This window comes from Flexivirga lutea (assembly GCF_054778955.1).
The window spans coordinates 1-228,253 of sequence record NZ_BAAGZB010000002.1 but is presented as its reverse complement, the minus strand read 5'-3'; the positions used below and the strand labels follow the sequence as shown (position 1 = coordinate 228,253).

The window sequence follows — 228,253 nt, the reverse complement described above, 5'->3', positions numbered from 1 at the left end:
CGCGCTCGTCGGGCCTTCCGGCGCCGGCAAGTCGACCCTGCTCAACGTGCTCGCCGGCCTGATGTCACCGAGTGCCGGGCGAGTGCGGCTGGCCGGGCACGAGTTGAGCGCCAAGAACGCCGCCGTCCTCGACCGGGCGCGTGGCAGCGACTTCGCCGTCCTGCTGCAGGACGTGACCCGCAACCTGTTGCCCTATCTGTCCGTCCGGCAGAACGTCGAGCTCGGCTGGCCGAAGTCGGTGCGGGCCGGCATCGACATCGACGGCATCCTGGACATCGTTGACATCGCGCCGGACCTGAGACCTCAACCGGTGCGGGCGATCTCGGGCGCCGCACGCCAGCTGACCGCGATCGCCGCGACGCTCGCGACCAACCCGTCGGTGCTGCTCGCCGACGAACCCACCAGCAGCCTGGCCGGCGCCGAGGTGCGCGCGGTCACCGACGCGATCCTGCGCGCCAACCGTGAACTCGGCACCACGGTCATCGCGGTCACGCACGATCTCGATGTCGCTACCGCGTTGGACGCGCGGATCATCACCATCCGGGACGGGCGGATCCGCATGGACGCGCGGGCCGGCAACACCCTGGTGTCGATCCGGGAGGACGGCAGCCTGCCGCTGCCGGACGACGTCCTCGGGCAGTTCCCGGCCGGCACGCAGGTGACCGTCCGCCCCGGGGAGGACGCCGACACATTCGTCGTACGACGTGCGGGAGGTGACGACCACAGATGATCCATGTGGAGCGGGTGACCGCCGAAACAGCGGACGGGACGGTCATTTTCGACGACCTGGAGCTGCTGGTCGGTGATGGTGAAGTGGTTGTCGTGACCGGGCACGCCGGTAGCGGGAAGTCGGCGTTGGTCGATGTATGCCGCGGCGTCCTGCGGCCGGTGTCCGGAACGGTCGTGGTCGAGCCGGCCGACGGGTGCGCGGTGATCACCCAGGACTACGACCTGTCCGAGTCGCTGACCGTCGTCGAGAACATCGTGCTGCCGCTCATCGCTCGCGGGATGGACCACTCAGCGGCCGCTCAGCGTGCGGCCGAGGCGTTGCAACGCCTCGGGGTCGGGGCGATCGGCGACCACCTGATCGACGAGATCTCCGGCGGCCAGCGTCAACGGGTCGCCGTGGCACGGGCCCTCGCGGATGAGCCGTCGGTCGTCCTGGCCGACGAGCCGACGTCGGCGTTGGACGCCGAGAACCGGGTGCTCGTGCTGGCCGAGCTGCACCGCGTGGCTGCGGCCGGCGCGTCCGTGCTGATCACCACCAACGACACGCAGCTGGCGCAGAGGGGTGACATCGCGTTCGCGCTCGACCCGCACTGACGGTCAGGCGCACACGGGCCGCGGCTCAACGCCGCCCGGCCGGGTCAGAACGCACCGTCGTGGCGGTAGACCGTGAGGGCACGACGGTCCACCCGCAGATCGAGCACATCGGCCTCCTCGCCGAGTTCGCCGTCCCGCGCGATACGCACCGGTCCGCCGCGCACGATCTCGATCTGCAACGACGGTGCATGAATCTCGTGGTAGCGCTTGTGCCGGCCCAACTGCCCGGTGAGCAGGGACACGAGGATGGTGAGGGTCGCTCCCAGACTGGAGGCGTCGAGCATCCGCAGATCGATCAGTCCGTCGTCGAGGCGTTCCCGGAAACTGGGCGCGAAGCCGTGCGGCTCGTATTCGCTGTTGCCGAGGAAGAGCAGGTCGACGCGGACGGTGCGGTCGTCGACGCGCACCGTGATCGGCCGGGAGCGCACCAACGTGCGCAGTCCGGCATACAGTGCCGCCAGCGGTTTGCCGATGCGCTGCTCGTTGCGTTCCCGGATGGCGACGAAATCGGTGTAGACACCGATGCTCGCGGTGTTCAGGAAGAGCCGGTCGTTCAGGTAGGCGAGATCGACCTTCGCCGCGGTGCCGCGCTTGACCGCCGTGATCGCGTCACGCAGCGGGTAGGACCAGGCGTCCTTCGCGAAGTGGTTGAATGTGCCGGCCGGGAAGACGGCCAGCGGGACCTGCTCCTGCCGGGCCGCCTGCGCCGCTGCGCGCACCGTGCCGTCGCCACCGGCGACCCCGAGAACCGCTGCGCGCGCGGCGGATTCGCGCATCACCCGATCGATGTCGCTGTCCTCGGTGAGTTTCACGACCTCGAGATCGGGAAGTTCCTCGCGGACCTTGTCCAGCACGCGCTCACCCTCGCCGCTGTGCGACGCCGGATTGACGACCAGCACGACACCGTCGCCGGTCGGTCGCTCGGTGAGCTGCAGGAGATCGGGGCGTTGTACGGCGGAGGGCGGCTCGGCCGGTGGCACCAGCCGTGCGCCGACCTGCGCGACAGCCGTGCCGAGCAGCCAGCCGGCCGCCACGTCGGACGGGTAGTGCGCACCGGTCGAGATCCGGGAGAGCCCGACCAGGCCGGCCAGTGCTCGCAACGGCAAGGACAGCACCGGCAACTCCAGGCCGACGGCGGTGGCGAACGCGGCCGCGCTCGCGGCGTGCCCACTGGGGAAACTGGCCGAGGACGGCAGCTTGCGCGACAGGCGCACGAGCGGCACCGACGCCAACGACGGACGCGCCCGGCGATTGGTCCGCTTGGCCAGCTGATTCGCGATCAGGCTGGTCGCCGCGATGGAGACGACCCCGCGGACCGCGGCCCGCTTGGCGCGCCGATCACGGCTCAGGCCGAGCGCGCCGGCGACGCCGAGCCACAGCACCGAATGGTCGGCGACGTCGGTGAGCCTCGGCAACGCCTTGTCCAGAGCGGAACTGCGCGTTGCGGCGATGTCCTCGAAGATCGACACGTCGATCTGGTCGATGTCCTGCATGAGGCGCTTGACGCGATCGGACACGAGGCGGACGTGGTGGTTGGCGAGCGGCATGACGCCATACTCCCGCACGGCCGCCGCCATTCGCTGCAGGCGTGGCGCCCGCATCGGCACGGCGGAGGGAGCAAACGGAGGTCATCGCTCGCGTCACGCTCGCCACGGCGGTTCAGTGGCTCTACCGTGAGCCCTGTGACAGCAGGGGAGTTGGTGCACGACCCGACCGGGCGTGTCAACGGCGCGCCGGCGCTGATGCGTGGGCACGCAGCCCTGCGGCTGGCGGGCGCCGCCTTGATCGCGTTCACCGTCGTGGTGCAACTGGTCGAGGCCCTGACTCGCGAGCAGCAGCGCGCGACGGTCGCCAACTTCTTCAGCTACTTCACCATCCAGTCCAACCTCATCGTCGCCGTCGTCCTCGCGGTGGCGGGCGTCATACAGCTGCGGCGGCCGGATCCGAGACGGCCGGAGCCGCGTCGGCTGGACCTGGTGCGTGGGGCGGCGACGGTGTACATCTCGATCACCGGCGTCGTCTATGCGCTGTTGCTCAGCAATATCGACGTCAACACGCCGCTGCCGTGGGCGAACGTGGTGCTGCACTACGTCGTGCCGGTCGCGATGGTCGTCGACTGGCTGCTCGATCTGCCGGAGCGGGTCATCGAGTTCCGGACGGCGGTGGTGTGGTTGGCCTATCCGTTGATCTACCTGGCCTACACGTTGCTGCGTGGTCCGGCGGTCGACTGGTACCCGTATCCGTTCCTGGACCCGGGTCCGCACGGCTACGGCTACGTCGCGGTGATGAGTCTGTGCGTGGCGGTCGCGGCGGCGGCGTTCGTCGCCGTCGTCGCCGGCGCCACCCGGCTGCCGGGCCGGATGATCCGCCCGCGGGGCTGACCCGGGCCCGGCATCCGGTGGGTTACCGCACCCCGCCGGTGCAGGCGTTGAAGACGGAGTTGGACTTCGGGTCGAACTTCCCGTCGATCGGGAACCACCACTCGACCCTGGTGTATGCCGCAGGGCCGTGCTGGGAGCAGTGGCCCAACCGGAACGCCCGGACCGCCGCGGTCGTCGGGCGGCATTCGGCGATGGGGCCGTTCGCCGGCGGCCGGCACGCGGTGGCGGTGCCCTTCGCGACCTTGCCGCCCCACGACGTCCAGTGCACCGTGGTGATGTAGCTGGTCGGATCGCCGCCGAAATCAACGACTTTCGGACGGCTGGCACCGAGTCCGCGGGTGAAGTGATGGGCGGTGCCCAGCACCGGCGGCGACGCGAGATGCGCGATGCCGGTGGCGCTGCGCGTGCTGGCCAGGGCGGAAGGACCCCAGGCGGTGACGGCGCCGGCGATGCAGACGGCGGTGAGGGCGGTTGCGATGGTGTATCCCCGAGTGTTCATGTCGGGAGGACTCCTGGGAAGCGGGCACGGTTGGCCCGGTGAGGTCACGAATCGATTGCGTTCGTGCAGCGGACACGACCTGACCGGAAGCACTCCTAGCGTCGCAGTCCTGCTCGTCAACGCCGAGCAGCACCACGACAGAGGAGACCACGCATGCAGTTGGCAGCCACCCGTATCGTCACCGACGACGTCGACGCACTCGTCGCGTTCTACGAAGAGGTCTCCGGGCTGACGGTCACCCGGCTGCACCCGTTGTTCGCCGAGCTACGCACCGAGACGGGCGTGCTGGCGATCTCCAGCACGCAGACGGTCCCGCTGCTGGGCGACGGTGTGGCCGAAGCCGGCGCCAACCGCACCGTCGTACTGGACTTCCGTGTCGACGACGTCGACGCGACCTACCTGCGACTCCGGTCGTTGCTGGACACCTTCGTCAAGGAGCCGACGGTGATGCCCTGGGGCAACAAGTCGCTGCTCTTCCGCGACCCCGACGGCAACCTGGTCAACTTCTTCACGCCCCAAGTCGTCTGAGTGTGCTCGGAGAGGACGGCTGTGGCACCGGTCCGCGTACGCCGTGTTCGCACCACCGACGTGTGAGGACGCAGCAACAGGGGTAACCCCGTATGACGTCGCAACTGCAACCACAGGGAGGTCCACATGGGACTGTTCGACAAGGCCAAGAACAAGGCCGAGGAAGCAACCGGCAAGGGTAAGGAAGCCGCCGGCGACGCGACCAACGACGACTCCACCAAGATGGAGGGCAAGGTCGATCAGGCCAAGGCGGAGGGCAAGGACAAGCTCGAGGACGTCAAGGACAAGTTCGACAACTGACTCGTCCGACGCACCGCCTGCCGGCGCCTCACTGCGGTGGGGCGCCGGAGGTGTGTCCGGTGCCGGTGGGCCCTGTGGGGCTCGAACCCACAACCTACGGATTAAAAGTCCGCAGCTCTACCAATTGAGCTAAAGGCCCCTGCGTGTGTGCGCGTGCCAGCGTAGTCCGCGGCACAGCCAGCGTCACATCGACCCGAGCCGGTGAGTCGCAGAGGCCGCCCGCGTGCTGTCCGTCGGGTACGCGCCCGGGTGCGGCCTGTCGGTGCGCCGGGGCAGAATCAACGGCATCGGGGATCGGCGCAGCGGGCGCCGATCGGGGTTGCTCACATTCGGGGAATGACGCAATGGCGCCGAACGGCACTGGCACGGTGATCGTGACGTGGCTGCTGGCGGCCGCCGCATTCGTCGGCGTGGTGGTGCTGTGGCCGCGCCTGGCCGCACGGCACTGGCGGGCCTGGGCCGGCCGGGTCGCGCTGCAGGCGACGGCCACCACCTTGGCGCTGGTCGCCGTGGCGGCGACCCTGAACGCCGAGAACGGCTGGTACGCCGACTGGTCCGACCTGCGCAACGACCTGGCCGGCACCGCGTCACCGCACAGCGCGCCCATGACGTATGGCGCCGATCCGGTGCAGCACGCACTGGCGCCCGCGGCGGCCCGGGCCGACCGTGACGCGCGGCACGCCTACCACCGGCACCGGTCCCGCTGGGAGTCGCGACTGCGCCATCGACCTCGCGACCGTGGCCAATACCTGCGGGTGTCCATGCCGGGACCGACCGGCCGGCCCGTCACAGTGGAGGTGTGGCTGCCGGCGGCATACAACGACCCGGCGCAGGCCGGCCGCACCTTCCCGGTGATCGAGGCGTTCCACGGCATACCCGGCACACCCGGCGACTACCGACGGCCGGTGCACATCGGCCGCACCATCAGCCGGCTGGTCGAGGAGCATCAGCTGGCGCCGACGATCGTGGTCGCGGCGCCATACACCCCGCACGGGCTCGACACCGAATGTGTCGACGGCCCCGGCCTGCCGATGCTCAGCTGGCTGACCCGCGACGTCCCGCAGTGGGTGATCCGGCATCTGCGCGCGCGTCCTGACCGCGATTCGTGGGCGACTCTCGGCTTCAGCGCCGGTGGCTACTGCGCGGCGCTGACCGCGATGCGCCGGCCACAACAGTTCGGCGCCACCGTCCTGCTCGGCGGTTACTTCAAACCCGCCTTCGGGCGATGGCAGCCCTTCGGCGACACGACACCGGCCGGCTACGATCTGCTGCGCCTGGAGCGCACCGATCCGCCGCCGATCGCTGCCTGGGTGCAGGTGGCGCTGCAGGACCCGATGTCAGGCCGGGGCAGTGAGCAGTTCGCGACCATGGCACGACCGCCGATGTCCGTCACCGCGGTCGTATGGCGCCGCGTCGGGCACCGGATGAGCGTCTGGATCAGCGCCATGCCCATGGCTTTGGAGTGGCTGGGCCGGACGCGCGCCGGCTTCCGTCCAACGCCCACTGTCGCGCCCTGAGCGGGCCGGGCGGGCCGACGCCGGCGGCCCACCTGGGAGGATGGACGGACCATGAATCTCTACGATCGCCTGCCCGACGCCGACGACCCGGACGAAACCTACGCACGATTCGTGGACTGGGCGGGGGAGCGCGGCCTGTCGCTCTATCCGCACCAGGAGGAGGCGATCATCGAGCTGCTCGGCGGGGCCAACGTCATCCTGGCCACGCCGACCGGCTCCGGGAAGTCGATGGTGGCGACAGCCGCGGAGTTCGCCGCGCTGGCCGGTGACCGGGTCAGCTTCTACACGGCGCCGATCAAGGCGCTGGTGTCGGAGAAGTTCTTCGCGCTGTGCGAGACGTTCGGCGCGGACAACGTCGGCATGCTCACCGGGGACGCCTCGGTCAATGCCGACGCGCCGATCATCTGCTGCACCGCCGAGGTGCTGGCCAACATCGCGCTGCGGGAGGGGCGCACCGCCGACGTCGGCATGGTCATCATGGACGAATTCCACTTCTACTCCGAGCCCGAACGAGGCTGGGCGTGGCAAGTGCCGCTGCTCGAGCTGCCACAGGCCCAGTTCCTCCTGATGTCAGCGACATTGGGCGATGTGACGATCTTCGAGGACGAGCTCACCAAGCGCACCGGACGCCCCACCGCGACCGTCGCCCAGGCGGAGCGACCGGTGCCGCTGGCCTTCAAGTGGGCGATGACGCCGCTGCACGAGACGATCGAGGAACTGCTCTACGCCAAGGAAGCCCCGGCGTATGTCGTGCACTTCACCCAGGCGGCGGCCCTCGAACAGGCCCAGGCGCTGATGAGCATCAACATGCTCAGCAAGGTCGAGAAGGACCGGATCGCCGAGATCATCGCCGGCTTCCGCTTCTCGGCGGGCTTCGGTAAGACGCTGAATCGTCTGGTGCGCCACGGGATCGGTGTGCACCACGCGGGCATGCTGCCCAAATACCGGCGGCTGGTGGAGACTCTCGCGCAGGACGGGCTGCTGAAGATCATCTGCGGCACCGACACGCTCGGGGTCGGCATCAACGTGCCGATCCGCACCGTCATCTTCACCGGGTTGACCAAGTTTGACGGCACCCGGCAACGGCTGCTCAAGGCACGCGAATTCCACCAGATCGCCGGCCGGGCCGGCCGCGCCGGTTTCGACACCAGCGGCACGGTGGTGGTGCAGGCACCGGAACATCAGATCGAGAACGCCCGGGCGATCGCCAAGGCCGGCGACGACCCCAAGAAGCTGCGCAAGGTGCAGCGCAAGAAGCCGCCGGAGGGCTTCGTCAACTACACCGAAGAGACCTTCGACAAGCTGGTCCACGCCGACCCCGAGCCGCTGCAGTCTCGGATGCGCATCACGCATTCGATGCTGCTCAATCTCGTTGCCCGGGAAGGCGATCCGTATGCCGCGGTGCGTGACCTGGTGCGTGACAATCACGAGGATCCGCGGCGGCGCCGGCGGCTGGCCAAGCGGGCGATCACCCTCACCAGGGAGCTGCTGACGGCCGGAGTCATCGAGCGACTGCCGCAGCCGTCGCCGGACGGGCGGGGCGTGCAGCTGGTGACCGACCTGCAGGACGGTTTCGCGCTCAACCAGCCGCTGGCGCCCTTCGCGCTCGCGGCGCTGGACGTCCTGCCCGACGCCGACGACCCGGCCACCGACCAGCTCACCCATGCGCTCGACGTGGTCTCGGTGATCGAGTCGATCCTGGAGGACCCGCGGCCGATCCTGCTCGGCCAGCGGCGCAAGGCCCGCGGCGAGGCGGTCGCGCAGATGAAGGCCGACGGCATCGAGTACGACGAGCGCATGGAGCTGCTGGAGGACGTGACCTGGCCGCAGCCACTCGCCGAGCTGCTGGACGCGGCGTTCGAGACCTATCGGGCCGCTCAACCGTGGGTGGGGGAGCAGGCGTTGTCGCCCAAGTCCGTGGTGCGTGAGATGTACGAGAACGCCTGGAGCTTCGGCGATCTGGTGCGCTACTACGAGATCGCCCGGTCCGAGGGCATCGTGCTGCGCTACCTCACCGACGCCTATCGCACGTTGCGGCAGACAGTGCCCGACAGCGCCAAGACCGACGAGCTGTCCGACCTCATCGAGTGGCTCGGCGAGGTGATCCGGCAGACCGACTCCAGTCTCCTGGACGAGTGGGAGGAGCTGGTCAATCCGGCGCTGCACGAGGAGCGTGCGTCGGCGCTGGTGCACACGCCCCGGTCGATCACCACCGGGAAGGCCTTCGCCATACAGATCCGGCGCGGCATGTTCCACCGTGTCGAGCTGGCGGCCCGCCGGGGGGTCGTCGGGCTCGCCGCACTCGAACGCGCCGTCGCGGCGTCGACCGAGCCCCCGACCGAGATCGTGATGGACGAATCCGCTTGGCACGACGACCTTTCGGCATACTTCGCCGAACACGAGGAGATGCTGACCGACGCCGACGCGCGCGGACCGGCATACCTGCGCATCGAGCGCGGCAAGGACAAGTGGGAAGTGCGACAGGTGATCCACGATCCGGCCGGTGATGGTGACTGGGGCATCGACGCCGAGGTCCCGCTCGCCGCCAGCGACTCCGCCGGCCAGGCCGTCATCGTCGTTTTGGGCCTGAACAGGTTGGACTGAGCCTTCCGGCGTCGTCGCCCGCGTCGTTTACGGTGGACGGTGATGACCGAGAGAACTCTTCATGGCTGACGGGGACGAGCCGCGCAGACCCAGGCGCCCGGCGATGTTCAGTCCCGGCGCGCTGGACGCACAGGGCTCCAGCGGCGTCGATCCCGCGGAGGTCTCCGAGATCGCGCACGAGACCGCCGCGGTGCTGGTCGGCAGGGGACGTGCTGCCGACGACCCGGAGCTGACCGGGCGGCTGGTGCGGCTGGTCGACGAGCTCGGTATGGCGACCGTTGCCGAACTGTGGGCCGGACGCCCGGCGGTCAGCCTGCCGGGTGCGCTGTGGCGGCTCTACGCCATCCACGAGTCGGTGCGTCGCGACTCCGTCGGCGCCGCCGCCGACTACGAACTCGGCCGGCACCGCGCGGACGTGCAGCACGTGATCGCCGGTGCGGCGGAGCCGCCGTCACCGGACGGCCTGCGTGCGCTGGTGGACGCCATACTCACCGGTGTCTTCGACGGCGACCTGGCGGTGGCGCTCGAGCGGGCCGCGGCGTTCTGCCGGATCATCTCGGTCGGGCGGGCCCATCGCGCCGACGAGCACGACGGGTATGACGAACGCTCGGCCAGTGCCGCCACTCGCAGTGCGGCGGCGTTGCTCGACACGGCCAAGGATCTGGAGCGCTGCGCCGCGGCGTGGCGACGCGGTGATCTCGACTGAGGTGGGTGCGCCGGACCGGGAGCGCCTCACGGCGCACGGCCGCTCGTAGCGGCTAATTTTGGGACCCGGGGCTGCCGCGGTCCGGCGCACCATGAAGCCTAACGGCGTCCGGGCCGGACTTGTTCCATGCCCCGCGGGATCACTTCGGCGAAACGGCTCAGCGGTGGTCGGTCGCGCCGAGCATGACCTTGCCCTGGCCGGCACACGCTGCACGGTGCTCGCGGGCCTCCTGGCGGGCCTTGTCCCGCGACCGGCGGGCGCGGCCGGTCCAGTCGCAGCTCGTGCAGTAGCCGAACGCGAAGTTGCCGTCCTCCTTGGTGAGGTCGTCCTCCAGCGGCACCAGCTCGGTCGTGGACTGGTGCCCGTGCGAGTCGCTGACCTGCAGAGTGTTGCCCTTGCGGCCGCGAAAGAGCGGCCGACGGCTCTCCTTGTCCTTCCCCACGGGGTAGATCATGCCGGACCAAGCCGAATCGGGCGAAAGGAGCCCGGTCACCGACCGAGAGGAGCACCGAACGACCGAGGGGAGTACCGATCCAGGTCGGATCCGTACTCCCCTCGGTCAGGGGATACTCCTCTCGGTCAGTGGTGCGCTGGGACCACTCAGCCGAAACGGCCGGAGATGTAGTCCTCGGTGGCCTTCTTGGCCGGGTTGTTGAAGATCTGCTGCGTGTCGTCCATCTCGATCAGGTTGCCCGGCTTGCCGGTGGCCTCGAGATTGAAGAATGCCGTCCGGTCCGACACACGCGCCGCCTGCTGCATGTTGTGCGTGACGATGACGATGGTGAACTGCTCCTTCAACTGCGTCATCAGATCCTCGATGGCCAGCGTGGAGATCGGGTCGAGCGCCGAGCACGGCTCATCCATCAGCAGCACCTGCGGCTCCACCGCGATCGCCCGGGCGATGCACAGCCGCTGCTGCTGACCGCCGGACAACCCGGCCCCGGGCTTGTTCAGCCGGTCCTTGACCTCGTTCCACAGGTTCGCCCCGACCAGCGACTCCTCGACCTTCTGGTCCAGCAGCTTCTTGTTCTTCACCCCGTTGAGCCGCAGGCCGGCGATCACGTTGTCGCGGATCGACATGGTGGGGAAGGGGTTCGGCCGCTGGAAGACCATGCCGACCGTGCGGCGGACCGCGACCGGGTCGACCGAGGCGGCATACAGGTCCTCGTCGTCGAGCATGACCTTGCCCTCGACGCGGCCACCCGGGGTGACCTCGTGCATACGGTTCAGCGTCCGCAAGAAGGTGGACTTCCCGCAGCCGGACGGTCCGATGAAGGCGGTGACCGAGCGTGGTTCGACGGTCATCGTGACGCCTTCGACCGCCTTGAAGTCGCCGTAGTAGACGCTGAGGTCCTTGACGTCGATGCGCTTGCCCATGAAGTGACTTTCCTTGTTCCGGGGGCCGCGGAGCGGCTCAGCCCTTGACCTTGGTGAAGTGGCCGATGACCCGACCGATCACGTTGATGACCAGCACGAGCAGGATCAAGGTGCAGGCGGCACCCCAGACCCGGTCGGCGCTCACCTGGTCGCCGGCCATGTTCGGCAGGTTGGTGTTGATCAGTGTCGGCAGCGCCGCGATGTTGCCGGAGAAGAGGTTCTGGTTCAGGAACTGCGAGTACTGCGCCAGGATCAGCAATGGCGCGGTCTCGCCCGCGACCCGCGCGAAGCCCAGCAGCGAGCCGGTCACGATCCCGGAGAACGACGTCGGCAGCACCACACGCACGATCGTCTTCCACTTCGGCACACCCAGTGCGTATGACGCCTCACGCAGCTCGTTCGGGACCAGCTTGAGCATCTCCTCGGTGGAGCGGCAGACGACCGGCACCATCAGCAGCACCAGCGCCAGCGACGAGCAGAAACCGCCCAGCTGCCACCCGAAGAAGGTCACCCAGATGGCGTAGATGAACAGACCGGCCACGATCGACGGCACGCCCGACAGGATGTCGACCATGAAGCTGATCGTCCGGGCGATCGCGCCCCTGCCGTACTCGACCAGGTAGATCGCGGTCATGACGGCGATCGGTATGGCGATCACCGACGTGCCGAGAGCGATCAGCAGCGTGCCGATGATCGCATGACGTGCGCCGCGGACGTTGTGGTCGAAGCCTGGTGCACCGACGCCCGACTGGTCCTTCTGCCACCACGTGACCTCCAGCATGGTGCTCAGCCCGCGCGACAGCACCGTCCACAGGATCCAGGCCAGCGGGACGAGGGCGACCAGGAACGCAGCCCAGATGACGACCGTGGCGAGGTTGTTCTTGACGGCCCGGAGGCCGGACTTGCTCGGCCCGAGGCCACTGAGCGGCGTCTCGGACCGGGCCATCTCCTTCAGATCCATGCTCATTCGGTGAAGGCCTTCTGACGTTCGATCACGATGCGCGCCAATGCGTTGACCACGAAGGTCAGCACGAACAGCACCAGGCCGGCCGCGACATACGCGCCGGTGCCGATGCCCGGGGTGAACTCCGCGGCACCGCCCGCGATCTTGGAGGCGAAGGTGTCGCCGCCGTTGAAGAGGGACCAGGTCCACTTCGTGCCGTTGGGCAGTGACGACAGGATGTAGAGGACCGCGACCGTCTCCCCGAGCGCCCGGCCGAGCCCCAGCATGGTGGCGCTGATGATGCCGGTCTTGCCGAACGGCAGCACCGCCGTGCGGATCATCTCCCACTTGGTGGCACCCAGCGCCAGCGCGGCTTCACGATGCGCGAGCGGAGCCTGGGCGAACACCTCGCGGGTCAGCGCCGTCACGATCGGCAGGACCATGATGGCCAGCACGATGCCCGCCAGGAAGATCGTCGTACCGCCGCCGATGCCGGGCACTTTGCCGAAGAGCGGGAACCAGCCGAAGGTGTCGGAGATCCAGTTCTGCAGGTGCTCGTACTTCGGGGCCACGATGAAATAGCCCCACAGGCCGTAGACGATGGACGGCACGGCGGCCAGCAGGTCGATGAGCGCCGCAGCGGCCCCGGCCAGCCACCGGGGCGCGTAGTGGGTGAGGAAGAGCGCGATCGCGATCGAGAACGGCACGGCGATGGCCAGCGCCACCACGGACGTGGCCACCGTGGTCCACAGCATCTGCACGATGCCGAACTTCGCCGCCGAGACCTCCCACTGACGGGCGGTGAGGAAGTTGACCTTGTCCTCGCCGATCGCCGGAACCGCCTGGAAGAGCAGGAAGATCGCGACCAGCACCACGATCGCGATGACCAGCACGCCGCTGCCGGTCGCGGCGCCGCCGAAGATGCGATCGCCGCGTCGGCCGGTGCTTGCTCCGTCACCGCGCAGCGGTGGACGCCCGTCGGGGTCGGGCAACTCGTCGGCGAGCGAGGCGCCGGTCGATGCAGTCATGCGGTCTCCGTGAACGTCGCGGCGCGCGGTGCGCCGCGGGGATGATGCGGTATGGCGGGCAGGTCGACGGGCGCCGGCGGGGGCGCCGTTCGCCGACGCCCCCGCAAGCTTGTCACGAGGCTCAGCTGATCGAATTGATCGACTCGACGACCTTGGACCGGATCGGCGTCGGCAGCGGGGCCGCACCGACCCCGGTCAGCTGCTGCTGGAACTCCGGGGAGGCCATGTAGCCCAGGAACGACTTGACGTTCTTGGCGGTGGTCGGGTCGGCGTACTTGGAGCAGACGACCTCATAGGTCACCAGGATGATCGGGTAGGCACCCTGCGCCTTGGTCTTGTAGTCGATCTTCAGCGACAGGTCGTTGCCGGTGCCGACGATCGTGGCCGCTTCGACCGCCTTGCCCGCGGAGTCCGCAGTCAGCGCGACACCGTCCACGGTGGCCATGTCCAGCTTGTTCTGGATGGCGTAACCCCACTCGACATACCCGATGCCGCCGTCGGTGGCCTTCACGGCGCTGGCGACGCCGGCGGTCTTGGCCTTGCCCTGGCCGACCGATCCCTTCCACGACTTGTCGTGCTTGTGCGGCCAGTCCGCCGGGTCGACGGTGTTCAGGTAGTTGGTGAAGTTGTCGGTGGTGCCGGAGGAGTCGGAGCGGAAGAACACCGAGATCTTCGTGGCGGGCAGGGCCGCGCCCTTGTTGGCGGTCTTGATGGCCGGGTCGTTCCAGGTGGTGATCTTGCCGGCGAAGATCTTGGCGATCAGCTGCGGGGTGAGGTTCAGCTTGCCGACACCCTTGAGGTTGTAGGAGACGGCGATCGGGCCGGTCACCATCGGGATGTCCAGCGCAGTGGAGTTGCACGCCTTGGCGGCCTTGGCCGGCTCACCCTTGTCGGGGTTGAGTGCCGAGTCGGAGCCGGCGAAATCGACCTGCTTGGCGATGAACTTGGTGATGCCCGCCCCCGAGCCGGTGCCGTTGTAGGTGATCTTCGCGCCGTTGCACTTGCTCTGGTAGCTCGAAATCGCCTGGGTGATCGCGTTCTGCTGGGCGGTGGATCCTTCCGCGGAGAGGCTGCCGGAGAAGCAGGTGGTGTCGCTGGAGGCGACCGCGGCCGCGCCGCCGCCCGCCGCATTGGCCTGCGGGGAGCTCGAGCTGCTGGAGTCGGAGTTGGAGGCGCTGCCGCAGGCCGTGAGCGCGAGGGCTGCTGCGACTGCGAGGCCGGAAAACTGGCCGATGCGCGTGATCTTCAAGAGAACTGCCTTCCCACAAAGAAACTGATGGATCGGCCACGTCGGCCGGTCAACCGTGACGGTAGGGAAGCCGGGTGACCGGTTACCACCCCGGTGGTGAACGCCGGGTGAACGAGTCACGACGCGTTGATGAGGGTCCGGCGCAGCGCGGGCGAGCAGCAGGTCAGGCGGGCGTATGGCGCTCGACGCTGAGCACCCGGGCGTCGGCCCCGGAGCCGACCAGCTGGCACACCAGCGCCTCGCCCTTGGCCATGCCGTCGTCGGCCGCGACCGCGAGGATCTCGTGCACCTCGCTGTCCGGCGCGGTGGCGTCCCGCAGCCGGCCGAGCACCGTGGGCAGCACCGGCCGGTGCGTGCACAGCGCCGAGGGTTCGGCGCGTTCCAGCAACCGCTCGATGTTGCGGGCGGCCCGGGTCGGGTCCTTGGCGAAGATCTCCTCGGACAATCCGGGTTTGGTGCGCAGCCGGATGCCTGCCGCGGCGGCATACGGCTGGACGGTGGTGAAGCATCGTGCGGAGGGCGAGGTGATCACCCGCTCGATCCCGTATGCCGCCAGCACCGGCACCAGGGATTGGGCCTGTTCGCGGCCGCCGCGGTCCAGCGGCCGCAACGGGTCCTCCCTGTCCCACTGCTTGCGGGCCACGGAGTCGGCGTGCCGGACCACGACCAGCGGCCAGGTCTGTAAGGTGCCGGCACGGTCGGCCTCGACCACGGCCTGCAGCTGCATCGCATCGCGCACGTAGCTGAAGCGGGTCTGGGCCTGTGCCGGCGTCAGCCAGGCGACCTCGTCGATCTCGTTCTCCAGGTCGCCGCTGCCGCTGATCACCTCGGCGGCCCAGTAGCGGATCTCCTTGAGCTTCCCGCGCTGCATCGAGTAGACGGACCGGGGGAGCGGTATGCCGAGCCGCGGTCGAAAGCCGGTCTCCTCCAACACTTCTCGCGCAGCGGCAGCAGCCCAGGTCTCGCCGGGGTCCAGCTTGCCCTTGGCCCAGGACCAGTCGTCGTACTTCGGCCGGTGCACGAGGGCGACCTGCAGTTGGTCGCCGTCGCGGCGCCACAGGACCGCGCCCGCCGCGGGGACGGTGCCGGTTCGCAGCGCGGCGGTGCGCGCCGTCACCGGCGGCGGGCCTTGCGCTTGCGCTTGGCGTAGGTGGCCACCAGGTCGGACTGCAGGTCCCGCAACGGGGTGCCGTCGGGCGCGAGGTTGTGCCGCTCCCAGCGGGCATCCCCGTGCAGGTGCCAGGACGAGGTCTCGTCCGACATCCCCTCGTCGAGCAATGCGGCCAGCGTCGCGATGTGCTTGGGATCGGTGATGCGCACCAGCGCCTCGACCCGGCGATCGAGGTTGCGGTGCATCATGTCGGCGCTGCCGATGTAGACGATGTCCTCCTCCGGCCCGTCGGCCCCTTCGATGACGAAGCGGAACACGCGCGAGTGCTCCAGGAAGCGGCCGAGGATGGAGCGGACGCGGATGTTCTCGGACAGGCCCGGGACACCCGGTCGCAGCGAGCAGATGCCGCGGACCCAGATGTCCACGTCGGCGCCGGCCATCGAGGCGCGGTAGCAGGCATCGATGATCTCCTCGTCGACCAGCGAGTTGACCTTGAGCTGGACCCGCGCGGTCCTGCCCTCGCGGGCGGCGTCGGTGACCCGGTGAATCTTCTCCAGCAACCCGGAGCGCACGGATCGGGGCGCGACGAGCAGTCGCTTGAACTTGCTGCGCGGCGCCATACCCGACAGCTGGTTGAACAGCCGGGAGAGATCCTCGCCCACCTCGCGGTCGCAGGTCAGCAGACCCAGATCTTCATAGAGGCGAGCGGTTTTGGGGTTGTAGTTGCCGGTGCCGACGTGCGCGTAGCGCTTCATCTCACCGTTTTCCTCGCGGACCACCAGGCACAGTTTGGCGTGGGTCTTGAGGCCGACCATGCCGTAGACGACGTGCACCCCGGCGCGCTCGAGCTTGCGCGCCCAGGTGATGTTGTTCTCCTCGTCGAAGCGGGCCTTGATCTCGACCACGGCGAGCACCTGCTTGCCGGACTCGGCGGCGTCGATCAACGAGTCGATGATGGGGGAGTCACCGCTGGTGCGGTAGAGGGTCTGCTTGATCGCCAGCACGTGAGGGTCGTTCGCGGCCTGCTCGATGAACGCCACCACGGACGTGGAGAACGAGTCGTAGGGGTGGTGCAGGAGTATGTCGCCCGCGCGCACCGCCGCCATGACGTCGGACTGGGCGGAGCGTTCGACGGGGGCCAGGTCGGGGTGCGGCTTGGCCAGGAACGGCGGCCAGCGCAACTCCGAACGGTCAAGGTCCGCAATGATGTTCAGCCCGCGCAGGTCGAGCGGCTCGGGCAGCCGGTAGACCTCGTCGTCACGCACGTTCAGCTCACGAACCAGCAGGTCCATGACGTGGTCGTCCATGTCGTCGGCGACCTCGAGCCGCACCGGCGGCCCGAAGCGGCGCCGGGTCAGCTCCTTCTCCAGTGCGGTCAGGAGGTTCTCGGCGTCGTCCTCCTCGACCTCGAGGTCCTCGTTGCGGGTGACCCGGAAGGTGAAGTGCTCGCGGACCTCCATGCCGGGGAAGAGGTATTGCAGGTGTTCGGCCATGACGTCCTCGATCGCCACGAACCGGGCGTCATACAGCTCGTCCTCGTCCTCGGCGGCCGGCAGGGCCATCAGCCGCGGCAGCAACGGCGGCACCTTGACGCGGGCGAAGTGCTCGCGGCCGGTCTTGGGGTTGATGAGCACGACGGCCAGGTTGAGCGACAACCCGGAGATGTAGGGGAATGGGTGGGCCGGGTCGACGGCCAGCGGGGTCAGCACCGGGTAGATGCGGTTGCGGAACAGCTTGTTGAGGTGGGCCCTGTCGTCCTCGGTCCACTCGCCCGGGCGGACGATCCGGATGCCGACGTCGCCCAGTGCGGGGCGGATGTGCTGCTGGAACATCTTGGCGTGCACCTGCATCAGCTCGTGCGCGGCCTTGCTGATCTCGTCGAGCACTTCGCGCGGCTCCAGGCCGGAGGCGGAGCGCACGGCGAGACCGGTGGCGATGCGGCGTTTGAGGCCGGCGACGCGCACCATGAAGAATTCGTCCAGGTTGCTGGCGAAGATCGCCAGGAAGCGGGTGCGTTCCAGCAGCGGCACCAGCGGGTCGGCGGCCAGTTGGAGCACGCGCTCGTTGAACTGCAGCCAGGAGATCTCACGGTCCAGGAAACGATCGGCCGGCAGCTCCTCGTCGACAGTAGCGTCCAGCTCGGGCGCCACCCGGATGAAGCGGCCGTTCTCGCCGCGCGAGCGCTGTGCCGCGCGAGTCTGCAGGCGCACCAACGACGCATCGCTGGCCGTCGTCTGCGTCACCGGGTCCTCTGCTGCGCTGGTCGTCGGCTCCGAATTCATGCGCTTATCTTCCCACGCAACGCAGGTCGAGTGCCGGGGGAGCGCAGCACGCGGGTCGAGTGCCGGGGGAGCGCAGCACGCTGGTCGAGTGCCGCGAGGGACGAGCGGTGTATCGAGACCAAGCCCCGCTGGTCGGGTGCCGGGAAGCACATGCTGGTCGAGTGCCGCGAGGAACGAGCGGTGTATCGAGACCAAGCCCCGCGGCTCAAGCCTCGCGTCAGCGCGTCACGGCATACATGACATCCACGCCGGTCCGCTCGAAGCCCAACCGCATGTATGTCGCCACTGCCGCGGCGTTGTCCCCTTCGACATACAGGTCGATGTGCCGGACGCCGCGATCCTGCAGATGCGCGAGCCCGAGGGCGGTGACGACCCGGCCGAGCCCATGCCCCTGATGCCCGGGATCGACCGCGACGACATACACCTCGCCGTTCTGCGGGGCGTCTGGCTCGATCTTCGTCCAGTGTGAGGCTGCAAGCTCACCGGTCGCGTCGTCGAAGACGAGAATCAGTCCGGCCGGATCCCACCAGGGCTCGGCCATGCGCTCGTCGAGGTCCTGTCGTGTCATGCGGCCCTGCTCGGGGTGGTAATCGAACGCCCGCCGGTTGAGGTCGAGCCACGCCTCCTCGTCACCCGTCCGGAAGGTCCGCGCGGTGAACCCCCTTGGCACGGCGGGTGATTCGATGGATGGTGAGCCATCGGTTGCTCGACCCATCTGCCACAGGTTGCGCACGACCGTCATGCGCGCCGACGCTGCGAGGGCCTGCGCGGCCGGCAGGTCGCCGTGGGCCCAGAAGCGCGCATGTTGACGCTCGGCGAGCACGTCGCGCACGACGCGGCCACCCAGTCCGGCGCGGCGATGGTTCGGATCGACGACCAGCTCCACGGCGCCGTCGTCGGCGACATACGCACCGGCGGTCACGACTCCGTCGGTGCGCACCACGTGCTGCGGCTCCGTATGCCGCAACGCCAGCCGCGTCTGCTCGGAGAAGGGCTCGACCGCGTCGTATGATGTGGCGCGATCCGCGATGGCCAGGAGTTCCGCTGCAGCAGTCACCCCGTTATCGTGCCGCATCGCTCAAGTGCGTCGGTTCGAAGCAGGGCAAACCAGGACGAAGCTGCGTTGGATCACTGCGACCGGAGATAGACAACTGTGTTCGCGGTGCCTTTACCCACTCGCCAACCCGCTTTGCCGAGGGCCTCGGCGATGGGAGTGCCTTTGAGCACGACCGCGCATTGGATCCGGTAGCGCGCGAAGGTGCTTTCGAACCGGCCGCTCAGATCGATGGACCGAGCCGTGTCCAGCAGCGTGGGTGGGAACGGATCCTGACGGCTGTCCACGAACGTCTTGACATCGGGCGTGAACCACTCGACGTCGCCGCCTGTCCCGTAGCTGGTGTAGACGCGCCCGGGGCATCGGGTCAGCTGGGCCATATCGGCAGGGTTCATCGGCTTCCATCCGAGTCGGCTGGCAGGTGCCGCCCAGGCGAGCACGATAAGGGAGGCAGAGGCGACCGTGACGATCGCGAGTGCTGTCCGCGGACGTGCGATGGTGCTGCTGGACCGATGTGTCCCGGCCGCGATCAGTTCGATGAGGGGCGACATCAGCGCCAACTCGACCAGGGCGATGTTGCGGACAGCGTCGAGTGCGAGGGGGAGCAACACGAGAGCCGAGACTGCGGGCACGACCACCGCCCAGGAGTCGAGCCGTCTCCAACGTCGGCACGCCACGACAATCGCGATGGCGACAACTATGAAGAAGCAGATCGAATCAAGCCTGAGCTGGTGGAAGGGCGAGACCCACTCCTGGACCTGATTCCGTTTCGAGCGTGCGTGGGAGTCGATGACATAGGTCCATAGCCCGATCCCCATGGGGTTGATCAGGGTGATCGCGCCCGCGCATGCGGTTGCCGTGATGACCCGCCGGGCCCGTCGCCGGCTCTCCGCAGTACGGATCGCCACCGCGTGGCAGAGGGAGACGAGGCTGGCAGCGACGAGAACGAAACCACCGCTCGCGACGCCGGCGTGCAGGTTCGCCCACAGCAGGAACAACGGGACCAGGAGGGCGTACCGCTCCCGCGCGACGAGCAGGAGCGTGAGCGAAAATAGGAACAGCGAGGTGATCTGCGGCCGCTGCGATGCGTCGCCGACCAGCAGCGGGATCGCGGTCATCACGACGACGAAGCGGCCGTATCCGCGGCGCTCGCTCAATCGCGCCGCGACGAACACTGCGGCCGTGAAGAGGATCGCATCAACGAGTGTCAGCAGCGGCATTCCGCCGGTGGCGTGGACGACGTACGCGAGGACCTCCCACAGCCACTCATGGTTCGGCCAGTACCGCCCCTCAGCCGTGTAGGTGTAATGGTCCTGGAACTGAACGTGGCCGGTGTGCCAGAAGTCGCGTCCTGCCCGCAGGAGCCAGAATGTGTCCTGCTGCGCCGGCGCCAAACAAGCCAAGGCGAAGATCACCAGATAGCCCAGGCGCAGCGCGAAGTCGTCGAATTGCCACGCGCCACGCGCTACTGCGCGACTGCGGCCAGGTCCTGCTCGGCTCGAACGGCGGTGTCGGATGTCTACGTCGCCACCGGCGGCGCGCTGCGTTGCAGGACGATGGACCGCGGGTTCGACCGGTTTCGGGGCGGGCACTGTCACGTGCCCCGCCCGCCTGCGGAGAGCTCCCGCAAGCGACGCGTGCTCCTCCACGGGACGATTCCGAGCGAGTGCCCTTCGACAGGCCGCTGCCCACGGGTCATCAACCTGATCGTCACCCCCAAGGGGATAAGAACCGCCCATTGCGCGGACAGAGCAGACAGTGGCCAGGGAGTAGATCGCAAGAACGACAAGAGTGGACCGAGCCAGACCGTGATGAAGCCAAGAGCCGCTGCCACCCGTACACCGGGGCTTCGCTCGTGCGCGACCGCGGCAGCGATGGCGGGCAACACTATGGTCAGGTCGTACACCATGGCGTGCGGCGCTGCGAGCACGGTGACGCACGCTCCGGTCGACAGCGCGATCCACTGCGTGGGACGGCAACGGATCAGCCACACGGACCAGAGCACGAACAGCAGGATGCCGGCAACCAACCCGACGTCGGCAACGGGCTTGGTGAGCGTGGCTGGGGCGAGCGCCGTGAAGAAGCCCTGCAACGATGCGGACTTGTGCGCCTGGCCGAGCGTGACGTAGTCATCGTAGGTCGGCGAAGTGATCGCATGTATCCACGAGACCCACATGTCAGGGCCGAGGACAGACAAAGACGGCAGCACGAGGCAAACGACCCCGGCGACGATTCCCACGATGACTCGCAGGCCCGCATAAACAAGCGCCAGCACTACCGCCGCCAGCATCAGCTGTGGTTTGGCAATGACGCCGACCGAGAGCACAGCGCCGGCCAGCAACTCGTGGCGTGCATGAAGTAGCCGCACAGCTGACACGCCCGCTAGCAGGACGAGCCAGGAGTCTTGTCCGCTGCCCACGAGTTCGAGCACGGGCTGCGTCGCGACTGCGATGAGCACGACACACCAATACGGTCCCCACCGCTTGTTCCAGTAGGGGCGCAGCAGCACGGCGATGAGGGTCAATCCGACGATGGAGATGGCGGTCCAGAGCAGCGCGGCGATCGGGTAGGAGAGCGCACCGAATGGAGCGAACGCCACGGCAATTGGCGGAGGGGAGACAAACCACGACAGGCTCGTCGCACCGTGTGAGCGCTGCACGACGGACTGCACGACAGGGTCGTAGAGGTCAGCCGTGCGCCCATCGACCACCATGACGCCGGCCGTCCAGCGTGCCCGGAAGTCGGGCAACAAACTACGCGGAGAGGTGACGACCTGGAGTGTCCAGAACAGGACGAACATCACGAGCACGACGCTGGGGTAGACCCGCAGTCTCGCTCGGGTCAGGAGATCGTCCGAACGGCTGATGAATCGAGCGCCCATCCTTCAGATTCCATTACGAGAGAACGTCTGGGCGATGCGGATGATGGCCGGACCCATGATCACAACAAGGAGTGAAGGAAAGATGCAGAACATCAATGGGAACAGGATTTTGACCGTGACCTTCTGAGCCTGGGCTTCGGCTCGCTGCCGGCGGGAGACACGCATGGCCGCTGTCTGCTCACGTAACACCGAGGCGATGGGAATGCCCAGCTGATCGGCCTGTGCGATGGCTGTCACGAAGCTCTTGACTTCCGCTTGGTTGACACGGACACCGAGCGCGCGAAATGCCTCGGCACGCGAGGTGCCGATCTGGATCTCTGCCGTCATTCGAGCCAACTCGCCGGCGATCGGGCCGTTTGCGTTTCGAGCCACTTCCAACAGTGCTGCATCGAAACCTTGTCCGGCTTCCACGCAGATGGTCAGCATGTCGAGCGCTTCGGCGAAGCCGCGCATGATCTTCTCTTGGCGTCGGAGTCCGGTGTTGTACAGCAACAGATCCGGTCCGTAGAAGAAGACGGCGGCCAACGCCACTGCGAGCACCAGCCCACTGAGGCTCAGGCCGTTCCCGAGTAGTAGACCAACCACGCCGCCGACAATGCCGCTGGCGCCTTTGGCGCCCATGACTCTTTCGACGCTCCACGGAGCGGGACGACCCGCGCGATCCAGGCTGCGTTCCAATCGGCTGACGGCCGAGGCGGGGCTGAGGCGCCGGGCAAACACAGAGGTCAGAGTGAAGATGCGGTCAGTGAGACTCGCCGACTGAGGAGAGATCTTCGAGTCGCTTGCCGGTGCGCCGCCGATGAGAGCCAGGGACCGAGCAACGGTCTGCGAGTCGTCGGACGAGCGGGTCACCAGCACCACGCCGATCACGATCGCAATGGCAATGAGTCCTGCGCCGGTGTAAACAGCGGTCATTTCATACCTCGATCTGCACGGTCTTGCGCATCCAGAAGACGCCGATGACCATCAACACGATGGTGCCGGTCAGCATCAACAGCCCGATGGTCGTCGTCCACAGCATCGCGACGTAAGAATTGGCAACCGCCATCATGTAGAAGAAGATCGACACGGGCATCGCGATCAGAATCCAGGCAGAAAGTCGTCCCTCGGCCGACAGCGCCGCCACTTGGCCACGGAGTGACTCTCGCTCGCGCAGTGTGTGAGCGGTCGTATCCAAGGTCTCCGCCAAGTTGCCACCCACCTGCCGTTGGATGCGGATCGCCATGACTGTCATATGGAGGCTCTGCGTGCCCATCCGCACAGCGACTTCGTCCAGCGCCTCGGCGAGGTCGGAGCCGATCCTTACCTGGGCAAGCGCTCTGGAAAGTTCCTTGCTCGCAGGTTCGGCGGCGTCTCGGGCGACAGCATCGAGTGCCTGCGGCAAGCCGAATCCACTGCGCAGACTAGTCGCGGTCAGCGTGAGGAGTTGTGGCAATTGCTTCTCGAAGGCCTTCGTACGCCGAGCCGCCTTGAACCGCAGGAAGCCTATGGGCGCGCCGAATCCGAGCAGACCACCGGCCACCAGACCCACCACGGGGTTGCCCAGCAGCGTCGCCCCGACACCTGCCCCGAGAACAACGGCGACCACCCGCAGCGCGAGCCATTCGCCCACTCGAATCGGCAGGTCAGCACGCTCCAGCAAACGAAGTGTGTCTGCGCTCGAACGCCGTTTGCTCATGATGCGCTCACCGAGTTCGGCGATTCTTTCCCGAAGCGCGGACGGAGTGCGGTCGTGAACAACCCTCTTCTTATGACGCGCCGCATCCACATAAGACTGGATCGTCTCGATACGCCGTTCCCGACGGGTGCGAATGGATGGAGCGATCACCGAGTAGACGAACAGGAATACTGCCAAGGACAGCAGACCGCCGCCGAACCACGGCAACCATGTGCGGCCTTCGGTGGCTGGTGCCATCGACGACTGTGGTGCCTGCTTGGCCGGCGCTGGGCTGACCGACGCCGTGACCGATTTCGCTGGCGCCGCAGAAGCAAAGCTGATCGGATGGGAGATGGTGAACGGCTCACCGGCCGCCTTCCCGGTGATCGTGAGCTGGTGATCGCCGGTAAGAGATGTGGGCGGAACGACCGCGAACTGGGCCTGCGAGTTGAGCGCCTTGGCCGATGCCTGGAATGCCCCGGCGACTCCGGCACCATCGGTCGCGAGGACGTCCGAGCCACCGCCCGAATCCGCGAACTGCGCGAGAGCCTGCTCGGCAACCTTGTCGCGGTTGTTGAAGCGCACGACGTCAACCCGGATACCCCGTGTCTTCAAAGCGGTCGTGTCGGTGGCGAGATCCTTGACCGGTTGTTTGCTCTCGGTGTCGGCCCCGTCGCTCAGCAGCACAATGCTGCGGTCTCCGGTGGTGCCCAGCACCTCGGTCGCCTGCCGCACTGCGGCGTAGAGCGCCGTATTTCCCCCTGCAGTCAGCCCATTGACGGCCTTCTGAACTGCCCCCCGGTTGGTCGTGGGCTTCAGAACGAGTGCTGTGGAGGAAGCGAAGCGCAGCACACCGACCTTCACGTCGGATGGCACGTCCTTGAGGTAGACGGCGGTCGCCTGACGGACCGTCTGCATGCCCTTGTTGCCCATGGAACCGCTCGTGTCGATCACGAGGAGTGCAATGCGCTGCAGGTGACTCGTTCCCTGCACGGTGATGGGCACTGACTTGCCGTCAACAGTGGCAGTCACCGACTGCGGGTCGATCGGCACGACCTGCTTCGCCCGAAAGGTGAGCACGCCTTGGTAGCCGTCGTTCGTAGCTTTCAAGTCCCCGATGGTTACGGCCGGGCTGCTGTCAGCACGCGAGGATGGTGCCCATCCGACGGAAAGGACCGTGACGAGGGCTCCCAAGAACACGGCCCTGCTCATAGCCTTCACAGTGGCACCTGCGTGAACAGCTGGATCGGCACTTCGACGCCGTGGTCGGAGAGTTCTTGGACCAGCTTCGGTCGTATGCCGGTGGGCACGATCTGGCCGCGGAAACGCCCTTGCTCGTCACGGCCGGCGGCGTAGTCGAAGGTGAAGAGATCCTGGAGTGTGATGATCCCCGATTCCATGCCGACAACCTCGGTGATGGCGACGATGCGGCGACTGCCGTCCTTCAATCGGGTCTGTTGCACGATGAGATCAACGGCGCTGGAAACCTGCTCGCGGATTGCACGGACGGGTAGGTCCACGCCCGCCATCAGCACCATGGTTTCCAACCGGGAGAGAGAGTCGCGCGGGCTGTTGGCGTGCACCGTCGTCAAGGATCCGTCGTGACCGGTGTTCATCGCCTGCAGCATGTCGAGGGCCGCACCGTCGCGTACCTCTCCGACGATGATTCGGTCGGGCCGCATGCGCAATGAGTTGCGGACCAGTTCGCGGATGGCGATCTGCCCTCGACCTTCGATGTTGGGCGGCCGGGCTTCCATCCGCAGCACGTGGTCCTGATGGAGCTGCAGCTCGGCGGCATCCTCGATGGTCACGATGCGCTCGTCCTCAGGGACAAATCCGCTGAGCACATTGAGCGTCGTGGTCTTCCCGGAGCCGGTTCCCCCGGAAATCACGATGTTGCGTCGACCCAGCACGCACATGCGCAGGAAGTCCCTGACTGCTTCATTCATGGTGCCGAAGGCGATGAGGTCCTTGTCGGTGAAGGGATCTGCTGCGAATTTACGAATGGTGAGTAGCGAACCGTCCAAGGCAATCGGTGGGACCACTGCGTTGACACGCGAGCCGTCCGGAAGTCGCGCATCGACCATCGGGCTGGACTCGTCGACCCGCCGGCCGACCCGCGAGACGATCTTGTCGATCGTGCGACGCAGATGCGCGTCGTCGGTGAACTGGGCCTCGACGGGGTAAAGCCTGCCGCCGCGCTCCACGAAAATGTCCGACGGGCCGTTCACCATGATCTCGGTGATGTCGGCGTCGCGCAGGTACGGCTCGAGCGGGCCGTGCCCGAGGATGTCGTCGGAGATCTCCTGGGCGATCCGGGTCCGATCGGCATGTGACAACGGGGTCTGCTCGGCGTCGATGACACTTTGGAGCGTCGTCCGGACCTGCACCGCGAGCTCGGCCTCGGGCAGGTTCGGGTCGTACAGCCGCGGTCCGAGGAGTTCCAGGAGTGCCTGATGCACGCGGTCCTTGACAGGAGCGAAGGCGTCGCGGCTACGTCGATGCCGCGCTCCGGGGGCGGGGGGCGGCGCTGGGGTCGAAGGGATACCGTTCTGTGCCTGGCGGGCAAGGTCGATACGAGCTGCGAGATTGGTCATTTCGTCCTCCTCAGCCGATGGACCCGCCGACTCCCGGCGCGAGTCGGCTCCTCACCGAAGTGGGGACGGACTGTGTGGTCCACGAATTCGCGCAACGCCGCGGCGAAGTGATCCTTCGGGTCGTCCACCGCGAGCACGACTCCTCGATTGGACGCAGCCGGCACACTCATGGTGTTGGGCAGACCGACACTGACGGGATAACCGACGGTCGCCTCCACATCCTTCGCCGACAGCCCGACCTTCAGATCCGCACGGTTGAGCACCAGCAAACGGTTCTGCTGGGATGCGCCGAGTGTGTCGAGGGTGTTGATCGCGAGCCGTAGGTTCTTCACCGCCGGAATGTCGAGGGTGGACACCAGCACGAGCAGGTCGCTCAGGTCGAAGGCGCCCAGCACGTGCTCGGGCATCGACGGTGGCATGTCCAGGACCACATAGTCATAACGGGTGCGCGCCAGCCGAATGAGCTCGGTCACCAAGTCGGCCGGGATGCGGTCGGCGTCGGCCGGATCGTGTGGCGCGACAAGCACATCCACATTGGTGGCCTCATGGGTCTCGACGACGGATGCCAGACCCTGCGCGTCCAAGTGACCCGTCATGGGCACGAGATCCATGATCGAGGTTGTCGGCGGCAGTTGCAGGCAGATCCCGACGTCACCGAACATGAGGTCCAAATCGACCAGCAGGACCTTGGCGCCCGTCACCGCAAGGTAAGCCGCCGTGTTGACCGAAAGGGTTGTCTTGCCGACCCCACCCTTGGCGGAGAACACCGTGACGACATGGCCTGCCGTGCCCTGATCACCGACGGCAGCGCCCAGTTGAGCGCTCAGCGATTCACTGCGTCGGACCGCCTCGACCAAAGCCCCCTGATCGTCGGCCTGCACCACGTCACGAACGCCACTGCGCAACGCCTGGGCAAGCACGGCCACCTCGAGCCGGTGCCGAAGCAGCACTACGCCGGCCCCGGGGCTTTCGACCCGTAGTTGCTCGGCCAGTTCATATGCGCTTTCGGCCGGGACCTCTGGTCCGATCACCACCAGGTGGTGACCGTTTGCGGTGATCTCCCGGGGCACGGCTGCCGCGTGTGCGACCACAGTGACGTCGTCGCCGAGCGCCATCGCGTAGGTTTCCAGCGCCCCTCGTGCAGGGTTCCAAAGAACGGTCATTTCGCACCGCCCATCACGGATTTGCCACCGAAGACGTTGCCGTCATCGGCCTCGCCACTCGGACTGACCTTGGTGCCCGAACCGAGCAGGCCGGCGTAGAGGACGTAGTCGTTGGCGGCGTGTACCAGGCGCACCGAGTCGGACGGGTCCACCGCGACAGTGACCAGATAGGAGGCGTCGGTGCTGGCCGTGCTGGCCGTGCTGGTTGTGCCGTTGCTGTCTTTGCCGTCGGCGGATGACTGCTCGGGGCTCGGCTTCTGGAGTGGTTTGCTGCCGAAGGCGATCACTTCGACATCCGCGAGCACGACATGAGTGCCCTTGAAATCAAGTTGATTGAACGCCTTGGCCTGCTCGCTGACACCCAGTTCTTTGAGACCGTGGGTCGCGTAGATTGCGATGTGCGATCCCGGAGTGATGAACTCGCCGACGCGTTGTGGGTCGGTGAGTTGCACCGAGATCGCAACCTTTCCGCTAGGAACACCAATCGCCTTCTGGCTTACCGGGCTGGTGCCGAAACGGGCGCTCATCACGAACTCACCGGGTTGGATGTCGGTGGTCGCGACCAGCGACTGGTTGCTCGCATCGACGGCACTCAGCACGCCAGCCGGCCGGCCGCTCGGCGCCACTTTCGTCATCGTGATCAGGCCTTGACTCTGTGCCTGCTCCAGCGAGGTACCGGCCGGGACGAGCTTCTTGACGACGAAAGCGGTGACCGGATGCTGTGACTCGACAGCCCGAGCGTCCGCGCCATGGACGTAGCTGAAGACGAGCCCGAAGCCGACAACGGCCAAGATGAGCGCGAGGGCGACTGCGGTGATCCTGCGTTTCATGGGTACGCGCTTTCTGTGTCAGCCGGCCGACACGACGACGTGGTTTCCCAAGTCGTTGCCGGAGGGATCGATGGTGGCGTTGGCGACGGGTTGGAGAGAGGTGGTGAACCAGCCCCAGAAGTACGTGGTCGACCCGTTGCACTTGCCGGTGCATACGGAGTTGGGTTCTTTGTAGACCGAGGTGGTCTTGCTGGGGTTTATCGCAGGGATGTTGTCCCAGCCGGCGAGGTAGAACGATGCGATCCCAGCGATGTGGTACTGGCCGTTGGAGCCGGTTCCGGTAAAGTTGTCGAATACCGGGATCGAGACGACCTTGCCGAGGTAGTTCTGCAGGATGTCCGGGCAGCCGTTCTTCGGCACAGAGGCTCCGGTGTCACTGGAGATCCAGCCACCGGACGAAATGGTGACAACACAGTTGGAGCCTGGGGTGAGGAATGCGAAACCACCGTTCGGCAGGCCACCAGTTGAAGAGTCGGAGCATCGGTTGACATCGTCGGCATGCGAGTAGATGCCGATGGCATATGCCTGGACGTTGATCGGCACCGCCGGTGTTGGATTTTTGAGACTTGGTCCCGGGGTATACGGCGGCGCGGGTGCATATTTCGTTCCCGACGCCGTCGCGCGATTCCAGTCGCACATTCCCATGGTGAGGGGGAAGGTCAGTCCCGTGCTGCCCGCCGGGCCCCACGCTGCACGAGAACACGTCACCTGAGTGGATCCGGCGGAACCGCCCAGAAGCTGCCCGAAGTAGAAGGGAAGAATCTTGCTCTCGTTCTTCATCTTGGTCTGAGTGGTGACCTCGACATATGAGACCTTGCTCGACGGGATGCTCAGTGGCCACGGCTGGCAACTGCTCAGCGACTTCGGATCTGCGGTCGACGGGTCGATCGGGCAAGGAAGGAGCGTCGTCGTGGCGGTGTAGGTAGCGCCGCCGATGCAGGTTCGGTTGTCGGCAAGGATGCTCATCGACTGGTCGCTGACGTTGGCGTTCTTGACCGCCAGGTCAGTCAGCGACGAGGTGACCCCACACTGCGAGCCGCTCGCGGATGGCTGCGCGCAGGCGGCAGCAAGGGCGAGCGACGCCGCGTCCGAGCCGTTCTGCAACTGGGCGCGGTTGTAAGTGATGTTGCCGATGTCCACGGTGAGGGCGAGCAGGCCGATGGCGACGAACATCGTCAGGCACGCGGTCAGGACGAGGACCGCGCCGCGCTCGCCATCGGACCGACGACCAGCCAGGAAGAGTCTCAACCGCCGCATTGCATGGTTGCCTTTCCGGTCAGGGTGGGATCCGCAATCGATCCGCCGAAAAGGGCCATGGCCGGCTTGAGCAGGGTCCACTGGAAGGGGACGCTCACCGTCACACTGGCTGTTCCTGTCGTGGCACCGGGCGCGCAGACCTGAGTTGGGCCGACGGTGGCGCTGGAGACTTTGCCCGACAGAGCCGCGGTAGCCCGAGTCGTCGGCGAGTTGCCGTACATCGCGGCACGAGTGCCCTCCCGGGCGGCGTTGGTGAGCATGACTTCGGTGTAGAAGAGCCGGCCGAAGTCGACCATGCCGCCGATCAGGAGCAGCAGGAGCGGCAGCACAATTGCGAACTCGACGATAGAGGCACCGCGTTCGGGATTTCTGGAGCATCTATTCCGGTTCATTGCAGCCTCCCCTCGTACATTGCGCAGCCGAGGATTGCGGTCGAATCAAGATGGGGTGAGTCGGGTGATTCGGCTGTGCTGTTGGAACGACAACCGGGGGCCTGCGGTGATAATTTAGATGGCGCCGGCGAAACGAGTGAAGGCGGCCTCGACGGTGGTGCCAAGTGACTTCACTCCGACAATTGCGATCATTGCAATGAATGCGAGCAGCATTCCGTATTCGACCATGGTGGCGCCCCGTTCGCGGTCATCGCGTCGGGCGATGGTGGAAAGGTATGCCTGAAATCGAATCAGTGGACGGCTCATGTGTCCTCCTTGGAAGTGCGACGATCCGCGGCTCCAGGGCCGAAGCTGGTTTGGCCCTGGAGCCGGCGGGTCAGAAGGTGATGCCGCTGAAGAGGGTGTTGATGTTGGTGCCGAGGATCTTCACACCCACCAGTGCGATGATGGCGATGAAGGCGACCAGCAGGCCGTACTCCACCATGGTGGCGCCGCGGTCCTTCTTGCCCTCGACGGCGGCGAGGAGGCGGGACTGGAGGGTGACGAGTGCTTTGGACATGGGGTATCTCCTTCCGGGTGGGCATTCTTCGATGCCCCCGGGGCATGGGTGATGAAGGAAAGGTGAATCTGAGAGACGAAGAGTCCGCCTGTGACGGGCCCCATTGGGAACTTGATCCGGTCAGGAGTGATGCATGACGACGTGAGCTAGTTGCGTATCCCTGGAACTGAACTGTGATCGGTGGATCAAGTGCTCTGAAGGTAGACCCTCCGGTAAAGGCTCGTCTAGTAGTTCGCAAATTTTTCTTCAAGACTTGGTAAAGAAGCAGAGTGTTGCAAGATGCCCCTGTGGTTCGCTCCGCTATCGACCACCGGGCTTGCGGCCCGTCTCCAGCTCGGCCGGCGCATGTCCTGGTCAGTGGGTCTGCCTGTTCGCCACGTTGCGCGGCCCGCGTCGGACGGCATCATGCGCAAGCATCGTGCGTCGTCATACGACGAGATATGGGCACCGCGCTGTCGAATTGCGTTGCAGCTGGCGGGAACTCAGCGTGCGGTCACCGGCCGAGCGTCACGAGTGAGGGGCATCGACAGCGAATCATGCTGTGCCGCAACGGATTCAGCGGCATGGGACCGCGCCCAGGTCAATCGACCAATGACTCCTCCGGCTGCCGCGCGCCGGAGGATCCGACGAAGCGGTAGCCGACGTTACGGATCGTCCCGATCAGCGACTCGTGCTCGGGGCCGAGCTTCGCGCGCAGCCGCCGCACATGCACGTCGACGGTGCGTGTGCCGCCGAAATAGTCGTAACCCCAGACCTCTTGGAGCAATTGTGCCCGGGTGAACACCCGCCCCGGGTGCGCCGCCAGGTGCTTCAGCAGCTCGAACTCCTTGTAGGTCAGGTCCAGCGCCGCACCGTGGATCTTGGCGGCATACGACTCCTCGTCGATGACCAGCCCGCCGGCCGTGATGCGTGTCGGACCCTCGTCCTCGTCCTCGGTGACCCGGCTGATCGCGAAGCGCAGCCGTGCATCGATCTCCGCGGGCCCCGCGCTGTCCAGCACGACATCGTCGACCTGCCATTCCCCGGTCAAGGCCGCCAGGCCACCCTCGGTGAAGATCGCGATCAGCGGCACAGACAGGCCGCTCGTGCGCAACACCCGGCTCAAGCCACGCGCTCCGGCGAGGTCACGGCGCGCGTCGAGCAGCACGAGATCGCACTCGGGCGGCTCGACCAATGCCTGCGGTTCCGGCGACAGGATGCGCACGCGGTGGCTCAGCAGCCCCAGTGCCGGCAGCACCTCGACACTCGCGCCGGGCGCATCGGTCAGCAGCAACAGGCGGGCCATACCTTGCAAGAATACTGTCCAGCAGGTCGCGGCACCCTGGATCGGGCGCTGCGGTGACCAGCGACACACGTTGATCTGGAGGATCGCATGCATGAAGTGACGGTGCGCTACTGGGCCGCGGCACAAGCGGCCGCGGGCACTCATGAGGAGCGGCTCACCGCCGCGGACCTCGGCGCGTTGCGCAAGGAGGCGCTGCAGGTGCACCCGAAGCTCGCACCGGTGCTGCAGGTCGCGTCGTTCCTCCTGGACGGACGGCGCGTGGACGACGCGGTTGAACTGCCCGCCGGGTCGGTGGTCGAGGTCCTGCCGCCCTTCGCCGGTGGGTGATGGGAGGATGCCGGTCGTGCCGGAAGCCAGCCTGACCGAATCACCCACCTCCCGCCTCGCCACGAGTTCGCTCGCGCTGACGGGCGGTGTGGTGACGGCCGCCCTGGTGATCCTCGGCGCGTATGCCGGCAGCGACGTCTCGGCATACGCCGCACTCGCCGCTGGACTGGCCCTCTCCTGGGGCTGGCCCTTGCTGCTCGGGCTGCCCCGGCCGACGGGCATCAGCCTGGTGCTCGCCGTGGCGAGCGTCGGTATGGCGGGAGTCGTGGTCTTCTCCGGTGAGGAAGACGGGATGCAGGCGCTGTGCGTGGTGCTCGCCGTCGGTCTGGTCCTGGCCTTCCTGCACCAGCTGGTCCGCACCGACGGACGCGCCGAGCTCACCGCCTCGCTCGCAGGGTGCTCCTTCGGCCTGGTGCTGCTCGCCAGCGGCATGTTCGCCGCGGGTGCCGCGTCGTACGATCAGGGCGACGCCGCCGTCGCCGTGGCGCTGTCGGCGTCCGCGCTGGGCCTGCTGGTCGAAGCCGTCGTCCCGGCCAGGCACGCGCTGGAGTGGTCGCTGCCGGCCAGCGTGCTCCTCGGTGTGCTCACCGGTCTGGTCATCAGCCTCGTCGACGGGAATCTGTCGCTGAACGTCCTGTTGCTCACCGGTCTGCTCGCCGGATTCGTCGGTGTCGCGGTGCGACGCGTGTTGCGAGTGCTCGACACGGACGACCCGGCCGGCCGGCTCACCTACGGCATCGCCGCAGTGCTCAGCACCGGTGTGCTCGCGTATGCCGCCCAGTGGCTGATCAACCGGTAGGAGGCCCGAGCCGGCTCAGCGGTGCGAACCCGAGCCGAACGCGGGAAGCGTGGAACCCAGCCAGCTCAGGGCGCGGGGAAGGATCGCCATGTAGACCGCGATGCGGTGTCCGACGTCCTGCTGGGTGAACGCGGTGACCGACAGTGGCGCCCGCGCGGAGCGGACGAACTGCTGGCTCTGCGGTCCCGAGGTCGGGTCGGAGGTGGCGACCTGGATCCACACGTCAGACGCCGGGGGTGTGCGGGCGATCGACCTCTGCAGGTCGTAGCGGGCCGGGGTGTGGCCCGGTGCGAACGGGTGCCAGTTGGTGAACTCCGGGCGGAAGTAGCCGCCCATCACAATGTCTGCGGCATAGCGGTGCGGATGCAGCAGTCCGGTCACGGCTGCGCACCAACCGCCCGCGCTGTATCCCATCGTCGCCCAGGCCTTCGGCGTGGCGCGTACGCGCAGGTGACTGATCGTCCACTGCGGCACGCCCTTCGTCAGCCAGGTCTCCATCGGTATGCCGCCGCCGTCGACGCATTCGGTGTCCAGGCCGTTCGGCGCATAGTCGGGCATCACCACGACGGCCTGTCCCATGTCCCCCTTGCTCATCACCGAGGCCAGCACCTCGTCCAGATGGTCCACCCGGTGCCAGTCGCGCGGCCCGCCCGGTACGCCGTGGAAGGCCTCGATCACCGGGTACGTCCGCTTCGCCTGCCGCGGATCGGTGTATGACGGCGGCAACCAGATCACCACCCGGCCCGCGCGAAACCCCGTGCCCGCAGTGCCGCCGAGACCCGGGACGTGCACGATCACGAACTGGCCCTTCGGTCCCGGGTGCGGCCGCAGGGACAGGCTCGCCTGCGTGGCGTCGCGCAGCGCGGCATACTTCGCGTCGGCCGCCCGGTCCAGATCCTGGCCGGCGCGACCGGAGCCGCTCGCCGCGACCGCGTGCGGAGCCGCGCCGGCATGTGACTGTCGCCCCTGGGCCGGAGAAGCCCCCGACAGCTGACGGAACAGGTCCGGCCAGGTGGTGTAGAAGTCGTACTGACGGTTCAGCATCGCCGCCACGGCCAGCACGCTGGTCAGCACGACGAGCAGCTGGCTCAATGCCCGCACTGCGACACCGCCCGGGCCCGCCGGCTGCGCCAGACGTCGCCACAGCACCACCACCGCGGCGACGACACCGGCGGCCACCGCACACAGCGCCAGGACGACCAGCGCGGACGTGGGTCCCACCGGACCTCAACTCCCGTGTCGGGTGGTCATCCGCGCACGCCCCCGAGCGCCCGGCCGTCGGCCGCTGCCTGCAACGGGCCGGAGCCGTGCGTGGCCAGCTGATCCGCCGGCCCCGGCCGCCCGGTGATGCGGTCGGACAGCCAGCCGAGCGCGCGGGGCAGTTCGCGGTCCCAGGTGCGGAAGTTGTGGCCGCCGCTGGACTCGATCAGCGCGGTGACGTGCATCGGCGGCTTCACCAGATGCAGGAACCGCATCGTGTCCGGGTAGCCGTCGCTGCGCGTCTCGGCCTTGCTGATCGTCACGAACAGCGAGGCCGATGGCGCCGGGCGATGCGCCAGAAGCCACTCCAGGTCGTTGTGGTGCCGGACGGCGAGCGACGTGCCCCACAGGTCGCCGGTGGTGACATCGGAGCGCGCGTAGTAGTAGCCCGACAGCGACACACCGCCGGCGAAGACGTTCGGGTGATGCATCGCCAGCTTGGCGGCGCAGTAGCCGCCGGTGGAGTCACCGACGACACCCCAGTCCGTCGGCAGCACCCGCAGGCCGTGTGCCACTGCGCTGGGCAGTTCGTGGGCGAGGAAGGTCTCGGCCTGCGGGCCACCGGGCACGTCCGTGCACTCGGTGTCCCGCGGCGGGGCCACGGTGGAGGAGAACATCACATAGACCATCGGCTGTGCGCGGTGTGCCCGGACCAGATTCAGCGCCAGGCCGGGGTAGTCCATCCGCGACACCAGGTTCAGCGCCGACCCCGGGTAGCCGGTCATCACCTCGACCGCGGGGAAGCGGCGGTGTGCACCAGCGGCGGTGAAGTACTGCGGCGGAAGGTAGACATAGGCGGGGATGCTCAGGCCGGAGCCGCGGCCGCTGATCGTGACCTGGACGACCTTTCCGCGTGTCGCCCACTGGGATGGAGTCGACCACGTCGTCGGACCGAGGACCTGCATGCTCCCGGTCGCCGGGCCGAGCGGGTGCTGCGCCGAGGTCGTGGCCCGATGGTGCGTGACGCCGCCGGTGGTGGAGACCGGTGCCCCGTAGACCGACATCTTGGGCGGGGGAGCCGACGATCCCAGCAGATCGCCCCAGGACGTGTAGAACTGGCCGTAGTTGTTCGCCACCGCCGCGACCAGCGCGACGGTCGCCAGCTGTCCGCTCAGCAGCAGTCCGAACCGTGCTCCGCCCCGCACGACCGAGGGGCCGCGCACTCGTGACCACAGCAGCACGGTGGCCACCGGGATGCCGACGGCCAGACAGGCCAGGACCACCAACAAGGGTGTGCCGAGAAGCGACACGGCCGCCCCCTTCCGAATATGCCTGCTGGACAAGCTATTTCAAGGATTACCCGGTGCCGCTGAAGCGACGCTGAAGGTTCCTGAGAGTGGTCTCAGCCGACGACAGGCGCCGCGCGCTCGCCGTCAGCGTTCGGTGGCAGGGGCTCGGTCCCGTAAGCCCCGGAAGGACTGGGGGACAGGACCGAGCGGTCTGGAGGTTTGCCGGCCGGTGGGCCGGTGGGGCCGCCGCACCGACGCCAGCCTGGCGGCGACCAACGGCACCAGCAGCATGCCCAGGAAGAGCTGCACCACGGTGTACCGGTACAACTGCGCGGGATTGGCGAGTATGACGGTGAGCTGATTGGCCACGATCGGTGTGGCCGCGAGCAGGATCATCCGCCACTTGTTGCGGAAGGCCGCGATGAGCACCGCCAGATAGGCAAGGTAGGTCCACCCGGCTGCGCGCGCGAACAACACCTGCAGCCAGGGGTTGGTGGCCACCGCGCTGCGGGCGGCGGTGGCGGCGTGATACGCGGTCCAACTGGCAGGAGCGGGCTTGAGTTGCTGGACCAGCGCCTCGGGCAGGTGCTTCTTGTGCGCCATCGCGACGGCCCGGGACTTCCTGGGCAGGACGCTGAACTGCGGCGTCGGATCGACCCGCCACGCCACGGACGCCCGGCACAGGTGGCCCTCGAGGAGGTTGACCGGGTCGTGGGTGAGCAGATGGAACCACAGTGCGGCGAGCTGGTGCCGGTGCGCGTCGGCCGCGGTCATGTTGAAGTGGTGCCGGAACAGCGGATCCGAGTAGAGGCAGTCGTTGCTGGCGGCCCAGTGCGACAACGGCGCCGCCGCCTTCATCGCGGCCAGGCCGGCCGGGGTGAACGCGCCGGGGTCCTTGCTGTAGACGTAGGCGATGTCGCCGTAGAAGACGCCATACGCCTCACCGGAACTGACCGGTCGGATGCCGGCGGCGGGATAGACGACGGCACCGGCGAATTCGAAGATCGCGAGCGCTGCGACCGCAGCGGCCGCGACCTTGAGCCGGTCGCGTGCCAGGAAGATCAGCAGGACGAGGGCGACGATCGCGACCACGATGAAGCCGTTGTTGCGGAACAGCGCGACCGCGGTCAGCTCCGCGGCGAGCGCGGTCGCGGTGCGCCAGGTCAGCGCGCGCTGCTGGGTGCGGCGTCGGGCGATGATCTGCAGCACCGTCGCGGTCAGCAGCAGGTTGGCGGCGGCGAACGGCACGTCCTTCCACAGCATGTCGACGAACGAGCCGAAGGTCGGCACGAGCACGATGAGCAGGGCCGGCAGCGCGGCCCATCGGGCGCGCACTCCCAACCGGTGCACCCGGGTCGTGACGAGGGCGAGCAGTGCGGCATACACCACGGTCTGCACGAGGGTGACGAGCCAGACACTGCCGGTCAGCTGGATCGAGGCGCCGATGATCGCGTCGTAGAGCACGGAGTGGTTGGCGATCCATGGGCCGACGGTGACGTGATGCATGTAGGTGATGGAGTCGGCGCTGACCTGCACCGGGAAGTTGGTCGCCCACCAGCCCAGCAGCACCAGCTGGCCCCACAGGTAGACCACCGCACCCAACCGCCGGGTCGGGCTCCATTGCCGGATGCGCAGCGAATGTGCTTGGGAGAGCGCCGGTTTCACTGGTGCAGGCCTCGCTCCAGGCGATGCTCCACGGTGAGCGCGGTCAGCGCGTCCAGGTCGCGACGTTGCCGCTCGACCTCCAGTCGCAGGATCGCGATCTCCTCGGCGAGGGTGCGCGACTTGTAGGACTGGGTGCTGGCCTCGACGGACAGCTGGACGCAGATCAGCATCATCGCCACGCCGGCCGCGAGGAACAGCAGGTTCGGACCCTGCTGGACGCCGACGATGTCGGCGAACCAGTCCAGGATCGGGGGGAACACCCCGACCAGGAAGGTGACCAGGGCCGCCAGGACCCAGATCAGCGTGTACTTCTCCTTCAGCCAGCCCTGCCGGATCAGGGCGTACATCCCGGCGATCGTCGCCAGGGCGACGACGATGGCGAACGTCTGGAAGATCATGGGTGCTCCTCGGTCACTGGCATCCTCGTGCGGTACTTCAGCTGAGCGGGTATGACGAACGCGGGCATCAGCCGCAGCAACTGCAGCGAGGCCTTGAGGGACGACTGACTGGCCACGCCGCCCTGTCGGGGACGCATCCGGACCGGCACCTGTCGCACGGTCAGGTGCTGACGGGTGGCGATCAGCAGCGCCTCGACGGTGTCGCCCAGATACTCGGCCGGATAGTGAGCTGCGAACAACGCCAACGCCGCCGGGCCGAACGCCCGGAAGCCGGAGGTGGTGTCGGTCAGCGTCGTGCCGGCCCGGTGCGACAGGGACCGCGCCAGCACCCGCATGACGGCGCGACGTGCCGGATCCGCCTCGTAGTCGTCGTCCGCGGCGGCGAATCGTGCACCGATCACCAGATCCGCCGTGGCCAGGGCGGCGAGCAGCTTGCGTGCCTCCCGGGGATCGTGCTGGCCGTCCCCGTCGATCTGCAGCGCAGCGTCGTACCCGTGCCGGACGGCGTAGCGGAAACCCGCCCGCAACGCTCCGCCGACGCCGAGGTTGAACGGCAGGGTGGCGACCTGTACACCGGCCGCCATCGCGACCGGTCGGGTCTCGTCGGCCGATCCGTCGTCGACGACCAGGATGTCGGCGGTGGGCAATGCCTGCACCACTTCGCGCAGCACGGTGCGGATCGTCGCTTCCTCGTTGAAGCAGGGGATGATCACCAGGATCCGCTGGGACGCGTCGAACACCGGGGCGCGCTCCTCACCGGTCACAGCCACGGCAGCACCGCCTTCCCGTACCAGGCCGAGCCGGAGTTGAGCAGCCGCAGTCCGGGGATCGGATCCACGTTGCCTGCGTCGAACCGGGTGGCCAGGTGCCGCAGCACCTGTCGGTCCGTCCGGCGGCGCTGGGTCTGCACGTCACGGTGGCGGCGCCATACCTGACCGGCGTGGCGTAGCAACCAGCCGTAACCGCTGGCCTTCGCCGGCAGCCAGCCCTGCGCGGTGGCCACGGCCAGCATGGCGACCTCCTGGGCGAGCAGGGCCGGCGCGAGGAGCGCCAGGCTGCGACCGCTGTAGGTGGTCAGCACGGTGAGCAGCCGGTTGCGTTCCAGCAAGTAGGTCTTGGTCGGATTGCGGTGGAACTCGTAGTGGTGCAACGCGATCGCGTCCGGCACGTAGACGACCGACCGTCCGCGCTGCCAGCAACGCAGCGAGAGTTCGACGTCCTCGTGGTAGGCGAAGTAGGCCTCGTCGAATCCGCCCAGCTCGTCCCAGAAGTCGTGTCGCACCGCGCAGCAGGCGCCGCTCGCGCTGCTCACCGGACCGGGCGCCGCGTACTCGGCGGCCGGTCGGCCGTGGCCGCCTGCCCATGCCAGCCCCAGATAGTGCACCGGGTTGCCGGCACTGTTCATGACGGCCGGATCGTCGGCCAGCCGCACGCTGGCGGTGGCGATGCCGACGCTGGGGTCCGCCAGCGCCTCGACGAGGCGGCCGAGCGTGTCCGCACCCATGGTGGCGTCGCAGTTGAACAGCACGACCACCTCTGCCCCGGTGCCGGCGGCGCCGAGGTTGCACCCGCCGGCGAAACCGAGGTTGGTCCCCGGCCGCAGCACGGTGACACCCGGCAGTTCGCGCACCCCGTCGAGCTGCGCCGGATCGGCGCCGTTGTCGACGAGGACCACTTCGACGTCGACGCCCCGGGACGCCAATACCGACGAGACGGATTCGTGCAGGAGCGGCTCGTCGCCGTACGCGACCATGACGACGCCGACGGTGATCATGCGCTCACCTCCGAGAGCTGGGCCGCGGCGGCCGCGCCGGTATGACGCACCAGTGCCGCGAGTTGTATGACGAGGGCGACCACCGAACCGGCCAGGTAGGACAGCTCGAGTCGCAGGAACAGGCCGCCGGGAAGCAGCAACACCAGTGCCAGCACCGCCACCGCGGCGGTCCAGCCGAACGCCGACGCCGCCGGTGAGCCGACCGCGATCACCGCGGCCCCGACGACCATGGCGAGGATCGCGGCAGCGGTGCCCGCGGCCATCAGGACCAGGTCGGTGCGGCCCAGCCGGAAGCCGTCGCCGTAGACCAGTCGCACCAACTGCGGGCCGGCGACGGCCATTAGCAGGGTGAAGGCACCCATTGCGACGGTGACGAGTGTCAGCAGGGAGCGCAGCTGCCGGGCCAGGCGTGCGCGGTCGCCGTCGGCGACGGTGTGTGCCAGACCGGGCAGCAGTGCCGCCTGGACCGCCGCGAAGAGGAAGAGCGGCAGCCGGGCGAGCATCAGCCCGCCGAGGTAATGCCCTGCGGCGCCGGAGGACCCGGGCGCGACCTTGACGATCAGCGGCGCGACATTGACCAATACCTGCATCATCAGGCCGCCGAGCACCATCCAGCCGAGGATCCGCAGCTGGGTGGCGAGGGCGGGATCCTCGACGGTCATGGTCGGCGCGACCGGGCGGCGGTGCCCGCCACGCAGGCCGGTGAGAGTGAACAGCACCGAGATCACCAGGGCCGCCGCGAGCCCGAGCGAGAATCCGCCGACGGCGCCGGCCAGCACGGTGGCGGTGAGTCCGGCGGCCACCCGCACCATGCCCTCGATGCCGAGCTGAACGCCATACATGCCGTAACGGTTGTGACCGGCGAACACTCCGCGCATCAGGTATGCCGCCCACATGCCGATCGCGGCGAGCAGCAGCGCCACGAACGTCGCGCCGGATCCGTCGAAGAGCGTGTCGGTGATGGTCGTCCGGAACGCCACGGCGACCGCCAGCAGGACCAGCAGTGCGACCGCCGCCGCTGCCACCAGGGCGCGGACCACGCGGCGCTCCTGGACCGGATCCGCCCGGTGCGCGGCGACCGCGCGGCCGATGGCCTGCTCGAACGGTAGGAACACTCCGGGGCCGCCGGTGTAGACCAGGACCCACAGCGCCGACAGGGCGGCGAAGTCGGCGGGGGACAGCTGCCGTGCACCGAACGCGAGGAAGAGGTAGGAGCTGGCGCCGAACACTGCCAGGCCGAGCCCGACCGGCACGGTGCCGGCCGGCATCAGCAGGAGGCGTTGCTGGAACACCGTGGCGGGAGATGTGTGCGGCATGGCGGCGGTAGCCTCGCACGGCCCACCTGAGAAACGGCTAAGAACGCCAACTGGTCTTCACCGAGCCGGTCGCTTAGCGTGCCCACGTGATGAGCCTGACCGGTGCGACGTTCCAGGCGACGATCGCGATCGCCGTTGTCGTCGCTGTCGTTGCCACGCTGCTGCTGTGGTCCAGGATCCACGGTCCGGGCTGGTCGCGCACACTGCAGCGGCTGGGGATGCTGCTGCTGTGCCAGCTGCTCGCGGTCGGCCTCGCCGGCACCTGGGTCAACAACAGTTTCGGGCTCTATGCCTCCTGGGACGATCTGCTGGGAACGACCCCGCAGGGTCAGCTGGCGATGGTCGGGCCGCCGCCGCAGCGGGCCAGGTTTACCAAGGCGAGCTGGGGCATGGAGAGCGCCTTCTTCCGAGGACCCCACTCCCGGCTCGCCTCGCAGGTCTACGTCTGGCTGCCGCCGCAGTACCGGCAGCCGGCCTATCGGCACACGGCCTTCCCGGTGATCATGCTGTTGCACGGGGTTCCCGGCGAACCGGAGTCGTACATGACGGGCGGCGGGATGCCGGGCCGGGTCGCGTCGGCCATCGCCTCCGGGCGGCTGCACCCGGTGATCCTGGTCGTGCCGAGCGTGGACCCCGGTGGCGTGGACACCGACTGCTCCAACACCCCGCAGTCACGGGTCGCCACCTGGTTGGCGCAGGACGTGCCGACGCTCATCAAGCGTCACTTCCGGGTCGAGACGTCGCCGCGGGCATGGGCACTGGCAGGGTTGTCCACCGGCGGACTGTGCTCGCTCAAACTGCCGATGCAGTATCCGGGCGTCTTCGGGATCGGCGCGGGCATGAGCCCGGACCCCGTGGTCGGCGACCCGTCGGTCCTGAGCGACACCGCGTTGCGGATCGCCAACAGCCCCGTGCATCTCGCCGCCGGGCGGCCCGACGTGCGGCTGTGGGCCGGCACGGGTGCCATGGACCGCAACAGCCTGCCGTCGAACATCAGCAGACTGCGTGCCGCGATCCGGCCGCCGACGACCCTCGCACCGGCGGTGATCATCCCCGGGGGCGGACACAACCCGAACACCTGGGGCCGCCTGGAGCCGCCGATGTTCGACTGGATCAACTCCGTGCAGTTGCCGCCCGCCGTGCTGAAGCACCGGCGCTGACGCCCGCCCGACGATCCGTCAGCGGTGGGCCGGCCGGTCACCCGGCATACCGGGCGAGCAGCACGAATTCGTTGTAGGGGAAGAGCCGCCCGGCCGCTCGTGGCAGCGGGAAGGAGTAGCTGCGCTCCACGTCCAGGCCGAGCCGGTCCGCATGCTCCCGCAGACCCGCGGTGTCCACGAAGCGCACGTGCGTGTCGTCGGTGCGGAAGCCGGCCTCCTGCGGGGTGATGAACAGCACCCGCCCGCCCGGCCGCAGGTAGGGCAGGTATGCGCGCACCAGATCGTCGGCGACGTCGGTCCCCAGGTGCTCGAGCACGTGCGCCAGCAGCAGCGTGTCGTAGCGCCTTCCCACCGCGTCCGGGCAGTGCGCGAACTCCGTGGTGGTGTATGCCGTCAGGCCGCGTCGCCGGGCCGTGTCGACCGACTCGGCGTTGTGGTCGACCCCGACACCGCCGCCCAGATTGACCAGGTTCCGGCCGATACCGCACCCGACGTCGAGCACGTCGCCGAGTTGCAGCCGGCGCAGGTTCCATCGATAGGGACGCTGGACGTCCAGCCACCGCTTCCAGGGCGCCGTCTCGAGCCGGGACAGCCGCTCGGCGTAGGACCGTCCTGCTGTTCGGGAGCCTGTGCCGTCTTCGAGGTGCTGCGCCATGGGAAGCCTCCGGGTGCTGGTGCGCGAGGGCGAACGCGTCGGCCCTCCTGACCGGTGCAGCGTGCCAGCCGCATCCTGGGACGCCGCTGAGAAGGCTCTCAGAGCGGTTCAGTGAGTTCACAGTGCGCGCACGGCACGGTCGGACAGTGCCCGGTCGCTCGACCGGGCGGACGAACGGAGCTGGCGACCATGCATGCGACCTTCCGGCCCCTGCGCACCGCAGGTGTGGCGAGTGCCACGGCGATCCTGGTGGCGGCATTCGTCGCACCGGCCGCGGCCGCACCGCCGACGCCCGGCAATGCGACCCAGTACTCCGCGGGTCCCTGGACGCTCACCGACTGGCATCCGGTGCCCGCCGGCGGGGCGGACCAGGGCGTCGCGACCGTGACCAACCGCGGCCGGAACCACGTGGTCCTGCGCGGCGGCGCGGACGTGTCGGCGCGGCTGCGTGCCGCCGGCTGGTGGCACATCGGCGACCCCGGCAGTGCGCACGGCTATCTGGTGGATGCCTATCAGGCTCGCTCGGCCGCCAACGCCAAGCTGTATGGCGTCACCGCCCCCGACGGGCACCGGACCTGGTGGGTGCACCGGCTCGCCGCGGGGGAGAAGATCAACAACTCGTTCGCCGCGGTCACGCCCTCCGGCCGGTGGTTCGTCTCGGGCGAATGGGGCCGGATGCGAAGGTTGTTGGTCTTCCCGATGCCCGGCGCGAACCGGCTCGCCCGTCGCGGTCACGACCTGCCGTTGGCGGCGACCATCCGGTTGACCCGGCCGGTGCGGGACGTGCAGGGCTGCTCCTTCGCTTCACCGACGCAACTGGTCTGCTCCACCAACGACCCGCACCACGATCTGTTCCGGACACCGCAGCAATTGCTGTCGATTCGGCTCTCCCGCCCGGTATCGGGCCGGACTCAGGTGGGGCGGCCGACCGAACTCGGTCCGGTGCCGCAGCTGACCGGATGCGGGGCGGCCGAGACGGAGGGGATCGACATACACGGCGGGCGTCTGCTGGTGGTCGCACACGAACCGGCCTCCTGCGGGGGCCGGGCAGAGGTGTTCACCTACCGGCTGAAGTCGTCGGTCCGCCAGGTCGTGTCCTCCTGAGGCGTCCGGTCCCGCCGACGGTCGCGGACAAGACGGTCGACCGCATGGCGTCCGGTCCTGCCGCGACCGGTCAGTCGGCGGCGGGCATCGTCACCGTGAACCGGGCACCCGGGTGGTTGTCGCTGACCGTGACCGTGCCGTCGTGCGCGCCGACCGCGTCGTGGACGATGGCCAGGCCGAGACCGGCGCCGCCGGCGTCCCGCGAGCGTGCCTCGTCCAACCGGGTGAAGCGTTCGAAGATCCGGTCCCGGTCCGCCGGCGCGATGCCGGGCCCGTCGTCGGCCACCTCGAGGACGACGGTGCCGGTCCGGGTGGTCAGCGCGACCCGCACCACTGCGGCGGCGTGGCGGGTCGCGTTGTCCAGCAGGTTGCGCACGACACTGGTCAGCGCGGACGGGTCGCCGAGCACTTGACCGGCCGACACCCCGGTGACGTCGACCGACGGGCCGCGGTGCCGGACGGCGCGGGCCTGGTCGAGCACGATGTCGTCCAGGTCCACCACCTGGCGGTGCGGTGCGGGATGCGCATCCAGGCGAGCCAACGCGAGCAGGTCGTCGACCAGCCGGGACAGCCGGTCGATGTCGCCGAGCAGGCCGGGGAGCGCGGCGGCCAGGTCGCCCTGGTGGTCGGCGCTGCGACCGGTCACCTCGAGCTGGGTCCGCAGGGTCGCGATCGGGCTGCGCAGCTCGTGCGCGGCGTCGGCGACGAACCGGTGTTGCTGCGCCGACGCGGTCTCGATGCGGGCCAGCAGTTCGTTGAATGTCGCTGTCAGCCGGGCTAATTCGTCCTCGGCGGCCGGCGGACGCAACCTGCGGCTCAGGTCCGTGCCGGGTATGTCGGCAGCTTGCCGCCGCACGGCGTCGACCGGGCGCAGGGCGCGTCCGACCAGCAGCCACCCGATGAGCGTCAGGATGGCCACCAGGATGGGCAGCCCGACCGCGAGCGCGCTGAGCAGTTCGGTCGTGCTGCTGTCGACCGGTTCGGTCGGCAACGCCGCGTAGACGGTCACCGGGCCGCTGCGGGTGTCGGCGGTGGTGGCCGCGACCCGGTAGTCGGTGCCGGGGTGTCCGGCGGGTTGCTGCGTCCGGACCACCGTGTCGTCGCTGCCGGTCAGGGTGAACATGCGCTTGCGGTAACCCAGGTCGCCGGAGCCGGCCAGCACCCGGCCGTCGGCGGCGACGACCTGCACCGTGGGTGCGCCGTCGTCCGGGTCCGGTAGCCGGCGGGGCAGTTCGCTGTGCGCCGCTTGGTCGGCGATCGTCGACGACTGCTGGGCGATGCTGTTGTCCAGGTTGGCCATCAGGGAGCTGTGCAGGCGCCATACCAGCAGGCCACCGGCAGCGATCATGCCGACCGCGATCACCACGGCGGCGGCTGCCGTCAGCCGGGCGCGCAGCGATCGCCGACCCCACCAGGAGGACGGCGCGTCGGCTGCAGCGACGGGCTCAGCCGCCATCGCTGTGCAGCCGGTAGCCGACGCCGCGGACCGTCTGGATGCTGGCCCGGCCGAACGGCGCGTCGATCTTCTTGCGCAGGTAGCCGATGTAGACCTCGACGATGTTCGGGTCGCCCTCGTAGAACTCGTCCCAGACGTTGGCGAGCATGTCGCTCTTGGAGACGACCTGGTCGTGGCGGCGCAGCAGGAACTCCAGCAGCGCGAACTCGCGAGGTGTCAGCGAGATCTCCTGCTCGCCGCGGGCGCACCGTCGGGTCGCCGGATCCAGCACCAGGTCACCCGCCGACAGGATCACCGGGCGGGCCGGGGCGCCGCGCCGGATGAGCGCGCGCAGGTGCGCCAGCAGCACGACATACGAGAAGGGTTTGGTCAGGTAGTCGTCGGCGCCCAGGTCCAGTGCATCGGCCTCGTCGTACTCGCCGTCCTTGGCGGTCAGCATCAGCACCGGCGTCCACAGTTGTTCGGCGCGCAGCCGCTTCACCACGTCGTAGCCGTTGACCTTGGGCAGCATGATGTCGAGCACGATGACGTCGTACGCCTGCTCGGTCGCCTTCCACAGGCCCTCCGCGCCGTCCGGCGCGGTGTCCACGGTGAAGCCGTCGGCGGTCAGGCCGGCGGCGATCGCCTGCGCCAGTCGGTGTTCGTCCTCGACGATCAGGACTCGCATGCCCCACCGCCTCCCTCTCGTTCGTCCGCTCAGGACACCACACAGTGTGGGCGCGGAGTGCTGAGGTGAGGCTGAGTGTTCCTGAGTCGGCTCTCAGGGAAACTCAGGAACACTCGGGCGCAGGGTCACTCCGGTGCCGTGGCGTCGTCATCCGGCGCGGCAGCGCGGGTCAACTGCGCGGAGGCGTAGGACTGCAGCGGCTGGCCGAGCGCCGCCATGTCGGTCGCCCACATCAGCCCGCCCTGCACGTAGCCGTAGAGCCGGTGCGCCGCGGAGTATTCGCGGGCATCCGGGCTGCGCAGCACGCCGTCGGTGCGGAGTTCGGCCTTGGCGGGTTCGGTGCGTCCGTAGTAGAGCTCGGTGACCCCGGTCGGGTGCGACAGCAGCAACTCCACCTCGGCCTCCGGCAGCGGGCGCCAGAAGCCCAGCTCCGTCTCGAACGGGTCGCCGCGGTTGCCGTCGTCGTCGATCACCCAGCTGCGGGTCTCCCAGCGCAGGAACGGTCGGCCGTCATGGGTGCAGCTGATCTCCTGGGCGAAGTTGACCGTCGGCAAACCGGGGTAGCCGGCGACGCCCGTGCCCTCCCACCGTCCGAGGAGCCAGGCCAGCGGCGCGAGGTCGGGGTGCATGGAGGTGTCGAGTTCGATGGGCACGGCTCGATCGTAGCGACGCGAGCGCGTGCGGAACCGGCAACGGTTGCTGGACGGGCGTGGGGCCGCGGCACCGCGGGGCGGCCGGCACGCGGTCCCGCCACCAAGGTCGCGACGAGCCGCCGCTATCGGATGCTGTTCTTGCCGTAGGTGTAGTCGGCCATCTTGTCGTGGTAGAGCGCCTGCCCCAGCTTCTTCATCTGCGGCATGTTCACCACGTCGATGGAGCCGGCCACCGGATCGTTGGCGAAGCCGGTGAACGGCGCCGTGTAGTAGGTGATGTCGCCCGAGCGCAGGTTGCGCAGGCTGAGCGCGAGACTGCGTATGTCGCCCGCGGACGTGTCGGCGTCGACCTGGGTGTATTTGGTGAGGTCCTTGACAGTGTTGGTCAGCTTCACCGGGTTGAGCAGCGTGCCGGCCGACAGCGTCTTGTGGACGACGGCGCTGATCCAGGCCTGCTGGTCGCGACCGCGGTCGATGTCGCCCTCCTTGAGCTGGTGGCGCTCGCGGACGAAGCCGAGCGCCTGCTCGCCGTTCATCGTGTTGTAGCCCTGGTGGAAGGTGCCGTAACCCGGCTCGTTGAAGGGCTGCGCGACATACACGTTGACGCCACCCAGGTCGTCGGTCAGGTCGGCGAAACCCTTGAAGTCGATGATGGCGTAGCGGTCGATGACCACGCCGCCGAGCAGTTGCGAGATCGTCTGGGCCAGCAGCGCCGGCCCGCCGTAGGCGAAGGCGGCGTTGATCTTGTTCTTGCCGTGTCCCGGGATGGACACGTAGAGGTCACGCGGGAAGTGGATGACCTGCACCGACTTCTCGCCCTTGCTGATGTGCACCAATTGGATGACGTCCGAGCGCGCCCCCGACCGGACGTCCTGCACGCTGCCGGAGCGGGTGTCGCTGCCCAGCAGCAGGATGTTCTGCGAATTGCCCGCGTCCGCAGCGGGTTTCACCGTCGAGCTGGGCAGCGCGGCGCCGTGGGTGATGTTGGAACTGAGCACGTGGTTGAGGTACATCGCGAAACCGACGAACGCCAGCACGATGATCAGGACCATCGACAGCAGGGTGAGCAGGGTGACCTTCAGCCAGCCGGCCTTCTTCTTCGGCCGGCGGCGCCTCGTGCGGGATCCTGCGTAGCCGGCCGCGCCCGTGCCGGCATCGTCACCGCCGTCGGCGGTCGCATCCCCGGGCGCCGTGTCGGTCGTGGTGCCGTTCGTGCTCTCCGGCTCCTCCAGGGACGAACTCTCGTCACGGGCCCCGCCGGGCAGGTCGTCTCGGTGGTCCCCAGTCATGGGGGGAGTCTAAGGTCGCCCCGGCGCGCCACGGCGCCGAAACCCCGCGACGTACCCTGGAACGGTGACGACGGCATCCGTGGAGAGTCCCCTGCTCAGCCGCTCCGGCGCGGTCCCCGCCGACGGTCTCGACGCCGGGGTGGCCGCACATTACGGTGACCCGCTGCGCGAGCAACGTCTGCTCGAGCAGGGGCTGGCCGTGGTCGACCTGTCGCACCGGGGCGTCGTCACGGTCACCGGCCCCGATCGGCTCAGCTGGCTGCACTCGATGACGACGCAGTCGCTGACGGGCCTGGCGCCATACACGTCGGCGGAGTCCCTGGTGCTCAGCCCGCACGGGCACATCGAGCACGACCTGCACATCGTCGACGACGGCGAGACCACCTGGATCACCGTCGAGCCGGGCACCGCGCCGGCCCTGGTGGAGTGGCTCAACTCGATGCGCTTCATGCTGCGGGTCGAGGTCGACGACGTCTCCGACCGGTATGCCGTGCTCGGTGAGCCCATCGGCAACGAGTCGCTGCCGGCCGAACGCGAGGCGCGCGGTGTCATCGCATGGCGCGATCCGTGGCCGGCGATGGGCGCCGACTCGGCGTCATACAGCTCGGCGGACCCGCACCCGGCGGCCGGACGCGCCTGGCGCGAGTTGATCGTGCCGCGCGAACAACTCGTGGAGGAGGTCGGGGACCGGCAGCTGGCCGGCATCTGGGCCGCCGAGGCCGAACGCGTCGCCGCGTGGCGGCCCCGGCTCGGCAAGGAGACCGATCACCGCACTATCGCGCACGAACTCGACTGGTTGCGCACCGCCGTGCACCTGCACAAGGGCTGCTACCGCGGCCAGGAGACGATCGCGCGCGTGCACAACCTCGGCCGGCCGCCGCGCCGCCTGGTGTTCCTGCACCTCGACGGCTCGGGTCACGTGCTGCCCGACGAGGGCGCGGAGCTGGCCAAGCTCCCCGGCGAGCGCGCGGTCGGCCGCATCACCTCGGTCGCCCGGCACGCCGACGACGGCCCGATCGCGCTGGCGGTCGTCAAGCGCAACACCCCCGTCGACATCCAGCTGTATGCCGGTGAGATCGCCGCCGCCCAGACGGAGATCGTGACGCCGTAGCTGGGCCCGTCGATCCGCGAGCGACGAGCGACGAGCGACGTACACAACCGGCAACGGTCGCTGGTTGGGTATGGGAATCGGCGCCGGAGGCGTACACAACCGGCAACGGTCGCTGGTTGGGTATGGGAATCGGCGCCGGAAGCGTGCACAACCGGCAACGGTCGCTGGTTGGGTATGGGAATCGGCGCCGGAAGCGTGCACAACCGGCAACGTTCGCTGGTTCGTCCACCGTGTGACTCGACTCACGCTTGCCCCAGCTTGCAAACCGCTAACTGCAGTTAGCATACTGGACACATGAGTCCGAACCCGGTGAGCGATCTGGGCAGCTACCTCAAGGATCAGCGCCAGCAGGCACAGCTGTCCCTGAGGCAGGTCGCCGACCGCGCCGGCATCTCCAATCCCTACCTGTCGCAGATCGAGCGTGGCCTGAAGCGGCCGAGCGCCGAGATCCTGCAGGCGATCGCGAAGGGTCTGGCCATCTCGGCCGAGCAGCTCTACGTGCACGCCGGCATCCTGGACGCCCTCCCCGAGGGGGACGTCTCGGTCGACACGCGCCAGGTGATCAAGAACGACCCGCGGCTGACCGACAAGCAGCGCAAGGCGCTGATCGACGTCTACGACTCGTATGTCGGCGACTGACGCGGCACCGACACACCGCACTGTCGCGGCCCACAGCAGCCGCGACCACGAATCCCCGAGAGAAAGGCAGCGATGATGCCCAGCAAGAGCACCTTCGAGTCCCCGTTCTACGCCCTCATCGGCGCGGCGGACGCCGCCGTCGAGAACGTCCGCAACTCGTTCGACACCGCGACCGAGGCCGCGCTGTCGCTGCGCGACGAGCTCACCCCGGAGAACGTCCAGGAGCGGATCCGCAACACGATGAACGACGTTCGCGACCAGATCATTGCCTTGCCGTCGCTGGCGACCGAGCGCTACGAGCTCATGGCCGGCACCGTCGAGCGGGCCTACGACGACTTCGCGCAGAGCTACCTCGACTACGCGCAGCGTGGCGCGGAGGTGACCCGCGGCGCCACCGAGCAGGGTCGCGCCGTGGTGGCCTCGGCCCGGGAGACCGCGTCGGAGACCGGCGACGGCGCAGTGGTGCGCGTCCTCGGCGCCCGCAAGGAAGCCGCCAAGGGCGTTGAGCGGCTGGCCGGCCTGGTCGGCCGCAACGCCGGCGCCGTCGAGGCCGAGGCCCAGACCGTCGTGCGCAGCACCGCCGCCAAGCAGGGCGCCACCCAGCGCCCGAGCCGCAGCGCGGTCGCCGGCAAGGCGGGTAGTCGCAAGGCCGCCGCCCGGCCGGCCGCGTCGAAGACTCCGGCGAAGAAGGCCAGTGCCACGAAGACGACCGCCACGAAGGCGACTGCCAAGAAGGCGACTGCCAAGAAGTCGACCGCCAAGAAGTCGACCGCCAAGAAGACCGCTCCGGCCGCGCCGACCCTGCCCGTCGAGGCCAAGGTCGAGGCAAAGGTCGAGGCCACCCGGGACAACAGCCAGGCCTGAGGGAGGCTCGCGTCATCCGGTGACGCCGTCGCCGAAGGACCCCACCGCACCGCGTCGTGCGTGGGGTCCTTCCCGTTCCTCGACCCGCCGGGCGGGCGGTCGTCATACGCCTCTATCGTCGGCGACGTGGCTTCCTCTCTCAGCGCCCTGTCCGGCGCCCCGGTCCTGGCCCACGTCGACCGCGGCGGATTCATCGAGTCGGTGCACCGTGGCGTGGCGGTGATCACCACGCCGGACGGTGGCGTCGATCTGGAGGTCGGCGACGCCTCGGCACCGTGCTTTCCGCGCTCATCCAACAAGCCGATGCAGACCCTGGCGATGGTGCGCAGCGGCCTGCAACTGGACGACCCCCGGCTCGTCGCACTGGCCAGCGCCAGCCACTCCGGCGAGGAGTTCCACCTCGCGGGAGTGCGCACCATCCTGACCGGCGCCGGCCTCGGCGAGACCGATCTGCAGAACACCCCGGACCTGCCCTATGACGAGCAGGCGCGCAACGACTGGTTGCGGGAGGGCCACGGTCCCACCTCGATCACCCAGAACTGCTCGGGCAAGCATGCCGGCATGCTGGCGACCTGCGTCGCGAACGGCTGGGACATCACGACCTACCGCGACCCGCAGCACCCGCTGCAGCAGGCGATGGCCGACACGATCGGCGACCTCGCGCACGAGCAGATCGCAGCGGTCGCGACCGACGGGTGCGGTGCACCGGTGATGGCGATCTCGCTGATCGGGCTGGCGCGCGCGTTCGGCGCGATCGCCGCCGCCCGCCCGGAGACCCACGAGGCGACGGTGCGCGACGCCATCCGCTCGCACCCGGAGTACCTCGGCGGCACCCGCCGCGACGTGACCGCGCTGATCCGGGGGGTCGACGGCCTGATCGCCAAGGACGGCGCCGAGGCGGTGTATGCCGTGGGCCTCTCCGACGGTCGCGGTCTGGCGGTCAAGATCGCCGACGGCGGCCAGCGGGCCAGGCCGGTCGTCATGGCCGAGCTGCTGCGCCGGGCCGGCGTGACCGGTCCGGCGGTCGACCAGCTGGGTACGGCGGAAGTGCTCGGACACGGCGAGCCGGTCGGGGCGATCACTGCCGTCATACCGTGAAGGCACAGGCGCCGGACAGCGGGCGGGTTAGGCTTTCGGCATGGGAAGTCTGATCCACCTGCAGGAGACGGTCGCGCTCGTGCTCGGCGTCGTGCTCTTCGCGATGCAGCTGTTCGCGCTCGTCGACTGCATCCGCCAGCGCGCCGACGCCTTCACCGCCGCCGGCAAGCTGAGCAAGCCCGCCTGGTTGGCGATCACCGCCGTGGCGTGCATGATCGGTTTCCTGTTCATCCTCTCGCCGATCAGCATCTTCGAGATCGCGGCCGTCGTGGCCGCCGGTGTCTATCTGGCCGACGTGCGACCTGCGTTGTTGCAGGTGACCGGTCGTGCCCGCGACAACAACAACGGCCCCTACGGCCGGTGGTGACCGGGCCCCGGCCGTGCTGGAGGAGCAACCGCCGATGGTGACGGCACCGTCACGGGCGCTGGGCAAACTGCGGCCGCAGATCAAGGGCTACGCCTGGGGGTCGCGGACCGTGCTCGCCGAGCTCACCGGCCGGCCCTCGCCCACGGAGCAGCCCGAGGCCGAGCTGTGGATGGGCGCGCACGAGGCCGCCCCGTCCGGCATCGCCGACACCACGCTGGACCGGTTGGTCGCCCGCGACCCGGTCGCCGCTCTGGGTGCCCGCGTCGCGGCCCGCTTCGAGGGCCGTTTCCCGTTCCTGCTCAAGATCCTCGCACCGGAGACGCCGCTGTCCATCCAGGTACACCCGAACGCCGAGCAGGCGCTCGCGGCGGTGGCCGGCACGTATGTCGACCGGTGGCCCAAGCCCGAGGCTCTCGTCGCGGTCACCGACTTCGAGATCTTCGCCGGGCTGCGTTCGTATGACGACATCCGCCGCGTCGTCGGCTCGTTGGACGTGCCCCGGCTGTCCGCCATGTTGGCCGCCGTGGCGAGCGGACCGGAGCCGGTGACCAGCCTGCTGGTCGCCCTGCTGCGGGCACCGGTCGACGAGCAGCGCGCCCTGATCGCCGAGATCGTCGCGGCGTGCGGCAAACGGCTGAGCGGGCCGGACAGCGTGGCGTTCGAGGCGGTGCTGCGGGCCGCCCGGCAGTTCCCCGGGGACGTCGGACCTGCGGTCCTGTTGCTGATGGTGCACCGGGTGCTCCGGCCCGGCGACTACATCTTCGTGCCCGCCGGGGTGCTGCACGCCTACGTGCGCGGCACCTGCGTGGAGCTGCTGGCCAACTCCGACAACATCGTCCGCGCCGGCCTGACCCCCAAACCGGTCAACATCGACGAGTTGCTGCGCATCGTCGACACCGACCGCGAGATGGTGCCCGAGCATCCGACGCCGGGACGGGTCCATTCCTTCCCCGTCGAGGTGCCGCACTTCCAGCTGCACGTGGTCGAGCCGGGGGAGCAAGGCATCCAACTGCCCGGTGCCGACCGACCGCGGATCGCGCTCGCGCTGCACGAGGCGGTCACCATCCGGTGCGGCGATACCACACTGGAACTTGCGGCGGGGGAGTCGTGTTTCGTCGGTGCGTGCGAGAGCGCCGCGACCGTGTCCGGCCGCGGCACGGTCTACCTCGCGACCTCCGGGATGCCCAACTAGTTCGTGGGTCCCCGCTGCGATGCGGGTGCTTGCGCTGCGGCCGGCCGGACCGCGCGCTGCGAACCGTCCGCAGCGGTTTCGCAGAGGACGTGCGCACAGTGATCGGTGTTCCGTTCACACGCCACGTCAGGGAGATGGTCACGATGGTCAACACACGTTCTCGGATGAACCGCACCGCAGCTCTGGTCGGTGTCTCGACCATGGTCGCGGGCGCGGCCTTCACGATGGCGATGCCGGCAGCGCACGCGGCGACTGCGCGCAATGGGGTGTGCGAGTCCGGCGAGTTCTGTCTGTACTACAACTCGAACGAGGCGGGTTCGGTCTCGGACTTCAACACCTCGATCTCGGATTACGGTGCGACGCAGCCGGGTTGTTATGAGTTCAAGGGGAGCGGTGCCGGTCAGGGCCTGTGTGTGAAGAATCAGGCTGCGTCGGTCTGGAATCGCACGGGCAAGACGGTTTACGTCTATTACAACAGCGGGTATGCCGGGTCGAAGCAGTCGTTCGGTGCCGGGGTGAAGGGGAATCTGAACGCCACGTTGAAGAACAACAACGCGGCGCACCACATCGGCGCCTTTTCCGGTGGGGCGGCGCAGAGCCCGGTCAACGACTATCCCTACCGCAACTCGGCTGCGGATGTGGTCGACCGGTGGAACTTCTACACCCGCGAATGCACCTCGTTCGCGGCCTGGCGGCTGCACAACCGCGACGGCATCAACTTCTCCAACTCCTACAAGGGTCAGCACTGGGGCAATGCCGGACACTGGTACACCGCGGCCAAGGCTGCGGGCATCTCGGTGAACCGGACGCCGAAGGTCGGTGCCATCGCGGTGAACACGGTGCACAAGGTCGGCCACGTCGCCTACATCGAGAAGGTCTACTCGGACGGCTCGTTCGACGTCGAGGAATACAACTGGGGCGTCGTCCACGGCTACACCGCCCGGCGGCACATCTCCGGGCTGAACAGCGCCGACGGCGGCTTCCAGTACGCCATCCACTTCTGAGCCGCTGCACCGGACAGGGACGAGAAGCCATGGCAGGCAAACATTTTCACGACCGTCGCAGTCGTATGGCGACAGCGCTGCTCGTCGGCGCGGTCGTCGCAGCAGGATCCGGCGCGCTGTTCGCCGCACCGGCGCACGCGGCGACGGCGCGCAATGGGGTGTGCGAGTCCGGCGAGTTCTGTCTGTACTACAACTCGAACGAGGCGGGTTCGGTCTCGGACTTCAACACCTCGATCTCGGATTACGGTGCGACGCAGCCGGGTTGTTATGAGTTCAAGGGTGCTGGGGCCGGTAAGGGCCTGTGTGTGAAGAATCAGGCTGCGTCGGTGTGGAATCGCACGGGCAAGACGGTTTACGTCTATTACAACAGCGGGTATGCCGGGTCGAAGCAGTCGTTCGGTGCCGGGGTGAAGGGGAATCTGAACGCCACGTTGAAGAACAACAACGCGGCGCACCACATCGGAGCCATCTCCGGCACGGTCAGCGGCGCGACGGTGATCTCCCGCGCCAAGGTCTGGGTCGACGCCGGCGTCCCCTACAGCCAGACGCACTACTACCAGGGTTACCGGGAGGACTGCTCCGGTTACGTGTCCATGGCATGGGGACTGGCCAAGCCGGGCACGACGACTGCGGGAATGCCCAACTACGGCAGGTACATCAGCAAGTCCGCGCTGCGCAAGGGCGACGTGCTGCTGAACTCCACCGCCGGCAGCCAGGGCCACGTGGTGATCTTCGAGAAGTGGGCGAACACCGCGCACACGTCCTACTGGGCCTATGAGGAGAGCGGCAGTCACGGTGCCGTGCATCGGGTGAACCCCTACCCGTACTACGCGGGCTACGGCACGTTCAAACCGTTCCACTACAGCAAGCTGTCCTCCTGAAAAGCGCTGTCGGTCGGCATGATTCAGCTGGAGGACGCCGGACCCGCGACGTCCTCCAGCTGCCGGCCGAACGCCTTGTCGAACTCCTCGCGCGCGGCCAGATCGGCCGACGCGCGGGCGGCGCGTTCCTGCCGTCGCAGTTCCCCGGCGGCGGCGTGCTGGCCCTGCTTGGCCAGCACCACCGACAGGTCGTGCATGGCCGCGGCGACGCTGAGCGGCCGGTCCAGCGCGGTGCACTCCTCGATGCTCTCGCGCAACTCCTGCTCCGCCTCGTCGAGCCGTCCGAGCGCGGCGAGCGCGCGGGCCCGGGTGCGCCGGGCGCGTGCGGCGAGGAAGAGGTCCTGGGAGTCGACAGCGCGGCGCCATACGACGTCCGCCTCGTGCAGGGCGTCCGCGTCGCGACCGAGCTGGTAGCTCATCTCCGAGCGCGCGTCGAGCGCGTAGGACAGCAGATGCTGCTCACCCAGATCCTGCAGCAAGGTGGTCACTTCGGTGAGCAGCACGTTGACCGAGCCCAGGTGGTGCTGGCGCCAGCTGACCCGGGCGAGCTCGATGGTGGCGGTGGCATAAGCGATCCGGTCACCGTCGGTCGCCAGCAGCTCCCGGGCACGCATCAACTCCTGCTCGGCGGCGGCGAGTTCGTCGTAGTCGTTGTGCAGCACGCCGCGCACCGTGCTGGCCCACCCGGCGTAGGTCGGGTCCTCGCCGCCGGCCAGCAGACCCTCGGCGCGGGACAGCGCCGCCTCCACCTCGGGCCGCCGGCCCAGGGACAGCGCCGCCTGGGCGGTGACGATGTCGGCGGCTGCGGCGGCCCGGTTGGCGCCCAGTAGGGTCAACGCCTTGCGCGCACCGCCGGCTGCGGTGAGCGCGGCCCGGGACTCCGAGCGTAGATCCTGCCGATGCCACGCCTCGGCGAGCTGCAGCAAGGCACGGCCGAGCTGCTGGTCGGAGGAGGCGGAGTCCAGGCGCTCGCGGACCGTCGAGGCGATGCCCAGCCAGCTGCCATGGCCGGCGAAGGTGTGTTGCGCGTTGGCGGCGGCGACCAACAGGCGCCAGGACAGCTCCGGCAATGTGCCGGCCACGGCTTCGGCGACGGTCAGCATCGCTCGTCCGTCGGCCCGGAAGAAGGCTCGTGCCTCGGCGACACCGGTGCGCGGCGGGGAGGGGGAGGACCACCGAGGCGGGACGGTGCCCGCCGGCTCGTCCGGCATCGGCGGTGGCGTGGGTACGAAGCGCCGGTGGAAGGCGTCATGGAATCCGGCGGCGCGGCGCAGCAGTTCGCGTCCCAGGTCGGTGAGCGCCACGTGCTGTATGGCCTCGTCGACCGGCCGGGCGGCGCGGGCGAACTGCGCGACCAGACTGTGCAGCCGGTAGGTCGTGGTCTCGTTGTCGCGTTCGACCGGTTCGATCAGGTTGGTCGCCAGCAGCGTCTCGACCAGGTCGTCCCCGGTGTCCTCGTCGTGCAGGATCGTTCCGGGCATCCAGCCGCTGAGGCCGCTGAGCGGCAGATGCGCCAGCAGCGAGATCGCCTGCTGTTCGCCCTCGGTACGACGTTCCCACACCAGCTGGACACTCTTGCGCAGGCCGTCCAGCGCATCCCGGCCACCGGTCGAGCTGGACAGCAGCCGTTGCGCCATCGGCCCGAACTGTCGGTCCGGCCGGTGTGCGAGCCGTCCGGCCACGAGGCGGATGGCCAGCGGCAGCCGGCCGGTGGCGTTGAGCAGCGCGGTCGCCCCGTCGACGTCGGCTGCGACACGGTCGTCGCCGATGAGCGCAGCGAGCAGCACCCGGGCATCGTCGATCTGCAAGGACCGCAACCGGATCGAGGACCAGTCCTCCACCTCGGTGTCGATGCCGCGCGACGTCACGATCGCCATCGACCCCGCGGACACGGGCAGGATCTGCTCGAGTGCGTCGGCGATCCGTGCGGTGACCTCCGGCAGGTTGTCGATCACGATGACGACGCGGCGTTCCTCCAGGATCGACCGGAAGAGGCCGATGCGCGCGGTCACGTCCTCGGGTATGGCGCGGGTCCGGACACCGAGCAGTCGCAGGAAGGAGCCGAGGATGCCCGACACGTCCAGTCCGTCGGTGTTGCCGAGGTCGGCATACAGCGTCCCGTCGGGGAAGCCGTCCTGCACGTTGCGGGCAGCTCGGATGGCCAGCGCGCTCTTACCGACACCGGTCAGCCCGGTGATGGTGACCAGCACGGCCTCCTCGCCGGCGCGTTCGGCGGCGCACCGGATGTGGCGGATCTCCTGGTCCCGGCCGACGAAATGGGACGGGTCCCGGGGCAGCGTGCGTGGCACCGGCAACTGCGCGACGCCCGCGGTGTGCGTGGTCGCGGGTGCGTCGGTCGTGGCCGGTGGTGGCGCTGCTGGTGCGGACGCTGCCTCCCTGCCCGGTCCCGTCCCGACGGCCTGGCGCGGCCGGTCCGGTGGTTCGGTGGCGGACGCTGCTCCGGCCGCCGGGTCGGCGCTGTGGAGCACGTCGTGATGCGCGGTGCGCAGCACTTCGGACGGCGCGACGCCGAGCTCCTGGTCCAGCCGCCGGTAGATGTCCCGGTAGACGCGCAACGCCTCCTCCTGCCGGCCGGTGGCAGCGAGGACGCGCATCAGCTGCGCGGCGAACGTCTCGTGGAACGGCTGATCCTGCACGAGGGCGGTCAACCGCGTTGTCAGGCCACGCAATTCGCCCAGCCGGATGGCGATCTCGTTGCATTCCTCGATGACGGCCAGCCGCTCGCCGATGAGCGTCTCCTGCGCCAGGTGCACCTCGTCGGTGAGCGGTATGTTCTGCAGCGGCGGCCCGGCGAACAGCTCGATCGCCGCGCTGAGGCGGCCCCACCGGTCGGCGTCGTCCGTGCCTCCCGCGATCAGCTCATGCCATGCGGCGCGGTCTGACCGCACGCCGTCCACGAGCCGGTATCCGGTCCTGGTCGTCTCCAGCAGGGCGCGTTCGCGGCCCTTGCGGCGCAGCCCGGACACGAGCGCCTGCACGCGGTTCCGCGCCGATGACGGTGGGTCGTCACCCCAGATCCACGGCACGAGTGAGTCCGCGGCCACCGATCCGCCGTCCGGGCACATGGCGACGCGGGCCAGCAGCGAGCGTTCCAGCTGACTGAGCGGCAGAGGCGCGGAGCCGCACAGGAGTTCGACCTGACCCAGCACGCGAAGGTGGGCGCAGTCCCCTGCAGTACGCATGGCAGTCACGGTAATCCGACGTACCGGGACGGTGTCGGTTCCGCAGGTGCGGATTTGTCATGCTGCGGCTCGGGGAGCGACGGCCGCCCAGGCGACCGTCAGTTCGCCCAGCCGCCAGCGTGCCGGACCGTCCAGCAACGGCCACCCGTCGGCGCGCAACGCGGTTGCGGTTGCGAGGAACCGCTGCCGGGCACCGTATGACGCGTGCGGACCGGCCTTGGCCCAGGCGAGGTCGAGAGCGCGCAGGAAGTCATGGATCGGCTCACCCGGCACGTTGCGGTGGATCAGCGCCTTGGGCAGTCGTTCGGCGACGACGCTCGGGGTCGCCAGGTCGCGCAGGTGCAGGGACAGGCTCAACGACCGTGGACCGCAGCGGTCCAGGGTGACCCAGGTCGTCACGCGTCCGATCTCGTTGCAGGTGCCGTCGATGAGCAGCCCGTGCGGGTGCAGGCGGTCCTGGAGGCGCCGCCACGCCCCCGGGACCTCCCGCTCGTCATACTGACGCAGCACGTTGAACGCCCGGACGACGGTGGCGCTGCCCGCGACCGGGATCTCGAAACCGCCTCGAACGAAAGACAACCCGTCTGCAGTGAACGGAGCGGCGGCCGCGACCCTGGCCGGGTCGATCTCGACACCCACCACTCGTGCGTCGGCACGCAGGTCGCGCACGCGTTGGTGCAGCTCCACCGCGGTGCGCGGATTGGCGCCGTACCCGAGGTCGACCAGCAACGGCGGTTCGGCCGGGCGACGCAGCAGCCGCGACTGGGTGCCGAGCAGCCAGCGGTCACAGCGACGCAGCCGGTTGGGTGCGGTGGTGCCGCGGGTGATGGATCCGACCGGACGTTCCACTCGCACCGCGCAAGGATAGGGGTGCGAGACTGGGCGGGTGACGACAGCTCCCGACCGGCCGTGCCCGGTGCGCCGGGTCGCGATGATCAGCGTGCACACCTCACCCCTGGATCAGCCGGGCACCGGCGATGCCGGCGGCCTCAACGTCTATGTGGTCGAGACCGCAAAACGCTTGGGACGGCTCGGGGTCGAGGTGGAGATCTTCACCCGTCGCACGTCTGCCGCGCTGGCCGAGACCGTGCAGCTGGCGCCCGGGGTGCTGGTGCGGCACATCGACGCCGGACCCTACGAGGGCCTGGCCAAGAACGACCTGCCCGGTCAGCTGTGCGCCTTCGCCGCGGGCGTGATGCGGCACGTCGCGGCCAGTCCGGAGGGGCACTACGACCTGGTGCATTCGCATTACTGGCTCAGCGGGCAGGTGGGCTGGCTGGCTGCCGACCGGTGGGACGTGCCGTTGGTGCACACGATGCACACGATGGCCAGGGTCAAGAACGCGTCGCTGGCGGCCGACGACCGCCCCGAACCCACCGGGCGTGAGATCGGTGAGGAGCAGGTCGTCCGCGTGGCGAGCCTGCTGGTCGCCAACACGCCGCGGGAGGCCCGCGAGCTCGTGGAGCTGTATGACGCGGACCCCGAGCTGGTCGAAGTCGTCTCTCCCGGCGTCGATCTGGACATCTTCACACCGGGGGACACCGCCGCTGCGCGGTCGGCGGTGTGCCTGCCCGAGGACGCCGAGGTGGTGCTCTTCGTCGGCCGGATCCAGCCGCTGAAGGCCCCCGACGTGCTGCTGCGCGCGGTGGCGAAGCTGCTCGAACGTGACCCGGCGCGTCGGGACCGGCTGGTGGTGGCCGTCCTGGGCGGCCCGAGCGGCACCGGGCTGGACAAGCCGCGCGGCCTGCAGCAACTGGCCCGGCAACTGGGCATCGCCGACGTGGTGCAGTTCGTGCCGCCGGTCAGCCGGGCGGACCTGGCGCAGTGGTACCGCGCCGCGGATCTGCTTGCGGTGCCGTCCTATTCGGAGTCGTTCGGTCTCGTGGCCCTGGAAGCGGAGGCGTGCGGCACGCCGGTGCTGGCGGCCGACGTGGGCGGCCTGCCCGACGCGGTCGGTGGTGCCGGACGACTGGTCGACGGGCATGATCCGGACGACTGGGCGACCGCACTCGGTGACCTGTTGGCCGACGAACCGGTCCGCAGGGCGCTGGCCGGCACGGCGGTCGAGCACGCCGCCGCCTTCGGCTGGGACGCCACCAGCGAACGGTTGCTCGAGGTCTACCGCCACGCCTGCCGCTCCGTCGTCGAGGAGCCACCCGATCTGGGCACGCCGAGCTTCGCCGGTGTCCCGTCCGCGCCCATCCCGTGACCGACGCCTGAAAGGCCAGCAGATGACCGACATCCAGCAGACCGTCGAGCACTACCTCACCGAGACCGAGGTCGAGTGGGAGCTCGGCGCCCGTGACGGCGAATTCGTCGTCACTCTGCCGGGGGAACGCAAGCTGAAGACGGTGCTGTCCCTCCTCGTCGGCGAAACCGCCCTGCTCGCAACGGCTTTCGTCATACGACACCCGGACGAGAACCACGCCGACTTCTACCGGTACCTGCTGCGGCGCAACCTGCGCCGACCGGGCATCGCCTACGCGACCGACCAGCACGGTGACGTCTTCGTCGTCTCCCGCACGCCGGTCGCGGCGGTCGACGCGGCATACCTCGACACCCTGTTCGGCATCGTCCTGGAGGCTGCCGACGAGGTCTTCAACGAGTTGCTGGTCATCGGTTTCCGCACGTCGATGCAGAAGGAATGGGACTGGCGCATCAGCCGGGGCGAATCCACCCGCAACCTCGAGGCGTTCCGCCAACTCCTGGACCACGACGCCGACGAGACCGACCGCTCCTAGACTGGCGCGCATGAGCGAGCGCAGCGAGCGACCAGAGAGCACAGGGCATGGCGAGACCCGACGAGGGAGGGGTTCGGCATGACATACACCCTGGTGCTGCTTCGTCACGGCGAGTCCGAGTGGAACGCCAAGAACCTGTTCACCGGCTGGGTCGACGTGCCGCTGAGCGACAAGGGTCGCGCCGAGGCCGTGCACGGGGGGCAGCTCATCGCCGACGGTGGTGTGCTTCCGGACGTCGTGCACACCTCGTTGTTGCGTCGAGCCATCTCGACGGCCGCGCTCGCGCTCGACACCGCCGACCGGCACTGGATCCCGGTGCGCCGCAGCTGGCGGCTCAACGAACGCCACTACGGCGCGCTGCAGGGCAAGGACAAGAAGGCCACACTGGAGCAGTTCGGCGAGGAGCAGTTCATGACCTGGCGCCGCTCGTTCGACGTGCCGCCGCCGCCCATCGAGCAGGGCAGCGAGTTCAGCCAGGCGGGCGACCCGCGGTATGCCGACCTCGGCGACGAACTGCCGGCGACCGAGTGCCTCAAGGACGTCATCGCGCGGTTCCTGCCCTATTGGGAGCAGGCGATCGTCCCGGACCTGCGGGATGGCAGGACGGTGCTCGTCGCCGCGCACGGCAACTCGCTGCGGGCGCTGGTCAAGCACCTCGACGGCATCAGCGACGACGACATCGTGGGCCTGAACATCCCGACCGGTCAGCCGCTGGTCTACCGCCTGGACGAGGACCTGCAGCCGACCGTGCGCGGCGGCGAATACCTCGACCCGGTCGCGGCGAAGGCGGCCGCCGAAGCCGTCGCCAACCAGGGCCGTTGAGCCGTCATTGAATCGTCGGCGGGCGCCTAATCGGCGACCGTTGCCGGTTGTGTACGCAGTCGGGGTCGCGGATGTGCGCCTAATCGGCGACCGTTGCCGGTTGTGTACGCCATCCGGTCGCGGATGTGCGCCTAATCGGCGACCGTTGCCGGTTGTGCACGTGTTCGGGACGTCCCCGTATGACGCCGGCCTCAGCGCTGCAGACCTTCGTCCTGGTTGCCGTAGCGGCCAGTGACGAGGTAGACGATGCGGTCGGCGACGGCGACGGCGTGGTCGCCGAAACGTTCGTAGTAGCGGCTGATCAGGGTGGTGTCGACCGCCGCCTCCGTGCCGTGCTCCCACGTCCGGTCGAGCAACTCACCGAAGATCCTGCGGTGCAGTTCGTCCATCTGGTCGTCGATCGACTCGATCTCGACGGCGCCGTGGACGTCCTTGTTCGCGATGGCCCGGCCGGTGGCGGTGACCAGGCGCTCCGCGACGTCCGCCATCTCGCGCACGGTGCCGTGCAGGCTGTCCGGCACGGCACAGTCGGGGTAGCGGCGGCGGGCCGCCTTGGCCACGTGCCGGGCCAGGTCACCCATCCGTTCGATGTCGCTGGCCATGTGCATCGCGGTCACCACCATGCGCAGGTCGGTGGCGACCGGTTGCTGACGGGCCAGCAGGTCGACCGCTCGATCGTCCACCTCGCGCCGCAGCGCGTCGATGTCGTCGTCGGCGGCGATCACGCTCTCGGCCGTCGGCAGGTCGGTGTCCAGCAGTGCGGTGGTCGCGCGGCGCATCGCCGCACCGACCATCGTGGTCATCTCGACCAGGTCGTCGGACACCTTGTCGAGATCGTCGTGGAATGCGTCGCGCATCGGAACGTGAGTCCTTGTCCGGAGAAGGTGGGGTCGGATCGGTCGGTCCGGACTCTACTGGCGGGCATGTCACGGGGCCCGCTGCTGCCCTCCGGTAGGTCCGTCCACGGTGGACCATCCCAGTCATCGGTGAACACGACGGGACGCCCAGATGAACGCTCGGCGGACAGCCGTCATACAGCGCCGCTGAGGTGAAAAGCGGGTGTCCCAGGTGCGTACATTGGTCGCCGTGATGGTCGCAGTCGTTGCCGCCGTGGTGGCGTTGATCGCCGGTGTCGGCATCGGTGTGCTGCTGCGGGGCCGTGCCCGGCCGGCGCCGGCGGCGGCGCCGATCTCCCCGTTGGCTCCTGCTGCGAGCGACGTCCTGGACGCGCTGCGCTCGGTGGTGGTCGTGCTCGACGCTTCGGACAAGGTCGTGCGGTCCAGCCCGAGTGCCGGGGCGCTGGGCCTGGTGCGCGACACCGAACTCGCCCATGCGCGCCTGCTCGAGCTGGCCCGCGAGGTCCGTCGGGACGGGCAGGTGCGTGAGGTCGAACTCGAGCTGGCCCGCGGCCCGCTGGGCAGCGCCCAGCTCATCCTCGCCGTTCTGGTCGCGCGGCTGCGTGCCCGCCACGTCCTGGTGCTGATCGACGACCGCACGCAGGCCAGGCGGGTTGAGGAGATCCGCCGCGACTTCGTCGTCAACGTCTCCCACGAGCTCAAGACGCCGGTGAGCGGGCTGACGCTGCTGGCGGAGGCGGTGGACGAGGCGCGCGACGACAGCGTGGCGGTGCACCGCTTCGCCGGCCGGATGCAGGTGGAGACCACCCGGCTGGCTCGACTGGTGCAGGAGATCGTCGATCTGTCGCGCCTGCAGGCCGATGACGCGCTGGACGAGCCGGTGCTGGTCGACCTGCGCGACTGCGTGGAGGACGCCGTCGCGCACCTGCAGGTGCTGGCCGACGACAAGAACATCGCCATCGGGACGGCATGGGGCGACCCCGCCGTCCCGGCGCAGGTGTATGGCGACGCCAACCTGCTCACCACCGCGCTGCGCAACCTGGTGGAGAACGCCGTCAACTACTCCGACGGCGGCACCCGGGTCGGGATCACCGTGGAACCCGGCGCCGACTTCGTCACGGTGCTGGTCAAGGACCAGGGTGCCGGCATACCACCCGGCGAGATCGACCGGATCTTCGAGCGGTTCTACCGGGTCGACGCGGCACGATCGCGGCGCACCGGAGGCACCGGCCTGGGGCTGGCGATCGTCAAACACGTGTGCGCCAACCACGGCGGAGATGTCACCGTCTGGTCCGAACCGGGCCAGGGGTCGACCTTCACCGTCCGGCTTCCCGCGGCCCGGCCGGCGCCGCCGCACAGTCCCGCATCACCACCCCGTCATACCCAGCCACAGACGACACGGAAGGTCACCCCATGACGCGCATCCTCGTGGTCGAGGACGAAGTTTCGATCTCCGACCCGCTGACCTACATGCTCGGGAAGGAGGGTTACGAGGTCGCCCTGGCCGAGACCGGTCCGGACGCGCTGCTGGAGTTCGACCGCAGCGGAGCGGATCTGGTGTTGCTGGACCTCATGCTGCCGGGCATGTCGGGCGTCGACGTGTGCCGGGTGCTGCGACAGAAGTCGACGGTCCCGGTCATCATGCTCACGGCCAAGGACAGCGAGGTCGACAAGGTCGTCGGTCTCGAGCTCGGTGCCGACGACTACGTCACCAAGCCGTACTCGGCACGTGAACTGCTGGCGCGGGTCAAGGCGGTCCTGCGAAGGGGCCAGGACGCGGAGGAACTGCTGCCCCCGACGCTCGAGGGCGGACCGGTCCGGATGGACGTCGAACGTCATACCGTGGTGGTGTCGGGTGAGCCGATCTCCTTGCCGCTGAAGGAGTTCGAGCTGCTGGAGCTGTTGCTGCGCAACACCGGACGCGTGCTGACCCGCGCGCAACTGATCGACCGCATCTGGGGCAGTGACTACGTCGGGGACACCAAGACGCTCGACGTGCACATCAAACGGCTGCGCGCCAAGATCGAAGCCGACCCGGGCAATCCGCAGCACATCCAGACCGTCCGCGGCCTGGGCTACAAGTTCGACACGGCCTGAGCATCGGCCGGTCCCGCAGCCGCGAGCTCGACGGACCGGCGCGGCATACGAAACGGCCGCTGGCGGCGACGTGCCGTCAGCGGCCGTCGTATGCCGCGAGGTCGCGCCGCGCTGCGCGACGGATGGAGCCCCGGTCGGGGCCGGTCAGGCCTCCGGCTCCTTGGTCTCGGTGCTCGCCGGGGTCGTGTAGGTGTCGTGCGAGGGCGAGGCGGTGCCGTAGGGGCCCTGGTTGAGCAGCACCGGCACCTCGACCACGGTCGATCCGGTCTTCTGCGTGGTGAAGGTGACCTTCTGCGCCTTGCCCGGCCGGGCGGCGACCGACGGCACGGTGACGGGGGAGACGGTCGCCTTGTCCGCGGCGGTGCGCTTGCCGTCCAGGCGCACGGCGGTCGCTGCGGGGACGGTGATCGACGTGGACGTGTCCCCGGTGGTCACGGTGAGCTTGATCGGCGACTGGGCGTTGTTGACGGCCAGCCCCTGCAGAGCGCCTGGCGCACCCTTGGCCGAGGCAACGATGAGCAGGTTCTGCAACTGCAGCGAACCGATCGTCTGATCCGTGCCGTCCGCGGCCTCGTAGCTCTTGGTGGTCTGGGCCGGCGAGAGGTACATGCAGCCGCTGAGGGCCGTCGCGGTCGCTGCGAGGGCGACCGCGCCGACGGCGGGTCGGGACACCGAGTTCAGGGAGGAAGGCAGTCGTCGCGTCACACGCGGCAGCCTAGCGGTCCGGCGCCGACCTCTTCGACCCGGCAGGACGCTTCGGTGCGGTGCACCATCACATAACGCGCGCGCGGAGCATGCGCCCGACGGCTTGTCAAGGGACTGGTCGGGGGCTGTGGAAGGCCGCTGACCTGCGGAAACGTTTATGTGACGTGCGCAACTCGTGATATTCTGGGATCCGCGAAAGGGGAAAACAACACATGGTTTTCAAGGTCGGCGAGACGGTCGTTTACCCGCATCACGGAGCGGCGCTCATCGAAGAGATCAAAGTCCGCAAGATCAAGGGAGAGGACAAGCAGTACCTCGTTCTCAAGGTCGCTCAGGGCGACCTGAAGATCGAAGTCCCGGCCGAGAACTGCGACCTGGTGGGGGTCCGCGACGTCGTCAGCAAGGAAGGCCTCGACCGCGTGTTCGAGGTGCTGCGCGCCGACCACACCGAGGAGCCGACCAACTGGTCCCGTCGTTACAAGGCCAACCTGGAGAAGCTCGCCTCCGGTGACGTCATCAAGGTGTCCGAGGTCGTGCGCGACCTGTGGCGCCGTGACCAGGACCGCGGCCTTTCCGCAGGTGAGAAGCGCATGCTCGCCAAGGCCCGCCAGATCCTGGTGTCCGAGCTGGCGCTCGCGGAGCACATCAACGAGGACAAGGCCGAGGCCACCCTCGACGAGGTGCTCGCCTCCTGAGTTCCGTCCCATGAGCTCGGTGTCCCCGCGAAGTATCGGAGGAGCGCAGCCGGGGAGAACCTCACGGGGTATCAGCGCCCACGACTCTTCGGTCGTGGGCGTTGTCGTGGTGGCGGCCGGCATGGGTGTCCGCCTGGGGGCCGGTATGCCGAAGGCGCTCGTCCGCGTCGGCGGCCGCACCTTGGTCGAGCACGCCGTGCAGCGCGCCCGCGAGGTCGGTCGCGCACCCATCGTCGTGGTGGCGCCGACCGCCCACCTGGCCGAATTCGCAGCACTCCTGCCGGGGGCGCGCGTCATACCCGGCGGCGCCGAACGCACCGACTCGGTCGCGGCCGGCCTGGCCGCACTGCCTTCCGAGGTCGACATCGTGCTGGTGCACGACGCGGCACGTGCCCTGGCGCCCCCGGCGCTCTTCGCAGCCGTTGCTGCCGCGGTGGCGGCCGGCGCCGACTGCGTGGTCCCGGGCCTCCCGGTGACCGACACGATCAAGCAGGTCGACCAGGACTGTCGGGTGATCGCGACCCCGGATCGCTCGACGCTGCGGGCGGTGCAGACGCCGCAGGGTTTTCGCCGCGCGGCATTGGAAGCGGCCCACGCCCGCGGTGGTGACGCCACCGACGACGCGATGCTGATCGAACGCTGTGGCGGCACGGTCGTGGTGATCGACGGCGATCCGCTGGCGCTGAAGGTCACCCTGCCGCCGGACATCGAGGCCGCCGAACGCCTGCTCGTCGCGTCCGCGGGTCTCGATACGTCCTCCGCTAGCGCTCCGGCCTACTCGACCGGCGTGGATGTCCCGACGCTCATCGTCCTCGGCGGTCTGCCCGGCACCGGTAAGACATCGCTGGCCCGCGCCCTCGCTCGGCGGATCCCGCTGGCCCACCTGCGCGTTGACACGGTGGAGGGCACGCTGGTGCACACCGGTCTCGTCGACCGGGTCACCGGCCCCGAGGGGTATGCCGTCAGCTTCCGGGTCGCCGGCGACCAGCTCGCCGTGGGCCTGTCCGTGGTGGCCGACACCGTCAACCCGCTGCCGGAGACCCGGGACTGGTGGCGCGACGTCGCCGCACAGCACGGCGCTCGCGTCGTCGAGGTGGAGCTGGAATGCTCTGATGCCGCGGTGCACGAGTCACGGGTCAGTGAGCGGGTTTCCGACATACCCGGGCTCACTGTGCCGACCTGGCAGCAGGTGCTCGACCGGGAATATTTGCCATGGTCGCCGGACCTGCGACTCGACAGCGCCACCGCGGGCCCGGACCAACTTGCCGAGATCGTGATCGATTGGATGAGGAGCCACCCATGACCGTGCCGCGCACCGGGATCGGTGTCGACGTACACGCCTACGCGACCGACGACCGGACGCTCTGGCTGGCCGGGCTGGAGTGGCCGGGGGAGCGCGGCGTCGAGGGTCACAGCGACGGCGACGTGGCCGCACACGCGATGTGCGACGCGCTGTTCTCCGCCGCCGGCCTGGGTGACCTGGGCGCCAACTTCGGTGTCGACCGCCCGGACATGACGGGTGCGTCGGGCGCCCGGTTGCTCGGCGAGGCGTGCAAGCTCCTGTCCGACAACGGTTTCGACATCGGCAACGTGGCGGTGCAGGTCATCGCCAACGGTCCGAAGATCGGCAAGCGGCGGGCCGAAGCTCAAGCCGCCCTGTCCGCAGCCATCGGTGGCGCACCGGTGTCGATCGCCGGGACGACGGCCGACGGCCTCGGCCTGACCGGCCGCGGTGAGGGCGTCGCAGCCATCGCGACCGCCCTCGTCATACCGGTGGAGTAGCCGCGGCCCCATCAAGCCGGGCGAGCAGCGCGACGGCATCGTGCGGCGCGTAACCCCTGCCGTCGTTGTCGAAGTAGACGTGCACGTCCTGTCCGGCGGCGGCCCACTCGCGACACCGATCGGCCCACCGTGCCAGCGATTCGGGACCGTAGCCGCTCATGTACAGCTCCGTCTCCCCGTGCAGCCGCACGTATCGGAACGCCGCTGTGTCGCGGTCGATCACCGGCCATGTGCCGGCGCTGTCCGCCAGCACCATCGCGATCCCGTGCCGCGCCAGCAGCGCCGCGGCCTCCGGCTGCAGGAAGCTCTCGTGACGTGGTTCGAGCGCGTGGCGCAGCGGGGCGTATGCCGTGGCCTCGGTCAGGGTCCGTGATCCGGCGATCTTGTCGCCGTGCCGGGCCGCGAGCTGTTCGGCCTCGAGGGTGTCCCGCGGCAGCACCGCGAAGAACCGTTCCAGCAACTCCGCGTCGTACACCTGGCGAGCCGGCAGCTGCCACAGGATCGGCCCGAGCTTCGGCGGCAGGGCCAGCACCCCCGAGGCGAAGAAGTTCGCCAGTGCCGCCTCGACGTCGCGCAGCCTCTTCAGGTGGGTGATGAAGCGTCCGCCCTTGACGGCGAAGAGGAAGCCGTCGGGGGTCTGGTCGCGCCAGGCGACATACGAGGTGGGGCGCTGGAGTGAGTAGAACGAGGCGTTGATCTCCGCCGACGTCAGGTGGCCGGAGAGGTGTTCCAGCTCCCGGCGGTGCACCAGACCCGATGGGTAGAAGTCGCCCCGCCAGTTCCGGTAGGACCAGCCGGACGTCCCGATGTAGAACGCGCTCACCCGCAGACCATGCCCGTGTCCGGGTCGGCGAAAACGTGCGGTGTCCGATGGCGGTCGCCGGGCTCGATAGGCTGACCGTTCGCGACGACGAGAGGAATCCCGGTGAGCGACATACGGATCGACAAGGTGGTCACCTCCGGCACGTTCAGCCTGGACGGCGGCACGTGGGACGTCGACAACAACGTCTGGATCGTCGGCGACGACACCGAGTGCGTGGTCATCGATGCGGCACACGACGCCGAGGCCATCCACGCGGCCGTGGGTGGGCGACGACTCACCCACATCCTGTGCACGCACGGCCACGACGACCACATCGACGCCGTGAGCGACCTGCTGCAGCTCCATGCCACGGCCCGGGTGCTGATCCACGACGCCGACCGGATGCTGTGGGACCGCGAGATCGGCCGGCCCCCGGACGGTCGGTTGACCGAGGGGCAGGTGATCCCGGTCGGCGGTGCACAGCTGGAGGTCCTGCACACCCCGGGGCATTCACCCGGTGCATGCTGTTTCCTCCTGGCGCAGGAGCACGCGCTGTTCAGTGGCGACACGCTCTTCCAAGGCGGTCCCGGAGCGACCGGGCGGTCGTTCAGCGATTTCGGCACCATCATCGACTCGATCCGGGACCGGCTGCTGGTGCTGCCGCCGGAGACGGTCGTACACACCGGCCACGGCGACGACACCTCGATCGGCGCCGAGGCACCGCACCTGCAGGAGTGGATCGACCGCGGCGCGTGAGCCGGCGCCGCGCACGGTGGCCGGAGGCGCCCTCGGCGACCGTTAAACTCGGCGGGTGACTTTGCAGATCTTCGACACCGCCACCGGGACCGAGCGGCCCTTCCAGCCGCTTCGCGAGGGACATGTCGGCATCTACATCTGCGGTCTGACCACCCAAGGTGCTCCGCACATCGGGCACGTGCGCTTCGCGGTCGCCTTCGACATCCTGCGCCGCTGGCTGACGACGGGGCACGGGTATGACGTGACACTCGTGCGCAACGTCACCGACATCGACGACAAGATCCTCGCCAAGTCGGCGGAGGCCGACGTCCCGTGGAACGAGTGGTCGTACGACTTCGAGCGCGCCACCAACGACGCCCTCGACGAGCTCGGCGTGCTGCGGCCCAGCTATGAGCCGCGTGCGACGGGCCACATCACCGACATGGTCGACCTGATCCGCCTGCTGATCGACAAGGGGCACGCCTATCCGGCCGAGGACGGTTCCGGTGACGTCTACTTCGACGTGACGTCGTGGCCGGAGTACGGCAGCCTCACCCGGCAGCGCCTCGACGACATGGAGCCGGCCGCCGACGCGGACCCGCGCGGCAAACGCGACCCTCGCGATTTCGCGCTCTGGAAGGGCACCAAGGCGGGCGAGCCGGCGACGGCCTCGTGGCCTACGCCCTGGGGTGACGGTCGTCCCGGCTGGCACCTGGAGTGCTCCGCGATGGCGCGGCGCTGGCTGGGTGACACCTTCGACATACACGGCGGCGGCATTGACCTGCGCTTCCCGCACCATGAGAACGAACAGGCCCAATCCCGTGGTGCGGGACTGGGTTTCGCCCGCTACTGGATGCACAACGGCTGGGTGACCATCGCCGGCGAGAAGATGAGCAAGTCGCTCGGCAACAGCCTCGCCGTGCTCGAGCTGACCAAGACCGTGCGCCCGCTGGTGCTGCGCTACTACCTCGGTGCCGTGCACTACCGCTCGACGATCGAGTATCAGCCCGGGTCGCTCGACGAGGCGGCCGCAGCGGTCGAACGCATCGAGGGGTTCCTGGACCGCGCCGTGCCGGATGGGGTGAGAGAACCAGGCGCCATACCTCCGGCGTTCGCCGAGGCGATGGACGACGACCTCAACGTGTCGGGTGCGCTCGCCGTCGTCTTCGATCTGATCCGCGAGGGCAACATCGCCCTCGACGACGGTGACACGTCGCGCGCCGCCGAACTGGCCGCGCAGGTCGTGGCGATGACGGACGTGCTCGGCGTCAATCCGCTGGCGCCCCAATGGAACACCGCTGGTGACGCCGCCACGACGGATGCGCTCGACAGCCTCGTCGACGCGTTGATCGACGCCCGAGCACGCGCTCGCAAGGACCGTGATTTCGCCACGGCCGACCAGATTCGCGACCAGCTGACCGCTGCCGGCATCACCGTCGAGGACGGACCGGACGGCGCCCGGTGGACGGTCACCGGCAAATCGAAGAAGGACGACTGACGTGCCCGGAAACTCAAGCCGTCGCGGGGCGGTCCGCAAGGGCAACTCGCGCAAGGGACCCCAGGTCGGCACCGGCGGCCACAAGCGTCGCTCGCTGGAGGGCAAGGGGCCGACGCCGAAGGCCAGTGAGCGGCCGAACCACAAGGCCTACAAGGCTGCTCGCAAGTCCGACGCCGCCAAGCAGGGTGCGCCGCGGCGACCGCAGCGTTCGACGAAGCAGTCGGGCGAGATCATCGTCGGCCGCAACTCCGTCCTGGAGGCGCTGCGGGTCGGCATACCCGCCACCGCACTGTATGTCGCCGGCCGGATCGACTCCGACGACCGGGTCAAGGAGTCCCTGAAGATCGCCGCCGACCAGGTCATCCCGATCATGGAGGCGCAACGGTCCGAGCTGGACCGGTTGGCCGACGGCACACCGCACCAGGGCCTGGCGCTGCAGATCCCGGCCTACGAGTACGCGCACCCGGACGACCTGCTCAACCCCGAAGCCCCCGGCACCCAGCTGGTGGTGGCGCTCGACGGCATCACCGACCCGCGCAACCTGGGTGCGATCCTGCGCTCGGTCGCGGCGTTCGGCGGCCACGGCGTCATCGTTCCCGAGCGCCGCTCGGCCGGTATGACGGCCGCCGCCTGGAAGACCTCGGCCGGTGCTGCGGCGCGGGTGCCGGTGGCCTTGGCCGGCAACCTGACCCGGACGCTGACCGACTTCCGCAAGGCCGGCTTCTTCGTCGTCGGCCTCGACATGGACGGTGACGTCGAACTGCCCGGGCTGCAGCTCGCGACCGAACCGTTGGTCATCGTCGTCGGTTCCGAGGGCAAGGGTCTGTCCCGGCTGGTGCGCGAGACGTGCGACCAGATCGTCTCGGTGCCGATGAGCTCGTCGGTCGAGTCGCTCAACGCCGGCATCGCGGCCTCGGTGACGCTCTACGAAGTGGCCAGGCTGCGCGCCGAGCACTGACCCTGAGACCCGATCAGCCGAGCACCCTGTCCGGGTCGTGCACCACGATGCAGTTGCTGGCCATGTCATGCAGAGCCTGGCGCTTGCCGTTCGCCACGAAGACGATGAAGTTGGCGATCTGCACCAGGAAGACGATGCCGCACGCCCAGTAGACGAATTCGCGCAGGAACATGTCACCCCAGCCGAACGTCCGGAACTCGTTGTTCTTGTAGCACCGCATGCCCAGCACGCGCTGCACGGGCGTGCGGCCGTTGCCCCACTCGATGAGGCCCCAGATGACGTAGCCGATGCCGAGAGTGACGATCGTCAGCAGGAAGCCGAGGAAGAACGCGCCGATCCGGCGGCCGACCGAGGCGACCTGCGTGCCGTCCGGAATGACCAGGCCGGTGGAGGGGTCGAGGTGGGTTCCTCCCGGGCCCATCGCGACCTGGCTGCCGTACGGTCCGGCCGGCTGGCCGTACGCGGGGGCGCCGTAGCTGCCGCTCGGCTGCTGCTGGGGCGGATTGCCGTACTGTCCCGGATCGGATGGGCCGTCGTACTGGCTCATGGTGGTCCCCTCTGGTGGATCGATGACTGCTCCCTGGCGGCAGTCGGTGCAGCGAACTGTACCGATGCAGCGCCCGACGTGTCGTTTCCGTTGCCGTTGCCGCTGTCCGGCGCTACCGGTCGGCCCGGACCGGCATCTCCTCGGTGTCGACACCCACGACGGTGCTGTCGTCGGGCTTTTTGGGCAGCACGGTGGCGATGTAGTCGCGTGCGGCCTCCTCGATCGGGAAGTCGCGGTGCGCTTTCTCGGACATGTACCAGCGGTGCTCGAGGACCTCGTGGAAGAGCTCGGCGGGCTCGATCTTGCGGCGCATCTCCGGCGGCGCGGTCCGGGTGACCGGCTCGTAGACCTGCATCAGCCAGTCGTGTGCGACGTGCTCCTCGTCGTCGTTCTGCCGGTCCTTGGACGCCCGGTAGGAGTCCAGGTCGTTGAGCAGCCGGCGCGCCTGGTTGTCCTCGACGTCCAGCCCGGTCAGCCGCAGCAGCCGCCGCGAGTGATGTCCGGCGTCGACGATCTTCGGCTGGATCTGGATGGTCGCACCGTCGAAGTCGGTGGTGATGTCCAGTTCGCCGACGTCGAAGCCCAGCGAGTTGAGCCGGCGGATCCGCTCGTCCACCCGCCAGCGCTCGCCGACGTCGAAGCGTTCGATCTCGGTGAGGGCACGCCACAGCACGTCATACCGCTCCATGATCCGGTCCGAGATCTCGATCGGGTCGTACTCCTCGCCGAGGAAGCCACCGGCCTGCAGGTCCATCAGCTCGCCGGCGATGTTGACGCGCGCGATGTCCAGGTCGTGCGCGCGCTGCCCGTCGGTCAGCCTGTCCTGCAGCTCGCCGGTCTCGGCGTCCACCAGGTATGCCGCGAACTCGCCGGCGCTGCGTTTGAAGAGCGTGTTCGACAGCGACACGTCACCCCACCAGAACCCGACGAGGTGCAGTCGCACCAGCAGCACGGCCAGCGCGTCGATGAGCCGGGCGGCGGTCTCGGGGCGCAGGCTCTGGCTGAGCATCGCCCGGTAGGGGAGGGAGAACTGCAGGTGCCGGGTCAGCAGGCACGCATCGAGCGGTTCACCGCTCTTGGTGAGCCGGCCCTTGACGACACCGATCGGTTCGACGACGGGCTGGCCGAGTCGCCGGAGCATCCGCAGCATGTTGTATTCGCGGATGGCGATCTCGGCCTTGATCTCCTTGATCGCCACCACCCGGCCCTCGACCCGCACGAAGCGCACCACGTGGCGGGAGATGCCCCGCGGCAGCGCCGCCAGGCGGTCCTCCGGCCAGTCCTCGAGCGGCTGGCGCCAGGGCAGGTCGAGCAGGGCGGGCCAGGGGCGGGCGGTCGTGATGTCGAGTGCCACGGGCACCATTCTGCTTCACCCCCTGCGTCGACGACAGCCTGCGGCGAGGCCACGACGCGACGGCGGCACACACCCGGAAGGTGTATGCCGCCGTCTCGGTGCGGGCCGACCCGCCATACGACTCAGGACTCGAGGCGCTCCCCGGTCGTGGGGTGGAAGAGGTGCAGGTGCTCCCCGTTGCCCTTGGGTGCGAAGTTGATCGTCTTGCCCTTGTCCGGCACCTGGCGGCCGTCGACGCGCGCCACGATCTGCTTCTCGTCGTCGGAGCCGCCCAGCTGCTTCTCACCGGGCTGCTCGCCGATGGTGGTGCGGCCGTAGATGTAGGCGTCGGCGCCCAGCTCCTCCACCACGTCGACCTCCACGGGGATGCCGCCCTCGGTGGTCGGCTCCAGGTCCTCGGGCCGGATGCCGACGATGACGGTGGTCTCGGTCTTGGCCAGCGTGGCGCGGTCGACCGGGTGGACGATCGAGCCCAGCTTGACGCCGGCCTCGGTGACCGGCACCTCCAGCAGGTTCATCGCGGGCGAGCCGATGAAGCCGGCGACGAAGACGTTGTTGGGGTGGTCGTACATCCGGCGCGGCGTGTCCAACTGCTGCAGCACGCCGTCCTTGAGGACCGCGACCCGGTCGCCCATAGTCATGGCCTCGACCTGGTCGTGGGTGACGTAGACGGTGGTGACGCCGAGACGTCGCTGCAGCGAAGCGATCTGGGTCCGGGTCTGCACGCGCAGCTTGGCGTCCAGGTTGGACAGCGGCTCGTCCATCAGGAAGACCTGCGGGGAGCGGACGATCGCCCGTCCCATCGCGACACGCTGGCGCTGACCACCGGAGAGCGCCTTGGGCTTGCGGTCCAGGTAGGCCTCGAGGTCGAGGATCTTGGCGGCCTCCTCGACGCGGCTGCGGATCTCCGCCTTGGGCACACCGGCGATCTTCAGCGCGAAGCCCATGTTGTCGGCGACCGACATGTGCGGGTAGAGCGCGTAGTTCTGGAAGACCATGGCCACATCGCGGTCCTTGGGGGACAGGTTGGTGACGTCGCGGTCACCGATCAGGATGCGGCCCTCGTTGACCTCTTCGAGGCCGGCGAGCATGCGCAGCGCGGTCGACTTCCCGGAGCCGGACGGACCCACGAGGACGAGGAACTCGCCGTCCTGGATGTCGATGTTGAGCTTGTCGACCGATGCGGTGTCGGCGCCGGGGTAGACGCGGGTCGCTTGGTCATAGGTGACTGTCGCCATGGTGGTGCAACTCCTTCACCGGCAGGAACGTGCCGGACGATCCGTTGTGAATGGGATGCGACGCCTGTCCCGCACTACACGGGTGTGACGCCAGCCACACTCTAACCGGCCGGCCGCGGTGACGGGCCGGTACACCCGGACCAGTGGTGACGCGACTCAGCCGCGCCGCGCGTCGCGCACGGTGCGCAGCACCGGCAGGACGTCCTCGGGGCTGTCGATGCGGTATGCCGCGAGCGTCTGCCCGGACCCGACCTTGACGGTCACGTTGGCCGGGTCATCCGCGAGGACGGCGAAGGCGCGCTCATCGGTCACGTCGTCGCCCAGGTAGAGAGTCGCCACGGTGCCGAATTCGGCTGCCAGTGCTTGCAACGCGCTGCCCTTGGTGATGGGCAGGGCACTGAGTTCGACGATCTGCTTGCCGTCCATCACGTCGACGCCGGGCAGGTCGATGGCCAGCGCCGCACGGGTCGCCGCCGCCGCGATGTCTGCCGGGACGTTGCGCGTGTGCAGCACGACACCCGCGGGCTTGCGCTCGATGCGCGTCGGCGGGTGTGCCGCGGCGACCTCCTCCAGTGCCGCGGTGGCCTGCGCCAGCCGCTGCCGTGCCGCCGTGTCGAAGGTGAGGTCCAGCGGCAGCTCGCGATCCGGTTCGGCGCCGTGCGAACCGATCAGCGCGATGTCGTCCGCCGCGGCCGCACCGCTGAGTGCACGCAGCGCTGCCAGGTCGCGGCCGGAGACGATCGCCACGGATACCGCCGGCAGTGCTGCGATCTCGCGCAGCAGCTCCATCGACCCCTCGATCGGCCGGGACGTCGACGGGTCCGTCACCAGTGGCGCCAGTACACCGTCGAAGTCGGTGGCGACCAGGACCGGTCCGCGCGCGGCGAAACTCTCCAGGGCGTCGTGCAACTGGGAGGACTCCGTCATGGTTGTCTCGGCGCGACGGCCAGGTCGGTCAGGAATCGCTCGGCCCACCGCTGGACGTCATGACGCAGCACTTGCCGGTGCATCGCCCGCATCCGGCGGGCGCGTTCCTCCGGCGAGGCCTCGATGGCCCGCACGATCGTGCGCTTGGTCCGCGCGATGTCGTGCGGATTGCACAGGTAGGACTGCTTGAGTTCGTTTGCGGCACCGGTGAATTCGCTCAGCACCAGCGCGCCGGTCTCGTCGTGCGCGGCGACATACTCCTTGGCGACGAGGTTCATGCCGTCCCGCAACGGGGTGACCAGCATGACGTCCGCCGCCACGAACATCGCCGCCATCTCGTCGCGCGGGAAGGAGCGGTGCAGATAGGTCACCGGCGGCGCGCCGAAGCTGGAGTGTTCGCCGTTGATCCGGCCGACGGTCTGCTCGACGTCCCGCTTGATGTGCTGATAGGCCTCCAGCCGCTCCCGGCTCGGCGTCGCGACCTGGATGAACTTCGTCTCGGTGGGGTCCAGCGACCCCTCACGGTACATCTCCTCCAACGCCTTGAGCCGGTGCCGGATGCCCTTGGTGTAGTCGAGCCGGTCGACCCCGAGCAGCAGGTGCTTCGGGTTGCCCAGCTGCTCGCGGATCTCGGCCGCCCGCTCCCGCACCTTCGCGGTCGCCGCGAGCTCGGCCATGCCGCGGGTATCGATCGAGATCGGCACCGCGGCGGCCCGGCACTCGTGCCCGTCGGCGGTGTGCACGACGTCGGCGCGGACCGAGATGTCGTCGTCGACGAGCAGCTGCCGGCAGGCCCGCAGGAAGTTCTGCGCATCCGTGCGCCGTTGGAAACCCAGGAAGTCGGCCGCCAGGAGACCACGGAGCATGGCGTCGCGCGCGGGCAGCTGCATGAACAGCTCGACCGGTGGGAACGGGATGTGGTTGAACCAGCCGATCCGCAGGTCCGGCCGCAGCTCACGCAGGAACTGCGGCATCTGCTGCAACTGGTAGTCGTGCACCCACACCGTGGCCTTCTCAGCCGCCAGCTTCGCCGCGGCCTCGGCGAAGCGCCGGTTGACCGTCTCGTATGCCGCCTGCCACCGGCGCTTGAACGTCGGCGGCACGATGACGTCGTGGTAGAGCGGCCACAGCGAACCGTTGCTGAAGCCCTCGTAGTAGTCGCGTACCTCCTCGGCGCTGAGCGCGACCGGGTGCAACCGCATGCCGCCCTGCTCGAACGCCGCCGGCGCCTTGCCGGGCACGCCGGACCAGCCGATCCAGGCACCGTCCCGGCCGCTCATCACCGACTCCATCGCGGTGACCAGCCCGCCCGGGCTGCGGCGCCATACCGACCGACCACCTTCCCGGACACGGTCCACGGGCAGCCGATTGGCTGCGATCACCAGGTCGAACCTCTCCTGCGACAACGGCACAACCCTTTCGAATCCACGGCAGAATCCTTGAGCGGAATCCTCGACGAGACGCCCGTCGCGCGAGGCGCCGTGGCGATCGGCCTCACTGTATGACGGGACGGTATGACGCCCTCGACATACCCGGGCGAGCGATGTTTCGAACACTCCAACCACCCGCCCTGCACAATCATGGCCACGGTCGCGCCCCTGGCGATACCGTGAAACATGCGCATCCAAGAGTTGCTCAAGGGCAAGGGTTCGGACGTCGTCACGCTCACGTCCGACGCCACCATCGGCGATCTGGTGCAGACCCTCGCCGACCACCGGATCGGCGCGGTCGTGGTCACGGACGGCGACGCCATCGCCGGCATCATCAGCGAGCGCGACGTCGTGCGTGCGCTGGTGGGCGGCGCCGACGGGCTGTTGGAAAAACCGGTGGAGGAGCTGATGACCAGCCAGGTCATCACCTGTTCGCCCGGTGACGAGGTGAGTTCGCTGGCCGCCTCGATGACCGAGCACCGCTTCCGTCACCTGCCGGTCGTGCGCGACGACGAGTTGGTCGGCATCGTCAGCATCGGCGACATCGTGAAGTTCCGGCTGGAGGAGCTGCAGAGCGAGCGCGACCAGCTGGAGTCCTACATCACCGGCTGAGCACCGCGTGACGGACCGGACGGGCCACGACCGGGGTGTCGTGGGCCACGTCCCCGACGACCCGGGCGTCGTGCGCAGGGTCTGGTTCGTTGTCGCATACCGTGGACACCATGACTGCTGACCGGCATTCCGCTCCCGGAGACCCCGGGGACGGTGGCACGCACCGACTGCCGGTGATCCAGGGCGCCGACGACCTGGACCGGCGCGCGGACCAGGACCGCATCGGCGACTACCAGCCGATCCGCAAGATCGGCGAGGGCGGCATGGGCGTGGTCTACAAGGCGCTGGACCCGAGCGGTCAGGCCGTCGCGCTGAAGGTGTTGCGGGCGCACATCGCCCACGATCGCGGCGCGCGGGAGCGGCTGCGCCGTGAGGTCAGCACGTTAGTGCGGGTCCGGTCACCGCACGTCGCCGCCTTTCTCGATGCCGACGTCGACGGCGAGAACCCTTACCTGGTCACCAGTTTCGTGCCCGGTGCGTCGCTGGACGACGTGGTCGAGGACGACGGCCCGTTCGGGGCCGCCCGGCTCGCCCGGCTGGGCCGGGGGCTCGCCGACGCGCTCGGCGCCATACACCGCGCGGGCATCGTGCACCGCGACCTCAAGCCGGGCAACGTGCTGATGGTCGGTGACGACCCGGTCCTGATCGACTTCGGCATCGCGCACGTGGCCGACGACTCACGACTGACCTCGACCGGCCTGGTGATGGGCACTCCCGGCTACTTGTCACCGGAGATCGTCGAGGGTGACGAGGTCACCGAGGCGACCGACTGGTGGGGCTGGGCCGCCACCCTCGCGTATGCCGCCAGCGGCCGTGCCCCGTTCGGGCGCGGCCCCATGCCGGTGGTGCTCGATCGGGTGTGCCGCGGCGAATACGACCTCGAGGGCGTGGAGCCGCGGCTGCGGCCACTGCTCGAGGCCGCGCTCGACCCCGACGCCTCGCGCCGCCCCGCGGCGGGGGAGGTCCTGTCCGCGCTCGACCTCTTCGCCGGGGGTGGCAACACCGGCGAGATCCCGATGATCGGCCGGCGCCGCGGACCGGCCGAACGTCCCGACCGGCGCAAGCCGGTGACCCAGCAGTTCGCCGGCCCGGCGCCCAGCACCGAACGGCTGCGGGGACCCGGTCCGGGACCGATGGCTCGCCCGGCCGCCGCGGACCCGACGGAGAACTTCGCGGCCTCCCGCGGGCACGTCGTCCGCCCCGGGCAGCCGGCGCGCGCCGATCAGGGCGACCGGGCAGATCGCCCGGTGCCGTCCATCCCGCCCGGCCGCTTCGTGCCGCCGCCCGATCCCCGCATCGGCCAGTCGTCGCGCACCGGGACCCTGGCGGCGCTGCTGGTGGCCCTGACCGGCATCAGCGCGGTGCTGCCGATCGTGGGCATCACCCTGGTGGTGCTGTGGGCGATCGCGGCCCGCTGGTGCGACAAGACGATCACCTCGATGGTGCTGCGCCGCTACAGCGCCGGACCGCGCAAGTCCGACACGTTCGTGGCCGCCATCACCTCGCCGTGGCACGGCGTGGTGGCGGCGCTGGCGACTCTGCTGACCGTGCTCATCCCGGCCTTCGTCGGCGCCTGCACGGCCGCCGCTGTCGCGCTGATCTACTCGATGGCGCGAGGTGACTCCGTCTTCGTCGGCCGCCCGCTGCCGCTGGCGGCCGGTGTGCTGGTTGCCGCGCTGGTGATGTGGTGGGGGCCCGGCGGCATACCGCTGCGACGGGGCTCGCGCAGCATCGTGCGCGGCGTCGTCCGGGGTGAGCCGCTGACCCGGATCATCGTCGGGCTCTGTGTCGTGATCGCCGTGCTGGGCGGCGTCTTCGCAGCGACACACCTGTCCTCCGGCGCCAGCTGGTGGCCGATCCAGAGCAACTCCAGCCTCCGGTTGCAACTCGCCGCGGCGAGTCCCTTCGCTCGCTGAGTCGCGCCGCCACGCGCGCCGGTCAGGTGCTGCCCAGCTGGCGCATATCGCGCACAGGAAGACCGATCTACGCTGGGCGCGTGGACGAGGTTCAGGACACCGATCCCGGCGGGCTGCCGGTCTCCGGCCGCATGCGCTTCCTGCAGGGCGAGCCGGTCACCGAGCCGCTACCGATCGCGGACAGCCTGCGCCACACGCCGTACCGCGACCCGCGCACCATGGAGGCCCCCGACCAGGAGGCGTCGGTCCGCGGTGCCTTGGAGCTGGCCGTCCGCGTCGGTGAGCTGCTGCTGCGCTGCGGCGCCGGCACGCGGGACGTGGAGGCCGCCGTGGTGGCGGTCGCCGCAGCTGCCGGGCTGCGCCGGCTCGAGGTGGACATCACCAATCAGTCGCTGCTGGTGCAGGCGCCGACCCCGGCGGGCGTCCCCGTCACGCTGCTGCGCGTCGTGCGGTCCAACACCCGTGACTTCGCCCGGTTGAGTGCGGTCCACGGCCTCGTCGAGGAGCTCGTCACCGGCGGCATCGACGACGTCGACGCCGCGACACGCAAACTACGGCGGATCCAGCGGGCCGCTCGGCTCTACCCGCGCTGGCTGGTCGCGCTCGGGTATGCCGGGTTGGCCGGCTCCGTGTGCGCCCTGCTGGGCGGGCACGCGATGGCGATCGTCGTCGCGGTGCTGTCCGCGCTGGCGGTCGACCGGATCGGCCGCTGGCTCGGCAAGCGAGCGGTGCCGTCCTTCTACTCGTCCGCGGCCGGCGGCGCCATCTCGGTGCTGCTGGCATGGTGCGGCTACCTGGTCGGCATCCACGGCTGGCTCGGGCTCGACATGCCCGCAACCGACTTCGGGTATGCCGTCGCGGCCGGCATCGTCGTGCTGTTGCCGGGCCGCGCGATGGCCTCGGCCGTCGAGGACGCCATCACCGGTTATCCGGTGACGGGAGCCGGGCGATTACTGACCGTCTTCCTGTCCACGGCGGGCATCATCGTCGGCATCGCTGCCGGACTGTCCTTCACCCTGCGCCTGGACAAGGCGCTGGACCTGCAGCTGACGACGCCGAAGGCGTTGTCCTTCGACTCCGCACCGGCGGTGATGTGGCTGCGGGTGATGTGCGGCGCGTTCGGTGCGGTCTGCAGTGCGGTCGCTGCCCGGGTGCTCCCGCGACACCTGCTGCCCGCCGGACTGCTGGGTGCGGTCGGGGTGTTGCTGTCCGGAGGGTTGTCCAGTTCGCTCGGGCTGGGCGGCTTCCGGCTCGGCGCGACGACCTCGATCGCGGTGGCCGCCATCGCCATCGGTGTCTTCGGCAGGCTCATCGGGTTGCGGCTCGGTGCACCGGCGCTCGTCCTGGTGGTGCCGGCGGTGTCACCGTTGCTGCCGGGTCTGCGCATCTTCCGCGGCATGTATGACGCCGTGTCCGGCAGCATCGTCGGCACCTCGGTGACCACCCAGGCACATGCGGTGAGCACGCTGATGGGCGCGGCGGCGGTGGCCCTCGCGATCAGTACCGGCGTCGTCATGGGCGACGTGCTGTCGGCGCCGCTGGACCGGCAGGCGCTGCACCGCCGGCGGGTGCGACGGCGCTGATCGCGGCCGCCCCGCACAACAATTTTCGGTTCGCTGCGGCCGGTGCGCCATCCGGCGTGCCGGCCCGGCTGGGGCGGCTCGGCCGCGCCAGCACTGGGAACTACATCGATGTAATTTTACCTTCCGTGACGGCGTGTCGGCTTGAAGTTTTCTCATTGGTCTCACTCATATCTTGTGTCACACCCGTCAATCCCGTAACGTGCGGGACGCCTCACGGCACGCATCATCACCGGCGAGAGCCGGTCACCAACTGCACACATCCGCTCAGAACGCACGTCAGAACGTCGAACCTCCGGCGGCGTGCACGGCCGGCGGCCCCGATGCCGGCCGGGAGGCGGGGCTCCCCGACGCCCGAGTCGGATGTCGACCCCGGACGCGTTCGTCAGGAAAGGACACGACCTTGCCGTACACACCGCGACACAGGATCGCTCGACCATCGGTCGCCGGCCGGCGCGCGATGGGCGCCGTCATGGCCTCGGCCACCGCGGCCGGCGCCGGACTGGCCACCGCAGCGCACGCCAAGGCGGACACGCCCTGGAACGTCTGGGACCGCGTCGCATCCTGCGAGTCGGGCAACAACTGGTCCATCAACACCGGCAACGGATTCTCCGGCGGGCTGCAGTTCACCCAGTCCACCTGGCAGGCGTTCGGCGGTGGCCGGTTCGCCTCCAGCGCGCAGTACGCGACCCGGGACCAACAGATCTACGTCGCCCAGGCGACCCTGCGCGTGCAGGGTCCGGGCGCCTGGCCGGTCTGCTCCAAGCGGGCCGGGCTCACGCGGTCCAACGGGCTCGCGGTCGGTGTCGACCTCGGCGGCGCCCGCCAGGCTCCCCGGCCGGCACCGCAGCCGGCGCCTCCGGCATCGCGCGGCGGTCACCGGCCGCTGGTGCTGGACGGCATCGTGGGGCCGCTCACCACCGCCTCCACCCAGCACTGGCTCGGTGTGCGGCAGGACGGTGCCAACCACTACACCTCGCAGACCGTCCTCGCGCTGCAGGCCCGGCTCGGCGTACACCAGGACGGCATCATCGGCCCGGTCACGACCGCGGCCATGCAGCGCTACCTGGGCATCGCCCAGGACGGCGCCTCGCACTTCAACGGTCGCACCGTCGTGGCGCTTCAGGGCTACCTCAACTCCAAGGGCCTGTGACACACCCACCGCTCTGACACACCCACCGCTCTGACCGAGCGGACACGAACAGACTGAGAGGACACGTTGTTCGGCCCATTCGGGGCCGAACAACGTGTCCTCTCAGTCGTATGGTGTCCGTTCGGTGAGCGGCCGGTATGCCGCTGGCGTCCTGTGGAGGAGGCGAAGCAGGGGAATCAGGCGTAGCGGTCGTTCAGGGCGTCCCACATCGGCTTGTCGACCAGGCGCTGCCGCTCGGCGAAGCCGACGACCAGGTTGTCCTCCTCGGTGACGCGGCCGCGGTCGCGCAGCGCGGTGAGGGCGTTCTGCATGCCGAAGACCGCACCCTGCAGCGCCGCGTTGGCGTAGAGCACGATGCCGTAACCGGCTTCGGCCAGCTCCGGTGCCGAGACCATCGGCGTCTTGCCACCGATGACCAGATTGGCCAGCAGCGGCTGCTCGACCAGGCTCGGCAGGTTCAACACCTGCTCACGGTCGGTCAGCGCCTCGACGAAGAGGATGTCCGCGCCGGCCTCGCCGAACGCTCGCGCCCGCTCCACGGCCGCCTCGAAACCGTGCACGGCGGCGGCATCGGTGCGCGCCATGATCAGCAGGTCGTCGTCACGCCGAGCGTCGACGGCGGCCTTGATCTTGTTCACGGCCTCGTCGTCGGAGATGACCGACTTGCCCTCGAAGTGGCCGCATCGCTTCGGTGCGACCTGGTCCTCGAACTGGATGCAGTCGGCGCCGGCTCGCTCCAGCACCCGCACGGTGTGCCGCACGTTGAGCGCGTTGCCGAAGCCGGTGTCCGCGTCGACCAGCAGCGGCAGGTCGACGGCGTCGCGGATCCGGGCGGTGTGGTCGGCGATCTCGGCAAGCCCCATGAAGCCCTGGTCCGGAAGGCCGAGCGACATGTTGGTCACCCCGGCACCGGTGACGTATGACGCCCGGAAGCCCAGGTCCTGAATCACCTTCGCCGACAAGGGATTGAACGATCCGGGCACGACGACACCGGCCCGCTCGTCGACCAGTGCACGCAGTTGCTGCCTCGTCGAGGCCTGCATCAGGCGCCCTTCCCGAAATCGTTGTCCGCTGTCACGAAGAGGTCGACATACTCGTGTACCGGGGTGGCGGCGAGTGTGTCCTGGTCGAGCGACACCTCGGCGATCCGCTGCTGGCGGGTCTCGTCGAAGCGGCGGGCCAGATTGCGGCGGAACTTCGCTTCCAGCAGCGGCAGGCCCTCCTCCCGGCGGCGTCGGTGCCCGATCGGGTACTCCACGACGACCTCGTCCAGGGAGGTGCCGTCGGTGAATTTCACGGTCAGCGCGTTGGCGATGCTGCGCTTGTTCGGGTCGTGGTAGTCCTTGGTGAACTGCGGATCCTCGGCGCAATGGATCTTGGCGCGCAGCGCGTCGATCCGCGGGTCGGCGGCGACGTCGTCCTCGTAATCCGCGGCGGTGAGCCGACCGAAGATCAACGGGACGGCGACCATGTACCGGATGCAGTGGTCCCGGTCGGCCGGGTTGTTCAGCGGGCCCTGCTTGTCGATGATCCGGATGCACGCCTCGTGGGTGCGGATCGTCACCTCGTCGATGTCGTCGATCGTCTTGCCGGCGGCCTCGAGCCGGTCCCGCAGCGTGTGCGCGGCCTCGACCGCGGTCTGGCTGTGGAACTCGGCCGGGTAGCTGATCTTGAACAGGACGTTCTCGGCGACATACGAGCCGTAGGGCCGCTGGAACGTGAACGGCTTGCCACCGAAGCTCACGTCGTAGAAGCCCCACGTCGGCGCGGTCAGCACGGTCGGGTAGCCCATCTCGCCGGTGCGCGCGATCAACGCGAGTTTCACGGCCCGGCTGCACGCGTCGCCGGCGGCCCAGCTCTTGCGGCTGCCGGCGTTGGGTGCGTGGCGGTAGGTGCGCAGCGACTGGCCGTCGACGAAGGCCAGCGACACGGCGGCGAGCGTCTGCTCACGGTTCAGGCCGAGCAGTGTCGAGACGACGGCGGTGCTGGCGACCTTGACCAGGATGACGTGGTCGAGACCGACCGCGTTGAAGGAGTTCTCGAGCGCGATGACGCCCTGGATCTCGTGCGCCTTGACGATGCCCTCGATGACGGTTTGCATGGTCAACGGCTCCTCGCCGCGGGCGACCCGCTCGCGGGAGATCCAGTCGGCGACGGTGAGTATGGCGCCCGCGTTGTCGCTGGGGTGGCCCCACTCGGCGGCCAGCCAGGTGTCGTTGAAGTCGAGCCAGCGCACCAGGGCACCGTTGTCGAACGCGGCCTGGACCGGGTCGAGGACGTAGTTGGTGCCGATGACGCGGGCGCCGTTGGGCACCTCGGTGCCGGGCACGATCGGGCCCAGCAACTTGGTGGCGGCGGGGTATTCGAGGGCCTCCAGTCCGCAGCCGAGCGCGTCGATCAGGATGTTGCGGGCAGTGCTCAGCGCGAGCTCGGAGTCGATCCGGTAGTCGCGGACGTAGTCGACGATGTCGACCAGGACGTCGTCCCAGGCGCGGCCGCCGGTCGCGGATTTCGTTGTGGTGGAGTCGTTTTCACTGCTGGACAAAGCTGTTCGCCAATCGTGGATGGGGTGTATGTCGAAGAAGCACGCTGGTCGAGTAGCGACGAAGGAGCGTATCGAGACCAAGTATGTCGGTCACGAGGTCTCGATACGGGCTCGCCTAGCGGCTCGCCCTACTCGACCGACGTGGGCACGCTGGTCGAGTAGCGACGAAGGAGCGTATCGAGACCAAGTATGTCGGTCACGAGGTCTCGATACGGGCTCGCCTAGCGGCTCGCCCTACTCGACCGACGTGGGCACGCTGGTCGAGTAGCGACGAAGGAGCGTATCGAGACCAAGTATGTCGGTCATAAGGTCTCGATACTGGCTCGCCTAGCGGCTCGCCCTACCCGACCGACGTGGGCACGCTGGTCGAGTAGCGACGAAGGAGCGTATCGAGACCAAGTATGTCGGTCACGAGGTCTCGATACGGCCTGCGCTAGCGCTCCGGCCTACTCGACCGACGTGGGCACGCTGGTCGAGTAGCGACGAAGGAGCGTATCGAGACCAAGTATGTCGGTCACGAGGTCTCGATACGGGCTCGCCTAGCGGCTCGCCCTACTCGACCGACGTGGGCACGCTGGTCGAGTAGCGACGAAGGAGCGTATCGAGACCAAGTATGTCGGTCACGAGGTCTCGATACGGGCTCGCCTAGCGGCTCGCCCTACTCGACCGACGGGATCAGCGCTCGGCGAGGGGGACGAACTTCTGGTCCTCCGGGCCGACGTAGTTGGCACTCGGCCGGATGATCTTGTTGTCCGCGCGCTGCTCGAGGACGTGCGCGGCCCAGCCGGTGGTGCGGGAGATGACGAACAGCGGCGTGAACATGTCGGTGGGCACCCCGAGCGCGCGGTAGCTGACCGCGCTGAACCAGTCGAGGTTCGGGAACATCTTCTTGGCGTCCCACATCACCGACTCGATGCGCTCGGCCACGGCGAAGAGCCGCTCGTCACCGGTGCCCTCGGACAGGTCCTGGGCGACCTTCTTGATGATCTTGTTGCGCGGGTCGGAGATCGTGTAGACGGGATGACCGAACCCGATCACGACCTCCTTGCGGGCGACACGTTCGCGGATGTCGGTCTCGGCCTCGTCCGGGGTTGCGTAGCGCTGCTGGATGGTGAGTGCGACCTCGTTCGCGCCCCCGTGCTTCGGCCCCCGCAGGGCACCGATCGCACCGGTGATCGCGGAGTACAGGTCCGAGCCGGTTCCGGCGATGACGCGGGCGGTGAAGGTGGAGGCGTTGAACTCGTGCTCGGCGTACAGGTTGAGCGAGATGTTCATCGCGCGGACCTGCTCGTCGGTCGGCGCGGTCCCGTGCAGCAGGTGCAGGAAGTGCCCGCCGATCGAGTCGTCGTCGGTCTCCACGTCGATCCGCTTGCCGCTGTGGGTCCAGTGGTACCAGTAGAGCAGCATGGAACCGAGCGATGCGATCAGCCGGTCGGCGATGTCGCGGGCGTCCGCGTCGTTGTGGTCGTCCTTCTCCGGCAGGGTGCAGCCGAGCACCGAGACGCCGGTGCGCATGACGTCCATCGGGTGACTCGCTGCGGGCAGCGCCTCGAGTGCCTCGCGGACCGCGAGCGGCAACGCGCGCTTGGTCTTCAGTTGCGCCCGGTAGGTGTCCAGCTGGGCGGCGGTCGGCAGCGTGCCGTGGATCAGCAGGTGAGCGACCTCCTCGAAGCTGCAGTTCTCGGCCAGGTCGTTGATGTCGTATCCGCGGTAGGACAGGTCGTTGCCGTGCTGACCGACGGTGCACAAGGCGGTATTGCCTGCCGGCACCCCCGAGAGCGCGACGGATTTCTTCGGTTTCGGGGTGGTGGCTGTGTCGGCCATGACGACTCCTTGTGGGCTTGTCGGTCGAGTTGTCGGGGTTCCTGCGTCCTTCACAACATAAGCAAACAGCTCCGTCGCGGAAACCAGCGCCCTGCTGCGAAGTTGCGACAGTTTGGGCAGTGCCGTTGCGAACTTTGCGAAGATTGACGCGTGGTCACTGGGGAGTACGCCGGGTTCGTGGTGCGCCGTGCTCGGGAGGAGGCGGGTCTGACCGGCGCGGCTCTGGCGCGGCGGTGCGCGATCTCGGCCAGCTACCTCAGCCAGATCGAGCACAACGCGCGGGTGCTGACACCACAGCTGCGCACCCGCATCGCGGCCGTGCTCGGCGTGGAGGTGCAGGAGCTGACGATCGACCCCAGGGCGCGCACCGCGGCCGCGCTGGTCGACAGTTTCGCCGAGCACCCGGAGCTGCGTGCGCTGTCGTTGTCCGAGGTGCGCCTGGTCGCCGATCAACTGCCTGGTGTCGCGTCGGCGTTGTTGAGCCTGGCCGGCGGCCGCAACGCCGACCGTGAGCGCATCGAGGCGCTGGAGCTGCGGCTCGGCGGCGACCGCGACGACGAAATCGGGCCCGTGATGCCGTTCGAGGCGGTGCGCGACTTCATCGCCCTGCACCGCAACCACTTCGACAGTTTGGACCGCGGCGCGGAGGAGTTGGCCGCGCGGCTGCAGCTGCGCCCTCGCACCCGTTATGAGCAGGTCCGCGCCCACCTGCAGACGCTCGGTGTCGACGTCGTCGAGCGCCCTCGCGAGCAGTTGCACGGTCAGCGGTTGTTCGAACCGCAGGAGCGGCGGTTGCTGGTGGCCGCCGAGCTGAGGCCGGCGCAGAAGGCATTCCAGCTGGCCAGTCAGATCGCCCTGCTGACGATGGAGGAGCAGATCGCGGCCTACCTGTTCACCGCGCCGTACGCCGATGAGGTGACGACACGGCTGACCCGGATCGGGCTGGCCAACTACTTCGCCGGGGCGCTGCTGCTGCCCTACCGCACGTTCCTCACCGCCGCACGACGGCTGCGCTACGACATCGAGATGCTGTCGGAGGAGTTCGACGTCGGTTTCGAGACGATCTGCCACCGGTTGAACACGCTGCAACGGCCGGATGATTCGGGCATCCCGTTCGCGCTGGTCCGCGTCGATCGCGCCGGCAACATCTCCAAGCGGCAGTCGGCGACACCCTTCCACTTCTCACGCACCGGCGGCACCTGCCCCTTGTGGACGGTGTATGACGCCTTCACCCGTCCCGGCCAGGTGCTGCGGCAGATCGCTGAGATGCCCGACGGGCGCGCCTATCTGTGGATCGCGCGCACGGTCACCAGTGGCGCGGTGGGTTTCCGCGCCCCGAACAAGACGTTCTCGGTCGGTCTCGGTTGCGACCTGTCCTATGCGCCGCAAACGGTGTATGCCGCCGGCCTGGACCTGCAGGACCGCACCCTGCGGGCGAAGATCGGCATGGGTTGCCGCGTCTGCGAACGCCCGGCCTGCCCCCAGCGGGCGGTGCCGTTCGCGGGACGGACGCTGCAGGTCGACGAGAACCGGACGCACCTGTATCCCTATGTGCACGAGGGTGATCCGGACTGACGTCAGGAACGGGATTCATCACCGCACCCAGTTCAGCACGGTCTGCGCCTGCGACTCGGTCCACGCGGTGTGCGCGGGGGAGTCGAGCGTCCTCCTGCCTCGCGCGTCCATGAAGGAGCGCAGCTTCGGCGGCACGGAGCCCGCCCGGGCGTAGGGCGCGCCCTCCAGCACGAAGCGCTCGTCGCCGGCGGCGTCGATGAAGAGCACCTCGTCGGAGTGCTGGACGTCATAGGTCAGCGCAGCGCCGGTGCGCCAGTTGTGTGGGACGGGTCCCGTGCCGTCGGGGACCCGCTTGCGCCATACACCGAAGTAGTCCCAGAGTGCCTTGACGTTCTTGGCGCTGCCGGTCCACGCCTGCCAGTCCGAGGGCGGACGGGTGAAGAGCTTGCGATAGGCGGCCAGTTGTGCGGTGGTGTCCCGGGCCGGATCGACGGTCAGCGACACGAACAGCGGGGGCCGGCCGGAGCTCGTGCTCTGCTCGGCCCGGGCGGTCTGGACCAGCGTCGCGGTGTCGATCGGGCACGTCTCCTGACAGAGCGTCATGACGTCCGAGAGCACCACCGTGCGCCCGGCCAGATCCTCCAGGCTGACCCGCTGGCCGGCGCTGGCGGTGAACGACAGATCGCGAACCCACTCCGGAATCTTCGAATCCATCGGCGTGCCAATCCGATTGAGCGACGCCGGAGTCGCCGGCTCGGCCGGCTTGGGCTTGGCGGCCGGCGCCGCCGAGCACGCCGTGAGGCTCAACGCGACCATGCCCCCGCCGATGCCCCCGACGAGCGCCCCGTGCCATCGATGCATGCGGCGACCCTGGCATGCGCAGCTGAACTCCGGCTGGACGGCACGCATCACTGCACAGTGCAATAGTTGCTCTATGCTGCACACATGGCCGATTGTCATGATTCCGTGTCCCGCTCGATCGACGCCGAACTCGCGGACGACGACGCGGCGAGCATGTTGGCCGGACAGGCCGACATCGTCGACGCGGTCCTCGCCGCCAACCGGGTCTTCGTGGCGGTCGCGGCGGGCGCGCTGGCCGGCCTGGAACCGGAGGTGACGCTGCCGCAGTTCCGTGCCCTGGTGTTGATCGACATCCACCGCTCGATGACCGTCGCGCAACTGGCCGACGCACTCGGGGTCGTCGCCGAGATGACCGGCAACCTCACCATCCTGGCGCCGGCGATGGTGGCGGTCGGACTCGCCTACCTGATCGTCCGGCATGACGACCGGACCATCTACCGATCCCAACTGGTCAACCGTGGCGAGGCCGTCGCGGCACGGCTGACGACCAGATCGCCGATGCAGCCAACGGCGGAGGCGATTCCGGGTGCACCGGTCGTCGATGGCGAGCGACGGTTCATCGGCACCGTGCGGCTCTTCGACGACGGCAGCCGGCGCAGCGATCAGCCGACGAACTGGAAGTGGTAGCTCTCGCCGTCGGTGCCATAGGGGAACGGGTTGGTGAAACCCCACCGCTGGGCGTTGGCCGACAACCATTTCTGGCCGGCGCCGCCCCAGCCGAACTCCTCGCCCGGTTGGTCGGTCTCGCGGAAGTCGACCGCGATGCCGTAGCCGTGGTTGGAGGTGCCCGGGTATGCCGCACGTGGGCTGCCGAACTTGTCGTACCAATACCACTGTTCGTTGATGCTGCGGTAGGTCAGGTCGATCGCGGCGTAGTGGCCGAACTGTGCCTTGTAGGCGTTCTCCATGGCAACCAGATAGGGCTGGTCGTCGCAATTGAGATAGCGCGGCGTCGTCGCGGTGTAACCGGGGTCGAAGCTGTCCGGGGAGTTGTATGCCGCGGGGATCTGGCACAGGTTGCCGGCGGGGATCCGGCCGTTGATCGACGACGGGTTCGACGTCGAGGTCTCGAGGTTGCCCTTGTGCACGTAACCGAGACTGGTGCGCAGCCACGGGCCCGTGCCGACGCGGGTGCCGGTCACCTGGGCGTGCGGACCGTAGCTGCCGACGACGTTGTACTTCAGGCCGGGACCGGACCGGATGGTGGCCTTCGATCCGGCCGCACCCGCGTCGGCCATCACGTAACCGGTGACCGTCGTGCACCCCGGAAACCCGCCCAGCAGGTCCCACGTCATCGGACCGACGACACCGTCGGCGACCAGGCCGCGCCCGGTCTGGAACGCCTTGACCTTCAGCAGGGTCGCGTTGCCGAAGTAGCCGTCGGCGGTCAGCCCGCCCAGCCGTTGCTGCAGAGTCTTGACCAGTGCGTGGTGCGAGTCGCCATACCGGATGGTGATCACCGAGCAGCTCGAGGTGGCCGCATGGGCGGTGCTCGCCGCCGTGCCCGCGGCCACCGGGCCGAGGCTGCTGAGGGCGAGCACCGCCACGCCGGCGAGGGTGAGTGACGCGATCTGCTTCATGAGGACGATCCACCTCGTGACACGTGTGACGACTGTGACGCTGAACCGCAACACTGTAGGGCAGGTCGTCCGATGAGTCAGCCCATCGCGCCGGCACCTACCTCCCATCGAGCAGCGGACGACGTCAGGTCCGCGAGGCGGCCGACCGACTGAGCGCCGTGAGCCTCGTTGGCGCCGAGGATCACTGCGGCCAGTTGCTGCCCGAGCGTGTCACGGTCGGATCCCAGTGCTCGCAACGTGTTCTCGGTTCGTGTGTAACTCGTTTCACTCGCGCTGACGCTCCTGACCCCGGCCGTCGACGCCTTGAGCATGTGCATCGCGAAGGTGCCGGTCGGCGCGACCAATTGCTCGTATGCCGCCTCCGTTGACGTGAGCTGAGACCGGTGTGCACGGGCGGCCGAGTCGGCGATGATCGGCAGGACCGGCACGCCGTCGACCTGGTAGCGGTCCTGCAACCCGGTCAGGAACGCACGGTCGGTCGCATGTCCGCCTAGCCGGTGAAGGTGCCGTCCGTCCCGTGGACGCGGTGCCGGGCCCGGCATATCCGGCCCGGATGGCCACCGACATACGAGTCCTCACCGGAGAACGAGTTGAAGGTCGTTGTGCGCGCCGGTGCGGACGCCGTGCGCGAGGGCAGTTAGTCGAGTCGATCATCCACCCGCAGGAACCCCGATGGGGCGAGTTCGGCCCAAAATCTCTTCCCGCGTGCTGACGGGCCGGCAGCACCTCGCGGTGCTACCGACCCATCGGTCCCCCCATCAGTCGGCCCGTCGTGGCGGGCCTGGCTGCAAGGTCAGGCTGATCCGGCTGGTGTTCCGTGACGAGAGACGAAGGTCTCGTCATCGGTATGTCCACCACGCGGGGCAGTGGCTTGACTCACGTGAGCGACCACGGCGACCGGGCACACGGCCCGGCGGATCACCCGTTGACTGACTGCTCCGAGAACGAGGCCGGCGATTTCGCGGTGGCCTCGGGTACCCACCACGAGCAGCGACGCGTTGACGCTACGTTCGACGAGTGCGTCAGCCGTCGGCGCGCATTCGTCGTGAGCCGTGACCTGCACGTTCGGACACCGTCCGGACGGGCCGGCCAGCGCCTTCGCCAAGTGCGCTCGGTGCTGCTGGTGGGCTGCCTCCATGTTGCCACCAGGCATCGGGATGCCACTGGCGAAGTCGAACCGGTCGAGTTGCCAGCACAGCACGGCGATCAGGGGCACCTTACGGCGATCGGCTTCGGCGAAAGCGAACTCGAGCGCCGCGACCCCGTCGGGCCGAAGGTCGACACCGACGACGACCGGGCCGTTGGCCTGTTTGTCTGTGACCGGTGCACGGACGATCAGGACGGGGCAGTGGGCCGCGCCGGAGACCCGTGTCGTCACCGAGCCGAGGACGGCACCGCGAACCGCGCCGACTCCTCTGGTGCCCAGTACAACCTCGCTGGCGAACCTCGATGCGTCGACCAGCGCCGCGATCGGCGAGTCCGCCGGCTGCGACCAGGTGACTGCAAGTGAGGGGTTCCGGTCAGCCAGCATGCTGACGGCTTCATCGCTGATGTTGTCGATCGGCTCGACATCCGCCGTCGAGGAGTAGTGGGAGAACAGCGTCCCCTCGGCATGGAGGATGTGCAGGGGCTTGTCGGCCTGTTGTGCTCGGTCGGCGGCCCACCGAAGGGCATGCCAGCCCTGCGCAGATCCGTCGACGCCGACAACGACGGCGCCTTGTGGGACGTGGCCGGTCATGATTCCTCCTCGATCGAGTACTGGTCGTTGGGTACAACTTCAGGATGGACGAGCCTTCGCCTCGCTCGGAGGGCCAAAGGTCCCGATTCCGCCCGCTGGGTGTCGCCGACGAATCCGGCGAACTACCGTGTCGGTATGAGCCCAGAAGATGGTTCTGACAGTGGTCCGTCACTGGTCGCCCCGGCCGCACTCGAGCTGGATGATCTGATCGGAGAGCTTCGGGCGCGCGCGCAAGCGTCGAGCCGGTCACACGAGCGGTTGGCGCACCTGTTGGACGCGGTCGTCGCAGTGACCGCTGATCTCGAACTCAGTGACGTCCTGACGCGAATAGTGCGCGCCGCCTGTGAACTGGTGGACGCCAAGTACGGCGCTCTCGGTGTGCTGGACCGCGATCGCGAGCACCTGATCGAATTCTTCACCCTGGGTCTCACCCCGGAGGAGCGGACGGCGATCGGGGACCTGCCGCACGGCAAGGGTGTTCTCGGTCTGCTGATCCGCGAGCCTCGCCCGTTGCGGCTCACCGATCTGGCGAACCATCCGGCGAGCTACGGGTTTCCGCCCCATCACCCCGCCATGCATAGCTTCCTCGGCGCACCGGTCCGGATCCGGTCCGAGGTCTTCGGCAACATCTACCTCACCGAGAAGGCCGACGGCGGCGAGTTCACCGAGGACGACGAAGCCATCCTGGTCGCACTAGCGGCGGCCGCCGGCATCGCGATCGACAACGCGCGCCTGTACGAGCGGTCGCGTCGGCAGCGTGCGTGGGTCGGAACCAGCAGCGAGCTCAGCCAGCGGCTGCTGGAGGGATCCTCCGAACGTGACGCGATGCGCTTCCTCGTGGCGGAGGGGGTGGAGCACTCCTATGCGCGCAACGGCTTCGTCGCATTGCATGACGAACTCGGCAACCTGCACGTCGTCACCTGCGACGTCGAGGCGAACGGGGGCGCATGCGACACGGTGCTGCTCGCCCCCGGCTGGCGGAGCCTCGTGCAGAAGGGCGAGCCGGTGCTGCTGGGCGTTTCGGACACTCCGGCGTCGGAAGAGGAGCAAGATCTCCTCGCCGAGTTGGAATCCGTGCTCGGGGACGGGAATGGTGAGGTCGCTGTGTTGCCCGTCGTCGTCGGCACCGAGGATGTCGGCGTGCTCGTCGTTGTCTGGGACAAGGACAGTGCCTCCCTGGCGGCGGAGATGCTGGAGCTGCTGGGCGGACTCGCCGGACAGACCGGTCTGGCACTGACCGCGGCACGGGCCCAACGCGACAGGTCGCGGCTCGTTCTCCTGGAGGACCGCGACCGGATCGCGCGCGACATGCACGATCACGTCATCCAGCGGCTCTTCGCGACCGGGTTGTCCCTGCAGGCTGCAAGCCACTTGGCCACCCATCCGACGGTGCGCGCTCGGGTCGACGACGCGGTTGATGACCTCGATCGCGCGATCAAGGACATCCGGCACGCGATCTTCGAGTTGCACGACGTCGGATCGTCGACCGCCCGGCAGGCGGTGGAAACGTTGATCACGGATCTGACCGAGGCGCTGGGCTTCCGACCCGAGATCAGGATCGAGGGGCCGGTCGATCGCTTGCCGGCGGGTGTCGTCACTGATGTGTTGGCGGTGGTGCGGGAGGGGCTTTCGAACATCGCTCGGCATGCGCGCGCCGACAGCGCATCGGTGGACATCGTCTGCGATGAGGAATTGGTCGTGCGGGTGCGGGACAACGGCATCGGCCTGCCACCCGGCACCCGCCGAAGTGGCTTGGACAACCTCGACCGGCGCGCCCGAGCGCGCGGCGGCGCGCTCACGGTCCAACCGAGCGGCACGGCCGGCACCGAGTTGGACTGGCGCATTCCTGTCGACAGCGCGTTAGCAACAGCGACGAGGGAGGGCATGCTCTGATGACGATTCGCATCTTCCTGCTGGACGACCACGAGGTGGTCCGCCGCGGCATACGTGACCTGCTGAACATCGAACCCGATTTCACCGTGGTGGGTGAAGCGGCGAGTGCCGGCCAGGCCCTTCGGGAGATCGTCATCTCTCAACCCGATGTCGCCCTGCTCGACGTTCGGCTGCCTGACGGCTCCGGAATCGACGTGTGCAGAGACGCTCGATCCGCCCTCCCCAGCATGAAGGCGCTCATGTTCACGTCATACAACGACGCGGGGGCGCTGCAGGCCGCGGTGCTCGCCGGTGCTGCCGGATACCTGCTCAAGGACATCAAAGGCCCGAGCCTGGCCGATGCGGTGCGCTCGGTTGCGGCGGGGCAGAATCTGCTTCGCGACGACGAGGTCCAGCGGCTGCGTCGTTCGTGGCAGGCACCCGACACGAACGATCAGCGGTTGCGGCTGCTGACCCCGCAGGAGCGCCGCATCCTGGACAACATCGCGCAGGGTATGACGAACAAGCAGATCGCGGAGACGCTGCACCTGGCCGAGAAGACGGTCAAGAACTACGTCACCGCCCTGCTCGCCAAACTCGGCATGGAACGGCGCACTCAGGCCGCTGTGTTCGCGGCCACTCACGCCGACGAGGCACGGCGGCGGGACCAATGACCCTGGACCGGCAGCCCTGTAGAGAGCAGCGTCGATGGCATGAACTACAAGAACACTGACTCAAAGATCACTGACACAAGTACGGTCGAGTTGCCGGCATCCGAGTGCTGGGCGCTCGTGCGCTCCGTCCCGGTCGGTCGGCTCGCGGTCCTTGTCGACGGCCGTCCCGACATCTTTCCGGTGAACCACGTCGTCGATCACGGCACGGTCGTGGTGCGAACCGGCACGGGCACCAAACTGGCCGCCGCCGACCGGCAGCCGGTTGCGTTCGAGGTCGACGGGTATGACGTCGAGGCAGCGCAGGCATGGAGCGCCGTCATCAAGGGTGTCGCGCGGACCGTCGACCGCATGCACGAGGTGGTCGACGCACTTCAGCTCCCGATCTTCCCTTGGCAGGGCGGTCCGAAGCCGTGTTTCCTGCGGATCGAGCCGGAGTCGATCACCGGGCGGCGGATCACGGTGCAGGGCGGGGTCGGCTCGAGCGCACGCAGCGCCGGCGAGGGCCCGAAGCCGGTGTGACCGGAGCCGGTCAGCTGTCGAGGCGGACGGTCTCTCCTAGGCGCGGCACCACCACACACCATCCGGTCTGCTTACAGATCCGTTGGGCCAGCGCCCGTCGCGATGCGTCTTCGCCGTGCACCAGGTAGGCGAATTCGGGCGGAGTAGGCATCTCCTGGACCCAGGACAGGAGCTCGTGCGCATCGGCGTGTACGGAGATCCCTCGGCTGCAACGATCTGCGCCCAAACCGGGACGTAACGGCCGTACAACCTCAGCTCGGTTGCGCCGTCGCCGAGCAGTCGGCCCGGTGTCCCGCACGCCTGGTATCCGGTGAGGACCACCGCGTTGTCGGCATGCGGAAGCACGCTCTGCAGGTGGTGCACGACGCGACCGCCGGCTGCCATACCGGAGGCCGACACGATGATCGAAGGTTGGGGTGGCGTGTTGAGGGCGATGGACTCTTCAGCGCTCCGCGCCAGGCGCAGATCGAGATCACCCACGCTGCCAGCGCCATCGGGCTGTCGACATACACGGCACCTTCGCGGTCGAACCGGGGCGGGTGAGGTCGTCCAGCGTTCGCAGCACGATCTCGGTCCGGTCCAGCGCGAAGGGCGGGATCAGGATCGACCCGCCTCGCCGGATCGTGTCACGCACCGTCTGGGCGAGTATGTCGTGCGCCGGTGCAACCGGGTAGGTGCGTGCGGTCGCCGCAGGTAGACTCCAGGACCACGGCAGCGGCTCCCAACTGTGTTGTCGCTGCTGCCGATCCCCCGATACATGCCGCAGTCGACCAGCACTTCGCGACCTCGCGGCGGAGCAGGAACCCGCTCCCGGTGACGCCGCCCGCGGCGCCCTCGAAGGTCAGGATGACTGGTGTCGTATTACCCGTCATCACGGTCGCCTTCGGCGTCCACGGTCTCCGACCCGGACCCGGCCCCGGGGAGTCGCACAGTGCCGCTGCGGGCGACCAGCACCGGGCACGCGGCACGCCGCAGGAGACCCTGACCGACGGAGCCCAACACGAAGCTCGCAGCCTCGTGACGGCCGTGCGAACCCAGCACCAGCAACGATGCCTCCGCGCTGTGCGCGACCATCAACTCGGTGGGATCGCCCTGCGGGAAGCGGACTTTCACCGCTATCCGGGGGTGACGCTGCTGTTCGGCGGCAACCAGGCGCTCGACATCGGCGTGTTCCAGGAACCCGTAGTCGGTCGCGTGCACAGCCACCAGGGCTCGCTGGAACAACTCCGCCTCCTGGAACGCCGCGTGCAGCGTCTCGCGGTCGTTCCTGCCGCCGTCCAGACCGACGACTACAGGTCCTGACCGCTTACCGCCGGGTGCGGTCCGCACCACGACGACCGGGCAGCGCGCGTCGGCGATCAGCCCGACAGCGGTCGACCCCGTCACGACTTGCCGAAGCGGTCCGTGTGCGCGAGTGCCCACGACGATCAGCGTGGCGAAACGGGACGCCCAGGTCAGTGCGGGCAACGGCGAGCCGTACGGCTGACTCCACGTCACGGCGAGTCCGGCGCAGCTGTCGGCGAGGGCCCGCAGGGCCTGCGTGACACAAGCCGTCGGCTTCTCCTCGAACTGACTCAACCCGGGCGCATCGGGCCATAGCGGGGGCTGGACCATGTGCATCAGATGCAGGGGGAGTCCGCGGGTCACGGCCTCGGCGGCGGCCCACTCGAGAGCGGCCGCGCTGTGCGGCGAGTGGTCCAGGCCCACCACGATCGCGTGGGTCGGGACCGCCGCTTGGTTGTGGTCTTCCATCCGTTGCGCTACTGGACGCGACGGATCCGTGCCCGCGGTGCCGGCGTTCTCGACCGTGCTCATGAGTGCGCGCTCGCTGCCTTCGCGTCCGGGGCGACGGCAATCGCCGTTCGGCCCCCGCGGATGACGAGGACCGGGCAGTTGGCGGACCGGACGGCGCTCTGGCTGACGGACCCGAGGACGGCACCGCTGATTCTGCCGTGGCCCCGCGATCCGACGACGAGCAGGGCCGCACCGGTGCTGTAGTGGTTCAGGACTTCAGCGGCGCCGCCATGCACGGCGTGAGTGCTGACCTCGACCCCCGGGTGGCTTCGCGCCAGGGCCGCGACTGTCCGCCGCAGGAGCGCGGCTTGGTGTTCCTGGACCTCTTCGATCGGAAGGCCTTGCAGTTCAAGGCCGTCCACGATCGTGGAGGCGTCCACTTGCCAACTGTGCACGACGACCAGGTCGACGTGTCGGCTCGCGGCTTGTTCGAACCCGGCCTCGAGTACCTCTGTGAGGGACTTGCCGTAATCCACACCGACGACCACGGGCGCATCAGGGCGTGGGATCGGGGTGTCCGCTCGCAAGACGGTCACCGGGCATCGGGTCTGCGCGAAGAGGTGGGTCTTCACCGACCCGAGCAGCGCGTCCCTCACAGCCCCGCGCCCGTGCGAACCGACGGCGACCACCCGGGCGGCCCGGGCGCCGGCCGCGAGCCGAACGGCCGGGTCCCCGGCGGGCTGTGACCAGCTCACCTCCAGGTCGGGGTGCCAGTCGCTGATCATCACCAGGGCGTCGCGGACGACGCGCCGCATCGGCTGACGCGTCGTGTCGGAGATCGAATAGACCCAGGCCTCGTCGTTCACCACGTGCATCAGGTGCAACGGCCAGCGACGCCGGCGAGCTTCGGTGGCGGCCCAGCTGAGCGCTCGTGCGCTCTCCGCAGACTCGTCCAACCCGACCAGAACCGCCCCGAGGGGGACAGTGGTGGCGTTCATGGGAAAACCCCTTCCGTTGTGCTGTCTCCGCTCAAGCGTCGACCGAGCCCCTCCTGCCGACCAGGGACGAACGTCCCTCCGTCAGCGGAAGACGGGCCATTGGTCCCTGGGCGCCACCTCTCGCCGAGCGTGTACTCGTCGGTGACGGGTCCGTGTCGGGTCCGTGCGAGGGGCTCTTCATGACCATCAGCAGCGAATCAGCAACAACACCAGGACGATCGGTGTCGTCACCAGGTGGCGACATGATGCACGCCGTCGTGTACCACGGCGCGGGCCGGATGTCCTGGGACGAAGTGCCACGGCCGGTGATCGAGGCCAGCACCGACGTCGTCGTCCGGGTAGACGCCGTCACTGTCTGCGGAACAGACCTGCACATCCTGCGCGGCGACGTGCCGGAGGTGACACCCGGCCGGATCCTCGGTCACGAAGCGGTGGGAACTGTGGTCGCTGCGGGTTCCGGCACCGCCCGCGGCATCGGGGACCGAGTGCTGGTTTCCTGCATCTCCGCGTGTGGCAGCTGCAGCTATTGCAGGCGAGAGCGCTACGGGTTGTGTCAGGGCGGCGGAGGCTGGATCCTCGGGCACACGATCGACGGCACTCAGGCAGAGTTCGTACGGGTCCCGTTCGCCGATCGCTCGACGTACCTCCTCCCGCCGGAAGTCACGGACGAGGAAGCCCTGATGCTCGCCGACATCGGACCCACTGGTTACGAAGTCGGTGTCCGTAACGGTCGTGTCGAGCCCGGCGACACGGTTGTCGTGGTCGGGGCCGGCCCGATAGGCCTGTCCGTCATACAGAGCGCACGGCTGTTCAGTCCGTCCCGGATCATCGCTGTCGACCGGGCAACTGCACGGCTGGACGCCGCTCGACGATTCGGTGCCGACATCGTGGTCGACAACTCCCACGAGGACCCCCTCGCGGTCGTCCGTGGGCTGACCGACGGATTCGGTGCGGACGTCGCGATCGAAGCGGTCGGAACCAACGAGACCTTCGAGCTGTGCGCGCAGCTGATCCGGCCTGCCGGACGGGTCGCCAACGTCGGCGTCCACGGCGGCCCGGCGACCCTGCACCTCGAGCAGCTGTGGCCGCGCGACATCACGATCACGACCGGGCTGGTCGACACGTACTCGACTCCGACACTCCTGCGACTGCTGCAGCAACGGCTGCTGGACACCGGCCGGTTCGTGACCCACCACTTCGCGCTGCACGAATTCATGGAGGCGTATGACGTCTTCGCCCGAGCCGCCGATACCGACGCGCTCAAGGTCGTTCTCAGCCGCTGAGCCGGCACGACATCATTCTCAGGAGGAACTCATGCCAGTCGTCACCGCACGGGCCACCGCCACCGACGTGACCACCTCCGACGCGATCACCATCCGCGGATTACGTAAGAGGTATGGCGACGCCACGGCACTCGCTGCGCTCGACCTGCGAGTGGCGGCAGGGGAGGTGCACGGACTGATCGGTGGACGTGATCGCACTGCTGCGGTCCGCGGTGACCACCTTTCCGGCCATGTGGACCATCGTTGCGGTCAGCGTCTTCTTCCTCGGGATCCGGGTGGCCTGGATGGCCGGCGGCTGGGCCGTCCTCGTGCTCTCCGGCACGGTCGCGCAGTTCGGTGGTCTTCTCTCTCTGCCGGCGTGGGCGCGCACGTGGTCACCCTTCGACCATCTCGCCACCTTCCCGGCGAGCCACCTCGATGTCGCGACGATCTCTGCGACGACGATCGTCGCCGTGCTCTTGACCACGGCAGGCAGCTACTTGTTCACGCGGCGCCAGATCGACTGAGAAGCAACGCATTTCGCACATTTCTGGGTTCCGGGACTTTGGTCCATGTCGGACGGATTGCACACCGGCGACAGTGGATAGGTTCGAACAACCGTGTCGGACCATCACTTTCGCACTGTGGCCCAAGGAGCTCACCATGTTCACGTCCACCACCTCGGCAAAGCCTTCGCGGCGGCACAGAAGGGAGGGCTGCCAAGCCGCCGAACCGGTGAGCCGGGCCGCGTGGTTCCAACTTGTCCTCGTGACAGTCGGATTCGCGATCAACTTCTGGGCGTGGGCGCTGATCAGCCCGCTCGGACCGCTCTTCAGTCCTGACAGGAACAAGCTCGCTCCGGCGGCCTACGACAAGACCCTGCACTGGTTGCCGTTCAGCGACCACCACCCGCTCACCGCCGGACAGGCGAGTCTGCTGGTCGCCGTTCCGGTGGTCGTCGGGTCGATCGGCCGGATCCCGGTCGGTGCGCTCACCGACAAGTACGGCGGCCGCGTGATGTTCCCGCTGGTTTCCGCGGCCACCATCGCACCGGTTCTGGTGCTCGGCTTCTGGGCGCAGACCTCGTATGTGGCGATGCTGGTCGCCGGCGTGTTCCTCGGCATCGGCGGCACGTCGTTCGCGGTGGGTGTGCCCTTCGTCAACGGCTGGTTCCCTCCGGCGAAGCGCGGTATGGCGCTCGGTGTCTTCGGCGTCGGCATGGGTGGCACAGCGATCAGCGCATTCACGACGGTGAGCCTCTTCAAGACACACGGCGGGGCGACACCGTTCGTCGTCGTCGCCGTCGCGCTGGCGCTCTATGCCGTCACCGCCCGCCTGCTCCTGCGCGACGCGCCGGGGCGCGTCATACCGAAGACACCGCTGGTCAAACGGCTCGTCGGCACCGCGAAACTTCCGGTCACCTGGCAGGCCGGGCTGCTGTACACGGTCGGCTTCGGCGGCTATGTGGCGTTCTCGGTCTTCCTGCCGCTCTACCTGAAGAACACCTACACGCTCACGGCGGCGGATGCAGCGACCAGGATGGCCGGGTTCGTCGTCGTCGCGGTGATCATGCGGCCAGTCGGTGGCACGCTGGCTGACCGGCTCGGCTCCGTCCCCGTTCTCGCGAGCTGCTTCGCACTCGTGGCTGGGTGCGCGGCCATCGCGGCCGGGGAACCTCCGCTGCAGGGTTACGGGACTCCCGTGTTCCTGGCCCTGGCCGCGGCGCTGGGTGCCGCGTCGGGGGCGACGTTCGCGTTCATCGCCCAGGTAACTGACCAGGCCCGGGTCGGCGGAGTCACCGGACTCGTCGGTGCAGCCGGTGGCCTGGGCGGTTTCGTGCCGCCGTTGGTGATGGCGTACATCTACAGCACCACGCGCTCGTACTCCGTCGGAATGTGGTTGCTCGCCGTCTGCTCGATCGGAACTCTCGTGCTGGCACTGACGGTTGTCCGTCGTACCGTGCACGGGACTGCGGCACTGGACGGTGGCGGCGTCGTACCGCATCGTCCGCTGGCACGACACCCCGGGACCAAAGACCCTGTCGACCAAGGCAGTTCAGACGCGATTCTGTGACCATGCAGACATCGACACACTCACGCACCCAGCAACTGACCACCGAGCAGTGCATTGACCTGCTCACGAAGGCCCCGGTGGGCCGGCTCGGCGTGGTCGTCGCCGGACGTCCGGAGATCTACCCGGTCAACCACTCCGTCCACGAGGGCGACATCCTCTTCCGGACGGGCTCGGGCACCAAGCTGGACGCCGCAGTCGGCGAGCACGTCTGCTTCGAGGCCGACGGCTTCGACGCCGAGACCGAGACAGCATGGAGTGTGGTCGTGACCGGTGTCGCGACGGAGGTTGCTCGACTGCATGAGGTCCTGGACCTGTTGCGACTGCCGGTCTTCCCCTGGGAGCCGGGTGCGAAGCCTCACTTGGTGCGGATCCACCCGGAGACGCTCACCGGCCGTAGTTTCGGCGCCGTCGACCTGTTGCGTACCTTCGCGACCTGACGGCCTCGGGGGTGGACACTCGGTTTGTGAAGACGCAACCCGCGATCCGCGCACGGCATCTCGACGTGTCGCTGCACAGCCACCCGGTCTTGCACGACCTCACGTTCGACGTGCCCGCGGGTGCGGTGGTGGGCCTCATGGGTCCCTCCGGGTGCGGCAAGACGACGCTGATGCGCTCGATCGTCGGCGTACAACGCGTGGCGTCAGGCGAACTCACCGTTCTCGGGCAGCAGCCCGGGTCTGCCGCTCTGCAACATCAAGTCGGATACGTCACTCAGGCGGTGAGCGTCTACCGCGAGTTGACTGTGTCGCAGAACGCGACGTATTTCGCGGCACTGCAGGGGCATTCGCGGGAGAGCGCCGACCGGGCTGTCGCAGCTGTGGGGCTCGCCGACCTGGCCGGGCATCGGGTGGATCGGCTGTCCGGCGGGCAGGCGAGCCGCGCGTCACTTGCTTGTGCGCTCGTCGGTGCGCCGGCGCTGCTGGTGCTCGACGAGCCGACGGTTGGTCTCGACCCCGTCACCCGCGAGGAGATCTGGCGTCAGCTGCAGTCGATGGCTGCGCAGGGCGCGACGTTGCTCGTCTCGAGTCATGTGATGGACGAAGCCGCGCGGTGCGACAGCGTGCTGCTGTTGCGCGACGGCCGGTTGCTCGCCCAGCTGTCTCCTGCCGAACTGCTCGACCGAACCGCCGCGTCGTCATACGACGAGGCGTTCCTGCGGCTCATCCGCTCTGGGGAAACAACGTGAACGCGCGGATCCTCGGCGCCACCATTCGCCGCATCCTGCAGCAGCTGCGTGCCGACCCACGCACTGTGGCGCTGATCGTCGTGGTGCCGGCTCTGCTGTTGACGCTGCTCTATTTCGTGTATGGCGGCGGCACCGTGTTCAATCGAATCGCACTGACAATGCTCGGGATCCTTCCGATGTTGGTGATGTTCCTGGTCACCTCGGTGGCGATGCTGCGCGAACGGACCTCCGGCACGCTGGAGCGCCTGTTGACAACCCCGCTACACCGTGCGGATCTCCTGGCTGGATATGGCATCTCGTTTACCCTGGCCGCCACCGTCCAGTCCGTCGTGCTGGTGGCCGTGAGTGTGTGGGGACTCGCCGTGACCACGGCCGGCCCGATCGTCTGGGTACTGCTGGTCGCCGCGGTCTCCGCGGCGGTCGGGGTGGCCACCGGCTTGTTGGCCAGCGCCTTCGCACGCACGGAGTTCCAGGCCGTCCAGTTCATGCCGCTGGTGATCGGTCCCCAGATCTACCTGTGCGGTCTGCTCGTTCCGCACAACTCGATGCCGCGCGGCCTGCAGGTGTTCGCCGACATACTGCCGATGACGTATGCCGTCCGTGCGCTCGACGCCATCGGCGATCAGACGTCACCTACCGGGGATGTGCTGCGGAACGTCGCGGTGCTCACGGTGTTCGCGCTGGCGGCCCTCGCGCTCGGTGCTGTCTCGATGCCCCGTCGTACTCGCTGAATGACGACGACGCTTGCCGAGAAGTTACCGATCTCTCTCATCAGGAGCGCACACACGTTGCCCCGGCCATGGACCTTGGTCCCTGTTTCTCAGGAGAGATTGATCTGGCGAAGGTCATTGTGCTTTGGGGACTTTCGTCCTCACGTGGGAGCCCGTGGCAGTTGGAACATAGTAGTGGGACCAACGAGGTCCCTCCGTTCAAACTCAAGGAGAAGGCCATGCGTTCCACACTCGACAGACTCGTCTCATGGATGGGACTCGGGCTCGCTGTCGTCCTGCTCGTCGCCGGTGGGATGCTCACATGGGCCCACAACTTCATCGGCAACGAGGTGCACCAGCAACTCTCGTCGCAGGCGATCACGATGCCCGGCGGCCCTGCGCTCACCACGCAGGACATGAAGGACAACCTCGGCAAGTACGCCGGTCAGACGATGACCACAGGTCCGCAGGCCAAGGCTTACGCCAACCACTTCATCCTCGCCCACATGAACGAGGCGGCGAAGGGGCAGACGTACGCCCAGGTGAGCGCGGCGCAGATGGCTGCTGCGAAGGCGCACCCGAACTCTGCGCAGACCCAGCAGCTCACCGAGCTCAAGACCACCCTCTTCCAGGGCGACACCCTCCGTGGCCTGCTGCTCTACGGTTACGCATTCGCAACCATCGGCACGATCGCCGGGTATGCCGCGATCGCGGCCTTCGCCGGTGCGGCACTGATGCTGGCGCTCGCGGCGTTCGGTCTGCGGCACGCGGCACTCGCCCGGCGGGAGTCGGTCGTCGCAACGCGCGTCTCGGGGAAGGCCGTCCCGCACACCGTGTAGTACCGATCGGGTTGTAGTACATATCGAACCCGCCACGAGACCTGATGGTCTCGGGGCGGGGTCTCTGTGCACATGCTGTATTTCATTGGGCCGCCAGGAGGTTCGCGAGCACACGCCTACCGGCTCTCCGCCAGTTGTCGTTTCCCAGCGGGATCCGAAGTCACCTAGGGTTCGCTACTGAAGCCTCCGGCTGCTGGTCGATCTTGTCCCGCCGGGGCCCGGGACCTTCGGCCCTGACCGCCAGATCGTGCCCGGCGCAGCCTGGAGACATGACACAGACACACGCACAAACAGAGCAAACCACCGACCATCAGCTGAAGACCGTTGTCACGGAAGAACTTTCGTGGGCCTCCAATGTCAACGCCGACCACGTCGGCGTGTCGGTGAACGGGGGTGCGATCACCCTGTCGGGGGAGGTGAGCACTTACCCCGAGAAGACAGCCGCAGTCGCTGCGGCTCTGCGGGTCGCGGGCGTGACCTCCGTCGCCGACGAGATCGTGGTCCGATCCCGCCGCACCGACCGCGACGACACCGGGATCGCCACGCACGCCCGACAGGCACTCCAAAGCAGTTCCTCTGTGCCGCACACCGTGCAGGCCGTCGTCCATGACCACCAGGTCACGCTCACGGGTTCAGTTCCGTGGAACTACCAACGCAAGATCGCCGGCCGGCTGATGGAGAACCTGCCAGGTGTCTACTCAGTGCAGAACGACATCAAGATCGTCCCGCAACTTCCTTTCGCCACAGACACGGCGAAGAAGAACATCCGAGCGGCCCTGGTTCGCAGCGCCCAGGTCGAAGCCGACCACATCCACGTCAATACGAACGGCACCGAGATGGAGTTGACCGGAACCGCTCGGACGTGGGCTGAACGCAGCCAGGCCGCTCACATTGCGTGGAACACGCCCGGTGTCACGAAGGTGCACAACAACCTTCACATCGCTCCGTGAACCGCTGACCCGCCACGGGCCGGTCGCTTCTTCTCGTCCTCGAGCGCGGCCGGCCCGCGGCGCAATGTCAGGACCGGGCCGAATGCAGTTTCATCTCTCCAGACCACACCTTGACCGGTGCTCCTGCGTCGAAGGTCCCGGACAGTCCGGGCGGTAACCGCGACGATTGAGGCTCAGCGTCGCGTCAGGAGTTTGCCGAGTTCGGCGTCCCATGCACGCAATCGACGTCGGTCGAGCTGCCACCGTAGAAGTCGGTGTGCTCCGTAGGCGGCGAGGCAGACGTCCACCGCGGCATTGATGATGAGCATGCTCGTGTCGAGCGCACGTGAGCCGCGGCGCCGCGCAGCCGTAACACGGTCGCCAGACGCTGTCGCCCATATACGGATCTTGGAACCCCGGCGGGGTGCGGCGACAACTCTCACCGACTCGCGTCGGACAAAACCCGTGCTGGTGATCCAATGCACCTGAACGGCATACATCCGGTGGAAGTCGACCGCGGGGGAGGACCCGACAACAACCGGCGCCTCCGCCACGTGTTCCATCACGGCGGTCGTGGGCGCCATGGTTGGTAACTGCCAACTGTCGACGATGGCCGGCACGACGGCGATGCTGACGACGGGAATGGTCAGCAGCGCGGCGACGAACCATGCCCATGCTGAGATCTGCTGCAGCCGGTCACTCTTCCGGCACAGTGGGTTGCGGCGCAACGGCACACCTCCGGTGCGACGGCGCAACCACCACGTATGGATCACGGTCTTCTTCATGACGACCTGCGGCGAGCACGACGTGACACCGTGACTCGTCGGGACCGTGACGCGTCTGGCTCAGGGAGTGACGCGAATGTTGTTGTGCACATTCGTCACCCCTGGGGTTTTCCAGGCAACGTCGGCGGCTTGTTGCGCTCGGCGGTCTTCGCCGCAAACGGCAGCTGCGGGACGACCACGCCGCCATGATGCTGGTCCCGGCCGTGCTGTGTTATACGCCGCCGAGAGAGCGGGGACGTTCGTCCCTACGACTGCGGCGCAGGGCAGACCAGAGTGATCACTGGAAACCAGCCATGAGAGGAAACCAGCAATGAGTGACAAGAAGCGCGTCGTCGTCGGAGTCGACGGATCGGCGGACGGAGACAAGGCGGTGCTCTGGGCGGCCGATTACGCCGAGCAGATCGGCGCGGATCTCGTCCTGGTGACCGCGTGGCAGTGGCCGTCGTCGTATGGCTCTCCCGTCGTCTGGCCGGACTTCAGGCCCGACGAGGAGGCACGAACCGTCCTCCAGAAGGTCAAGGCGAACGTCCCGCAAGGGCACGCCGTGGTCGAGGCCGCGGTGTACGAGGGCCGGGCCGGAAGGGTGCTGGTCGAGGCGGCGAAGCACGCGGCGGCGCTGGTCGTCGGTAGCCAGGGCCACGGTGCCGTGGCGGAGGCGTTGCTCGGGTCAGTGAGTGCTTACTGCGTCCGGCACGCGCACTGCCCGGTCGTCGTAGTCAGGTGACGGCGGGAGGACGGCGGAGGTCTACCGCTCAGCGAGCTGGGTGTGTCGTCCGCCGTCCGCCGGCATCGGCAGTACGACCACTGGACAAGCCGCCATTCGTGAGCAGTACTCGCTCGTCGATCCGAGCGCCGCGTGGCGGACCGAGCCGACGCCGTGGCTGCCGATGACGAGCAGGCTCGCATGCTCGGACCGGGTCACCAGGACCTCCTCCGGGTTGCCCGTCTCGATCTCCTCACAGATCAGGGGGCTGTCGGCCAGGCCGGCGCAGGCCTGCTGGACGACGCGCGCCTGGAGTTCCTCCGCGGCGTGACGAGTGCCGACGCCGTTCGAACCGGTCCGCCATACAGTGACGGCTTCGATGGCGCAGTCGCGCAGAGCAGCCTCGTCGATGGCCCAGCGCATCGCCCTGAGCGAGCCCGCTGACCCATCGACACCGACGACGATGACGCGGCTGTGGTGCTCGGTCGGCATGTCCGTCTCCCTTCCTGTTCAGCGCCGGAGCGCGGACTGTTCCTTGAGGAACTCGTCCAGGTCGATCTGTCCCCGTGCGAGACGCAGTCGCAACTCACGCTCTGCCTCGGAGAAAGGTTCCTGCGAGCGGTCCCGGTAGGTCATCTGGATCAGCATGACTGTGCACACGAGGAGCGCGACACCGACCACGATCCCGCAAATCGCCATCCACGTGCCGGCGCCGTGAACGCCGCCTGCCCAACCCATCATTACGAACCTCCTGCTGAACGGTTTGTGATCAGTCTGGGCCTCGGATGCCGATCGCCACAGGGTCGAAGGTCCTGACGTGCCCATAGCCGTTCCTGAGGGGGTTGAGAAGTTTCGCCCCGAGGATTGAACGAAGCTCCGGAAAGGAATCCACCATGATCGCCGCTCTTCGCAATGCACGTCGGGTCTGAATCGCCCCGGCATGTCCGGAGACTCCAGTTGTTGGGAAGGTTGGAGTCATGCCAGGGAACACGACGAAGAGGTATCCGGCGGAGTTGAAGTCGCGCGCGGTGCGGATGGTCGCCGAACGACCTGTTGAGGAGACCGAGTGGGCGGCGATGCGGCGGATCGCGCCGCTGCTGGGTATCGGGACACCGGAGACGCTGCGTAAGTGGGTGCGCCATGCGGAGGTCGATGCCGGTGCCCGCGTCGGTACTACGGCGTCCGAGTCGGAGGAGTTGCGCAAGTTGCGGCGGGAGAACGCTGATCTGCGTCGGGCGAACTCGATCTTGAAGGCGGCGTCGGCTTTCTTCGCGGCCGAGCTCGACCGGCCACACGGCTGATTGTGGACTTCATTCGGGCTCACGCCGATCGGCGTGAGCCCGGATCTGGTTTGCGGTGGGGTGTCGAGCCGATCTGTGCCGTGCTGACCCAGCACGGGATGAAGATCGTCCCATCGACCTACTACGAACTGGTGAACCGTCCCGTCACTTCCTCTGAGTGGCGAGAAGCGTTCTTGATCAACAAGATTCACGACGTGTACGAGGAGAACTACCGGGTGTACGGGGCCAGGAAGGTGTGGCTTCAACTCAACCGTGAGGGTTGGCGGGTGGCCCGGTGCACGGTGGAACGGCTGATGCGCGGCGAGGGGTTGGCCGGTGCGGTGCGTGGGAAGGTCAAGCGCACCACGGTGGCCGATCCGGCCGATCAGCGACCCGATGACCTGGTGGGCCGCCGGTTCGCACCGTGCGCGCCGGACAAGTTGTGGGTTGCCGATTTCACGTACGTATCGACGTGGTCGGGGTGGGTGTACGTGGCGTTCGTTGTCGACGCGTACGCGCGCCGGATCCTGGGCTGGAGCGTGTCGTCGTCGATGACCACGGACTTCGTGCTGCACGCGTTCGAGCAGGCCGTCTGGACTCGAAACCGTTACGGCACAGCGATTTCACCGATCTCATCCATCATAACGACAGAGGAAGTCAGGGCGGATTCAACCGGTCGTCGCAACACCGGCTTGTTCGATGGAGCGTAACTGCTCGGCGAAGACCTCAGCGGGTGTCTTCCAGTCGAGGACTTTCCGGGGCCGGTTGTTGAGCGTGTGAGCGACAGCCTCGAGGTCTTGTGCGGTCCACCTGGACAGGTCCGTGCCCTTCGGGAAGTACTGCCGCAGTAACCCGTTGGTGTTCTCGTTCGTGGGCCGCTGCCACGGGGAGTGCGGGTCAGCGAAGAACACTTTCGTGCCCGTGTCGAGGGTGAACGCAGCGTGCGCGGACAACTCCTTGCCGCGGTCCCAGGTGATCGTCTTGCGCAGCTGTTCGGGGATCCGCGTGATCGAGGCCGTCAACGCCGCGGCCATGGCCTCGGCACCGTACCCGGCTAACGCGGGACCGTGCTTCGTGCGGGGTTGCTGCCCGTACCCGTCCAACCGTGGCAAATGCACCAGGATGGTCGCGCGGCTGGAGCGCTCAACGAGGGTGCCGATCGCGGAACGATTCGTCCCGATGATCAGATCACCCTCCAAGTGCCCCGGAACAGCCCGATCAGCGGCCTCGGGCGGACGCTGGGAGATCACGACGTTGGCAGTGACGTGACCTTGCGGCTTGTTGCGTGACCTGGCCCGTGGTTTACGTAACGCACGGCCGGTACGCAACGCGGCGACGAGTTCACGCTTGAGCGCTCCGCGGCCTTCGATGTACAGCAACTGGTAGATCGCTTCGTGACTGATCCGCATGGATTCATCATCCGGGAACTCGATCGGGAGCCGGTGCGAGATCTGCTCCGGGCTCCACGCGGTCGACCACTTCCGGTCCTGACGGTGCGGTTTGTTCCGCCCCTGCCAAGCCGGCGTATCGGGACCGTCAACGACCGTCCCGTCAGGACCGGTTACTCGGCCGTTGAGACGGTTCTGCACGTAGTCATGCAACACGGTGTTGGTGACAAGTTTCGCGGTCTTCGGGCGACGGGCCATCAGTTCGGCTTTCCACTGCGCGACCGATGCCCGATACTCCAGCTTCCCGCCACGAGTGGCCGCATTTCGGCGCAGCTCGCGAGAGATCGTCGACGGGTCGCGTCCCAGTCGACGCGCGATCTCGCGCACACCGTTGCCTTGGGCTTTCAGCAGTGCGATCTCCTCGCGCTCGGCGAACGATAGGTACCGGCCGCCGGGTTCGGTCAGCGTGATCGTGGGCATGCCGCCACCGTGCCGGAACCACCGGTTGCCCACAGCGGGCGACACGCCCACCGACGCAGCGGCGTCCTCGGACGATGCACCCGCCGCAATCTGCCGCCAGAACTCGCGCTCGATCCCACGCCTCGTGCTCGGATGCCCCGGCGACATCATCGGATTCCGCCCCGTCAACTCCTTCAACCATCCTGCTGGACGTCCCATCAACACTCCCAACGTCAGGGTGTTGCGACGACCGGTTGAATTCGCCCAGTACACGTCGATCCGGTTCGGCGAAGCCCTCGCTGAAGCGGGTGTCGCGGGATCGTTTGGGACTACTGGCGATTCGTACGACAACGCTCTTGCAGAGACGATCAACGGGTTGTACAAGACCGAGCTGATCAAGCCTCGCAAGCCGTGGAAGAGCGTCGACGACGTCGAGTACGCGACCGCCGAGTGGGTCGACTGGTTCAACCACCGCCGCCTGTACGAGTACTGCGGCGACATCCCACCCGCGGAGCTCGAGGCCGCGTACTACGCTCGATTCACGGCCCCACAACCAGTGGAGTTGACCGTTTGAGGCAGTCTCCCGACACTCCGGGGCGATTCACATCGTGGTCGGCTTGCTCCTCGTTCCACCGGCGCTGGTCAAGGTCGGTACCACGGGGTGGCGCATCGTGCGGTACTACGCAGGCGACACGGCATACCGGCGAACCGGCCCACCACAGTTGATGATGCGGATCCTCGGCCCGTTGGTCGTCTTCTTCACCCTGGCCGTGCTGGCGACCGGGATCCTCATCGGAGTGCAAGGGCCGGCCGAGCGGCACAGTGCCTTGCTCGGCGTGCCAGTGACGGCGTTGTTCCTGCACAAGGCCACGTTCTTCGCGTGGCTCGCGGTGATGACGATCCACGTGCTCGGCCGCACGATCCGTGCCGCCAAAGTCGTCGCGGGCCGGGAGCGGCGGCGAGTCGCAGGTGGGGCGGCCCGTTTCGCCGTCCTTGCCGGTATGGCGGTTTGCAGCGTCGGCCTCGCGATGTTGCTCGCCGGGCCGTGGATCAGCGCGTGGCAGCAGCACGGTCCGCGGTTCCACCAGTAGGCCAGCAGGAGAACGGGTCCGGCACCGATGCGCCGAACCCGTTGTCGCGCAGTGACACCGCGCCGGTTCAGGTCCGCCGTAGCGCCGAGCAGTCACCCGGGATGCCTGGGTCGGGTCCACCGGGTTCCGCGGGCATACTGGCGACGACGCGACGGTGTGGGACATTGGAGGTCAGCTGTGGGTGAAAACGACACGGGCGAGGTAACGGCGAGTCTGGGGTCGACGGTGATCGCCCACAGTTGCCGCACGGTCTTTCTTGAGGGCAATCACAATTTTCGATCTCCGACACCGACATGGACTGCTTGTCCCGGACGCGATTGAAAACGGTGTGCCCCTGGAAGGGCGTGGCATCGTATTACACCGTCTCCAACGGGGAGGAGACGAGCAAGAACGCTGCGTGGATCTACCTGCATCCTTCGCCCCTGGCTCGGAAGATCAAGGACCACGTCGCATTTGCTGGGAGCGTGCGCGTGTACCCGGCGGGACCGCCGGTCGTCGGTCACTGAGCGGAGGGTGGCGCGCGCCAACGTCGTCGACGTAGCACGGGAGCCCGCTGCGGGCTATTGCTGGAGCCGGTGACAGGAGTCGAACCCGCGACATCTTCATTACAAGTGAAGCGCTCTACCAACTGAGCTACACCGGCATGCTTGCCGGGCGTGCGCCCGGCGAGCGGCCCAATGCTACCCATGGGCCGGGCCATCGCACGAATCCAGCGTGGCCCGTGGCGGGGTGCTGCCAGACTGTATGACGTGACGATGCATGCAGACGAATACCAAGCAGACCGCAGCCGCTACAACTCGATGACCTATCGGCGTTGTGGGACAAGCGGATTGGACCTGCCCGCCCTGTCGCTGGGGCTGTGGCACAACTTCGGCGACGACGTGCCGCTGGACCGGCAACGCGCGATCCTGCGGCGGGCCTTCGACCGCGGTGTCACCCACTTCGACCTGGCCAACAATTACGGCCCGCCCTACGGCTCGGCGGAGCGCAACTTCGGCACGATCTTCGCCCAGGACTTCAAGCGCTACCGCGACGAGCTGATCCTGTCGACGAAGGCGGGCTACGACATGTGGCCGGGGCCGTACGGCCAGGGCGGCGGCTCACGCAAGTACGTTCTCGCGTCGCTGGACCAGTCGCTGCAGCGGATGGGCGTGGACTACGTCGACATCTTCTACAGCCACCGTTTCGACGACACGACGCCGCTCGCGGAGACGCTCGGCGCACTCGACACGGCGGTCCGTCAGGGCAAGGCGCTGTATGTCGGGATCTCGTCATACAGCGGTGAGCGCACGCGCGAGGCGGTCAAGATCCTGCGCGAGATGGGCACGCCGCTGCTGATCCACCAGCCGTCATACTCGATGCTCAACCGGTGGGTCGAGGACGACCTGCTCGATGTGCTGGCTGTGAACGGCATCGGCTGCATCGCCTTCTCGCCGCTGGCGCAGGGCATGTTGACGTCGAAGTACCTCAAGGGTGTCCCGGAGGGTTCGCGCGCGACGCAGGGCAAGTCGCTCGACCCGAAACTGCTCACCGAGGAGACCGTCAAACACTTGCAGGCGCTCAATCGGATCGCCAAGAAGCGTGGTCAGACGCTGGCGCAGCTCGCGCTGTCCTGGGTGCTGCGTGACAAGCGGGTCACGTCGGTGCTGGTCGGTGCCTCCAGCGTCGAGCAGCTCGACGACAACCTCGGTGCGCTGAGCAACCTGAAGTTCAGCGACGACGAACTGAAGAAGATCGACCGGCACGCCGTCGAATCGGGCATCAACCTCTGGGCGAAGTCCTCCAACAGCTGATCGCGGGACCTCGAGACGCTCGTTCCTCGACCACCGCATGGCGACGGGCCGAGGCCAGGTTAGTGGACGAGAAGGGGACGCCCGCGAGACGACGACCAGCGCAGTACCGGTGCACCGCGAGCTTGCGAGCGGAAGCCGGTACTGCGCTGCGAGGAGTGGAGTCAGACGACTCAGCGCGGCGGCATCCGCAAGGCGCCGTCGAGGCGGATGACCTCGCCGTTGAGCATCGGGTTGTCGACGATGTGCCCGACGAGCGAGGCGTATTCCTCCGGCCGGCCCAGCCGCGAGGGGTGCGGCACCTGCGCCTCGAGCACCGACTTCACGTCGTTCGGCAGTCCCGCAAGCATCGGGGTCTCGAAGGTGCCCGGGGCGATCGTCACCACACGGATTCCCTTGTCCGCCAGGTCTCGCGCGGCGCTCAGGGTCAGTCCGACGATGCCGGCCTTGGACGAGGCGTATGCCGCCTGGCCGATCTGACCGTCATACGCGGCGATCGAGGCGGTCATCGTGATGACGCCGCGGTCGCCGTCGACCGGGTCGTTGCCGACCATCTGCTCGGCCGCCAGGCGCAGCACGTTGAAGGTGCCGACGAGGTTGATCTGCACGACCTTGCTGAACGCCTCCAGCGGCAGCACACCACGCTTGCTGAGGACCCGTCCGGGAGTCGCGACGCCCGCGCAGTTGACGACGATGCGGAGCGTGCCGAGCGCGGCCGCAGCGTCGATCGCCGCCTTGACCTGCTCCTCGTCGGTCACATCGGCCGGGACGAACTTCGCTCTGTCCCCGAGGGATCCGGCCACCTCCGCACCCTTGGACGACGGCAGGTCGAGGATGACGACGGATGCGCCGTCGGCATACAGCTTGCGCGCGGTGGCCTCACCGAGGCCGGAGCCGGCACCGGTGACCAGTGCAACCGTGGTGGAGTCGATCTTCATCGTGCGGAACCCTTTCCTTCGGTGAGTTCGCGCAGCACGTGCCGCGAGATCACCAGTCGTTGGATCTGATTGGTGCCCTCGAAGATCTGGGTGACCTTCGCCTCGCGCAGGAAGCGCTCGGCCGGGAAGTCCTGGGTGTAGCCGGCGCCGCCGAGCACCTGCACCGCGTCGGTCGTGACCCGCATCGCGGCGTCGGTGGCGACCAGCTTGGCGACCGCCGCCTGCTTGGAGAAGGCGCGGCCCGCGTCCTTCAGCCGCGCCGCGTGCAGGTAGGTCGCGCGCGCGGACGTGACGGCGGCTTCCATGTCGGCGATCAGGAACGCCAAACCCTCGAAGCTCCCGATCGGCTGCCCGAACTGCCGGCGTTGCGAGGCGTATGACGCCGCGAGGTCCAGGGCGGACTGCGCCAAACCGGTGGCGGCCGCGGCGATGCCCAGGCGTCCGGCGTCGAGTGCGGCCAGGGCGATCTGCATGCCCTGACCCCGCTCGCCGATCATCCGGTCGGGTGCGACCACCACCTTGTCGAAGTGCACCTCGGCCACCGGGTCGGCGGCGAGGCCCATCTTCCGTTCCGGCGCGCCGAAACCGAGCCCTTCGGCGTCGGCAGGCACGACGAAGCAGGAGATGCCCTTGCCGCCGGTGTCGTCGGTGCGGGCGAAGGTCGTGTAGTAGTCGGCGTGGGCCGCGTGCGAGATCCAGCTCTTGGTGCCGCTCAACGTGGCGCTGCCGTCATCGGCGAGTGCCGCCCGGGTGCGCATCGACGCGATGTCCGATCCTGCTTCGCGTTCGGACAGGCAGTAGCCGCCCAGGGTTTCGCCGCCCAGGATGTCGGGCAGCAGCGCCGCGCGTTGGTCGTCGGTGGCGAAGCGGTCGACCGGGTATGCCGTCAGCGAGTGCACGGACACCCCGATCGCGACGCTCATCCAGGCGATCGCGAGCTCCTCGATCACCTGCAGATAGACCTCGTAGGGCTGGGCGCCGCCGCCGAACTCCTCGGGGTAGGGCAGCGACAGCAGTCCGGCGCGCCCGAGCGTGCGGAAGCTATCGCGCGGCGGTGTGGCGGTGCGTTCCGCCTCGTCGACGTGTGGGGTCAGTTCGCGTGCGGCGATCTCGCGGGTGAGCTCGATCAGGTCCGCCGCATCTGCCGTGGGAAGGATGCGTTCGACCGGCATGTCTGGGAGCGTAATGCGCGTCACATTCGATGCGGCAGGCGGGTTGGAAGCTGCAAGTTTTACGGTCTACGATGAAAGCAACAACAAAATCTTCTATCGATGACGAAGGATGTGACTGAAATGAGCGTCTTCCCGAAGGTGATCGTGGAGCAGGCCCACAGCAGCGCCTGGGCGCTGACCCGCGCAACCGCCGCCACGATGAACCCCGCCAACCCGGCGGACTCGTCCCTGGAGAAGGCTGCCGACACGCTGCGCGGCCGCGGCTTCGACGTCGTCGGCCACGAATCCGGTCACCTCGACTCCGCGGCGCTGTCCGGCGCCGACGTCCTCGTCATCGACCACCCGGCCGCCCGGGGAGCGGAGAAGACCACCGGCGACCTGCCCCCGGTGCTGGAGCCTGCCGAGCTCGACACGATCGTCGACTTCGTCGAGCAGGGTGGCGGCCTCGTGGTCCTGGCCGAGTGCGACCAGGACGTCTACGGCAACAACCTCAACGAGCTGCTCGCCCGCTTCGGACTGCACGTGACCAGCACCACCGTGCACGAGTCGGCCGAGGGCGGCCGCCGCTTCCACGACAATGCCACCTGGGTCCTCGCGCAGGTCGAGGGCGGTCTCGGGCAGGGCCTGCTGGCCGGTGTCGACGAGCTGTGTTTCTACCGGGCCGGCGTCATCGACGTCTCGGGGGCGCCGCAGGCTCAGGTCCTCGCACGCACCAGCGGATCGGCATACCCGGCTCGCCAGCCGCTGGCCGTCGCCCTCGAGCACGGTGCCGGCCGTGTCGTGGTGCTCGCCGACTCTGATCTCGTCGGTGACGACTCGATCGACGAGCTGGACCACCGCCGCTTCTGGTCCAACCTGGTCACCTGGGCCAGCGCCGCACGCAAGCCGGCCGGGACGATCAGCTCCATCGGCTCCGGCGTCGACCGCAGCCCGGAGTGGCTGTCCCTCAAGGAGGCCGTCTGCGAGCTGCGCGAGATGCAGGGCAAGGACGGCTCCATCGAGGACACCGCCAAGCAAGCGCGTGCCGCCGAGCTCGTGCAGACCATGAGGACCGAGATCGCGGCGCTGGCACCGCGATTCCCGCACGACGCGGACTACCTGGCCCAACTTCCGCTGGACCTGGCGAAGTGGGTCGACGGTGGCTTCGCCGAACCTGACTTCCTCGACTCGCTGATGAAGTTCCGCCCGGATCTGTGTCGCGAGGACGGCATCGAGCACCTGGTCGTCTTCCCGATGTACACCCAGAACGGCAACCTCGACCGCGTCTTCGAGGCGCTGCTGATCTCGGTGCAGTGGCCCGACTGGCTGGCCGAGCTGGAACAGACCTACGACAACAAGATGTTCCTGGCGGTCAACTTCATCGACTTCACGCCGGGTTACGACACCAACTCTGCGGTGCTCTTCCCGGAAACCGTTGCGGTCCGCGAGGTTCCGAAGTTCAGCTGGGGTGCGATCTTCTGCGACCGCGAAGGCGCCCGCTTCCGTCGCGTCGTGTCGGCGGCGGCCGAGCTGCTCTCCCTGCAGCTGCCGCCGGACGCCGAGCGGCTGGTCGCCTCACAGGAGCTGGTGCAGTCGACCTTCGCGATGTGGGACATGATCCACGACCGCACGCACAGCCATGGCGACCTGCCGTTCGACCCCTTCATGATCAAGCAGCGGATGCCCTTCTGGATGTACGCCCTGGAGGAGCTGCGGTGCGACCTCAACACCTTCCGGCAGGCGGTCAAGCTGGAGGACGAGGGGCAGCCCTACGCCCGATTCGTCCAGCTGGCAATCCTTTTCGACCGGTTGTTCCGCTTCCCGATCACCGGTGACCGGCACCGCAACTACGACGGGCTGGGCGGTCAGCTGATGTTCGGCTACCTGCACAAGCACGACGCGCTGCACTGGACCGACAACAAGCTGTCCTTCGACTGGCGGCGGGTGCCGGAGGTCGTCGTGCAGCTGTGCGACGAGGTGGAGACGCTCTACCGCAGCGGCATCGACCGGTCACGTGTCGGGCACTGGCTGGCGTCGCACGAGTTCGTCGCCACGTATGTCGTGCCCAACCCCGGTTCGACCTGGGCCAAGGGCGCCGACGCGTTGCCGTTCGACGGCACCAAGACCAAGGCCCTCAACGACCTGGCGCTCGACGACGAGTTCCCGCTCAACGTGTTCTACGAGGCGCTGGCCAAGAAGATGAAGAGTGTCATCGAGTCGACCTCGGGCATCACCGCGTCCAGCCCGGACCCGATCATTGCGGCGTGATGACCCCACGCGGCCGTGGAACCGTCCCGGGCACTGGACCGAGAGGACCCCGAACCCATCCACGGGACCCGCAATTCTGCCCGAATTTGGGGGCCGTTCGTGCCGGTTCGGGTCCTCTCGATCGAAGGGGAGTGGCCTGATCGCCGACCTGGCCAAATCCGCCCCACCCCACGAAGTTTCCCCCCGTTGCGCTCCGTCGAATCCTTCGCGGGGACCCCGGATGTGAAGGACCACAGTGAACATTGAGTTGACCGATTCCGTCGTTGTCGTCACCGGCGCGGCGGGCGACCAGGGTCGTCCCACGTCCGCGGCGTTCGCCGCGGCCGGTGCGACGGTCGTCGCTGCAGGCCGCGACGCCGACCGGCTTGCCGAGGTCGTCGCGCTCGACCCGCAACACATCGTGCCGTCGGTGGTCGACCTGACCGACGAGCAGGCGACCCACGACTGGGCGCAGACACTGCTGGCCGAGCACGGGCGGATCGACGGCCTGATGCACCTGGTCGGCGGCTGGCGCGGTGGCAAGGGCATCGTCGAGAGCGACCTCGCCGACTGGGACGTGTTGCACGCCAGCCTGATCCGGACCCTCCAGCACGTCACCCGGGCCCTGCACGACCCGATCCTGCGGTCACCGCACGGTCGGATCGCGATCATCTCCTCGACCGGGCTGGACAAGCCGCGTGCGACCAATGCGGCATACCTGACGGCGAAGGCCGGCGCGGAGATGTGGCTGCGGGCCGTGGCCGACTCCTACAAGGAGTCGCAGGCCGCAGCCGCCATCGGCCGGATCATGGCATTGGTGACACCGCAGATGCAGGCCGAGAAGCCCGAGGGTTACCGGAAGTTCACGCCGGTCGCTGACATCGCCGACTGGCTGGTCGCGCTCTACGACCGCCCTGCCGACGAGGTCAACGGCCTGATTGAGACGATTACCCGGTGAACGCTCCCGACAGTTTCCCCGCGCCGTTGCACGACCCGACCCAGCGCGGCTTCGCCAGCGACAACTACTCCGGGGTCCACCCGGAGATCCTCGCCGCGATCGTCCGAGCGAACGGGGGCCACCAGGTCTCCTACGGCGAGGACGTCTACACCGATCGGTTGCAGGAGGTCTTCGCCGAGCACTTCGGGCCCGGCGTGGAGGCGTTCCCGGTCTTCAACGGCACGGGGGCCAACGTGGTTGCGCTGCAGGCGGTGACCGAGCGCTGGGAAGCGGTGATCTGCACCAGCACGGCGCACATCCACGTCGACGAGTGCGCCGCGCCGGAGCGGATGGGCGGCCTCAAGCTGATGGTCGTGCCGACGCCCGACGGCAAACTCACGCCCGAGCTGATCGCCACGGTCTCGCTGGGCCGCGGCGACGAGCACCACGCCCAGCCGCGCGTCGTGTCCATCACCCAGACCACCGAACTGGGGACGGCATACACCGCCCCGGAGATCCGCGCGATCGCCGAGCACGCCCACGCCCACGACATGGTGCTGCACGTCGACGGCTCCCGGTTGTCGAATGCCGCTGCCAGCCTTGGTGTTTCGTTTCGGGAGATGATCACCGACACCGGCGTCGACATCGTCTCGTTCGGGGGCACCAAGAACGGCCTGCTCGTCGGCGAGGCGGTGCTGGTGCTCAACGCCGATGTCGTCGACGGGATGAAGTTCCTGCGCAAGCAGTCGATGCAACTCGCCTCGAAGATGCGCTTCATCTCCGCCCAGCTCATCGCGCTGCTGTCCGGCGACCTCTACCTGCGCAACGCCGGTCACGCCAACGCCATGGCCCAACGTCTGGTCGAGGGTGTGCGTGACCTGCCGGGACTGACGGTGCCGCTGCCGGTGCAGGCCAACGGCGTCTTCCCGATCCTGCCGGTCGAGGTGTCGCAACGACTGATGGAGAAGTTCCGCTTCTACTTCTGGGACGAGGCCACCGGCCAGGTGCGCTGGATGTGCTCCTTCGACACGACCGAGTCCGACGTCGACGCCTTCATCGCGGCGATCCGCGCGGAACTGCACTGATTGCTCCGCGGCCGGCGGCGTCAGTGGGTCTCGGTGACCTTGTGCAGACCGCGCGGATGGTCGGGGTCGTAGCCCCGGGACAGGGCCATCAACCGGGCCAGTTGCTGCAACGGGACGATCTGGGCGATCGGTGCGAGTTGCTCCGGCATACCGGAGGGCAGCGTGATGCGCGGCGCCGACTCCGGTGCCACGCCGGCCGGCCCGACGACGCACACGTCGGCCCCACGGTCGCGCAGTGAGGTGAGCACCGGCTGCAGTGCGGTGCCGCCGCGTCCCTCGGGCACGACGGCGACGACGGGACGGTCTTCGTCGATCATCGCCAGCGGCCCGTGCATCAGGTCCGCGCCGGAGAAGGCGTGACCCGACAGATAGCAGGTCTCCATCACCTTCAGCGCGGCCTCCCGGGCGGTCGGGTAGCCGAACCCGCGGGAGGTCGTGACCAGCTTGTCGACGAATCGATACCGCGATGCGACGTCGAGCACCGCTGGTATGTCGAGTGATTCGGACACCCACCCCGGCAGCGGCGCGGCGGCGGCGACGTCTCCACCAACCCACGTCTCGACCAGCAGCCAGAGCCACAACAGGCTCGCGGTGTACGTCTTGGTGGCCGCCACCGCCTTCTCCTCGCCGGCGTCCAGGTGCACCGCGATCTCCGCAGCGTCCTGGAGGACCGACGACGCGGTGTTGGTCAGGCTGATCGTGAGCGCGCCCGCCGCCCGGGCGGCACGGGTGGAGTCGGCCAGATCCGGTGAGCCACCGGACTGACTCACCGCGATCCAGGCGACACCGTCGAGGCGTGGCGACTCCCGGTAGATGGTGTATGCCGACGTCGACACCAACCCGGCCGGCAGGCCGAGCCGGGTCTCGACCAGGTATTTGGCGTAGAGCGCGGCGTGGTCCGACGTGCCGCGCGCGACGAGGAGAACGGTGTGCGGGTCGTGGGCGCGCAACCGTTGCACCACCGGCCCCAGCGCATCGTGCTGCGCGGCCAGGATGCGTTGCAGCATCGCCGGCTGCTCGGCGATCTCGGCTGCCATCAGCGCACCACGTTGGTCGGTCAGCTGATCATTCATGGACGTCGGCTCCTGCCGTGACGGGTTGCAGCTGTGGACGTTTCGCGGTGCGGTCGTCGCCGGAGCTGACGTGCTTGAGGCGGCGCTCCACCCAAGGCACGAGGTGCGTGCGCGCCCACGCGGCGTGTCCCTGCGCGGCCTTCCGGCGGGTCAGGGCGGGTGCGGGCGGCAACGGCACGGTCCAGTCCCGGGCACCGTCCCGCAGACCGAGGGTCCAGGCGGCCTGTTCGGCGACGCGCTGGTGGCCGAGGGTCGACAGGTGCAGCCGGTCCGGTGCCCACATGCGCACGTCGCGCAGCGAGCGCAACGTCCAGGTGTCCAGGACGTACGCGCCGTGACGTTGGGCGATGCCCCAGACGTTCGCGGTGTGTATGGCGACCCGGCGGCCGATCACCTTCAGCACCGGTGCCCAGGTCGGATCGCAACTGGTGGCCATCAGCACGTCGGCGCCGGCGTCCCGGATCCGCGCGACCGTCGCCTCGAGTTCGTCGGCCAGCGCGTCGAGGTCCGCGTGCGGACGCAGGCAGTCGTTGCCGCCGGCGACGATGCTGACCAGGTCCGGTCGGAGCGCCAGTGCGGCATCGGTCTGCGGGCCGGTCACGTCGGCCAGCAGCTTTCCCCGGATCGCCAGGTTGGCGTAGCCGAACGGCATACCCGCAGCGGCGTTCTCCGCGGCGAGCACGGCCGCGAGCCGGTCGGCCCAGCCGACATACGCGTCGTCGTCGGTGGGTGAGGGGTCGACCATCCCCTCGGTGAACGAGTCGCCGATGGCGACGTAGCGCTGCCAGTGGCGCGGCCCGGCGTTCACGGCAGACTCCAGTCGATGGGCTCGGCGCCTTGTTCCACCAACAGCTTGTTGGCCCGGCTGAACGGGCGGGACCCGAAGAAGCCCGAATGTGCCGACAGCGGCGACGGATGTGGGCTGGTGACATGGGGCACCGCGCCGAGGTGCGGTGCCAGCCCGCGTGCGTCGCGTCCCCACAGGATCGCCACCAGCGGGCCGCCGCGCGCGACCAGGCCGTTGATGGCCGCCGCCGTCACGTGTTCCCAGCCCTTGCCGCGATGACTCGCCGGACTGCCGGGCCGCACCGTGAGCACCCTGTTGAGCAGCAGCACACCGCGGTCGGCCCACGGCGACAGGTCCCCGGTGGTCGGCCGCGCGCAACCGACGTCGTGGGTCAGCTCCTGGAAGATGTTCTGCAGGCTGCGGGGGATCGGTGACACCTCCGGCGCCACCGCGAACGACAAACCGACCGCGTGCCCCGGGGTCGGGTACGGGTCCTGGCCGACGATGAGCACGCGTACCTCGTCCAGCGGACGCTCGAAGGCGCGCAGCACCTTGTCGCCGCTGGGCAGATAGCCGTGCCCGGACGCCAGCTCCGAGCGCAGGAAATCACCGCACGACGTCACCGTGTCGGCGACCGGTTGCAACACCGGGAGCCAGGACGGATGCACGAGTTGTCCGAGGGGGAGCACCGTCATGACGACAACTTAACCGGGCGGCCGGAGGGGCCAGGTCCGCCCCATAGACTTCTCGGGTGCACCGTTTCACCGAAGACACCGCAGAGCTCGGCCGGGCGATCCTGAGGTATGCCGCCGAGCGGCTCTCGCTGGACCCGGTGCCGCTGGACAACACCCGGACCGTCGAGGAACTGGATGCCGTGGCGGGCCGTGCCATCTCGCCGGAGGGCATCGGCGGTCAGTCGGCGCTGCGGCTCTTCGAGGAGGAGCTCGCGCTCGCCTGCCTGTCGATCGACCACCCCCGCTACTTGTCCTTCATCCCGTGCGCACCGACCCGTGAGGCGGCGATGTTCGACCTGGTCGTCGGCGCATCGTCGATCTACGCCGGGTCCTGGCTGGAAGGCGCCGGGGCCGTGTATGCCGAGAACCAGGCGCTGCGCTGGATCGCGGACCTCGCCGGGATGCCCGAGGGCGCCGGTGGCGGTTTCGTGCAGGGCGGCACGATCGGCAACCTGTCCGCGCTGGTCGCGGCCCGGGCGACGGCGCGCGCCAACGCCTCCCGCACCCGGGACGACGCGCGTCCGTTCCGGGTCGCGGCGACCGCTGGGTCGCACTCGTCGATCGCGTCGGCGTGCGAGGTCATGGACGCCGAACTCGTCCCGGTGCCGACCGACGACCAGCTGCGGCTCACCGGGCCGGCGCTGCGCGAGGTGCTGCTGCGGGAAGGGCCCGAGTCCTTCTTCGCCGTCGTCGCGACCGCCGGCACCACCAACCTGGGCATCATCGACGATCTGGAGTCGGTGGCCGCGGTGTGCCAGGAGTTCGGCATCTGGTTCCACGTCGACGGCGCGTACGGCGGAGCCGGCCTGGCCGCGCCGAGCGTGCGCGACCGTTACCGCGGTGTCGAGCTGTGCGACTCCTTCATCGTCGACCCGCACAAGTGGCTCTTCGCGCCGTTCGACTGCTGCGCGCTGCTCTACCGCGAACCCGCGCTGGCCCGGGCCGCGCACACCCAGCACGCGTCATACCTCGACGTCCTGAACGAAGCACCGGACTGGAACCCCACCGACTACTCGGTCGGGCTCACCCGCCGGGCCCGTGGGCTGCCGTTCTGGTTCTCGCTGGTGGCCAACGGCACCGACGCCTACACCGAGGCCATCGAGCACACGCTGCAGGTGGCGCGCTTCGCCGCCGAGCAGATCAAGGAACGTCCCGAGTTCGAGCTGGTCCGTGAGCCGGACCTGTCCGTGGTGGCGTTCCGCCGGGTGGGCTGGAGCGCACCGGATTACCAGCGCTGGTCCGACGGGCTGCTGCAGCGGCAGGAGGGTTTCGTGGTGCCCAGCGCGCACGACGGCGAGACGATCGCGCGATTCGCGATCGTCAATCCGAACACCACCCGTGAGGACATCAGCGCGATCCTGGACTCGATGCGCTGAGGGCTGCCGCACCGCAGGCAACTCCAGTCACATCTGTCACGACATGCCGACCACGGTGCTTGCCGGAATGACATCGATGTGATTTACCGCCTATCATCGTTCTCGGACATGCGCTGGCGAGCTGAGAGGACTTTCACATGGGCGCCGCAGAGCAGCAGGTGATGCCGTCGGACGACTCCGAACTCAGTGAGCGTGATGCCGCGATCCTGTCGTTCGAGCGCAATTGGTGGAAGCTCCAGGGCGCCAAGGAGCAGGCCATCCGCGAGACGTTCAACATGAGCTCGACCCGCTACTACCAGGTGCTCAACGCCGTCATCGACACCCCGGCCGCCCTGCGCTACGACCCGATGCTGGTCAAGCGGCTGCAGCGGCTGCGGGCCGGCCGGATGCGCCAGCGCACCGCCCGCCGCCTCGGCTTCGAGCTGGACTGAGTGCTCTGACGTCGCTCCAGGATCGGGCGAGTAGGTCGCTACTGTCGCGACTTACTCGCCCGTTTTCGCGGATCTGGGCGAATAAGTCGCGACAGTAGCGACTTGGCGTCGGTCGTTGAGGTTTGCCCGTGTCCGGGCGGTGTCAGCGGGTCCGGGCGTCGGCCTGGCGGCGTAGCTCGCGCCGGGCCAGCGACGCCTTGTGCACCTCGTCCGGGCCGTCGGCGAAGCGCAGCGTGCGGATGCCGGCATACGCCCGTGCGAGCGGGAAGTCCTGCGACAGGCCTGCGGCGCCGTACAACTGGATCGCCTTGTCCAGGATCCACTGCACGGTCTGCGGCGTCGCGATCTTGATCGCCTGGATCTCGGTGTGCGCACCCCGGTTGCCCACCGTGTCCATCAGCCAGGCGGTCTTGAGCACCAGCAGCCGCAACTGCTCGATCCGCACCCGCGCCTCGGCGATCCAATCCCGTATGACGCCCTGCTCCGACAGCGGCGTGCCGAAGGTGGTGCGGGCGTCGGCGCGCTCGCACATCAACTCGATGGCCTTCTCCGCCAGTCCGATCGAGCGCATGCAGTGGTGGATGCGACCCGGGCCCAGCCGGGCCTGCGCGATGGCGAAGCCCATCCCCTCGCCGGCGATCAGATTGCTCGCCGGGACACGGACGTCGTGCAGCTCCAACTCGGCGTGACCACCGTGGTCGTGGTCGTCGTACCCGAAGACCTCCATGCCCCGCTTGATCACCAGGCCGGGGGTGTCGCGGGCGACCAGGATCTGCGACTGCTGCCGGTGCCGCTCCGCGCTCGGGTCGGTCTTGCCCATCACGATGAAGATCTTGGCATCGGGGTTCATCGCACCGGTGATCCACCACTTGCGCCCGTTGAGCACGTACTCGTCGCCGTCGCGGTCGATCCGGGTGGCGATGTTGGTGGCGTCGGACGAGGCGACATCTGGCTCGGTCATTGCGAACGATGAGCGGATCTCACCGCGCAGCAACGGTTTCAGCCACTGCTCCTGCTGCTCGGGACTGCCGAACTCGCTCAGCACCTCCATGTTGCCGGTGTCCGGCGCCGCGCAGTTGAGTGCCGCCGGTGCCAGGAACGACCGTCCGGTGATCTCGGCGAGCGGGGCGTACTGCAGGTTGGTCAGCCCGGCGCCCTTGTCGCCGGGCAGGAAGAGGTTCCACAAGCCAGCCGTACGAGCCTTGTCCTGCAGTTCCTGGAAGACCGGCACGCGGCTCCATGCCCACGGGTCGTCCGATGCCGCCAGTTGCTCCTCGAAGACCGGCTCGGCCAGCGTCACTTCGGCGTCCAGGAAGTCACGGACGCGGGCTCGCAGATCCTCGGTCGTCGGGTCGAAGCCGAAATCCATCGTGCTCATTCGCCTTTCGGTCCAGTGGTGTAGTCACGTAGGACGTCGAGACCCGCCGCGAGCAGCGGCACCGTGGCGTTGCCGATGTCCTCGAAGCCGGACCCGAGCGTCTGTCCCTGCTGATGCCGGTAGTGGATGCCCTCCAGGATCGCGGCGAGCTTGTAATAGGCCAGCGCCTCGTGGAACGCCAGATGACTGACGTCGCGGCCGGACCGCTCGCTGTAGCGCTGCACGATCTCCTCCCGCGTCGGGTGCCCCGGCGCTCGGGAAACCGTCGAAACCGCCTGCGGCGCAACGTCGGCGAGTGCCTGGTAGACCAGCAGCAGCGCCACGTCCGCCAGCGGGTCACCCAGGGTGGCCATCTCCCAGTCGAGCACCGCGCTGACCCGGTCGGCGTCGTCGATCAGCGTGTTGTCCATCCGGTAGTCGCCGTGCACGATGCCGGCTCCGCCGGACTGCGGTATGGCGCCGGCCAACGCCCGGTGCAGCTCGTCCTCGCCCGGCAGGTCGCGGGACCGGGAGGCGTCCATCTGCCGCCGCCAGGTGCGCACCTGGCGTTCCAGGTAACCGTCCGGCCGGCCGAAGTCGGCCAGTCCGATCGCGGCGGGATCGACGGCATGCAGTGCGACCAGTGTGTCGGTGACCGCGTCGGCGATCGACCGGACGCGCGCTGCGCCGAGCGGGGCCAGTTGTCCGGCGGTCCGATAGGGGGTGCCGGACGCCCGCTCCATGACGTAGAAGGGCGCGCCGAGCACCTCGGCGTCGGTGCAGGCGGCATACATCCGGGGCACCGGGACAGCTGTGTCGTGCAGCGCCGCCATCACCCGGTGCTCGCGGGTCATGTCATGGGCGGTGGCCAGCACGTGCCCGAGCGGCGGGCGGCGGACGACGACCTCCCGGGTGCCGTCGGTGACGATGTAGGTCAGGTTGGACTTGCCGCCGACGATCAACTCCGCATGCAACGGACCGTCCAGCAGGCCGGGGCAGTCGGCGGCCAGAAACCGTTGCAGCGCCTGCAGATCCAGTCCGGGCACGTCCGTGCTGCGGTCGCTCATCAGATCCCACCGGCGAGCAGGACGCCTCCGTCGACGGTGAGCGTCTGCCCGGTCATCCAGCCGGCGTCGTCGGAGAGCAGGAAGGCGACCACGCCGCCGATGTCGTCCGGGACGCCGAGTCGCTTCAGGGCGTATGGCGCGGCGACCTTCTCCTCACGTCCTTCGTAGAGGGCCTTGGCGAAGTCGGTCTTGACGATGGCCGGCGCCACCGCGTTGACCCGGATGTTCGGGCCGAGTTCGAGCGCGAGTTCCTCGGTGAGGTGGATGAGCGCCGCCTTGCTGACGCCGTACATCGCGATGCCTGGAGCGGGCCGTTGCCCGGCGATGGAGGCGACGTTGACGATGGCTCCGCCGTGCTCGCCCTGCCACGCCGCGCGGATCTTCTGCACCCAGGACAACGCGGCGATCACGTTGACGTCCATGATCTTTCGCGCGACCCCGGGGTCGATGTCCATCAGCGGGCCGTAGGCCGGGTTGATGCCGGTGTTGTTGACCAGCAGGTCGGCGCTGCCGAAGTGCTCCAGTGCCGTGGCGATCACCTCGTCCTGGTGGTCGGTGTCGTCGGCGCGCCCGGCGACATACCGAGCGCGGTCGCCCAGCGAGGTCGTCGCCGCGGCGAGCGTCGCCTCCGTGCGGGCGGTGATCACCACGCTCGCACCCTCGAGGACGAGCCGCTGCGCGATGGCGAGGCCGATGCCGCGGCTGGCTCCGGTCACGATGGCGGTCTTGCCGGCGATGCCGTTCATCTGCTGCTGACTCCTCGGATCGGGTGACCTGCGGCACTACAGTAAGTGCTAAGCAAGCGCTTAGTCACTGACTCATTCTGAGCGAGCCCCTGGGAGGCAGCATGCCCGGTCCCTTGAACGGAGTACGGGTGGTCGAGCTGGCGGCGATCGGGCCGGCGCCGTTCGCCGGCATGCTGTTGGCCGACCTCGGTGCCGACGTGATCAACGTCGGCCGCCTCGACAACGGGGGAGGTATGCCGGCCGCGGCGCACCGGGTGCTGCTGCGCGGGCGCCGCTTCGTGCACCTGGACCTGCGGCATCCGGCCGGTGTCGAAGTGGTGCAGGACCTGGCACGCACTGCCGACGTGTTCACCGAGGGCTTCCGTCCTGGCGTGGCCGAACGCCTCGGCGTCGGACCGGAGGATCTGCTCGGCGTCAATCCGCGACTGGTCTACGGCCGGATGACCGGCTGGGGGCAGGACGGCCCGCGTGCCGACGAGGCCGGGCACGACCTGGGCTATCTGGCCCTGTCCGGCGCGCTGGCACCCTGTGTCGGCGACGGTGGACGCCCGGTCGCTCCGCTGAACATGCTCGGCGACTTCGGTGGCGGCGGCATGCTGCTGGCCGTCGGGGTGCTCAGCGCGCTCCATGCGGCACAGCAGACGGGGGAGGGGCAGGTCGTCGACGCGTCGATTCTGGACGGGGCGGCGCTGCTGACCGCGATGCACCAGTCCCTGCTGGCCTCGGGGATGTGGCAGCAACCGCCCGGTGGCAACCTCTTCGACGGCGGCGCGCCGTTCTACCGGGTCTATCGGACGGCCGACGACAAATGGCTGTCGGTGAGCGCGGTGGAGCCGAAGTTCTACGCGCAGCTGCTGGACGGCCTGGGGCTCGATGAGGATGTTGCGGGGCAGTACGACCCAGCGCACTGGCCGGAGTTGCGTGTCACGATCGCCACCCGGATCGCGGCGCGCACGCGCGAGGAGTGGGTCGAGGCCTTCGCCGGCCGCGACGCCTGCGTGGTGCCGGTGCTCGATCCGGACGAGGCCGCGGCGGACCCGCACCTCATCGCGCGGGAGGTGTATGCCGACCGTGGCGGCATACGACATCCGGCGCCTGCGCCGCGGTTCAGTGCGACGCCGACGGAGCTGCCCGAGGAGTCACCGGACGACCAGACCGCCGAGGTGCTGGGCGAATTCGGCTACACGCATTCCGACCTGCGGCGGCTGGCCGGCGCCGGAGTGATCGGGCCGCTCCTGCCGTGACGACGTGCTGCCTGCCGGCCCGGGCGGCGCCGTGCTGCCGGTGCGGCGTGCGTTTGCACTCTCCCTGCGAGAGTGCCAATAATGGGCCTTAGCACTCTCCTGGTGAGAGTGATAGTTCGGATGTATGGCGAGGGTCGGCCTCGCGGGGCTCGGACAGTCCCGAGGGCATGGCCCGTCCGTCGCGGGCGCCATACGACTGACACCGCAACAACACGTGAGGATAGGACTGCACATGGCCAAGACCATTGCATTCGACGAGGAGGCCCGGCGCGGGCTCGAGCGGGGCATGAACACCCTCGCCGACGCCGTCAAGGTGACCCTCGGCCCGAAGGGCCGCAACGTCGTCCTGGAGAAGAAGTGGGGCGCTCCCACGATCACCAACGACGGTGTGAGCATCGCCAAGGAGATCGAGCTCGACGAGCCCTACGAGAAGATCGGCGCCGAGCTCGTCAAGGAGGTCGCCAAGAAGACCGACGACGTGGCCGGTGACGGCACCACCACGGCGACCGTGCTCGCCCAGGCCATGGTGAAGGAGGGCCTGCGCAACGTTGCCGCCGGCGCCAACCCGATGGCCCTCAAGCGGGGCATTGAAAGCGCAGTTGCCGCCGTCAGCGACGAGCTGACCAAGGCGTCCAAGGAGATCGACACCAAGGAGCAGATTGCCGCGGTCGCCGGCATCTCCGCCGGTGGCGACGCATCGGTCGGCGAGCTCATCGCCGAGGCGATGGACAAGGTCGGCAAGGAAGGTGTCATCACCGTCGAGGAGAGCAACACCTTCGGCCTGGAGCTGGAGCTCACCGAGGGCATGCGCTTCGACAAGGGCTACATCTCCGGTTACTTCGTGACCGACACCGAGCGGATGGAGACGGTCCTGGAGGACCCCTACATCCTGATCGTCAACTCCAAGATCGGCAGCATCAAGGACCTGCTGCCGCTGCTGGAGAAGGTCATGCAGTCCGGCAAGCCGCTGGTCATCATCGCCGAGGACGTCGAGGGCGAGGCCCTGTCGACCCTGGTGGTCAACAAGATCCGTGGCACCTTCAAGTCCGTCGCGCTCAAGGCGCCGGGCTTCGGTGACCGCCGCAAGGCCATGCTCGGCGACATCGCGATCCTGACCGGCGGTCAGGTCATCTCCGAGGAGGTCGGCCTCAAGCTCGACACCGCGGAGCTGGACCTGCTGGGCAAGGCGCGCAAGGTCGTCGTCACCAAGGACGAGACGACCATCGTCGAGGGTGCGGGCGACGCCGACCAGATCGCCGGCCGCGTCAACCAGATCCGCGCCGAGATCGAGAACTCCGACTCCGACTACGACCGCGAGAAGCTGCAGGAGCGCCTGGCCAAGCTGGCCGGCGGTGTTGCGGTCATCAAGGTCGGTGCGGCCACCGAGGTCGAGCTCAAGGAGCGCAAGCACCGCATCGAGGACGCCGTGCGTGCGGCCAAGGCATCGGTCGAGGAAGGCATCGTCGCCGGTGGTGGCGTGGCGCTGCTGCAGGCCGCCAAGGGCGCCTTCGACTCCCTCAAGCTCGAGGGTGACGAGGCCACCGGTGCCAACATCGTGCAGGTCGCAGCCTCCGCGCCGCTGAAGCAGATCGCTGCCAACGCGGGCCTGGAGCCGGGCGTCGTCGCCGCCAAGGTGGCCACGCTGCCCGTCGGTGAGGGCCTCAATGCCGCCACCGGCGAGTACGTCGACATGCTCGAGGCCGGCATTCCGGACCCGACCAAGGTGACGCGTTCGGCGCTGCAGAACGCCGGCTCCATCGCCGCGTTGTTCCTCACCACCGAGGCGGTCATCGCCGACAAGCCGGAGAAGGCTCCGGCGATGCCGGCCGACCCGTCCGGCGGCATGGGCGACATGGGGTTCTGAGTCACCCCACGAAGTTTCTCCTCCGCTTCGCTGTAGCCAACGAAGTTCTCCGCTCGTACCTCGCTCCGATACTTCGTCGGGGCCCACAGAGCGGAATACTTCGCGGGGACCCCGAACGAGGAAAAGGACTTCATCGCGAACGGCCGTCCACCACTCGGGTGGGCGGCCGTTTCGCACCGTGGTGGTGCACAATCGTCCCTTGTGACAACGCCACAAGCGGCGCAGCCGCATCGCGCCAAGCTCTGGACGTTGACCCTCGGCGCACTGGGTGTCGTCTTCGGCGACATCGGGACCAGCCCGCTCTACTCGCTGCAGACGATCTTCTCGCTGGACCACAACAAGGTGTCCTCCTCGCACGAGGACGTCTACGGCGTGATCTCGCTGGTCTTCTGGGCGGTCACCATCGTCGTGAGCATCAAGTACGTCGTGTTCATCCTGCGCGCCGACAACGACGGTGAGGGCGGTGACCTGGCCCTCGCAGCGCTCGCCCGGCGCGCTGTGCCGTCCGGCGGCAAACGGTTCGCGCTCGTCATGGTGCTGGGTGTCTTCTCGGCGTCCTTGTTCAGTGGCGACAGCGTGATCACGCCGGCGATCTCGGTGCTGTCCGCGGTCGAGGGGCTGGCCGTGCCGGCGCCGGGGTTGCACGACGTCATCCTCCCGATCAGCGTGACGATCATCGCCGTCCTGTTCGTGGTGCAACGCTTCGGCACGTCCGTGGTCGGCAAGCTGTTCGGGCCGGTCATGGTCCTGTGGTTCGTCACCATCGGCGTGCTCGGCCTGGCCAAGGTCATCCCGAACCCGGCGATCATCCGCGCCCTGTCGCCGACCTACGCACTCCAGTTCTGGTTCCAGCACCCGTTCATCGCGTTCATCGCGATGGGTGCCGTCGTGCTGTCGATCACCGGGGCCGAGGCCCTGTATGCCGACATGGGCCACTTCGGTCGATCACCGATCCGGCGCGCCTGGTTCTTCCTGGTCTTTCCCTGCCTGACCCTCAACTACCTGGGTCAGGGTGCGTTGATCACCGAGTCGCCCAGCGCCATACGCAACCCGTTCTTCCTGCTGGCCCCGTCGTGGGCGCAATGGCCGATGGTGATCCTGGCGACGATGGCCACGGTGATCGCCTCCCAGGCGGTGATCTCCGGAGCGTTCTCGGTGGCGCGGCAGGCCGAGCGGCTCGGCTATCTGCCACGGCTCACGGTCCTGCACACCTCACAGCACGAGAGCGGCCAGATCTACATCCCGTCGATCAACTGGTCGCTGTTCGTCGGTGTGCTGGCGCTGATGCTGACCTTCCGCACGTCCGCACACCTGGCGACGGCATACGGTCTGGCGGTGACCGGCACGCTGGTCCTGAGTTCCACGCTCTTCATGGTCTATGCGGAGTCCGCCTGGAAATGGCCGAAGCGGCGACTGCTCCTCGTCGGCGTGCTGTTCTACTCGGTCGAGCTGACCTTCCTGGCCGCCAACCTGGCCAAGGTCATCCACGGCGGCTGGCTGCCGCTCTCGATCGCGGCAGTGGTCGCCACCACCATGTTCACCTGGCGCCGTGGCGCCTCGATCGTCTCCGACATGCGCCGCACGAAGGAAGGCCGGCTGACCGAGTTCATCGACTACCTGCGCGGCTGCGAGGTCACGCGGGTGCCCGGCGTCGCGGTCTTCCTGCACCCGGACGACGAGACGACACCGCTGGCCTTCCGGGAGAACGTGGCGTTCAACCACGTCACGCACGAGAACGTCTTCATCGTGTCGGCGATGTCGCGCAACATCCCGCACGTGGCACCGCAGGACGTGCTCACCTTCAGCAGTCTCGGTGACCCGTATGACGGCGTGGCGCACATCCAGCTCAACTTCGGTTTCCAAGACGACCAGAACGTGCCCGAGGCGCTGCGGGCCGCGCGGGAGCAGGGCATCAACCTCGACCCGGACGAGGCCTTCTACTTCCTGTCCCGGATCAGCGTGCAGCACGGATCGCTGCCCGGGCTCAGCAAGTGGCGCAAGCGGCTCTTCCTCGGTATGGCGCACAACGCCGCCAACCCGGCGGTTTACTACGGACTGCCCGAGGACCGGACCGTCGTGATGGGTGCCCAGGTCCACTTCTAGTCACCCCACGAAGTTTCTCCCCCACTCCGCTCCTCCGATACTTCGCGGGGACCCCGACTTCTACTCGTTGGTAACATCGGCCGTCACCAACCTGAAGGGCGGCCCATCCGTGGCATTCGACCGACTCCTGGCACCCATCGAGATCAGTGGCGTGCAGCTGGCCAACCGGGTCGTGATGGGCTCCATGCACACCGGTTTCGAGGATCGCAGCAAGGACTTCGGCAGGTGGGCGGCCTATCTGGCCGAGCGTGCCCGCGGTGGCACCGGGCTGATCGTGACCGGTGGGTTCGCGCCGAACGTCGAGGGCTGGCTGCTGCCGGCCGGTTCCATGCTGGCGACCCGCCGCGCGGCGGCGAAACACCGTGCCGTGACCGATGCCGTCCACGCCGAGGGCGGCCGGATCCTGTTGCAGGTGCTGCACGCCGGGCGTTACGGCTTCCACCCGTTGATCCGTTCGGCGAGCAGCCGCACGTCGCCGATCACGCCGTTCCGGCCACGGGCGCTGTCGGCCAGGGGGATCGAGCGCACCGTGGACGCCTTCGTGCGCGCAGCACGTCTCGCCGCGCTCGCGGGGTACGACGGTGTGGAGATCATGGGGTCCGAGGGCTACCTGATCAACCAGTTCCTGGCCGCGCACACCAATGACCGCACCGACGCATGGGGTGGCACCGCGGAGAAGCGGATGCGTTTCCCGGTCGAGATCATCCGCCGGGTGCGCGCCGAGGTCGGCGCACCCTTCATCGTCAACTACCGCATTTCGCTGCTGGACCTGGTCGAGCGCGGCCAGACGTGGGACGAGGTCGTCACTCTCGCCGGCAAGCTGCAGGACGCGGGCGCCTCGATGTTCGGCACCGGCATCGGCTGGCACGAGGCGCGGGTGCCCACGATCGTCACGTCGGTGCCCCGTGCGGCGTTCGCCAGTTGGACCGCACGGTTGAAGCAGGCGGTCGACGTCCCCGTGGTCGCATCCAACCGGATCAACACGCCGCAGGTGGCCGAGGAGATCCTCGCCGCCGGACAGGCCGACCTGGTGTCGATGGCGCGTCCGTTGTTGGCCGACCCGGAGTTCGTGCGCAAGGCTGCCGAGGACCGGATGGACGAGATCAACACCTGCATCGCCTGCAACCAGGCCTGCCTGGATCACACCTTCGCGCACCAGAAGGCCAGCTGCCTGGTCAACCCCCGCGCCGGGCGAGAGACCTCGCTCGTGCTGCTGCCGGTGCCTGCCCCACGGCAGCGCCGGATCGCAGTGGTCGGTGCCGGTCCGGCCGGTCTGGCCGCGGCGGTGTCGACCGCCGAACGTGGGCACCGAGTCACGCTGTTCGAGCGCGACGGATGGATCGGCGGACAGTTCCGGCTGGCGATGCAGGTGCCGGGCAAGGAGGAGTTCGCCGAGACGCTGCGCTACTACCAGCGACGCCTGGAGGTCCTCGAGGTCGACGTGCGACTGCGGACGGCCGTGACCGAGCAGCAGCTGAGCGGCTTCGACGACGTCGTGGTGGCGACCGGTGTGCGACCGCGGGTGCCGCGGATCGACGGCATCGACCACCCCAGCGTCGTCATGTATGACGCGCTGCTGCGCGGCGAGGCCGAGGCCGGTCCACGCGTCGCGGTGATCGGCGCCGGCGGCATCGGGTACGACGTCGCTGAGTTTTTGACGCGAGGATTCGTTCCTCATCCTCACGACAAAAACCTGCATCAAGCGCCGTCCTTCGGCCGGACGGTCCTTCTCGATGACCAGCACAAGAAGCTGCCGGAGTGGCAAGCCCAGTGGGGCGTGACCGACGACCCGGCCGCGCCCGGCGGACTCACGGCCAAACGCCCCGTCGAACCACGACGCCAGGTCCATCTGTTGCAGCGCAAGCCCGCCCCGTTGGGTAAGGGCCTGGGCAAAACGACCGGTTGGGTGCACCGCGCCGCGCTGAGGCACGCGCAGGTCGAGTTGCTGGGCGGCGTCACCTACGACCGCATCGGAGACGACGGATTGCACATCACCGTGCGGGACGAGGACGGGCAGCCGTGCCCACGGATACTCGAGGTCGACACGGTCGTGATCTGCGCGGGCCAGGAGTCGGTGCGTGACCTGGCGCGCGACGGTGATGCCGCCCGGCACGTCATCGGCGGTGCCGACGTGGCGGCCGAACTCGACGCCAAGCGCGCCATCGCACAAGCGACGGAGCTTGCCGCGAACATCTGACCCGACCGGCCACACAGCCACCCCTCGGGGTTGGTGGCCGCGTGGCCGGAGGCCGTCGGCAGATCGCTCAGGCGTTCACACTGAAGGCCTTCACGACGTCTGTCTCGACCTGCGCGTAGGCCGTGCCGGCCGAGCCGACGGTGGTGCCGATGTCGGCCAGCGCCGTGCGGACCTTGGTCTGTGCCTTCGTCCACTCGTGATGCAGCGCGGCATACTGATTGGCGCCCTGGCCCGTCCAACTCGCCTGCAGGACACCGAGTTTGCCCTTCATCAGTTGCATCAGGGTGTCGATCTCCTGGCCGATCTGGCCGATGTCCAGACTGTGCTGGCCGAGCTCGGCGGCGTTGACGCTGTAGCCCTGGTTCGGTGTGTGCATGTGTGCCTCCCAAGAAGTCGTCCGCCCGGTGCGGACGTGATGGGACGACGCTAGGCAACGCCGACCGAACCGCGCAGAAGTTATCCACAGTGATGTCGTGGACGCGGGCACCGGTCAGGACCGCGGGAGCAACTCCGGCGGCAGTGGCCGGGCGTGTATGACGCGCAGCGTGGACACCGCGCGGGTGAGTACGACGTAGAGCCGGCGCAGACCGGTCCGGGTGTCCGGCTCGGCGTCGGCGATGTCACCGGGTTCGAGCACGACGACGTGGTCGAACTCCAGGCCCTTGGCCACTGTCGCGGGGACGACCTGCACCCGGTGGTCGGCGTCGTCGCCTGCGTCCGGACCGAGCACGCCGTGCTGGATCGCGTGGTGCCGCAAGGACTCCGACATCTCACCGACGAGCGCGTCAGGCACGATGAGACCGATCGACCCGATGTCCCGCAGCACCTCCCGCACGGCTTCGATGACGGCGGCCGACCGGCCGTCCACACTGGTCGGCAGGAGAGCCAGCTCACCGGGGTTGTCACGCACGCTCACCGGTGCGCCGAGGCCGGGAGCCATCGACGGCAGCAGCCGCGCCGCGAAATCGATCACCGATGCCGGCACCCGGAACCCGCGGTCGAGGACTTCCAGGTGGTGCTCGGGCTTGCCCAGGTGCACCATCGCGGTCTGCCAGCTGTCGGTGGCCCACGGCGTAGTGCCCTGTGCGATGTCGCCGAGCACGGTCACCGAACCCGTCGAGCAGCGCCGGCCGACCGCGCGCAACTGCATCGGGGAGAGGTCCTGTGCCTCGTCGAGGACGACGTGGCCGAGACTCGGCGTGCGGCCCAGCAGATCGTGCAACTCGTCCAGCAGGGTCAGATCCGCTGCCGACCACTTGGCACTGCCCTTGGTGCGAGCCGGCTTCTCCCACAACAGGATCCGCTGCTCGGCCGGGCCGAGGACGCCGTCGGCCGCAGCGGCAAGCTGCTCGGGACCGGACCACAGCTCGAAGAGCACCTGTAACGGATCGACGGCCGGCCAGACCGAGGCGGCGTACTTCTTCATCGGCGCGCTACGCGCCACCGTCTCCTGCACCCGGTCGTCGGGGGAGTCGCCGGCACGTTCCATGCGCAGCAGCACGGCATGCGCCAACCGGCGCGGCAGCATCTCGCGGGCCGCGTTGAAACGCACGCCCCGGGTGCTCAGCTCGTCGATGATCTCCTGCACCTCGTATGCCGGGATCCGCCACTTGCGTGCTCCGCGCGGTATGACGAGGGCTTCCGTAGGTCGTCCGACGCGGGCCCAGAGCGCTGCACGCAGCACTTCCGCCATACGCGGATCACCTTTGAGGACAGCTGCTTGCGTGCTGTCGACAGAACGGACCCGGGCATGCGCGACCAGGTCGACGGCGGTGGAGTGCTCGACCCGGATCTCGCCCAGGGCCGGCAACACCGCGCCGATGTGATCGAGGAAGGCGCGGTTGGGCCCGACCACCAGCACGCCCGACCGGTCCAACCGATCCCGGTGGGTGTAGAGCAACCAGGCGGCGCGGTGCAGTCCGACCGCCGTCTTGCCGGTCCCCGGGGCACCCTGGACGCACACGGACACGTCGACGTCGGACCGGACGATCACGTCCTGCTCCGGCTGGATGGTGGCCACGATGTCGCGCATCGGACCGGTACGCGGACGCTCGATCTCCTGCGCCAGGATCTGGCTGCGACTCGAGGGTTCGGCTGCCGAGAGCAGGTTCTCGTCCTCGATCGCGCTGATCTGGCCGTGGTCGATGCCGAACCGTCGGCGGCGCACGACACCCATCGGCTCGGTCCGAGACGCTCGGTAGAACGCCGTCGAGACCGGCGCCCGCCAGTCCAGCACCACCGGGTCGCCGCCGGCATTGCTGACGTGACGTCGACCAACGTAGACGGTTGCAGTGTCGTCGGTGACCGGAGTGGCAAAGTCGACGCGGCCGAAGAAGAGTGCGGTGTGCGGGTCGTCCTGCAGCGACGCCACGCGTCGCGCCAGCGTCACCGCCAGTTCGTATGCCGAGTCGCCGTCGCTGGCACGATGCGGGTCGAGGGACTCGGCGCGCTCGCGCATGCGGGCGAGGTCGGCGCGGGCGGCGGCGAGGTAGGCGCGTTCGGATTCGAGGTCGGTGTCAGTTGTCATGGGCTCCAGGAAGATTGGGCCGAAGGAACCCGGGTCCCCGCGAAGTATTCGGAGGAGCGCAGCGGGGGAGAAACTTCGTGGGGACGGGCGAAAGGGGGCGCCTCTTCCGGCAGTGGTTGTGGGGGAAGAGCGAGTATATCCGCTCGATTCCTGCCACGACCGCCGTCCAAGGCGCCCCCTCGCGTGATCCGGCCCCGTCACAAGCCGGATCCACCCCGTCAGGACCTACCGGGCAACGGAGGAAGGGAGAGTAGCCCGGGGCCCTTCGTCACGGCCTAACTGGACGATGCCTCGCCCAAGGTGACCGTGACGTCCTGCTGCTTCCCATCGCGCACGATGGTCAGCGTGATCTTGTCCCCGACGTTGTGCGCCCGGACGAAGCCGATGAGCGCGTCGGAGGATGACACCTGGTGTCCGTTGAACTTGATGACATCGTCTCCCTTCTTGATCCCGGCCTTCGCTGCCGGCGAACCGGCGTTGACCGAGACGATCTTGGCCGCCTGCACGGTGGCGTTGCCGACCTTGACCGTTGCCGGCCTCGCAGACACCGTCACACCGATCTGGGCGTGACGCACCTTGCCGTGCTCCATGAGCTGCGAGGTGATGTTCTTGACGACCGACACAGGGATAGCAAACCCGATCCCGATGTTTCCCGACTGGGAAGAACCTGAAGATTGGCCGAGAGTCGCGATCGAGGAGTTGATGCCGATCAGCTTCCCGGACCCGTTGACCAGCGCACCACCGGAGTTGCCGGGATTGATCGCGGCACTGGTCTGGATGGCGTTGGTCGTCGAGCTGTTCTCCTGCTTCGGAGTACTGCCGAACGGGTTGCTGCCCCCGCCGGGACTCTCCTGCTGAGTGGTGACCGGACGGTTCAGCGCGCTGACGATGCCTGTGGTGACCGTGCCGGCCAGCCCGAGCGGGTTGCCGACCGCCATCACCGGCTGCCCCACGACCAGACTCTTGTCGTCGCCCAGCGTGATCGGCGTCAGGTCACTCGGCGGATTCTTCAGCTTCACCACCGCGAGGTCGGTGCTGGGGTCGGTGCCGACGACCTTGGCCTCGTAGGTGCGGTTGTTGTTCAGAGTGACCGTGACGGTCGGGTTCGGGCCTGCACCGCTCACCACGTGGTTGTTGGTGACGATGTTGCCGTCCTTGTCCAGGATGACGCCCGAACCCTGGTCGCCGGAGGCGCCCGATCGGACCGTGATCGCCACGACGCTCGGCGCGACCTTGGCCGCCGTGGCGGACCAGTCGACGGTGCCCGCGTTGGCGAAGTCCGCCGGGTTCGCCTGGACCACAGTGGTGCTGGAACTGCCGGCGGCGGCGGAACTGCCGTCGTTGGTCAGCGCCCAGGTGCCCCCGCTGGCCAACGCCGCGGCCAGCACCGCGGCCACCGGCACCGCCGCCCATCGCCGACTGCGCTTGGGGCCGTCCTGCCCGCCGCTGCCGTTCCCGCCCGGCTGGTACGGACCGCCGGAGAAACCGCCCGGTCCGCCGCCCTGGTGGTATGACGGCGCCGCGTAGGGATTCTGCCCAGGTGCGCCGTACGGGCGCTGGCTCGACTGCTGACCTGCGCCGACCGGCGCGGCATACGGTCCATTCTGCTGCCGGTGCGGCTGCTGCGACTGGTCACCGTGGGACTGGTCACCGTAGGACGCCTGCGGCCTCGGGTGCGCCGGCAGGTGCGCGGTGTGGTCGTCGGCACCGTAGATGCGGCCGGTCGTGTCCGAGCCGCCGGTGTTCCCCGTGCGCTCGGTGCCCCGACAGTCATCAGCGTTCTGCTGGTCAAAGGACATCTTGGATAACCCCTCGTGGTCGATGCGCCGCCGGTTGGTGGCCTTCACTGGTTGTTACTCAACGCCGTCCGTCTGTCGCGGCGCTTCGCCGAACCTGTGGGCCTCCTGTGGCTCACGGATGGCCGGCGACGGCGCCCGTTCACCGTCCGGCTCCGCTGCCGAGTCGTCCGGCGGCGGTGTCGGCATCGAGGGTATTTTCGCCACGAAGGTCGCGCCACCACCGGGGGTGTCCCGGACCTCGACACTGCCGCCGTGGGCGTCCACGAGCGCGGTGACGATCGCCAGGCCGAGGCCGCTGCCGCCGTGCTCACTGTTGCGGGACGCGTCGGCCCGGTAGAACCGTTCGAAGATGCGATCGCGCAGGTGCGCCGGCACGCCGGCGCCGTGGTCGATGACGTGCAGTTGCGCGGTCCGGCCGACGATGCCGACCGCGACCTCGATGGGGGTGCCGGCCGGGGTGTAGCGGATCGCGTTGGCCATCAGATTGGTCAGCACCTGTCGGAGCGCCGCGTCGTCACCGAGCACGACGGTCGGCCCGACCGGACCGCCCAGGCCGAGCAGTCGCACCTCGCGGTCGTGGTCGATCGCCGTGGCGTCCTGCACCGTGTCCGCGGCCAGCACTGTCAGATCGACGGGGGACGACGGCCGCTGTGGGGCGGTGTCGTCCTTGTGCCGCCGCTCCAACCGGGTCAGCAGCAACAGGTCGTCCACCATCACCGCCATCCGGGTGGCCTCGTCCTCGATCCGGCGCATCGCCGACCGCACGTCGTCGGGCTCGGACACGGCGCCCTGGCGGAAGAGTTCGGCATACCCCCGCACGGTGGCCAGCGGGGTGCGCAACTCGTGCGAGGCATCGGCGACGAACTGGCGCATGCGGTCCTCGGAGGCGCGGCGTACGTCGAAGGAGTCCTCGATGCGGGCGAGCATCACGTTGAGCGACTTGCTGAGGCTGCCCACCTCGTCCTGGGCGCCCGGTGTCGGCACACGCTGTGTCAGGTCGCCGCGGGCGATGCTGCGTGCGGTGTCCTCGATCTGGCGCAGCGGGCGCAGCGCGCGTCGTACGGCGAACCACCCGAGCGCGGCGCAGGCGAGCAGCGCCAGCAGCCCGACCAGCACGATCACCAACTCGAGGTGGACGATCACCTCGTCGGTGTGGTCCATCGACACCGCGACCGCGTAGACGTAGGTCGTGTCGCCACTGCGCACCGTGCCGGCGACGACGTGCCAGGTGGTGTCCGCGCCCTCCTTGGAGCCGACGCTGAAGATGTGTCCGCTGCGGACCCGCGGGTCGGAGCTGGTCAGCGCGGGGATCGCCGGCAGTGGTCCGTCGGAGGAGGAGTTGCCCGGGTCGGTGGTCAGACTGGTCCGGCGGCCGTCGGTCGTCTGCAGTTCGACGGCATACGTGTTGGTCGGCACGTAGGCGAAGGCGCGCTGCTCGGTGGCGTGGCTCTGGATCTCGCTGTCGACCAGGTGGGTGCTCGCGGCCCGCAGCTCGGCGTCCTGGCGGTCGGTCATGAAGCTGCGGACCTGCGTGGTCACGGTGGCGCCGGAGACCAGCAGGGCGAGCGCGAGCAGCACCATCAGCAGCACGCTGAGGCGTAGCCGCAGTGGCATGGCCGACAACTCGTGCCGGACACGGTGCTGCAGCGAAGACTCGTTCCTCATCCTCTGTTCATTCTGCGGCACGGCAGGACGTCCCGGTGAGGCGCCGCGCGCTGGCGGGCGGGCCGCCGGTCACTCGCGCGGGGCGCGCAACACGTAGCCGACGCCGCGCTTGGTGTGGATCAGGGCCGGGGCGTCGCCGACGTCGATCTTGCGTCGCAGGTAGGAGATGTAGCTCTCCACGATGCCGGCCTCGCCACGGAAGTCGTAGTCCCAGACGTGGTCCAGGATCTGGGCCTTGGACAGCACCCGGCCCTGGTTGAGCATCAGGTAACGCAGCAGCTTGAACTCGGTGGGGGAGACCTCGATCACCTGACCGGCCCGGCGTACCTCGTGCGAGTCCTCGTCCAACTCGAGGTCGGCGACGCGCACCGTCGAGCGTGCGTCGTTCTCCACCTGCGTGCGGCGCAGGACCGCACGGATCCGGGCCACGACCTCCTCGAGACTGAAGGGCTTGGTGACGTAGTCGTCGCCGCCGACCGTCAGCCCCTTGACCTTGTCCTCGACCGCGTCCCGGGCGGTCAGGAAGACGATCGGCAACTCCACTCCATTGGCGCGCAACTTGCGGGTGACGGTGAAACCGTCCATGTCGGGCAGCATGACGTCCAGCACCGCCAGGTCGAGCTTGTGCTCGCCGGCAACCGAGATCGCGTCATTGCCGGTGGCTGCGGTGTGCACTTCGAAACCGGCGAACTTCAGGCTTGTCGCGAGCAATTCGCGGATGTTGGTCTCGTCCTCGACGACCAGCAGGCGGGCTTCCGGAGAGGTCATGTCGATCACTGTGGCTCCGTTTCCTGGGAATTGCCTGTACATCCCATGATATGCGTCGGCGGTGCTGCTGGGCGATGCTCGGGAGCCGGGGATCGCCTGCGTCCGAGGAGCCGCCTCGGGCCGCCGCTCGGCAATGTCGTTAGCTGGTCTAATGAGCTAAACTAACGACAGTGACCCCCGCAGAACGCAAACATCTCGCCGTCGATCTCCGATCCGTCTGCATGCGGATCAGCCGCCGGGTGCGTTTCTCCGGCGCGGGTCAGGACACTCTGCGGCCGCACCAGGTGTCGGTGCTGGGCAAGCTGGACAACCGGATCCGCACCCCGCGCGAGCTCGCGGAGATCGAATGCGTGAGCGCTCCTTCGATGACCCGCACGGTGAACGCACTGGTGGAGCAGGGTTTCGTGCGCCGCGACGCCGATCCCGAGGACGGCCGCCAGGTCCATCTCCAGCTGACTCCGGAGGGGCGCAAGACGCTCAGCGCCATACGACGGTCGCGCGATGAGTGGGTCTATTCGCGGATGGTCGATCTGAGTGAGGAGGAGTGTGCGGTGCTGCGTCAGGCCGCCGACATCCTGGAACGGGTGGTCGCACCCCAATGAGCCGCAGCCGGACCTTCGCGTCCCTGTCCGTCTACAACTACCGCGTCTACTTCGCCGGCGCCCTGGTCTCCAACGTCGGCACCTGGATGGGTCGCACCGCCCAGGACTGGCTGGTGCTGACCCAACTCACCGCCCACGACTCCACGGCGCTGGGCATCGTCACCGCCCTGCAGTTCGCGCCGGTGGTGCTGCTGGCTCCGTTCGCCGGCGTGATCACCGATCGTTTCCCCAAGCGGCGGGTTCTCTTCGGCACGCAGAGCGCGCTGGCCGTGACCGCGGCGCTGCTCGCGGCACTGGTGCTCACCGACGTGGTGCAGCTGTGGCACGTCTATGCGCTCGCGTTGTTGCAGGGCGTCGCGACGGCGCTGGACAACCCCAGCCGGCAGGCATTCGTCTCGGAGATGGTGGAGTCCGACCTGCTGAGCAACGCGGTCGGCCTGAACGCCACATCGTTCAATGCCGCGCGGCTGATCGGCCCCGGCATCGCCGGTCTGTGCATCGGTCTCATCGGCACCGGCCAGACCCTGGTGTTCAACACCCTGTCCTTCGTCGCGGTGCTGATCGCGCTCAAGGCGATGCGTCCCGAGGAGCTGATGCCGGCACCCCAGGTCCGCGGCAAGGGCAACGTGCGTGAAGGACTGGCCTACGTGCGGCGGCGACCGGACATCATGCTGATCATGTTCATGGTCTTCATGCTCGGCACGTTCGGCATGAACTTCCAGCTGACCATCGCGCTGATGGCGACGACGGTCTTCCACCGGGGCGCGGCGGAGTACGGCCTGCTGGGATCGGTCATGGCGATCGGTTCGCTGGCCGGCGCGCTCATGGCGGCCCGCCGGCAGCGGCCGCGGCTGCGCATCGTGCTGGGCTCACTGGTCGGCTTCACGCTCTTCTCGGCGCTCGCCGCGCTGGCGCCGTCATACCTGCTGTTCGCACTGTTCCTGATCCCCACCGGATTGTGCGCGATCACCACACTCAACACCGCCAACGCGACCGTGCAGCTGAGCGTCACCCCGGTGATGCGGGGTCGGGTCATGGCGCTCTACATGGCCATCTTCATGGGCGGTACGCCGGCGGGGGCCCCCGTCATCGGTTGGATCGGCACCGCGTTCGGGGCGCGGTGGACCATCCTGGTCGGCAGCGTGGCGACGGCGATTACGGTGGGTGCCGTCATGTTCTACCTGATGCGCAGCAAAGACTTGCGAGTGCGGCTCGAGGGTCGCCCGATCCCGCACCTCGAGGTGCGCCAGCGCGACCGCGCCGGCGACCTCGCCGGTGAGCGCGTCGCATGATGTCCCCCAGAGCGCAGCGGCTGGTGGTCGTCATCGCGCTGGTCGCCCTGGTGGGCGTCGCGGTGCTGGGCGCGCTGCTCTAGTCGCCGGCCTGTGCCCGCAGCTGCCGCTTCGTGTGGTCGAGCTGCTCGATGACGATGCGGCGCAACGCATTCGGCGCGTCCGGGTGCGTACCCAGCCACTCGTCGGCAGCGGCGACCACCGGGTTGTCGGTGACGTCGCCGTCGGCGACGCTGGTGCGCGGAAATGCGCCGGCCACCAGCCGCGCGGCCATGACCATCGTCTGGTCACGCCACCACTGGTCGAGCTGCTCGAAGTAGGGCGTGCGGAACTCCTCGGTGAGGGCCTGATCGCCGGCCGCGAAGCCGGCCAGCAGCGCCCGTTGGCGGTCGTTGGTCAGGTCGTCGCCGGTCGTCAGCTCACGCCATACCCGCCGCTTGTGCGCAACCGACGGCAGCGTGGCGAGGGCCCGGTCGAGCGCAATGGCGCCGCTCATCGTCGGGTCGGCGTCGTAGGCGTCCGGCAGTTCGGACTCTCCGACGGAGCCCTGCTCGGCGAGGGCGACGAGCAGGTCCCAGCGCAGCGAGGGGGTCACCTCCAGTCCGGCCACGCCGCCCCGCAGGGCGAGGCGCACCGGATCGACACCGGCCGGGGACCGGCCGGCGCAGAACGCCAACGCGTGTGCCCAGGCGCGCTGCAGATCGGAGCCGGGTGCGGCGGCCTGCAGACCGGCGTCGACCGTGGCGACGAGCTGAGCAGACGCCGAAGGGCGCTCGCCTGGTGCCAGGTAGTCCGAGATCGCCGTGCGGGCTTGCTGCAGCACCATCGACACCAGTCCGGCGTCGGTCTCCCTCGCCACGTTGGCGTCGATCGCTGCCAGGTAGGTCGCTGCGGACAGGCGCGCGTCCCGCACCGCGTTCCACAGGGCCGACCACACCACCGCACGGGTCAAGGTGGGTTCCAGCGATGACAGGTCGCCCAGCACGTTCGTCACGGACGTGTCGTCCAGGTGGACCAGTGCGTAGGTGAGGTCGTCGTCATTGGGCACGACGACCTCGGCCCGGGTGCCCGGCGGTAACGGCACCGCGACCTTCGGTGCGTCCAGGGTGAGTTCCACGCGCGCGGTGCGCTCCAGTCCGGTCGCTTCGAGTGCGAAGGTGGAGACGACCACCCGGTGGTTGCGGGCGATCTGCTCGCCGGTCGAGGGGTCCGTGGAATCGGTTGTCAGGTAGATGGTCCCGCCGTCCCGAACCACCCCGAGCGCCGAGGGTCCGGTGGTCTCCAGCCAGGTCGGCACCCAGTCCGACAGGTCCGCCTCGCTGCTCTCCTGCAGCGCGTCGATCAGATCCCGCAGCCCCGTCGAACCGAAGGCATGCTGCTGGAAGTAGAGCTGCGCGGCGCGGAAGAAGGCGTCCCGCCCGGCATACGCCATCAGTTGCTTCAGCACCGACGCCCCCTTGGCGTAGGTGATGCCGTCGAAGTTCTGCCGGGCGGCCTCCAGGTCCGGGATGTCCGCGACGATCGGGTGGGTCGTCGGCAACTGGTCCTGGACATAGGCCCACTGCTTGCGATTGACCGCGAACGTGACCCAGGAGCCGTCGAAGCCGGCGGCCTCGGTCGCACCCAGATAGCCCATCAAATCGGCGAAGGACTCCTTCAGCCAGGTGTCGTCCCACCAGCGCGGGGTGGCGAGGTCGCCGAACCACATGTGCGCCATCTCGTGCATGATCACCTCGGCGCGGGACTCGCGCTGCGCCTCGGTCGGGGTGCCGCGGAAGATGTAGGCGTTCTCGCTGAAGGTCACCAGGCCGGGGTTCTCCATCGCGCCGAGGTTGTACTCCGGCACGAAGATCTCGTCGTACTTCCCCCAGGGATAAGGGAATCGGAACGCCTCGTCGAAGAACGTCAGCCCCTGTTTGGTGATGGTGAAGATCTCGTCGGCGTCCAGGTGCTCGGCCATCGACCGACGGCAGATGACGCCGAGCGGGATCTCCAGCGAGCTGCCGTCGGCGCGGTCGGCGCGCCATACGTCCCGCGCGACGTGATAGGGCCCCACCGCGAAGGCGGTGAGGTATGACGACAGCGGCAGCGTCGGGGCGAAGACCACGGTGTGCCCCTCGCCGTCGGCTTCATCGGAGACCGGTGACTGGTTGCTCAGCACGACGCAGCCGGCAGGCGCCGTGATCGCGAACGTGAAGCGCGTCTTCAGATCCGGCTGCTCGAAGCAGGCGAACGCACGGCGTGCGTCCGTGGGCTCGAAATGTGTGTAGGCGTAGGTGTTTCCGTCTGCCGGGTCGGTGAAGCGATGCACACCCTCGCCGGTCCGGCTGTAGGCACAGCGAGCCTCCACGACGACCTCGTTGACCGCCTCGCCGGTCCGCAGGCCCTGCAGCGGAACACGCGCACCGTCGTAGCCGTCCAGGGACTGTGCGGTGCCGTTGACCGTCAGGGCGGTGAGCTCGTCGGCCACCAGGTCCAGCCAGGTCGAGGTCTCCGTGCTGGTGAAGCGGATCGTCGCACGTGAGGCGAACGTCGAGGCGTCGGGATCGGCGAGGTTGCCCAGGTCGAGGTCGACCCGGTGGGTCTCGACGGCGAGTTGCCGACCGCGCGTGGCGCAGTCGTCACGAGTGAGGTTGAGATCCGCGATAGTCACGGCCACCATCGTCGCACTCGCCGAAGTTGCGCATCCGCCGCGCTCCCTCGAACGGCGTCGCGCAGCCAGGATCCTGCAGCCGGCCGTGCGGACGCCAGCAGGATCAGAGGTGCGCCACGACGTGGTCGATGCAGGCGGTGAGCGCCGCGACGTCGGCCGGGTCGACGGCGGGGTACATGCCGATGCGCAGCTGGTTGCGGCCCAGTTTGCGGTAGGGCTCGGTGTCCAGGATGCCGTTGGCGCGCAACACTTTCGCGATCGCTGCCGCGTCGACGCCGTCGAAGTCGATGGTGCCCACGACGGGGGAGCGGTCGGCCGGGTCGGCGACGAACGGCGAGGTGTATGTCGTGCGCTCCGCCCATGCGTAGAGAGTCGCGCTCGACGCGGCACTGCGACCGGCGGCCCAGTCCAGGCCACCGCTCGCCAGCAGCCAGTCGGTCTGCGCGGCCATCAACGCGATGGTGGTGACGGCCGGTGTGTTGTAGGTCTGCTCCAGTCGTGAATTCGTCACGCACAGCTGCAGATCCAAGGTGGCCGGCGTCCAGCGCTGCTCACTGAGCCTCGCGATCCGCTCGAGTGCGGCAGGAGACATGGCGGCGAACCACAGGCCGCCGTCGGAGGCGAACGCCTTCTGGGGCGCGAAGTAGTAGACGTCGGTCTCGGCGAGATCGACCGGGATCGCGCCGGCGGCGGAGGTCGCGTCGACGAGCATCAGCTCACCGGCCGAGCCCGGCACCCGCCGGACCGGGGTCCTGACGCCGGTGGAGGTTTCGTTGTGGGTCCAGCAGTAGGTGTCGACGCCGTGCGTGCTGCACAACTCCACCGCGGTGCCGGGCTCGACTTCCGCGACGATCGGGTCGGCGAGGAACGGCGCGTTGCGCGCGACGGTCGCGAACTTGGCACTGAACTCGCCGCACACGGCGAAGGCTCCGCGGTCGTGGATCAGCCCGAACGATGCTGCGTCCCAGAAGGCATTGGTGCCTCCCATGCCGAGCACGATCTCGTAGCCGTCGGGGGCGTCGAACAGCTCCGCGAGCCCGGACCGGACGCGGGCGACCAGACTCTTGACCGGTGCCTGCCGGTGCGACGTGCCGAGCACGGTGCGGCCCAGCGCGAGCAGCGCGTCGAGTTGTTCGGTGCGCACTTTGCTCGGCCCGGAGCCGAAACGGCCGTCCGCGGGTTTCAACGAATCTGGGATGACGAGCTGGTCGGTCACGTGCCCGATTCTGCCAGCGGTAGCGTCGTGCTCATGCAGCCGATCAAGCGTTGGGACTACGCGGGCGAGGGCCTGGACGAGCACGACCTGCCGGCGGCGCCGCTGCCGCTCATCGAGCAATGGGTCCAGGACGCCGCGGACCGGCAGGAAGCGAAGGGCGATGTGCCCGAACCCGATGCGATCTCGGTCGCCACCGTCGACGCCGAGGGCCAGCCGCACGTGCGCACCGTGCTGATGCGCTACCTCGGCGCTGACGGTCCGGGCTTCTACACCAATTACACCAGCCGCAAAGGCCTTGACCTGCAAGCTGATCCGAAGATCGCCGCGGCGTTGACCTGGCCGCCGATGTTCCGGGCCATCCGCTTCGTCGGTGTTGCCGAGAAGATGTCGGTCGAGCGATCGACGCACTATTTCCGCAGCCGGCCGTACGGATCGCGCATCGGCGCCTGGGCCTCGGAGCAGTCGCAGCCGGCCGCCGGCCGCGCCCAGCTCGAGGCGGCCGTGGCGTCATACGAACAGAAGTGGCCGGACACCGGCAGCCCGGAGGACGTCCCGCTGCCCGACTTCTGGGGCGGGTATGTCGTGCGCTGCGAGGAGGTGGAGTTCTGGGCCGGCCGCAGCAGCCGACTGCACGACCGGCTCGTCTTCGTGCGCACCTGCGATGGCGACCTCGCCGACGCGAACAGTTGGGAAATCGAGCGCCGTCAGCCCTAGGCGACGGGCAAGACCAGTCAACTGCACGAGAAGCGGACGCCGGCGGGTGAGGAGTCGAGCAAGAAGACACGGGACAGCCCGTGGGCTGCCGGTGGAACCGGCAAGCGCGATGGACGAGATCGCGCGCCCACGGGCCGCGGTGGCTGCGTTGGAGTAGCTACCGAACGTCCGTTCCGTCGGCACACCGGAGGTGGCCGGCGACGAATACGAAGGTTGCGCTAGCGCGCAACCACCTCACGCGTCCTTTGAGAAATCACTCTTGGACCACCTCCTTTCTCGTGTGCTCCCACGCTAGGACGAGGGCCGGGTGGGAAGCAACAGATTTAGTCGGCTGTCCTGGCTCCCCCTTCGGCCGGCGGGCCGAGCGCGGCCGGGACCGACGCCGAGAGCAGACGCGGAGAGCAAGAACGGCTGGCGCCCAGGGGAGGTGCGCCAGCCGTCCGAGCTGCACCTTGCGGTGTGCTCACCCCGCCCGTGAAAACGAACGGTTCGGGAGGCCGCGGGTCAGGGGGGAGGAGCCCCACGGCTTCCAAGAAGAAGAACGTAGCGTGAGCGGGAAGGATTCCCGAACTTATTGAGCGAAAAGTCGACCGAAATTTCTTCGTGACGGGTTGTGGGCAGCGGCGGCGATCCCGCGACGGGGGCGTGGCGGGAGGCTGGCGTGCACCTGTCGGCCCGTAGTGGCAGGCTTGTGCCGTGAGCGAGCTGATCGACACCACCGAGATGTATCTCCGCACGATCTTCGACCTGGAGGAAGAAGGCATCGTGCCGCTGCGCGCGCGCATCGCGGAGCGTCTGGGGCACTCGGGTCCCACCGTGTCCCAGACGGTGGCCCGCATGGAGCGCGACGGGCTGCTGACGCTGGCCGGTGACCGGCATCTGGAGCTCACCGAGCACGGCCGGACGCTCGCCACCCGGGTGATGCGCAAGCATCGGCTCGCCGAGCGGCTGCTGGTCGACGTCATCGGTGTGGAGCTCGAATACGCGCACGACGAGGCCTGCCGGTGGGAGCACGTCATGAGCGAGCGGGTCGAGCGCAAGATCCTGGCGATGCTCCGCGAACGACACATCTCGCCCTACGGCAACCCCATCCCGGGCCTGGAGGAGCTGGGTGAGGAGGGCACGCGTGTGCAGTTCCGCGACGGCGTGCGCCCGATGACGGAGGTCGGCACCGAGCAGCCGGCCAGCTTCGTGGTCCGCCGCGTCGGTGAGCCGGCCCAGGCCGACCAGGATGCCTTGAGCGTGCTCACCGCGGGCGGCATCACCCCGGACGCCAAGGTCGAGGTGCGCCTCGAGGGTGATCGGGTCCTGGTGCGCGCCGAGGAGGGTGACGCCGTGTCGCTACCCCGCGACGTCGCCATGCACGTCTTCGTCGACGCCGACTGACTGACCCGACCGACTGACCCCGGCTGACTGACCCCGGCTGACACCCGGGGACTGACTGACGCCATGGGCTGATTCGGCGTCCTTGCAACGATCCTCGCAGACCACCAGAACTTTCTTTGACCAGTTCGTGACCTCACTGTGACTTTCCGTCCGGGGTTGTGTACCGTTTTCCCCGGCCCGCCACTCGGCGGGTTCCCGTGAGGCAACGCCGAGTCCTGCCAGCTGATCGGGTGCAACGAATTTCCGCCAGGCAGGAGCGGGGGACCCATTCCGGGTGGCGCAAGCCGCCCTCGGGGCGAAGTTTCGGTGCAGCACCACGGGGCTGCCGCACCGGAGCCGGGTATCTCCAGCCCGAGCCCGACAGCTCACCTCGTAGGCGACGGAGAGGTGTTCTGTGTCCATTCTTGGTCCGCGCGGTCGTCACCGCGCCCCGGGCAAGCTGACGACGACTTTCAACTCCACCGCTCGCGTGTCGGCCACCGTCGCCGTCGCCGGTGGTCTGGTCGCTTCGATCGCCGCACCGCAGGCCGCGTCTGCCACGACCGGTGTCGCGTCGATCACCGGCTCCAGCTCGGTCGATTTCGCCGCCCAGGCTTCCCGCGCTCAGGCGTTGGCCAACCCGCTGCAGGCCACCAAGGCCGAGTCGCAGCTGAGCGCCGTGCCGGCGCAGGCGCAGCTGGCTGCCCCGGTCGCCGCCAAGCGCTATGAGGCTCCCAAGCCGGTGGTGCGCACGCGCACCGCCTCGGTGTCGCGCAGCGCCACCCGCCCTGACCGCTCGGCTCAGCCGGCGCCGGCGAGCAACCCGGTCAGCGCCCCGGTGAGCAACCCGGTCACGACGCCGGCCCCGCCGGCCGCCACCGGTGGCATCGTCGGCATCGCCGAGCGGTATGTCGGTGCGCCCTACGTCTACGGCGGCGCCAGCCCGGCCGGCTTCGACTGCTCGGGCTTCACGTCCTACGTCTACGGTCAGGTCGGCAAGTCGCTCCCGCGCACTGCCACCGCGCAGATGCAGATGGCGACCCGGGTGAGCACGCCGCAGCCGGGAGACCTGATCTTCTTCGGCAACGGCAGCTACGCCTACCACGTGGCGATCTATGTCGGCAACGGCATGATGATCGACGCCAACCACCCCGGTGGTTCCGTCGGCGTCCGCCCGATCTACAGCGGTGTGTCCGGCTACGGCCGCATCTGAGCTGTCACACCACTCGTTCGAACCCGTCGCACTTCGTGGGTGCGGCGGGTTCGTGCATTCCCGCACCAAACGCGCTCCCCGAAAGGCCGCACCATGTCATTGTCCGAAACGCTGCTCGCCGCTGACCGTCGTCCGCAGGTCGTTGCCGATCTGGTTGCGGTGATCGACGCGGAGGTGAAGGACAAGAAGGGTCTCACCGGGGTCGCGATCAAGGGTGGGTATGCCGCCGTGCGCAAGGTGAGTCCGACGATCGCGGCCGATGCGACCGATCGCATGCTGCCCGAGGTCGCTTCGGCCCTGCAGCCGTTCTGGGACGACTTCGCCGGGGCGGGCGATTTCGGGCAGTACCTCGCCGGCCGTGGCGACGAGGCCGCCGATGCACTGCTGGCGGTCACCGACGCGCGGGCCGAGGCGACCGAGCGGGAGCCGTTGAAGCGTGCTTACAAGGGGCTGCGCGGCAAGGCCAAGGACAACGTCGAGCAGGCCCTGCCGCGACTCGGGAGGGTCGTGCAGCAGCACGCGTCCTGAGTCGTGCAGCAGCACGCGTCCTGAGTCGTGCGGGGACGCTCAAGGTCCTTCTGATAGACCATGAATATGTCTGACTCATTGCACGCCACGACCGTGCGTCTCACCGGCGCCGACGGCGCCGAGATCGAGGCCTACCTGGCGACACCGGACGGCGACACCCGCCGTGGCGGTGTCGTGGTCATCCATCATCTGCCCGGTTACGACCGGGCGACCAAGGAGATGGTCCGCCGCTTCGCGGAGTTGGGGTATGACGCCCTGTGTCCCAATCTGTATTCGCGGCAGGCTCCGGGAGCGGAGCCGTCCGACGCTGCCGCGGCGGTGCGGGCGGCGGGCGGCATACCGGACGAGCAGCTGGTCGGCGACGTGGAGGCGGCGGCGGCATACCTGCGCGGATTGCCGCACGCGAACGGCAAGGTCGGCGTGATCGGCCACTGCTCGGGCGGGCGGCACGCAGTCCTCGCGGCGTGCCGGGTGGACCTGGACGCGGCGGTGGACTGTTACGGCGCCTTCGTGACCGGCACCCCTGGCGCGGACTACCCGCTCGACGTCACGAACCTGGTGCCGCTGCTGCCGCAGCTGCGGGCACCGCTGCTGGGGCTGTTCGGCAAGAACGACAAGTTCCCCGGCACGGAGCAGGTCGCCGAACTCGACCGGATCCTCACTGAGCACGGCAAGCCGCACACGTTCTTCTCGTATGACGACGCCGGCCACGCGTTCTTCGCGGTCGACCGACCGTCCTATGTGGTGGCCGCGGCGAACGACGGCTGGCAACGCATCGAATCCTTCTTCCACCAGCACCTGGAGGGCTGAGACATGTGCACCTACATCACCGTCACGACGGATGTGGACGGCAGCGCCAAGGGTCCGGGCGGGAAGTGGTTCCGGGTCACCGATGCGGCGGCCTACTACGACCACCCGGTCCACGCGATGGCCGAGCACACGCTCAACGTGGACCTGACCGATCCGAGCGCCGGGCCGGGCCGGCGCATCGCCCTGGAACTCACGGCGGGGTCGGCGCAGCGGCTCATCGACGCGATCCAGCAGGCGCTGGACGCGGCACCCGACGAGCTGAAGGCCGGTTGATCAGCCGCCCGGGCTGATCACCGGTCCGGGCGGCGGACCGATCGTCCGGGTGACGGTCGTGGTCACCGGTGGGGCCGAGGTGGTGACGGTCGCCGTGGCTGTCGTCGTGGCTGTGGTGGTGGCTGTGGTGGTGGCGGTCGTCGTCGCGGTGCTGGTGACGGTCCGCTCGGTGCCGGGCCGGGTGACCTGCACGGTCGTCGTCTTCGGCGGCAGCGTCACGGTCGAGGTGCTGGTGAAGGTGCTGTCGTTCGCGGGGTCGGACGTGGCCTCCTGGGTGACCGTCCGTGTCGCGCCCTGCTGGGTGTAGGTCACGGTCCGCTGGCCGGTGCCCGCGTCGTGTCCGTTGCCGCCGCTGGCGAGCAGGTAGATGCCGACGGCGCACAGTGCGGCGATGCCGGCCCCGATCAGAGCACCGGGCAGCAGGCCGGGCGCCGGGCGCCTGGACTCGTCGTAGTCGTCGTAGCCGTCCTCCGGCCCGTCCCCGTAGTCGTCGGAACCGTCGGCGCTGTCCGGGTCGGCCCACTGGTCCATGAAGGCGTCGTTCGCGGACCGTTCGCCGTCACCGCGTCCCTGGGTGCTGTTCGGCATGACGACATGGTACGAGGCGGAACGCCGCAGATCGGTGCTGCACGCACGGGCGTGCGCGTCGATGCGGCATGCTGCAGGCATGCATTTCGTCGGCCTCGATCTTGCCTGGGGCACCAAGAATCCCACCGGGGTGGCGGTCCTCGACGACAGCGGGACCTTGCGGCACGCGAGCACGGTCCGCACGGACGAGGAGATCGTCGACGCCGTCCGGGCTGCGGCGCCGGGTGCGTGCGTGGTCGGCATCGACGCGCCGCTGATCGTCAACAACGCAAAGGGGAGCCGGCCGGCCGAGCAGGCGCTGGGCCGTGACTTCGCGGCATACGAGGCGGGGGCGCACCCGGCCAACACCGGCAACCCGGCATTCGCCGAGGGCACCCGTGGCGGACGCATCGCACACTTGCTGGGCCTGGACATCGATCCGGCGTCGCGGGCGTCGCGGCGAGCTCTCGAGGTCTATCCGCACCCGGCGACCGTGGCGCTCTTCCGGCTCGGGCAGAGCCTGAAGTACAAGAACAAGCCGGGTCGGCCGATCGAGCAGTTGCAGGGTGAGTTGCTGACCCTGCTTCGGTTGTTGGAGTCGCTGGAGACTGCGAAGCCGGCCCTCCGGCTGAGGCACAGCGAGCACTGGCAGCAGCTGGCCGACACGGTGCAGCAGGCGACCCGCAAGGCGCAGCTGCGCGCGGCGGAGGATCCGATCGATGCCGTGATCTGCGCGTATGTCGCCGTCCTCGCTCACCAGGCGCCCGAGCGGTTGACGACATACGGCGACGTCGCCACCGGATACATCGTCACGCCGACGTTGCCGGACGACCTGCGGCCGTCGCGGCACTCACCGACGCAGCAGAGCCGCGCGGAGGTGGTGGGTGCCGCCCGGCGTGAGTACGCCGTGCAGTTCCCGATGGTGGAGCGGGCTGCGGCCGCTGCGGTGGAGTTGATCGCCGGGGTGCTGGACGACGCCGGGCTCAACTACCTGTCGGTGGACGGCCGGGCCAAGACGGTGGCGTCGTTCGCGGAGAAGGCCAGCCGGGAGGTCGACGGGGTGCCGTTGTATGCCGACCCGATCCGCGACATCGGCGACACCATCGGCGTTCGTGTCATCACCTACGTGCGCGGCGACGTGGATGCCGTGGTGCAGTTGCTCGCCGCCGAGACGGAGGTCCTCGACGATCGTGACCTCGGGCTGGAGACGGCCAGCGAGGGCCGCTTCGGGTATGCCAGCAGGCACCTGCAGGTCCGCATCCACGCCGAGGATCGTGCTCGACATCCGGCGCTCGGGGACCGGCGGGTGCAGGTGCAGATCCGCACCGTGCTGCAGCACGCGTGGGCGGAGTTCGAGCACGACATCCGTTACAAGGGCAGCATCCCGCCGGAACAGCGCGCCGACTTCGACCGGCGGTTCACCCTGGCGGCCGGGCTGCTGGAGGTCGCCGACGGCGAGTTCTCCACGATCCGCGACAAGCTGCGCTCGGGTGTCGCCGAGACCCTCTCCAGCGGCGCGAGCGCCGATCGCATCTCCTCGCGGGAGCTGGCGGCATACCTTGCCGGTCAGTACGACGACGCCGCATGGTCGCGCGCCGACCACTACGCGTGGATGGCCGGGCTGGTGCACGAGCTCGGCATCGAGTCGCTGACGCAGCTGGCCGACACGTTGCGCACCGTCGACGCTGCGCCCATCGACGAACGCATGGCGTACCGCACCCCGCCGGGCGCGGTACGCCGGTTGGACGACGCGCTGCTCTACCGCTTCGGCGAGGAGTATGTCGCCCTGGACGGCAACGCACACCGGGTGGAGCGGTTGGAGTCGCGACTGGCGAAGCTGCGCGGCGAGTCATCCTGACCGTCGACGGTCACGCGGACTCGACTGCAGCAGCAAGCTTTTCGAGCGACGCCGACAACTTGTCCGAGGTGGTGGCACGGGCCCGCCGCAGCCGCTTGGCGTCCTGCAGCTGCGACCAGTCGTAGGTGTGGGTGACCCGTGTCCGGCCTTCGCCCACCGGCTCGAGTTCCCACCGCCACAGGTGACCGGGCTGCGGTGCGCCCACCTCGGAGGGCCGCCACGCGATACGGCGGCCCTCCTCGAACTCCACGACGTGGTTCTCCCGCACCACTCCGTCACCGGTCAGCGTCATGCGGAAGACGTCGCCAACGCTGTGGACCCGCTGTCCGGGCGCGGACTCGGCCAGGTTGTCGTTGCCGTCCCACTCCGGCTGCCGGCTCGGATCGGCGATCAGCTCGAAGATGCTCGCCGCGGGGGCGTCGATCTCACGGGTGGCGCGAACGACCTTGGTCTCCTCGGTTGGTGTCATGAGCCCATCGTGGCAGTCGGTGGACCGGAGCGTCCGGAATCAGTTGCCGGTGTCGAGCGTGATCACTTCACCGTCGGCGGTCGCCGCTGCGTCGCTTAACCAGCGACCGTTGCCGGTTATGAACACGCCCGCCGCGGAGAAGGTCGCTTAACCAGCGACCGTTGCCGGTTATGCACGCGTTCGCCGCGGAGAAGGTCGCTTAACCAGCGACTGTTGCCGGTTATGCACGCGTTCGCCGCGGAGAAGGTCGCCCAAGCAGCGACTGTTGCCGGTTATGCACGCGTTCGCCGCGGAGAAGATCGCTTAACCAGCGACCGTTGCCGGTTATGCACACGCCCGCCACCGCTGGCGGTGGCTCAGCGCCAGAGGTCCTGCAACCAGCGGATGGCAGCGATCTGGTCGTCGGCCTCGCCGCCCTCGTGGTTGTTGAAGGGGTAGACCTCGATCTGCTTCGGTCCGGCGTAGTGGTTGTAGGCGCCGAAGCCGCCAGACGGCGGGCAGATGGTGTCCATCAGCGCGACCGAGAACCGCGCCGGTGCGGTCGCGTGCGCCGCCATGGTGATGCCGTCGACGTAGTCCATGGTGCGCAAGGCGGTCTCGGCTTGCGCCCGATGCGTGCCGAGGAAGGCCACCAGTTCGTAGTAGGGGCGCTGCTCGGTGAGGCGCACCGCCCGGCGAACGTCGGCCAGGAACGGCACCCCGATGATCGAGGCACGGACCAGGTCGCCGGCGAGCGCGCTGGTGGCCAGTGCGATGGCGCCGCCCTGGCTGGCGCCGGCGACGGCGAGCCGGTCCGGATCGGTGCCGTCCAGGGTGAGCGCCGCCTCCACGGCACGGACCGCGTCGGTGAAGACCCGCCGGTAGAAGTAGTCGCGCGGGTCGAGGATGCCCTGGGTCAGGAAGCCCTCGACGTAGGGCGAGTTGCTGCCGGCCGGGTCACCGGTGCTACCCCCGCGGCGGGCGCGGGCGCCCTGGCCGCGGGTATCCATCACCAGGGTCGCGAAACCCGCGGCCGGCCAGGCGAGCCAGTCCAGCGGCGTGCCGCGCCCGTCGCCATACCCGAGGAACTGCACGACGGTGCCGTGCACCGTGCCGGTCGGCTGGATGTGCCAGGCGTTGATGCGGTGGCCGCCGAAGCCGGCGAAGGAGACGTCACGGGTGACGACGTTCGGCAGGTATGACGCCCCGGGCAGCTCGCGGACCGCGAGATCGTGCTCGCGCGCCTCGGCCAGTGTGGTGTCCCAGAACGATTGCCAGTCCTGCGGTTCGCGCCGCTCGGGTAGGTAGTCGCGCAGCTGTTCGAGGGGGAGATCGAACTCAGGCACCGGGACGCTCCTCGGGCAGCGGATCGGTTACGGCGGCCAATGCGGCCAGTCGCTGGATCTGTTCCTTGACCGGCGCGTAGTGCTCCTCGATCGCGGCATTCAGCCGGTCCAGGTCGTGCGCTGCGGCGGCGTCGACGATCTCGACGTGTGCGTGGGCGGTGCGCTGCCAGCTGCGATCACTGACGTCCAGGGTCGCGCCGACCCGCGACTGCACCTCCCAGAACGCGCCGGTGAGCTGCACGACCAGATCGTTGCCGACCGGCTGCAGCAGCAACAGATGGAACGCGCGGTCCTGCTCGACATACGGCTTGCCGCGGTCGGCGAGTTCGCACATCTGCCGGGCCAGGTCGGCCAGTTTGCCACGCTGGTCGGTGTCCAGGCCGTCGATGATCAGCCGGGCGAAGCCCTGCTCCATCAACTGGCGGACCGAGACCACGTCGGACAGCACCCGATAGTCGGAGGTGGTGCCGAGCAGGGAGCGGAAAGCGAGGCTCTCGATCATCGCGCTGAAGGACAGAGTTCCCACGAAGGTGCCGTGCCCGTGGCGGACCTCGACGATGTCCAGGGCGCTGAGCGTGCGGATCGCTTCGCGGACGCTGGACCGGCTGGCGCCGATGACGCTCATCAGCTCCGGCTCGGTGGGCAGCGGGTCACCCGCGTGCAGGCGGTGGTCGACGATGTAGCGCTTGATCTGCTCCACGACCTGCAGCTGCGCGGTCCGCGGTCGTCCCTCCATGGTGCTCATACGTCCCCCTCGGGATCGCTCGAAATTCGGCTCGACGAAAGTTACCGTATCCCAACATCAGACGTCTGATGTCTTGTATGGTCGCTCTCATTCATCGTTTGTCGCTCATCTGGAGGCAGTCGTGTCCCACAAGAAGTCACCGCTCGATCCTGCCGGACTGGCCGGCACCTCGCGCCGTCAGTTCCTGAAATTCACCGGCGTGCTCGGTGCGGCTGCCGGCATCGCCGCCTCGGTCAGCGCCTGCGGCCCGTCCAGCGGCACCTCCGGCGGGGGTGACGGCAAGGGCGGTTCGTCCACCATCTCGGCGACGCTGGCCTTCCAGCTCTCCGGGACACTCGACCCGGCCAACCACTCCAGCGCGGTCGCGACAGCCGCCAACCAGCACATCTTCGAGGCGCTGGTCGACCTCGACCCGGCCAGCCGCGCGCCGTACCTCGCGCTGGCCAAGGCGCAGCCCACGGCCAGCGCCGACGGCCTGAAGTGGACCGTCGAGCTGCGTGACGGGGCGAAGTTCTCCGACGGCTCGGCGGTGACCGGCGAGGACGTCGCGTGGTCCTTCACCCGGGCACTGGACCCGGCGAACCTGATGTCGCAGTTCATCTCGTTCATCTCCTCGGTGAAGGCAACCGGCGCGACGTCGGCCGAGTTCACCCTGAAAGAGCCGTTCCCGCTCTTCCCGACCCGCATCTCGGTCATCAAGATCGTGCCTAAGGCCAAGACCAAGACCGCCGCGCTGGCCAAGACGTTCGGTGACAAGCCGATCGGTTCCGGCCCGTGGGTGCTGGACTCCGCCGACCCCAACAGCGGCCTGACCTTCTCGGTCAACAAGAACTACAACGGCAGCTACCCGGCCAAGGCCACCAAGATGGTCTGGCACACCACGACCCAGGACGCGACCCGGATCGCCGACCTGCAGAGCGGTCGTTCCCAGGCGATCGAGGCCGTGCCCTTCGTCAACGTCAAGCAGCTGGAGAAGACCAAGAAGGTCGAGGCCAAGCAGGCCTTCAACCAGATCTTCCTGATGTTCAACTGTGCGGCGAAACCCTTCGACGACAAGCGAGTTCGTCAGGCACTGCACTACGCGATCGACACCGACGCCATCATCAAGACCGCCTTCCAGGGCTACGCGACCGCGGCCCAGAGCTACCTGGACGAGGGCAACCCGGACTTCCAGAAGGCGTCGACCGTCTACCACCACGACCCGGCGAAGGCCAAGAAGCTGCTCGCCGAGGCAGGTGCGTCCAACCTGTCGATCGAACTGGTCACCACCGACGCCGGCGCCGTCGCATCGACTGCGCCGCTGATCATCGACGCCTGGAAGCAGGTGGGTGTCACCGCGAAGCTCAACACCGCGCCGTCGGCGTCGGTCTACGCACCGGCCCCCGACGGGCTGATCTCCAAGCCGGACTTCCGCGTGCTGCTGGCCTCCGGCGACCCGACCGTGTACGGCGTCGACGTCGACCTGCTCCTGCGCTGGTTCTACTACGGCGCGACCTGGCCGACCGACCGCTTCCACTGGCAGCAGTCGTCGGCGAAGAAGGTCGCCGACTGGCTGGACGAGGCGGCCAAAGAGTCCGACAAGGCCAAGCAGAAGGCGTTGTGGATGAAGACGATCGACTTCATCGCCGACGAGGCACCGCTCTACCCGGTGGTGCACACCAAGATGGTCACCGGCTGGGACGACAAGAAGCTCTCCGGCTTCGAACCGGTCGCCACCACGGGCCTGTACTTCCTGAAGACCAAGCCGGTCTGACGTCCCTGCGGGCGCTGCCCGCCATCTTCAACCAGCCACCATTCGAGGAGGTGTTCGCGTGGCTCACGTCCTGAGCCTGATCTTCCGGCGAATACTGACACTGATCCCGCTGCTGTTCGGCATCGCCCTGTTCGTCTTCCTGGTGATGCGGCTGTCGCCGGTCAACTCGGCGGTCTCCGCCCTGGGCGACAGTGCCAGCAAGGAGCAGATCGCGGCATACAACCACGCGCACGGGCTCGACCAGGCACCGCCGGTGCAGTTCATCCACTTCATCGGCGACCTGCTCACCGGCGACCTGGGCACCACCCAGTCGCTGAACAAGTCGGTGTCCGGCCTGGTCGGTGAGGCGTTGCCGGTGACCCTCGAACTCACCGTGCTGGGCGTGCTGCTGGCGTTCGTGCTGGCCATGCTGCTGGGCATCGTGGCGGCGCTCTACCGCGACCGGTGGCCGGACCACGCGGTCCGTGTGGTGTCGATGGCGGGCATCTCGATCCCGTCGTTCTGGTTGGCGTTGCTGCTGATTCAGCAGTTCGCGGTCAGCCACACCTGGCTGCCGAACGCCGGCTACGTCAACCCGGGCGAGGACTTCGGCGGGTTCCTGAAGGCGATGGTCATGCCGGCCATCTCGCTGGCACTGCCGGTCGGCTGTTCACTCGCGCGGATCGTGCGCACCTCGATGGTGGAGGAGCTGGACAAGGACTACGTCCGCACCGCGTATGGCGCGGGCCTGCCGCCATACATCGTCGTGGGGCGCAACGTCCTGCGCAATGCGCTGGTCAACCCGCTCACCGTGCTGGGCCTGCGGGTCGGCTACCTGCTGGGCGGCACGATCATCATCGAGGCGATCTTCCAGATGCCCGGCATGGGAACGCTGGTCATGCAGGCGGTCACGACGAACGACACGTCGCTGGCGCAGGGCACCATCCTCGTGATCGCAGCCTGCTTCGTCGTCATCAACCTGGTCGTCGACCTGCTCTACATGGTGGCCAACCCGAGGCTGCGAGGAGGCCACTGATGCGTGGATACCGTGCGGGGCTGACCCGCAAGCTGTCGAACAACCCCGGCACCCGCTCGATGAGCCTGTCCCGGCTGGGCATCCCGTCGCGCATCGCACTCTGCTTCGTCGGTGTGCTGATCGTGGTGGCGATCTTCGGCGGGCTGCTCACGCCGCACGACCCGACGCAGACCGGCCTCGGCGCGGTCGGCACCGGACCGGACGGCTCCTACTGGTTCGGGCTGGACGCCTCCGGACGCGACATCTTCTCCCGGTTGGTCGTCGGCACCCGGCGCTCCCTGGAAGTCGGCTTCGGTGCCGCGGCATTCGCGCTGGTCTTCGGGTCGGTGCTCGGCGCCATCGCTGCCACCAGCCGCAAGGCGGTCGACGAGATCATCATGCGACTGCTGGACATCGTGATGGCCTTCCCGGCCATCGCGCTGGCCGCGGTGCTGGTCGTGGCCTACGGCAAGGACCGGCTCTCGGTGCTGATCTTCGCCATCGGCTTCGTCTTCATGCCGTCGATCGCGCGCGTCGTGCGCGCCAACGTGCTGTCGCAGTACGGCGAGGACTACGTCGCCGCCGAGCAGGTCATCGGCGCCCGGCGGTTCCACATCCTGCGCCGCCACGTGATGCGCAACTGCGCCGCGCCGGTCATGGTCTTCGCCACCGTGATGGTCGCCGACTCGATCATCTTCGAGGCGTCGTTGTCCTTCATCGGCGGCGGACTGCCCGGCCAGGCGGCGCAGTCGTCCTGGGGTTCGGTCATCGCCTACGGCCAGCAGATCCTGCAGGCCGGCGCGTGGTGGGCGACGTTCTTCCCCGGCCTGCTGATCCTGGTGACGGTGCTGTGCCTCAACGTGCTGTCCGAGGGGATCTCGGACGCCTGGGCGGCACCGGCGGCTCGATCGAGTGTCTCGACGGGACCGGCCTCGGCGGCCTCGGCGGCCTCGGCGGCCGAGGAGTCGGCCGGCGGTGACGCCGCCGGTGCCGCGCCGGCCGAGGCGCTGCCGGGGCTGGCGGTGGCTGCGCAACGGCTGCGTGCGGCCGCCCGGCCGGTGCCGGACGCGGATCCGATCCTGACGGTGCGCGGCCTGCACATCGACTTCCCCGAGCGGCACCGTGGCGTGTCGATCGTGGACGGCGTCGACCTCGCGGTCCGGCCCGGCGAGGTGCTCGGCCTCGTGGGCGAGTCCGGCAGCGGCAAGTCGCTGACCTCGCTGGCGATCATGGGGCTGCTGCCGCGTGGCGCCCGCGTGAGCGGGTCGATGACCTTCGACGGCGCCGAGCTGGTCGGCATGAAACCCGGTCGTCGGCGTGCCTTGATGGGCCGGGACATCGCGATGGTCTACCAGGACGCGCTGTCCGCACTGAACCCGGCCATGACGGTGAGATCCCAACTGCGCCAGATCATTCGGCGCGGAGGCACCCGCTCCGCCGAGGAGCTGATGGGGCTGGTCGGACTGGATCCGGAGCGGACCCTGTCGTCATACCCGCACGAACTGTCCGGTGGGCAGCGGCAGCGGGTCGTCATTGCGATGGCGCTGGCGCGCGACGCCAAGCTGATCATCGCCGACGAACCCACCACCGCCCTGGACGTCACCGTCCAGGCCCAGGTCATCGAGCTGCTGTTGCGACTGCGGGCCGAGTGCGGCTTCGCGCTCATCCTGGTGAGCCACGACCTGGCCCTGGTCAGCGAGGTGTGCGACCGCGTCGCCGTCATGTATGGCGGCCGAATCGTCGAGGACGGCACCAGCGCGGACGTGGTGGAGCAGCCGCAACACCATTACTCCCGCGGCCTGCTCGGCTCGGTGCTCTCACTCGAGGCCGGCGCCGAACGGCTCACCCAGATCCGCGGCACCGTGCCGGCTCCGGCTGACTTCCCGAAGGGATGCCGCTTCGCCGACCGGTGCCCCGCGGCGACACAGATCTGCCACGACGAGGTGCCGCGGCTGGTCGAGCCCGACAGCCGTGTCGAGACCCATCGGTCGGCGTGCCACCACGCGGTGACCGGCACCGAACCCACCCACGATCTGGCGAAGGCGGCAGCGGAATGAGCAGCCCGATGAGTAGCCCGACGAGCACTGGCGGCTCCGCGCTGCTGCAGGGCAAGGACCTGCATGTGGTGCACCGCACCCGCGGCGGCGGCCTGCTCGGCAGTGGACACGTCTACGCGCTGACCGGCGCGGACCTGTCGATCGCGCCCGGTGAGACCGTCGGCATCGTCGGCGAATCCGGTTGCGGCAAGTCGACACTCGCCCGGGTGCTGGTCGGTCTGCAGCGGCCCACCTCCGGGGCGCTGCTCTGGGAAGGCGAAGACGTGTGGGCGATGTCCGCCAGGGAGCGGCGCTCGGTCCTGGGGCGCGGGGTCGGGATGATCTTCCAGGACCCGTCCGGCTCGCTGAACCGGCGGATGCCGGTGTCGGAGATCATCCGGGACCCCTTGGACGTGCACCGCTGGAAATCGGCGAAGGACCGGGCCGCCCGCGTTCGCGAACTGATGGACCTCGTCGGACTGCCGGCATCGTTGGCGGATGCGCTGCCTACGTCGTTGTCCGGGGGGCAGCGACAGCGCGTCTCGATCGCCCGGGCGCTGGCTCTGGACCCGTCGCTGGTCGTCGCGGACGAGCCGACCAGTGCGCTCGACGTCTCGGTGCGTGCGCAGATCCTCAACCTGCTGCTCGACCTCAAGCGCGAGCTGAACTTGGCAATGGTGTTCGTGTCACACGACATTCAGACCGTCAAGCGGGTCAGCGACCGGGTCATCACGATGTATCTGGGCCGAATCGTGGAGCAGGCTCCGGCCGCCGGGCTGCCGGACGACGGACGGCACCCCTACACCCGTGCGCTCTTCTCGGCCGCGCCCAGCCTGCTGCACCCCACCGACCCGATCCCACTCGGCGGGTCGGTGCCGTCCGCGTCGGCGCCGCCCAGCGGTTGTCCCTTCCGGACCCGTTGCTGGCGCGCCGACGAAACGTGCGCCACCGAGATGCCGGCGTATGACGCCGTCGCCGGAAACCATCTCGTCCGCTGCTATCACCCCATCGAACAATCAACAACCACAACAGAATTGCTGCGTGAGGCAACCGCCGACCAACATGCAGCAGCTGCGCAAGGAGCGTGAACCGTGACCACCCGCACCACCTACACCGGCGTGATCCCGCCCGTCGTGACACCGCTGCACGAGGACGGGACCGTGGACCGGCGCTCGCTCGAGCGACTGGTGCAGCACCTGCTCGACGGCGGCGTCGACGGGCTCTTCGCGCTCGGCAGCTCCGGCGAGACCGTTTTCCTCACCGACGACCAGCGAGACATCGCGCTCGACGTCATCGTCCGGACCGTCGCCGGCAGCGTGCCGGTCATGGCCGGTTGCATCGAGCCGGCGACCCCGCGGGTGCTGGAGCGGGTGCGTGCCGCCGAACGGCTGGGCGCCGACGCGACCGTGGTGACGGCTCCGTTCTACGCGATCGTCGGTCCGCACGAGATCGAACGCCACCTGCGCGCCGTCGCCTCCGCGTCGTCGCTGCCGGTGCTCGCCTACGACATCCCGGTCTGTGTGGGCCGCAAGCTGTCCCTGGAGCTGTTGCTGCGCCTCGCGAGTGAGGGCGTGTTGGCCGGAGTGAAGGACTCCAGTGGTGACGACGTCGCCTTCCGGCAGCTGCGGATCGGCCTGGACGATCAGGACGACGCAGGTTTCGCATTGCTGACCGGTCACGAACTGGTCGTCGACGGGATGCTGTTGGCCGGAGCGTCGGGCTCGGTGCCCGGGCTCGGCAACGTCGATCCGGCCGGTTACGTGCGGCTGCATTCGTATGCCGACAAGCAGGACTGGGCCGCTGCACGGGTGGAGCAGGAGCGGCTGGGCCGGCTCTTCCGGATCGTGGACGCGGCGGATCCGGCGACGACGGCCGGTGCGACCCGCGGAGTCGGTGCGTTCAAGGCCGCACTGCACCTGCTGGGCGTCATCGACTCACCGACGGTGTCGCTGCCGATGCGACGCTTCGACGAGGCCGAAACGGGCCGGGTCCGTGAGCAATTGGAGCTCGCCGGGCTCGACGTCCGTCGATGAGCTTCCTGCAATGAGCATCCGTCAATGAGCATCGACTGCTCCGGTCGTGTCGTCGGGTCGGGTTGTGCCGTCGGCGTCGACATCGGCGGCACCAAGACGGTCGCCGCGCTGGTGGACGGCGCCGGGGGCGTCATACAGCGCGCGGTTGCGGCGACCCCTGGTGCGGAGGGGCCGGACGCGATCCTGGCGACGGTGTGCCGGCTGGTCCACGAGGTCAGCGACGGCGCTGATCCGGCCGGCGTCGGCGTCGGGTCGGCCGGGGTGATCGACCATCGCACCGGGGTGGTGCGGTCGGCGACGAGCGCGTTGCGCGACTGGGCGGGAACGCCGGTGCGCGAACGGATCTCGGATGCGACCGGATTGCCGGTGCGTGTGGTCAACGACGTGCACGCGCACGCGCTGGGTGAGGCGTGGATCGGTGCGGCCGCGGGTGCCGAGTCGGTGCTGATGGTCGCGGTCGGGACCGGCGTCGGTGCGTCATACGTGGGCGGGGGAGAGGTGCTTTTCGGCGCGCACGACGTGGCGGGGCATCTCGGCCACATTCCGGTCGCCGCGGCGGCCGGCCGGCCGTGTGTTTGCGGCCGGTCGGGTCACCTCGAGGCGGTCGCGGCGGGTCCGGCGCTGGCGGCGTCATACAGCGCGCGGGTGCGGCGTCAGGTGACGACCGTGCAGGAGTTGACCCGCGATGTTGCGGCCGGGTCCGACGTTGCGCGCGCGGTGCTCACCGAGGGTGCCGAGGCACTCGGTGCCGCAGTGGGTGGCACGGTGAACCTGCTGGATCCGCAGGTGGTCGTGATCGGCGGCGGCGTGGTCGGCGCCGGCGACGCGTGGTGGGCGCCGATGGAGCGCGCACTTCGGGATCAGTTGCTGCCGGCGACCACAGACGTGCGGGTATGCCGTAGCCGGCTCGGCGCCGACGCGGCGTTGGCCGGCGCCGCCGGTCTCATGCTGATGCACAGAGAGGAAAACCGTTGCCCGACAATGTGATCGAGGCACTGCGTGGCCGGTTGATCGTGTCCTGCCAGGCCTACCCGGGTGAACCGATGCGCGATCCGCGCACGATGACCCAGGTGGCGTTGTCCGCCGCGCGCGGCGGAGCGGCGGCCATTCGGGCGCAGGGTTTGGACGACCTGCGGATGATCCACCGGGAGGTCTCGCTGCCGGTGATCGGCCTGTGGAAGGACGGTGACGCGCCGGTCTACATCACGCCGACTCTGGAGCACGCGCTCGCGGTCGCCGAGACAGGGGTGGAAGTCGTCGCCATCGACGGCACCGCGCAGGAGCGGCCTGACGGGCGCACCGTCGCGGAGACGATCGCCGAATTGCACCGGCAGACAAGCGTTCTGGTGATGGCGGACTGCTCCACGGTGGACGAGGGCCGTGCTGCGGCCGACGCGGGCGCGGACCTGGTCGGCACGACGCTGGCGGGCTACACGCCATACACGCAGAAGACCGACGGTCCCGACCTGCGGTTGGTGGAGCAGTTGGCTGCAATCGTCGACGTTCCGGTGATCTGCGAAGGGCGGGTGCACACACCGGTCCAGGCGCGCGCGGCGCTCGACGCGGGGGCGTTCAGCGTGGTCGTCGGCACCGCGATCACGCACCCGGCCACGATCAGCGGCTGGTTCGCCGACGCGCTGGGTTGATCGCGGAGGTCACGACGCGGGCGCTGCGGCATACGCCAGCGGATCGCTCCAGTGGTCCATCGGGACGGCTTGCACCGCGCGACCCTGATCGTCGAGGATGCGACCCATCCGCTTGACCGTGCGCAGCCCGACCAGGCGTTGCGAGACGGTCAGCTGCGGCACCTTGTCCAGCAGCGATCGCTCGAACTCGTGAACCTCCTCCACCCGCCGCAGCCAGGCGGTGATGATCAACGAGGGGCGGCTGGCCACCGTTGCCACCATGCGGCTCTGGGGATGCCGGGCCGCCGCACGCGCGGTCTCCGCCAGCAGATTGGTCGGCACCTCCACCATGAGATGGACCGCAACCGGCCAGCCGGCGGCGGGGGCGGCGACCTCGGTGCGCAACGCGGCCGCACCGGTGCGGATCAGGTGCGCCGTCCGCCGGCGCACGGTCACCTGGCTCACGCCGGCGGCGGCGGCCAGTTGGGCCCAGCTGGCGCGGCCGTCGAGGCCGAGCTGCACCAGTAGCGTGCGGTCCACCGCGGACGGCTCGGTCGCGGCGCGATCGCGTGACGGGCGCAACGCCGACTGCAGGGCCGTCCCGGCGGGCGGTGCGTCCAACCGCCAGTCCGCACCGGTGCGATAGAGCCCGGTGAGGATCCGGGTGGTGGTGCCCATGACGCCGGGGATCAGGTCGACTCGCTGCAGCAAGTAGCTCGACAGCCGGCCGAGATCGGTCGCCGCCGCGGTGATGAAGAGGTCGGTGCCACCGGTGGTGACCTCCACGGTGAGTGCGTGCGGGTCCTCGGCGAGATGTCGCGCGACCGGCGCCACCTGCCCCGGCGCGCAGCACACTTCGACGTAGGCAACACAACGCGACGGCAGCACCGACGGCCCCGGTGCCGCCGTCACCCACGCCCTGCCAGTGTCCGCCAGGGCGCGCCAATGCCGTGCAACCGTGACCGCACTCAGCCCGGTAGCCCGGCCGAGTTGCGCCCACGGCGCGCGTGGGGCGCACTGCATGGCGGTCAGCAATGCCAGGTCCGACTCGCCCAGCAGGACCGAATCGATCATTTCCGAGCCCATGACGTTCATCATGCGTCAATTTCGGCACCTACTGGCGGGTCGGTGTCAGCGTCGAATCCGTAGGGCGGTTGCGCGTCGACGAACGACCAGGAGGACACGTTGCTCGACACATTGCACGACACACTGCGCGGTGACCTCACCGAGATGACAGCAGAACTGGTGCAGTTGCGGCACCGGTTGCACGAGAACCCCGAGATCGGACTCGACCTGCCGGTCACCCAACAGCTGGTCCTGGAAGCACTCGACGGACTGCCGCTGCAGGTCACGACCGGTCGGTCACTCACCTCGGTCACCGCCGTGCTGCGTGGTGGCAGGGAGGCCGATCGGGCGGGCCGCGGCCGTCCGGCGGTGCTGCTGCGGGGCGACATGGACGCCCTGCCGGTCACCGAGGCGACCGGTCTGGACTACACCAGCAGGAACGACGGGGCCATGCACGCGTGCGGGCACGACCTGCACACGTCGATGCTGGTCGGCGCGGCCCGGCTGCTCAGCGCGCACCGGGCGGAATTGCCGGGGGATGTGGTGTTCATGTTCCAGCCGGGCGAGGAGGGCTGGGACGGTGCCGGGCAGATGCTCCGCGAAGGCGTCCTCGACGCCGCCGGTCCCAGAGTCAGCAGCGCCTACGGGTTGCACGTCTTCTCCTCGATCTTCCCCCGCGGCGTCTTCACCGGCAGACCGGGCACGCTGATGGCTGCCAGTGACGGGCTGCACGTGACGGTCCGGGGACGCGGCGGGCACGGTTCGCTGCCGCACCTGTCGCTGGACCCGGTGTCCGTGGCGGCCGAGATCATCACCGCGTTGCAGACCTTGGTGACCCGGCGGTTCGACATCTTCGACCCGGTCGTGGTCACCGTGGGCATGATTCAGGGCGGGACCCGGCGCAACGTGATCGCCGACGAGGCCCGTTTCGAGGCGACCGTGCGGACCTTCAGCCCGCAGGCCCGTGCCCGGGTCCGCGAGCTCGCGCCGGCCCTGTGCCGTGACATCGCGACCGCCCACGGCCTCACCGCGGACGCTGCATATCTGGACGAGTACCCGCCGACCGTGAACGACGCAGAGCACACCGACTTCGTCGCACAGACGGTGGCGGAGGTGTTCGGCGACGACCGGTGGGCCACGATGCCGCATCCGTCGGCCGGTGCCGAGGACTTCTCCCGGGTCCTGCAGGAGGTGCCCGGAGCGTATGTGTTCCTCGGCGCCCACACGGGGGAGGACCCGGCGGATCGTCCGAGCAATCACAGCCCACGCGCCACCTTCACCGATGACGTCATACCGGACGGGGTGCTGCTGCACGCCGAACTGGCGTTCCGTGCATTGGAACGTGACACCGCCGCCGTCGCCGGAGAATGCACCGAACAGGAGAACGCACGATGAAGAAGGTGTACACGGCGCTGCTGGCCCTGCCGGCGATCGCGCTCGTCCTCACCCCGTTCCTGCCCTTCGTGAACACGGCGACGCTGTGGTTCGGCCTCCCCTCCGTGATGACGTGGAGCATCATCTGGGTCGCGCTCATCACGGTCGTGCTGGCGCTACTGGAGTGGGGCACCGAGCATCCCGAAGACCATGGCGAAGTCCGCGGCTTCGGCTCGGAGGTCAGCCAATGAACGTCACCATGGTCGTCACCATCATCGGAATCGTCGTCATCGCCGTCCTGGGCTTCCTCGGTCGGCGCGTGCCCACCGGTGACCTGGACGAATGGACCGTCGGCGGCCGCGGCTTCGGTGCGCTGACGATGTGGTTCCTGCAGGCCGGTGAGATTTACACGACCTTCACCTTCCTCGGCATGGCCGGCCTCGCGTACGCCGGTGGGGTCGGTGCGCTCTACGCGCTGCCGTACGTGCCGCTGGCGTTCATCGGACTTTATTTCCTGGGACCGCTGGTATGGCGCCGCGCCAAGGAACGCGGCCAGCTGACCATGTCCGACTTCCTCACCGACTTCTACGACTCACGGTGGATCGGCCTGATCGGCGCGATCTGCGGGGTCGTCTTCCTGCTGCCCTACCTGCAACTACAGATCACCGGCCTCGGCCTCGCCGTGGAACTCGCCACGGGCGACAAGGGCTCCAGCAACCTGAGCATGGTCGTCGCGTTCGTGCTGACCGTGGCCTTCGTGCTCTGGGCGGGGATCAAGGGCGTGGCCACGACGTCATACTTCAAGGACGCGCTGATGCTGATCGTGCTGATCGCGCTCGTCGTCGCGATCCCCGCACACTTCAACGGCGGCATCGGTCCCAGCTTCACCAAGATCCTGCACACACACCCGCAGATGCTGACGGTGCACGCCGGTCAATACGACCAGGCATGGTTCTTGTCCAGCATGCTGGCATCCACCCTCGGGGTGCTCTTCCTGACCCTGCCGCACACCTGGCCGCCCCTGTTGTCGGCGAAGTCGCCGCGGGCGGTGCGGCGCAATTACATCTTCCTGCCGATCTACAGCATCGGGCTGGTGCTGCCGATGATCATCGGGTTCGTGGGCATCCTCGCGCTCAAGCCCGGCGCGAACGCCAACGGCTCGCTGCTCACGCTGGCGTCGCAGACCTTCCCGGACTGGTTCGTGGGAGTCGTGGTGGTGGCCACCGCGGCGACGGCGATGGTCCCGGCGGCGGGCCTGATCATCGGTATGGCGTCCCTGATCTCCCGCAACATCATCCCTACCGGCAGTCCACGGGCACAGTTCAGCGTCAATCAGGTCGCCGTCGTCGTCGTGACAGCGCTGGCGCTGGTGCTGGCGATCGCCCGGCCAGACCTGCTGGCCAACCTGTTGTTGCTGACGTATTCGGGACTGGACCAGCTGATCCCGGCGATCGGGCTGGCACTGCTGACCCGCCGGCTCGCCGGTGTGTGGCCGGTCATCGCCGGTCTCGTCGTCGGCGAGGCGGTGGTGATCTGGCTGACGTTCGGCCACATCGGCTTCATCGGCCACGTCAATGTCGGCCTGGTCGCCCTGGTGCCGAACATCGTCGTTGTCGCAGCCGGGGCGGTCGTGGAGCGAGCAGGCTCGCGACAGGTGTCGGCGACGGTCGCCCAATGACCGGCATTCTCGCCAAGGCGCCGGCCGAGCGGGTCCTCTTCTCCGGCGGGACGGTCTTCGACGGCACCGGCGCAGCGCCGGCCCGCGCGGACGTGGTGGTGGCCGACGGCGTGGTCGTCGACGTCGGGCCGGGGTTGGACGGCGATCGGCAGATCGATGTCACGGGCCACGCCATACTGCCCGGATTCTTCGACTGCCATGTGCATCTGACGTCCTCGGGCGTCGACGTGCTACGCCGGCTGACGACGCCGTTCTCCTATCAGTTCTACGAAGCGATGGTGAATCTGCGCGCCACGCTCGCGGCGGGCGTGACCACTGTGCGGGATGCCGGCGGTGCGGACCTGGGCATCCAACAGGCGGCCGCCGACGGGATGCTGGACGGTCCACGGATCCTGTTGGCAATAAACATCATCGGGCAGACGGGCGGCCACACCGACGGCTGGTTCCCCTCCGGCGCCGATCTGCCGTTGGGACGGGCGCATCCCGGCCGCCCGGACGGTATCGCCGACGGCCCGGACGAGATGCGGCGCGTCGTGCGGCGGATGTTCCGGGCGGGTGCGGACCAGATCAAGATCTGCACCACCGGTGGTGTGCTGTCACCGCGGGACGACCCGCGGCACAGTCAGCTGACAGTCGAGGAGATCGAGGTCGCGGTCGGCGAAGCTGCCGCACGCGGCACTTATGTGATGGCGCACGCCCAGGGGGCCGAGGGCATCAAGAACGCTGTCCGGGCCGGGGTGCGTTCGATCGAGCACGGCATCCACCTCGACGACGAGGCCATCAGCTTGATGCTGGAACGAGGGACCTGGCTGGTGCCGACGCTCGCCGCGCCGCGCGCGGTGCTCGAGGCGGCCGCTGCCGGAGCGAACATCCCCGATGTGGTGGTGGACAAGGCGCGGTCGGTGGCCGAGGCGCATCAACAGTCGGTGCGTATGGCGGTCGACGCGGGCGTACACATCGCCCTCGGCACGGACAGCGGCGTCGGCCCGCACGGACGCAACTTGGAGGAACTCGCGCTGCTCGCGGACTGCGGGATGAGCCCGGCGCAGGCACTGGTCGCGGGCACCGGCGGTGCTGCGGCTCTGTGTGGACTGCAGGACGAGGTGGGACGGCTGGTGCCGGGGGCCAGTGCCGACCTCGTGGTCGCGGACTGCGCCCCCGACGATCTGGTCTCGTTGCCGCAGCACATCCGGCAGGTGTGGCAGCGTGGCCGGCTGGTGGTGGAGCGGTGAGCTTCCCGGCATACGGCGGGCGCGGATGGGCTGAGGTGACCACTTGTCGCAGGTGTTGCCGACCCACTGGTCCCCTCGATCAGGCTGTTGTGCCCCCGGCATGATTCGAACATGCGACACCCGCTTTAGGAGAGCGGTGCTCTATCCCCTGAGCTACGGGGGCTCGCCGGTCGCCCGGCGCCGCCAAGTGTAGGCGCACAACACGACCCGGCTCCGGGCCGGGCCGTTGTCGACCCTGGGGAGGGTTTGGTACGGGTGGCGGGGTGTGGGCCGGGCAAAGGTCGACCCTGGGGAGGGTTTGGTACGGGTGGCGGGGTGTGGGCCGGGCCGTTGTCGACCCTGGGGAAACTTTGGTACGGGTACGGTCTCGGTCCGCCATACCCTGTGCAAGCGAGTCCCATTCTCCCGGAAGGTAACCAGTGACCGATCAGCCATCCGCACGCACAGTCACCTTCGAGCGAGCGCTCGCCGAGGCCGGCTGTCCGAGCCGGGTCCGCGTGCTGCCGGAGTCCAGTCACACCGCGGCGCAGGCGGCTGCCGCGCTCGGCTGTGAACCCGGTGCGATCGCGAGCAGTCTGGTCTTCCTGGCCGCAGCTGAACCGGTGCTCGTCATGACCAGCGGGGCGCATCGCGTCGACACCGACCTGTTGGCGCGCGAGCTCGGCGTGCCGGTCGTGATGGCGCGCGCCAAGCTCGTCAAGGAGGTCACCGGTCAGCCGATCGGCGGCGTCTCGCCGATCGGCCACCCGGCGCCGTTGCGCACGATCGTCGACCAGGGCCTGCAGGCGTACGACGAACTGTGGGCCGCTGCGGGCAGCGCGAACAGCATCTTCCCGATCACGTTCGCCGATCTGGTGCGCATCACGGACGGCACCCCGATGCAGATCGCCGCGGATTGAGACGTCCTGACGAACAACACCTACGATCCGGCGACGCCGACCCGCCAGTAGCCCATGAAACTTACGGCTGCCCGCGGCACCTCGAAGTCGTTGACCAGCAGCCGGCGCAGCGCGCGGACCTGACTGGACTCGCCGGCGATCCAAGCGGACAGCGCCGGGGTGTCGGCCGGTGTGATCTCCGGATCGGTGATCTCCCAGTAGGCGTCCTCCGCGCCGTCGAGCACGACCGTCGTGGGTACGTCGTCGGTCACCAGCGGCCCGTATGCCGTCAACCAGTCCCGCACGGTCGCGACCTGGTCGTCGCCGCGGTCGGCGACACACCACGCGACCTCGACACCGGCAGGCGCCTCCACTCCCCGCGCATCATCAAGATGCGGGACCTCGACGCAGATCAAACCCTTCGCGTCGGCCGGCAGCCCTCGTGCGATGCCATTGATCGCCGGCAACGCGCTCAGATCACCGACGACGAGTTGCGTTGCAGCGGCAGCATATTGGCGGCGGAATTCCAACCCGCCGGCGTCGCCGTCGAAATCGGCGTTCGGTCCGAAGACAATCACCGCGTCACCCGGCTCCGCCTCGATCGCGAAGCGCGAGCCGGGGCCCGTGACACCGTGATCGACGAAGTCGACGTCGATCTCGCCCACCTCCGGGCGCACCGCGACCACCGTGTAGGTCCGGATGAACGCGCGTTCCTCTTCCGGCTGCTGGCGCCATACGCTCCACCAGTCAGGGCCCGTGGGGAAGGCGTCGAGCGGCAGCCCGCCCGGCTTGGGCACCACCAGCTTGATGCGTTGGTCGAAGCCGCGGTTCGCGAAGGCGTCCAGCGACGGGTCGGCGAACGTCAGGCGCACCAGGCTCGGGGACCGGCGCTGCCGACGGGCCAGGCGGACGGGGAACATGCGGTAGGGCGACACCTCGACGGTCACGGTCACGGTCGACTTCCTCTCCTCAACAGATTGGTAAGGCTAACCTAACTGATACTGATCCGATAGGTCGCAGCGCCCGGCGTTCTACCATCGGGACGTGGCATTCAGCGGCATACCCGAGGCGGCCTTCGACTTCTACGACGATCTGGAGGTCGACAATTCCAAGACATTCTGGAGCGACCACAAGCAGGTGTATGACGAGGCGGTCCGTGCGCCGATGCAGGCACTCGCGGACGCCCTGGCGGACGCCTTCGGTCCGGCGAAACTGTTCCGGCCGAACCGCGACCTGCGGTTCGCCAAGGACAAGTCGCCGTACAAGACCCATCAGGGCCTGTTCGTCGAGGCCGGGACGGCCACCGGCTGGTATATGGAGGTGTCGGCCGCCGGTGTGCGGTCCGCGGCCGGTTGCTACCACGCCGACGCCGCTGCGCTGCGGGCGATCCGGGCGGGCATCGACTCGCCGGACGGTGCCGAACTGCAGCGGCTCATCGACGACTTCGTCGCCCGCGGCTGGAAGTTGGGCGGCGACGAACTGAAGACGGTGCCGCGGGGCTACGCCAAGGACCACCCGCGGATCGGGCTGCTGCGCAAGCGTTCCCTGGTGCTCTCGCAGGACTACGGCTTCGCCGAGTTCGTCCGCAGCGCCGAACTGCTGGACCGGGTCCGGTCCGACTGGGAATGCGCCCGTCCGCTGCTCGACTGGATCCTGGCCCGCCTGCCCCGTTGACAGGTCGGCCGGTCAGCCGCGCCGCTCGATGTCGTCCCGGTGGTGCAAACGCGCGAGCAACCGGCCGTGGTGCCGGCCGTTCTCGGCGGCCAGCACGCCCTCCGGTGTGGCGTGCTCCAGGTCGTCCGGTGCGGCGTCACCCGTGCGCAGGTCGATCTGCTCCGACAGGTAGCGCCACAACACCGCGATCGACGCGGCGACCGGCACCGCGAAGAACGCTCCCGGAATCCCGAACTCGCTGCCGCCGAACGCGACCGACAGCAGGACGATCGCCGGGTGCAAGGACATCGACCGGCTCTGCAGCAACGGTTGCAGCACGTGACCTTCGATCTGCTGCACCGCCACGATGATCACCAGCACGATGAGCGCCTTGGTGACGCCGCCGGCGACCAGGGCGACCAGCACCGCCACCGTGCCCGCTGCGAACGCCCCCACGATCGGGATGAATCCGCCGAAGAAGGTCAGCACCACCAAGGGCACCGCGAGTGGCACCTGCAGCACCACCAGCCCGATGCCGATGCAGATCGAGTCGACGGCGCTGACGATCGCCTGGGTCCGGATGAAGCCGGAGAGGGTGTTCCAGACACGGGTCAACGCCTCGGTCAGGTGCGCGCCCGCGCCGCGCCCGACCGAGACACGCACCCAGGGCAGGAACCGCGGGCCGTCCTTGAGGAAGAAGAAGGTCAGGATCAGCGCCACGACTGCGTCGATCAGCACCTGGCCGGCCAGGGTGATGCCGTTGAGCACCTCGGTGGCGATCTTGTCGCCACTGGCCTTCAGCTTGTCGGTGATGCTCGACGTGGCCTGATCGATCTGCTCGGGATGGATGTGCAGCGGGCCGTTCTGCAGCTGATCGCGCAGTTGGTTGACACCTGCCACCGACTGGTTGACCAGGTCGCCCCACTGGGAGGACACGGTCGGTGCCATCGCGGCGATGACCCCGCCGACCACCACGATGGCCAACAGCATGCCGCCCACGGCAGCGAGGGCGGGTGGCACCTTGTGCGCCCGCATCCAGCGCACCGGCGGCCAGAGCACGGTCGTCACCAGCAACGCGACCGCCACCGGCAGCAGCGCCGGCCAGAACATGCCCAGCACCTTCAGGACCAGCCACGTCGCGGCGACCACGACGATGAAACGCAGCGACCAGCTCGCGGTCCACTTCAGCGCATGACTGATGACCGCAGCGCGGTCGATGCCCTGGTTGGGGTTGCGCGCTGCGGCATACCACGCCGACCGCGGCGGAGCGGTGTCGTCCTCGACGTGCCCCTCACGCCCCTCGACCGACCGGTCCTGCCGATCGATGGCGGGGACGGGGTTGCTGGGACGGCGCTTGCCCATGGTGGCGACTCCTCCCAGGCGCTCCGCGGCGGGTATGACGGGTGAACCCTTGCACGACGACGGTGCCGCAGTGCGGCCCGGGCGCAACGGTATGCCACCGCGGTCCAGGAATCGAGCAGCAGGGCGAACCGTCCGGCCCGGGCGTGCCTCGCGGCGGCCCGGCCGCTCGGCGGTTAGCCTTGCTCGGTGAGTTCGCCCACCCCGCAAGACGATTCGACCAACCCCTGGTTGGCGACCGGTCGTGATGCCCTCGTGCGTGACGCCGTGGGGGAGTGGCAGCGGCATCTGGTCGACCTCGGCGGGCGCAACACCCTGCTGTGGTTCCGTGACCTGCCCAGCGGCACGTTGGACCTCACCCGTGCGCACCCGGCCGGTATGGCGCAGCTCTTCTCGGCCGGCTCGGCACCGCTGCCGCTGCTGTTGCGCGAGCCCGCCGCCCTCGCCGAGGGCGACCGCCGGGCACGCACCATCCGCTCCCGGACCCAGGCGTTGGCGCAGGAGCGCGGCATCTCCTCCTGCTATCTCGCGATCGGGATGGCGACCTGGGACCACCCCGGGGCGCCCCGCCGGCCCGCGGCGCCGGTGCTGCTGCGACGACTGGAGATCACCGGCACGCCGAAAGACCCGCAGTCCTTGACGTTGCGGCTGCATCCGCAGCTGGAGTTCAACACGGTGCTGGCCAAGTATGTCGAGGTCGAACACGGCATCGACCTGGACATCGATGCGATCGACGCCTACCTGCAGGGGACCGCCCGGGTCGATCCGGGCGTCGTGCTGACCCGTGTCCAGCAGGCCTGCGCCGGGGTGCCGGGCTTCGAGGTGGCCCGTCGCTACGTGGTCGGCACCTTCAGTTACACCAAGTTGCCGATGGTCCGCGACCTCGGCGACCAGCTGCCCACGCTGTCCGCGCACCCGGTGATCGCGGCCCTCGCCGGTGACCGTGAGGCGCGCGATGAGGTGAGCGCGGACGCGCCGGCGCTGGTCGACCGGGACCCGGACACCGAGCACCTGGTGCTCGACGCCGACGCCTCCCAGCAGGACGTCGTCGAGGCCGCCCGGGCAGGCGCACACCTGGTCGTCGAGGGACCGCCCGGCACCGGGAAGAGCCAGACCATCGCCAACCTGATCGCTGCCATCGCGGCCGACGGACGGCGGGTGCTGTTCGTGGCCGAGAAGCGTGCCGCCATCGACGCGGTGGTCAAGCGCCTGGACCGGGTCGGTCTCGGTGACCTGGTCCTCGACATCCATGACGGGCAGGGCGACACGCGTGCGGTGGCCGCTGCGCTGGTGGCCCGGATGGACCAGCTGGCCGGTGCCGAGCGCACATTCCACGCGACCTCCTCCGACCTGGTCGCATTGCGCGACGAACTCGCCGCGCACCGACTGGCGATGCACGCGCCGCGTGGCCCGTGGGGGGTGACCGTCGACGAGGCGCAGGGCCGGGTCGCGGCGTTCCACGCGATGCGGCCCGCGCCGCGTTCCCACGCCGGCATCGACCCGGCCGATCTCGACACGATCCCCGCCGCCCGGCGCGACGAACTGCGCGACGAGCTGGTGCGGGTGGCGGAGCTGGGCGCCTGGCGCACGGACGGCCGGCCCGACCCCTGGTACGGCGCTCGGGTGGTCGGCGTGCAGCAGGCGGCGGAGACCGAGGAGCTCGTGCGCCGGTTGGCCGACGGCGGGCTGCAGGACCACCGCGACACGTTGGTCGCGCTCGGGGAGCGAGTGGGCCTGCCCACTGCCGGGTCGATGTCGGAGTCCGAGCAGCAGCTGGAGCTGATGGGCGACGTGCACCGGACGTTGGAGACCTTCCGCCCCGAGGTCTTCTCCGCGCCACTGGACCAGCTGGTCCATGCCACCGGGTCCAGCGACTACCGCAAGGCCGACGCGAGCGGTTCGGGCTCCGGTCTGGGCGTCCTGGACCGCAGGCGCTTGCGCAAGCAGGCCCGGGCCCTGCTGCGGCCCGGGCAGCCGCCCTCGGACCTGCACGGCGTGCTCCAACTCGCGGCCGGTCAACGCAGCCGCTGGCGGGCGATCGCCGGCAAGGGCTCGCTGCCGTCCGCACCTGTCGACGTGGCCCGACACCTGGCGGCGCACGAGCGGTTGCGCGAGGACCTGGAGTGGCTGGCCAAGCGGCTGGAGGGCACCGGCGAGGGCAACGAGTTGCTCGACCTCGACTACGACAAGCTGCAGGACCGGTTGCGGCGCCTCGCCGACGCGCAGGACCGGTTGGCTCTCGTGCCGACGGTCATCGGGCCGATCGACCAGTTGCGCGCCAACGGTCTGGGCGACCTGATCGACGACCTCGCGGCCCGCAAGGTGCCCTCGGACAGGGTCGCTGCCGAGTTCGAGTTCGTCTGGTGGCGCGCGGTGCTCGCCCGCATCGCCGATCTTGATCCGGCATACGGCGAAGCGGACGGTGTGCAGTTGCGCGAGCGGGTCCACGCCTACGCGCGCGCCGACGCCGAGCACGTGCACTCCGGGGCGGCGGCCGTGCGGGGCGCCTGGGCCGACCAGGTGCGGCAGGTGATGCGCGACTTGCCGGCGCAGGAGACACTGCTGCGCGCCGAGGCGCGGGCGGAGCGGCCGGGGCCGCTGCGCGACCTGCTCCCACAGGCCCCCGAACTCCTCACCGCCGTCGCCCCCTGCTGGGTGATGAGTCCGCTGCTGGTGGCGTCCACGCTGCCGCCGGGGGTGTGGTTCGACGTGGTGGTCTTCGACGAGGCGTCGCAGATACCGCCAGCCGAGGCGATCTCGGCGATCTCCCGCGGAGCGCAGGTCGTCGTGTCCGGCGACCGGCGGCAGTTGCCGCCGACCAGTTTCTTCCGCGGCGTCGAGGAACCGCGCGACCACGACGCGAACGACGAGGAGCCGGCCGCGGTCACCGCCGAGTCCATCCTCGACGCGCTGAGCCCGTTGTTGCCGAGCCGCGAACTGACCTGGCACTACCGGGCGCTCGACGAGCGGCTGATCGCCTTCGCCAACGCCCAGATGTATGGCGGCCGGCTGATCACCTTCCCCGGTGTCGGCGACGACACCGTCGTCCGGCTGGACGTGGTGACCGGTGGCGCCGCCGGTGACCCCGGCGACTCCGGCGACTCCACTGAGATCGACCGGGTGGTGCGGGTTGTCCTGGACCAGGCGCGACAGCGACCGGACGAGTCGATCGGCGTCATCACCCTCGGGCAGCGGCACGCCGACCGGATCGAGGCGGCGCTGCGCACCGCGATCGCCGCCGACCCCGCGGTGGCCTGGTTGCTGGACGAGTCGCTGCCGGAGGCCTTCTTCGTCAAGAATCTCGAGCGGGTCCAGGGTGACGAGCGCGACGCGATCGTGCTCTCCATCGGTTACCCGCGAACGGCCGACGGCTCCGCGCCGCACCGCTTCGGCCCGATCAGCGCCGAGGGAGGCGAACGCCGGCTCAACGTGGCGATCACCCGCGCCCGCCGCCGGATGGTGGTGGTGTCCTCCTTCTCCGGCGACGAGCTGCATCCCGGCCGGCTGCGTTCGCGTGGCGGCCTGCTGCTGCGTGACTTCCTGCTGTATGCCGGGTCCGGAGGTGCGGCACGGCGCGTGCACCCCGATCCCGCGGCCGGCGCCGGTGCCGACGACGAGCCGAACACTGCGACCCGGACGGCTGGGGTGGTCCGAGGGCCGGACGGTCGACGCCGTCGCGCCGCCTCGTCCGGGAGTGTGCTGGACCGGCCGATGCTGCCGCCGACGCCCGAGGTGGAGGTGCCGCTGCTGGTGCGCGACCTGTCGCGGCGGCTGCGGGCGGAAGGTCTGGTGGTGCACCCCGGCTGGGGCACGTCGCGACACCGGCTGGATCTGGCGGTCGAGGACCCGCGCCGACCCGGTGCGCTACTGGTCGCGATCGACACCGACGGCCCGGTCTACGGCTCGATCCCGTCCACCCGGGACCGCGAGCGGTTGCGGGCCGAGCAACTGCGCCGGCTCGGCTGGAGCTACCAGCGGATCTGGACACGCGACCTGTTCCGTGATCCGGCGCGCGAGGTGGCGCGGTTGGTCGAGGCCGTGCACGCGGCGTCCGCTGAGGTCGCGGCCGCCGGCCAGCAGGCACGCTTGGAGACAGCGCACGACCGGGCGCACAACCCGTGGCTGGCCGATGACTGAGGACGAGGATCCGGCCACTGCCGCCGACGAGCCACAGCCACGGCGAGAGCGGCGGCACCGGCGCGCCACCCGCCCGGCGACCGGCGGTGATCCGCAGGCGTCGGTCCCGGTGCGGCCGGGACGGGACGACACCGATGCGGGCTGGTCACCGGACGCCCCGGAAACCGGCGGTGACGCCACCACGCGCGCGCCGCAACCGCGCAGCGGCCGGCAGGAGAGCGCCGAGGACCGGTGGTGGCGCGAGCAGCGGCCGCCGCACTGGGAGTAACCACCCGACACGTGGAAGGGGCGGGAACCGATGCGGTCCCGCCCCTTCCGGCGTGCTGGCGAAGCTGCGTGGTCAGGCGCGACCGTTGCCCTCGCGCAGCTCGTGCAGGATCTGGGTGAGGACGTCGACCTCGGTGGCTTGTGCCTCTTCCTCCTTCGCGAAGCGGGCGTGGAACGCCTCGTAGGGCTTGACCACCCCGAAGTAGACGGCGGCAGCGACGATCACGAATCCCACGACCGCGGTGACGAAGTCGCCGACGTGCACACCGCCGGGCACGTAGCCGCTGAAGTTCGGCTGACCGCCGATCTTGCCGAGCAGATCCAGGATGATGGCGGTGAACGACTTGACCACCGTCGCGAAGGCGCCGCCGATGATGAAGGCAACGGCCAACTGGACGAGGTTGCCCTGCATGAGGAACTTCTTGAAGCCTGCCATGTCTGTGTGTCCTTGACTCGAAGGATGATCGCGGTCGCCGGGAACTGTAGCGGAGACCCGCGGCCGATGAAACGCAAAACACCGGCGCGCGTGTCTCGATTGTGCTAAAGGACCGTACAGAAGTGGTCAAGTGTCAAGCGTCTGCCCGCAGGGCCAGTTGTATGCCGCCGCCGAGGCCGCCCGCACGCGCGTTGTTCGCCGAGCCGATCGCGGCCGCCTGAGCCGGAGTGACCGCCACCAGGACCGCGGGCGCATCGCCGGACACATCCGGGCCCGACCGGCCGGCGCCACCGAGCGTCTCCTCGGGCGCTGCACCGGTCGCACCAGGTATCGCGACGACCGGGACGGACGTGGCGAGGGTCCGGGCCTTGCCGGTGTCGATCAGGTCCACCCGGTCGCCGGGTTGCAGCACCCGCAACAGCACCCGGTCGGTGCTCGGCACGCCGACCACGAGCGCGCCGGCCGACAGGCCCGGCCAGGACCGAGCTCCGCGGACCCGCGCCGAGGTGACCGGCTCGCCGGAGCGGATGGCCGCGGTGACCACCTTGCCGGTCGCGGCGGCTGGATCCAGTTGTCCGGGGACCCGGTCACCAGCGGCCCAGCGCACCTGGCGCAGGTCCGTAGCGGCCAGCCGGTCACCGGCGTGCAGGTCGTGCGCTGCCACGGTGACCGCATGGGTCGGCGGATCGGCCGGCCGGACCGCGCCCACCACCGCGAGGACCGCACAGCCGCCGAGCAGTCCGGCGAGCAACCGGCGGCCGCGCGAGCGTCGCCACCGAGCCTCGCGGCTGTCGCCCTGCCAGGAGCGTGGCAGCAGAGCCTGCGCCCGCCTCATCGGGGGAGGGTGATGGGGAGTTCCTGGCCGTCCAGCACCCGGCGGCACGGGCAGGTGGCCGCGTCGTCGGACTCCGGTGCGGGCAGTCGCGAGATCGTCCGGCGCAGACCGGTCTTGAGCTGCTCGATGTTGCGGGCGAAGACCCGCATGACCTCCTCGTGGGTCACTGACTCGCCGCCTTCCACCCCGGCGTCGTTGTCGGTGATGAGGCAGGCGGTGGCGAAACACATCGCCAGCTCCCGCGCGATCGATGCCTCGGGCATCCCCGTCATGCCGACGACCGACCAGCCCGCCGCCTGGTGCCATTGGGACTCGGCCCGGGAGGAGAAGCGCGGGCCGCCGATGACGACCAGGGTGCCCCCGTCGACGGTCCGGTCGAAAAGACTGTCCGCCCGCACCGACTCCATCAGCGCCGAACGCAGCCGAGGACAGTAGGGATCGGCGAACGACACGTGCACAACCGGACCCTCCTGGTCGTAGACGGTGCCTGCGCGGCCCGAGGTGCGGTCGACGACCTGGTCGGGCACCAGCAGCGTGCCGGGGGTGTGCTCCGGCCGCAACGAACCGACGGCGCAGGGCGCCAGGACCTGACGGACCCCCACCGAACGCAGCGCCCACAGATTGGCGCGGTAATTGACCAGGTGGGGCGGGAACCGGTGGCCTTGCCCGTGCCGGGCCAGGAACGCGACCCGGCGCCCGTCGACATCGCCGATGACGATGTCGTCGCTCGGCGGACCGAACGGCGTGTCCACCCGCACCCGCTCCGGGGAGTCGAAGAACGAGTAGAAGCCGGAGCCGCCGATGACGCCGATGTCCGCGCGCTCGCCCTCCGGCACACGCTGGTGAGGATGGTCGTCTGAAGTCATGCTGCGAGGTTAGTCAGCAGCAGTCGTCAGCCTGTCGGCAGTGGCCGCACCCGTGGACGACCCGACGGCATCCGGGGGATGTGGATATCGGGCGAGGTGGAAACTACGCGGCCGAGCCGTCCGAGCTGGACGACGACGAAGAGGAGGCGGTGCTACTGGAGCCGGTGCCGCCGGACGTGGTGCTGGTCGAGGACTCGGAGCTCGACCCGGTCCCTGCGCCGGACCCTGAGCCGGACCCGGACTCCTTGGCCGCTGTCGTCGTGGAGGTCGACTTCTTGCCGGAGTCGCGCGAGTCGGTCTTGTAGAAGCCCGAACCCTTGAACACCACGCCCACGGCGCCGAACTGCTTGCGGAGCGCCCCACCGCACTCGGGGCAGGTGGTCAGCGCGTCGTCGGAGAAGGACTGCTGCACATCGAAGGCGTGCGCGCAGTCCTTGCATACATAGGCATAGGTCGGCACGCGCACAGTGTACGGCGTGCTCGTGGCGTCGCTGAAATTCGCTCCTGCCCGACGCAGGGCGTCGCGGCCGGTCCTACTCCGACTCCGACCGCAGGGGCGTCGCCCAGCCCGCCATACGCCCGTCGCGGGAGACCGACCGCACCCGTCGGACTGCCTGGTCCCGCGAGGTGGCGGTGGTGACCAGCAGCAACTCGTCGTCCCGCCGGATGACGGTGCGTGGGCTGGGCACGAAACCCTGTTCGCCGCGGACGATGAGGGTGACGTTGGCCCCTTGGGGCAGCCGGAGTTCCTGGATCTCCACGCCGTTGAGCCGGGACGTCGAGCCGACGTGCAGCTGCAGGACGTCCGCGTGCAACTCCTCCAGCGGCGTGGCTTCGACGTCCAGGTCGAGCACCTGGGCCGCTTCGACCACGCCGAGCCGGCGGGCGATCCACGGCATCGGCAGCGCCTGGACGAGCGTGAAGATCAGCACCAGCACGAAGACCAGGTCGAAGATCCAGTCGGTGTTGGGAGTGCCGACGGTCAGCGGCACGGTCGCCAGCACGACCGGGACGGCCCCGCGCAGACCGGCCCAGGACAGGAAGAGCTGCTCCTGCCAGCGGAAACGGAACCACGCCAGGCTGGCGAAGACCGACACCGGCCGGGCGACCAGCAGCAGGACCAGGCCCACGATGATGGCCGGCACGATCTGGGTGTCGAGCCGGCTCGGCGCGGCCAGCAGGCCGAGCAGCACGAAGAGGCCGATCTGCGCGAGCCAGCCCACCGACTGCACGAATCCGTGCACCGCCCGCCCGTGCGGCAGGTTGCTGTTGCCGAGCACCAGCGCCGCCAGGTAGACCGCGATGAACCCACTGGTGTGCACCAGGCTGGCGGTCGCGTAGGCCAGCACGGCCACCGCGAGGATGCCGATCGAGAACAAACCGGAGGAGGTCGGCGCGTTGCGGTGGCTGAGCCTGGCGAACAGCCAGCCGATCGCGAGCCCGATGAGGGCACCGCCGACCAGTTCGCCGGCCGCCTCCAGCAGCACGACCCACCACGCGTGCGCGCTGCGGCCCGGCGTCGCCGTGTCGGCCAGGGCGACCACCAACAACACCACCGGAGCGTCGTTGAAACCGGACTCCGCCTCCAGAACACCGGTCAGCCGAGCCGGCAGCCCGACCCGTTTGAGCACGGAGAACACCGCGGCAGCGTCGGTCGAGGTGACGATTGCGCCCAGCAGCAACGCGATCGTCCACGACTTGCCCAGCAGCAGTACGACGAAGGCGGCGACCACCACGACGGATACCAGCACGCCCAGCGTCGACAGCAACGCCGCCGGCGCGATGGACGACTTGATGCTCGACCACCGCGTCGAGATGCCGCCCTCGGCGAGGATCAGCGCCAGCGCCGTGTAGCCCAACACCTGTGTCAGCTCGGGATTCTCGAACTGTATGCCGAAGCCACCGTCGCCCATGATCAGGCCGATGCCGAGGTAGAGCACCAGGGTCGGCATACCGGAGCGGTTGGCGAAGCGGACCGCCAGCACCGCGATGAGCAGCACCACCGCCGAGATGAAGAGCACCAGCGCAAGGTCGTGTGTGGTGAAGCTCTGCGCGGCGGAGGCGGCCACAAAGGTCTCCTTCGCGAGGTGGTCGGACCGGGGCTCGGAGACAGTATTTCAAACGCCGGAGCCGACCGGCACCACGCCACCGGACGGGGTCAGCACGACATCGACCGGGCGGTCGTGCGGCTCGGCCGGGACGCCGTCCACCAGTTCGTCGTCGAAAAGCACTGCCAGCACAAGAGTCCCGGGCTTCGTGCGGGCCAGTGCACGGTCGTAACTGCCGCCGCCCTGACCCAGCCGCAGCCCGGTCGCGCGGTCCACGGCCAGCGCCGGCGCGACGACCAGCCCGACGCTGCCGATGGCCGCGACGCCGAGGTCGGTGCCCGTGGCCACGTCTCTCCAGGACAGGTCGTTGTCCGCCAGGAGTTCCGGCACCAGCAGTCGTATGTCGTGCTCGCGCAGCATCCCGATGAGCGGTTCGGTGGGCGGCTCGCTGGGTAACGAGAGGTAGACCGCCACGACGGCGGGTCGGGACGTGGCCTCGAGCCGTTGCCGCAACCCGTGGGCGAGCGCCTCACCCAGAGCGTGCCGTGCCGCGGGCGTCGTCTCGGCCCGGCGCTGTGCGCGTGCCACGCGCACCACCCGGCGTGCGGACGGTTTGTCGGCAGGGAGCACGAGTGGCATACCGCTCATTCTCCCGGATAACACCGGAACTCGCCGAGACGGTGCCTTAGCCTGACGACCATGACGACCCAGGGGAAACCACACGTGCGCAAAGCAGTCATTCCGGCGGCAGGTCTGGGCACCCGCTTCCTGCCCTCCACCAAGGCCATCCCCAAGGAGATGCTGCCGGTCGTCGACAAGCCGGCGATCCAGTACGTCGTCGAGGAGGCGGAGCGGGCCGGCATACACGACATCTTGATGGTGACCGGACGCAACAAGGCGGCGCTGGAAGATCACTTCGACCGGCACTGGGAGCTGGAGCAGGCGCTGGAGCGCAAGGGCGACCAACTGCGCCTGCGCCGGGTGCAGAAGTCGGCCAACCTGGGCAACGTGCACTTCATCCGCCAGGGTGAGCCCCGCGGTCTCGGCCACGCGGTCCTGTGTGCCAAGACGCACGTGGGCGACGCCCCCTTCGCGGTGCTGCTCGGTGACGACCTCATCGATGAGCGGGATGCGTTGCTGGACACCATGATCGAGGTGCAGGAGCAGTACGGCGGCTCGGTGGTCGCCCTGATGGAGGTGCCGGAGGACCAGATCCATCTCTACGGCTGCGCCGCGGTCTCTGCGCTGGACGGCAGTGGTGACGACGTCGTGCGGGTGGACTCCCTCGTGGAGAAGCCGGCCGTCGGCGAAGCACCCAGCAACCTGGCGATCATCGGCCGCTACGTCCTCGCGCCGGAGATCTTCGAGGTGCTGGAGCACACCGGGCCCGGGCGCGGGGGCGAGATCCAGTTGACCGACGCGCTGCTGGAGATGGCGGCGGACCCGAGCCGGCCGGGCGGCGGTGTCACCGGCGTCGTGTTCGGCGGCCGGCGGTATGACACCGGTGATCGGCTCGACTACCTCAAGGCGATGGTCCGCCTCGGCGTACGGCACCGCGACTTCGGCGCCGACTTCCGGTCCTGGCTGTTGTCCTGGCTCGACTCCGAGGAGGGTCGCGGACTGCCGGGGAAGGCCGCGGAGCCGTCCGAACGCGAACGTCTCGGTCACTGACCGGCGGTAGCGGCGGCCCGGTGAGCGGCCGGTGGACTCCGGGGGCCGGTCAGTAGGCTGCCGACGTGCTCACTTTCGACGAATACCAGCAGCGGGTCGTCGCCGCCGTGCGCCCGCTGGCGCCGCGGAGCGTCACCGTCGCCGACCTCGCGGACGCACTCACCGGAGCCGCCGATGGACACCCCCTGCTGGGTCTGGTGACCGCCGAGCCCCTCGTCAGCCGGGTCGCGTTGCCGGGCTTCACCAACTCCGCCATGGACGGGTATGCCGTGCGCGCCACCGATGTGCACGGAGCGACACCCGACGCACCGGTGTCGTTGCCGGTGGCCGGTGATATCGCCGCAGGGGACACCCGCACGCTGCGCCTCGAGCCGGGCAGTTGCCGGCGGATCATGACCGGTGCTCCGCTGCCCGACGGCGCGGACGCCGTGGTGCAGGTGGAGCTCACCGACGGTGGGCTGGAGCGGGTGGAGATCCGCGAGGCGGTCGAGGCCGGGCGCGCCATACGACGACGCGGCGAGGACCTGCGTCCGGGCGATCAGGTGCTGCCGGCCGGGACGACGCTGCTGCCCCGTCACATACCTGCACTGCTGTCCGCGGGCGCGCCGCAGATCGCGGTGATCCCGCGTCCGCGCGTCGCGATCCTGAGCACCGGCGACGAGCTCGTGGACCCCGGCACCGAGGCCGGACACGGACAGGTCGTGGACTGCAACGGCCCGATGCTCGCGGCACTCGCGGCCGAGTGCGGCTTCGACGTGGTGGCGGTCTGCCGCGCCGGGGACACCGGCGAGCAGGTGCGCGAGGCACTGACCGAACTGGCCGCGACAGCCGACCTGATCGTCACCAGCGGTGGGGTGAGCGCCGGTGCGTTCGAACCGCTGAAGCTGGCCTTCGAGGGCGACGCGGACTTCGAGTTCGTCAAGGTGGCGATGCAACCGGGCAAACCGCAGGGGTTCGGGAACATCGCGGGCGCAACGGTGTTCGCACTTCCGGGCAACCCGGTCAGTTCGCTGGTGTCGTTCTTGGTGTTCGTCGCTCCGGCCGGACGCGTGCTCGCGGGCCGTGACCCGGCGATCCGCACCGTCGAGGCGGCCGTCGCGGAGAAGTGGACGTCGCCGCCGGGCCGCCAGCAGTTCGCGCGTGTCGTCTTCGACGAGGACGGCCGGGTCGTGCGGCCGATCGGCGGTCAGGGCTCCCACGTCCTCGGCGGCCTGGCCGGTTCGCAAGCGCTGGCGGTGGTCCCGGCAGCCACCACCGATGTCGCGGTCGGGGAGACATTGCGGATCATTCCTCTGGAAGGACTGGCGTAAATGGGAGACCGGCTGACCCATCTGCGTGACGACGGCACGGCCCACATGGTCGACGTCAGCGCCAAGGACGTGACGGCGCGCGCGGCGCAGGCCCGCGGCCGGGTCCTGTTGTCGCCGGCGGCGATCGGCACCCTGCGGTCCGGCACCGTGCCCAAGGGTGACGCGCTCGCGGTGGCCCGGATCGCCGGCATCCAGGCGGCCAAGCGCACTCCCGACCTGGTGCCGCTGGCGCACCCGATCGCGGTGCACGCCGTTGCGGTGGAGCTGACCGTCGAGGACGACGGTGTCGACATCGCTGCCGAGGTCCGCACCGCCGACCGGACCGGCATCGAGATGGAGGCGCTGACCTGCGTCTCCGTCGCCGCGCTCGCGCTGATCGACATGATCAAGGCGGTCGACAAGCACGCCCGCATCACCGACGTCCGGGTGACCGCCAAGTCCGGTGGACGCTCCGGCGACTGGCGGGAGGACCAGGCATGAGCGCCGGACCGGACACACCGCGGGCGAGAGCCGCCTGGGTCGTGACGGCCTCCAACCGTGCGGCGGCCGGGACGTATGACGACCGATCCGGCTTGATCCTCGAAAAGGCGCTCGCGGACTGGGGTTTCACCGTCACACGGCGCGTGGTGCCGGACGGTCCACCGGTCGGCGCCGCACTGCGGGAGGCGCTGGACAGCGGCGCCCGCGTCATACTCACCACCGGCGGCACCGGCCTCACTCCCACCGACCGCACGCCCGAGGAGACCCGGCCGCTGCTGGACTTCGAGGTGCCCGGCATCGCCGACGCGATCCGCGGGCAGGGCGTCGGCGCCGGCATACCGACCGCCACGCTGTCGCGCGGGCTGGCGGGGGTGGCGGGACGCACGCTGATCATCAACCTGCCCGGCTCGACCGGCGGAGTCCGGGACGCCCTGGGCCTGCTCGAATCGGTGCTGCCGCACGCGATCTCGCAACTCGACGGGGGAGATCATTAGGTCCAGGTGGTGGCCCACCGCGGTCGCCGGCGACTGGCGCGGCTCGCGCATCGTGCTGCGACCGCTGCGGGTGCGGGCCGACCGGCGTGAGTTCCTGCAGTTGCGCAGCGTCAACGCGGCATGGACCAGACCCTGGGACTCCACCGCGCCGGGCGCGGGAGCTGTGGTGATGAGCTATGCGCAGATGGTCCGCTTCCAGGACAAGGAGGCGCACGAGGGCAGGTTGCTGCCTTTCGCGATCGAGGTCGACGGCGCGCTGGCCGGCCAGATGCACCTGTTCGGGATATCCCGCGGTGCGCTGCTGTCGGCGGCCGCGGGGTATTGGATCGGTGAGCAGTACGCCGGCCGGTCGATCACGCCGTACGCGCTGGCGCTGGCGATCGACCACGCCTTCGGCGCGGTGGGCCTGCACCGGATCGAGGTCAACATCCGCCCCGACAACGACGCCAGCCTGCGGGTGGTGGAGAAGCTGGGGCTGCGCGAAGAGGGGCTGCGCAAGCGTTACCTGCACATCAACGGCGCCTGGCACGACCACCTCACCTTCGCCGTGACGGCGGAGGAACTGCCGACCGAGACCATGGTCGAGCGCTTCCGGAGGTTCCGCGGGGAGAACGCGGTCTGACCGGCCCCCGAGTATGCCGATCGCGGTGTGACCGACCGCCGACTATGCCGATCGCGGTGTGACCGACCGCCGAGTATGCCAAGCGCGGCGTATGGCGCGCGATCGGCATACTCGGGACGTGGCGGCGTGACGCGTGTGACCGATGTGAAATCGCTACTCAGGCAACGGAACCCGTGCCGGTTCGCGCCGTCGAGCACGGCGAGGCCTTTCTGTCCAAGTGGCGACACACCGTGTACCTCCACGGATTGCAACGGTTTTGGATCTAACGTCTTGTCCCGTGCAGCAGCCGAGCAGCCTGATCTTCCTGGCCATCGTCGTCATCTGGGCTGCCTATCTCTTACAGCACTGGATCCGGCGCCGTGAGGCGCTGGCGACCGCGCGTTCGGTCGATCAGTTCAGCGACGCGATGCGGGTGCTCGAACGACGCGAGCACCGGGTCGAAGACTTCGGCGGCATCGACGACGCCGAAGGCACCCAGCGAAGCACCATGCAGGCATCCGAAGCACCGCACGCCAGCCGAATCTCGGCACCGTTGGTCCGCGCGAGCGCACCGCGGCCGTCACTGCGAGCAGGGACCGTCATGACCGGAGAAACTCAGCAGCCCACCGCACCCACCTCCGAACGCCGCGATGGAGGGACCGCGTCGGGCGTCCGGCGGCTCACCGCCGCCGGTAACTCGTCGGGGGAGGCGATGCAGCGCCTCGGCAACTTCGCCACTCACGCCGGCTCGCCGAAGCTGCGAGCCATTGCGCTGATCGGCAGCTTGTCGCTGCTGCTCATCACCGTGGTCTGCGCACCGTTCGGTGCGTTGCCGTGGTGGTCGCCCGTCCTGATGCTCGCCATCTCCGGCGGTGTGTTCTGGTGGTGCCGCGCCTCGGCGATGGCCGCCGGAGCCGTCCGACGCGACTCCACCCGCTCCGCACAACACCCGGCACGCGCACAGGCTGCTCGCCGGCCCGAAGCAGGGGTGAAACTGCCGCAGCGCAAGAGCGCTGCGCCCGCTGCTCCCGTGGTCCCCGTGACCAAGGCGACGATGCCGGACCCGGTCGCGCCCACCGAGCCGCAGCCCCGCCCGGCGACCGTCGAGCAGGTCTTCGACGTCGCGGCCGGCGTCGCATCGACACCGCAGCACACCGGTGCGGCGCCGGAGCTCATCGTCGAGCAGTCGCCGACCCAGGCGCCGGCCGCCCGGACGCACGAGGCCGGGGACGGCTGGCAGCCCGTCGCGGTGCCGCGCCCGACATACACGATGAAGGAACGGGCGCCCGAACGCCCGGCCCCGGCGCCGACCGCCGGCCGCTCGTACGACGACGTGGCCAACGAGGACCTGCCCTTCGACGGGCTCGCACTCGACCAGGACCTGGACGACCTGCCGTCGGTCTTCCGCGCCGGCTGAGCGGTAGCGAGCGGGAGCTGCGGCACCGCCGCGCACGGGTCGGCCCCGATTTAGCCGATCAGGTTCGCAGTGTTAAAGTTGCTCTCGCTTCCTGGGGCATTGGCGCAGTTGGTAGCGCGTCTCGTTCGCAATGAGAAGGTCAGGGGTTCGAATCCCCTATGCTCCACCAGATCAGCAGCGGGCCGGACATCGTCACGATGTCCGGCCCGCTGTTTGTCGCGCGTCGGCTCAGCGCTGGCCCGTGAGACGCGTGGTGGTGGCCAGCCAGGCCCGCATGGTCGCAGCGCGCAGCCGGAGCCGGTCGCGGACCTCGATGCCGGCCACCCGGGCCAGCTGGCGGCTGACCAGCACGGCGGCCGCACCGATCACCACGGTCCCGGCGAGCAGGCCCAGTGCGGCGCCGCCGGCCTGGTCGAGCAGGCCGACGACGGGTCCGCCGACTGCTGCCGAGCCCAGCGTGACGAGCATGTAGACGCCCAGCACGCGACCGCGCATCGAGTCGCCGGAGGCGAGTTGGATCGAGGTGTTCGTCGCGATCAGGAACGGCATACCGATGGCGCCGATGAGGACGAACGCGGCACCGACGGTCACCATGTTCGGCATGAAGGCCGCCAGCAGCTGCCCGGCCGCCAGGCCCGCGGCCAGGCCCGCGATGTGCCGCAGCCGCGATCCCGGCCACTTGGCGGAGGCGAGCGCGCCGATCAGTGAACCGAGCGCCAGGGAGATCGTCAGGAACCCGTAGCCGCCGGCGTCCAGGTGCAGGTCCTTGGCGAACGCCGTCAGCGTGACGGCGAAGTTGGTGGTGAAGAAGGCGCACACGCCGGCCAGCACGATCGGCCACAGCAGCACTGGGCGGTGCACGATCTCGGCGAGCGCCATACGTTGTTGTCCCCTGGCCCGGACCAGCCGCGGCACGGTGCGCAGCTCGGCGGTGCGGATCGCCAGGAACGCGGCGAACACGATGACGTACCAAGCACCGGTCGCGAGGAACGCGTAACCGGTGCCGACCGCGGTGATCAGCCCGCTCGACACCGCCGGGCCGGCGAGTGCACCCAGTTGGAAGATCGCCGAGTTGAGGCTCACCGCGTTGCGCAGCTTCTCCGGGCCGACGATCTCGTGGATGAATGCCGAGCGGGTCGGGTTGTCGAAGCAGGCGGCGGTGCCGGTGAGGAAGGCGATCACCAGCACGTGCCACAGCTGGACGGTGCCGGTCACGCAGAGCACCCCGAGCACGGCGGCACACAACCCGAGCGTCGACACGGTGCCCATCAGCACGTGCCGTTTGTCGAAGCGGTCCGCCACCAGTCCGGCGGACATCCCGAAGATCAGCGTCGGCACGAACTGCATGGCGGTCGCGACACCGACGACGAACGCGTTGTGCGTTAGGGTCAGCACCAGCCAGTCCTGTGCCACGCGCTGCGTCCACAGTCCGGAGGTGGACGCGGCCTGACCGAAGACGAACCAGCGGAAGTTGCGGTTGCGCAGGGACGCGAACAACCCGTCCTGCTGTCGCCGGTGGTGGGCCGCGGGGGGCAGGTGCTCGCGGGGTGAGGAGGTGCGGTTGGCCGTCTGTGGTGGTGTGGTTGGCACGGTGCTTCCGGTATCGGGGGAGTCAGGGGCGCCGGGGACGCGACCCTCCTGCCATTATCGCGCGGGGCAGGACGTCACGTGCGCCCTGTCGCCACCCGGTCGTCGCGGAGTAGCGTCTGTCCATGGCGAAGGGTGACGCCGCATTCGTCGGGTCGATTCCGGCGACGTACGAGCGGTTGCTCGTGCCGCTGATCTTCGCCGAGCCCGCCCGCCGGCTGGCTTCTGCAGTGCTGGCCACCGCACCGCGCGACATACTCGAAACGTGTGCCGGCACAGGCGTACTCACCCGCCAGCTCGTGGCGGCCGGCGACGCCTATGTCACGGCGACCGATCTGAACGCGCCGATGTTGCGCACCGCGCTGCAGCTGTGCCGCTCCGACCACGTCACCTGGCAGGTCGCGGACGCACTCGAGCTGCCCTTCGGTGCGCGCTCCTTCGATGCGGTCGCGTGCCAGTTCGGTGCGATGTTCTTCCCGGACAAGCCGCGTGGCTTCGCCGAGTCGCTCCGTGTGCTGCGGCCCGGTGGCACGTTCTGCTGCACCGTGTGGGACCGGATCGAGGCCAGCCCGTCGTGGCGGATCGTCGATGACGCGGTCAACGCCGCCGCCGGCGAGGTGCCGGTGCAGTTCCTGCGACGGGTGCCCTACGCCTACTTCGACCCGGACCAGGTCCGGCAGCACCTGCGGATCGCCGGATTCGACGACATCGCGGTGGAGACGCTCAGCGCCACGAGCCGGTCCACACCGGAGGAGACCGCCGAGGCGATCTGTCACGGCACGCCGCTGCGCATGGCACTCGCCGCGCACCCGACGATCGGGATCGAGCGGGCGACCGAGGTGGCGGCGCAGGCACTGCGCGAGGAGTATGGCGACGGTGTGTTCGACGCCCCCATCGGGTGGCTGCAGGTGGTCGCCCGGAAGTCTTGACTGTGACGTCACGTCACAGTCGATGATCGAGGTATGCGCTGGTCGCCGCCTTCGCGGCACGCACCCGGCTGTTGATCCTGGACGAGCCCACCTCCGGCCTGGACCCGTTGAGGGAGCGCACCTTCGCCGAGTGCGTCGAGCGGGCCGTGTCCGACGGAAGAACCGTTCTGCTGTCCAGCCACATCCTCGGTGAGGTGGAGCAACTGTGTGACACCGTCACCATCATCAAGGACGGTCGGCTGGTGGAGACCGGTGAGCTGTCGCAGCTGCGGCACCTGGCCGCTTCCACGATCAGCGCGGTGCTGGCGACGCAGGACTCGGCCCGGCTCGTCACCGAGCTGAACGAGCAGCTCGGAGCACCGCAATGGCTCGATGACGCAGGTGTTTTCGCGCATGTGCCGGACTACGCGGGCGGCTCCGGACCGACCATGGGCGCGATGGTGTTGATCGGCTGTTTCGCTGTCGCGGTTGCGCTCGGTGTATGGCGCCGCGGGCGGCGTGAGCTGGACGCGGGGTAATCCGGTGTCTCGTCGGACCAGCCGTCAGCGCCGACGATCGCTGCGAGTCCGACGGTCAGGCCGATGAGCCGGATGCTCGCGGACCCGGTCGGCTGTCCGAGTGCGGACAGTGCGGCTGCGAGTGCCGTCCACGAGCACGTGAGACCGGTCAGGATCGGCAGCCGGCGTCGGCGCGCCAGGTCGGCGATCGCGGCAGCCACCGCCAGACCCGCTGCGTAGTAGAGGTAGGTCTGCGGATCCAGCAGCAGACGCACCGACAACACTGCGAACGGCACACTCAGCCAGCGGCCACGGTGTGCCAGCCAGGCCGCGAGTGCGGCACCCAGGACGAACTGGAGCGGCCGGTCCCACGCCGGGGTGGTCAGCGCGGAGGACCCGAGCAGCCGCAGCACGGAGTTGTCGGCGACGGTGATCGTGAAGTTGCCCAGGTCGAGCGTGCGCGGGTCCGCGAGGACGAACGGACTCCACGGGATCGCCACAGCTGCGCAGAACAACGCCGACGCCTTGAGGCGGCGGGGGCGCGGCGCCGCCAGCAACAATATCGCCATCGGCAGGATCCAGGGCTTCGCTCCGGTGGCACCGGCCAGCAGCAGTGCGGCGGCGGTCCAGTGCTGCCGGCGGGCGGTCGCCACGGCGGCCGTGAGGAGGAACAGCGCCAGCGCGTCGTCGAGATGGCCGTAGTGGACGGCCAGCACCAGCCACAACGGAGACAGCAGGAGGCCGTAGATCAGTGCTCCGGCCAGTGGCAGCCGTCGCCCGGTCTGGCCACGGCTGAGGTCGGTGAGTAGCGTGGCGCACCCGAGACCGAGGGCGAGCATCAGCAGACAGGCGAGCGCGTCGGCGGCAGCGGCGGGTACGGCGACGAGAGCGGCCGATGCCGCCATGGTGAGTGGGCCGAACTGCAATTCAGGATGGTGTGCGTAGACGTGGAATCCACCGTGCCCGAGCAGTGTCCGGCCGGCGGTGGCGAAGTAGTGCCAGGAGTACATGCCGTGGCGGGCGGCGAGCAGACCGGACAGGAGAACCCAGAGGGTCAGGCCGCCGACGAGCCAACGCGTCGGTGACGGCCGGACCCGGCCGGAACGGGCCGGTGGTGGAGCGGCCCGCGCGGTGTGCACGGGCAGCTCCCAGGTGGTGTCGGTGGTCATCACGCTCGAGCGTGCCGTCCCAACCTGGGAGGTCGCGCAGAAGTTACTGAGGAAGCCGCTGTCGGCGACGCAAGAGACCTCTGCCGCGCGGTGCGGCAGAGGTCTCCTCGTGCTGGGTCAGGGGCTGGCGATCAGAACGCCGCAGTGCCGTTCGGTGTGCCCAGGCCGGTCGGGCCGTCCCAGCCGACGCCGGCGTTGGACCAGTACTGGTTGCTGCCGTTGCTGCCGGTGGTCACGTCGAACAGCGCCGACGGGTTGGCATAGGGCTTGGTGTTGGCGTAGCCGCTGGTGTTGCCGGACAAGGCGTAGACCGAGGCGACGAGCGGTGAGGACAGGGATGTGCCGCCGTACTGCGCCCACGAAGAGCTGCGCGAGGATGTCGGCGCGTAGACCGCCAGACCGGTGTTGGGGTCCGCGACCGCCGACACGTCGGCCATCGCACGACCTGCGCAGTGGGTGGCCGAGGGGTCCTGGCCGGCAGGTGCGACGTTGGAGGTGCTGCAGCCGGATCCCGCTCCGCTCCAAGCACTCTCGGTCCAGCCACGGGAGTTGGACGCGGTGGACAACGAGGTGCCGCCGACGGCGGTCACGTAGTGCGAGGAGGCCGGGAAGCTGGCACCCTGGTAGCCGTTGTCCCCGGTGGACGCGGCGACCGCGATGCCCGGGTGGTTGTAGTAGCTGCCGTACGTCGAGTCGGGTGCGTCGCCGCCTCCGTAGGAGTTGGAGATGGCCACGACGCCGGGCACCTTCGCGGCCTGGTTGACGGCCGCGCCGAGGTCGGCGAAGGATGCCGACTTCGCTTGCACCAGAACGATCTTGCAGTCCGGGCACGCGGCCGACACGGCGTCGAGGTCGAGTGCCTGCTCCTGCGACCAGCCGACGTCGGTCCGCGGCAGGCTGCTGGTGCTGCCGGTCTGGCTCATGATCGTCAGGCAGCCGTTGGCCTTCGTGCAGGACGGCAACCCGAACTGCGAGCGGTAGACGCCCAGGTCCCGCTCGGCGTTCGGGTAGCCGTACGCGTCGACGATGGCCACCGTGCGGCCACCGGACTTCAGCCCGGACAGCTTGTAGGCGCTCTGGATGTCGGTGGGCGTCTTGCCCGAGATGGCCGACGGCTTCACCGGTTTGCCGTATGCCGCCGCCGCGGGCTGCAGACGGCCGCTGCTGCCGACGTTCTGACCCGCGCTGTTGACCAGGTGCACGGCGTCGCAGGACGCCTGGCCGGCCTTCGCGGTGGCGCACGAGTGCACCGCGTGCACGCCGGCACCGTGGCCTGTCGTCGCATTCGCAGCGGGAACCATGCCGCCGACCGCGCCGGCCGAGGCGGCCAGGCTGATAGCGGCGAGCAGGGAGAATTTGCGCATCTGAAACTCCTCAGGGGGACGTGCCGATCAGGATCTGTCTGTCGGCGACGGCTGAGTGTGCTGCCGCTGCGAAGCCGAGCGCAATAGTCCTGGGGATTTCTGGTCGATTCTTGATCGAAAGCTGACTGTTGCGGGGTGCTTGTCGTCGGGTTCCGTTGTCTAGGAAAGAATTTCAGCGAGGACGGTGGCTTCGCTGATGTCGTCGCGTTTGGCGGCGGTGAGCAGTGTCAGCGTGCCGGACGCGGCAACCGTGCGCAGGGCTTCGAGCGCATCGGCGCGTTCCGGGTCCTGCAGTTCGGTGCGGTAGCGCTCGGCGAACTCCTCGAACTTCTCGGGGTCGTGGGCGTACCACCTGCGCAGCTCGGGCGACGGCGACACCTGCTTGCACCAGTCGTCGAGCTGAGCCTTCTGCTTGCTGAGGCCTCGGGGCCACAGTCGATCGACCAGCACGCGCGTGCCGTCGGAGGGTTCGGGAGCGTCATACACCCTGCGGACCTGGACCCGGTGCCTGCTCATGGGGCCCATGATGGGACGCCGGCCGGGGGCCTGCAACGGGGGAGCGCCGGCGGCGGTATGCCGATCGCGGTGTATGGCGCGCGATGGGCATACTCCGGATCCGGTCAGAGGCTGGCGGTATGCCGATCGCGGTGTATGGCGCGCGATGGGCATACTCCGGATCCGGTCAGAGGCCGGCAGTATGCCGATCGCGGTGCCCGGCACCGTCCGCATGAGAAGGTCGGAGCATGGACCTGCGCCCACCCGCCGAACTGGTGTCCGCTCGTGTACGGACGATGTGGGCGGTGGAGGGCGTCGTCCTGACCGTCGTGCTGCTCGTCGCCGGTGGCTGTGCATGGTACTGCCTCGACCCGTCAGCACTCTGGAAAGTGCTCGGGATCGTCCTGATTGCAGTGGTTTTCATCGGTGATGCGCTGATCGCGCCGTTGCTGCGCTACCGCATCCACCGGTGGGAGGTGACCGATGACGCCGTCTACACCCAGCGGGGACTGTTGACCATCGAGCAGCGGATCGCCCCGATCTCGCGGGTGCAGACCGTCGACAGTGAGCGCGGCGTGTTGGAGCGCATCTTCCGGCTCAGTTCGGTGACGGTGACGACCGCCTCGGCGAAGGGCGAGCTGCGGATCGAGGGTCTGGACGCCGGCGTCGCGGAACGGATCGTGCACGAACTGACCGTGGTCACGGCCGCGAGTGACGGAGATGCGACGTGACGGACGAGGAAGAGCGTGCCGAAGTCTCCCCTGGGGAAGGTTTGGTACGCGATGCCGGACGGGAGCGTGCCGAAGTCTGCCCTGGGGAAGGTTTGGTACGGGATGCCGGACGGGAGCGTGCCGAAGTCTGCCCTGGGGAAGGTTTGGTACGGGATGCCGGACGGGAGCGTGCCGAAGTCTGCCCTGGGGAAGGTTTGGTACGCCAGCAGCAGGACGGCGTCGGCGAGCACGGTGACGACTGGCATCGGCTGAGCCCCCGGATGTTGCTGATCCATCCGATCAAGGAGGTCGGGCGGTTCCTGCCGGCGCTGATCGCCATCGTCGTCGCCGGATCGACAGGTGGCCAGAACTGGTGGGGACTCGCGGCAGCGGGCGGTGCCATCGGCGTCGGCATCCTGCGGTGGTTCAGCACCCGCTACCGTTTCGCGCCCGACCAGGTCCAGCTCCGGCGCGGCGTGGTCAGCACCACCACCGTGTCGGCGCCGATCGACCGAGTGCGGTCGGTGGACGTGACGGCGTCGGTGATGCATCGCGCGCTCGGTCTTGCGGAAGTGCGGATCGGCACCGGTGCCGGCGAAAAGTCTTTGAAACTGGACGGTCTGACCATGGCGGAAGCTGCCGCGCTGCGTGGCGACCTCTTGCACCGCGCCGCTCAGGTCTCGCCCGAAACATCGGCGCACGAAGCGACCGGATCGACCGACGACGCCGGTGACAGCGCGCGCGACACGGCGGCATACGAGACGGAAACGGTGCTTTACCAACTCGATCCGGCGTGGATCCGCTACGCACCGTTCGGCCCGGCAGGGATGATCGCGGCGCTCGCGATCGTCGGTGTCGGCTCGCAGTTCCTCAACGAGTCCGGTCTCGGCTGGGGTGAGGACGGCCTGGTCAGCGGCACCGCGGATCAACTGGCCAGGCTCGGCGTGGTGGTTGCCGTTGTGGCTGTCCTGGTCATCGCGCTGGTGGTCGTCGTCGTGCTCGCCCTGCTGGGCTATCTGTTGTCCTTCCACGGTTTTCGCCTCACCCGCGACGGACGTGGCGGCACCTACCACGTGTCGCGCGGTCTGCTGACGACGCGAGCGACGTCGCTGGAGATCCGGCGGCTACGGGGTGTCGAGGTGCATCGCCCGCTGCCGTTGCGCTGGGCAGGTGGTGCTCACCTCTCGGCGATCACCACGGGCGTCAAGGATGACGGGCGCGGCATGAGCACCACGCTGACACCGCCGTCGCCCGAGCCGGTGGTGGTCCGTACCGCCGGAACCGTCCTCGGCGAGGACGCCGGCGCCATACAGCTGCGACGGCACGGCGCGGCGGCGACGCGGCGGCGGTACACGCGGGCGCTGGGCGGCGCACTCGTGCCTGCGGCGGCACTGGTCGCGGCGGCGATCGGGTGGGGGGTGCCGTTCCTGGCCGCCGCCGCGGTGCTGCCGCTGGTGGCGGGCTTCGCGCTGGGACGAAGTCGCGCGCACTGGCTGGGGCACGCGGTGACCGACCGCTTCCTGGTGACGCGGTCGGGCTCGATCGGCTTGTCCACCAACGTGGTCGAGCGGCGTGGTGCCGTCGGCGTCACTGTGCGGCGGTCGTTCTTCCAGCGCCGCGCAGGGTTGGCGACGGTGAGCCTGGCGACGGCTGCGGGCACCAAGGACTACCCGGTGGTCGACCTGCCGCAGGACCAGGTCGGCAAGCTCGCCGCGCAGATCGTGCCCGGCCACGTCGAGCAATTCCTGAGGTGACCCTTCAGACCCAGCTGGGCAGCCACATCCGCCACTGCCAGTGGCTGTAGGGGATCACCTGGCCGGTCCAGATCGGCCAGAAGAAGATGAACAGCCCGACCGTGACGATGGTGAAGCCGCCCACCGCGGCCTTGCCGATCATCACCCGCTGCTCGCTCGCCCCGGGTCTGCCGAGCAGCAGGCCGAGAACGAACACACACGCCAGCACCATGTATGGCGCGAAGGCGACCGAGTAGAAGGTGAAGATCGTGCGGTTCTGGTAGAGGAACCACGGTAGCCAACCCGCCGCGACGCCGGCCAGGATGCCACCGGCGCGCCAGTCGCGGCGCAGCAGCCAGTAGAACAGGAGCACCGCGAGTGCGATGGTGCCCAGCCACCAGATGCTGACCGTGCCGAGGGAGGTGATGGCCTTGCTGCACTGGGCGACGTGGCAGCCGGGGTCGCCCTGCTTCGGGCCCTCGTAGAAGAAGGACGTCGGCCGGGTCTGCAGCGACCACGACCAGGGGTTGGACATGTAGGGATGGAAGGAGGTGATGTCCGAGGCGGACTGGAACATCTGGGAGTTGTATTCCCACAGCGACCGCAGCCAGTCCGGCATCCAGGAGAAGAGCGAACTGTCCGGGGAGAACCCGGAGTGCTGGGTGGCCGGGTTGTCGGCGGCCCACTGCCGGTCGTAGGCGTCGTTGCTGGCGATCCAGCCGAACCAGCTGGTCAGATAGACCCCGAGCGAGAGCAGCAGCACGCTGACGCAGGCCGGCAACGCGTCCTTGACGAAGGTCGCCGACCAGTAGCGGCGCACGCCGACCGCCCGTCGCGCGCCCAGGTCCCACAAGCAGGTCATCAGCCCGAACACGGCCAGGAAGTACAGGCCCGACCACTTCGTCGCGATGTCGATGCCCAGGCACAGCCCGGCCACCCACCGCCACGGTCGCCAGCCCAGCCACGGGCCGCCGAGCGATGCCTTCTCCCACGTGCCGGCGGTCTGCATCGCAGCCACCTTGTCGGCCAGGATGCGGCGGGTCCGGGTGCGGTCGGCCAGCAGTGCGGTGAACGCGGCCAGCGCCCAGAACATCACCATGATGTCGAGGATCGCCGTCCGGGACATCACGAACTCGGTGCCCTCGAAACAGAGCAGGATCGACGCCAGCGTGGCCAGCACCGGCGACCGGAACAGATGCCACGCCGCGCGGCCCACCAGGTAGATGCCCAGGGTGCCGAACAGTGCGACGGCGAACCGCCAGCCGAACGACGACTCGATCCCGAAGATCTTCTCCCCGAAGCCGATGAACCACTTGCCCAGCGGCGGATGGACCACGAAATCGGCCTGTGCGCCATACACATGGGGGTTGCCCATGGTGAAGAGGCCGTCGGGGTTGTTGGTGATGCCGGTCGACTTGTCCTGTTTGCGTTCGAAGCCGTAGAGCAGCATCGACCAGCCTTCTTTGACGTAATACGTCTCATCGAAGACCAGTTGGTGCGGGCGGCCGACGTTCCACAAGCGGATGATGCCGCCGATGACGGTGACGATGGCGGGACCGAGGAACGCCCAGAGTTTCGCCTCGGCGGTGCGCGGCGCGCCGAGCAGACGACGGCGCAGCACGGCGCGGCGGTTCGCCACCGGGTCGTCCGCGGCGCTGTCGGCCGTGTCCGGTGCCAACGTGATCGTCACGCTCCTGCCCCCTTTCGCGTCGCCGGTCGCGGGTCACAGTAACCGAGGCAGCTACGTGCCCGGGCGGCGCCGGGCGTATGCCGTGCGAGACTGCCCACCATGACTGACGGTGTGCTGGTGCTGGCCGCGACACCCATCGGCGATTCGCGGGACGCCGCCCCGCGACTGGCGGCGGAGTTGGCCGGTGCCGATGTCGTCGCCGCCGAGGACACCCGCCGGCTGCGGCGGCTGCTGGACGAACTCGGCGTGACACCCCGGGGCAGCGTCGTCAGCTACCACGAGCACAACGAACGGGCACGCACCCCGGAGCTGCTGGAGCAGTTGCGCGCGGGTGCCCGCATCGTGCTGGTCACCGATGCCGGTATGCCGTCGGTCTCCGACCCGGGATACCGGCTGTCCAACGCGTGCGTCGCGGCCGGCATCCGGATCACCTGCGTGCCTGGTCCGTCGGCGGTGTTGATGGCGCTGGCGGTCTCGGGGCTGCCGACCGACCGCTTCTGCTTCGAGGGGTTCCTGCCGCGCAAGGCCGGCGAACGCGCCCGGCGACTCGCCGCACTCGCCGGTGAGCAGCGCACCATGGTCTTCTTCGAGGCGCCGCACCGGCTGGCCGAGATGCTGATCGCGATGGCGGAGGCCTTCGGCGGGGACCGGATCGCCGCCGTGTGCCGGGAGCTGACCAAGACCTACGAGGAGGTCCGGCGCGACAGGTTGGCGGCCCTCGCCGAGTGGGCGCTCGAGGGTGCCCGGGGCGAGATCACCGTGGTGGTCTCGGGTGCGCCGGCCGTCAGTGCGTCGATCGAGGACGTGCTGCCCGTCATACAGCAGCGGGTCGCGGCCGGTGAGCGGCTCAAGACGGTGTGTGCCGAAATGGCCGAGCACACCGGCCTGTCCAAGAAGGCGTTGTATGACGCAGCTCTCGCCGCGCGCTGAGTCGGCCGCGGGCAGCCCGCGCCGGCAGGCGTGGCTGCTCGGTGCGGCCTCCGCTGCCGTGGCGACGGTCTTCTTCGCGGTGCTCGCGCTCGGACGGTGGAATGCCGGCAACAGTGCCGACTACGACCTGGGCATCTTCGCCCAGGGCGCCGACGCGTGGTCGCGAGGGCACTGGCCGGTCTCGCACATCCGCGGATTGTCGCTGCTCGGCGACCACTTCAGCCCGCTGCTGGCGACCTGGGGAGTGGTGTGGCGGATCTGGCCGACACCGCCCGCGCTGCTGATCACCCAGTCGGTGCTGTTGGGCGCCGCGCTCGGGGTCATGGTCGGCTACGCCCGGCGGCGGGCCGGGTGGAAGGTCGCCGTGCTGATCGCCGTCGTCGGGATTTTCTCCCGCGCCGTGCTGACCACGGCGATGTTCGACGTGCACGAGGTCGCGTATGCCGCGATCGGTCTGGCAGTGCTGTGTATCGCGTTGCTGCAGCACCGTTTCGGGTGGGCGGTGGCGGCGTCGGTATGGCTGCTGCTGACCAAGGAGGACCTCGGTCTGACGGTCTTCGCGGCGGGGTTCTGCTGGTGGTGGATGTATCGGGCCGACGGCTGGCGCCGGCCGCTGATCCTCGCCGGCCTCGGCGTCGCCGGCGTGCTCGTCGCGATGGTGGTGCTCGGCGCCTTCGCACCGGGAAGCGGCACCGGTTACCTCGCCTACTTCGGCATCGGCACGAGCAACAAGCTGCCCGTCCCGGAGGACCACAGCCTCAGCCCGCAGCGCCTGCTGCCGGTGCTGATGTATGTCGTGCTCGCCCTGGTGATCGGCGTCCGCTCGAAGCTGACGGTGCTCGCCGTCCCGACGCTGCTGTGGCGCGCGGTCTCGTCCAACATCCACTACTGGGCACTGGACTTCCACTACGACGTCATCCTCTGGCCGATCGGGTTGCTGGCCTTCGTCGACACCGTCGGTCGAGTGCAGCTGCCCGCTGGTCGAGTGCCGCGAGGTACAGGCGGTGTATCGAGACCCTGGGTTCACCCGTGGGAGAAGGCCGCGGTGAGCATCGCGGTGCTCGCCGGCTTCGCGCTCGCGGTGTCCGAGATGGCTGACCGGTCGGTGGCGCCGTCCTCGCTGTTCCACACCGCGCCGGTCGTGCGCAACATCCGGTCGCTGGCCGCCGATCACCTGCCGAAGGACGCACGGGTCGCCACCCAGGCCGACGTCGGTGCCTACCTGGTGCCGGCATACGACGCCTACTCGCTGCGCCCCGATCAGCACCCGTCGGTCGACTACGTGATGTTCACCAGCAAACCGAAGTGGACCTACCAGGTGCCGGTCTGCGCACGGGAGAAGCTGGTTCGCGAAGCGGCACAGGTATGGCGCCGCGGCACCGTCACGCTGGTGCAGCTCCCGCACCGGCAGCGTGTCACGCCGACCTGCTGAGGCGCGTCACCGCTGACCGCAGAGGTCGTCCTGCGGCAACCGGAGGGAAGCGTCGGTCGGGTCGCCCGGCTGGTAGCACACCCACACGACCCGTCCCTGCTGCCGGAAGGCCGTCGTGCCGACGGATCCGGTGATGGTGTGGGCCGTGCCGTCGATGCGATAGCGGGCCGTCACGTCGGTCTCGCCGTTGCCGGCCGAATGCTGTGACACGACGGTCGCCGGCGCCATACCCGGACGTGCCGGGCCGGACGGTCCCCGGCCCTGCCACCACTGCAACACCAGCAGCACGGCGGCGACGAGCACCACCAGCGCGATGGCCTTCTCCCACCAGGAGGACAGGAAGCCCGGCCGGTCAGGTGACGTGCTCGGCATCCCGCCTCCTTCGCGCGAAGCCGCGCATCCGTCGGGCCCCTGCCCACAGCGCCCAGGCAAGCACCACCAGCGCGACGACCACCAGCGCGGGCACGAAGACAGCGATCAGGGACAGGCCGAGCGACGACACGTCCTCCACCGTGGAGACGACCGGCGCGCCGAATCCCGCGGTGCCCAGGTTGACCGCCGGTCGCGCGCTCGACTTGCCCGCGTGCACCACACCGGCGACGACCAGGCCGCCGACGAAGGCGATCCACTCGTGGTCCCGCAGGAACGAGGAGTGGTCCAGCGCACTCGCCGACTGGGTGGCGGCAGCGACGAGACCGCCGGTCGCCGGACGGATGACGGTGCCGGCGACGTCGTTGATGCTGTCGACCACCGGGATCTTGTCCAGCACCAGCTCGCTGATCAGCAGGACGGCGCCGATGCCGAGTGCCCACCACGACTCGATCCACTGCCAGCCGCCCGGGAGATCGATCACGCCGGTGAACCGCGCGAGCAGCCCGACGATGAGGAACGGGATGTAGGCGTTCAGTCCCGCGGCCGCCGACAACCCGGCTCCGGTGAGCACCGCGAACATCCCACACCTCCCGTCGATGCTGTGCGTACTGCGCAGGATCGTGTCAGTGCCTGGTCGCGCGTGCAAACGCGCGCGGTGACGAGGTTCGGGCGTTAACTAGGATGGCGGATCATGAAGGTTCTGTCTGCGCTCGCGTGGCCCTACACCAACGGGCCCCGTCACATCGGTCACGTCGCCGGATTTGGCGTTCCTGCAGATGTTTTCAGCCGTTACATGCGTATGGCGGGCCACGACGTGCTGATGGTCAGCGGCACCGATGAGCACGGCACCCCGATCCTGGTCCTCGCGGACAAGGAGGGCGTCGGCGTCCAGGAGATCGTCGACAAGTACAACGCTGTCATCGCCCAGGACCTGCTCGACCTCGGGCTTTCCTACGACCTGTTCACCCGCACCACGACCCGCAACCACTACCAGGTCGTGCAGAACCTCTTCACCCAGATCCGCGCCAACGGTTACATGATCGAGCAGACGACCACGACGGCGATCAGCCCGTCGACCGGTCGCACGCTGCCGGACCGCTACCTGGAGGGCACCTGCCCGATCTGCGGATTCGCGGAGGCCCGCGGCGACCAGTGCGACAACTGCGGCAACCAGTTGGACCCGTCCGACCTGATCGATCCGCGGTCCAAGATCAACGGCGAGGTGCCGCAGTTCGTCGAGACCGAGCACTTCTTCCTCGACCTGCCGGCGCTGGCCGGTGCGTTCCAGCAGTGGCTGGACGAGGTCGACGCGACCGGCACGTGGCGGCCCGGGGTGATCAACTTCGTCAAGGGGCTGGCCAAGGACATGCATCCGCGGGCGATGACCCGCGACATCGACTGGGGGATCCCGATCCCGGTCGAGGGCTGGGACAGCAAGCGGTTCTACGTCTGGTTCGACGCGGTCATCGGCTACTTGTCCGCGTCGATCGAGTGGGCCCGACGTGTCGGCGAGCCCGAACGCTGGCGCGAGTGGTGGAACGACCCGGCTGCGAAGAGCTACTACTTCCAGGGCAAGGACAACATCACCTTCCACGCCCAGATCTGGCCGGCCGAACTCCTCGGCTACATGGGCAAGGGCGACAAGGGCGGTGAGCCGGGGGAGTACGGCGAACTCAACCTGCCCACCGAGGTCGTCGCCTCCGGCTTCCTCAACCTGTCCGGTGCGCAGTTCTCCACCTCACGCGGCAACGTGATCTACGTGCAGGACATGATCGCCACGTATGGCGCGGACGCGCTGCGCTACTTCATCTGCGCGGCCGGTCCGGAGACCCAGGACAGCGACTTCACCTGGGAGGAGTTCGTCAGCCGCAACAACAACGAACTCGTCGCCGGCTGGGGGAACCTGGTCAATCGCACCGCGTCGATGATCGCCAAGAACTTCGGGCAGGTCCCCTCACCGGCCGTGCTGGAGCCGATCGACGAGGAGTTGCTCGCGGCGGTCCGCGGCGGCTTCGACGCCGTCGGCGAACTGCTCGAGGCACAGCGGCAGAAGGCGGCGATCGCCGAAGTGATGCGCCTGGTCCGGACGGCGAACAAATACGTCACCGACACCGAGCCCTTCCGCCTCAAGGGCGACGATCAGCGGGAGCGACTGGCGACGGTCCTGCACACGCTGGCGCAGGCGATCACCGACCTGAACACAATGATGTCGCCGTTCCTGCCGCACAGCTCCAACAAGGTCTTCGAAACGTTCGGCGGCACCGGCGAATTCATGCCGATGCCGCGTGTGGAGCAGGTGCGCGACCTGGATGACGACAGCCGCGCCCACCCGATCATTACCGGCGAATACTCCGACACCCCGCGCTGGCGGTCCCGCCCGGTGCCGGTCGGCGCGCCGGTCGCCAAGCCGACGCCGATCTTCGCCAAGCTGGACCCGATCGACCCGGATGACCCGTTCGGTCGTGCACGCTGAGCACGACGCTGATCGAGTAGCGACGAAGGAGCGTATCGAGATCAAGTGCCGGCACTCGATCTCGATACACCTCCTCCGCTTCGCTCCCCCGGCACTCGATCAGCGTGACCGACGGCAGAGAGGACTTGTGCGTGAGCAAGGGACATCAGCGCAGCGCAGTCAGCGGACCGCAGCCGGCACCGGAGCCGCTGCCGACAGCGGTCGTCGACAACCACACGCACCTCGACATCGCCCGGCACGACGGCCCTCCGCCGGATGTCGCGGCGGCGCTGTCGCAGGCGGCTGCGGTCGGGGTCGATCGGGTGGTGCAGATCGGCTGCGACCTGGCCGGTGCGCGCTTCACCGTGGACCAGATCGCGCAGCACCCGGGGATGCTCGGCGGTGTCGCCATACACCCCAACGAGGCCGCCGAACTCGCCGCATCCGGTGACCTGCGCGCGGCGTGGGCCGAGATCGAGCAGTTGGCCGCGCACCCGCGCATTCGAGTGATCGGCGAGACGGGGCTCGACTACTTCCGCACCGGTCCGGATGGCGTTGGTGCGCAACAGGATTCGTTCCGGTGGCACATCAATCTGGCCAAGCGCGCCGGCAAGGCGCTGCAGATCCACGATCGTGACGCGCACGAGGACGTGATGCGCATCCTCGACGAGGAAGGTGCGCCGGAAAGCACTGTGCTGCATTGCTTCTCGGGTGACATCAACCTCGCCCGTCGATGCGTGGAGCAGGGCTACCTGCTCTCCTTCTCCGGCACGGTCACCTTCAAGAACGCCCGAGACCTGCGCGATGCCCTCGCGATCGTGCCGTTGGAGCAGGTGCTGGTCGAGACGGATGCGCCCTACCTGACGCCGTCCCCGTACCGCGGCGCGTCCAACGCGCCGTACCTCATCCCGTTGACGGTCCGCGCCATGGCGGACGTGCTCGCGGTCGACGTCCCGACCCTGTGCCGGGCATTGTCGGACAACAGCGAACGCGTCTACGGTCCTTGGGTGGACTGACCGCGAGGCACCGAACGCCGGGTCTGGCCCGAGTCGCGCCCGCCGACTCTGCGGATGGCCGTGTTGCGGGAGTGCGATCCGGGTCACGCGCAAGTGTGACGTGACTATCGTTATCGAAATTTGACCTTTGCCCTGCAGGTGCGTCACGCTCGATGAGTTCAACCCGAGAGTCGGCACCCCCCGAACACGGCTGCGCGAGACGCGGCCGGGCGAGCCAGGCACCGCCGTTCGCCCCGCACCGACCAGCGATCCCCGCCTCATGCTGATGGCAGCGCTGCTGACGTGCGCCTCGCCGCTCGACGGACAGCCCGGCATCGGAGACCCATTGAATTACCGCACGTCCCACCGCACGCCCTACCGCCTGACCAAGACCGCAGCGATCGCGGCCGTCACCGTCGCCGCAGGGCTCGGCATCAGCGCCTGTGCCGCCGGCTCGTCCGCCGGTGCGCACACCGCCGCGATCACCACCCGCCCGACCACCTCGACCACGAGTCCGGCAGCGATGCCGTCCGTGGCGCCGTCCGCCAGGCCTTCGCACAGCACGCCGGCCGGTCATCGCGCGGTGGCCAAGAAGGTCTCGCGTGATGAGGCCCGCCCCACGGTGACCACCCGCACGGTCACCAGCACGCAGCGGGTCGGCTTCGACACGGTGCGCAAGTATGACGACTCTCTCGCCGCCGGTCGCACCCGTGTGCAACGCGCCGGTGTGCCCGGCGCTGCGACCCTCACCTGGCGCCAGCAGCTGGCCGGCCAGGTGGTCAGTCGCACGACCCTCGTCAAGCGCGTCGTGACGCGGCAGCCGGTCAGCCGGGTCCTCGTGGTCGGCACCGCGAAGGCTACGCCGGCACCCACCAGCACGCCCACCAGCACGTCACGCAGCGCCGGCGGGCTCGATCTGTCCCGCGCCGCCATGTGGGATCGCATCGCGCAGTGCGAGTCCGGTGGCAACTGGGCCACCAATACGGGCAACGGCTACTACGGCGGCCTGCAGTTCGACATCGGCACCTGGCTGAGCGCCGGTGGCGGCCGCTTCGCGTCCCGGGCCGACCTGGCCAGCCGGGCTGAGCAGATCACCGTCGCCAACCACGTCTACGCCTCGCGCGGCCTCGGCCCGTGGGGTTGCGCCGGGGCGGCCTGACGGCTCGCCGCCGCGCCGCCGACGACACACCCACACGCCGGGCCGCAGTCCTCCCAGGACTGCGGCCCGGCGTTCGTCGTGCTGTCGTGCCCACGTCTCCACCGCGAAGTCACCCGTGTGACGGATGTGCTGCATAGAGTGAAGGAGCGTAGCCACGCCCCGCATACCGTCGACGCACGGTCACTTGGCGTTTACTACGCGCAGTAGTAGTTTGTCGGTAAGGTTCACGATACGGTTCGACACGAGCTGAACGAGGATCACATGACTGCCACACCAGACCAGCCGCGCGAGGCGTCCGGCGCAGCCTGGCTGCAACTCGTCACCGTCACCGTCGGGTTCGCGATCAATTTCTGGGCCTGGGCGCTGGTCAGCCCGCTCGGGCCGCTCTTCAGCCCGGACAAGGCGAAACTGCCGCCGGATGCCTACGACAAGCAGCTCAGCTTCCTGCCCTTCTCCGACGGGCAACCGCTGACCGCGAGTCAGGCCAGTCTGATGGTCGCCGTGCCGGTCGTCGTCGGCTCGATCGGCCGGATCCCGGTCGGCGCGCTCACCGACAAGTACGGCGGCCGGGTGATGTTCCCGCTGGTTTCGGCGATCACCATCGTCCCGGTGCTGGCGATCGGATTCTTTGCACTTAACTCTTTCGTCGCACTGCTGATCTTCGGCGTGCTGCTGGGCATCGGTGGCACGACGTTCGCCATCGGGGTGCCGTTCGTCAACGCCTGGTTCCCGCCGGACAAGCGCGGGATGGCCGTCGGGATCTTCGGGGCCGGCATGGGCGGGACCGCGATCAGTGCTCTCACCACCGTCAGCATCTTCAAGGCACACGGCAAGGCGGTGCCGTTCCTCATCGTGGCGATCGCACTGGCGGTCTACGCCGTCGTCGCCTGGTTCGTGCTGCGTGACGCGCCGGGGCGCGTCATACCCTCGACGCCGCTGGTGCAACGGCTGGTCGCCACGGCGAAGCTGCCGATCACCTGGCACGCAGGCGTCCTCTACACCGTGGGCTTCGGCGGGTATGTCGCCTTCTCGGTCTTCCTGCCGCTCTACCTCAAGAACGCCTACGCCCTCTCCGCGGCGGACGCCGCCAACAAGATGGCCGGCTTCGTTATCATCGCCGTCATCATGCGCCCCGTCGGTGGCACGCTCGCGGACAAGATCGGCTCGCTGCCGGTGCTCTCGGCCTGTTTCGGGCTGGTGGCCGTGTGCGCTGCCATCGCGGCGGGCGAGCCTCCGCTGCGCGGCTACGGCACACCGGTCTTCCTGGTGATGGCCGCGGCCCTCGGGGCGGCTTCCGGGGCGACCTTCGCACTCATCGCCGAGGCGACCGATCCGGCAAGGGTGGGCGGAGTCACCGGGCTTGTCGGAGCCGCAGGCGGATTGGGCGGTTTCGTGCCACCGTTGGTGATGGCCTACATCTACAGCCAGACCCGGTCCTACGCGATCGGCATGTGGTTGCTCGCGATCTGCTCGGCGCTGACCCTCGTGCTCATCCTCACCGTCGTACGCCGCAGCGCGGCACCCGCCTCTCCGGAACTGCAGGAGGTTCATTGATGACAACTTCAGGTTTGGACGACAAGCTGACCGACGCGCTGGTCGGTACCCGCCGGTTCTTCACCCGCGCGCAGGTGTCGGCCGACAAGCGGGCGATGTATGCCGAGGGCGGCCGCCAGGGGGACTCCTTCTATCGGGACCGGTGGAGCCACGACAAGGTGGTGCGCTCCACGCACGGCGTCAACTGCACCGGCTCCTGCTCCTGGAAGGTCTACGTCAAGGACGGGATCATCACCTGGGAGGCGCAGCAGACCGACTACCCGACCGTCGGCGCCGACAAGCCGGAGTACGAGCCCCGCGGCTGCCCCCGCGGTGCGGCGTTCAGCTGGTACACCTACTCGCCGACGCGCGTCCGTTATCCGTATGTCCGGGCGACGTTGCTGACGATGTTCCAGGAGGCGCGGGCGCAGTACGGCGACCCGGTCGTCGCCTGGGCCTCGATCGTGCAGGATCCCGAAAAAGCCTCTCGTTACAAGGAAGCCCGCGGCAAGGGTGGGCTCGTGCGCGCGTCCTGGTCGGACGCAGTGGAGATGATCGCCGCCGCGCACGTCTACACGATCAAGCGGTACGGCCCGGACCGGATCGCCGGGTTCTCGCCGATCCCGGCCATGTCCCAGGTCAGCTATGTGTCCGGCGCCCGCTTCAACGAGCTCATCGGTGCACCGATGCTCAGCTTCTACGACTGGTATGCCGACCTGCCGGTGGCCAGCCCGCAGATCTTCGGCGATCAGACCGACGTGCCGGAGTCCGGTGACTGGTGGGACGCGGGCTACTTGATGATGTGGGGCACCAACGTGCCGCTGACGCGCACCCCTGATGCGCATTGGATGACCGAGGCGCGGTACCGCGGCCAGAAGGTCGTGGTGATGAGTCCGGACTATGCGGAGAACGTCAAGTTCGCCGACGAGTGGCTCGCGCTCGCGCCGGGCACTGACGCTGCGCTCGCCATGGCGATGGGGCACGTGGTGCTGCGGGAGTTCTTCGTGGACCAGCAGGTCGACTACTTCGACGACTACGTCAGGAAATTCACCGACCTGCCGTTCCTGATCACCCTAGACCAGCAGGACGACGGCAGCTGGCGGCCGGGCAAGAACCTCGTCGCCGCAGATTTCGAGAACCCTGCGCGGACGAGCGAGAACGCACTCTTCAAGCCGGTCGTCTTCGACGACGCGACGGGTGCTCCGGTGGTCCCGAACGGCACGCTGGGGGACCGGTTCGGCGACGAGGGTGTCGGCAAGTGGAACCTCGACCTGGAGGACCTGCAGCCGCGGCTGTCCTTCTGGTCCGAGCAGGGCGAGTCCGTCGCGGTGCGGCTGCCGCGTTTCGACGCAGCCGACGGGCAGGCCGTCCTGGAGGAGCGCGGCGTGCCGGTCGCCCGCGTCGGCGACCAGGTCGTCACCACTGTGTTCGACCTGATGCTGGCCCAGTACGGCGTCAGTCGGCCGGGACTGCCCGGCGTCTGGCCGCAGGGGTATGACGACCCGCGGGCGCCATACACCCCGGCCTGGCAGGAGGAGATCACCTCCGTCCCGGCCGAGGCGTGCGCCCGCATCGCGCGCGAGTTCGCCCGCAATTCGGCTGACACGCAAGGCCGTTCGATGATCCTGATGGGCGCCGGGACCAACCACTGGTACCACTCCGACCTGATCTACCGGGCGATGCTGATGCTCACCACGATCACCGGGTGCCAGGGCCGCAATGGCGGCGGCTGGGCGCACTACGTCGGCCAGGAGAAGGTCCGGCCGCTGATGGGCTTCCAGAACGCCGCGTTCGCGCTCGACTGGAGCCGGCCGCCGCGGCACATGAACCAGACGGCCTACTGGTATGTCAACACCGGCCAATACCGCTACGACACCTTCCTCGCCGACACCGTCGGCGGGGGCATGGGCGCGTTCCCGGAGCAGACGGTCATGGACCTGCTGCTCAAATCGGCTCGGCTGGGATGGTCGCCGACCTATCCCACGTTCGACAAGAGCTCGATCGAGATCCCCGACCTCGCCGCCAAAGACGGCGCAGACGTGAAGGATTGGGTGGTCGACAAGCTGCAGTCCGGGGAGTTGAAGTTCGCGCTCGAGGAACCGGAGAACCCGGAGAACTTCCCGCGAGTGCTGACGCTGTGGCGCTCCAATCTGCTCGGCTCGAGCGCCAAGGGGGACGAATACTTCCTCAAGCACCTGCTCGGGGCCGAGGGGGCGGTCACAGCCCGCCAGGCACCGCCCGAGCAGCGCCCACGTGACATTGCGTGGGCCGACGAGATCGTCGACGGCAAGCTGGACCTGCTGATGACCATCGACTTCCGGATGACCAGCTCGACGCTGTTCTCCGACATCGTGCTGCCGGCCGCGACCTGGTACGAGAAGCACGACATCAACACCACCGACATGCACCCGTTCATCCACTCGTTCAACCCGGCGATCAGCCCGCCGTGGCAGAGCAAGACCGACTGGGACGCCTGGAAGGAGATCGCAAAACGCTTCTCCGAGTTGGCGGTCGACCATCTCGGCACCCGCACCGACCTGGTGGCCAAGCCGTTGTGGCACGACACCCCGGACGCGATGGCGACACCACACGGCATCGTGCGGGACTGGAAGCTCGGCGAGTGCGACCCGATCCCCGGCAAGACGATGCCGGCGCTGATCCCGGTCGAACGCGACTACACCGCGGTCTACGACAAGATGACGTCGGTCGGCCCGCTGCTCGACACGCTCGGCACGAGTTGCAAGGGCATCACGTATGACGTCTCGGAGGAGCTGGAGACGCTGCGGCACGAGCACGGCGTGGTGGCGACGGGGCCGGCTGCCGGTCGACCCCGGCTGGACACCGACGTGCAGGTCGCCCAGCTGATCATGATGCTCTCCGGCGCCACCAACGGGCATCTGGCGACGCAGGGCTTCCGCACCCAGGAGCAGCGCACCGGACACCAGATGCACGACTTGGCGGCCGAGAGTGAAGGCAGGAGAATCACTTTCGCCGACACGCAGCGGTCACCGCAGCCGGTGATCACCACCCCGGAGTGGTCCGGGTCGGAGACCGGTGGCCGGCGCTACAGCCCGTTCTCGATCAACATCGAACGCCTCAAGCCGTTCCACACGCTCACCGGACGCCAACACTTCTACCTCGACCACGACTGGATGCTGCGGATGGGGGAGGCACTGCCGACATACCGTCCACCGCTGGACATGACCCGGCTGTTCGGCGAGGCAAAGGTCGGCGCGACCGGCGAACTCGGAGTGTCGGTGCGCTATCTCACGCCGCACAACAAGTGGTCGATCCACTCCGAATACCAGGACAACCTCTTCATGCTGTCGCTGTCCCGTGGCGGTCAGACGGTCTGGATCTCCGACAAGGACGCCGCCAAGGTGGGCATCGGCGACAACGACTGGGTCGAGATGGTCAACCGCAACGGCGTCGTCGCATGCCGGGCGATCGTCTCGCACCGGATGCCGGAGGGCACCGTCTACATGCATCACGCGCAGGACCGGTTGATCGACGTGCCGCTGACCGAGCGGGACAAGAAGCGCGGCGGCATCCACAATTCGATGACCCGCATCATGATGAAACCCAGCCACCTGATCGGCGGCTACGCGCAGCTGTCCTATTTCTTCAACTACATCGGCCCCACCGGCAGCAACCGCGACGAGGTCACCATGATCCGCAAGCGGACGATCTCTGTCGAATACTGAGCAGCCGGAAGGAGATTCAAAGATGCGAGTCATGGCGCAGATGTCGATGGTGATGAACCTCGACAAGTGCATCGGCTGCCACACCTGCTCGGTCACCTGCAAGCAGGCGTGGACCAACCGGGCCGGGATGGAATACGTCTGGTTCAACAACGTCGAGACCCGGCCGGGCCTGGGCTACCCGCGGACCTGGCAGGACCAGGAGCGCTGGAAGGGCGGCTGGAAGGTGCTGCCGAACGGCCGGCTGACCCTCAAGTCGGGCAACCGGCTGAAGAAGCTCGCGACCATCTTCAGCAACCCGAAGCTGCCCAACATCCGCGACTACTACGAGCCGTGGAGCTACGACTACGAGACGCTGCTGGAGTCGCCGGTCACCAAGAACTACCCGGTCGCCCGCCCCTACTCGCTGCTGTCCGGCAAGCCGATGAACGTGGAGTGGTCGGGCAACTGGGACGACGACCTCGGCGGCGCCGGCGAGCACGCCGTGCAGGACCCAATGCTCAAGGGCATCGAGGACAAGGTGAAGTTCGAGTTCGAGCAGACCTTCATGTTTTACCTGCCGCGCATCTGCGAGCACTGCCTCAACCCGGCGTGCGCGGCCTCCTGTCCGAGTGGGGCGATCTACAAGCGCGAGGAGGACGGCATCGTCCTGGTCGACCAGGACAAGTGTCGTGGCTGGCGCATGTGCATCAGCGGATGCCCGTACAAGAAGGTCTATTTCAACCACAAGACCGGCAAGGCCGAGAAGTGCACCTTCTGCTACCCGCGCGTCGAGGTGGGCATCCCGACGGTGTGTGCCGAGACCTGCGTCGGGCGGCTGCGCTACATCGGCATCATGCTGTATGACGCCGACCGCGTCCTCGATGCCGCGGCGACCCCGGACGACCAGGACCTCTACCAGGCGCAGCTGGACTGTTTCCTGGATCCGTTCGACCCGCAGGTGCAACGCGCTGCCGAACGCGACGGCATACCCGGTGACTGGATCGAGGCGGCCAAGAGATCTCCGGTGCGGCGGCTGATCATGGACTACCGGGTCGCGTTGCCGCTGCACCCGGAATACCGCACCATGCCGATGGTCTGGTATATCCCGCCGCTCTCGCCGGTGGTCGACGTCGTCAAGGACACCGGCTACGACGCCGAGGACCAGCACAACCTCTTCGCCGCCATCGACACACTGCGGATCCCGGTCGAATATCTGGCCAATCTCTTCACCGCCGGTGACGTCGCCACCGTCGACCGGGTGCTGAAGAGGATGGCCGCGATGCGGTCCTTCATGCGCGACATCAACCTGGGCGGCGACCCCGACGAGGAGATCGCGGCATCGGTCGGAATGAGTGCCGAGGACATGTACGAGATGTTCCGGCTGATGGCGATCGCCAAGTACGACGAGCGCTACGTCATACCGACCGCACACGCCGAACAAGCCCACGGGCTGGAGGAATTGGCCACCGAGTGCGCGGTCGGCGGGTACGACGACCCCGAACGCGCCTCCGCACCGTTCGGGGAGGGCTCGGGCACCGGGGTGCTCACCCCGGTGGCGATCGAGAACTTCCAGATGCTCAAGGAGCGCCAGACCTCCGATCGGGACACCCTGATCTCCGGCGGCTCGAGGACCGGGCGGGTCAACCTGCTCAACTGGGACGGTAGGGGTGTGCCCGAGGGGCTCTTCCCACCCGACGACGGAGCGCAGCCGTGAGATCGCTGCTGTGGAAGCGGCACCGCCGGGCCGCCGCGCAACTGCCGGACGACGTGGTCGCCGCCACCTGGCAGTCGGTGTCGCTGCTACTGGAATACCCCGATGCCGAAACGCTGCAACGCTTTCCCGCCGTGCGTGCGGTGACCGCCCAGTTGCCGCCCGAGATCGGCACGCTGTTGTCGGCTTATCTCGACGACGCGATGTCGGTGCCACTCGCGGACCTGCAAGCCGACTACGTCGACACGTTCGACGTCACCCGCAAGTGCAGCCTGCACCTCACCTACTTCAGCAGCGGCGACACTCGGCGGCGCGGAGTGGAGCTGGTGGAGTTCAAACAGGCCTACCGGCGCGCCGGCGTGCAGCTGGCCGACGACAGCAGCGAACTGCCCGACTTCCTGCCGGTGCTGCTGGAATTCGGCGCATTCACCGATCGCGACGCGGCCTGGAAGCTGCTCAACGACCACCGGGTCGGCCTTGAACTGCTGCACCGTGCACTGGTCCGCCGCGGATCCCGTTGGCTGCCAGTGGTCGATGCCTTGCGTGCGACACTCCCGTCGCTCGGCGACGACGACGAGCGTGCCCTCGCGGAGCTGATCGCGGCCGGTCCGCCCTCCGAGGATGTCGGGATCGACAGTTCGCCATACAGCCTGGATCCGCGACTCAACCCACGACCGGGACCCGTCGATCTCCCCATGCCGACGACAGGAGCGTTGTGATGGCTCTCTTCCTCTGGGTGATCGTGCCCTACGTGTGTTTCGCGATCTTCATCGTCGGGCATTTCTGGCGCTACCGCTACGACAAGTTCGGCTGGACGACCCGCAGCTCGCAGCTCTACGAGAACAACCTGCTGCGCTGGGGAAGCCCGATGTTCCACTTCGGGATGCTCGGCGTGCTCGCCGGCCACATCATCGGCCTGGTCATCCCGAAGGTGTGGACCGATGCCCTCGGCATCTCCGAGCACGGCTACCACATCATCGCGCTGGCCGGCGGCATACCGGCCGGCCTCGTCGCGCTGGCCGGCCTGGTGATCCTGATCTACCGCCGCCGGGTGACCGGACCTGTCTTCTCGGCGACGACCAAGATGGACAAGGTGATGTACGTCTTCCTGGCGGCCGCGATCGTGCTCGGCGTCTGGAACACGTTGGCGTCCGGGCTCTTCCACGTCGGCGGTGACTACAACTATCGCGACGGTGTCAGCATCTGGTTCCGCGAGATCTGGACCTTCCGGCCGAACGCCGACCTGATGGCGGACGCGCCCTGGAGCTTCCAACTGCATGCCATGGTGGCGATGGTGCTCTTCGCGCTGTGGCCGTTCACCCGGCTGGTGCACGTCTTCAGCGCACCGCTCGGATACCTCACCCGGCCCTACATCGTCTACCGCTCCCGTGACGAGCGGCCTGGCTCCGGCACGGGTTCCCGTGCGCCCCAACGTGGTTGGGACAAACCGACCCTGCAGAAGAAGTGAGGTTCCATGGACAGCACGATGCAGCGCAGACCACTGCTGATCTCCACGCTGTTGCGCTACGGCGCAACGGCACACTCCCGCAGTGAGCTGATCACCTGGACCGAGTCCGGTGCACGACGGATCTCCTACCGGGAGGTCGGCGAACGTGCCGCCCAACTGGCTCACGCGCTGCGTGGCATCGGCATCACCGGCGACCAACGCGTCGGCACGTTCATGTGGAACAACGCCGAGCACGTCATCGCCTACCTGGCGGTGCCGTCGATGGGTGCGGTGCTGCACGCCATCAACATCCGGCTCTTCCCCGAGCAGATGGCCTACGTCACCAGGCACGGGGGGTCGGAGGTCGTCATCGTCGACAACTCGCTCGCCGAACCGTTCAGCCGGTTGCTGCCGGCACTGCCCGGTGTGCGGCACGTCGTCGTCAACGGGCCCGTGCCCGAGCATCTGCGCCAGGCGCTCGCCGCACCGGAGCACGTCGTGCAGGTGCACGACTGGGAGGAGTTCCTGCGCGACCAGCCGACCACGTTCGACTGGCCGACCGTCGACGAGAACGACGGCTGCGCAATGTGTTACACCTCCGGCACCACCGGCAACCCCAAGGGTGTCGTGTACTCGCACCGCAGCAACTACCTGCACGCGCTGACCTGCTCCTCGATGCTCGCGATCGGTCAACCGGACCGGTTGCTGATCGTGGTGCCGCTCTTCCACGCCAACGCCTGGGGCTACCCCTACGCGGCGATGATCAGTGGCGCCAGCCTGGTGCTTCCCGACCGGTTCCTGCAGCCGGAGCCGCTGGCCCGGATGATCAGCGAGTTGCAGGTGACCGGCGGCGCCGGCGTACCTACTGTCTGGAACGGGCTGCTGCAGCACCTGGAGCAGACGCCGACCGACGTGTCCAGCTGCCGTTTCCTGATGGTCGGAGGCTCCGCCGCGCCTCCGGCGATGCTGCGCGCGTTCCAGCAGCGCCACGGCATCGAGATGATCCAGGGCTGGGGGATGACCGAGCTGTCCCCGGTCGGCACGCTCGCGCTCGCCCCGGGCGACGTCGAGGCCGATTCCGTCGACTACTGGCGCTATCGCGACTCCCAGGGCCGGTTGTTGCCCGGTGTCGAGGGCCGGCTCGCCGGACCGGACGGCTGCGAACAGCCCGCCGACGGTGTGGCGGTCGGTGAGCTGGAGGTCCGCGGACCGTGGGTCACCGGCTCCTACTATGCCAACGGCACCGAGAGCGAGGCCGAGATCGCTGACATGGCAGCCAAGTTCGACGGGGATTGGCTGCGCACCGGCGACGTCGGATCCCTCACCGAGGACTCCTACCTGGTGCTGTCCGACCGGGCCAAGGACGTCATCAAGTCCGGTGGCGAGTGGATCAGCTCGGTCGACCTGGAGAACGCCATCATGGGTCATCCTGACGTGCTGGAGGCGTCGGTCATCGGCATACCGGACGAGAAGTGGCAGGAGCGGCCGTTGGCCACGGTGGTGCTGCGCGACGGCGCCACCGCCACGGTCGGTGAGCTGCGCGACTTCCTGGCCGGCAAGATCGCCCGTTGGCAGCTGCCGGACAAGTGGGCGTTCATCGCCGAGGTTCCCAAGACCAGTGTCGGCAAGTTCGACAAGAAGGCGCTGCGGCAGAGCTTCGCCGACGGTGCCCTGGAGGTGCAGGAGACGAGTCACCGGTGAGCGGTGGCTCTGCCGGCAGCGCAGTCGTTTTCGACGCGATCGTGCTCGTCGGAGGTGCCGGGTCGCGGCTGGGCGGCGTCGACAAGGCAGCAGTGGGACTCGCCGGTCGATCACTGGTGTCACGGCCGCTCGCCGCAGTGCGCGAGGCTCGCACGCTCGTCGTGGTGGGCGAGACCTCGGCGCCGGAGGTGCCCGAGCACGCCCTACGCGTCACGGAGGACCCGCCCGGCAGCGGCCCGGCAGCCGCTACGGTCGCCGGACTGCGCGCCATCGAGGAGCCGGCGGCGTGGACCTACCTGATCGCGTGCGATCTGCCCGGCGCCGAGCGCGCCGTACAACTGCTCGTCGCGGCGGACGCCCGCTCTTCCGACGGCGCCGTCATCACGGCGCCGGAGGGGCGCTCGCAGTGGCTACTCGGGCGCTACCGGTCCTGCATGCTGTATGACGCCGCGCAGCGACTCGGCGATCCGCGCGACCGGTCGATGCGGGCTCTGCTGGAGGACCTGGACCTGACCGCGGTCCCCGCCGCCGAGGAGGTATGGCGCGACGTCGACACCTGGTCCGACCACGAGGCGTGGGCCCGGACGCTCGAGCCGAGGCGGCTAGGGTCAGGCGGGTGACCGAGCACGCCGACGCCGCGACCCTGCTGACCGCCCCACGGGTGCGCGAGCTGGCGACGCAGCTGGAGCTGCGGCCGACCAAGCAGTGGGGCCAGAACTTCGTGATCGACCCCAACACCGTGCGCAAGATCGTCCGGCTGGCCGGCGTCGAGCGGCACGAGAGCGTCGTGGAGGTGGGTCCCGGCCTCGGGTCGCTGACCCTGCCGCTGCTGGAGTCGTCGGCGCATGTCACCGCCGTGGAGATCGACCCGCGGCTGGCCATCCGACTGCCGCGCACGGTGGCGGAGCTCGCACCCCAGCTGGCTGACCGACTGCAGGTCGTCCAGCAGGACGCCATGACGCTGACCGAGCTGCCGGACCCGCAACCGGTCGCGCTGGTGGCCAACTTGCCCTACAACGTCGCGGTGCCGGTCGTGCTCTCCTTCCTCGAACGATTCCCGACCCTGCGACGGGTCCTGGTGATGGTGCAGCTGGAGGTCGCCGAGCGGCTCGCCGCGCAGCCCGGCAGCAAGGTCTACGGCGTCCCGAGTGTCAAGGGCGCCTGGTATGCCGATGTGCGCCTCGCCGACCGGGTCGGCCGCAACGTCTTCTGGCCAGCACCGAACGTCGACTCCGGCCTCGTCTCGATGACGCTGCGCGAACCACCGGCGACCATCGCGAGCCGCGCGGACGTGTTCGCCTGTGTCGATGCGGCGTTCGCTGCCCGGCGCAAGACGTTGCGGGCGGCGCTGGCGGGGTGGGCGGGCTCCGCCACCGAGGCCGAGCGGATGCTGCGCGCCGCCGGCGTGGACCCCTCACTGCGCGGTGAGCGACTCACGATCGGGCAGTTCGCGGCGATCGCAGCGCAGCGCATAGGGTGACGGGCATGGAAGCGATGTCCTCGGCCCCGGTCACGGTGCGCGTGCCGGCCAAGGTCAACCTCGAGTTGCGCATCGGGCCGCTCGAGGATGACGGATATCATTCCCTGTCAACGGTTTTCCACGCCGTCGACCTGGTCGACCACGTCACCGTGCGCCCCGCCGACAGCTGGTCGGTGACGACGACCGGGATGGGCGAGGGTGTCGTGCCCGACGACGAGACCAACCTGGCGATGCGCGCGGCACGACTGATCGCGGCCCGCGTCGGCACGGACGAGCAGCTGGCCATCGAGGTCGCCAAGAACATCCCGGTCGCCGGAGGTATGGCGGGCGGGTCGGCCGACGCCGCCGCGGCACTCGTCGCGGTGGACGCGCTCTGGGAGACCGGCTTCAGCCCCCGCGAGCTGCAGGACATGGCCGCCGAGCTCGGCAGCGACGTGCCCTTCGCCCTGGAGGGCGGCACTGCCATCGGCTCCGGCCGTGGCGAGCAGCTGGTGCCGGTGCTCAGCCGCGGTGTCTTCGAGTGGGTGTTCGCGCTGCACCACGAGGGACTGTCGACGCCGGCCGTCTACGCCGAGTGCGACCGCTTGCGCGACGGTCGGCCGGTGCCCGAGCCGACTCCGAATGCCGCACTGATGGCCGCCCTGCGCGCCGGGGACGTCGCAGCGCTGGCCGACAATCTCCACAACGACCTGCAGGACGCGGCCTGCTCGCTGATGCCACGGCTCAGCGACACCATCGCCACCGGCCTCGACAACGGGGCGCTCGGCGCGGTCGTCTCCGGCTCCGGCCCGACGGTTGCGTTCCTGTGCGCTGACCGCAACGCTGCCCTCGACCTGATGGTTGGGCTCACCGCCGGCACCATGTGCGATGAGGTCGTCAGCGCGACCGGCCCGGTGCACGGTGCGCACGTGGTGCACGACGTGCGCGCCCGTTGAGCCGATTGATAGTGGTCTGATGCCCAATCTCATTGCTGCCGAAAATATTTCGCTCGCTCTCGGCACCAACCAAGTGCTCGACGGCGTCTCTCTCGGGATCGGCACCGGCGACCGCATCGGCGTCGTCGGCCGCAACGGCGGCGGCAAGTCGACGCTGCTGCGGGTGCTGGCCGGGACGCAGCCGATCGACTCCGGCCGGGTCACGCGTGTCGGCGGTCTGACCATCGGCATGCTCAGCCAGGACGACCGTCTCGATCCGGCCGCGACCGTCGCCGTGGCAACGCTCGGCGATCGCGCCGAGCACGAGTGGGCCGGTGACGCGCGCGTCCGCGACATCCTGCGCGGGTTGCTCGGCGGCGTCGGCTTCGCGTCGGTCGGCGGCCCGGAGGCGGTCGTCGGGAGCAAGTCCGGCGGCGAGCGACGCCGCGTCGCGTTGGCGAAGCTACTGATCGATGACCCCGACCTGCTGCTGCTCGACGAGCCGACCAACCACCTGGACGTCGAGGGCGTGCAGTGGCTGGCCGAGCACCTGGTGCGGCACCGCGCCCGTCCGGGCAACGCCTTCGTGACGATCACCCACGACCGCTGGTTCCTCGATGCGGTCGCCGACCACACGTGGGAGGTCGTCGACGGACGGGTCGAGCAGTATGACGGCGGCTACGCGGCATACGTCCTGGCCAAGAACGAACGCGCCCGTGTCGCCGCCGCGACCGAGGACCGCCGACAGAACCTGCTGCGCAAGGAGCTGGCCTGGCTGCGCCGCGGCGCACCCGCGCGCACCTCCAAGCCGCGCTTCCGGATCGACGCCGCGAACGAACTGATCAAGGGCGAGCCCGAGCCGCGCGACGACGTCGAGCTCGTCCGCTTCGCCACCACCCGCCTCGGCAAGGACGTCATCGACCTCATCGACGCAACGGTCGAGGTGGGCGGCCGCAGATTGCTGGACAAGCAGACCTGGCGCCTGGCGCCGGGGGAGCGCACCGGCATCGTCGGAGTCAACGGCGCCGGCAAGTCCACCGTGCTGCGTGTGATCGACGGCAGCCGGCCGCTGGACGCGGGCAAGCGGAAGCAGGGACGGACCGTCGAGCTGGCCTTCCTCACCCAGGAGGTCCGCGAACTGCAGGCGTATGACGGGATGCGTGTCATCGACGCGATCACCGAGGTCAAGAGTTTCATCATGCTGGGCGGCAAGGAGGTGTCGGCGTCGTCGCTGGCCAAACGGCTCGGCTTCTCCGGCCCACGGCAGCAGACCCGCGTCGGTGACCTGTCCGGTGGCGAACGGCGCCGGCTGCAGCTGCTGCGGCTGCTGATGACCGAGCCCAACGTGCTGCTGCTGGACGAACCGACCAACGACCTGGACATCGAGACGCTCACCTCGCTGGAGGACGTGTTGGACGGCTGGGCGGGCACGCTCGTGGTGGTCTCGCACGACCGCTACCTGCTGGAACGGATGTGCGACCGGCAGATCGCCCTGCTCGGCGACGGCAAGCTGCGAGACCTGCCCGGTGGCGTGGAGCAGTACCTCGAACTGCACGCTGCGGCAACGGAATCCGCAGCGGCGCAGCGCGCCACGACGGCAACCGACGCGGCGCCGGCCGCCAGTAGCGCGGCGGAGCAGCGGGAGGCCCGCAAGGAGATGGCCCGCATCGAGCGCACCCTCGGCAAGCTGGCCGACCAGGAGGAGAAGCTGCACGCCGCGCTCGTCGAAGCCGCGACCGATCCGGTGCGGGCCACCGAACTCGACGGGCAGCTGCGCGCCATACACACCCAGCGTGCGGAACTCGAGGAACGCTGGCTGGAGGTCGGCGAGATCGCCGAATGACGGCTCAGTCGCGGTGCGGGGCGAACGTTCGCGATGCCGTTGGACGATTTCGTCAGCGAGGTGATGGAGATCCTCCGCACCCGGCCGGCAGTGACCGAGATACAGGTGCAGCGGGTCGAATTCCTGCGGTACGGCGAGGCGCGTGGGGATTATCAGGAGGTCGTCCGGGTCTTGAACGAGAGCGACCCGCACGGACGCGGTTCAGGCCGCAGAAACGGTGTCGAACATGTGCCGAATGTCGCCTCGAGCCCGCACATTCACGGCGCCGAATCCGGAAAGGAGCCGGTGGCATCGGTCGAGCGGAATTCGCGCGGAAGGGAGAAACCTGCGAATTCCTCGAGTCGGCAACCGGCTCCATTCCGAAGCGGTGTGACCACCGGTGGTCGCTATCGAGCGCGGTTGATCCCGGCAGCCGCCATACGACGCATTTCCCGGCGCCGCATCAGTGGGTGATCCAGATCTGCGACAGGCTGGGCATGCTGATGATCGGATTGAGCGAAACATTCTTGACGTTCTTGCCGAACGTCGCGGTGTTCATCGAGTAACGATCCGGCAGGCCGGGGACGTACTTCGTCATGATCTCCTGGTCCAGCTTGGCCCACTCGGGAGCGGCGTCCTTGGGATCCATCTTGCCGATCTTGTCCATCTCGGCGTTGATGTGAGCGTTCTTGAACTGACCGACGGTGGTGCCGTCGGGGATGCCCTCGCCGCTGAACAGCACCGGGTAGACCGAGTCACCGGTCGGCCAGTCGTAGCACCAGCCCGGGGTGCCGTTCATCATGTTGACCGGTGCATTCGGGTCGGCGATCTTCTTGGTGATCTCCGCGCTCGGCACCGGGAGGTCCTTGACCTTGAAGCCGGCCTTCTCCAGACCCGCCTTGCGGGCGGTGTTCGCCGCCACCGAGGACGGAACGTCACCGGTGTAGTAGTAGGACAGCTGGAAGCCGAGCTTGCCGGCCTTCTTCAGGATCGCCTTGGCCTTGGCCGGGTCGCCGGTGCCCTGACCGGTGGCGTAGGGCAGCGGGGTGTACTTCTTGTAACCCTGCAGGCTGGGCGCCGCGTACGTGGTGGCCGGCTGGTAGTTCAGCTGCGAGACGCCACCCGCCTTGCGGATCTGGTCCCACGGGTAGGCATAACCGATCGCCTTGCGGATGTTCAGCGGGATCTTGTGGACGTTCATGTTGACGTAGTACTCGCAGGACGACGGTCCGATGACGAACTGGTCCTTCTGCGCACCGGTCACCTTGGACTGCAGCGAAGCGTCGATCGCGTCGATGTTGACGGTGTTGGCGCCCGCACCGCTGTTGGCCAGCACCCGCTGCTGCGACGCCAGCGGTGTGACGGCGAAGTTGATCTGCACCTTGTCGGGGTAGGCGTGCCGCACCGGGTCGGTCTTGGGGTCCCAGTTGGTGTTGCGGGACAGCACCATCTTGGAGCCGATGCTGTAGCTGTCGACCTTGTACGGGCCGGTCGTCAGCGGGTGCTTCTGGTAGTCGCCCCTGGTGTCCTTGGCCTTCGGCACCGGGGTGAACTCGGGGAAGGACGCGAAGTAGTTGAACGAGGGGACCTTCTTGACCAGATGGAAGACCAGGGTGTCGTCACCCTGGGTGGTCACGCCCTTGAAGTCTGCGTTCGGCTCTCGGTACGGGCCCTTGTAGTCCTTTCCGCCGACGAGGTACTGGCGCTGGTAGTCGGTGCCGTTGCGGGCAACGCTCTCCTTGGCGAAGGAGCGCTTGATGCCGTAGACGAAGTCCTCGATCTTGACCGGGGAGCCGTCGGAGTACTTCAGGCCGGGCTTGATCTTGAACGTCCAGGTCAGACCGTCCGCGGACGGTTTGCCCACGCCTTCGGCGAGGTCCGGCACGAGCACCGGCTTGCCGCCCACGATCTTGTACTGCGTCAGCGTGCGGTAGAGGAACTGGCTGGCGAACGCGTTGGAGTCGATGTAGTAGATGCCGGCCGGGTCCATGGTGGGCGGGTTGGAGTGATCGTCGATGTAGAGCGTGCCGCCCTTCGTGGCGCCCTTGACCGCCGGCGCCGGGCCCTTCAGTGTCGCGTCCTGCGCCTTCACCGCGGACTCGGTCTGCTTGGCGGCCGCAGTGTTGTTGCCGCCGCTGTCGCTGCCGCCGCTGTTCGACGGGCCGCCACTGCTGCAGGCGGCCAACGACATCGCAGTGAAACCCGCAGCCGTCAGCGCGACATACTTGGTCATTCGCATGGTGATATTTCCCTTTCGGTGCCCACGGGAATAGCCCGTCGGCACGCATTCGTCCACTTCGTTCGTGGTGTCCGGTATGTCGAAGATCGACCGGTCACCCCCACTGGTGCGGAAGCAGTGGACGACCCCCGGCGTCGACGGCTTCTGCTGACCACACTTGACCCGCGCGTCGGGTGAAGTCCAGTGATCGGCGCGATCGCGACCGGATCGCAATATTCGAAGAGATTCGAATCTTTGGCAGGGAAACCAGTGTTTTCAGCTGATGATCACGGGATTGTCGCCAGCAATTGGCGACCGGTGGCCGACAATTCGTAGAAGACGTTGTGCCGGTGGCGTGACCGCTCGAGCAGACCGGCGCGTTGCATCACCTTCACGTGGTAGGACACGGTCGCGGTGGCCAGTTGCAGTTCCTCGCTCAACTCGGTCGTGGTGCGGGCGCAGCTGAGCTGACGCAGGATCGCCGCGCGGGTCGGGCCGAGCAGCCGGCGCAGCCCGGCGATCGATTCGGCGGCCGGTGGCGTCGTGGCGACCGGATAGGCGACGAAGGGCCGCTCTCCCCGCAGCCGCATGGCCAGCCGTGGCCCGTAGAGCGCGGTCGGTATGACGAGCAGCTCCGCCTCGTCGGCGTCGGAACCTGCGGGGTCCCGGGGCGCCGTCGGTGGTCCGTCGCTCCACGACAAGCGTTCGTGCACCGCCTGCAGCACGGCGCCGATGCCACCGGTGCCCAGCAGCTGGGTGCCGCGGTCGATCTCTGCATTGAGCGCCGTCTCGGCGCGATCGAAGACCTCCGGCATACCTCTGCGCCAGAAGACCTCGAGCCCGTGTGCGGCGCGGGCCGAGAGGTCACCTGCGGCGGCAGCGGCGGCGACGTCGTCGGGCAACGTTCGGACACCCGCGGCGGTCCGGACGTCGACGGCAGCCTGTGCGTGATCGGACTCGCGCACTGCTTGGAACTGGGTCCTGGCGGCGCGGGCCGCCGGTGCTGTGGGCGGTGCCGGCACGAGGAAGTCGGGCGTCGGGCCGTCGTCGACCGGCAGCAGGGCCGCCACGAGAGCGACGTCCGGGCGGCTGAGCAGTTGCGCGGCCGTGCGCGACGGTGCGCCATACATCGGATCAGTCGCGCCGTCGCGGGTCGTGCGCAGCCAGCCGAGAGTCTCCAGCACGGGCGAGATCGCCCAGCGGATGGTCGGTCCGGTGTGCGCGTTCAGGTCGAGGGTGATCACGCGCCGGGTGCCTCCTACGTGTCGGTGCCTCGTGGACCATTTTCATCGTGACACCGCGCCGAAGCGGGTCACAACAAAGTTTGCCGAATCGCGACCTGGCGGCGCAGGCTCAGGCGGTGGGGTGCTCGATCGCGGACAGCAGGGTGCGCAGCGAGGATGCGAGGGCCGTGCGGTTGCGGGCCGGCAGGTGCGCCAGGATCGCGCGCTCGTGCTCGAGCAGCCCGACCATGGCGGCGTCGACGGCTTCGCGGCCCGCCGGCGTCAGTCGGACCAGGACGCCCCGCCGATCGGTGGGAGCGGGGTGCCGTTCGACCAGGCCGCGGCTCTCCAGCCGGTCGACGCGGTTGGTCATCGTGCCGCTGGTCACCAGTGTCTGCTGCACCAGCGCGCCGGGGGAGAGCTCATAAGGATCGCCCACTCGCCGCAGCGCCGAGAGCACGTCGAACTCCCAGCCGTCCAGGCCGTGGTCGGTGAAGGCCTTCCCCCGTGCCTGATCGAGCAGTCGTGCGAGGCGGGACACCCGCGAAAGGACTTGGAGCGGCTCGACATCCAGGTCGTCACGCTCGCGGCGCCAGGCGTCGACGATCTGGTCGACCTCGTCGCGCTGCGTCACCATGAAGTCAGTCTACTCTCAAGCTTCTTGACGTCGAGACATATACAAGTATCTTGATATCAAGATAATGAGCGATGGAGGCGATTGTATGGCGACGTGGGATCCTCAGCAGTACGAACGGTTTTCCGACCTGCGCAACCGGCCCTTCGCCGATCTGGTGGCGCGGGTGGGTGCGGAGTCGCCGCGAACAGTGGTCGACCTCGGCTGTGGGAACGGCCCGTTGACGTTGACGTTGACCGAGCGCTGGCCGCACGCGCAGGTCGTCGGCGTCGACTCCTCCGCGCAGATGTTGCAGCGGGCGCGGGATGTCGACGCCACAGCTCGCGTCACCTGGCAACTCGACGACGTGGCAACTTGGCGGCCGCAGCCCGATCGGGCACCGGAGGTGATCGTCACCAATGCGACATTGCAGTGGATTCCCGGCCACCTGGAGTTGATCGACCGATGGCTTGCCGATCTGCCCGACGGTGGCTGGTTCGCGATGCAGGTGCCGGGCAACTTCGACGCACCGTCGCACCGGATCATCCGTGAGGTCGCGCGAGCGCACGACCGGGCCGGCGAGTTGGTCGGTGCCCTGCGGGAGTCGCCGGTGGAGACTCCGGGGCGATATGCCCGGGCGCTGGCTGGGCACTGCGGTCACCTGGACGTGTGGGAGACGACCTATCTGCAGGTGCTGGATCCTGAACAATCGCAACGTAGTCCGGTCCTGGAGTGGGTGAAGGGCACGGCGTTGCGGCCCCTGTTGGACGTGTTGGACGAGGGGACCGAACGCGCGGACTTCCTCGCCGAGCTGGTGGACCGTTTCGATGCGGCGTACCCGAGAGCGTCATACGGCGTGCCGATGCCGTTCCGCCGCATCTTCGCGGTTGGCCGGAAGGGTGCGCAGGTATGACGCAACAGGTCGCGGTGATCGGTCTGCACCACGTCCAGGTGGCGTGTCCCGCCGGCGCGGAGGACCACCTGCGCGAGTTCTACAGCGGTGTGCTCGGGCTACCGGAGCTGCCGAAACCACCGGCCCTCGCGGCGCGGGGCGGCTGTTGGTTCGCGGTCGGCGCCGGGCACGAATTGCACTGCGGCGTGGAGGAATCCTTCACCCCGGCGCGCAAGGCGCACCCGTGCCTGCTGGTCGCGGATGTCGATGTCGCCGCTGCGGCCGTGTCAGCCGCCGGTGGTGCGGTGCGCTGGGACGACGCGATCCCGGGGATCCGCCGCTTCCACACCGATGACCCGTGCGGCAACCGGGTGGAGATCCAGCATGCGCAGTGAGCGTGTCAGAGCGTCTTGAGCGTCGGTTCCTTCTCGATGCCGTCCAAGCCGTGCCATGCCAGGTTGACCATGTGTGCGGCGACGGTGTCGCGCGGCAGCGATGACCCGGACTCGATCCACCACTCGCCGGTGAAGCCGATCATCCCGACCAGCATCTGCGCATAGATCGGCACGACCTCCACGTTGAGCTCATTGCGCTCGAAGACCTCGACGACGATCTCCTCGACCTGTCCGGCCACCGCCGACATGATGCTCGCGGCCGAACCGCTGCCGTGCCAGGTCGGTGAGTCGCGCAGCAGCACCCGGAAGGCGGCCGGCTCCTCCTCGATGTAGCTCAGCAGGGCCACGGCGCCGCGTTCGAGCAGCTCGCGGGATGTGCCGCCCGAGGTCAGCGCCCCGACCAGGTGGTCGAGCAGCTGACGCATGGCGCGGTCGACGACCACGGCATACAGGCCCTCCTTCCCACCGAAGTGCTCGTAGATCAGCGGTTTCGTGACACCGGCCGCCGTGGCCACGTCCTCGACGGTGGTCGGCTGCACACCGTGCTCGGCGAAAAGTTTCTCCGCGACCGAGATCAGCTGTTCGCGTCGGTCGGCTGCAGACAGTCGGGATCGTTTCTTGGCTGGCATGCATCCATTGAAGTGGATCCGCCGCGCGTGCGCTGCGTCCGGGGCCGGATCGACGGCCGGCAGGGCCGATATGCCATTGCTCGCGATCTGTCCTACCCTTGTGCGGTCCCCGCAGGGGGCGATCCCCGGTTGCTCTGCTGGTAGGGGCCGCCTGACTTTGAATCAGGATTAGCGACGTTGGTTCGATTCCAACCCGGGGAGCCATGAATCGTCGTGCTGGCCGGCGGCTCGTGGCATACCGTCTGCAGGTGTCCACTCAGCTTTCCCCCGGGCGACGCACCGATCTCGCCATCCTGCGACTTGAGGGCGCCATCGTGTCCGAGCGTGGGGACCACCTCGTCGTCCGCTCTCCGAACAATCCCGGATTCCATTGGGGCAACTTCGTGCTCGTCACCACCGGCGACGGCTCGGACGCCGACCGGTGGCTGTCGATCTTCGCGCAAGAATTCCCTGACGCGCGCCACGTCGCGATCGATCTGCCCCGGATGCCCGATCCCGCCGGGTATGCCGCCCACGGTGTGGGGATCGTGACCGATGACGTACTCGTCAGCAGGTCACTGCCGACCCGGCCACCATTGCCGCAGGGGTATGTCGCGCGCATACTCGGCACGGACGATGACTGGGAGCAGCTGATCCAGCGGAACATCCAGGAGAATCTCGACACCGGCGAGCACGAACCGGCCGGCTATGAGTGCTTCACCCGGGACCAGGCAATGGCGCGGCGTGAGCTGGTGTCGGCGGGACATGCTGCGTTCTTCGGGGCGTTCGCCGGTGCGGACCTCGTCGCCGATCTGGGCATCGTCGTGCTGGGTGACACCGCGCGCTATCAGTCGGTCGGCACGGCATACCACCACCGGCGCAAGGGCCTGGCCGGCCACCTGCTCGGCGCCGCGGCAGCGTGGGCGGCCGAGCGCGGCGTGCGAGAGTGGGTCATCGTCACCGGCTCCACCAACCCCGCCGGGCGTCTCTACCGGTCCCTCGGGTTCGGCGAGGCGGCGCAGAATGTGCAGGCCTATTGGGCGCTACCACCGAACAGCCCCGGGTAGGAATCGGCCCGATGCGGCCGATGATCACCTCACCGAAGTCGGTCTTGGCCCGCTTGGACGTGAAATCGGTTGCTGCGAATGCTGACACCGCGGTGAGATGAGCGCGTGCCGGACCCGTGCCTCATCTGCGACGAAGTGGGTGGCGCGCAGCCCGTTCCAGGAGGATTCCTCGAGCACGATGCCGGCTTGGTCGTGTTTCAGTGCCCAGTTGTAGCCCCGCAAGAGATGTCTACATCGGGCAGCTGTTCGTCTGCTCGACGCGACACGCTGCAGGCTTCGCGGACCTGACCATGGACGAGGCTGCGGACGTCGGGCGAGCGATCGGCCGATGGTCGGGAGTCCTGGAGTCGGCCGGCGCGGAACACGTATATGTCATCCGGGTCGGACACCGCTGGCCACATCTGCACGTGATGCTGCTTGCCCGATGGCCGGGCACGCCGACCGATGTGCCCTGGATGGCTGTCGACGAGTGGCCGGGCGCGCGGCGGGGCAGCACTGCATCCGCGTCGACGTTCGCGCAGCAACTACGCGCCTTGGCTCAGTTGTTGGGCTCGCCGTAACTGCGAAAGTCGGTCCAGTCGTCCTATCGCTTCTGGGCGTCGCGTAGCTCCAGGCTGCCGTTCCACATGATGTCGATCAAGACGCGTTCGGGGTAGGAGCGGGTGGGCGGTGGCTGACCCGGTGGTGCGGGCGGGTGGCTGTGGACGGTGAACCCGGTGGTGCTGATGCTGGTGTGACCGGCGTGTCCGATGACGTGATAGTCGGGGTGTTCCTTGACGTAGTTGCAGCGTGCGCACAGGCCTTGGCCGTTGCGTTCGGAAGTGTCGCCGCCGTCGGTGTGGCGTTGGATGTGGTCGATCTGCCGGATGGGGGCGGAGCACCAGGGGGTGCGGCAGGTCTGGTCGCGGAAGATGATCAGCCGGGACAGCAGGCCGGGGTAGCGGCGGGCGCGGGAGTCCATGCCGATGATGTCGCCGGTGCCGGGGTGGGTGAACAGGCGGCGGATCTGTGGGCCGGTGGGGTCGC

At 68.7% G+C, this 228,253-nt stretch carries 213 protein-coding genes, 5 tRNA genes, 3 pseudogenes and 1 riboswitch (1 of these 222 cut by a window edge); of the genes and pseudogenes, 118 read left to right on the top strand and 103 right to left on the bottom strand.

Annotated elements, in window-relative coordinates; translation table 11 throughout:
- Positions 1–730, top strand: the 3' portion of a protein-coding gene (locus tag ACYVBN_RS07515) for an ABC transporter ATP-binding protein (protein ID WP_460599973.1). The gene continues 134 nt to the left of window position 1, outside the view; 730 of the gene's 864 nt are visible here — the last part of the coding sequence; the start codon falls outside the window, past its left edge; the stop codon is at positions 728–730.
- Positions 727–1,323: an ATP-binding cassette domain-containing protein gene (locus ACYVBN_RS07510; RefSeq protein ID WP_440283826.1), complete on the top strand. Its 597-nt coding sequence runs from the start codon at positions 727–729 to the stop codon at positions 1,321–1,323. The genes ACYVBN_RS07515 and ACYVBN_RS07510 overlap by 4 nt, the downstream gene beginning before the upstream one ends.
- A gap of 44 nt (positions 1,324–1,367) precedes the next feature.
- On the opposite strand, the gene ACYVBN_RS07505 is transcribed toward ACYVBN_RS07510, so the two are convergent.
- Positions 1,368–2,924: a bifunctional phosphatase PAP2/diacylglycerol kinase family protein gene (locus ACYVBN_RS07505; protein WP_460599972.1), complete on the bottom strand. Its 1,557-nt coding sequence runs from the start codon at positions 2,922–2,924 to the stop codon at positions 1,368–1,370.
- Between the two features lie 81 nt (positions 2,925–3,005).
- On the opposite strand from ACYVBN_RS07505, the gene ACYVBN_RS07500 reads away from it, so the two are divergent.
- Positions 3,006–3,704 (top strand): Pr6Pr family membrane protein, encoded by a 699-nt coding sequence (locus tag ACYVBN_RS07500; RefSeq protein WP_460599971.1) that lies wholly within the window; start codon positions 3,006–3,008, stop codon positions 3,702–3,704.
- Between the two features lie 22 nt (positions 3,705–3,726).
- On the opposite strand, the gene ACYVBN_RS07495 is transcribed toward ACYVBN_RS07500, so the two are convergent.
- A complete protein-coding gene (locus ACYVBN_RS07495) occupies positions 3,727–4,203 on the bottom strand; it encodes a hypothetical protein (protein ID WP_460599970.1) in 477 nt (158 codons plus the stop codon).
- 153 nt (positions 4,204–4,356) lie between these two features.
- Between ACYVBN_RS07495 and ACYVBN_RS07490 the strand changes: the two genes are divergently transcribed.
- Positions 4,357–4,731, top strand: coding sequence for a VOC family protein (locus ACYVBN_RS07490; protein WP_460599969.1), 375 nt, complete (start codon positions 4,357–4,359; stop codon positions 4,729–4,731).
- Between the two features lie 126 nt (positions 4,732–4,857).
- Positions 4,858–5,031: a CsbD family protein gene (locus ACYVBN_RS07485; RefSeq protein WP_460599968.1), complete on the top strand. Its 174-nt coding sequence runs from the start codon at positions 4,858–4,860 to the stop codon at positions 5,029–5,031.
- Positions 5,032–5,097: 66 nt separating this feature from the next.
- Here the strand turns inward: ACYVBN_RS07485 and ACYVBN_RS07480 are convergent.
- Positions 5,098–5,170, bottom strand: a tRNA-Lys gene (locus tag ACYVBN_RS07480).
- A gap of 205 nt (positions 5,171–5,375) precedes the next feature.
- Here ACYVBN_RS07480 and ACYVBN_RS07475 point away from each other — a divergent pair.
- The 3 genes from ACYVBN_RS07475 (at position 5,376) to ACYVBN_RS07465 (ending at position 9,858) form a co-directional block, all read left to right on the top strand.
- Entirely contained in the window at positions 5,376–6,548 is a 1,173-nt protein-coding gene (locus tag ACYVBN_RS07475; RefSeq protein WP_460599967.1) for an alpha/beta hydrolase, read from the top strand.
- A 51-nt stretch (positions 6,549–6,599) separates the two neighbouring features.
- The gene (locus tag ACYVBN_RS07470; RefSeq protein ID WP_460599966.1) at positions 6,600–9,152 is read left to right on the top strand and encodes a DEAD/DEAH box helicase; all 2,553 of its coding nucleotides are present in this window, start codon (positions 6,600–6,602) and stop codon (positions 9,150–9,152) included.
- Between the two features lie 61 nt (positions 9,153–9,213).
- A complete protein-coding gene (locus ACYVBN_RS07465) occupies positions 9,214–9,858 on the top strand; it encodes a hypothetical protein (protein WP_460599965.1) in 645 nt (214 codons plus the stop codon).
- A 157-nt stretch (positions 9,859–10,015) separates the two neighbouring features.
- Here the strand turns inward: ACYVBN_RS07465 and ACYVBN_RS07460 are convergent, their stop codons facing one another.
- The 20 genes from ACYVBN_RS07460 to ACYVBN_RS07365 all read right to left on the bottom strand — a co-directional run bounded on the left by ACYVBN_RS07460 (position 10,016) and on the right by ACYVBN_RS07365 (position 31,523).
- Complete coding sequence (locus ACYVBN_RS07460) at positions 10,016–10,300, bottom strand: hypothetical protein (protein ID WP_460599964.1); 285 nt, start codon at positions 10,298–10,300, stop codon at positions 10,016–10,018.
- A gap of 158 nt (positions 10,301–10,458) precedes the next feature.
- Positions 10,459–11,235: a phosphate ABC transporter ATP-binding protein gene (gene pstB / locus ACYVBN_RS07455; protein WP_460599963.1), complete on the bottom strand. Its 777-nt coding sequence runs from the start codon at positions 11,233–11,235 to the stop codon at positions 10,459–10,461.
- A gap of 37 nt (positions 11,236–11,272) precedes the next feature.
- On the bottom strand, positions 11,273–12,202 hold the full coding sequence (pstA, locus tag ACYVBN_RS07450; RefSeq protein ID WP_460599962.1) for a PstA family ABC transporter permease: 930 nt from the start codon (positions 12,200–12,202) through the stop codon (positions 11,273–11,275).
- Positions 12,199–13,206 carry a PstC family ABC transporter permease gene (gene pstC, locus ACYVBN_RS07445; protein WP_460599961.1) on the bottom strand — a complete coding sequence of 336 codons (1,008 nt, stop codon included), beginning with the start codon at positions 13,204–13,206 and terminating at the stop codon, positions 12,199–12,201. The genes pstA and pstC overlap by 4 nt, the downstream gene beginning before the upstream one ends.
- 121 nt (positions 13,207–13,327) lie before the next feature.
- The gene (gene pstS / locus ACYVBN_RS07440) at positions 13,328–14,455 is read right to left on the bottom strand and encodes a phosphate ABC transporter substrate-binding protein PstS (RefSeq protein ID WP_460599960.1); all 1,128 of its coding nucleotides are present in this window, start codon (positions 14,453–14,455) and stop codon (positions 13,328–13,330) included.
- Positions 14,456–14,618: 163 nt separating this feature from the next.
- Complete coding sequence (locus ACYVBN_RS07435; protein WP_460599959.1) at positions 14,619–15,572, bottom strand: NUDIX hydrolase; 954 nt, start codon at positions 15,570–15,572, stop codon at positions 14,619–14,621.
- Positions 15,569–17,848 (bottom strand): RNA degradosome polyphosphate kinase, encoded by a 2,280-nt coding sequence (locus ACYVBN_RS07430; RefSeq protein ID WP_460599958.1) that lies wholly within the window; start codon positions 17,846–17,848, stop codon positions 15,569–15,571. The genes ACYVBN_RS07435 and ACYVBN_RS07430 overlap by 4 nt, the downstream gene beginning before the upstream one ends.
- 217 nt (positions 17,849–18,065) lie before the next feature.
- Complete coding sequence (mshD, locus tag ACYVBN_RS07425; RefSeq protein WP_460599957.1) at positions 18,066–18,905, bottom strand: mycothiol synthase; 840 nt, start codon at positions 18,903–18,905, stop codon at positions 18,066–18,068.
- Between the two features lie 71 nt (positions 18,906–18,976).
- Complete coding sequence (locus ACYVBN_RS07420; RefSeq protein WP_460599956.1) at positions 18,977–20,500, bottom strand: hypothetical protein; 1,524 nt, start codon at positions 20,498–20,500, stop codon at positions 18,977–18,979.
- Positions 20,497–21,783 (bottom strand): glycosyltransferase family 87 protein, encoded by a 1,287-nt coding sequence (locus ACYVBN_RS07415; protein WP_460599955.1) that lies wholly within the window; start codon positions 21,781–21,783, stop codon positions 20,497–20,499. The genes ACYVBN_RS07420 and ACYVBN_RS07415 overlap by 4 nt, the downstream gene beginning before the upstream one ends.
- A gap of 3 nt (positions 21,784–21,786) precedes the next feature.
- Complete coding sequence (locus tag ACYVBN_RS07410) at positions 21,787–22,698, bottom strand: type II secretion system F family protein (RefSeq protein WP_460599954.1); 912 nt, start codon at positions 22,696–22,698, stop codon at positions 21,787–21,789.
- 1 nt (position 22,699) lies between these two features.
- Complete coding sequence (locus ACYVBN_RS07405; RefSeq protein ID WP_460599953.1) at positions 22,700–24,550, bottom strand: type II secretion system F family protein; 1,851 nt, start codon at positions 24,548–24,550, stop codon at positions 22,700–22,702.
- 107 nt (positions 24,551–24,657) lie between these two features.
- On the bottom strand, positions 24,658–26,037 hold the full coding sequence (locus tag ACYVBN_RS07400; RefSeq protein WP_460599952.1) for a CpaF family protein: 1,380 nt from the start codon (positions 26,035–26,037) through the stop codon (positions 24,658–24,660).
- A complete protein-coding gene (locus ACYVBN_RS07395) occupies positions 26,034–27,200 on the bottom strand; it encodes an AAA family ATPase (protein ID WP_460599951.1) in 1,167 nt (388 codons plus the stop codon). Before ACYVBN_RS07395 ends, ACYVBN_RS07400 begins: the two co-directional genes overlap by 4 nt.
- Positions 27,197–27,835 carry an RcpC/CpaB family pilus assembly protein gene (locus ACYVBN_RS07390; RefSeq protein ID WP_460599950.1) on the bottom strand — a complete coding sequence of 213 codons (639 nt, stop codon included), beginning with the start codon at positions 27,833–27,835 and terminating at the stop codon, positions 27,197–27,199. Before ACYVBN_RS07390 ends, ACYVBN_RS07395 begins: the two co-directional genes overlap by 4 nt.
- A 213-nt stretch (positions 27,836–28,048) precedes the next feature.
- Complete coding sequence (locus ACYVBN_RS07385; protein ID WP_460599949.1) at positions 28,049–29,278, bottom strand: TadE/TadG family type IV pilus assembly protein; 1,230 nt, start codon at positions 29,276–29,278, stop codon at positions 28,049–28,051.
- Positions 29,275–29,679 (bottom strand): TadE/TadG family type IV pilus assembly protein, encoded by a 405-nt coding sequence (locus ACYVBN_RS07380; RefSeq protein WP_460599948.1) that lies wholly within the window; start codon positions 29,677–29,679, stop codon positions 29,275–29,277. The genes ACYVBN_RS07385 and ACYVBN_RS07380 overlap by 4 nt, the downstream gene beginning before the upstream one ends.
- Positions 29,680–29,793: 114 nt before the next feature.
- On the bottom strand, positions 29,794–29,985 hold the full coding sequence (locus ACYVBN_RS07375) for a Flp family type IVb pilin (RefSeq protein WP_460599947.1): 192 nt from the start codon (positions 29,983–29,985) through the stop codon (positions 29,794–29,796).
- A 70-nt stretch (positions 29,986–30,055) separates the two neighbouring features.
- The gene (locus ACYVBN_RS07370; protein ID WP_460599946.1) at positions 30,056–30,238 is read right to left on the bottom strand and encodes a Flp family type IVb pilin; all 183 of its coding nucleotides are present in this window, start codon (positions 30,236–30,238) and stop codon (positions 30,056–30,058) included.
- Between the two features lie 580 nt (positions 30,239–30,818).
- The gene (locus ACYVBN_RS07365; RefSeq protein ID WP_460600831.1) at positions 30,819–31,523 is read right to left on the bottom strand and encodes a response regulator transcription factor; all 705 of its coding nucleotides are present in this window, start codon (positions 31,521–31,523) and stop codon (positions 30,819–30,821) included.
- An 87-nt stretch (positions 31,524–31,610) separates the two neighbouring features.
- Between ACYVBN_RS07365 and ACYVBN_RS07360 the strand changes: the two genes are divergently transcribed.
- Together ACYVBN_RS07360 and ACYVBN_RS07355 are read left to right on the top strand one after the other, a co-directional pair.
- Positions 31,611–31,850, top strand: coding sequence for a MoaD/ThiS family protein (locus ACYVBN_RS07360; protein ID WP_460599945.1), 240 nt, complete (start codon positions 31,611–31,613; stop codon positions 31,848–31,850).
- A gap of 16 nt (positions 31,851–31,866) precedes the next feature.
- Positions 31,867–32,649, top strand: coding sequence for a hypothetical protein (locus ACYVBN_RS07355; RefSeq protein ID WP_460599944.1), 783 nt, complete (start codon positions 31,867–31,869; stop codon positions 32,647–32,649).
- A 15-nt stretch (positions 32,650–32,664) separates the two neighbouring features.
- Here ACYVBN_RS07355 and ACYVBN_RS07350 read toward each other — a convergent pair whose 3' ends face one another.
- From ACYVBN_RS07350 to ACYVBN_RS07320, 7 genes are all read right to left on the bottom strand, one after another.
- Complete coding sequence (locus tag ACYVBN_RS07350; protein ID WP_460599943.1) at positions 32,665–33,870, bottom strand: alpha/beta hydrolase; 1,206 nt, start codon at positions 33,868–33,870, stop codon at positions 32,665–32,667.
- A gap of 26 nt (positions 33,871–33,896) precedes the next feature.
- A complete protein-coding gene (locus ACYVBN_RS07345) occupies positions 33,897–35,159 on the bottom strand; it encodes an alpha/beta hydrolase (protein WP_460599942.1) in 1,263 nt (420 codons plus the stop codon).
- A 123-nt stretch (positions 35,160–35,282) separates the two neighbouring features.
- The gene (locus ACYVBN_RS07340; RefSeq protein ID WP_460599941.1) at positions 35,283–36,803 is read right to left on the bottom strand and encodes a hypothetical protein; all 1,521 of its coding nucleotides are present in this window, start codon (positions 36,801–36,803) and stop codon (positions 35,283–35,285) included.
- Positions 36,800–37,201, bottom strand: a complete 402-nt coding sequence (locus ACYVBN_RS07335) for a DUF2304 domain-containing protein (RefSeq protein WP_460599940.1) — start codon at positions 37,199–37,201, stop codon at positions 36,800–36,802. The genes ACYVBN_RS07340 and ACYVBN_RS07335 overlap by 4 nt, the downstream gene beginning before the upstream one ends.
- Complete coding sequence (locus ACYVBN_RS07330; protein ID WP_440283791.1) at positions 37,198–37,971, bottom strand: glycosyltransferase family 2 protein; 774 nt, start codon at positions 37,969–37,971, stop codon at positions 37,198–37,200. The genes ACYVBN_RS07335 and ACYVBN_RS07330 overlap by 4 nt, the downstream gene beginning before the upstream one ends.
- A complete protein-coding gene (locus tag ACYVBN_RS07325) occupies positions 37,962–38,975 on the bottom strand; it encodes a glycosyltransferase family 2 protein (RefSeq protein WP_460599939.1) in 1,014 nt (337 codons plus the stop codon). The genes ACYVBN_RS07330 and ACYVBN_RS07325 overlap by 10 nt, the downstream gene beginning before the upstream one ends.
- Complete coding sequence (locus ACYVBN_RS07320) at positions 38,972–40,291, bottom strand: lipopolysaccharide biosynthesis protein (RefSeq protein WP_460599938.1); 1,320 nt, start codon at positions 40,289–40,291, stop codon at positions 38,972–38,974. Before ACYVBN_RS07320 ends, ACYVBN_RS07325 begins: the two co-directional genes overlap by 4 nt.
- 89 nt (positions 40,292–40,380) lie before the next feature.
- Between ACYVBN_RS07320 and ACYVBN_RS07315 the strand changes: the two genes are divergently transcribed.
- Positions 40,381–41,451: an alpha/beta hydrolase gene (locus ACYVBN_RS07315; protein WP_460600830.1), complete on the top strand. Its 1,071-nt coding sequence runs from the start codon at positions 40,381–40,383 to the stop codon at positions 41,449–41,451.
- Positions 41,452–41,488: 37 nt separating this feature from the next.
- On the opposite strand, the gene ACYVBN_RS07310 is transcribed toward ACYVBN_RS07315, so the two are convergent.
- The gene (locus tag ACYVBN_RS07310) at positions 41,489–42,106 is read right to left on the bottom strand and encodes a class I SAM-dependent methyltransferase (protein ID WP_460599937.1); all 618 of its coding nucleotides are present in this window, start codon (positions 42,104–42,106) and stop codon (positions 41,489–41,491) included.
- 189 nt (positions 42,107–42,295) lie between these two features.
- On the opposite strand from ACYVBN_RS07310, the gene ACYVBN_RS07305 reads away from it, so the two are divergent.
- The gene (locus ACYVBN_RS07305) at positions 42,296–43,210 is read left to right on the top strand and encodes a hypothetical protein (protein WP_460599936.1); all 915 of its coding nucleotides are present in this window, start codon (positions 42,296–42,298) and stop codon (positions 43,208–43,210) included.
- A gap of 70 nt (positions 43,211–43,280) precedes the next feature.
- Here the strand turns inward: ACYVBN_RS07305 and ACYVBN_RS07300 are convergent, their stop codons facing one another.
- From ACYVBN_RS07300 to ACYVBN_RS07285, 4 genes are all read right to left on the bottom strand, one after another.
- Positions 43,281–44,666 carry a sensor histidine kinase gene (locus ACYVBN_RS07300; RefSeq protein WP_460599935.1) on the bottom strand — a complete coding sequence of 462 codons (1,386 nt, stop codon included), beginning with the start codon at positions 44,664–44,666 and terminating at the stop codon, positions 43,281–43,283.
- A complete protein-coding gene (locus ACYVBN_RS07295) occupies positions 44,656–45,333 on the bottom strand; it encodes a response regulator transcription factor (RefSeq protein WP_460599934.1) in 678 nt (225 codons plus the stop codon). Before ACYVBN_RS07295 ends, ACYVBN_RS07300 begins: the two co-directional genes overlap by 11 nt.
- Before the next feature lie 125 nt (positions 45,334–45,458).
- On the bottom strand, positions 45,459–45,986 hold the full coding sequence (locus ACYVBN_RS07290; RefSeq protein ID WP_460599933.1) for a heme-binding beta-barrel domain-containing protein: 528 nt from the start codon (positions 45,984–45,986) through the stop codon (positions 45,459–45,461).
- A gap of 122 nt (positions 45,987–46,108) precedes the next feature.
- Entirely contained in the window at positions 46,109–47,275 is a 1,167-nt protein-coding gene (locus tag ACYVBN_RS07285; protein ID WP_460599932.1) for an LCP family protein, read from the bottom strand.
- Positions 47,276–47,339: 64 nt separating this feature from the next.
- Between ACYVBN_RS07285 and ygfZ the strand changes: the two genes are divergently transcribed.
- The 8 genes from ygfZ to ACYVBN_RS07245 all read left to right on the top strand — a co-directional run bounded on the left by ygfZ (position 47,340) and on the right by ACYVBN_RS07245 (position 54,431).
- Positions 47,340–48,386 carry a CAF17-like 4Fe-4S cluster assembly/insertion protein YgfZ gene (gene ygfZ, locus ACYVBN_RS07280; RefSeq protein ID WP_460599931.1) on the top strand — a complete coding sequence of 349 codons (1,047 nt, stop codon included), beginning with the start codon at positions 47,340–47,342 and terminating at the stop codon, positions 48,384–48,386.
- Between the two features lie 294 nt (positions 48,387–48,680).
- Positions 48,681–49,025 (top strand): helix-turn-helix domain-containing protein, encoded by a 345-nt coding sequence (locus ACYVBN_RS07275; RefSeq protein ID WP_460599930.1) that lies wholly within the window; start codon positions 48,681–48,683, stop codon positions 49,023–49,025.
- 75 nt (positions 49,026–49,100) lie between these two features.
- Positions 49,101–49,889 carry a hypothetical protein gene (locus ACYVBN_RS07270; RefSeq protein ID WP_460599929.1) on the top strand — a complete coding sequence of 263 codons (789 nt, stop codon included), beginning with the start codon at positions 49,101–49,103 and terminating at the stop codon, positions 49,887–49,889.
- A 126-nt stretch (positions 49,890–50,015) separates the two neighbouring features.
- The gene (locus tag ACYVBN_RS07265) at positions 50,016–50,987 is read left to right on the top strand and encodes an asparaginase (protein ID WP_460599928.1); all 972 of its coding nucleotides are present in this window, start codon (positions 50,016–50,018) and stop codon (positions 50,985–50,987) included.
- A 40-nt stretch (positions 50,988–51,027) separates the two neighbouring features.
- A complete protein-coding gene (locus ACYVBN_RS07260) occupies positions 51,028–51,354 on the top strand; it encodes a DUF2516 family protein (RefSeq protein ID WP_440283778.1) in 327 nt (108 codons plus the stop codon).
- 34 nt (positions 51,355–51,388) lie between these two features.
- A complete protein-coding gene (gene manA / locus ACYVBN_RS07255) occupies positions 51,389–52,546 on the top strand; it encodes a class I mannose-6-phosphate isomerase (RefSeq protein ID WP_460599927.1) in 1,158 nt (385 codons plus the stop codon).
- A 164-nt stretch (positions 52,547–52,710) separates the two neighbouring features.
- On the top strand, positions 52,711–53,550 hold the full coding sequence (locus ACYVBN_RS07250) for a CHAP domain-containing protein (RefSeq protein WP_460599926.1): 840 nt from the start codon (positions 52,711–52,713) through the stop codon (positions 53,548–53,550).
- Positions 53,551–53,579: 29 nt separating this feature from the next.
- Positions 53,580–54,431 carry a peptidase inhibitor family I36 protein gene (locus ACYVBN_RS07245; protein WP_460599925.1) on the top strand — a complete coding sequence of 284 codons (852 nt, stop codon included), beginning with the start codon at positions 53,580–53,582 and terminating at the stop codon, positions 54,429–54,431.
- A gap of 23 nt (positions 54,432–54,454) precedes the next feature.
- On the opposite strand, the gene ACYVBN_RS07240 is transcribed toward ACYVBN_RS07245, so the two are convergent.
- Together ACYVBN_RS07240 and ACYVBN_RS07235 are read right to left on the bottom strand one after the other, a co-directional pair.
- A complete protein-coding gene (locus ACYVBN_RS07240) occupies positions 54,455–57,634 on the bottom strand; it encodes an AfsR/SARP family transcriptional regulator (protein ID WP_460599924.1) in 3,180 nt (1,059 codons plus the stop codon).
- A 57-nt stretch (positions 57,635–57,691) separates the two neighbouring features.
- Positions 57,692–58,483, bottom strand: coding sequence for a class I SAM-dependent methyltransferase (locus tag ACYVBN_RS07235; protein WP_460600829.1), 792 nt, complete (start codon positions 58,481–58,483; stop codon positions 57,692–57,694).
- An 82-nt stretch (positions 58,484–58,565) separates the two neighbouring features.
- On the opposite strand from ACYVBN_RS07235, the gene mshA reads away from it, so the two are divergent.
- The 3 genes from mshA to ACYVBN_RS07220 all read left to right on the top strand — a co-directional run bounded on the left by mshA (position 58,566) and on the right by ACYVBN_RS07220 (position 61,197).
- Entirely contained in the window at positions 58,566–59,843 is a 1,278-nt protein-coding gene (mshA, locus tag ACYVBN_RS07230) for a D-inositol-3-phosphate glycosyltransferase (RefSeq protein WP_460600828.1), read from the top strand.
- Between the two features lie 22 nt (positions 59,844–59,865).
- On the top strand, positions 59,866–60,375 hold the full coding sequence (locus ACYVBN_RS07225; RefSeq protein ID WP_440283506.1) for a YbjN domain-containing protein: 510 nt from the start codon (positions 59,866–59,868) through the stop codon (positions 60,373–60,375).
- Between the two features lie 78 nt (positions 60,376–60,453).
- Positions 60,454–61,197 (top strand): phosphoglyceromutase, encoded by a 744-nt coding sequence (locus ACYVBN_RS07220; protein ID WP_440283505.1) that lies wholly within the window; start codon positions 60,454–60,456, stop codon positions 61,195–61,197.
- Between the two features lie 191 nt (positions 61,198–61,388).
- Here the strand turns inward: ACYVBN_RS07220 and phoU are convergent, their stop codons facing one another.
- Positions 61,389–62,054, bottom strand: coding sequence for a phosphate signaling complex PhoU family protein (phoU, locus tag ACYVBN_RS07215; RefSeq protein WP_460599923.1), 666 nt, complete (start codon positions 62,052–62,054; stop codon positions 61,389–61,391).
- Between the two features lie 232 nt (positions 62,055–62,286).
- Between phoU and ACYVBN_RS07210 the strand changes: the two genes are divergently transcribed.
- Together ACYVBN_RS07210 and ACYVBN_RS07205 are read left to right on the top strand one after the other, a co-directional pair.
- Positions 62,287–63,471, top strand: a complete 1,185-nt coding sequence (locus ACYVBN_RS07210) for a sensor histidine kinase (protein WP_460600827.1) — start codon at positions 62,287–62,289, stop codon at positions 63,469–63,471.
- Positions 63,468–64,151, top strand: coding sequence for a winged helix-turn-helix domain-containing protein (locus ACYVBN_RS07205; RefSeq protein ID WP_440283503.1), 684 nt, complete (start codon positions 63,468–63,470; stop codon positions 64,149–64,151). The genes ACYVBN_RS07210 and ACYVBN_RS07205 overlap by 4 nt, the downstream gene beginning before the upstream one ends.
- A 144-nt stretch (positions 64,152–64,295) precedes the next feature.
- Here ACYVBN_RS07205 and ACYVBN_RS07200 read toward each other — a convergent pair whose 3' ends face one another.
- The gene (locus ACYVBN_RS07200; protein WP_460599922.1) at positions 64,296–64,856 is read right to left on the bottom strand and encodes a hypothetical protein; all 561 of its coding nucleotides are present in this window, start codon (positions 64,854–64,856) and stop codon (positions 64,296–64,298) included.
- A 212-nt stretch (positions 64,857–65,068) separates the two neighbouring features.
- Between ACYVBN_RS07200 and ACYVBN_RS07195 the strand changes: the two genes are divergently transcribed.
- The 3 genes from ACYVBN_RS07195 to ispF all read left to right on the top strand — a co-directional run bounded on the left by ACYVBN_RS07195 (position 65,069) and on the right by ispF (position 67,333).
- A complete protein-coding gene (locus tag ACYVBN_RS07195) occupies positions 65,069–65,551 on the top strand; it encodes a CarD family transcriptional regulator (protein WP_440281817.1) in 483 nt (160 codons plus the stop codon).
- Positions 65,552–65,645: 94 nt separating this feature from the next.
- Positions 65,646–66,854, top strand: coding sequence for a 2-C-methyl-D-erythritol 4-phosphate cytidylyltransferase (gene ispD, locus ACYVBN_RS07190; RefSeq protein WP_460599921.1), 1,209 nt, complete (start codon positions 65,646–65,648; stop codon positions 66,852–66,854).
- On the top strand, positions 66,851–67,333 hold the full coding sequence (gene ispF, locus ACYVBN_RS07185) for a 2-C-methyl-D-erythritol 2,4-cyclodiphosphate synthase (protein ID WP_460599920.1): 483 nt from the start codon (positions 66,851–66,853) through the stop codon (positions 67,331–67,333). The genes ispD and ispF overlap by 4 nt, the downstream gene beginning before the upstream one ends.
- On the opposite strand, the gene ACYVBN_RS07180 is transcribed toward ispF, so the two are convergent.
- Positions 67,317–68,156 (bottom strand): DUF72 domain-containing protein, encoded by an 840-nt coding sequence (locus ACYVBN_RS07180; protein ID WP_460599919.1) that lies wholly within the window; start codon positions 68,154–68,156, stop codon positions 67,317–67,319. The two genes, ispF and ACYVBN_RS07180, sit on opposite strands and share 17 nt — an antisense overlap.
- A gap of 96 nt (positions 68,157–68,252) precedes the next feature.
- On the opposite strand from ACYVBN_RS07180, the gene ACYVBN_RS07175 reads away from it, so the two are divergent.
- From ACYVBN_RS07175 to rlmB, 3 genes are read left to right on the top strand one after another with little or no spacing between them, the layout of a single operon-like run.
- Positions 68,253–68,891: an MBL fold metallo-hydrolase gene (locus ACYVBN_RS07175; RefSeq protein WP_460600826.1), complete on the top strand. Its 639-nt coding sequence runs from the start codon at positions 68,253–68,255 to the stop codon at positions 68,889–68,891.
- A gap of 55 nt (positions 68,892–68,946) precedes the next feature.
- Complete coding sequence (cysS, locus tag ACYVBN_RS07170) at positions 68,947–70,368, top strand: cysteine--tRNA ligase (RefSeq protein ID WP_460599918.1); 1,422 nt, start codon at positions 68,947–68,949, stop codon at positions 70,366–70,368.
- 1 nt (position 70,369) lies between these two features.
- Positions 70,370–71,326 (top strand): TrmH family RNA methyltransferase, encoded by a 957-nt coding sequence (rlmB, locus tag ACYVBN_RS07165; protein WP_460599917.1) that lies wholly within the window; start codon positions 70,370–70,372, stop codon positions 71,324–71,326.
- Positions 71,327–71,339: 13 nt separating this feature from the next.
- Here the strand turns inward: rlmB and ACYVBN_RS07160 are convergent, their stop codons facing one another.
- The 5 genes from ACYVBN_RS07160 to ACYVBN_RS07140 form a co-directional block, all read right to left on the bottom strand.
- Positions 71,340–71,873 (bottom strand): RDD family protein, encoded by a 534-nt coding sequence (locus ACYVBN_RS07160; RefSeq protein WP_460599916.1) that lies wholly within the window; start codon positions 71,871–71,873, stop codon positions 71,340–71,342.
- 112 nt (positions 71,874–71,985) lie between these two features.
- Entirely contained in the window at positions 71,986–73,227 is a 1,242-nt protein-coding gene (locus tag ACYVBN_RS07155) for a DUF4032 domain-containing protein (protein WP_460599915.1), read from the bottom strand.
- Between the two features lie 122 nt (positions 73,228–73,349).
- Positions 73,350–74,465: an ABC transporter ATP-binding protein gene (locus ACYVBN_RS07150; protein ID WP_460599914.1), complete on the bottom strand. Its 1,116-nt coding sequence runs from the start codon at positions 74,463–74,465 to the stop codon at positions 73,350–73,352.
- A 156-nt stretch (positions 74,466–74,621) separates the two neighbouring features.
- On the bottom strand, positions 74,622–75,392 hold the full coding sequence (gene otsB / locus ACYVBN_RS07145) for a trehalose-phosphatase (protein WP_460599913.1): 771 nt from the start codon (positions 75,390–75,392) through the stop codon (positions 74,622–74,624).
- A complete protein-coding gene (locus tag ACYVBN_RS07140) occupies positions 75,389–76,774 on the bottom strand; it encodes an alpha,alpha-trehalose-phosphate synthase (UDP-forming) (protein ID WP_460599912.1) in 1,386 nt (461 codons plus the stop codon). The genes otsB and ACYVBN_RS07140 overlap by 4 nt, the downstream gene beginning before the upstream one ends.
- A 234-nt stretch (positions 76,775–77,008) precedes the next feature.
- On the opposite strand from ACYVBN_RS07140, the gene ACYVBN_RS07135 reads away from it, so the two are divergent.
- The 4 genes from ACYVBN_RS07135 to ACYVBN_RS07120 all read left to right on the top strand — a co-directional run bounded on the left by ACYVBN_RS07135 (position 77,009) and on the right by ACYVBN_RS07120 (position 82,083).
- Positions 77,009–77,434 carry a CBS domain-containing protein gene (locus tag ACYVBN_RS07135; RefSeq protein WP_460599911.1) on the top strand — a complete coding sequence of 142 codons (426 nt, stop codon included), beginning with the start codon at positions 77,009–77,011 and terminating at the stop codon, positions 77,432–77,434.
- Between the two features lie 110 nt (positions 77,435–77,544).
- Positions 77,545–79,350 carry a serine/threonine-protein kinase gene (locus ACYVBN_RS07130; RefSeq protein ID WP_460599910.1) on the top strand — a complete coding sequence of 602 codons (1,806 nt, stop codon included), beginning with the start codon at positions 77,545–77,547 and terminating at the stop codon, positions 79,348–79,350.
- A gap of 80 nt (positions 79,351–79,430) precedes the next feature.
- Positions 79,431–80,933, top strand: coding sequence for a threonine/serine exporter family protein (locus ACYVBN_RS07125; RefSeq protein ID WP_440281829.1), 1,503 nt, complete (start codon positions 79,431–79,433; stop codon positions 80,931–80,933).
- 469 nt (positions 80,934–81,402) lie between these two features.
- Entirely contained in the window at positions 81,403–82,083 is a 681-nt protein-coding gene (locus tag ACYVBN_RS07120; protein WP_440281830.1) for a transglycosylase family protein, read from the top strand.
- 176 nt (positions 82,084–82,259) lie between these two features.
- Here the strand turns inward: ACYVBN_RS07120 and ACYVBN_RS07115 are convergent, their stop codons facing one another.
- The 3 genes from ACYVBN_RS07115 to prpC form a co-directional block, all read right to left on the bottom strand.
- Positions 82,260–83,126: an isocitrate lyase/PEP mutase family protein gene (locus ACYVBN_RS07115; RefSeq protein ID WP_440280892.1), complete on the bottom strand. Its 867-nt coding sequence runs from the start codon at positions 83,124–83,126 to the stop codon at positions 82,260–82,262.
- A complete protein-coding gene (locus ACYVBN_RS07110) occupies positions 83,126–84,628 on the bottom strand; it encodes an MmgE/PrpD family protein (RefSeq protein WP_460599909.1) in 1,503 nt (500 codons plus the stop codon). The genes ACYVBN_RS07115 and ACYVBN_RS07110 overlap by 1 nt, the downstream gene beginning before the upstream one ends.
- A 675-nt stretch (positions 84,629–85,303) precedes the next feature.
- The gene (gene prpC / locus ACYVBN_RS07105) at positions 85,304–86,452 is read right to left on the bottom strand and encodes a 2-methylcitrate synthase (RefSeq protein WP_460599908.1); all 1,149 of its coding nucleotides are present in this window, start codon (positions 86,450–86,452) and stop codon (positions 85,304–85,306) included.
- Between the two features lie 150 nt (positions 86,453–86,602).
- On the opposite strand from prpC, the gene ACYVBN_RS07100 reads away from it, so the two are divergent.
- Positions 86,603–88,027 carry a helix-turn-helix domain-containing protein gene (locus ACYVBN_RS07100; protein WP_460599907.1) on the top strand — a complete coding sequence of 475 codons (1,425 nt, stop codon included), beginning with the start codon at positions 86,603–86,605 and terminating at the stop codon, positions 88,025–88,027.
- A gap of 18 nt (positions 88,028–88,045) precedes the next feature.
- Here ACYVBN_RS07100 and ACYVBN_RS07095 read toward each other — a convergent pair whose 3' ends face one another.
- Positions 88,046–88,828 carry an SCO family protein gene (locus ACYVBN_RS07095; RefSeq protein WP_460599906.1) on the bottom strand — a complete coding sequence of 261 codons (783 nt, stop codon included), beginning with the start codon at positions 88,826–88,828 and terminating at the stop codon, positions 88,046–88,048.
- 84 nt (positions 88,829–88,912) lie between these two features.
- Here ACYVBN_RS07095 and ACYVBN_RS07090 point away from each other — a divergent pair, with 84 nt between their 5' ends.
- On the top strand, positions 88,913–89,455 hold the full coding sequence (locus tag ACYVBN_RS07090) for a hypothetical protein (protein WP_460599905.1): 543 nt from the start codon (positions 88,913–88,915) through the stop codon (positions 89,453–89,455).
- Here ACYVBN_RS07090 and ACYVBN_RS07085 read toward each other — a convergent pair.
- The 3 genes from ACYVBN_RS07085 to ACYVBN_RS07075 all read right to left on the bottom strand — a co-directional run bounded on the left by ACYVBN_RS07085 (position 89,431) and on the right by ACYVBN_RS07075 (position 92,146).
- The gene (locus ACYVBN_RS07085; RefSeq protein ID WP_460599904.1) at positions 89,431–90,408 is read right to left on the bottom strand and encodes a peptidoglycan-binding protein; all 978 of its coding nucleotides are present in this window, start codon (positions 90,406–90,408) and stop codon (positions 89,431–89,433) included. The genes ACYVBN_RS07090 and ACYVBN_RS07085 overlap by 25 nt on opposite strands.
- A gap of 77 nt (positions 90,409–90,485) precedes the next feature.
- A complete protein-coding gene (locus ACYVBN_RS07080; RefSeq protein WP_460599903.1) occupies positions 90,486–90,863 on the bottom strand; it encodes a hypothetical protein in 378 nt (125 codons plus the stop codon).
- A gap of 338 nt (positions 90,864–91,201) precedes the next feature.
- Positions 91,202–92,146, bottom strand: coding sequence for a universal stress protein (locus ACYVBN_RS07075; RefSeq protein WP_460599902.1), 945 nt, complete (start codon positions 92,144–92,146; stop codon positions 91,202–91,204).
- A 135-nt stretch (positions 92,147–92,281) separates the two neighbouring features.
- On the opposite strand from ACYVBN_RS07075, the gene ACYVBN_RS07070 reads away from it, so the two are divergent.
- From ACYVBN_RS07070 to ACYVBN_RS07060, 3 genes are read left to right on the top strand one after another with little or no spacing between them, the layout of a single operon-like run.
- Positions 92,282–94,039, top strand: a complete 1,758-nt coding sequence (locus tag ACYVBN_RS07070) for a sensor histidine kinase (RefSeq protein ID WP_460599901.1) — start codon at positions 92,282–92,284, stop codon at positions 94,037–94,039.
- Positions 94,039–94,692, top strand: a complete 654-nt coding sequence (locus tag ACYVBN_RS07065) for a response regulator (protein ID WP_440280882.1) — start codon at positions 94,039–94,041, stop codon at positions 94,690–94,692. The genes ACYVBN_RS07070 and ACYVBN_RS07065 overlap by 1 nt, the downstream gene beginning before the upstream one ends.
- 39 nt (positions 94,693–94,731) lie before the next feature.
- A complete protein-coding gene (locus ACYVBN_RS07060; RefSeq protein WP_440280881.1) occupies positions 94,732–95,211 on the top strand; it encodes a pyridoxamine 5'-phosphate oxidase family protein in 480 nt (159 codons plus the stop codon).
- A gap of 10 nt (positions 95,212–95,221) precedes the next feature.
- Here the strand turns inward: ACYVBN_RS07060 and ACYVBN_RS07055 are convergent, their stop codons facing one another.
- The 5 genes and pseudogenes from ACYVBN_RS07055 to ACYVBN_RS07035 all read right to left on the bottom strand — a co-directional run bounded on the left by ACYVBN_RS07055 (position 95,222) and on the right by ACYVBN_RS07035 (position 97,943).
- Positions 95,222–95,362, bottom strand: coding sequence for an MBL fold metallo-hydrolase RNA specificity domain-containing protein (locus ACYVBN_RS07055; RefSeq protein WP_440280880.1), 141 nt, complete (start codon positions 95,360–95,362; stop codon positions 95,222–95,224).
- 185 nt (positions 95,363–95,547) lie between these two features.
- A pseudogene (locus ACYVBN_RS07050) lies at positions 95,548–95,691 on the bottom strand (hypothetical protein); the annotation flags it as partial.
- Positions 95,684–95,845, bottom strand: coding sequence for a hypothetical protein (locus ACYVBN_RS07045; protein WP_440280879.1), 162 nt, complete (start codon positions 95,843–95,845; stop codon positions 95,684–95,686). The pseudogene ACYVBN_RS07050 and the gene ACYVBN_RS07045, both read right to left, overlap by 8 nt.
- Before the next feature lie 227 nt (positions 95,846–96,072).
- On the bottom strand, positions 96,073–97,026 hold the full coding sequence (locus tag ACYVBN_RS07040; protein WP_440280878.1) for a universal stress protein: 954 nt from the start codon (positions 97,024–97,026) through the stop codon (positions 96,073–96,075).
- Positions 97,023–97,943, bottom strand: a complete 921-nt coding sequence (locus ACYVBN_RS07035) for a universal stress protein (RefSeq protein ID WP_460599900.1) — start codon at positions 97,941–97,943, stop codon at positions 97,023–97,025. Before ACYVBN_RS07035 ends, ACYVBN_RS07040 begins: the two co-directional genes overlap by 4 nt.
- A gap of 242 nt (positions 97,944–98,185) precedes the next feature.
- Here ACYVBN_RS07035 and ACYVBN_RS07030 point away from each other — a divergent pair, with 242 nt between their 5' ends.
- The 8 genes from ACYVBN_RS07030 (at position 98,186) to ACYVBN_RS06995 (ending at position 104,963) form a co-directional block, all read left to right on the top strand.
- Entirely contained in the window at positions 98,186–99,226 is a 1,041-nt protein-coding gene (locus ACYVBN_RS07030) for a zinc-binding dehydrogenase (protein ID WP_460599899.1), read from the top strand.
- A 182-nt stretch (positions 99,227–99,408) separates the two neighbouring features.
- Positions 99,409–99,732 (top strand): hypothetical protein, encoded by a 324-nt coding sequence (locus ACYVBN_RS07025; RefSeq protein WP_460599898.1) that lies wholly within the window; start codon positions 99,409–99,411, stop codon positions 99,730–99,732.
- Between the two features lie 241 nt (positions 99,733–99,973).
- Positions 99,974–101,278, top strand: a complete 1,305-nt coding sequence (locus ACYVBN_RS07020; RefSeq protein WP_460599897.1) for an MFS transporter — start codon at positions 99,974–99,976, stop codon at positions 101,276–101,278.
- 2 nt (positions 101,279–101,280) lie between these two features.
- A complete protein-coding gene (locus ACYVBN_RS07015) occupies positions 101,281–101,715 on the top strand; it encodes a pyridoxamine 5'-phosphate oxidase family protein (protein ID WP_440280872.1) in 435 nt (144 codons plus the stop codon).
- Between the two features lie 26 nt (positions 101,716–101,741).
- The gene (locus tag ACYVBN_RS07010; protein WP_440280871.1) at positions 101,742–102,464 is read left to right on the top strand and encodes an ABC transporter ATP-binding protein; all 723 of its coding nucleotides are present in this window, start codon (positions 101,742–101,744) and stop codon (positions 102,462–102,464) included.
- Positions 102,461–103,195: an ABC transporter permease gene (locus ACYVBN_RS07005; protein ID WP_440280870.1), complete on the top strand. Its 735-nt coding sequence runs from the start codon at positions 102,461–102,463 to the stop codon at positions 103,193–103,195. The genes ACYVBN_RS07010 and ACYVBN_RS07005 overlap by 4 nt, the downstream gene beginning before the upstream one ends.
- A 218-nt stretch (positions 103,196–103,413) precedes the next feature.
- Positions 103,414–104,013 carry a hypothetical protein gene (locus tag ACYVBN_RS07000; RefSeq protein ID WP_460599896.1) on the top strand — a complete coding sequence of 200 codons (600 nt, stop codon included), beginning with the start codon at positions 103,414–103,416 and terminating at the stop codon, positions 104,011–104,013.
- Between the two features lie 269 nt (positions 104,014–104,282).
- Positions 104,283–104,963: a BON domain-containing protein gene (locus tag ACYVBN_RS06995; protein WP_460599895.1), complete on the top strand. Its 681-nt coding sequence runs from the start codon at positions 104,283–104,285 to the stop codon at positions 104,961–104,963.
- 173 nt (positions 104,964–105,136) lie between these two features.
- On the opposite strand, the gene ACYVBN_RS06990 is transcribed toward ACYVBN_RS06995, so the two are convergent.
- The gene (locus ACYVBN_RS06990) at positions 105,137–105,727 is read right to left on the bottom strand and encodes an Rv1733c family protein (protein WP_460599894.1); all 591 of its coding nucleotides are present in this window, start codon (positions 105,725–105,727) and stop codon (positions 105,137–105,139) included.
- Positions 105,728–106,037: 310 nt separating this feature from the next.
- Between ACYVBN_RS06990 and ACYVBN_RS06985 the strand changes: the two genes are divergently transcribed.
- Complete coding sequence (locus ACYVBN_RS06985) at positions 106,038–106,451, top strand: universal stress protein (RefSeq protein WP_460599893.1); 414 nt, start codon at positions 106,038–106,040, stop codon at positions 106,449–106,451.
- Positions 106,452–106,472: 21 nt separating this feature from the next.
- On the opposite strand, the gene ACYVBN_RS06980 is transcribed toward ACYVBN_RS06985, so the two are convergent.
- Positions 106,473–106,922, bottom strand: coding sequence for a universal stress protein (locus ACYVBN_RS06980; RefSeq protein WP_460599892.1), 450 nt, complete (start codon positions 106,920–106,922; stop codon positions 106,473–106,475).
- Between the two features lie 18 nt (positions 106,923–106,940).
- Positions 106,941–107,171 (bottom strand): SHOCT domain-containing protein, encoded by a 231-nt coding sequence (locus tag ACYVBN_RS06975; RefSeq protein WP_460599891.1) that lies wholly within the window; start codon positions 107,169–107,171, stop codon positions 106,941–106,943.
- 236 nt (positions 107,172–107,407) lie between these two features.
- On the opposite strand from ACYVBN_RS06975, the pseudogene ACYVBN_RS06970 reads away from it, so the two are divergent.
- Positions 107,408–108,371: pseudogene (locus ACYVBN_RS06970) on the top strand (IS3 family transposase); the annotation flags it as partial.
- Between the two features lie 7 nt (positions 108,372–108,378).
- On the opposite strand, the gene ACYVBN_RS06965 reads toward ACYVBN_RS06970, so the two are convergent.
- Positions 108,379–109,776 carry an IS30 family transposase gene (locus tag ACYVBN_RS06965; protein WP_460599890.1) on the bottom strand — a complete coding sequence of 466 codons (1,398 nt, stop codon included), beginning with the start codon at positions 109,774–109,776 and terminating at the stop codon, positions 108,379–108,381.
- Between the two features lie 43 nt (positions 109,777–109,819).
- On the opposite strand from ACYVBN_RS06965, the pseudogene ACYVBN_RS06960 reads away from it, so the two are divergent.
- The 3 genes and pseudogenes from ACYVBN_RS06960 to ACYVBN_RS06950 form a co-directional block, all read left to right on the top strand.
- Positions 109,820–110,131 (top strand): annotated as a pseudogene (locus ACYVBN_RS06960) (integrase core domain-containing protein); the annotation flags it as partial.
- A gap of 43 nt (positions 110,132–110,174) precedes the next feature.
- Entirely contained in the window at positions 110,175–110,648 is a 474-nt protein-coding gene (locus ACYVBN_RS06955) for a hypothetical protein (RefSeq protein WP_460599889.1), read from the top strand.
- 278 nt (positions 110,649–110,926) lie between these two features.
- Entirely contained in the window at positions 110,927–111,154 is a 228-nt protein-coding gene (locus ACYVBN_RS06950) for a DUF427 domain-containing protein (protein ID WP_460600825.1), read from the top strand.
- Between the two features lie 61 nt (positions 111,155–111,215).
- Here the strand turns inward: ACYVBN_RS06950 and ACYVBN_RS06945 are convergent.
- A tRNA-Thr gene (locus tag ACYVBN_RS06945) sits at positions 111,216–111,291 on the bottom strand.
- A gap of 112 nt (positions 111,292–111,403) precedes the next feature.
- Between ACYVBN_RS06945 and mgrA the strand changes: the two genes are divergently transcribed.
- Complete coding sequence (gene mgrA, locus ACYVBN_RS06940) at positions 111,404–112,441, top strand: aldo-keto reductase family protein (protein WP_460600824.1); 1,038 nt, start codon at positions 111,404–111,406, stop codon at positions 112,439–112,441.
- A 170-nt stretch (positions 112,442–112,611) separates the two neighbouring features.
- Here mgrA and ACYVBN_RS06935 read toward each other — a convergent pair whose 3' ends face one another.
- Positions 112,612–113,376 carry a Rossmann-fold NAD(P)-binding domain-containing protein gene (locus tag ACYVBN_RS06935; protein WP_460599888.1) on the bottom strand — a complete coding sequence of 255 codons (765 nt, stop codon included), beginning with the start codon at positions 113,374–113,376 and terminating at the stop codon, positions 112,612–112,614.
- Positions 113,373–114,548 (bottom strand): acyl-CoA dehydrogenase family protein, encoded by a 1,176-nt coding sequence (locus ACYVBN_RS06930; RefSeq protein WP_460599887.1) that lies wholly within the window; start codon positions 114,546–114,548, stop codon positions 113,373–113,375. Before ACYVBN_RS06930 ends, ACYVBN_RS06935 begins: the two co-directional genes overlap by 4 nt.
- A gap of 120 nt (positions 114,549–114,668) precedes the next feature.
- Between ACYVBN_RS06930 and ACYVBN_RS06925 the strand changes: the two genes are divergently transcribed.
- The 3 genes from ACYVBN_RS06925 to ACYVBN_RS06915 all read left to right on the top strand — a co-directional run bounded on the left by ACYVBN_RS06925 (position 114,669) and on the right by ACYVBN_RS06915 (position 118,796).
- Positions 114,669–116,795, top strand: a complete 2,127-nt coding sequence (locus ACYVBN_RS06925; protein ID WP_460599886.1) for a DUF6421 family protein — start codon at positions 114,669–114,671, stop codon at positions 116,793–116,795.
- Between the two features lie 235 nt (positions 116,796–117,030).
- A complete protein-coding gene (locus ACYVBN_RS06920) occupies positions 117,031–117,732 on the top strand; it encodes an SDR family oxidoreductase (protein WP_460599885.1) in 702 nt (233 codons plus the stop codon).
- Positions 117,729–118,796: a threonine aldolase family protein gene (locus tag ACYVBN_RS06915; protein ID WP_460599884.1), complete on the top strand. Its 1,068-nt coding sequence runs from the start codon at positions 117,729–117,731 to the stop codon at positions 118,794–118,796. Before ACYVBN_RS06920 ends, ACYVBN_RS06915 begins: the two co-directional genes overlap by 4 nt.
- A gap of 20 nt (positions 118,797–118,816) precedes the next feature.
- On the opposite strand, the gene ACYVBN_RS06910 is transcribed toward ACYVBN_RS06915, so the two are convergent.
- From ACYVBN_RS06910 to ACYVBN_RS06900, 3 genes are read right to left on the bottom strand one after another with little or no spacing between them, the layout of a single operon-like run.
- Positions 118,817–119,869 carry an SIS domain-containing protein gene (locus tag ACYVBN_RS06910; protein WP_460599883.1) on the bottom strand — a complete coding sequence of 351 codons (1,053 nt, stop codon included), beginning with the start codon at positions 119,867–119,869 and terminating at the stop codon, positions 118,817–118,819.
- Positions 119,862–120,677, bottom strand: coding sequence for an SGNH/GDSL hydrolase family protein (locus ACYVBN_RS06905; RefSeq protein ID WP_460599882.1), 816 nt, complete (start codon positions 120,675–120,677; stop codon positions 119,862–119,864). The genes ACYVBN_RS06910 and ACYVBN_RS06905 overlap by 8 nt, the downstream gene beginning before the upstream one ends.
- Positions 120,674–121,351: a uracil-DNA glycosylase gene (locus tag ACYVBN_RS06900; protein ID WP_460599881.1), complete on the bottom strand. Its 678-nt coding sequence runs from the start codon at positions 121,349–121,351 to the stop codon at positions 120,674–120,676. The genes ACYVBN_RS06905 and ACYVBN_RS06900 overlap by 4 nt, the downstream gene beginning before the upstream one ends.
- 56 nt (positions 121,352–121,407) lie before the next feature.
- Here ACYVBN_RS06900 and ACYVBN_RS06895 point away from each other — a divergent pair, with 56 nt between their 5' ends.
- Both ACYVBN_RS06895 and ACYVBN_RS06890 read left to right on the top strand, forming a co-directional pair.
- Positions 121,408–122,766, top strand: coding sequence for a pyridoxal phosphate-dependent decarboxylase family protein (locus tag ACYVBN_RS06895; RefSeq protein ID WP_440282863.1), 1,359 nt, complete (start codon positions 121,408–121,410; stop codon positions 122,764–122,766).
- Positions 122,767–122,903: 137 nt separating this feature from the next.
- The gene (locus ACYVBN_RS06890; RefSeq protein WP_440282864.1) at positions 122,904–123,197 is read left to right on the top strand and encodes a DUF3263 domain-containing protein; all 294 of its coding nucleotides are present in this window, start codon (positions 122,904–122,906) and stop codon (positions 123,195–123,197) included.
- Positions 123,198–123,339: 142 nt separating this feature from the next.
- Here the strand turns inward: ACYVBN_RS06890 and ACYVBN_RS06885 are convergent, their stop codons facing one another.
- Genes ACYVBN_RS06885 through ACYVBN_RS06875 form a run of 3 tightly spaced genes read right to left on the bottom strand, consistent with a single transcriptional unit; the run spans position 123,340 to position 126,367 of the window.
- Positions 123,340–124,566: an acyl-CoA dehydrogenase family protein gene (locus tag ACYVBN_RS06885; RefSeq protein WP_460600823.1), complete on the bottom strand. Its 1,227-nt coding sequence runs from the start codon at positions 124,564–124,566 to the stop codon at positions 123,340–123,342.
- Positions 124,567–124,571: 5 nt separating this feature from the next.
- On the bottom strand, positions 124,572–125,621 hold the full coding sequence (locus ACYVBN_RS06880; protein WP_460599880.1) for a phosphotransferase family protein: 1,050 nt from the start codon (positions 125,619–125,621) through the stop codon (positions 124,572–124,574).
- Complete coding sequence (locus tag ACYVBN_RS06875; RefSeq protein WP_460599879.1) at positions 125,621–126,367, bottom strand: SDR family oxidoreductase; 747 nt, start codon at positions 126,365–126,367, stop codon at positions 125,621–125,623. The genes ACYVBN_RS06880 and ACYVBN_RS06875 overlap by 1 nt, the downstream gene beginning before the upstream one ends.
- A 101-nt stretch (positions 126,368–126,468) precedes the next feature.
- On the opposite strand from ACYVBN_RS06875, the gene ACYVBN_RS06870 reads away from it, so the two are divergent.
- The 4 genes from ACYVBN_RS06870 (at position 126,469) to ACYVBN_RS06855 (ending at position 133,775) form a co-directional block, all read left to right on the top strand.
- Positions 126,469–127,611 carry a CaiB/BaiF CoA transferase family protein gene (locus ACYVBN_RS06870; RefSeq protein WP_460599878.1) on the top strand — a complete coding sequence of 381 codons (1,143 nt, stop codon included), beginning with the start codon at positions 126,469–126,471 and terminating at the stop codon, positions 127,609–127,611.
- A gap of 232 nt (positions 127,612–127,843) precedes the next feature.
- The gene (gene groL, locus ACYVBN_RS06865) at positions 127,844–129,475 is read left to right on the top strand and encodes a chaperonin GroEL (RefSeq protein ID WP_460599877.1); all 1,632 of its coding nucleotides are present in this window, start codon (positions 127,844–127,846) and stop codon (positions 129,473–129,475) included.
- A gap of 201 nt (positions 129,476–129,676) precedes the next feature.
- Positions 129,677–131,578: a potassium transporter Kup gene (locus ACYVBN_RS06860; RefSeq protein ID WP_460599876.1), complete on the top strand. Its 1,902-nt coding sequence runs from the start codon at positions 129,677–129,679 to the stop codon at positions 131,576–131,578.
- Positions 131,579–131,687: 109 nt separating this feature from the next.
- Positions 131,688–133,775: an NADPH-dependent 2,4-dienoyl-CoA reductase gene (locus tag ACYVBN_RS06855; protein WP_460599875.1), complete on the top strand. Its 2,088-nt coding sequence runs from the start codon at positions 131,688–131,690 to the stop codon at positions 133,773–133,775.
- Positions 133,776–133,842: 67 nt separating this feature from the next.
- Here the strand turns inward: ACYVBN_RS06855 and ACYVBN_RS06850 are convergent, their stop codons facing one another.
- The 5 genes from ACYVBN_RS06850 to ACYVBN_RS06830 form a co-directional block, all read right to left on the bottom strand.
- Entirely contained in the window at positions 133,843–134,151 is a 309-nt protein-coding gene (locus ACYVBN_RS06850) for a WXG100 family type VII secretion target (protein WP_440282872.1), read from the bottom strand.
- Between the two features lie 114 nt (positions 134,152–134,265).
- Positions 134,266–136,302: a HelD family protein gene (locus tag ACYVBN_RS06845; protein ID WP_460599874.1), complete on the bottom strand. Its 2,037-nt coding sequence runs from the start codon at positions 136,300–136,302 to the stop codon at positions 134,266–134,268.
- 275 nt (positions 136,303–136,577) lie between these two features.
- Complete coding sequence (locus tag ACYVBN_RS06840; RefSeq protein ID WP_460599873.1) at positions 136,578–138,101, bottom strand: S1C family serine protease; 1,524 nt, start codon at positions 138,099–138,101, stop codon at positions 136,578–136,580.
- A gap of 54 nt (positions 138,102–138,155) precedes the next feature.
- Positions 138,156–139,766: a sensor histidine kinase gene (locus ACYVBN_RS06835; protein ID WP_460599872.1), complete on the bottom strand. Its 1,611-nt coding sequence runs from the start codon at positions 139,764–139,766 to the stop codon at positions 138,156–138,158.
- 69 nt (positions 139,767–139,835) lie between these two features.
- On the bottom strand, positions 139,836–140,534 hold the full coding sequence (locus tag ACYVBN_RS06830; protein ID WP_440282876.1) for a response regulator transcription factor: 699 nt from the start codon (positions 140,532–140,534) through the stop codon (positions 139,836–139,838).
- Between the two features lie 170 nt (positions 140,535–140,704).
- On the opposite strand from ACYVBN_RS06830, the gene ACYVBN_RS06825 reads away from it, so the two are divergent.
- Both ACYVBN_RS06825 and ACYVBN_RS06820 read left to right on the top strand, forming a co-directional pair.
- Positions 140,705–141,136 carry a MarR family transcriptional regulator gene (locus tag ACYVBN_RS06825; protein ID WP_460599871.1) on the top strand — a complete coding sequence of 144 codons (432 nt, stop codon included), beginning with the start codon at positions 140,705–140,707 and terminating at the stop codon, positions 141,134–141,136.
- Positions 141,133–142,428 carry an MFS transporter gene (locus ACYVBN_RS06820; RefSeq protein ID WP_460599870.1) on the top strand — a complete coding sequence of 432 codons (1,296 nt, stop codon included), beginning with the start codon at positions 141,133–141,135 and terminating at the stop codon, positions 142,426–142,428. Before ACYVBN_RS06825 ends, ACYVBN_RS06820 begins: the two co-directional genes overlap by 4 nt.
- 79 nt (positions 142,429–142,507) lie before the next feature.
- On the opposite strand, the gene pepN is transcribed toward ACYVBN_RS06820, so the two are convergent.
- Together pepN and serC are read right to left on the bottom strand one after the other, a co-directional pair.
- Positions 142,508–145,081: an aminopeptidase N gene (pepN, locus tag ACYVBN_RS06815; RefSeq protein ID WP_460599869.1), complete on the bottom strand. Its 2,574-nt coding sequence runs from the start codon at positions 145,079–145,081 to the stop codon at positions 142,508–142,510.
- A 103-nt stretch (positions 145,082–145,184) separates the two neighbouring features.
- Positions 145,185–146,297 (bottom strand): PLP-dependent aminotransferase family protein, encoded by a 1,113-nt coding sequence (serC, locus tag ACYVBN_RS06810; RefSeq protein ID WP_460599868.1) that lies wholly within the window; start codon positions 146,295–146,297, stop codon positions 145,185–145,187.
- Between the two features lie 33 nt (positions 146,298–146,330).
- Here serC and pdxH point away from each other — a divergent pair, with 33 nt between their 5' ends.
- The 6 genes from pdxH (at position 146,331) to ACYVBN_RS06780 (ending at position 151,200) form a co-directional block, all read left to right on the top strand.
- Complete coding sequence (pdxH, locus tag ACYVBN_RS06805; RefSeq protein ID WP_460599867.1) at positions 146,331–147,011, top strand: pyridoxamine 5'-phosphate oxidase; 681 nt, start codon at positions 146,331–146,333, stop codon at positions 147,009–147,011.
- A 696-nt stretch (positions 147,012–147,707) separates the two neighbouring features.
- A complete protein-coding gene (locus tag ACYVBN_RS06800; protein WP_460599866.1) occupies positions 147,708–148,397 on the top strand; it encodes a metal-dependent transcriptional regulator in 690 nt (229 codons plus the stop codon).
- A gap of 234 nt (positions 148,398–148,631) precedes the next feature.
- Positions 148,632–148,791: riboswitch (cyclic di-AMP (ydaO/yuaA leader) on the top strand.
- Entirely contained in the window at positions 148,792–149,589 is a 798-nt protein-coding gene (locus tag ACYVBN_RS06795) for a C40 family peptidase (RefSeq protein ID WP_460599865.1), read from the top strand.
- 93 nt (positions 149,590–149,682) lie between these two features.
- The gene (locus ACYVBN_RS06790) at positions 149,683–150,117 is read left to right on the top strand and encodes a DUF6918 family protein (RefSeq protein ID WP_440281874.1); all 435 of its coding nucleotides are present in this window, start codon (positions 149,683–149,685) and stop codon (positions 150,115–150,117) included.
- Between the two features lie 66 nt (positions 150,118–150,183).
- Positions 150,184–150,927: a dienelactone hydrolase family protein gene (locus ACYVBN_RS06785; protein WP_460599864.1), complete on the top strand. Its 744-nt coding sequence runs from the start codon at positions 150,184–150,186 to the stop codon at positions 150,925–150,927.
- 3 nt (positions 150,928–150,930) lie between these two features.
- Positions 150,931–151,200 carry a DUF6295 family protein gene (locus ACYVBN_RS06780; protein ID WP_460599863.1) on the top strand — a complete coding sequence of 90 codons (270 nt, stop codon included), beginning with the start codon at positions 150,931–150,933 and terminating at the stop codon, positions 151,198–151,200.
- Here the strand turns inward: ACYVBN_RS06780 and ACYVBN_RS06775 are convergent, their stop codons facing one another.
- Complete coding sequence (locus ACYVBN_RS06775) at positions 151,201–151,788, bottom strand: hypothetical protein (protein ID WP_460599862.1); 588 nt, start codon at positions 151,786–151,788, stop codon at positions 151,201–151,203.
- Here ACYVBN_RS06775 and ACYVBN_RS06770 point away from each other — a divergent pair.
- The gene (locus ACYVBN_RS06770; protein ID WP_460599861.1) at positions 151,787–153,625 is read left to right on the top strand and encodes a DUF429 domain-containing protein; all 1,839 of its coding nucleotides are present in this window, start codon (positions 151,787–151,789) and stop codon (positions 153,623–153,625) included. The genes ACYVBN_RS06775 and ACYVBN_RS06770 overlap by 2 nt on opposite strands.
- A gap of 10 nt (positions 153,626–153,635) precedes the next feature.
- Here the strand turns inward: ACYVBN_RS06770 and ACYVBN_RS06765 are convergent, their stop codons facing one another.
- The 3 genes from ACYVBN_RS06765 to ACYVBN_RS06755 all read right to left on the bottom strand — a co-directional run bounded on the left by ACYVBN_RS06765 (position 153,636) and on the right by ACYVBN_RS06755 (position 156,164).
- Positions 153,636–154,094 carry an SRPBCC family protein gene (locus tag ACYVBN_RS06765; protein WP_460599860.1) on the bottom strand — a complete coding sequence of 153 codons (459 nt, stop codon included), beginning with the start codon at positions 154,092–154,094 and terminating at the stop codon, positions 153,636–153,638.
- Between the two features lie 356 nt (positions 154,095–154,450).
- A complete protein-coding gene (locus ACYVBN_RS06760) occupies positions 154,451–155,419 on the bottom strand; it encodes an acetylxylan esterase (RefSeq protein WP_460599859.1) in 969 nt (322 codons plus the stop codon).
- Positions 155,412–156,164 (bottom strand): FadR/GntR family transcriptional regulator, encoded by a 753-nt coding sequence (locus ACYVBN_RS06755; protein WP_460599858.1) that lies wholly within the window; start codon positions 156,162–156,164, stop codon positions 155,412–155,414. The genes ACYVBN_RS06760 and ACYVBN_RS06755 overlap by 8 nt, the downstream gene beginning before the upstream one ends.
- A gap of 121 nt (positions 156,165–156,285) precedes the next feature.
- Between ACYVBN_RS06755 and ACYVBN_RS06750 the strand changes: the two genes are divergently transcribed.
- Genes ACYVBN_RS06750 through ACYVBN_RS06720 form a run of 7 tightly spaced genes read left to right on the top strand, consistent with a single transcriptional unit; the run spans position 156,286 to position 164,626 of the window.
- Positions 156,286–157,917 (top strand): ABC transporter substrate-binding protein, encoded by a 1,632-nt coding sequence (locus tag ACYVBN_RS06750; protein ID WP_460599857.1) that lies wholly within the window; start codon positions 156,286–156,288, stop codon positions 157,915–157,917.
- Between the two features lie 58 nt (positions 157,918–157,975).
- Positions 157,976–158,932 (top strand): ABC transporter permease, encoded by a 957-nt coding sequence (locus ACYVBN_RS06745; RefSeq protein ID WP_440281865.1) that lies wholly within the window; start codon positions 157,976–157,978, stop codon positions 158,930–158,932.
- Positions 158,932–160,968, top strand: a complete 2,037-nt coding sequence (locus ACYVBN_RS06740) for a dipeptide/oligopeptide/nickel ABC transporter permease/ATP-binding protein (RefSeq protein ID WP_460599856.1) — start codon at positions 158,932–158,934, stop codon at positions 160,966–160,968. Before ACYVBN_RS06745 ends, ACYVBN_RS06740 begins: the two co-directional genes overlap by 1 nt.
- Positions 160,969–160,976: 8 nt before the next feature.
- On the top strand, positions 160,977–162,035 hold the full coding sequence (locus tag ACYVBN_RS06735; protein WP_460599855.1) for an ABC transporter ATP-binding protein: 1,059 nt from the start codon (positions 160,977–160,979) through the stop codon (positions 162,033–162,035).
- A 3-nt stretch (positions 162,036–162,038) separates the two neighbouring features.
- The gene (locus ACYVBN_RS06730; protein ID WP_460599854.1) at positions 162,039–162,980 is read left to right on the top strand and encodes a dihydrodipicolinate synthase family protein; all 942 of its coding nucleotides are present in this window, start codon (positions 162,039–162,041) and stop codon (positions 162,978–162,980) included.
- 24 nt (positions 162,981–163,004) lie between these two features.
- Positions 163,005–163,967 (top strand): ROK family protein, encoded by a 963-nt coding sequence (locus ACYVBN_RS06725; protein ID WP_460599853.1) that lies wholly within the window; start codon positions 163,005–163,007, stop codon positions 163,965–163,967.
- Positions 163,952–164,626, top strand: a complete 675-nt coding sequence (locus ACYVBN_RS06720; protein ID WP_460599852.1) for an N-acetylmannosamine-6-phosphate 2-epimerase — start codon at positions 163,952–163,954, stop codon at positions 164,624–164,626. Before ACYVBN_RS06725 ends, ACYVBN_RS06720 begins: the two co-directional genes overlap by 16 nt.
- Before the next feature lie 9 nt (positions 164,627–164,635).
- On the opposite strand, the gene ACYVBN_RS06715 is transcribed toward ACYVBN_RS06720, so the two are convergent.
- Positions 164,636–165,691, bottom strand: coding sequence for an AsnC family transcriptional regulator (locus ACYVBN_RS06715; protein ID WP_460599851.1), 1,056 nt, complete (start codon positions 165,689–165,691; stop codon positions 164,636–164,638).
- 144 nt (positions 165,692–165,835) lie between these two features.
- Between ACYVBN_RS06715 and ACYVBN_RS06710 the strand changes: the two genes are divergently transcribed.
- From ACYVBN_RS06710 to ACYVBN_RS06695, 4 genes are read left to right on the top strand one after another with little or no spacing between them, the layout of a single operon-like run.
- Positions 165,836–167,065, top strand: a complete 1,230-nt coding sequence (locus ACYVBN_RS06710) for a M20 metallopeptidase family protein (RefSeq protein ID WP_460600822.1) — start codon at positions 165,836–165,838, stop codon at positions 167,063–167,065.
- Positions 167,062–167,295, top strand: coding sequence for a hypothetical protein (locus ACYVBN_RS06705; RefSeq protein WP_460599850.1), 234 nt, complete (start codon positions 167,062–167,064; stop codon positions 167,293–167,295). Before ACYVBN_RS06710 ends, ACYVBN_RS06705 begins: the two co-directional genes overlap by 4 nt.
- Positions 167,292–168,722 carry a sodium:solute symporter family protein gene (locus tag ACYVBN_RS06700; protein ID WP_460599849.1) on the top strand — a complete coding sequence of 477 codons (1,431 nt, stop codon included), beginning with the start codon at positions 167,292–167,294 and terminating at the stop codon, positions 168,720–168,722. The genes ACYVBN_RS06705 and ACYVBN_RS06700 overlap by 4 nt, the downstream gene beginning before the upstream one ends.
- Positions 168,719–169,954, top strand: a complete 1,236-nt coding sequence (locus ACYVBN_RS06695) for a metal-dependent hydrolase family protein (RefSeq protein ID WP_460599848.1) — start codon at positions 168,719–168,721, stop codon at positions 169,952–169,954. The genes ACYVBN_RS06700 and ACYVBN_RS06695 overlap by 4 nt, the downstream gene beginning before the upstream one ends.
- Positions 169,955–170,044: 90 nt before the next feature.
- Here the strand turns inward: ACYVBN_RS06695 and ACYVBN_RS06690 are convergent.
- Positions 170,045–170,117: transfer RNA gene (locus ACYVBN_RS06690), tRNA-Arg, on the bottom strand.
- Positions 170,118–170,373: 256 nt separating this feature from the next.
- Between ACYVBN_RS06690 and ACYVBN_RS06685 the strand changes: the two genes are divergently transcribed.
- Positions 170,374–170,853, top strand: coding sequence for a YbaK/EbsC family protein (locus ACYVBN_RS06685; protein ID WP_460599847.1), 480 nt, complete (start codon positions 170,374–170,376; stop codon positions 170,851–170,853).
- 20 nt (positions 170,854–170,873) lie between these two features.
- Here the strand turns inward: ACYVBN_RS06685 and ACYVBN_RS06680 are convergent, their stop codons facing one another.
- On the bottom strand, positions 170,874–171,785 hold the full coding sequence (locus tag ACYVBN_RS06680) for a siderophore-interacting protein (protein ID WP_460599846.1): 912 nt from the start codon (positions 171,783–171,785) through the stop codon (positions 170,874–170,876).
- 91 nt (positions 171,786–171,876) lie between these two features.
- On the opposite strand from ACYVBN_RS06680, the gene ACYVBN_RS06675 reads away from it, so the two are divergent.
- Positions 171,877–172,506 (top strand): DUF2461 domain-containing protein, encoded by a 630-nt coding sequence (locus tag ACYVBN_RS06675; protein ID WP_460599845.1) that lies wholly within the window; start codon positions 171,877–171,879, stop codon positions 172,504–172,506.
- Between the two features lie 12 nt (positions 172,507–172,518).
- Here ACYVBN_RS06675 and ACYVBN_RS06670 read toward each other — a convergent pair whose 3' ends face one another.
- A complete protein-coding gene (locus tag ACYVBN_RS06670; protein WP_460599844.1) occupies positions 172,519–173,847 on the bottom strand; it encodes an AI-2E family transporter in 1,329 nt (442 codons plus the stop codon).
- Between the two features lie 186 nt (positions 173,848–174,033).
- Here ACYVBN_RS06670 and ACYVBN_RS06665 point away from each other — a divergent pair, with 186 nt between their 5' ends.
- Together ACYVBN_RS06665 and ACYVBN_RS06660 are read left to right on the top strand one after the other, a co-directional pair.
- Positions 174,034–177,981, top strand: a complete 3,948-nt coding sequence (locus ACYVBN_RS06665; protein ID WP_460599843.1) for an AAA domain-containing protein — start codon at positions 174,034–174,036, stop codon at positions 177,979–177,981.
- Entirely contained in the window at positions 177,974–178,249 is a 276-nt protein-coding gene (locus ACYVBN_RS06660) for a hypothetical protein (protein WP_460599842.1), read from the top strand. The genes ACYVBN_RS06665 and ACYVBN_RS06660 overlap by 8 nt, the downstream gene beginning before the upstream one ends.
- A gap of 72 nt (positions 178,250–178,321) precedes the next feature.
- Here ACYVBN_RS06660 and ACYVBN_RS06655 read toward each other — a convergent pair whose 3' ends face one another.
- The 6 genes from ACYVBN_RS06655 to ACYVBN_RS06630 form a co-directional block, all read right to left on the bottom strand.
- A complete protein-coding gene (locus tag ACYVBN_RS06655) occupies positions 178,322–178,684 on the bottom strand; it encodes an MscL family protein (protein ID WP_440281378.1) in 363 nt (120 codons plus the stop codon).
- A 133-nt stretch (positions 178,685–178,817) separates the two neighbouring features.
- Positions 178,818–179,519, bottom strand: a complete 702-nt coding sequence (locus ACYVBN_RS06650; protein WP_460599841.1) for an SAF domain-containing protein — start codon at positions 179,517–179,519, stop codon at positions 178,818–178,820.
- A complete protein-coding gene (locus ACYVBN_RS06645; RefSeq protein WP_460599840.1) occupies positions 179,516–180,385 on the bottom strand; it encodes an S-methyl-5'-thioadenosine phosphorylase in 870 nt (289 codons plus the stop codon). The genes ACYVBN_RS06650 and ACYVBN_RS06645 overlap by 4 nt, the downstream gene beginning before the upstream one ends.
- A 103-nt stretch (positions 180,386–180,488) precedes the next feature.
- Positions 180,489–180,845, bottom strand: coding sequence for an FmdB family zinc ribbon protein (locus ACYVBN_RS06640; protein WP_460599839.1), 357 nt, complete (start codon positions 180,843–180,845; stop codon positions 180,489–180,491).
- Positions 180,846–180,918: 73 nt separating this feature from the next.
- Positions 180,919–182,454 carry a potassium/proton antiporter gene (locus tag ACYVBN_RS06635; protein ID WP_460599838.1) on the bottom strand — a complete coding sequence of 512 codons (1,536 nt, stop codon included), beginning with the start codon at positions 182,452–182,454 and terminating at the stop codon, positions 180,919–180,921.
- 48 nt (positions 182,455–182,502) lie between these two features.
- The gene (locus ACYVBN_RS06630; RefSeq protein ID WP_460599837.1) at positions 182,503–183,072 is read right to left on the bottom strand and encodes a 5-formyltetrahydrofolate cyclo-ligase; all 570 of its coding nucleotides are present in this window, start codon (positions 183,070–183,072) and stop codon (positions 182,503–182,505) included.
- A gap of 60 nt (positions 183,073–183,132) precedes the next feature.
- Here ACYVBN_RS06630 and galU point away from each other — a divergent pair, with 60 nt between their 5' ends.
- From galU to ACYVBN_RS06595, 7 genes are all read left to right on the top strand, one after another.
- The gene (galU, locus tag ACYVBN_RS06625) at positions 183,133–184,104 is read left to right on the top strand and encodes a UTP--glucose-1-phosphate uridylyltransferase GalU (protein WP_440281372.1); all 972 of its coding nucleotides are present in this window, start codon (positions 183,133–183,135) and stop codon (positions 184,102–184,104) included.
- 65 nt (positions 184,105–184,169) lie between these two features.
- Positions 184,170–185,414: a molybdopterin molybdotransferase MoeA gene (locus ACYVBN_RS06620; protein ID WP_460599836.1), complete on the top strand. Its 1,245-nt coding sequence runs from the start codon at positions 184,170–184,172 to the stop codon at positions 185,412–185,414.
- Entirely contained in the window at positions 185,415–185,894 is a 480-nt protein-coding gene (gene moaC / locus ACYVBN_RS06615) for a cyclic pyranopterin monophosphate synthase (protein WP_460599835.1), read from the top strand.
- Complete coding sequence (locus ACYVBN_RS06610; RefSeq protein WP_460599834.1) at positions 185,891–186,388, top strand: MogA/MoaB family molybdenum cofactor biosynthesis protein; 498 nt, start codon at positions 185,891–185,893, stop codon at positions 186,386–186,388. Before moaC ends, ACYVBN_RS06610 begins: the two co-directional genes overlap by 4 nt.
- 52 nt (positions 186,389–186,440) lie before the next feature.
- Positions 186,441–187,010, top strand: a complete 570-nt coding sequence (locus ACYVBN_RS06605) for a GNAT family N-acetyltransferase (RefSeq protein ID WP_460599833.1) — start codon at positions 186,441–186,443, stop codon at positions 187,008–187,010.
- Positions 187,011–187,287: 277 nt separating this feature from the next.
- The gene (locus ACYVBN_RS06600; RefSeq protein ID WP_460599832.1) at positions 187,288–188,406 is read left to right on the top strand and encodes a hypothetical protein; all 1,119 of its coding nucleotides are present in this window, start codon (positions 187,288–187,290) and stop codon (positions 188,404–188,406) included.
- A gap of 93 nt (positions 188,407–188,499) precedes the next feature.
- A tRNA-Ala gene (locus tag ACYVBN_RS06595) sits at positions 188,500–188,575 on the top strand.
- A 59-nt stretch (positions 188,576–188,634) separates the two neighbouring features.
- On the opposite strand, the gene ACYVBN_RS06590 is transcribed toward ACYVBN_RS06595, so the two are convergent.
- Positions 188,635–189,996: an MFS transporter gene (locus ACYVBN_RS06590; RefSeq protein ID WP_460599831.1), complete on the bottom strand. Its 1,362-nt coding sequence runs from the start codon at positions 189,994–189,996 to the stop codon at positions 188,635–188,637.
- A 122-nt stretch (positions 189,997–190,118) separates the two neighbouring features.
- On the opposite strand from ACYVBN_RS06590, the gene ACYVBN_RS06585 reads away from it, so the two are divergent.
- The gene (locus ACYVBN_RS06585) at positions 190,119–190,922 is read left to right on the top strand and encodes a class I SAM-dependent methyltransferase (RefSeq protein ID WP_460599830.1); all 804 of its coding nucleotides are present in this window, start codon (positions 190,119–190,121) and stop codon (positions 190,920–190,922) included.
- A gap of 38 nt (positions 190,923–190,960) precedes the next feature.
- Positions 190,961–191,440 carry an AAA family ATPase gene (locus ACYVBN_RS06580; RefSeq protein ID WP_460600821.1) on the top strand — a complete coding sequence of 160 codons (480 nt, stop codon included), beginning with the start codon at positions 190,961–190,963 and terminating at the stop codon, positions 191,438–191,440.
- Here ACYVBN_RS06580 and ACYVBN_RS06575 read toward each other — a convergent pair.
- From ACYVBN_RS06575 to ACYVBN_RS06565, 3 genes are all read right to left on the bottom strand, one after another.
- Positions 191,326–192,588, bottom strand: coding sequence for a hypothetical protein (locus ACYVBN_RS06575; RefSeq protein WP_460599829.1), 1,263 nt, complete (start codon positions 192,586–192,588; stop codon positions 191,326–191,328). The two genes, ACYVBN_RS06580 and ACYVBN_RS06575, sit on opposite strands and share 115 nt — an antisense overlap.
- Before the next feature lie 131 nt (positions 192,589–192,719).
- Positions 192,720–193,952 carry a S53 family peptidase gene (locus tag ACYVBN_RS06570; RefSeq protein WP_460599828.1) on the bottom strand — a complete coding sequence of 411 codons (1,233 nt, stop codon included), beginning with the start codon at positions 193,950–193,952 and terminating at the stop codon, positions 192,720–192,722.
- Positions 193,953–194,111: 159 nt separating this feature from the next.
- The gene (locus ACYVBN_RS06565; RefSeq protein ID WP_440281173.1) at positions 194,112–194,468 is read right to left on the bottom strand and encodes a DUF488 domain-containing protein; all 357 of its coding nucleotides are present in this window, start codon (positions 194,466–194,468) and stop codon (positions 194,112–194,114) included.
- A gap of 227 nt (positions 194,469–194,695) precedes the next feature.
- Here ACYVBN_RS06565 and ACYVBN_RS06560 point away from each other — a divergent pair, with 227 nt between their 5' ends.
- Both ACYVBN_RS06560 and ACYVBN_RS06555 read left to right on the top strand, forming a co-directional pair.
- Positions 194,696–195,178, top strand: a complete 483-nt coding sequence (locus ACYVBN_RS06560; RefSeq protein ID WP_460599827.1) for a PH domain-containing protein — start codon at positions 194,696–194,698, stop codon at positions 195,176–195,178.
- 194 nt (positions 195,179–195,372) lie between these two features.
- Positions 195,373–196,911, top strand: coding sequence for a PH domain-containing protein (locus tag ACYVBN_RS06555; protein ID WP_460599826.1), 1,539 nt, complete (start codon positions 195,373–195,375; stop codon positions 196,909–196,911).
- Positions 196,912–196,915: 4 nt separating this feature from the next.
- Here the strand turns inward: ACYVBN_RS06555 and ACYVBN_RS06550 are convergent, their stop codons facing one another.
- Positions 196,916–198,580 carry a dolichyl-phosphate-mannose--protein mannosyltransferase gene (locus ACYVBN_RS06550; RefSeq protein ID WP_440281176.1) on the bottom strand — a complete coding sequence of 555 codons (1,665 nt, stop codon included), beginning with the start codon at positions 198,578–198,580 and terminating at the stop codon, positions 196,916–196,918.
- A gap of 99 nt (positions 198,581–198,679) precedes the next feature.
- On the opposite strand from ACYVBN_RS06550, the gene rsmI reads away from it, so the two are divergent.
- Positions 198,680–199,510 (top strand): 16S rRNA (cytidine(1402)-2'-O)-methyltransferase, encoded by an 831-nt coding sequence (rsmI, locus tag ACYVBN_RS06545; protein WP_460599825.1) that lies wholly within the window; start codon positions 198,680–198,682, stop codon positions 199,508–199,510.
- The gene (locus ACYVBN_RS06540) at positions 199,485–200,942 is read left to right on the top strand and encodes a DUF2079 domain-containing protein (RefSeq protein WP_460599824.1); all 1,458 of its coding nucleotides are present in this window, start codon (positions 199,485–199,487) and stop codon (positions 200,940–200,942) included. Before rsmI ends, ACYVBN_RS06540 begins: the two co-directional genes overlap by 26 nt.
- Before the next feature lie 6 nt (positions 200,943–200,948).
- Here the strand turns inward: ACYVBN_RS06540 and ACYVBN_RS06535 are convergent, their stop codons facing one another.
- Positions 200,949–201,314: a DUF3592 domain-containing protein gene (locus tag ACYVBN_RS06535; protein WP_460599823.1), complete on the bottom strand. Its 366-nt coding sequence runs from the start codon at positions 201,312–201,314 to the stop codon at positions 200,949–200,951.
- Positions 201,295–201,894: a DUF4126 domain-containing protein gene (locus ACYVBN_RS06530; RefSeq protein WP_460599822.1), complete on the bottom strand. Its 600-nt coding sequence runs from the start codon at positions 201,892–201,894 to the stop codon at positions 201,295–201,297. The genes ACYVBN_RS06535 and ACYVBN_RS06530 overlap by 20 nt, the downstream gene beginning before the upstream one ends.
- Before the next feature lie 111 nt (positions 201,895–202,005).
- Between ACYVBN_RS06530 and metG the strand changes: the two genes are divergently transcribed.
- The 14 genes from metG to ACYVBN_RS06460 all read left to right on the top strand — a co-directional run bounded on the left by metG (position 202,006) and on the right by ACYVBN_RS06460 (position 220,685).
- Positions 202,006–203,787, top strand: a complete 1,782-nt coding sequence (gene metG / locus ACYVBN_RS06525) for a methionine--tRNA ligase (protein ID WP_460599821.1) — start codon at positions 202,006–202,008, stop codon at positions 203,785–203,787.
- Positions 203,788–203,912: 125 nt separating this feature from the next.
- On the top strand, positions 203,913–204,782 hold the full coding sequence (locus ACYVBN_RS06520) for a TatD family hydrolase (RefSeq protein ID WP_460600820.1): 870 nt from the start codon (positions 203,913–203,915) through the stop codon (positions 204,780–204,782).
- 265 nt (positions 204,783–205,047) lie between these two features.
- Positions 205,048–205,920: a transglycosylase family protein gene (locus ACYVBN_RS06515; RefSeq protein WP_460599820.1), complete on the top strand. Its 873-nt coding sequence runs from the start codon at positions 205,048–205,050 to the stop codon at positions 205,918–205,920.
- A 261-nt stretch (positions 205,921–206,181) separates the two neighbouring features.
- Positions 206,182–207,474 carry an MFS transporter gene (locus ACYVBN_RS06510; protein WP_460599819.1) on the top strand — a complete coding sequence of 431 codons (1,293 nt, stop codon included), beginning with the start codon at positions 206,182–206,184 and terminating at the stop codon, positions 207,472–207,474.
- Positions 207,474–211,157, top strand: coding sequence for a nitrate reductase subunit alpha (locus ACYVBN_RS06505; RefSeq protein ID WP_460599818.1), 3,684 nt, complete (start codon positions 207,474–207,476; stop codon positions 211,155–211,157). Before ACYVBN_RS06510 ends, ACYVBN_RS06505 begins: the two co-directional genes overlap by 1 nt.
- Before the next feature lie 22 nt (positions 211,158–211,179).
- Complete coding sequence (narH, locus tag ACYVBN_RS06500; protein WP_460599817.1) at positions 211,180–212,850, top strand: nitrate reductase subunit beta; 1,671 nt, start codon at positions 211,180–211,182, stop codon at positions 212,848–212,850.
- The gene (gene narJ, locus ACYVBN_RS06495; RefSeq protein WP_460599816.1) at positions 212,847–213,566 is read left to right on the top strand and encodes a nitrate reductase molybdenum cofactor assembly chaperone; all 720 of its coding nucleotides are present in this window, start codon (positions 212,847–212,849) and stop codon (positions 213,564–213,566) included. The genes narH and narJ overlap by 4 nt, the downstream gene beginning before the upstream one ends.
- Positions 213,566–214,315 carry a respiratory nitrate reductase subunit gamma gene (gene narI / locus ACYVBN_RS06490; RefSeq protein ID WP_460599815.1) on the top strand — a complete coding sequence of 250 codons (750 nt, stop codon included), beginning with the start codon at positions 213,566–213,568 and terminating at the stop codon, positions 214,313–214,315. Before narJ ends, narI begins: the two co-directional genes overlap by 1 nt.
- Before the next feature lie 6 nt (positions 214,316–214,321).
- Positions 214,322–215,995, top strand: coding sequence for a fatty acid--CoA ligase (locus ACYVBN_RS06485; RefSeq protein ID WP_460599814.1), 1,674 nt, complete (start codon positions 214,322–214,324; stop codon positions 215,993–215,995).
- Entirely contained in the window at positions 215,992–216,615 is a 624-nt protein-coding gene (gene mobA, locus ACYVBN_RS06480; RefSeq protein WP_440281189.1) for a molybdenum cofactor guanylyltransferase, read from the top strand. The genes ACYVBN_RS06485 and mobA overlap by 4 nt, the downstream gene beginning before the upstream one ends.
- Positions 216,612–217,475 (top strand): ribosomal RNA small subunit methyltransferase A, encoded by an 864-nt coding sequence (gene rsmA, locus ACYVBN_RS06475; protein ID WP_460599813.1) that lies wholly within the window; start codon positions 216,612–216,614, stop codon positions 217,473–217,475. Before mobA ends, rsmA begins: the two co-directional genes overlap by 4 nt.
- A gap of 5 nt (positions 217,476–217,480) precedes the next feature.
- The gene (locus ACYVBN_RS06470; protein WP_460599812.1) at positions 217,481–218,410 is read left to right on the top strand and encodes a 4-(cytidine 5'-diphospho)-2-C-methyl-D-erythritol kinase; all 930 of its coding nucleotides are present in this window, start codon (positions 217,481–217,483) and stop codon (positions 218,408–218,410) included.
- Positions 218,411–218,429: 19 nt separating this feature from the next.
- Positions 218,430–220,232, top strand: coding sequence for an ABC-F family ATP-binding cassette domain-containing protein (locus tag ACYVBN_RS06465; protein ID WP_460599811.1), 1,803 nt, complete (start codon positions 218,430–218,432; stop codon positions 220,230–220,232).
- Positions 220,233–220,265: 33 nt separating this feature from the next.
- Positions 220,266–220,685 carry a hypothetical protein gene (locus ACYVBN_RS06460; protein ID WP_460599810.1) on the top strand — a complete coding sequence of 140 codons (420 nt, stop codon included), beginning with the start codon at positions 220,266–220,268 and terminating at the stop codon, positions 220,683–220,685.
- On the opposite strand, the gene ACYVBN_RS06455 is transcribed toward ACYVBN_RS06460, so the two are convergent.
- From ACYVBN_RS06455 to ACYVBN_RS06445, 3 genes are all read right to left on the bottom strand, one after another.
- A complete protein-coding gene (locus ACYVBN_RS06455; RefSeq protein WP_460599809.1) occupies positions 220,675–222,450 on the bottom strand; it encodes a periplasmic substrate-binding domain-containing protein in 1,776 nt (591 codons plus the stop codon). The genes ACYVBN_RS06460 and ACYVBN_RS06455 overlap by 11 nt on opposite strands.
- 266 nt (positions 222,451–222,716) lie before the next feature.
- Positions 222,717–223,673 carry an ArsR/SmtB family transcription factor gene (locus ACYVBN_RS06450; protein ID WP_460599808.1) on the bottom strand — a complete coding sequence of 319 codons (957 nt, stop codon included), beginning with the start codon at positions 223,671–223,673 and terminating at the stop codon, positions 222,717–222,719.
- A 109-nt stretch (positions 223,674–223,782) separates the two neighbouring features.
- The gene (locus ACYVBN_RS06445) at positions 223,783–224,289 is read right to left on the bottom strand and encodes a MarR family winged helix-turn-helix transcriptional regulator (protein WP_440281195.1); all 507 of its coding nucleotides are present in this window, start codon (positions 224,287–224,289) and stop codon (positions 223,783–223,785) included.
- Between the two features lie 85 nt (positions 224,290–224,374).
- Between ACYVBN_RS06445 and ACYVBN_RS06440 the strand changes: the two genes are divergently transcribed.
- Both ACYVBN_RS06440 and ACYVBN_RS06435 read left to right on the top strand, forming a co-directional pair.
- Positions 224,375–225,178 (top strand): methyltransferase domain-containing protein, encoded by an 804-nt coding sequence (locus ACYVBN_RS06440; protein WP_440281196.1) that lies wholly within the window; start codon positions 224,375–224,377, stop codon positions 225,176–225,178.
- Positions 225,175–225,552, top strand: coding sequence for a VOC family protein (locus ACYVBN_RS06435; protein ID WP_440281197.1), 378 nt, complete (start codon positions 225,175–225,177; stop codon positions 225,550–225,552). Before ACYVBN_RS06440 ends, ACYVBN_RS06435 begins: the two co-directional genes overlap by 4 nt.
- A 5-nt stretch (positions 225,553–225,557) precedes the next feature.
- Here ACYVBN_RS06435 and ACYVBN_RS06430 read toward each other — a convergent pair whose 3' ends face one another.
- Positions 225,558–226,181: a TetR/AcrR family transcriptional regulator gene (locus tag ACYVBN_RS06430; protein ID WP_440281198.1), complete on the bottom strand. Its 624-nt coding sequence runs from the start codon at positions 226,179–226,181 to the stop codon at positions 225,558–225,560.
- 122 nt (positions 226,182–226,303) lie between these two features.
- Between ACYVBN_RS06430 and ACYVBN_RS06425 the strand changes: the two genes are divergently transcribed.
- Positions 226,304–226,385 (top strand) — tRNA-Gln (locus tag ACYVBN_RS06425).
- Positions 226,386–226,429: 44 nt separating this feature from the next.
- A complete protein-coding gene (locus tag ACYVBN_RS06420) occupies positions 226,430–227,227 on the top strand; it encodes a GNAT family N-acetyltransferase (RefSeq protein ID WP_460599807.1) in 798 nt (265 codons plus the stop codon).
- A gap of 583 nt (positions 227,228–227,810) precedes the next feature.
- Here ACYVBN_RS06420 and ACYVBN_RS06415 read toward each other — a convergent pair.
- Positions 227,811–228,253 (bottom strand): HNH endonuclease (locus tag ACYVBN_RS06415; protein ID WP_460599806.1); only part of this gene is annotated, 443 nt, incomplete at its 5' end.

Coding starts and splice junctions, on each gene's coding strand:
- ACYVBN_RS06845 (WP_460599874.1), bottom strand. CDS start 136,302: ATGACAACTGACACCGACCTCGAATCCGAACGCGCCTACCTCGCCGCC.
- mgrA (WP_460600824.1), top strand. CDS start 111,404: ATGCATGCAGACGAATACCAAGCAGACCGCAGCCGCTACAACTCGATG.
- ACYVBN_RS06880 (WP_460599880.1), bottom strand. CDS start 125,621: ATGAGCGACCGCAGCACGGACGTGCCCGGACTGGATCTGCAGGCGCTG.
- ACYVBN_RS07035 (WP_460599900.1), bottom strand. CDS start 97,943: ATGAACGCCACCACTGTCCCCCTCGGGGCGGTTCTGGTCGGGTTGGAC.
- ACYVBN_RS07335 (WP_460599940.1), bottom strand. CDS start 37,201: ATGATCTTCCAGACGTTCGCCATCGTCGTCGCCCTGGCGACGATCGCC.
- ACYVBN_RS06430 (WP_440281198.1), bottom strand. CDS start 226,181: ATGCCAGCCAAGAAACGATCCCGACTGTCTGCAGCCGACCGACGCGAA.
- ACYVBN_RS07245 (WP_460599925.1), top strand. CDS start 53,580: ATGGCAGGCAAACATTTTCACGACCGTCGCAGTCGTATGGCGACAGCG.
- ACYVBN_RS07395 (WP_460599951.1), bottom strand. CDS start 27,200: ATGACCGTTCTTTGGAACCCTGCACGAGGGGCGCTGGAAACCTACGCG.
- ACYVBN_RS07465 (WP_460599965.1), top strand. CDS start 9,214: ATGGCTGACGGGGACGAGCCGCGCAGACCCAGGCGCCCGGCGATGTTC.
- ACYVBN_RS06535 (WP_460599823.1), bottom strand. CDS start 201,314: ATGCCGAGCACGTCACCTGACCGGCCGGGCTTCCTGTCCTCCTGGTGG.
- ACYVBN_RS06780 (WP_460599863.1), top strand. CDS start 150,931: ATGTGCACCTACATCACCGTCACGACGGATGTGGACGGCAGCGCCAAG.
- ACYVBN_RS07390 (WP_460599950.1), bottom strand. CDS start 27,835: ATGACGAAAGTGGCGCCGAGCGGCCGGCCGGCTGGCGTGCTGAGTGCC.
- ACYVBN_RS07305 (WP_460599936.1), top strand. CDS start 42,296: ATGCATGCGACCTTCCGGCCCCTGCGCACCGCAGGTGTGGCGAGTGCC.
- ACYVBN_RS06670 (WP_460599844.1), bottom strand. CDS start 173,847: ATGGGCAAGCGCCGTCCCAGCAACCCCGTCCCCGCCATCGATCGGCAG.
- ACYVBN_RS06830 (WP_440282876.1), bottom strand. CDS start 140,534: ATGACCTCTCCGGAAGCCCGCCTGCTGGTCGTCGAGGACGAGACCAAC.
- ACYVBN_RS07250 (WP_460599926.1), top strand. CDS start 52,711: ATGAACCGCACCGCAGCTCTGGTCGGTGTCTCGACCATGGTCGCGGGC.
- ACYVBN_RS06910 (WP_460599883.1), bottom strand. CDS start 119,869: ATGAATGATCAGCTGACCGACCAACGTGGTGCGCTGATGGCAGCCGAG.
- ACYVBN_RS07135 (WP_460599911.1), top strand. CDS start 77,009: ATGCGCATCCAAGAGTTGCTCAAGGGCAAGGGTTCGGACGTCGTCACG.
- ACYVBN_RS06775 (WP_460599862.1), bottom strand. CDS start 151,788: ATGCCGAACAGCACCCAGGGACGCGGTGACGGCGAACGGTCCGCGAAC.
- ACYVBN_RS06835 (WP_460599872.1), bottom strand. CDS start 139,766: ATGAGGAACGAGTCTTCGCTGCAGCACCGTGTCCGGCACGAGTTGTCG.
- ACYVBN_RS06460 (WP_460599810.1), top strand. CDS start 220,266: ATGCCGTTGGACGATTTCGTCAGCGAGGTGATGGAGATCCTCCGCACC.
- ACYVBN_RS07055 (WP_440280880.1), bottom strand. CDS start 95,362: ATGCCTACTCCGCCCGAATTCGCCTACCTGGTGCACGGCGAAGACGCA.
- mshA (WP_460600828.1), top strand. CDS start 58,566: ATGATCAGCGTGCACACCTCACCCCTGGATCAGCCGGGCACCGGCGAT.
- ACYVBN_RS07150 (WP_460599914.1), bottom strand. CDS start 74,465: ATGGCGACAGTCACCTATGACCAAGCGACCCGCGTCTACCCCGGCGCC.
- ACYVBN_RS06465 (WP_460599811.1), top strand. CDS start 218,430: ATGCCCAATCTCATTGCTGCCGAAAATATTTCGCTCGCTCTCGGCACC.
- ACYVBN_RS07295 (WP_460599934.1), bottom strand. CDS start 45,333: ATGCGAGTCCTGATCGTCGAGGACGAACACCGACTGGCGCAGGCGATC.
- ACYVBN_RS06925 (WP_460599886.1), top strand. CDS start 114,669: ATGAGCGTCTTCCCGAAGGTGATCGTGGAGCAGGCCCACAGCAGCGCC.
- ACYVBN_RS07430 (WP_460599958.1), bottom strand. CDS start 17,848: ATGAATTCGGAGCCGACGACCAGCGCAGCAGAGGACCCGGTGACGCAG.
- pdxH (WP_460599867.1), top strand. CDS start 146,331: ATGCAGCCGATCAAGCGTTGGGACTACGCGGGCGAGGGCCTGGACGAG.
- ACYVBN_RS06935 (WP_460599888.1), bottom strand. CDS start 113,376: ATGAAGATCGACTCCACCACGGTTGCACTGGTCACCGGTGCCGGCTCC.
- ACYVBN_RS06645 (WP_460599840.1), bottom strand. CDS start 180,385: ATGACTTCAGACGACCATCCTCACCAGCGTGTGCCGGAGGGCGAGCGC.
- ACYVBN_RS06890 (WP_440282864.1), top strand. CDS start 122,904: ATGGGCGCCGCAGAGCAGCAGGTGATGCCGTCGGACGACTCCGAACTC.
- ACYVBN_RS07475 (WP_460599967.1), top strand. CDS start 5,376: ATGGCGCCGAACGGCACTGGCACGGTGATCGTGACGTGGCTGCTGGCG.
- ACYVBN_RS06700 (WP_460599849.1), top strand. CDS start 167,292: ATGAACGTCACCATGGTCGTCACCATCATCGGAATCGTCGTCATCGCC.
- prpC (WP_460599908.1), bottom strand. CDS start 86,452: ATGGCCGACACAGCCACCACCCCGAAACCGAAGAAATCCGTCGCGCTC.
- ACYVBN_RS07060 (WP_440280881.1), top strand. CDS start 94,732: ATGAACTACAAGAACACTGACTCAAAGATCACTGACACAAGTACGGTC.
- ACYVBN_RS06885 (WP_460600823.1), bottom strand. CDS start 124,566: ATGGATTTCGGCTTCGACCCGACGACCGAGGATCTGCGAGCCCGCGTC.
- phoU (WP_460599923.1), bottom strand. CDS start 62,054: ATGCGCGACGCATTCCACGACGATCTCGACAAGGTGTCCGACGACCTG.
- ACYVBN_RS07040 (WP_440280878.1), bottom strand. CDS start 97,026: ATGAGCACGGTCGAGAACGCCGGCACCGCGGGCACGGATCCGTCGCGT.
- ACYVBN_RS07365 (WP_460600831.1), bottom strand. CDS start 31,523: ATGGCCCGCCTGTTGCTGCTGACCGATGCGCCCGGCGCGAGTGTCGAG.
- narI (WP_460599815.1), top strand. CDS start 213,566: ATGGCTCTCTTCCTCTGGGTGATCGTGCCCTACGTGTGTTTCGCGATC.
- moaC (WP_460599835.1), top strand. CDS start 185,415: ATGGGAGACCGGCTGACCCATCTGCGTGACGACGGCACGGCCCACATG.
- ACYVBN_RS06715 (WP_460599851.1), bottom strand. CDS start 165,691: ATGGGCTCGGAAATGATCGATTCGGTCCTGCTGGGCGAGTCGGACCTG.
- pstC (WP_460599961.1), bottom strand. CDS start 13,206: ATGACTGCATCGACCGGCGCCTCGCTCGCCGACGAGTTGCCCGACCCC.
- ACYVBN_RS07195 (WP_440281817.1), top strand. CDS start 65,069: ATGGTTTTCAAGGTCGGCGAGACGGTCGTTTACCCGCATCACGGAGCG.
- ACYVBN_RS07485 (WP_460599968.1), top strand. CDS start 4,858: ATGGGACTGTTCGACAAGGCCAAGAACAAGGCCGAGGAAGCAACCGGC.
- ACYVBN_RS07415 (WP_460599955.1), bottom strand. CDS start 21,783: ATGGGCGCTCGATTCATCAGCCGTTCGGACGATCTCCTGACCCGAGCG.
- rsmI (WP_460599825.1), top strand. CDS start 198,680: ATGACTGACGGTGTGCTGGTGCTGGCCGCGACACCCATCGGCGATTCG.
- ACYVBN_RS06650 (WP_460599841.1), bottom strand. CDS start 179,519: ATGAGGCGGGCGCAGGCTCTGCTGCCACGCTCCTGGCAGGGCGACAGC.
- ACYVBN_RS06850 (WP_440282872.1), bottom strand. CDS start 134,151: ATGCACACACCGAACCAGGGCTACAGCGTCAACGCCGCCGAGCTCGGC.
- ACYVBN_RS07220 (WP_440283505.1), top strand. CDS start 60,454: ATGACATACACCCTGGTGCTGCTTCGTCACGGCGAGTCCGAGTGGAAC.
- ACYVBN_RS06975 (WP_460599891.1), bottom strand. CDS start 107,171: ATGATGGGTTGGGCAGGCGGCGTTCACGGCGCCGGCACGTGGATGGCG.
- galU (WP_440281372.1), top strand. CDS start 183,133: ATGACGACCCAGGGGAAACCACACGTGCGCAAAGCAGTCATTCCGGCG.
- ACYVBN_RS07375 (WP_460599947.1), bottom strand. CDS start 29,985: ATGAGCCGTCCACTGATTCGATTTCAGGCATACCTTTCCACCATCGCC.
- ACYVBN_RS06995 (WP_460599895.1), top strand. CDS start 104,283: ATGACACAGACACACGCACAAACAGAGCAAACCACCGACCATCAGCTG.
- ACYVBN_RS06930 (WP_460599887.1), bottom strand. CDS start 114,548: ATGCCGGTCGAACGCATCCTTCCCACGGCAGATGCGGCGGACCTGATC.
- ACYVBN_RS06710 (WP_460600822.1), top strand. CDS start 165,836: ATGACAGCAGAACTGGTGCAGTTGCGGCACCGGTTGCACGAGAACCCC.
- ACYVBN_RS07275 (WP_460599930.1), top strand. CDS start 48,681: ATGAGTCCGAACCCGGTGAGCGATCTGGGCAGCTACCTCAAGGATCAG.
- ACYVBN_RS07085 (WP_460599904.1), bottom strand. CDS start 90,408: ATGAAGCAGATCGCGTCACTCACCCTCGCCGGCGTGGCGGTGCTCGCC.
- ACYVBN_RS07505 (WP_460599972.1), bottom strand. CDS start 2,924: ATGCGGGCGCCACGCCTGCAGCGAATGGCGGCGGCCGTGCGGGAGTAT.
- ACYVBN_RS07270 (WP_460599929.1), top strand. CDS start 49,101: ATGCCCAGCAAGAGCACCTTCGAGTCCCCGTTCTACGCCCTCATCGGC.
- ACYVBN_RS06820 (WP_460599870.1), top strand. CDS start 141,133: ATGAGCCGCAGCCGGACCTTCGCGTCCCTGTCCGTCTACAACTACCGC.
- ACYVBN_RS06455 (WP_460599809.1), bottom strand. CDS start 222,450: ATGCGAATGACCAAGTATGTCGCGCTGACGGCTGCGGGTTTCACTGCG.
- ACYVBN_RS07325 (WP_460599939.1), bottom strand. CDS start 38,975: ATGATCACCGTCGGCGTCGTCATGGTCGCGTACGGCGACGAGCCGCTC.
- ACYVBN_RS07090 (WP_460599905.1), top strand. CDS start 88,913: ATGGCCGATTGTCATGATTCCGTGTCCCGCTCGATCGACGCCGAACTC.
- ACYVBN_RS06630 (WP_460599837.1), bottom strand. CDS start 183,072: ATGCCACTCGTGCTCCCTGCCGACAAACCGTCCGCACGCCGGGTGGTG.
- ACYVBN_RS07380 (WP_460599948.1), bottom strand. CDS start 29,679: ATGAACCGGAATAGATGCTCCAGAAATCCCGAACGCGGTGCCTCTATC.
- ACYVBN_RS07360 (WP_460599945.1), top strand. CDS start 31,611: ATGCATGAAGTGACGGTGCGCTACTGGGCCGCGGCACAAGCGGCCGCG.
- ACYVBN_RS06510 (WP_460599819.1), top strand. CDS start 206,182: ATGACTGCCACACCAGACCAGCCGCGCGAGGCGTCCGGCGCAGCCTGG.
- pstB (WP_460599963.1), bottom strand. CDS start 11,235: ATGGGCAAGCGCATCGACGTCAAGGACCTCAGCGTCTACTACGGCGAC.
- ACYVBN_RS07065 (WP_440280882.1), top strand. CDS start 94,039: ATGACGATTCGCATCTTCCTGCTGGACGACCACGAGGTGGTCCGCCGC.
- ACYVBN_RS06990 (WP_460599894.1), bottom strand. CDS start 105,727: ATGAAGAAGACCGTGATCCATACGTGGTGGTTGCGCCGTCGCACCGGA.
- ACYVBN_RS07120 (WP_440281830.1), top strand. CDS start 81,403: ATGGCCTCGGCCACCGCGGCCGGCGCCGGACTGGCCACCGCAGCGCAC.
- ACYVBN_RS07075 (WP_460599902.1), bottom strand. CDS start 92,146: ATGACCGGCCACGTCCCACAAGGCGCCGTCGTTGTCGGCGTCGACGGA.
- ACYVBN_RS06575 (WP_460599829.1), bottom strand. CDS start 192,588: ATGACCACCGACACCACCTGGGAGCTGCCCGTGCACACCGCGCGGGCC.
- ACYVBN_RS07510 (WP_440283826.1), top strand. CDS start 727: ATGATCCATGTGGAGCGGGTGACCGCCGAAACAGCGGACGGGACGGTC.
- ACYVBN_RS06515 (WP_460599820.1), top strand. CDS start 205,048: ATGGCAGCGCTGCTGACGTGCGCCTCGCCGCTCGACGGACAGCCCGGC.
- ACYVBN_RS07210 (WP_460600827.1), top strand. CDS start 62,287: ATGGTCGCAGTCGTTGCCGCCGTGGTGGCGTTGATCGCCGGTGTCGGC.
- ACYVBN_RS07310 (WP_460599937.1), bottom strand. CDS start 42,106: ATGGCGCAGCACCTCGAAGACGGCACAGGCTCCCGAACAGCAGGACGG.
- ACYVBN_RS07260 (WP_440283778.1), top strand. CDS start 51,028: ATGGGAAGTCTGATCCACCTGCAGGAGACGGTCGCGCTCGTGCTCGGC.
- ACYVBN_RS06770 (WP_460599861.1), top strand. CDS start 151,787: ATGACGACATGGTACGAGGCGGAACGCCGCAGATCGGTGCTGCACGCA.
- otsB (WP_460599913.1), bottom strand. CDS start 75,392: ATGACGGAGTCCTCCCAGTTGCACGACGCCCTGGAGAGTTTCGCCGCG.
- ACYVBN_RS07130 (WP_460599910.1), top strand. CDS start 77,545: ATGACTGCTGACCGGCATTCCGCTCCCGGAGACCCCGGGGACGGTGGC.
- ACYVBN_RS07205 (WP_440283503.1), top strand. CDS start 63,468: ATGACGCGCATCCTCGTGGTCGAGGACGAAGTTTCGATCTCCGACCCG.
- ACYVBN_RS07030 (WP_460599899.1), top strand. CDS start 98,186: ATGATGCACGCCGTCGTGTACCACGGCGCGGGCCGGATGTCCTGGGAC.
- ACYVBN_RS07495 (WP_460599970.1), bottom strand. CDS start 4,203: ATGAACACTCGGGGATACACCATCGCAACCGCCCTCACCGCCGTCTGC.
- ACYVBN_RS06565 (WP_440281173.1), bottom strand. CDS start 194,468: ATGAGCAGGCACCGGGTCCAGGTCCGCAGGGTGTATGACGCTCCCGAA.
- ACYVBN_RS06785 (WP_460599864.1), top strand. CDS start 150,184: ATGTCTGACTCATTGCACGCCACGACCGTGCGTCTCACCGGCGCCGAC.
- ACYVBN_RS07490 (WP_460599969.1), top strand. CDS start 4,357: ATGCAGTTGGCAGCCACCCGTATCGTCACCGACGACGTCGACGCACTC.
- ACYVBN_RS07225 (WP_440283506.1), top strand. CDS start 59,866: ATGACCGACATCCAGCAGACCGTCGAGCACTACCTCACCGAGACCGAG.
- ACYVBN_RS06485 (WP_460599814.1), top strand. CDS start 214,322: ATGGACAGCACGATGCAGCGCAGACCACTGCTGATCTCCACGCTGTTG.
- ACYVBN_RS06655 (WP_440281378.1), bottom strand. CDS start 178,684: ATGGCAGGCTTCAAGAAGTTCCTCATGCAGGGCAACCTCGTCCAGTTG.
- ACYVBN_RS06695 (WP_460599848.1), top strand. CDS start 168,719: ATGACCGGCATTCTCGCCAAGGCGCCGGCCGAGCGGGTCCTCTTCTCC.
- ACYVBN_RS06540 (WP_460599824.1), top strand. CDS start 199,485: ATGACGCAGCTCTCGCCGCGCGCTGAGTCGGCCGCGGGCAGCCCGCGC.
- ACYVBN_RS06740 (WP_460599856.1), top strand. CDS start 158,932: ATGCGTGGATACCGTGCGGGGCTGACCCGCAAGCTGTCGAACAACCCC.
- ACYVBN_RS06980 (WP_460599892.1), bottom strand. CDS start 106,922: ATGCCGACCGAGCACCACAGCCGCGTCATCGTCGTCGGTGTCGATGGG.
- manA (WP_460599927.1), top strand. CDS start 51,389: ATGGTGACGGCACCGTCACGGGCGCTGGGCAAACTGCGGCCGCAGATC.
- ACYVBN_RS06840 (WP_460599873.1), bottom strand. CDS start 138,101: ATGTCCTTTGACCAGCAGAACGCTGATGACTGTCGGGGCACCGAGCGC.
- ACYVBN_RS07240 (WP_460599924.1), bottom strand. CDS start 57,634: ATGCGTACTGCAGGGGACTGCGCCCACCTTCGCGTGCTGGGTCAGGTC.
- ACYVBN_RS06505 (WP_460599818.1), top strand. CDS start 207,474: ATGACAACTTCAGGTTTGGACGACAAGCTGACCGACGCGCTGGTCGGT.
- pstA (WP_460599962.1), bottom strand. CDS start 12,202: ATGAGCATGGATCTGAAGGAGATGGCCCGGTCCGAGACGCCGCTCAGT.
- ACYVBN_RS06705 (WP_460599850.1), top strand. CDS start 167,062: ATGAAGAAGGTGTACACGGCGCTGCTGGCCCTGCCGGCGATCGCGCTC.
- ACYVBN_RS07320 (WP_460599938.1), bottom strand. CDS start 40,291: ATGCCGCACACATCTCCCGCCACGGTGTTCCAGCAACGCCTCCTGCTG.
- ACYVBN_RS06900 (WP_460599881.1), bottom strand. CDS start 121,351: ATGACGGTGCTCCCCCTCGGACAACTCGTGCATCCGTCCTGGCTCCCG.
- ACYVBN_RS06660 (WP_460599842.1), top strand. CDS start 177,974: ATGACTGAGGACGAGGATCCGGCCACTGCCGCCGACGAGCCACAGCCA.
- ACYVBN_RS07115 (WP_440280892.1), bottom strand. CDS start 83,126: ATGCAGGCCTCGACGAGGCAGCAACTGCGTGCACTGGTCGACGAGCGG.
- ACYVBN_RS06765 (WP_460599860.1), bottom strand. CDS start 154,094: ATGACACCAACCGAGGAGACCAAGGTCGTTCGCGCCACCCGTGAGATC.
- ACYVBN_RS06530 (WP_460599822.1), bottom strand. CDS start 201,894: ATGTTCGCGGTGCTCACCGGAGCCGGGTTGTCGGCGGCCGCGGGACTG.
- ACYVBN_RS06445 (WP_440281195.1), bottom strand. CDS start 224,289: ATGGTGACGCAGCGCGACGAGGTCGACCAGATCGTCGACGCCTGGCGC.
- ACYVBN_RS07015 (WP_440280872.1), top strand. CDS start 101,281: ATGCAGACATCGACACACTCACGCACCCAGCAACTGACCACCGAGCAG.
- ACYVBN_RS07410 (WP_460599954.1), bottom strand. CDS start 22,698: ATGACCGCTGTTTACACCGGCGCAGGACTCATTGCCATTGCGATCGTG.
- ACYVBN_RS07000 (WP_460599896.1), top strand. CDS start 103,414: ATGCGTTCCACACTCGACAGACTCGTCTCATGGATGGGACTCGGGCTC.
- ACYVBN_RS07470 (WP_460599966.1), top strand. CDS start 6,600: ATGAATCTCTACGATCGCCTGCCCGACGCCGACGACCCGGACGAAACC.
- ispF (WP_460599920.1), top strand. CDS start 66,851: ATGACCGTGCCGCGCACCGGGATCGGTGTCGACGTACACGCCTACGCG.
- ACYVBN_RS06570 (WP_460599828.1), bottom strand. CDS start 193,952: ATGCGCAAATTCTCCCTGCTCGCCGCTATCAGCCTGGCCGCCTCGGCC.
- ACYVBN_RS06435 (WP_440281197.1), top strand. CDS start 225,175: ATGACGCAACAGGTCGCGGTGATCGGTCTGCACCACGTCCAGGTGGCG.
- ACYVBN_RS06560 (WP_460599827.1), top strand. CDS start 194,696: ATGGACCTGCGCCCACCCGCCGAACTGGTGTCCGCTCGTGTACGGACG.
- ACYVBN_RS06585 (WP_460599830.1), top strand. CDS start 190,119: ATGGCGAAGGGTGACGCCGCATTCGTCGGGTCGATTCCGGCGACGTAC.
- ACYVBN_RS06755 (WP_460599858.1), bottom strand. CDS start 156,164: ATGAGCACCATGGAGGGACGACCGCGGACCGCGCAGCTGCAGGTCGTG.
- ACYVBN_RS07095 (WP_460599906.1), bottom strand. CDS start 88,828: ATGCATCGATGGCACGGGGCGCTCGTCGGGGGCATCGGCGGGGGCATG.
- ACYVBN_RS07315 (WP_460600830.1), top strand. CDS start 40,381: ATGAGCCTGACCGGTGCGACGTTCCAGGCGACGATCGCGATCGCCGTT.
- ACYVBN_RS07160 (WP_460599916.1), bottom strand. CDS start 71,873: ATGAGCCAGTACGACGGCCCATCCGATCCGGGACAGTACGGCAATCCG.
- ACYVBN_RS07400 (WP_460599952.1), bottom strand. CDS start 26,037: ATGACCAATCTCGCAGCTCGTATCGACCTTGCCCGCCAGGCACAGAAC.
- ACYVBN_RS06735 (WP_460599855.1), top strand. CDS start 160,977: ATGAGTAGCCCGACGAGCACTGGCGGCTCCGCGCTGCTGCAGGGCAAG.
- ACYVBN_RS06440 (WP_440281196.1), top strand. CDS start 224,375: ATGGCGACGTGGGATCCTCAGCAGTACGAACGGTTTTCCGACCTGCGC.
- ACYVBN_RS06725 (WP_460599853.1), top strand. CDS start 163,005: ATGAGCATCGACTGCTCCGGTCGTGTCGTCGGGTCGGGTTGTGCCGTC.
- metG (WP_460599821.1), top strand. CDS start 202,006: ATGAAGGTTCTGTCTGCGCTCGCGTGGCCCTACACCAACGGGCCCCGT.
- groL (WP_460599877.1), top strand. CDS start 127,844: ATGGCCAAGACCATTGCATTCGACGAGGAGGCCCGGCGCGGGCTCGAG.
- ACYVBN_RS07300 (WP_460599935.1), bottom strand. CDS start 44,666: ATGGCGGCTGAGCCCGTCGCTGCAGCCGACGCGCCGTCCTCCTGGTGG.
- ACYVBN_RS06790 (WP_440281874.1), top strand. CDS start 149,683: ATGTCATTGTCCGAAACGCTGCTCGCCGCTGACCGTCGTCCGCAGGTC.
- ACYVBN_RS06985 (WP_460599893.1), top strand. CDS start 106,038: ATGAGTGACAAGAAGCGCGTCGTCGTCGGAGTCGACGGATCGGCGGAC.
- ACYVBN_RS07285 (WP_460599932.1), bottom strand. CDS start 47,275: ATGACTGGGGACCACCGAGACGACCTGCCCGGCGGGGCCCGTGACGAG.
- ACYVBN_RS07070 (WP_460599901.1), top strand. CDS start 92,282: ATGAGCCCAGAAGATGGTTCTGACAGTGGTCCGTCACTGGTCGCCCCG.
- narH (WP_460599817.1), top strand. CDS start 211,180: ATGCGAGTCATGGCGCAGATGTCGATGGTGATGAACCTCGACAAGTGC.
- ACYVBN_RS06965 (WP_460599890.1), bottom strand. CDS start 109,776: ATGGGACGTCCAGCAGGATGGTTGAAGGAGTTGACGGGGCGGAATCCG.
- ACYVBN_RS07370 (WP_460599946.1), bottom strand. CDS start 30,238: ATGTCCAAAGCACTCGTCACCCTCCAGTCCCGCCTCCTCGCCGCCGTC.
- ACYVBN_RS06870 (WP_460599878.1), top strand. CDS start 126,469: ATGCCCGGTCCCTTGAACGGAGTACGGGTGGTCGAGCTGGCGGCGATC.
- ACYVBN_RS06875 (WP_460599879.1), bottom strand. CDS start 126,367: ATGAACGGCATCGCCGGCAAGACCGCCATCGTGACCGGAGCCAGCCGC.
- ACYVBN_RS06610 (WP_460599834.1), top strand. CDS start 185,891: ATGAGCGCCGGACCGGACACACCGCGGGCGAGAGCCGCCTGGGTCGTG.
- ACYVBN_RS06470 (WP_460599812.1), top strand. CDS start 217,481: ATGGAAGCGATGTCCTCGGCCCCGGTCACGGTGCGCGTGCCGGCCAAG.